This window comes from Thiohalobacter thiocyanaticus (assembly GCF_003932505.1).
Classification (GTDB): domain Bacteria; phylum Pseudomonadota; class Gammaproteobacteria; order Thiohalobacterales; family Thiohalobacteraceae; genus Thiohalobacter; species Thiohalobacter thiocyanaticus.
The window spans coordinates 804,279-1,029,629 of record NZ_QZMU01000001.1 but is presented as its reverse complement, the minus strand read 5'-3'; the positions used below and the strand labels follow the sequence as shown (position 1 = coordinate 1,029,629).

General features: G+C 65.2%; 223 protein-coding genes, 2 tRNA genes, 1 other RNA gene and 5 pseudogenes (2 of these 231 running past the window's edge). 141 read left to right on the top strand and 90 right to left on the bottom strand.

Annotated features, from left to right (window positions below; translation table 11 throughout):
- Positions 1 to 684, bottom strand: the 5' portion of a protein-coding gene (gene ispB / locus D6C00_RS04840) for an octaprenyl diphosphate synthase (RefSeq protein ID WP_125182378.1). Its footprint begins 285 nt before the window's first position; only the first 684 of its 969 coding nucleotides appear in the window; the start codon lies at positions 682 to 684; its stop codon lies off the left edge, out of view.
- Positions 685 to 923: 239 nt separating this feature from the next.
- Here ispB and rplU point away from each other — a divergent pair, with 239 nt between their 5' ends.
- From rplU to proB, 4 genes are all read left to right on the top strand, one after another.
- Positions 924 to 1,235, top strand: a complete 312-nt coding sequence (rplU, locus tag D6C00_RS04835) for a 50S ribosomal protein L21 (protein WP_125180547.1) — start codon at positions 924 to 926, stop codon at positions 1,233 to 1,235.
- Between the two features lie 36 nt (positions 1,236 to 1,271).
- Positions 1,272 to 1,532, top strand: coding sequence for a 50S ribosomal protein L27 (rpmA, locus tag D6C00_RS04830; RefSeq protein WP_125180546.1), 261 nt, complete (start codon positions 1,272 to 1,274; stop codon positions 1,530 to 1,532).
- Positions 1,533 to 1,625: 93 nt separating this feature from the next.
- Complete coding sequence (gene cgtA, locus D6C00_RS04825; RefSeq protein ID WP_125180545.1) at positions 1,626 to 2,681, top strand: Obg family GTPase CgtA; 1,056 nt, start codon at positions 1,626 to 1,628, stop codon at positions 2,679 to 2,681.
- 294 nt (positions 2,682 to 2,975) lie between these two features.
- Entirely contained in the window at positions 2,976 to 4,112 is a 1,137-nt protein-coding gene (gene proB / locus D6C00_RS04820; protein ID WP_177433201.1) for a glutamate 5-kinase, read from the top strand.
- 225 nt (positions 4,113 to 4,337) lie between these two features.
- Here the strand turns inward: proB and rpsT are convergent, their stop codons facing one another.
- Complete coding sequence (gene rpsT / locus D6C00_RS04815; protein WP_125180544.1) at positions 4,338 to 4,601, bottom strand: 30S ribosomal protein S20; 264 nt, start codon at positions 4,599 to 4,601, stop codon at positions 4,338 to 4,340.
- A 158-nt stretch (positions 4,602 to 4,759) separates the two neighbouring features.
- Between rpsT and murJ the strand changes: the two genes are divergently transcribed.
- From murJ to ispH, 6 genes are all read left to right on the top strand, one after another.
- Complete coding sequence (murJ, locus tag D6C00_RS04810) at positions 4,760 to 6,334, top strand: murein biosynthesis integral membrane protein MurJ (RefSeq protein WP_241546799.1); 1,575 nt, start codon at positions 4,760 to 4,762, stop codon at positions 6,332 to 6,334.
- A gap of 197 nt (positions 6,335 to 6,531) precedes the next feature.
- Entirely contained in the window at positions 6,532 to 7,461 is a 930-nt protein-coding gene (gene ribF, locus D6C00_RS04805; RefSeq protein ID WP_125180543.1) for a bifunctional riboflavin kinase/FAD synthetase, read from the top strand.
- Between the two features lie 278 nt (positions 7,462 to 7,739).
- Entirely contained in the window at positions 7,740 to 10,589 is a 2,850-nt protein-coding gene (gene ileS / locus D6C00_RS04800; RefSeq protein ID WP_125180542.1) for an isoleucine--tRNA ligase, read from the top strand.
- Positions 10,561 to 11,070: a signal peptidase II gene (gene lspA / locus D6C00_RS04795; protein ID WP_399360166.1), complete on the top strand. Its 510-nt coding sequence runs from the start codon at positions 10,561 to 10,563 to the stop codon at positions 11,068 to 11,070. Before ileS ends, lspA begins: the two co-directional genes overlap by 29 nt.
- A complete protein-coding gene (locus D6C00_RS04790; protein ID WP_125180541.1) occupies positions 11,067 to 11,522 on the top strand; it encodes an FKBP-type peptidyl-prolyl cis-trans isomerase in 456 nt (151 codons plus the stop codon). Before lspA ends, D6C00_RS04790 begins: the two co-directional genes overlap by 4 nt.
- Positions 11,523 to 11,532: 10 nt before the next feature.
- A complete protein-coding gene (ispH, locus tag D6C00_RS04785) occupies positions 11,533 to 12,477 on the top strand; it encodes a 4-hydroxy-3-methylbut-2-enyl diphosphate reductase (protein WP_125182374.1) in 945 nt (314 codons plus the stop codon).
- Positions 12,478 to 12,481: 4 nt separating this feature from the next.
- Here the strand turns inward: ispH and D6C00_RS16315 are convergent, their stop codons facing one another.
- From D6C00_RS16315 to D6C00_RS04725, 12 genes are all read right to left on the bottom strand, one after another.
- Positions 12,482 to 12,910 carry a type IV pilin protein gene (locus D6C00_RS16315; RefSeq protein ID WP_305000411.1) on the bottom strand — a complete coding sequence of 143 codons (429 nt, stop codon included), beginning with the start codon at positions 12,908 to 12,910 and terminating at the stop codon, positions 12,482 to 12,484.
- 35 nt (positions 12,911 to 12,945) lie between these two features.
- Positions 12,946 to 14,301 carry a pilus assembly protein gene (locus D6C00_RS04775; RefSeq protein WP_125180540.1) on the bottom strand — a complete coding sequence of 452 codons (1,356 nt, stop codon included), beginning with the start codon at positions 14,299 to 14,301 and terminating at the stop codon, positions 12,946 to 12,948.
- Between the two features lie 683 nt (positions 14,302 to 14,984).
- Positions 14,985 to 16,829 carry a VWA domain-containing protein gene (locus D6C00_RS04770; RefSeq protein WP_125180539.1) on the bottom strand — a complete coding sequence of 615 codons (1,845 nt, stop codon included), beginning with the start codon at positions 16,827 to 16,829 and terminating at the stop codon, positions 14,985 to 14,987.
- A gap of 64 nt (positions 16,830 to 16,893) precedes the next feature.
- On the bottom strand, positions 16,894 to 17,217 hold the full coding sequence (locus D6C00_RS04765; protein WP_125180538.1) for a hypothetical protein: 324 nt from the start codon (positions 17,215 to 17,217) through the stop codon (positions 16,894 to 16,896).
- A 33-nt stretch (positions 17,218 to 17,250) separates the two neighbouring features.
- A complete protein-coding gene (locus tag D6C00_RS04760) occupies positions 17,251 to 17,814 on the bottom strand; it encodes a pilus assembly PilX family protein (protein ID WP_125180537.1) in 564 nt (187 codons plus the stop codon).
- The gene (locus D6C00_RS04755) at positions 17,814 to 18,896 is read right to left on the bottom strand and encodes a PilW family protein (protein ID WP_158675293.1); all 1,083 of its coding nucleotides are present in this window, start codon (positions 18,894 to 18,896) and stop codon (positions 17,814 to 17,816) included. The genes D6C00_RS04760 and D6C00_RS04755 overlap by 1 nt, the downstream gene beginning before the upstream one ends.
- A gap of 17 nt (positions 18,897 to 18,913) precedes the next feature.
- Positions 18,914 to 19,414, bottom strand: coding sequence for a type IV pilus modification protein PilV (gene pilV, locus D6C00_RS04750; protein ID WP_125180536.1), 501 nt, complete (start codon positions 19,412 to 19,414; stop codon positions 18,914 to 18,916).
- 11 nt (positions 19,415 to 19,425) lie between these two features.
- Entirely contained in the window at positions 19,426 to 19,938 is a 513-nt protein-coding gene (locus D6C00_RS04745) for a GspH/FimT family pseudopilin (protein WP_125182371.1), read from the bottom strand.
- Between the two features lie 215 nt (positions 19,939 to 20,153).
- Positions 20,154 to 20,570, bottom strand: coding sequence for a type IV pilus modification PilV family protein (locus tag D6C00_RS04740; protein WP_125180535.1), 417 nt, complete (start codon positions 20,568 to 20,570; stop codon positions 20,154 to 20,156).
- Between the two features lie 2 nt (positions 20,571 to 20,572).
- Positions 20,573 to 21,643 (bottom strand): pilus assembly PilX N-terminal domain-containing protein, encoded by a 1,071-nt coding sequence (locus D6C00_RS04735; RefSeq protein WP_125180534.1) that lies wholly within the window; start codon positions 21,641 to 21,643, stop codon positions 20,573 to 20,575.
- Between the two features lie 4 nt (positions 21,644 to 21,647).
- Positions 21,648 to 22,355 carry a prepilin-type N-terminal cleavage/methylation domain-containing protein gene (locus D6C00_RS04730; RefSeq protein WP_158675292.1) on the bottom strand — a complete coding sequence of 236 codons (708 nt, stop codon included), beginning with the start codon at positions 22,353 to 22,355 and terminating at the stop codon, positions 21,648 to 21,650.
- Entirely contained in the window at positions 22,349 to 22,906 is a 558-nt protein-coding gene (locus D6C00_RS04725) for a GspH/FimT family pseudopilin (RefSeq protein WP_125180532.1), read from the bottom strand. The genes D6C00_RS04730 and D6C00_RS04725 overlap by 7 nt, the downstream gene beginning before the upstream one ends.
- Positions 22,907 to 23,095: 189 nt before the next feature.
- Between D6C00_RS04725 and D6C00_RS04720 the strand changes: the two genes are divergently transcribed.
- The 10 genes and pseudogenes from D6C00_RS04720 (at position 23,096) to D6C00_RS04680 (ending at position 33,202) form a co-directional block, all read left to right on the top strand.
- Positions 23,096 to 23,569, top strand: a complete 474-nt coding sequence (locus tag D6C00_RS04720; RefSeq protein ID WP_125180531.1) for a type IV pilin protein — start codon at positions 23,096 to 23,098, stop codon at positions 23,567 to 23,569.
- Positions 23,569 to 24,685: pseudogene (gene thiO / locus D6C00_RS04715) on the top strand (glycine oxidase ThiO). Before D6C00_RS04720 ends, thiO begins: the two are co-directional and overlap by 1 nt.
- Before the next feature lie 989 nt (positions 24,686 to 25,674).
- Entirely contained in the window at positions 25,675 to 25,941 is a 267-nt protein-coding gene (locus D6C00_RS04710) for a hypothetical protein (RefSeq protein ID WP_125180530.1), read from the top strand.
- A gap of 20 nt (positions 25,942 to 25,961) precedes the next feature.
- A complete protein-coding gene (locus D6C00_RS04705) occupies positions 25,962 to 27,203 on the top strand; it encodes a Zn-dependent hydrolase (protein WP_125180529.1) in 1,242 nt (413 codons plus the stop codon).
- 242 nt (positions 27,204 to 27,445) lie between these two features.
- Entirely contained in the window at positions 27,446 to 28,186 is a 741-nt protein-coding gene (locus D6C00_RS04700; RefSeq protein WP_125180528.1) for a cysteine hydrolase family protein, read from the top strand.
- The gene (locus D6C00_RS04695; protein ID WP_125180527.1) at positions 28,183 to 29,631 is read left to right on the top strand and encodes a sodium:solute symporter family protein; all 1,449 of its coding nucleotides are present in this window, start codon (positions 28,183 to 28,185) and stop codon (positions 29,629 to 29,631) included. The genes D6C00_RS04700 and D6C00_RS04695 overlap by 4 nt, the downstream gene beginning before the upstream one ends.
- Positions 29,628 to 29,750 (top strand): hypothetical protein, encoded by a 123-nt coding sequence (locus D6C00_RS16310; protein ID WP_255416756.1) that lies wholly within the window; start codon positions 29,628 to 29,630, stop codon positions 29,748 to 29,750. The genes D6C00_RS04695 and D6C00_RS16310 overlap by 4 nt, the downstream gene beginning before the upstream one ends.
- Positions 29,744 to 30,820 carry an aspartate/ornithine carbamoyltransferase family protein gene (locus D6C00_RS04690; RefSeq protein ID WP_241546902.1) on the top strand — a complete coding sequence of 359 codons (1,077 nt, stop codon included), beginning with the start codon at positions 29,744 to 29,746 and terminating at the stop codon, positions 30,818 to 30,820. Before D6C00_RS16310 ends, D6C00_RS04690 begins: the two co-directional genes overlap by 7 nt.
- Before the next feature lie 147 nt (positions 30,821 to 30,967).
- A complete protein-coding gene (gene asnB / locus D6C00_RS04685; RefSeq protein ID WP_125180526.1) occupies positions 30,968 to 32,992 on the top strand; it encodes an asparagine synthase (glutamine-hydrolyzing) in 2,025 nt (674 codons plus the stop codon).
- Between the two features lie 134 nt (positions 32,993 to 33,126).
- Positions 33,127 to 33,202: transfer RNA gene (locus D6C00_RS04680), tRNA-Thr, on the top strand.
- Between the two features lie 91 nt (positions 33,203 to 33,293).
- Here D6C00_RS04680 and D6C00_RS04675 read toward each other — a convergent pair.
- The 6 genes from D6C00_RS04675 to D6C00_RS04650 form a co-directional block, all read right to left on the bottom strand.
- Complete coding sequence (locus D6C00_RS04675; protein WP_125180525.1) at positions 33,294 to 33,626, bottom strand: YegP family protein; 333 nt, start codon at positions 33,624 to 33,626, stop codon at positions 33,294 to 33,296.
- 212 nt (positions 33,627 to 33,838) lie between these two features.
- Positions 33,839 to 34,588, bottom strand: a complete 750-nt coding sequence (locus D6C00_RS04670; RefSeq protein WP_125180524.1) for a hypothetical protein — start codon at positions 34,586 to 34,588, stop codon at positions 33,839 to 33,841.
- A 24-nt stretch (positions 34,589 to 34,612) separates the two neighbouring features.
- Positions 34,613 to 35,245 carry a SatD family protein gene (locus D6C00_RS04665; RefSeq protein WP_125180523.1) on the bottom strand — a complete coding sequence of 211 codons (633 nt, stop codon included), beginning with the start codon at positions 35,243 to 35,245 and terminating at the stop codon, positions 34,613 to 34,615.
- Positions 35,246 to 35,369: 124 nt separating this feature from the next.
- Complete coding sequence (locus D6C00_RS04660; protein WP_158675291.1) at positions 35,370 to 35,876, bottom strand: ferritin family protein; 507 nt, start codon at positions 35,874 to 35,876, stop codon at positions 35,370 to 35,372.
- 180 nt (positions 35,877 to 36,056) lie between these two features.
- Positions 36,057 to 36,662 (bottom strand): CIA30 family protein, encoded by a 606-nt coding sequence (locus tag D6C00_RS04655; RefSeq protein WP_241546798.1) that lies wholly within the window; start codon positions 36,660 to 36,662, stop codon positions 36,057 to 36,059.
- 81 nt (positions 36,663 to 36,743) lie between these two features.
- A complete protein-coding gene (locus D6C00_RS04650) occupies positions 36,744 to 38,630 on the bottom strand; it encodes a sigma 54-interacting transcriptional regulator (protein ID WP_125180521.1) in 1,887 nt (628 codons plus the stop codon).
- 326 nt (positions 38,631 to 38,956) lie between these two features.
- Between D6C00_RS04650 and D6C00_RS04645 the strand changes: the two genes are divergently transcribed.
- From D6C00_RS04645 to D6C00_RS15705, 14 genes and pseudogenes are all read left to right on the top strand, one after another.
- Positions 38,957 to 40,039, top strand: a complete 1,083-nt coding sequence (locus D6C00_RS04645) for a CmpA/NrtA family ABC transporter substrate-binding protein (RefSeq protein WP_241546797.1) — start codon at positions 38,957 to 38,959, stop codon at positions 40,037 to 40,039.
- Positions 40,040 to 40,957: 918 nt separating this feature from the next.
- Positions 40,958 to 41,311, top strand: a complete 354-nt coding sequence (locus D6C00_RS15985; protein ID WP_317623007.1) for a hypothetical protein — start codon at positions 40,958 to 40,960, stop codon at positions 41,309 to 41,311.
- A gap of 10 nt (positions 41,312 to 41,321) precedes the next feature.
- Complete coding sequence (locus D6C00_RS04635; protein ID WP_125180520.1) at positions 41,322 to 42,227, top strand: ABC transporter ATP-binding protein; 906 nt, start codon at positions 41,322 to 41,324, stop codon at positions 42,225 to 42,227.
- Between the two features lie 43 nt (positions 42,228 to 42,270).
- Complete coding sequence (gene cynS / locus D6C00_RS04630; RefSeq protein WP_125180519.1) at positions 42,271 to 42,711, top strand: cyanase; 441 nt, start codon at positions 42,271 to 42,273, stop codon at positions 42,709 to 42,711.
- A 187-nt stretch (positions 42,712 to 42,898) separates the two neighbouring features.
- On the top strand, positions 42,899 to 43,282 hold the full coding sequence (locus D6C00_RS15425) for a hypothetical protein (RefSeq protein ID WP_158675290.1): 384 nt from the start codon (positions 42,899 to 42,901) through the stop codon (positions 43,280 to 43,282).
- Positions 43,179 to 43,775 carry an alginate export family protein gene (locus D6C00_RS04625; protein WP_158675289.1) on the top strand — a complete coding sequence of 199 codons (597 nt, stop codon included), beginning with the start codon at positions 43,179 to 43,181 and terminating at the stop codon, positions 43,773 to 43,775. The genes D6C00_RS15425 and D6C00_RS04625 overlap by 104 nt, the downstream gene beginning before the upstream one ends.
- Positions 43,720 to 44,115 carry a hypothetical protein gene (locus D6C00_RS15420; RefSeq protein WP_158675288.1) on the top strand — a complete coding sequence of 132 codons (396 nt, stop codon included), beginning with the start codon at positions 43,720 to 43,722 and terminating at the stop codon, positions 44,113 to 44,115. The genes D6C00_RS04625 and D6C00_RS15420 overlap by 56 nt, the downstream gene beginning before the upstream one ends.
- A 268-nt stretch (positions 44,116 to 44,383) precedes the next feature.
- A complete protein-coding gene (locus tag D6C00_RS04620) occupies positions 44,384 to 45,037 on the top strand; it encodes a beta-class carbonic anhydrase (protein ID WP_125180517.1) in 654 nt (217 codons plus the stop codon).
- A gap of 32 nt (positions 45,038 to 45,069) precedes the next feature.
- Complete coding sequence (locus D6C00_RS16705) at positions 45,070 to 45,291, top strand: FmdB family zinc ribbon protein (protein WP_125180516.1); 222 nt, start codon at positions 45,070 to 45,072, stop codon at positions 45,289 to 45,291.
- Between the two features lie 98 nt (positions 45,292 to 45,389).
- The gene (locus D6C00_RS04610; protein ID WP_125180515.1) at positions 45,390 to 46,982 is read left to right on the top strand and encodes a sigma 54-interacting transcriptional regulator; all 1,593 of its coding nucleotides are present in this window, start codon (positions 45,390 to 45,392) and stop codon (positions 46,980 to 46,982) included.
- A 228-nt stretch (positions 46,983 to 47,210) separates the two neighbouring features.
- Positions 47,211 to 47,930 (top strand): annotated as a pseudogene (locus tag D6C00_RS04605) (efflux RND transporter periplasmic adaptor subunit); the annotation flags it as partial.
- Positions 47,931 to 48,025: 95 nt separating this feature from the next.
- Positions 48,026 to 48,397, top strand: coding sequence for an efflux RND transporter periplasmic adaptor subunit (locus D6C00_RS15710; RefSeq protein WP_399360151.1), 372 nt, complete (start codon positions 48,026 to 48,028; stop codon positions 48,395 to 48,397).
- Positions 48,398 to 48,456: 59 nt separating this feature from the next.
- On the top strand, positions 48,457 to 51,555 hold the full coding sequence (locus D6C00_RS04600) for an efflux RND transporter permease subunit (protein WP_125180514.1): 3,099 nt from the start codon (positions 48,457 to 48,459) through the stop codon (positions 51,553 to 51,555).
- A gap of 259 nt (positions 51,556 to 51,814) precedes the next feature.
- Complete coding sequence (locus tag D6C00_RS15705) at positions 51,815 to 52,558, top strand: VPLPA-CTERM sorting domain-containing protein (protein ID WP_206609505.1); 744 nt, start codon at positions 51,815 to 51,817, stop codon at positions 52,556 to 52,558.
- Between the two features lie 134 nt (positions 52,559 to 52,692).
- On the opposite strand, the gene D6C00_RS04590 is transcribed toward D6C00_RS15705, so the two are convergent.
- Both D6C00_RS04590 and D6C00_RS04585 read right to left on the bottom strand, forming a co-directional pair.
- Positions 52,693 to 53,868: a sensor domain-containing diguanylate cyclase gene (locus D6C00_RS04590; RefSeq protein ID WP_125180513.1), complete on the bottom strand. Its 1,176-nt coding sequence runs from the start codon at positions 53,866 to 53,868 to the stop codon at positions 52,693 to 52,695.
- Between the two features lie 35 nt (positions 53,869 to 53,903).
- The gene (locus tag D6C00_RS04585) at positions 53,904 to 54,782 is read right to left on the bottom strand and encodes an HDOD domain-containing protein (RefSeq protein ID WP_125180512.1); all 879 of its coding nucleotides are present in this window, start codon (positions 54,780 to 54,782) and stop codon (positions 53,904 to 53,906) included.
- A 143-nt stretch (positions 54,783 to 54,925) separates the two neighbouring features.
- Between D6C00_RS04585 and D6C00_RS04580 the strand changes: the two genes are divergently transcribed.
- Positions 54,926 to 56,311, top strand: a complete 1,386-nt coding sequence (locus D6C00_RS04580) for an MBL fold metallo-hydrolase RNA specificity domain-containing protein (RefSeq protein ID WP_125180511.1) — start codon at positions 54,926 to 54,928, stop codon at positions 56,309 to 56,311.
- A gap of 115 nt (positions 56,312 to 56,426) precedes the next feature.
- Here D6C00_RS04580 and nadC read toward each other — a convergent pair whose 3' ends face one another.
- The 3 genes from nadC to D6C00_RS04565 form a co-directional block, all read right to left on the bottom strand.
- Entirely contained in the window at positions 56,427 to 57,263 is an 837-nt protein-coding gene (gene nadC, locus D6C00_RS04575; protein WP_125180510.1) for a carboxylating nicotinate-nucleotide diphosphorylase, read from the bottom strand.
- Between the two features lie 271 nt (positions 57,264 to 57,534).
- A complete protein-coding gene (locus tag D6C00_RS04570) occupies positions 57,535 to 58,881 on the bottom strand; it encodes an alanine/glycine:cation symporter family protein (protein ID WP_125180509.1) in 1,347 nt (448 codons plus the stop codon).
- 151 nt (positions 58,882 to 59,032) lie between these two features.
- Positions 59,033 to 59,518, bottom strand: a complete 486-nt coding sequence (locus D6C00_RS04565; RefSeq protein ID WP_241546796.1) for a retropepsin-like aspartic protease family protein — start codon at positions 59,516 to 59,518, stop codon at positions 59,033 to 59,035.
- Between the two features lie 201 nt (positions 59,519 to 59,719).
- On the opposite strand from D6C00_RS04565, the gene D6C00_RS16555 reads away from it, so the two are divergent.
- Genes D6C00_RS16555 through D6C00_RS04545 form a run of 4 tightly spaced genes read left to right on the top strand, consistent with a single transcriptional unit; the run spans position 59,720 to position 62,015 of the window.
- Positions 59,720 to 60,466 (top strand): DUF1538 domain-containing protein, encoded by a 747-nt coding sequence (locus D6C00_RS16555; protein ID WP_125180507.1) that lies wholly within the window; start codon positions 59,720 to 59,722, stop codon positions 60,464 to 60,466.
- Positions 60,459 to 61,244 (top strand): DUF1538 domain-containing protein, encoded by a 786-nt coding sequence (locus D6C00_RS16550; RefSeq protein ID WP_125180506.1) that lies wholly within the window; start codon positions 60,459 to 60,461, stop codon positions 61,242 to 61,244. The genes D6C00_RS16555 and D6C00_RS16550 overlap by 8 nt, the downstream gene beginning before the upstream one ends.
- Before the next feature lie 16 nt (positions 61,245 to 61,260).
- A complete protein-coding gene (locus D6C00_RS04550) occupies positions 61,261 to 61,611 on the top strand; it encodes a P-II family nitrogen regulator (protein ID WP_125180505.1) in 351 nt (116 codons plus the stop codon).
- Positions 61,608 to 62,015, top strand: coding sequence for a CBS domain-containing protein (locus D6C00_RS04545; RefSeq protein ID WP_125180504.1), 408 nt, complete (start codon positions 61,608 to 61,610; stop codon positions 62,013 to 62,015). Before D6C00_RS04550 ends, D6C00_RS04545 begins: the two co-directional genes overlap by 4 nt.
- 10 nt (positions 62,016 to 62,025) lie before the next feature.
- Here the strand turns inward: D6C00_RS04545 and D6C00_RS04540 are convergent, their stop codons facing one another.
- Both D6C00_RS04540 and D6C00_RS04535 read right to left on the bottom strand, forming a co-directional pair.
- Positions 62,026 to 62,568: a phosphatase PAP2 family protein gene (locus tag D6C00_RS04540; RefSeq protein WP_125180503.1), complete on the bottom strand. Its 543-nt coding sequence runs from the start codon at positions 62,566 to 62,568 to the stop codon at positions 62,026 to 62,028.
- Positions 62,552 to 63,724, bottom strand: a complete 1,173-nt coding sequence (locus tag D6C00_RS04535; RefSeq protein WP_241546795.1) for a glycosyltransferase family 4 protein — start codon at positions 63,722 to 63,724, stop codon at positions 62,552 to 62,554. The genes D6C00_RS04540 and D6C00_RS04535 overlap by 17 nt, the downstream gene beginning before the upstream one ends.
- Positions 63,725 to 63,921: 197 nt before the next feature.
- On the opposite strand from D6C00_RS04535, the gene phoB reads away from it, so the two are divergent.
- From phoB to D6C00_RS04520, 3 genes are all read left to right on the top strand, one after another.
- Complete coding sequence (gene phoB, locus D6C00_RS04530; protein ID WP_125180502.1) at positions 63,922 to 64,611, top strand: phosphate regulon transcriptional regulator PhoB; 690 nt, start codon at positions 63,922 to 63,924, stop codon at positions 64,609 to 64,611.
- 193 nt (positions 64,612 to 64,804) lie between these two features.
- Positions 64,805 to 66,133: a phosphate regulon sensor histidine kinase PhoR gene (gene phoR / locus D6C00_RS04525; protein WP_177433200.1), complete on the top strand. Its 1,329-nt coding sequence runs from the start codon at positions 64,805 to 64,807 to the stop codon at positions 66,131 to 66,133.
- Between the two features lie 114 nt (positions 66,134 to 66,247).
- Positions 66,248 to 67,213, top strand: coding sequence for a PstS family phosphate ABC transporter substrate-binding protein (locus D6C00_RS04520; RefSeq protein WP_125180501.1), 966 nt, complete (start codon positions 66,248 to 66,250; stop codon positions 67,211 to 67,213).
- A 61-nt stretch (positions 67,214 to 67,274) separates the two neighbouring features.
- On the opposite strand, the gene D6C00_RS04515 is transcribed toward D6C00_RS04520, so the two are convergent.
- Positions 67,275 to 67,592: a PilZ domain-containing protein gene (locus D6C00_RS04515; RefSeq protein WP_158675287.1), complete on the bottom strand. Its 318-nt coding sequence runs from the start codon at positions 67,590 to 67,592 to the stop codon at positions 67,275 to 67,277.
- Between the two features lie 205 nt (positions 67,593 to 67,797).
- Here D6C00_RS04515 and ppx point away from each other — a divergent pair, with 205 nt between their 5' ends.
- A complete protein-coding gene (gene ppx, locus D6C00_RS04510) occupies positions 67,798 to 69,309 on the top strand; it encodes an exopolyphosphatase (protein ID WP_125180499.1) in 1,512 nt (503 codons plus the stop codon).
- A gap of 37 nt (positions 69,310 to 69,346) precedes the next feature.
- Here the strand turns inward: ppx and D6C00_RS04505 are convergent, their stop codons facing one another.
- The 5 genes from D6C00_RS04505 to nth form a co-directional block, all read right to left on the bottom strand.
- A complete protein-coding gene (locus tag D6C00_RS04505; protein WP_125180498.1) occupies positions 69,347 to 69,943 on the bottom strand; it encodes an HvfX family Cu-binding RiPP maturation protein in 597 nt (198 codons plus the stop codon).
- Positions 69,944 to 70,087: 144 nt separating this feature from the next.
- Positions 70,088 to 70,870, bottom strand: a complete 783-nt coding sequence (locus tag D6C00_RS04500) for an HvfC family RiPP maturation protein (RefSeq protein WP_125180497.1) — start codon at positions 70,868 to 70,870, stop codon at positions 70,088 to 70,090.
- A complete protein-coding gene (locus D6C00_RS04495; protein ID WP_125180496.1) occupies positions 70,863 to 71,732 on the bottom strand; it encodes an HvfB family MNIO-type RiPP peptide maturase in 870 nt (289 codons plus the stop codon). Before D6C00_RS04495 ends, D6C00_RS04500 begins: the two co-directional genes overlap by 8 nt.
- A 12-nt stretch (positions 71,733 to 71,744) precedes the next feature.
- Positions 71,745 to 72,071, bottom strand: coding sequence for an HvfA family oxazolone/thioamide-modified RiPP metallophore (locus D6C00_RS04490; RefSeq protein ID WP_125180495.1), 327 nt, complete (start codon positions 72,069 to 72,071; stop codon positions 71,745 to 71,747).
- A 247-nt stretch (positions 72,072 to 72,318) separates the two neighbouring features.
- Positions 72,319 to 72,957 (bottom strand): endonuclease III, encoded by a 639-nt coding sequence (gene nth, locus D6C00_RS04485; protein ID WP_125180494.1) that lies wholly within the window; start codon positions 72,955 to 72,957, stop codon positions 72,319 to 72,321.
- Positions 72,958 to 73,194: 237 nt separating this feature from the next.
- Between nth and D6C00_RS04480 the strand changes: the two genes are divergently transcribed.
- A complete protein-coding gene (locus D6C00_RS04480; protein WP_158675286.1) occupies positions 73,195 to 76,059 on the top strand; it encodes an EAL domain-containing protein in 2,865 nt (954 codons plus the stop codon).
- Between the two features lie 4 nt (positions 76,060 to 76,063).
- Here the strand turns inward: D6C00_RS04480 and D6C00_RS04475 are convergent, their stop codons facing one another.
- The 7 genes from D6C00_RS04475 to metG all read right to left on the bottom strand — a co-directional run bounded on the left by D6C00_RS04475 (position 76,064) and on the right by metG (position 83,489).
- Positions 76,064 to 76,747 carry an electron transport complex subunit E gene (locus D6C00_RS04475; RefSeq protein WP_125180492.1) on the bottom strand — a complete coding sequence of 228 codons (684 nt, stop codon included), beginning with the start codon at positions 76,745 to 76,747 and terminating at the stop codon, positions 76,064 to 76,066.
- Positions 76,740 to 77,399, bottom strand: coding sequence for an electron transport complex subunit RsxG (gene rsxG / locus D6C00_RS04470; RefSeq protein WP_177433199.1), 660 nt, complete (start codon positions 77,397 to 77,399; stop codon positions 76,740 to 76,742). The genes D6C00_RS04475 and rsxG overlap by 8 nt, the downstream gene beginning before the upstream one ends.
- A complete protein-coding gene (gene rsxD, locus D6C00_RS04465; protein ID WP_125180491.1) occupies positions 77,396 to 78,430 on the bottom strand; it encodes an electron transport complex subunit RsxD in 1,035 nt (344 codons plus the stop codon). The genes rsxG and rsxD overlap by 4 nt, the downstream gene beginning before the upstream one ends.
- A gap of 4 nt (positions 78,431 to 78,434) precedes the next feature.
- On the bottom strand, positions 78,435 to 80,018 hold the full coding sequence (gene rsxC / locus D6C00_RS04460; RefSeq protein WP_241546794.1) for an electron transport complex subunit RsxC: 1,584 nt from the start codon (positions 80,016 to 80,018) through the stop codon (positions 78,435 to 78,437).
- Positions 80,011 to 80,586, bottom strand: coding sequence for an electron transport complex subunit RsxB (rsxB, locus tag D6C00_RS04455; RefSeq protein ID WP_125180490.1), 576 nt, complete (start codon positions 80,584 to 80,586; stop codon positions 80,011 to 80,013). The genes rsxC and rsxB overlap by 8 nt, the downstream gene beginning before the upstream one ends.
- A gap of 5 nt (positions 80,587 to 80,591) precedes the next feature.
- Complete coding sequence (gene rsxA / locus D6C00_RS04450; RefSeq protein WP_125180489.1) at positions 80,592 to 81,170, bottom strand: electron transport complex subunit RsxA; 579 nt, start codon at positions 81,168 to 81,170, stop codon at positions 80,592 to 80,594.
- Positions 81,171 to 81,440: 270 nt separating this feature from the next.
- A complete protein-coding gene (metG, locus tag D6C00_RS04445; protein WP_125180488.1) occupies positions 81,441 to 83,489 on the bottom strand; it encodes a methionine--tRNA ligase in 2,049 nt (682 codons plus the stop codon).
- 301 nt (positions 83,490 to 83,790) lie between these two features.
- Here metG and apbC point away from each other — a divergent pair, with 301 nt between their 5' ends.
- Both apbC and dcd read left to right on the top strand, forming a co-directional pair.
- Positions 83,791 to 84,882 (top strand): iron-sulfur cluster carrier protein ApbC, encoded by a 1,092-nt coding sequence (gene apbC / locus D6C00_RS04440; protein WP_125180487.1) that lies wholly within the window; start codon positions 83,791 to 83,793, stop codon positions 84,880 to 84,882.
- Between the two features lie 318 nt (positions 84,883 to 85,200).
- Positions 85,201 to 85,767 carry a dCTP deaminase gene (gene dcd / locus D6C00_RS04435; RefSeq protein WP_125180486.1) on the top strand — a complete coding sequence of 189 codons (567 nt, stop codon included), beginning with the start codon at positions 85,201 to 85,203 and terminating at the stop codon, positions 85,765 to 85,767.
- A 188-nt stretch (positions 85,768 to 85,955) separates the two neighbouring features.
- Here the strand turns inward: dcd and D6C00_RS04430 are convergent, their stop codons facing one another.
- From D6C00_RS04430 to glgA, 3 genes are all read right to left on the bottom strand, one after another.
- Positions 85,956 to 87,104 carry a coiled-coil domain-containing protein gene (locus D6C00_RS04430; RefSeq protein ID WP_125180485.1) on the bottom strand — a complete coding sequence of 383 codons (1,149 nt, stop codon included), beginning with the start codon at positions 87,102 to 87,104 and terminating at the stop codon, positions 85,956 to 85,958.
- A 173-nt stretch (positions 87,105 to 87,277) separates the two neighbouring features.
- Positions 87,278 to 90,085, bottom strand: a complete 2,808-nt coding sequence (gene ppc / locus D6C00_RS04425) for a phosphoenolpyruvate carboxylase (RefSeq protein ID WP_125180484.1) — start codon at positions 90,083 to 90,085, stop codon at positions 87,278 to 87,280.
- A gap of 343 nt (positions 90,086 to 90,428) precedes the next feature.
- Positions 90,429 to 91,880 (bottom strand): glycogen synthase GlgA, encoded by a 1,452-nt coding sequence (gene glgA, locus D6C00_RS04420; protein WP_125180483.1) that lies wholly within the window; start codon positions 91,878 to 91,880, stop codon positions 90,429 to 90,431.
- A gap of 109 nt (positions 91,881 to 91,989) precedes the next feature.
- Between glgA and gnd the strand changes: the two genes are divergently transcribed.
- The 11 genes and pseudogenes from gnd to D6C00_RS04365 all read left to right on the top strand — a co-directional run bounded on the left by gnd (position 91,990) and on the right by D6C00_RS04365 (position 104,216).
- Positions 91,990 to 92,898: a phosphogluconate dehydrogenase (NAD(+)-dependent, decarboxylating) gene (gene gnd, locus D6C00_RS04415; protein WP_125180482.1), complete on the top strand. Its 909-nt coding sequence runs from the start codon at positions 91,990 to 91,992 to the stop codon at positions 92,896 to 92,898.
- Positions 92,899 to 93,172: 274 nt separating this feature from the next.
- Entirely contained in the window at positions 93,173 to 94,654 is a 1,482-nt protein-coding gene (gene zwf, locus D6C00_RS04410; RefSeq protein WP_125180481.1) for a glucose-6-phosphate dehydrogenase, read from the top strand.
- Between the two features lie 300 nt (positions 94,655 to 94,954).
- Positions 94,955 to 96,599, top strand: a pseudogene (gene pgi / locus D6C00_RS04405) (glucose-6-phosphate isomerase).
- 36 nt (positions 96,600 to 96,635) lie between these two features.
- The gene (locus D6C00_RS04400) at positions 96,636 to 97,142 is read left to right on the top strand and encodes a hypothetical protein (RefSeq protein ID WP_125180480.1); all 507 of its coding nucleotides are present in this window, start codon (positions 96,636 to 96,638) and stop codon (positions 97,140 to 97,142) included.
- Between the two features lie 14 nt (positions 97,143 to 97,156).
- Positions 97,157 to 97,504: RNase P RNA component class A (gene rnpB, locus D6C00_RS04395), an RNA gene on the top strand.
- 129 nt (positions 97,505 to 97,633) lie between these two features.
- Entirely contained in the window at positions 97,634 to 99,001 is a 1,368-nt protein-coding gene (miaB, locus tag D6C00_RS04390; protein WP_125180479.1) for a tRNA (N6-isopentenyl adenosine(37)-C2)-methylthiotransferase MiaB, read from the top strand.
- A gap of 36 nt (positions 99,002 to 99,037) precedes the next feature.
- Complete coding sequence (locus tag D6C00_RS04385; RefSeq protein ID WP_125180478.1) at positions 99,038 to 100,021, top strand: PhoH family protein; 984 nt, start codon at positions 99,038 to 99,040, stop codon at positions 100,019 to 100,021.
- A gap of 26 nt (positions 100,022 to 100,047) precedes the next feature.
- Complete coding sequence (ybeY, locus tag D6C00_RS04380) at positions 100,048 to 100,500, top strand: rRNA maturation RNase YbeY (RefSeq protein ID WP_125182364.1); 453 nt, start codon at positions 100,048 to 100,050, stop codon at positions 100,498 to 100,500.
- A gap of 235 nt (positions 100,501 to 100,735) precedes the next feature.
- Positions 100,736 to 101,614 carry an HlyC/CorC family transporter gene (locus tag D6C00_RS04375; RefSeq protein WP_125180477.1) on the top strand — a complete coding sequence of 293 codons (879 nt, stop codon included), beginning with the start codon at positions 100,736 to 100,738 and terminating at the stop codon, positions 101,612 to 101,614.
- Positions 101,611 to 103,182, top strand: coding sequence for an apolipoprotein N-acyltransferase (gene lnt, locus D6C00_RS04370; RefSeq protein WP_241546792.1), 1,572 nt, complete (start codon positions 101,611 to 101,613; stop codon positions 103,180 to 103,182). Before D6C00_RS04375 ends, lnt begins: the two co-directional genes overlap by 4 nt.
- Positions 103,179 to 104,216: a GDP-D-glucose phosphorylase 1 family protein gene (locus D6C00_RS04365; RefSeq protein WP_125180476.1), complete on the top strand. Its 1,038-nt coding sequence runs from the start codon at positions 103,179 to 103,181 to the stop codon at positions 104,214 to 104,216. The genes lnt and D6C00_RS04365 overlap by 4 nt, the downstream gene beginning before the upstream one ends.
- 156 nt (positions 104,217 to 104,372) lie before the next feature.
- On the opposite strand, the gene D6C00_RS15695 is transcribed toward D6C00_RS04365, so the two are convergent.
- The gene (locus D6C00_RS15695; protein ID WP_206609504.1) at positions 104,373 to 104,705 is read right to left on the bottom strand and encodes a zinc ribbon-containing protein; all 333 of its coding nucleotides are present in this window, start codon (positions 104,703 to 104,705) and stop codon (positions 104,373 to 104,375) included.
- 410 nt (positions 104,706 to 105,115) lie between these two features.
- On the opposite strand from D6C00_RS15695, the gene leuS reads away from it, so the two are divergent.
- The 15 genes and pseudogenes from leuS (at position 105,116) to tldD (ending at position 121,208) form a co-directional block, all read left to right on the top strand.
- A complete protein-coding gene (gene leuS / locus D6C00_RS04355) occupies positions 105,116 to 107,740 on the top strand; it encodes a leucine--tRNA ligase (RefSeq protein ID WP_125180475.1) in 2,625 nt (874 codons plus the stop codon).
- Between the two features lie 121 nt (positions 107,741 to 107,861).
- Positions 107,862 to 108,377, top strand: coding sequence for an LPS-assembly lipoprotein LptE (locus D6C00_RS04350; RefSeq protein WP_158675285.1), 516 nt, complete (start codon positions 107,862 to 107,864; stop codon positions 108,375 to 108,377).
- Positions 108,377 to 109,399 (top strand): DNA polymerase III subunit delta, encoded by a 1,023-nt coding sequence (gene holA / locus D6C00_RS04345; protein ID WP_125180473.1) that lies wholly within the window; start codon positions 108,377 to 108,379, stop codon positions 109,397 to 109,399. Before D6C00_RS04350 ends, holA begins: the two co-directional genes overlap by 1 nt.
- Before the next feature lie 252 nt (positions 109,400 to 109,651).
- The gene (locus D6C00_RS04340; RefSeq protein WP_125180472.1) at positions 109,652 to 110,935 is read left to right on the top strand and encodes a glutamate-5-semialdehyde dehydrogenase; all 1,284 of its coding nucleotides are present in this window, start codon (positions 109,652 to 109,654) and stop codon (positions 110,933 to 110,935) included.
- Between the two features lie 52 nt (positions 110,936 to 110,987).
- The gene (nadD, locus tag D6C00_RS04335; RefSeq protein WP_125180471.1) at positions 110,988 to 111,611 is read left to right on the top strand and encodes a nicotinate-nucleotide adenylyltransferase; all 624 of its coding nucleotides are present in this window, start codon (positions 110,988 to 110,990) and stop codon (positions 111,609 to 111,611) included.
- Between the two features lie 25 nt (positions 111,612 to 111,636).
- Positions 111,637 to 112,008, top strand: a complete 372-nt coding sequence (rsfS, locus tag D6C00_RS04330; protein ID WP_206609503.1) for a ribosome silencing factor — start codon at positions 111,637 to 111,639, stop codon at positions 112,006 to 112,008.
- Positions 112,009 to 112,020: 12 nt separating this feature from the next.
- Positions 112,021 to 112,491 carry a 23S rRNA (pseudouridine(1915)-N(3))-methyltransferase RlmH gene (gene rlmH / locus D6C00_RS04325; protein WP_125180470.1) on the top strand — a complete coding sequence of 157 codons (471 nt, stop codon included), beginning with the start codon at positions 112,021 to 112,023 and terminating at the stop codon, positions 112,489 to 112,491.
- Between the two features lie 13 nt (positions 112,492 to 112,504).
- The gene (locus D6C00_RS04320) at positions 112,505 to 113,071 is read left to right on the top strand and encodes a Maf family protein (RefSeq protein ID WP_125180469.1); all 567 of its coding nucleotides are present in this window, start codon (positions 112,505 to 112,507) and stop codon (positions 113,069 to 113,071) included.
- Between the two features lie 17 nt (positions 113,072 to 113,088).
- Positions 113,089 to 114,540, top strand: coding sequence for a ribonuclease G (rng, locus tag D6C00_RS04315; RefSeq protein ID WP_125180468.1), 1,452 nt, complete (start codon positions 113,089 to 113,091; stop codon positions 114,538 to 114,540).
- A gap of 33 nt (positions 114,541 to 114,573) precedes the next feature.
- Positions 114,574 to 117,792 (top strand): annotated as a pseudogene (locus D6C00_RS04310) (YhdP family protein); the annotation flags it as partial.
- Positions 117,713 to 118,273: a YhdP family protein gene (locus D6C00_RS16700; protein ID WP_399361201.1), complete on the top strand. Its 561-nt coding sequence runs from the start codon at positions 117,713 to 117,715 to the stop codon at positions 118,271 to 118,273. The pseudogene D6C00_RS04310 and the gene D6C00_RS16700, both read left to right, overlap by 80 nt.
- Positions 118,203 to 118,388 carry an AsmA-like C-terminal region-containing protein gene (locus D6C00_RS04305; RefSeq protein WP_158675284.1) on the top strand — a complete coding sequence of 62 codons (186 nt, stop codon included), beginning with the start codon at positions 118,203 to 118,205 and terminating at the stop codon, positions 118,386 to 118,388. The genes D6C00_RS16700 and D6C00_RS04305 overlap by 71 nt, the downstream gene beginning before the upstream one ends.
- 34 nt (positions 118,389 to 118,422) lie before the next feature.
- Positions 118,423 to 118,785: a hypothetical protein gene (locus tag D6C00_RS04300; RefSeq protein ID WP_125180465.1), complete on the top strand. Its 363-nt coding sequence runs from the start codon at positions 118,423 to 118,425 to the stop codon at positions 118,783 to 118,785.
- Positions 118,782 to 119,606 carry a carbon-nitrogen hydrolase family protein gene (locus tag D6C00_RS04295; RefSeq protein ID WP_125180464.1) on the top strand — a complete coding sequence of 275 codons (825 nt, stop codon included), beginning with the start codon at positions 118,782 to 118,784 and terminating at the stop codon, positions 119,604 to 119,606. The genes D6C00_RS04300 and D6C00_RS04295 overlap by 4 nt, the downstream gene beginning before the upstream one ends.
- A gap of 153 nt (positions 119,607 to 119,759) precedes the next feature.
- Positions 119,760 to 121,208, top strand: coding sequence for a metalloprotease TldD (gene tldD / locus D6C00_RS04290; protein WP_125180463.1), 1,449 nt, complete (start codon positions 119,760 to 119,762; stop codon positions 121,206 to 121,208).
- 115 nt (positions 121,209 to 121,323) lie between these two features.
- Here tldD and D6C00_RS04285 read toward each other — a convergent pair whose 3' ends face one another.
- Complete coding sequence (locus tag D6C00_RS04285; protein WP_125180462.1) at positions 121,324 to 122,163, bottom strand: hypothetical protein; 840 nt, start codon at positions 122,161 to 122,163, stop codon at positions 121,324 to 121,326.
- Positions 122,164 to 122,963: 800 nt separating this feature from the next.
- On the opposite strand from D6C00_RS04285, the gene D6C00_RS04280 reads away from it, so the two are divergent.
- The 5 genes and pseudogenes from D6C00_RS04280 (at position 122,964) to D6C00_RS16545 (ending at position 128,489) form a co-directional block, all read left to right on the top strand.
- Entirely contained in the window at positions 122,964 to 123,389 is a 426-nt protein-coding gene (locus D6C00_RS04280; protein ID WP_125180461.1) for a hypothetical protein, read from the top strand.
- 487 nt (positions 123,390 to 123,876) lie between these two features.
- The gene (locus D6C00_RS04275) at positions 123,877 to 124,281 is read left to right on the top strand and encodes a hypothetical protein (RefSeq protein ID WP_125180460.1); all 405 of its coding nucleotides are present in this window, start codon (positions 123,877 to 123,879) and stop codon (positions 124,279 to 124,281) included.
- Between the two features lie 366 nt (positions 124,282 to 124,647).
- The gene (locus tag D6C00_RS04270; protein WP_125180459.1) at positions 124,648 to 125,151 is read left to right on the top strand and encodes a cytochrome P460 family protein; all 504 of its coding nucleotides are present in this window, start codon (positions 124,648 to 124,650) and stop codon (positions 125,149 to 125,151) included.
- 140 nt (positions 125,152 to 125,291) lie between these two features.
- Positions 125,292 to 128,007, top strand: a pseudogene (locus D6C00_RS04265) (cation-transporting P-type ATPase).
- Positions 127,914 to 128,489: an EF-hand domain-containing protein gene (locus D6C00_RS16545; protein ID WP_125180458.1), complete on the top strand. Its 576-nt coding sequence runs from the start codon at positions 127,914 to 127,916 to the stop codon at positions 128,487 to 128,489. The pseudogene D6C00_RS04265 and the gene D6C00_RS16545 overlap by 94 nt, the downstream one beginning before the upstream one ends.
- A 50-nt stretch (positions 128,490 to 128,539) precedes the next feature.
- On the opposite strand, the gene yjgA is transcribed toward D6C00_RS16545, so the two are convergent.
- Positions 128,540 to 129,073, bottom strand: coding sequence for a ribosome biogenesis factor YjgA (gene yjgA, locus D6C00_RS04255; protein WP_158675282.1), 534 nt, complete (start codon positions 129,071 to 129,073; stop codon positions 128,540 to 128,542).
- Positions 129,074 to 129,210: 137 nt separating this feature from the next.
- Between yjgA and pmbA the strand changes: the two genes are divergently transcribed.
- Positions 129,211 to 130,575, top strand: coding sequence for a metalloprotease PmbA (pmbA, locus tag D6C00_RS04250; protein WP_170165442.1), 1,365 nt, complete (start codon positions 129,211 to 129,213; stop codon positions 130,573 to 130,575).
- Complete coding sequence (locus D6C00_RS04245) at positions 130,572 to 130,898, top strand: glucosamine--fructose-6-phosphate aminotransferase (RefSeq protein ID WP_125180456.1); 327 nt, start codon at positions 130,572 to 130,574, stop codon at positions 130,896 to 130,898. Before pmbA ends, D6C00_RS04245 begins: the two co-directional genes overlap by 4 nt.
- 87 nt (positions 130,899 to 130,985) lie before the next feature.
- Here the strand turns inward: D6C00_RS04245 and D6C00_RS04240 are convergent, their stop codons facing one another.
- Positions 130,986 to 132,335 (bottom strand): TrpB-like pyridoxal phosphate-dependent enzyme, encoded by a 1,350-nt coding sequence (locus D6C00_RS04240; RefSeq protein ID WP_125180455.1) that lies wholly within the window; start codon positions 132,333 to 132,335, stop codon positions 130,986 to 130,988.
- A 189-nt stretch (positions 132,336 to 132,524) separates the two neighbouring features.
- Between D6C00_RS04240 and D6C00_RS04235 the strand changes: the two genes are divergently transcribed.
- Positions 132,525 to 133,277 carry an MBL fold metallo-hydrolase gene (locus D6C00_RS04235; RefSeq protein ID WP_125180454.1) on the top strand — a complete coding sequence of 251 codons (753 nt, stop codon included), beginning with the start codon at positions 132,525 to 132,527 and terminating at the stop codon, positions 133,275 to 133,277.
- A gap of 81 nt (positions 133,278 to 133,358) precedes the next feature.
- A complete protein-coding gene (locus D6C00_RS04230; RefSeq protein ID WP_125180453.1) occupies positions 133,359 to 133,865 on the top strand; it encodes a DUF302 domain-containing protein in 507 nt (168 codons plus the stop codon).
- 172 nt (positions 133,866 to 134,037) lie between these two features.
- Here D6C00_RS04230 and mgtE read toward each other — a convergent pair whose 3' ends face one another.
- The 17 genes from mgtE to D6C00_RS04145 form a co-directional block, all read right to left on the bottom strand.
- Positions 134,038 to 135,399 (bottom strand): magnesium transporter, encoded by a 1,362-nt coding sequence (mgtE, locus tag D6C00_RS04225; protein WP_125180452.1) that lies wholly within the window; start codon positions 135,397 to 135,399, stop codon positions 134,038 to 134,040.
- Between the two features lie 116 nt (positions 135,400 to 135,515).
- Positions 135,516 to 137,258 carry a phosphoenolpyruvate--protein phosphotransferase gene (gene ptsP, locus D6C00_RS04220; protein WP_125180451.1) on the bottom strand — a complete coding sequence of 581 codons (1,743 nt, stop codon included), beginning with the start codon at positions 137,256 to 137,258 and terminating at the stop codon, positions 135,516 to 135,518.
- A gap of 13 nt (positions 137,259 to 137,271) precedes the next feature.
- Positions 137,272 to 137,541: an HPr family phosphocarrier protein gene (locus D6C00_RS04215; RefSeq protein WP_125180450.1), complete on the bottom strand. Its 270-nt coding sequence runs from the start codon at positions 137,539 to 137,541 to the stop codon at positions 137,272 to 137,274.
- Between the two features lie 242 nt (positions 137,542 to 137,783).
- Positions 137,784 to 138,182 (bottom strand): PTS sugar transporter subunit IIA, encoded by a 399-nt coding sequence (locus D6C00_RS04210; protein WP_125180449.1) that lies wholly within the window; start codon positions 138,180 to 138,182, stop codon positions 137,784 to 137,786.
- Entirely contained in the window at positions 138,179 to 139,027 is an 849-nt protein-coding gene (rapZ, locus tag D6C00_RS04205; RefSeq protein ID WP_125180448.1) for an RNase adapter RapZ, read from the bottom strand. The genes D6C00_RS04210 and rapZ overlap by 4 nt, the downstream gene beginning before the upstream one ends.
- Entirely contained in the window at positions 139,024 to 139,965 is a 942-nt protein-coding gene (gene hprK, locus D6C00_RS04200; RefSeq protein WP_125180447.1) for an HPr(Ser) kinase/phosphatase, read from the bottom strand. Before hprK ends, rapZ begins: the two co-directional genes overlap by 4 nt.
- On the bottom strand, positions 139,962 to 140,435 hold the full coding sequence (ptsN, locus tag D6C00_RS04195; RefSeq protein ID WP_125180446.1) for a PTS IIA-like nitrogen regulatory protein PtsN: 474 nt from the start codon (positions 140,433 to 140,435) through the stop codon (positions 139,962 to 139,964). Before ptsN ends, hprK begins: the two co-directional genes overlap by 4 nt.
- Positions 140,436 to 140,482: 47 nt before the next feature.
- Positions 140,483 to 140,812 (bottom strand): ribosome hibernation-promoting factor, HPF/YfiA family, encoded by a 330-nt coding sequence (gene hpf, locus D6C00_RS04190; protein WP_125180445.1) that lies wholly within the window; start codon positions 140,810 to 140,812, stop codon positions 140,483 to 140,485.
- A 37-nt stretch (positions 140,813 to 140,849) separates the two neighbouring features.
- Entirely contained in the window at positions 140,850 to 142,367 is a 1,518-nt protein-coding gene (locus D6C00_RS04185) for an RNA polymerase factor sigma-54 (RefSeq protein WP_125180444.1), read from the bottom strand.
- A gap of 92 nt (positions 142,368 to 142,459) precedes the next feature.
- Positions 142,460 to 143,185 (bottom strand): LPS export ABC transporter ATP-binding protein, encoded by a 726-nt coding sequence (lptB, locus tag D6C00_RS04180; protein WP_125180443.1) that lies wholly within the window; start codon positions 143,183 to 143,185, stop codon positions 142,460 to 142,462.
- Positions 143,186 to 143,192: 7 nt separating this feature from the next.
- Positions 143,193 to 143,699, bottom strand: coding sequence for a lipopolysaccharide transport periplasmic protein LptA (gene lptA, locus D6C00_RS04175; protein WP_158675281.1), 507 nt, complete (start codon positions 143,697 to 143,699; stop codon positions 143,193 to 143,195).
- A 10-nt stretch (positions 143,700 to 143,709) separates the two neighbouring features.
- Positions 143,710 to 144,288 carry an LPS export ABC transporter periplasmic protein LptC gene (lptC, locus tag D6C00_RS04170; protein WP_158675280.1) on the bottom strand — a complete coding sequence of 193 codons (579 nt, stop codon included), beginning with the start codon at positions 144,286 to 144,288 and terminating at the stop codon, positions 143,710 to 143,712.
- A complete protein-coding gene (gene kdsC, locus D6C00_RS04165) occupies positions 144,285 to 144,845 on the bottom strand; it encodes a 3-deoxy-manno-octulosonate-8-phosphatase KdsC (RefSeq protein ID WP_125180440.1) in 561 nt (186 codons plus the stop codon). The genes lptC and kdsC overlap by 4 nt, the downstream gene beginning before the upstream one ends.
- A 179-nt stretch (positions 144,846 to 145,024) precedes the next feature.
- Positions 145,025 to 145,999, bottom strand: coding sequence for a KpsF/GutQ family sugar-phosphate isomerase (locus tag D6C00_RS04160; protein ID WP_399360125.1), 975 nt, complete (start codon positions 145,997 to 145,999; stop codon positions 145,025 to 145,027).
- A gap of 10 nt (positions 146,000 to 146,009) precedes the next feature.
- A complete protein-coding gene (locus D6C00_RS04155; protein WP_125180439.1) occupies positions 146,010 to 146,204 on the bottom strand; it encodes a heavy-metal-associated domain-containing protein in 195 nt (64 codons plus the stop codon).
- 12 nt (positions 146,205 to 146,216) lie between these two features.
- Complete coding sequence (locus D6C00_RS04150; protein WP_125182359.1) at positions 146,217 to 147,203, bottom strand: calcium/sodium antiporter; 987 nt, start codon at positions 147,201 to 147,203, stop codon at positions 146,217 to 146,219.
- A 41-nt stretch (positions 147,204 to 147,244) separates the two neighbouring features.
- The gene (locus D6C00_RS04145; RefSeq protein WP_125180438.1) at positions 147,245 to 147,430 is read right to left on the bottom strand and encodes a hypothetical protein; all 186 of its coding nucleotides are present in this window, start codon (positions 147,428 to 147,430) and stop codon (positions 147,245 to 147,247) included.
- Between the two features lie 174 nt (positions 147,431 to 147,604).
- Between D6C00_RS04145 and D6C00_RS04140 the strand changes: the two genes are divergently transcribed.
- The 9 genes from D6C00_RS04140 to hisC all read left to right on the top strand — a co-directional run bounded on the left by D6C00_RS04140 (position 147,605) and on the right by hisC (position 154,933).
- Complete coding sequence (locus D6C00_RS04140; RefSeq protein WP_206609502.1) at positions 147,605 to 148,432, top strand: ABC transporter ATP-binding protein; 828 nt, start codon at positions 147,605 to 147,607, stop codon at positions 148,430 to 148,432.
- A 12-nt stretch (positions 148,433 to 148,444) separates the two neighbouring features.
- A complete protein-coding gene (gene mlaE / locus D6C00_RS04135) occupies positions 148,445 to 149,227 on the top strand; it encodes a lipid asymmetry maintenance ABC transporter permease subunit MlaE (RefSeq protein ID WP_125182357.1) in 783 nt (260 codons plus the stop codon).
- A gap of 1 nt (position 149,228) precedes the next feature.
- Positions 149,229 to 149,705 (top strand): outer membrane lipid asymmetry maintenance protein MlaD, encoded by a 477-nt coding sequence (mlaD, locus tag D6C00_RS04130; RefSeq protein ID WP_125180437.1) that lies wholly within the window; start codon positions 149,229 to 149,231, stop codon positions 149,703 to 149,705.
- On the top strand, positions 149,702 to 150,007 hold the full coding sequence (locus D6C00_RS04125; RefSeq protein ID WP_206609501.1) for an STAS domain-containing protein: 306 nt from the start codon (positions 149,702 to 149,704) through the stop codon (positions 150,005 to 150,007). The genes mlaD and D6C00_RS04125 overlap by 4 nt, the downstream gene beginning before the upstream one ends.
- A 100-nt stretch (positions 150,008 to 150,107) precedes the next feature.
- The gene (locus tag D6C00_RS04120) at positions 150,108 to 150,353 is read left to right on the top strand and encodes a BolA family protein (protein ID WP_125180436.1); all 246 of its coding nucleotides are present in this window, start codon (positions 150,108 to 150,110) and stop codon (positions 150,351 to 150,353) included.
- Between the two features lie 26 nt (positions 150,354 to 150,379).
- The gene (murA, locus tag D6C00_RS04115) at positions 150,380 to 151,639 is read left to right on the top strand and encodes a UDP-N-acetylglucosamine 1-carboxyvinyltransferase (RefSeq protein WP_125180435.1); all 1,260 of its coding nucleotides are present in this window, start codon (positions 150,380 to 150,382) and stop codon (positions 151,637 to 151,639) included.
- 104 nt (positions 151,640 to 151,743) lie between these two features.
- Positions 151,744 to 152,385: an ATP phosphoribosyltransferase gene (hisG, locus tag D6C00_RS04110; protein ID WP_125180434.1), complete on the top strand. Its 642-nt coding sequence runs from the start codon at positions 151,744 to 151,746 to the stop codon at positions 152,383 to 152,385.
- 144 nt (positions 152,386 to 152,529) lie between these two features.
- Entirely contained in the window at positions 152,530 to 153,831 is a 1,302-nt protein-coding gene (gene hisD / locus D6C00_RS04105; protein WP_125180433.1) for a histidinol dehydrogenase, read from the top strand.
- Positions 153,832 to 153,841: 10 nt separating this feature from the next.
- The gene (hisC, locus tag D6C00_RS04100; protein WP_125180432.1) at positions 153,842 to 154,933 is read left to right on the top strand and encodes a histidinol-phosphate transaminase; all 1,092 of its coding nucleotides are present in this window, start codon (positions 153,842 to 153,844) and stop codon (positions 154,931 to 154,933) included.
- A gap of 92 nt (positions 154,934 to 155,025) precedes the next feature.
- On the opposite strand, the gene D6C00_RS04095 is transcribed toward hisC, so the two are convergent.
- From D6C00_RS04095 to purM, 3 genes are all read right to left on the bottom strand, one after another.
- A complete protein-coding gene (locus tag D6C00_RS04095) occupies positions 155,026 to 155,775 on the bottom strand; it encodes a DUF3108 domain-containing protein (protein WP_125180431.1) in 750 nt (249 codons plus the stop codon).
- A gap of 271 nt (positions 155,776 to 156,046) precedes the next feature.
- Positions 156,047 to 156,703 carry a phosphoribosylglycinamide formyltransferase gene (gene purN / locus D6C00_RS04090; RefSeq protein ID WP_125180430.1) on the bottom strand — a complete coding sequence of 219 codons (657 nt, stop codon included), beginning with the start codon at positions 156,701 to 156,703 and terminating at the stop codon, positions 156,047 to 156,049.
- Positions 156,704 to 156,720: 17 nt separating this feature from the next.
- Positions 156,721 to 157,764, bottom strand: coding sequence for a phosphoribosylformylglycinamidine cyclo-ligase (gene purM, locus D6C00_RS04085; protein WP_241546790.1), 1,044 nt, complete (start codon positions 157,762 to 157,764; stop codon positions 156,721 to 156,723).
- 115 nt (positions 157,765 to 157,879) lie between these two features.
- Between purM and D6C00_RS04080 the strand changes: the two genes are divergently transcribed.
- From D6C00_RS04080 to hda, 4 genes are all read left to right on the top strand, one after another.
- Positions 157,880 to 158,494: a DUF2066 domain-containing protein gene (locus D6C00_RS04080; protein ID WP_125180428.1), complete on the top strand. Its 615-nt coding sequence runs from the start codon at positions 157,880 to 157,882 to the stop codon at positions 158,492 to 158,494.
- A 117-nt stretch (positions 158,495 to 158,611) separates the two neighbouring features.
- Positions 158,612 to 158,950 (top strand): hypothetical protein, encoded by a 339-nt coding sequence (locus D6C00_RS04075; RefSeq protein WP_125180427.1) that lies wholly within the window; start codon positions 158,612 to 158,614, stop codon positions 158,948 to 158,950.
- 8 nt (positions 158,951 to 158,958) lie between these two features.
- Positions 158,959 to 160,572 carry an AI-2E family transporter gene (locus D6C00_RS04065; protein ID WP_241546789.1) on the top strand — a complete coding sequence of 538 codons (1,614 nt, stop codon included), beginning with the start codon at positions 158,959 to 158,961 and terminating at the stop codon, positions 160,570 to 160,572.
- Positions 160,573 to 160,578: 6 nt separating this feature from the next.
- Entirely contained in the window at positions 160,579 to 161,289 is a 711-nt protein-coding gene (hda, locus tag D6C00_RS04060; protein ID WP_206609500.1) for a DnaA regulatory inactivator Hda, read from the top strand.
- 115 nt (positions 161,290 to 161,404) lie between these two features.
- On the opposite strand, the gene D6C00_RS04055 is transcribed toward hda, so the two are convergent.
- The 3 genes from D6C00_RS04055 to arsC are packed head-to-tail and all read right to left on the bottom strand — an operon-like array spanning position 161,405 to position 162,728.
- The gene (locus tag D6C00_RS04055; protein ID WP_125180425.1) at positions 161,405 to 161,770 is read right to left on the bottom strand and encodes a DUF2069 domain-containing protein; all 366 of its coding nucleotides are present in this window, start codon (positions 161,768 to 161,770) and stop codon (positions 161,405 to 161,407) included.
- Positions 161,771 to 161,772: 2 nt separating this feature from the next.
- Positions 161,773 to 162,372 (bottom strand): NAD(P)H:quinone oxidoreductase, encoded by a 600-nt coding sequence (gene wrbA / locus D6C00_RS04050; RefSeq protein WP_125180424.1) that lies wholly within the window; start codon positions 162,370 to 162,372, stop codon positions 161,773 to 161,775.
- The gene (arsC, locus tag D6C00_RS04045) at positions 162,369 to 162,728 is read right to left on the bottom strand and encodes an arsenate reductase (glutaredoxin) (RefSeq protein WP_125180423.1); all 360 of its coding nucleotides are present in this window, start codon (positions 162,726 to 162,728) and stop codon (positions 162,369 to 162,371) included. The genes wrbA and arsC overlap by 4 nt, the downstream gene beginning before the upstream one ends.
- 191 nt (positions 162,729 to 162,919) lie before the next feature.
- Between arsC and D6C00_RS04040 the strand changes: the two genes are divergently transcribed.
- Positions 162,920 to 163,237, top strand: a complete 318-nt coding sequence (locus D6C00_RS04040) for a DUF4398 domain-containing protein (protein WP_241546788.1) — start codon at positions 162,920 to 162,922, stop codon at positions 163,235 to 163,237.
- A 196-nt stretch (positions 163,238 to 163,433) separates the two neighbouring features.
- Positions 163,434 to 164,174, top strand: a complete 741-nt coding sequence (locus D6C00_RS15980; RefSeq protein ID WP_241546787.1) for a LysM peptidoglycan-binding domain-containing protein — start codon at positions 163,434 to 163,436, stop codon at positions 164,172 to 164,174.
- Positions 164,175 to 164,274: 100 nt separating this feature from the next.
- Here D6C00_RS15980 and D6C00_RS04030 read toward each other — a convergent pair whose 3' ends face one another.
- Entirely contained in the window at positions 164,275 to 165,876 is a 1,602-nt protein-coding gene (locus tag D6C00_RS04030; RefSeq protein WP_125180422.1) for a PilZ domain-containing protein, read from the bottom strand.
- A 181-nt stretch (positions 165,877 to 166,057) separates the two neighbouring features.
- On the opposite strand from D6C00_RS04030, the gene D6C00_RS04025 reads away from it, so the two are divergent.
- From D6C00_RS04025 to D6C00_RS04005, 5 genes are all read left to right on the top strand, one after another.
- The gene (locus tag D6C00_RS04025) at positions 166,058 to 166,561 is read left to right on the top strand and encodes a TlpA family protein disulfide reductase (protein ID WP_125180421.1); all 504 of its coding nucleotides are present in this window, start codon (positions 166,058 to 166,060) and stop codon (positions 166,559 to 166,561) included.
- Positions 166,562 to 166,573: 12 nt separating this feature from the next.
- Complete coding sequence (locus tag D6C00_RS04020; protein ID WP_125180420.1) at positions 166,574 to 167,128, top strand: thioredoxin family protein; 555 nt, start codon at positions 166,574 to 166,576, stop codon at positions 167,126 to 167,128.
- A gap of 383 nt (positions 167,129 to 167,511) precedes the next feature.
- On the top strand, positions 167,512 to 168,843 hold the full coding sequence (locus D6C00_RS04015; RefSeq protein ID WP_158675279.1) for a TolC family protein: 1,332 nt from the start codon (positions 167,512 to 167,514) through the stop codon (positions 168,841 to 168,843).
- Positions 168,840 to 169,589: an efflux RND transporter periplasmic adaptor subunit gene (locus tag D6C00_RS04010; RefSeq protein WP_158675278.1), complete on the top strand. Its 750-nt coding sequence runs from the start codon at positions 168,840 to 168,842 to the stop codon at positions 169,587 to 169,589. Before D6C00_RS04015 ends, D6C00_RS04010 begins: the two co-directional genes overlap by 4 nt.
- Positions 169,586 to 169,855, top strand: coding sequence for an acylphosphatase (locus D6C00_RS04005; protein ID WP_125180417.1), 270 nt, complete (start codon positions 169,586 to 169,588; stop codon positions 169,853 to 169,855). The genes D6C00_RS04010 and D6C00_RS04005 overlap by 4 nt, the downstream gene beginning before the upstream one ends.
- A gap of 8 nt (positions 169,856 to 169,863) precedes the next feature.
- Here the strand turns inward: D6C00_RS04005 and nadB are convergent, their stop codons facing one another.
- Positions 169,864 to 171,498: an L-aspartate oxidase gene (nadB, locus tag D6C00_RS04000; protein ID WP_125180416.1), complete on the bottom strand. Its 1,635-nt coding sequence runs from the start codon at positions 171,496 to 171,498 to the stop codon at positions 169,864 to 169,866.
- A 204-nt stretch (positions 171,499 to 171,702) separates the two neighbouring features.
- Between nadB and rpoE the strand changes: the two genes are divergently transcribed.
- From rpoE to acpS, 14 genes are all read left to right on the top strand, one after another.
- Positions 171,703 to 172,278, top strand: a complete 576-nt coding sequence (gene rpoE, locus D6C00_RS03995) for an RNA polymerase sigma factor RpoE (RefSeq protein ID WP_125180415.1) — start codon at positions 171,703 to 171,705, stop codon at positions 172,276 to 172,278.
- An 18-nt stretch (positions 172,279 to 172,296) separates the two neighbouring features.
- On the top strand, positions 172,297 to 172,857 hold the full coding sequence (locus D6C00_RS03990) for a sigma-E factor negative regulatory protein (protein ID WP_125180414.1): 561 nt from the start codon (positions 172,297 to 172,299) through the stop codon (positions 172,855 to 172,857).
- A gap of 3 nt (positions 172,858 to 172,860) precedes the next feature.
- Positions 172,861 to 173,868 carry a MucB/RseB C-terminal domain-containing protein gene (locus D6C00_RS03985; protein WP_125180413.1) on the top strand — a complete coding sequence of 336 codons (1,008 nt, stop codon included), beginning with the start codon at positions 172,861 to 172,863 and terminating at the stop codon, positions 173,866 to 173,868.
- A gap of 15 nt (positions 173,869 to 173,883) precedes the next feature.
- The gene (locus D6C00_RS03980; protein ID WP_125180412.1) at positions 173,884 to 174,384 is read left to right on the top strand and encodes a SoxR reducing system RseC family protein; all 501 of its coding nucleotides are present in this window, start codon (positions 173,884 to 173,886) and stop codon (positions 174,382 to 174,384) included.
- Positions 174,385 to 174,457: 73 nt separating this feature from the next.
- Positions 174,458 to 175,891: a DegQ family serine endoprotease gene (locus D6C00_RS03975; RefSeq protein ID WP_125180411.1), complete on the top strand. Its 1,434-nt coding sequence runs from the start codon at positions 174,458 to 174,460 to the stop codon at positions 175,889 to 175,891.
- A 55-nt stretch (positions 175,892 to 175,946) separates the two neighbouring features.
- Positions 175,947 to 176,198, top strand: a complete 252-nt coding sequence (locus D6C00_RS03970) for a glutaredoxin family protein (RefSeq protein WP_125180410.1) — start codon at positions 175,947 to 175,949, stop codon at positions 176,196 to 176,198.
- Between the two features lie 91 nt (positions 176,199 to 176,289).
- Positions 176,290 to 178,095 (top strand): translation elongation factor 4, encoded by a 1,806-nt coding sequence (gene lepA, locus D6C00_RS03965; protein ID WP_125180409.1) that lies wholly within the window; start codon positions 176,290 to 176,292, stop codon positions 178,093 to 178,095.
- Positions 178,096 to 178,351: 256 nt separating this feature from the next.
- Positions 178,352 to 179,161: a signal peptidase I gene (gene lepB / locus D6C00_RS03960; RefSeq protein WP_125180408.1), complete on the top strand. Its 810-nt coding sequence runs from the start codon at positions 178,352 to 178,354 to the stop codon at positions 179,159 to 179,161.
- Positions 179,162 to 179,178: 17 nt separating this feature from the next.
- Positions 179,179 to 179,553, top strand: coding sequence for a DUF4845 domain-containing protein (locus tag D6C00_RS03955; RefSeq protein ID WP_125180407.1), 375 nt, complete (start codon positions 179,179 to 179,181; stop codon positions 179,551 to 179,553).
- Positions 179,550 to 180,251 (top strand): ribonuclease III, encoded by a 702-nt coding sequence (gene rnc / locus D6C00_RS03950; protein WP_125180406.1) that lies wholly within the window; start codon positions 179,550 to 179,552, stop codon positions 180,249 to 180,251. The genes D6C00_RS03955 and rnc overlap by 4 nt, the downstream gene beginning before the upstream one ends.
- A gap of 16 nt (positions 180,252 to 180,267) precedes the next feature.
- Positions 180,268 to 181,173: a GTPase Era gene (era, locus tag D6C00_RS03945; RefSeq protein ID WP_125180405.1), complete on the top strand. Its 906-nt coding sequence runs from the start codon at positions 180,268 to 180,270 to the stop codon at positions 181,171 to 181,173.
- A 374-nt stretch (positions 181,174 to 181,547) separates the two neighbouring features.
- Positions 181,548 to 182,279 carry a DNA repair protein RecO gene (gene recO, locus D6C00_RS03940; protein WP_206609499.1) on the top strand — a complete coding sequence of 244 codons (732 nt, stop codon included), beginning with the start codon at positions 181,548 to 181,550 and terminating at the stop codon, positions 182,277 to 182,279.
- A complete protein-coding gene (gene pdxJ, locus D6C00_RS03935; protein WP_125180404.1) occupies positions 182,272 to 183,012 on the top strand; it encodes a pyridoxine 5'-phosphate synthase in 741 nt (246 codons plus the stop codon). The genes recO and pdxJ overlap by 8 nt, the downstream gene beginning before the upstream one ends.
- Positions 183,013 to 183,017: 5 nt before the next feature.
- Positions 183,018 to 183,404 carry a holo-ACP synthase gene (gene acpS / locus D6C00_RS03930; protein WP_125180403.1) on the top strand — a complete coding sequence of 129 codons (387 nt, stop codon included), beginning with the start codon at positions 183,018 to 183,020 and terminating at the stop codon, positions 183,402 to 183,404.
- Between the two features lie 2 nt (positions 183,405 to 183,406).
- Here acpS and D6C00_RS03925 read toward each other — a convergent pair whose 3' ends face one another.
- On the bottom strand, positions 183,407 to 186,094 hold the full coding sequence (locus tag D6C00_RS03925) for a response regulator (RefSeq protein ID WP_125180402.1): 2,688 nt from the start codon (positions 186,092 to 186,094) through the stop codon (positions 183,407 to 183,409).
- Positions 186,095 to 186,293: 199 nt separating this feature from the next.
- Here D6C00_RS03925 and cysM point away from each other — a divergent pair, with 199 nt between their 5' ends.
- Positions 186,294 to 187,184: a cysteine synthase CysM gene (gene cysM / locus D6C00_RS03920; RefSeq protein ID WP_125182351.1), complete on the top strand. Its 891-nt coding sequence runs from the start codon at positions 186,294 to 186,296 to the stop codon at positions 187,182 to 187,184.
- Here the strand turns inward: cysM and D6C00_RS03915 are convergent.
- The gene (locus D6C00_RS03915) at positions 187,154 to 187,507 is read right to left on the bottom strand and encodes a hypothetical protein (protein WP_125180401.1); all 354 of its coding nucleotides are present in this window, start codon (positions 187,505 to 187,507) and stop codon (positions 187,154 to 187,156) included. The two genes, cysM and D6C00_RS03915, sit on opposite strands and share 31 nt — an antisense overlap.
- A gap of 400 nt (positions 187,508 to 187,907) precedes the next feature.
- Between D6C00_RS03915 and D6C00_RS03910 the strand changes: the two genes are divergently transcribed.
- The 5 genes from D6C00_RS03910 to rlmD all read left to right on the top strand — a co-directional run bounded on the left by D6C00_RS03910 (position 187,908) and on the right by rlmD (position 192,136).
- Positions 187,908 to 189,251 (top strand): hypothetical protein, encoded by a 1,344-nt coding sequence (locus D6C00_RS03910; RefSeq protein WP_125180400.1) that lies wholly within the window; start codon positions 187,908 to 187,910, stop codon positions 189,249 to 189,251.
- A gap of 11 nt (positions 189,252 to 189,262) precedes the next feature.
- Complete coding sequence (locus D6C00_RS03905; protein WP_125180399.1) at positions 189,263 to 189,877, top strand: YdbL family protein; 615 nt, start codon at positions 189,263 to 189,265, stop codon at positions 189,875 to 189,877.
- Positions 189,878 to 190,012: 135 nt separating this feature from the next.
- Entirely contained in the window at positions 190,013 to 190,789 is a 777-nt protein-coding gene (locus D6C00_RS03900; RefSeq protein ID WP_125180398.1) for a 3'-5' exonuclease, read from the top strand.
- Between the two features lie 5 nt (positions 190,790 to 190,794).
- Positions 190,795 to 191,328 carry a TRAM domain-containing protein gene (locus D6C00_RS16695; protein WP_399360110.1) on the top strand — a complete coding sequence of 178 codons (534 nt, stop codon included), beginning with the start codon at positions 190,795 to 190,797 and terminating at the stop codon, positions 191,326 to 191,328.
- Positions 191,306 to 192,136, top strand: coding sequence for a 23S rRNA (uracil(1939)-C(5))-methyltransferase RlmD (rlmD, locus tag D6C00_RS16690; RefSeq protein WP_399360108.1), 831 nt, complete (start codon positions 191,306 to 191,308; stop codon positions 192,134 to 192,136). The genes D6C00_RS16695 and rlmD overlap by 23 nt, the downstream gene beginning before the upstream one ends.
- 214 nt (positions 192,137 to 192,350) lie before the next feature.
- On the opposite strand, the gene D6C00_RS03890 is transcribed toward rlmD, so the two are convergent.
- From D6C00_RS03890 to D6C00_RS03870, 5 genes are all read right to left on the bottom strand, one after another.
- Entirely contained in the window at positions 192,351 to 192,680 is a 330-nt protein-coding gene (locus D6C00_RS03890; RefSeq protein ID WP_125180397.1) for a P-II family nitrogen regulator, read from the bottom strand.
- The gene (locus D6C00_RS03885) at positions 192,677 to 195,778 is read right to left on the bottom strand and encodes a DUF2309 domain-containing protein (protein WP_125180396.1); all 3,102 of its coding nucleotides are present in this window, start codon (positions 195,776 to 195,778) and stop codon (positions 192,677 to 192,679) included. Before D6C00_RS03885 ends, D6C00_RS03890 begins: the two co-directional genes overlap by 4 nt.
- Positions 195,775 to 196,533 (bottom strand): hypothetical protein, encoded by a 759-nt coding sequence (locus D6C00_RS03880; RefSeq protein ID WP_125180395.1) that lies wholly within the window; start codon positions 196,531 to 196,533, stop codon positions 195,775 to 195,777. Before D6C00_RS03880 ends, D6C00_RS03885 begins: the two co-directional genes overlap by 4 nt.
- Position 196,534: 1 nt before the next feature.
- On the bottom strand, positions 196,535 to 198,217 hold the full coding sequence (locus D6C00_RS03875; protein WP_125180394.1) for an NADH-quinone oxidoreductase subunit 5 family protein: 1,683 nt from the start codon (positions 198,215 to 198,217) through the stop codon (positions 196,535 to 196,537).
- Positions 198,218 to 198,497: 280 nt separating this feature from the next.
- On the bottom strand, positions 198,498 to 199,085 hold the full coding sequence (locus tag D6C00_RS03870) for a lytic transglycosylase domain-containing protein (RefSeq protein WP_125180393.1): 588 nt from the start codon (positions 199,083 to 199,085) through the stop codon (positions 198,498 to 198,500).
- Positions 199,086 to 199,162: 77 nt separating this feature from the next.
- Here D6C00_RS03870 and nudB point away from each other — a divergent pair, with 77 nt between their 5' ends.
- From nudB to D6C00_RS03785, 17 genes are all read left to right on the top strand, one after another.
- The gene (nudB, locus tag D6C00_RS03865; protein ID WP_125180392.1) at positions 199,163 to 199,642 is read left to right on the top strand and encodes a dihydroneopterin triphosphate diphosphatase; all 480 of its coding nucleotides are present in this window, start codon (positions 199,163 to 199,165) and stop codon (positions 199,640 to 199,642) included.
- An 80-nt stretch (positions 199,643 to 199,722) separates the two neighbouring features.
- Positions 199,723 to 201,141, top strand: a complete 1,419-nt coding sequence (locus tag D6C00_RS03860; protein ID WP_125180391.1) for an OmpP1/FadL family transporter — start codon at positions 199,723 to 199,725, stop codon at positions 201,139 to 201,141.
- 105 nt (positions 201,142 to 201,246) lie between these two features.
- Complete coding sequence (locus D6C00_RS03855; protein WP_125180390.1) at positions 201,247 to 202,002, top strand: YebC/PmpR family DNA-binding transcriptional regulator; 756 nt, start codon at positions 201,247 to 201,249, stop codon at positions 202,000 to 202,002.
- 4 nt (positions 202,003 to 202,006) lie between these two features.
- Positions 202,007 to 202,522: a crossover junction endodeoxyribonuclease RuvC gene (ruvC, locus tag D6C00_RS03850; protein WP_125180389.1), complete on the top strand. Its 516-nt coding sequence runs from the start codon at positions 202,007 to 202,009 to the stop codon at positions 202,520 to 202,522.
- Positions 202,519 to 203,130 carry a Holliday junction branch migration protein RuvA gene (gene ruvA, locus D6C00_RS03845; RefSeq protein WP_125180388.1) on the top strand — a complete coding sequence of 204 codons (612 nt, stop codon included), beginning with the start codon at positions 202,519 to 202,521 and terminating at the stop codon, positions 203,128 to 203,130. Before ruvC ends, ruvA begins: the two co-directional genes overlap by 4 nt.
- A 195-nt stretch (positions 203,131 to 203,325) precedes the next feature.
- Entirely contained in the window at positions 203,326 to 204,384 is a 1,059-nt protein-coding gene (ruvB, locus tag D6C00_RS03840; RefSeq protein ID WP_125180387.1) for a Holliday junction branch migration DNA helicase RuvB, read from the top strand.
- Positions 204,385 to 204,450: 66 nt separating this feature from the next.
- On the top strand, positions 204,451 to 204,870 hold the full coding sequence (gene ybgC / locus D6C00_RS03835; RefSeq protein WP_125180386.1) for a tol-pal system-associated acyl-CoA thioesterase: 420 nt from the start codon (positions 204,451 to 204,453) through the stop codon (positions 204,868 to 204,870).
- Positions 204,871 to 205,557, top strand: a complete 687-nt coding sequence (gene tolQ / locus D6C00_RS03830; RefSeq protein WP_125180385.1) for a protein TolQ — start codon at positions 204,871 to 204,873, stop codon at positions 205,555 to 205,557.
- Between the two features lie 29 nt (positions 205,558 to 205,586).
- Positions 205,587 to 205,991 (top strand): protein TolR, encoded by a 405-nt coding sequence (tolR, locus tag D6C00_RS03825; protein WP_177433198.1) that lies wholly within the window; start codon positions 205,587 to 205,589, stop codon positions 205,989 to 205,991.
- Positions 205,988 to 206,959: a cell envelope integrity protein TolA gene (gene tolA / locus D6C00_RS03820; protein ID WP_241546786.1), complete on the top strand. Its 972-nt coding sequence runs from the start codon at positions 205,988 to 205,990 to the stop codon at positions 206,957 to 206,959. Before tolR ends, tolA begins: the two co-directional genes overlap by 4 nt.
- 12 nt (positions 206,960 to 206,971) lie before the next feature.
- Positions 206,972 to 208,273, top strand: a complete 1,302-nt coding sequence (gene tolB, locus D6C00_RS03815) for a Tol-Pal system beta propeller repeat protein TolB (RefSeq protein ID WP_317623006.1) — start codon at positions 206,972 to 206,974, stop codon at positions 208,271 to 208,273.
- Between the two features lie 55 nt (positions 208,274 to 208,328).
- Complete coding sequence (gene pal, locus D6C00_RS03810; RefSeq protein WP_125180383.1) at positions 208,329 to 208,862, top strand: peptidoglycan-associated lipoprotein Pal; 534 nt, start codon at positions 208,329 to 208,331, stop codon at positions 208,860 to 208,862.
- Entirely contained in the window at positions 208,862 to 209,668 is an 807-nt protein-coding gene (ybgF, locus tag D6C00_RS03805; RefSeq protein ID WP_125180382.1) for a tol-pal system protein YbgF, read from the top strand. The genes pal and ybgF overlap by 1 nt, the downstream gene beginning before the upstream one ends.
- A gap of 89 nt (positions 209,669 to 209,757) precedes the next feature.
- Positions 209,758 to 210,438, top strand: coding sequence for a 7-carboxy-7-deazaguanine synthase QueE (gene queE, locus D6C00_RS03800; RefSeq protein WP_125180381.1), 681 nt, complete (start codon positions 209,758 to 209,760; stop codon positions 210,436 to 210,438).
- An 8-nt stretch (positions 210,439 to 210,446) separates the two neighbouring features.
- Positions 210,447 to 211,136 carry a 7-cyano-7-deazaguanine synthase QueC gene (queC, locus tag D6C00_RS03795; protein ID WP_125180380.1) on the top strand — a complete coding sequence of 230 codons (690 nt, stop codon included), beginning with the start codon at positions 210,447 to 210,449 and terminating at the stop codon, positions 211,134 to 211,136.
- 62 nt (positions 211,137 to 211,198) lie between these two features.
- On the top strand, positions 211,199 to 212,425 hold the full coding sequence (locus tag D6C00_RS03790) for a YeeE/YedE family protein (protein ID WP_125180379.1): 1,227 nt from the start codon (positions 211,199 to 211,201) through the stop codon (positions 212,423 to 212,425).
- Between the two features lie 57 nt (positions 212,426 to 212,482).
- A tRNA-Lys gene (locus D6C00_RS03785) sits at positions 212,483 to 212,558 on the top strand.
- Between the two features lie 62 nt (positions 212,559 to 212,620).
- Here the strand turns inward: D6C00_RS03785 and D6C00_RS03780 are convergent.
- The 10 genes from D6C00_RS03780 to D6C00_RS03735 form a co-directional block, all read right to left on the bottom strand.
- Positions 212,621 to 212,911, bottom strand: a complete 291-nt coding sequence (locus D6C00_RS03780; protein WP_125180378.1) for a hypothetical protein — start codon at positions 212,909 to 212,911, stop codon at positions 212,621 to 212,623.
- A gap of 146 nt (positions 212,912 to 213,057) precedes the next feature.
- Positions 213,058 to 213,267, bottom strand: a complete 210-nt coding sequence (locus D6C00_RS03775; protein ID WP_125180377.1) for a DUF2061 domain-containing protein — start codon at positions 213,265 to 213,267, stop codon at positions 213,058 to 213,060.
- A 110-nt stretch (positions 213,268 to 213,377) separates the two neighbouring features.
- Positions 213,378 to 214,331 (bottom strand): LysR substrate-binding domain-containing protein, encoded by a 954-nt coding sequence (locus tag D6C00_RS03770; RefSeq protein WP_125180376.1) that lies wholly within the window; start codon positions 214,329 to 214,331, stop codon positions 213,378 to 213,380.
- Between the two features lie 168 nt (positions 214,332 to 214,499).
- A complete protein-coding gene (locus D6C00_RS03765; RefSeq protein WP_125180375.1) occupies positions 214,500 to 215,594 on the bottom strand; it encodes an MBL fold metallo-hydrolase in 1,095 nt (364 codons plus the stop codon).
- Positions 215,595 to 215,793: 199 nt separating this feature from the next.
- Positions 215,794 to 217,557 (bottom strand): thiosulfohydrolase SoxB, encoded by a 1,764-nt coding sequence (soxB, locus tag D6C00_RS03760; protein ID WP_125180374.1) that lies wholly within the window; start codon positions 217,555 to 217,557, stop codon positions 215,794 to 215,796.
- A gap of 194 nt (positions 217,558 to 217,751) precedes the next feature.
- Positions 217,752 to 218,588 carry a sulfur oxidation c-type cytochrome SoxA gene (soxA, locus tag D6C00_RS03755; RefSeq protein ID WP_125180373.1) on the bottom strand — a complete coding sequence of 279 codons (837 nt, stop codon included), beginning with the start codon at positions 218,586 to 218,588 and terminating at the stop codon, positions 217,752 to 217,754.
- A 58-nt stretch (positions 218,589 to 218,646) separates the two neighbouring features.
- A complete protein-coding gene (soxZ, locus tag D6C00_RS03750) occupies positions 218,647 to 218,961 on the bottom strand; it encodes a thiosulfate oxidation carrier complex protein SoxZ (RefSeq protein WP_125180372.1) in 315 nt (104 codons plus the stop codon).
- 50 nt (positions 218,962 to 219,011) lie between these two features.
- Positions 219,012 to 219,485 carry a thiosulfate oxidation carrier protein SoxY gene (soxY, locus tag D6C00_RS03745; RefSeq protein WP_125180371.1) on the bottom strand — a complete coding sequence of 158 codons (474 nt, stop codon included), beginning with the start codon at positions 219,483 to 219,485 and terminating at the stop codon, positions 219,012 to 219,014.
- Between the two features lie 29 nt (positions 219,486 to 219,514).
- Positions 219,515 to 219,889, bottom strand: a complete 375-nt coding sequence (gene soxX / locus D6C00_RS03740) for a sulfur oxidation c-type cytochrome SoxX (protein ID WP_206609498.1) — start codon at positions 219,887 to 219,889, stop codon at positions 219,515 to 219,517.
- A gap of 379 nt (positions 219,890 to 220,268) precedes the next feature.
- Entirely contained in the window at positions 220,269 to 221,714 is a 1,446-nt protein-coding gene (locus D6C00_RS03735; RefSeq protein ID WP_158675277.1) for a M48 family metalloprotease, read from the bottom strand.
- Positions 221,715 to 222,148: 434 nt separating this feature from the next.
- Between D6C00_RS03735 and D6C00_RS03725 the strand changes: the two genes are divergently transcribed.
- Positions 222,149 to 222,502: a rhodanese-like domain-containing protein gene (locus D6C00_RS03725; RefSeq protein WP_125180369.1), complete on the top strand. Its 354-nt coding sequence runs from the start codon at positions 222,149 to 222,151 to the stop codon at positions 222,500 to 222,502.
- A gap of 232 nt (positions 222,503 to 222,734) precedes the next feature.
- Positions 222,735 to 222,965 (top strand): sulfurtransferase TusA family protein, encoded by a 231-nt coding sequence (locus tag D6C00_RS03720; protein WP_125180368.1) that lies wholly within the window; start codon positions 222,735 to 222,737, stop codon positions 222,963 to 222,965.
- 171 nt (positions 222,966 to 223,136) lie between these two features.
- Here the strand turns inward: D6C00_RS03720 and D6C00_RS03715 are convergent, their stop codons facing one another.
- Positions 223,137 to 224,501 carry an OmpP1/FadL family transporter gene (locus D6C00_RS03715; RefSeq protein WP_125180367.1) on the bottom strand — a complete coding sequence of 455 codons (1,365 nt, stop codon included), beginning with the start codon at positions 224,499 to 224,501 and terminating at the stop codon, positions 223,137 to 223,139.
- A gap of 265 nt (positions 224,502 to 224,766) precedes the next feature.
- Between D6C00_RS03715 and D6C00_RS03710 the strand changes: the two genes are divergently transcribed.
- Positions 224,767 to 225,351: the beginning of an OmpP1/FadL family transporter gene (locus D6C00_RS03710; RefSeq protein ID WP_158675276.1), read on the top strand. The gene runs 858 nt beyond the window's last position; only the first 585 of its 1,443 coding nucleotides appear in the window; it begins with the start codon at positions 224,767 to 224,769; its stop codon lies off the right edge, out of view.

The window sequence follows — 225,351 nt, the reverse complement described above, 5'->3', positions numbered from 1 at the left end:
GCCGATGTTCTTGCCGGTCTCGGCGCTGTCGGAACTGTAGTCGAGCACGTCGTCGATGAGCTGGAAGGCCGTACCCAGGTGCATGCCGTAATCGGCCATGGCGGTCTCGATCTCCGGCGGCTGGCCGCCCAGCACGGCGCCGACCCGGGCGGCGGCCTCGAACAGCTTGGCGGTCTTGGAGCGGATCACCTCCAGATAGCGCGCCTCGGTGGTGTCCGGGTCATGGCAGTTGAGCAGCTGCATCACCTCGCCCTCGGCGATGGTGTTGGTGGTCTGCGCCATGATCTCCATGATGCGCATGCTGCCGACCTCGACCATCATTTCGAAGGAGCGCGAGTACAGGAAGTCCCCGACCAGCACCGCCGCCTCGTTGCCCCAGATGGCGTTGGCGGTGTCGCGGCCGCGGCGCAGATTGGAGGCGTCGACCACGTCATCGTGCAGCAGGGTGGCGGTGTGGATGAACTCGATGATCGCGGCCAGCGGCACATGGTGGGGGCCGGAATAGCCGCAGGCGCGTGCCGCCAGCAGCACCAGCAACGGCCGCAGGCGCTTGCCGCCGCTGTTGATGATGTACAGACCGAGCTGGTTGATCAGCAGCACGTCGGAGCGCAGCCGCTCCTGGATGACCTTGTCGACCTCGGACATGTCCCGCGTGGAGAGCTGGCGGATCTGTTCCAGGTCCATGAATTGACTGGTTTTTGCGAGGGGTTCGCGCATGCTTTGCTCGGTTCCGGCCGCCGCGGTTGTCGATCAGGGTGGCAATTTCGCCATTATCCGTTGATTTGCCTGCCCAAGTCCACCGCCGGAGGCGGGCCCGGGTGATTGACCCGACCCGGCGCAGCCGATAGAATTGCGCGTCTTTCCTGCGGGGTCCGTCGGTGCGACGACGGCGCGGGCGGACGAAATTTCGGAGAATGATGGCTATGTACGCAGTAATCCAGACCGGCGGCAAGCAGTACCGGGTCGCCCCCGGCGACAAGCTCCGCATCGAGAAGCTCAAGGCCGCCGAAGGCGAGTCGGTCGAGTTCGACAAGGTGCTGATGGTCGGCGACGGCGATGACGTCAAGATCGGCGCCCCCTATGTGGCCGGCGGCAAGGTTACGGCGACCGTGACTGCGCAGGGCCGCGGCAAGAAGGTCGAGATCATCAAGTTCCGCCGCCGCAAGCATCACATGAAGCGCCAGGGCCATCGCCAGGCCTACACCGAACTGGAAATCAAGGAGGTCTCGGCCTGAGGGCGCGGGATCCGGATTTAACGAGGTAAGCAGACAATGGCACACAAGAAAGCGGGTGGTAGTACACGCAACGGTCGCGATTCCCAGTCCAAGCGCCTGGGCGTGAAGCGTTTCGGCGGCCAGGCCGTCGCGGCCGGCAGTATCCTGGTGCGCCAGCGCGGCACCCATTTCCACGCCGGCACCAATGTCGGCTGCGGCAAGGACCACACCCTGTACGCCAAGGCCGACGGGACGGTGCAGTTCGTGGTCCGCGGCGCCCAGGGCCGCAAGTTCGTGGAGGTCGTGCCGGCCGAATAATCGCCCCGGCACCAGCCTGCTGCAGAGGAAAGCCCCGGCAGTGCGTTCGGGGCTTTTTTATTGCATCAGGCACCTTAAGAGCAGGTTGATCTCATGAAATTCGTCGACGAAGCCACCATCAGGGTCGCCGCCGGGGACGGTGGCAACGGCTGTGTCAGTTTCCGGCGCGAGAAGTACATCCCCTTCGGCGGGCCTGACGGCGGTGACGGCGGCGACGGCGGCAGCGTCTTCGTGGTGGCCGACGAGAGTATCAACACCCTGGTCGATTTCCGTTACGAGCGTCGCTTCCAGGCCCAGCGCGGCGAGAACGGCCGGGGCCGCAACTGTACCGGTGCCGGGGGCGAGGACAGGGTCATCCGGGTGCCGGTCGGCACCATGGTCTACGACAACGGCACCGGTGAACTGATCGGCGATCTGACCGTGGCCGGCCAGCGGCTGAAGGTGGCCCAGGGCGGCTGGCACGGCATCGGCAACGCGCGCTTCAAGAGTTCCACCAACCGCGCGCCGCGCCAGTCCACCCCGGGTACGCCCGGCGAGCAGCGCGAACTGCGCCTGGAGCTGAAGCTGCTGGCCGACGTCGGCCTGCTGGGCATGCCCAACGCCGGCAAGTCCACCCTGATCCGGGCCGTCTCCGCGGCCCGTCCCAAGGTGGCGGACTATCCCTTCACCACTCTCTATCCCAACCTCGGCGTGGTGCGCCTGGCGCAGCATCAGAGCTTCGTGATCGCCGACATTCCGGGCCTGATCGAGGGCGCGGCCGAGGGGGCCGGGCTGGGCGTGCGCTTTCTCAAGCACCTGGCCCGCACCCGGCTGCTGCTGCATCTGCTGGATGTCTCGCCCTTCGGCGGCAGCGGCGATCCGGTGGAGGACGCGCGCAAGATCGTTACCGAGTTGGAAAAATACAGCCCCGAACTGGCCGCCCGTCCGCGCTGGCTGGTACTGAACAAGCTGGACCTGCTGCCGGGGGACGAACGCGCGACACGCTGCGACGAAATCATCGCCGGCCTCGGCTGGGACGGGCCGGTGTTCCGCATCTCGGCCGCGACCGGTGAAGGTACGGATGACCTGGTCAAGGCGGTGATGGCGCACCTGGAGCAGCAGGATCTGGCCGCGGCGGCGGACATCGGGGACAATGGCCTGGTTGACTAGTTTTTTATGGCCACGGAATACACGGAAAGCACGGACATTATCCAATCATTGATATATGCGGTTGCTCCCCATTAATCGTCATCCCGGCGAAGGCCGGACAAAAGCGCGGAGCGCGTTGAACGCCCAAAGGGCGGCCCGGAGGGCGAGCGAAGCGAGTAATCCAGTGACCACAGCGACATCTGGATTCCGGCCTTCGCCGGAATGACGAGCATGAAGTCGGCAAGAGCCTCAAGGGTTCCTACCATTATTATTTTCCGTGCTTTCCGTGTATTCCGTGGCTAATGTTTTTGATAGATGGGATCTGCACTGGTGACGAGTCGTAGCGAACTGGGCAAAAGCCGGCGCTGGGTGATCAAGATCGGCAGCGCCCTGCTGACCGACGAGGGCCGGGGGCTTGCCCACGGCGCCATCGGCGCCTGGGTGGAGCAGATGGCGCGGCTGCGCGCCGCCGGCCACGAGCTCCTGCTGGTGTCTTCCGGCGCGGTGGCTGAGGGCATGCACCGTCTGCACTGGGTCACCCGGCCGCACGCCCTGCACGAGCTGCAGGCCGCCGCGGCCGTCGGCCAGATGGGCCTGGTCCAGGCCTATGAATCCCGCTTCGCCGAGCACGGCTATCACACCGCCCAGATCCTCCTCACCCACGATGACCTGTCCGACCGGGTGCGCTACCTCAACGCCCGCAGCACCCTGCGCACCCTGCTGCGCATGGGCGTGGTGCCGGTGGTCAACGAGAACGACACGGTGGCCACCGACGAGATCCGCTTCGGCGACAACGACACCCTGGCCGCGCTGGTGGCCAACCTGGTCGAGGCCGAACTGCTGGTGATCCTGACCGACCAGCAGGGGCTGTATGACAGCGATCCGCGCCATAATCGTGAAGCCCGGCTGGTCGAGACGGCCGAGGCGGCCGACCCGGCGTTGGAGTTGATGGCCGGCGGCAGCGGCAGCCTGGGCCGCGGCGGTATGCTGACCAAGGTGCGGGCCGCGGCACGCGCGGCCCGCTCCGGGGCCAGCACCCTGATCGTCTCCGGCCGCGAGCCGGACGTGCTGGACCGGGTGGCGGCCGGCGAGTCACTGGGTACGCTGCTGCGGGCGGTGAAGGCGCCCCTGGCCGCGCGCAAGCAGTGGCTGGCGGGGCAGCTCACGGTCCGGGGCAGGCTGGTGCTGGATGCCGGCGCGGTGAGCGTGCTGCGCAATTCGGGCCGCAGCCTGCTGCCGGTCGGGGTGACCGCCGTGGAAGGTGCATTTGAGCGCGGCGAGCTTGTCAGCTGCCTGGATCCGGACGGGCAGGAGGTCGCGCGCGGGCTGGTCAATTACAGCGCCGGGGAGGCCGGGCGCATCATCGGCCAGCCCAGCGACCGGATCGAGTCCCTGCTGGGCTATGTGGACGAGCCGGAGTTGATCCACCGGGACAACCTGGTGTTGGTGTGAAAGGCGTGGATTACCTGTCATTGCGATGCCCGGACCCGAAGGGTGGCGTACCCATAATGAACCCCGTAGGGGTTCTATGGGAGTCGCGCGGCAATCTCGTAATGCGGCAGTAACCGTTAAGAGATTGCCACGGCGCTATGCGCCTCGCAATGACGACAATCGCCCCAACGCAAAAAGGCCGGTCACTGACCGGCCTTTTTGCGGGATCCGCTCTGGCTGAGAGATTCAGCCGGCGCTGAGGCTGCGGATCTGGGCGTTCAGGCGGCTCTTGTGGCGGGCAGCCTTGTTCTTGTGGATCAGGCCCTTGCACGCCATGCTGTCGATCACGGGCACGGCGGTCTGATAAGCGGTGCGGGCGGCTTCGGGGTCGCCACTTTGAATGGCCTTGATGACGCCCTTGATGTTGGTGCGCAGCCGCGAACGCATGCTGGCATTGTGCCGGCGGCGCTTCTCACCCTGGCGTGCGCGCTTCTTCGCGCTGTGCGGTATTGGCCAACGTAAAACTCCTTGGATTCGTGCGAGTTGCCGAAAGACGGCGTAATATGCGCAAACTCCGGCCGTTTGTCAATGCCGGCAGGGGGCGGTATTGTCCGGCAATTGGCTCAGAGCAAATAAAAACAGATGCTTAGAATGAACAAGGGGGGTTCGTGAGTCGCGGACTGATGCGCAACACCGCCGTGGTGGGCCTGATGACCTTCCTCTCAAGGGTGCTGGGGCTGGTGCGCGATATGGTCTTCGCCCGCGCCATCGGCGTGGGCCTGGGCATGGATGCCTTCCTGGTGGCCTTCAAGATCCCCAATTTCCTGCGCCGCCTGTTCGGCGAGGGGGCCTTTGCGCTGGCCTTCGTGCCGGTGCTGGCCGATTACAAGGCCAACCGGGAGCACGCCGAGGTGCAGGGGCTGGTGGACCGGGTGTTCGGCACCCTGGCCGGCATCCTGCTGCTGCTGAGCATTGCCGGCTCGCTGGCCAGTCCGCTGCTGGTCATGATCTTCGCCCCCGGCTTCATCGACGAGGCGGAGAAGTTCGCCCTGACCGGCGACATGCTGCGGGTGACCTTCCCCTACATCCTGTTCATCTCGCTGGTGGCCTTCGGCGGAGGCATCCTCAATACCTACAGCCGTTTCGCCCTGCCGGCCTTCGCCCCGGTGCTGCTGAACATCACGCTCATCACGGCGGCGCTGTTCGGCGAGGCCTGGTTCGAGGTCCATGTCATGGCCCTGGCCTGGGCGGTGTTCGCCGGCGGGGTGATCCAACTGCTGCTGATTCTGCCCGGGCTGGCCCGGCTGCGGCTGCTGCCGCGACCGCGCTGGGACTGGCGCGACAGCGGTGTGCGCCGCATTCTCAAGCTGATGGCGCCGGCGGTGGTGGGTTCCTCGGTGGCCCAGATCAACCTGCTGTTCGATACCCTGATCGCCTCCTTCCTGATCACCGGCAGCGTGAGCTGGCTGTACTACGCCGACCGCATGGTGGAATTCCCCCTGGGCGTGTTCGGTGTGGCGCTGGGCACGGTGATCCTGCCCAGTCTGTCGAAGAGCCATGCGGCACGCTCGCCGCAGGAGTTCGCCGCCACCCTGGACCGGGCCCTGCGCTGGGTGCTGCTGCTGGGAACCCCGGCGGCCATCGGGCTTATCCTGCTGGCCCAGCCCATCCTGATCACCCTGTTCCAGTACAATGCCTTCACCCCGCACGATGCCTTCATGGCAGGCTTGAGCCTGATGGCCTATGCGCTGGGCCTGCCGGCCTTCATCCTGGTCAAGGTGCTGGCCCCGGCCTTCTATTCGCGCGAGGACTCGCGCACCCCGGTGCGCATCGGCATCATCGCCATGCTCAGCAACATGGTGCTCAATGTGCTGCTGGTGGTGCCCATGGTGCTGCTGGAGATCACCGGCCCGCATGCCGGCCTGGCCCTGGCCACGGCCCTGACCGGCTGGCAGAACGCGGGCATGCTCTATCGCCGGCTGCGCCGCGAGGGGGTCTATGCCCCGCTGGCCGGCTGGGGCCGGGTACTGGCGCGGATCGCTGTCGCCGGCGCCGCCATGACCCTGCTCCTGGTCTGGGCCGTGCCCGCAGCTGCAACCTGGGTGGAGTGGGGCGGCTGGCAGCGGGTCGGTTGGCTCATGCTCTGGATCGGCCTGGCCATGGGGCTGTACTTTCTGCTGCTCCAGCTCATGGGGCAGCGCCTGCAACTGCTGTGGCGCCGGCCCGATGCCGGGGACGTATGATCCCGGGGGCGGGTTCTTTATAATGACTGGTTTATGGTCATGAAGAGCAAGAGCGCCACGGAATACACGGAACACTCGGAAATTCAAAAAATGGTCAAAGGCCCCGGCCGGGCGCGCAGCGCCACGGCCGGTGAAATAACAATGTCCGTGCATTCCGTGTATTCCGTGGCGCTCTTGATCTAAGGTAATGAACCACCATGCGTTTGATCCGGGGCTTGCACAATCTGACGCGGATGGAATCCGGCTGTGCGGCCACCATCGGCAATTTCGACGGGGTGCACCTGGGGCATCAGGCCGTGCTGGGCCAGCTGGCCGAGCGGGCCGCCGAGCTGGGACTGCCGACGGTGGTGGTCACCTTCGAGCCGCAGCCGCAGGAGTATTTCGCCCCGGAATCCGCGCCGCCGCGTCTGACCCGGTTGCGCGAGAAGCTGGCTGCACTGCGCCGCTATTCGGTGGATCAGGTGCTGTGCCTGCGCTTCAATCCGGCCCTGGCCGCGTTCACGGCCGAACAGTTCGTGCAGCGGATCCTGGTCGACGGCCTGAATGTGAAATACCTGGTGGTCGGTGACGACTTCCGCTTCGGCCAGGGCCGGGAAGGCGATTTCACCTACCTGCAGCAGGCGGGCGAGCGCTGCGGTTTTCAGGTGGCGCACATGCACACCTTCGAGATCGACGGCGCCAGGGTGAGCAGCACCCGTATCCGCGAGGCGCTGGAGGCGGGCGAGATGCAGCAGGCGGAACGCCTGCTCGGACGGTCCTATCGCATGCTGGGCCGGGTGGCGCACGGCGACAAGCGCGGCCGCACCATTGGCTTTCCGACCGCCAATGTGTTTCTGCACCGCCATCGCACGCCGGTGCAGGGCGTATTCGCGGTGGAGGTGTTCGGCCTGGATCCGGAACCGGTGCGGGGCGTGGCCAATGTCGGCAATCGCCCGACCGTGGACGGCACCCGCAGCCTGCTGGAGATCAACCTGTTCGACTTCGACCAGCAGATCTACGGTCGCTATGTGGCGGTGGACTTTCTGCACAAGCTGCGCCCCGAGCACAAATTCGAATCCTTCGCAGCGCTGAAGGAGCAGATCGCCCGCGATGTTGTCGAGGCGAAGGACTTCTTCGCGCGTCGGTGAAGACAGGAATGAAATGGCCACGGAAAACACGGAAAGCACGGAAAAAAACAATTTCCGTCATTGCGAGCGAAGCGTGGCAATCTCGTACCGTTGAAGCAATCGGCTGAAGATTGCCGCGGCGCTATGCGCCTCGCAATGACGAATTAATCAGCGCGGCTCCACGTCGGGTTACGCCCTTCGGGCTAACCCGACCTACATTATTATTTAGCAGTTTTCCGTGCTTTCAGTGTATTCCGTGGCTATTTAAAGATCTTAAGCAATGAGATAAAGGGACCAACGTGGCCGATTACAAGCACACCCTCAACCTGCCCGAAACCGCCTTCCCCATGCGCGGCAACCTGGCCAATCGCGAGCCGGAAATGCTCAGGCACTGGGAGGAGATCGGCCTGTACAGCATGATCCGCGAGGCCTCGGCAGGGCGGCCGAAGTTCATCCTTCATGACGGTCCGCCCTATGCCAACGGCGAGATCCACATCGGCCATGCCGTGAACAAGGTGCTCAAGGACATCATCGTCAAGAGCAGGACCCTGAGCGGCTATGATGCGCCCTATGTCCCGGGCTGGGATTGTCATGGTCTGCCCATCGAGCTCAATGTGGAGAAGAAAGTGGGCAAGGCCGGAGGCAAGGTCGATGCCCGCACCTTCCGCCAGGCCTGTCGCGACTATGCGCTGAAGCAGGTGGAAAAACAGAAGGGGGATTTCATCCGCCTGGGCGTGTTCGGCGACTGGGACCATCCCTATCTCACCCTCGATTACCGCTTCGAGGCCGACATCATCCGCTCGCTGGGCAGGATCGCCGCCAACGGCCACCTGACCCGGGGCTTCAAGCCGGTGCACTGGTGCACCGATTGCGGCTCGGCGCTGGCCGAGGCCGAGGTCGAATACGAGGACAAGGACTCGCCGGCCATCGACGTGCGTTTCGGCGTGCTGGACGATGAAACCCTGATGGCGCGCTGCCGCCATGTGGAGGGCCATGAGGGCAAGGGGCCGCTGTCGGTCGTGATCTGGACCACCACGCCCTGGACCCTGCCGGCCAACCGGGCGGTGGCGGTGCATCCGGAGCTGGAGTATGCCGTGGTCCAGTGCCAGACCGATCTGGGCCAGGAGCGTCTGGTCCTGGCCGAGGAACTGATCCAGGACGCGCTGGGGCGCTACGGCGTCGCCGACTACAAGGTGGTGGCCTACTGCCGCGGCAGCGATCTCGAGGGCCTGAAGCTGGCGCATCCCTTCTATGACCGTGAGGTGCCGGTGATCACCGGCGAGCATGTCACCACCGAGGCCGGTACCGGCGCGGTGCACACCGCCCCCGGCCACGGCCAGGACGACTATGTGGTCGGCCGGCGCTTCAACATCCCGGTGGACAACCCGGTCGGCCCCGACGGCCGCTTTCTGCCCGACACCGAGCTGTTCGCCGGCCAGCATGTGTTCGCCGCCAATGCCGAAGTCATCGAGGTGCTGAAGGCCCGCGGCGCGCTGGTGCATGACGAGAAGCTGCGCCACAGCTATCCGCACTGCTGGCGCCACAAGACGCCGATCATCTTCCGCGCCACGCCCCAGTGGTTCATCAGCATGGAGGAACAGGGCCTGCGCGCTCAGGCATTGACCGAGATCGGCAGGGTGCAGTGGATGCCGGACTGGGGCCGGGCGCGCATTGAGGGCATGGTGGGCAACCGGCCCGACTGGTGCGTGTCGCGCCAGCGCACCTGGGGCGTGCCCATAGCACTCTTCGCACACAAACAGACCGGTGAGCCGCACCCCGACACCCCGCGCCTGATCGAGGAGGTGGCCCTGCGGGTCGAGCGCGGGGGTATCGATGCCTGGTTCGATCTGGACGCGGCGGACCTGCTGGGCGATGACGCCGATGACTACGTCAAGGTCACCGATACCCTGGACGTCTGGTTCGATTCCGGCGTGACCCACGCCTGCGTGCTGGACCGGCGCGAGCAGCTCGCGCGTCCGGCCGATCTGTATCTGGAAGGCTCGGATCAGCACCGCGGCTGGTTCCAGTCCTCGCTGCTGACCTCGGTGGCCATGACCGGCGCGGCGCCGTATAGATCGGTGCTGACCCACGGCTTCACCGTGGACGCCAGGGGCCAGAAGATGTCCAAGTCGAAGGGCAACGTGGTGGCACCCCAGAAGGTGGTCAACACCCTCGGCGCCGACATCCTGCGCCTGTGGGTGGCGGCCACCGACTACCGCGGCGAGATGAGCGTGTCCGACGAGATCCTCAAGCGCACCGCCGATGCCTATCGCCGGCTGCGCAACACGGCGCGCTTTCTGCTCGGCAATCTGACCGGCTTCGATCCGATGGAGCATGCCCTGGCGCCGGAACAGATGCTGATGCTGGACCGCTGGGCGGTGGAGCGTGCCCGGCTGCTGCAGCAGGAGCTGATCCGGGCCTACGAGAAGTATGAGTTCCACCAGATCTACCAGAAGGTGCACAACTTCTGCTCGGTGGACATGGGCGGCTTCTATCTGGATGTCATCAAGGACCGTCAGTACACCACCCAGGCCGACAGCCGGGCGCGGCGCTCGGCACAGACCGCCATGTATTTCATCATCGAGACGCTGACCCGCTGGCTGGCGCCGATCCTGAGCTACACCGCCGAGGAGATCTGGCGTCTGATCCCGGGCGAGCGCGAGCCGTCGGTGTTCCTGGAGACCTGGTTCGAGCTGCCGGAGATGTTCCTGGCAACCGAGGCCGAGTCGAAGGATTTCGGCATGGACTTCTGGGCCCAGGTGATGGAGGTGCGCATGGCGGTCTCGCGCGAACTGGAACGGCTGCGCGTGGCCGGCGGCATCGGCGCCTCGCTGGACGCCGAGGTCGATCTCTACTGCGGCCGCGAGATCCAGGACCGGCTCGCCCGGCTGGAGGACGAGCTGCGCTTCGTGCTGCTGACCTCCTATGCCCGGGTGCATCCCGTGATCCAGCCGCCGGAGACCGGCGAGCATGTCACGCTGGCCGGCGGCGATGAACTCTGGGTGGTGGTCTCGCCGTCCGATCATCCCAAGTGCGCGCGCTGCTGGCACCATCGTGAGGATGTGGGCGCCAATGCCGAACACCCGGAGTTGTGCGGTCGCTGCGTGGACAATGTCGCTGGTGCCGGCGAGTCCCGGCGCTTCGCCTGACGCCATGCTGCGCTGGGGCGGGATGATCGCGCTGGTCGTGGTGCTGCTGGACCAGGCCAGCAAGGTCTGGGCCGAGCAGGCGCTGGCCTACGGCCGGCCGGTCGAGGTCTTCGGCTGGTTCAACCTGACCCTGGTCTACAACCGCGGCGCGGCCTTCAGCTTTCTCAGCGATGCCGGGGGCTGGCAGCGCGGCTTCTTCATCCTGGTGGGTCTGGTCGCGGTGGCGATCCTGGCCGGCTGGCTGCGCCGGCTCACGCCCGGCGAGCGCTGGCAGGGGCTGGGCCTGGCGCTGATCCTGGGCGGGGCGGTCGGCAATCTGATCGACCGGGCCCGTTACGGCTATGTGGTGGACTTCATCGACTGGCACTACGCCGGCTGGCACTGGCCGACCTTCAATGTCGCCGATTCGGCCATAACCGCGGGCGTTGTGTTGTTGTTGCTGACCCTGGTCCGCGGCAGTATGGGCGGAGTGAAATCATGAGCATTGAACCGGAAATCCAGTACGGTTGCCGGGTCAGCCTGCATGTGCGTATCCGCACTGCCGACGGCCGGGTGGTGGAAGACACCTTCGATGAGGCGCCGCTGGAACTGGTGATGGGCGACGGCACCCTGCACCCGAACCTGGAACTGGGCCTGTACGGCATGAAGGCCGGCCAGGAACAGACCCTGACCCTGAGCAGCCGGCAGGCCTTCGGCGAGCGCGACCCGGCCAATGTGCACTGGCTGGACCGCGCCGACTTCCCGGCCGACATCGAGCCGGAGCCGGGGCTGATCATCGGCTTCGCCACGCCGGAAGGCGAGGAGATTCCCGGCTCAGTGCTGGAGGTCGAGGCCGAGCGGGTCAGGGTGGATTTCAATCATCCACTGGCCGGCAAGCCGATCCATTTCGATGCCAGGATACTCAAGGTGGAACTGCCCGACCATGACGCATGAATCCGACAGCATGAAGGTGCTACTGGCCAACCCCAGAGGCTTCTGCGCCGGCGTGGACCGCGCCATCGATATCGTGGAGCGGGCGCTGGAACTGTTCGGCGCGCCCATCCATGTGCGTCACGAGGTGGTGCACAACCGCTATGTGGTGGAGGATCTGCGGGCCCGCGGCGCCGTGTTCGTGGAGGAACTGGACGAGGTGCCCGACGGTGCCACGGTCATCTTCAGTGCTCACGGCGTATCCCAGGCCGTGCGCCGGGAGGCGGACCGCCGCGGCCTGCAGGTGTTCGACGCCACCTGCCCGCTGGTGACCAAGGTGCATCTGGAGGTCGCACGCCACGCGAAGGCCGGGGACGACTGCGTGCTGATCGGCCATGCCGGCCACCCGGAAGTCGAGGGCACCCTGGGCCAGTACGACCGCAGCCGGGGCGGGGAGATCTACCTGGTGGAAAATGTCCAGCAGGCCGAGGCGCTGCAGCCGCAGCATCCGGATAAACTGGCCTACGTCACCCAGACCACCCTGTCCGTGGACGACACCCGCCGTATCGTCGAAGTGCTCCAGCAGCGCTTCCCCGCCATCCAGGGGCCGCGCAAGGATGACATCTGCTACGCCACCCAGAACCGCCAGGACGCCGTGCGCGAACTGGCCCGGCAAAGCGATCTGATCCTGGTGGTCGGCTCGAAGAACAGCTCCAACTCCAACCGCCTGCGGGAACTGGCCGAGCACTGCGGCGTGCCGGCCTACCTGATCGACGAGCCCGTCCAGATCGATCCGGCCTGGCTCGAGGGGAAGGAAACCATCGGCGTCACCGCCGGAGCCTCGGCACCCGAGATCCTGGTCAGGCGGGTGACCGATTACCTGTCCGAACTGGGTTATGCCAGCCCCCGGGAGGCCGAGGGCATCGAAGAGGAAGTGGTGTTTTCACTGCCGCGTAGCCTCGCGGCAGGGCGGAGCTGATTGTCTACCAGCAGTCGGTGCTGGGCCCCTTGATACCTTTCTCGTCCAGCGTAACCGTCGGGCAGTCGGGGTCAGCCACATTGGGTGTGGCAGTCAGCACGAAGCATGAATAATAGGTCGTCGCCCCCACCGTGCTGGAGCAGCTGGGGTTGGTCACGGCTATGGTGTAATATCCTTCCGGGCTGGTGTTGCCGCCTATGTCATCAATGTCATTGGAGTAGCTGTTGGTATCCATGTAGATGCGCTCCTGCAGGGCGGCCGCCTGGGTGAGCGCGGCATGCGCATCGGATCGACGGGCCTTGCGCATCTGGTCCTGATAGGCCGGATAGGCGATCGCGGCCAGGATGCCGATGATGGCCACGACGATCATCAGCTCGATCAATGTGAAGCCGCTGTGGTAATGCTTGCGCATCTGTTTCACCTCTTGATTCATTGTCCTTTAATCCTCATCAGTGGCCGGGTTCCGGCTTACCAGAATTCCAGCTGGCGCCAGGAGCGGCGTCCGCTGTCCACCGGTTCCGAAGTGACGGTTTCGTCGAAGATGGCCCCGGTCGAGCTCTGGGTGATTACGCGTCCCTTGTCGCCACCCAGGCCGTCGCCCTGGTGGATAGCCAGATCTGCCGCCATGCCCTGGCCCATGTCCTTGAAAGGTGATGCCAGTTTGGAACCGTTGGTGTTGGTCGTGTTGCTGTCCAGTCCGAGCGCGCCGTGCGGTAAGGCGGTGCCGGTGCGGAAATCCAGGGCATACAGCCGGCTGGTGCCTTCAGGCAGGCAGGCATTGCCGGAAGGCAGGTATGACGTGAACAGGAGGACAGTACGGAATAACAGCGACTGATTGAGTACCCGTTCGCTGGGGCTGACGCTGTCCATCAGACGTACCCAGCCGGCCTTGTTTTCCATTTCCTGTCGCAGTTCCGTATAGGTGCTTACACTCGTTGAGTTGACCGTGTAGCTGCTGGGCAGGAGGCTCCCGTCCTCGAATATCTGCACGTCGGTGACATCCTGCAGATTACTTGAACCTGTGCCTGTGCCCGAGTTGACAGTCCCGGAAAGTCCGGCAAGCTCTTTCACGCCATAGAAGGCCTGACGCTGGGTGCTGACATTGTCCGCGGGTGCAAGGAAGCGGCCGGTTCCCACATGAACCCAGCGGTTCCCGTTGCTATCCAGCCCGAAGCTGGGCGCGGCCTGAATCGGCAGGCCCGGCGTTAGGAGGTTGCTGCCAGTGGCGCCGTTGAAGAGGTCGTTGTTCGGGTCGGTGTCCAGTTTGACCCGCTTGAGGTTGCCCGTCGCGCTGGCCGGTGTGCCGCCTACGGTTCCGAAGTAGACTGCGTCGTCGATGTAGTCAAGATTCCAGTCCCTGGCCGAGACGTTGCCCACGAAGCTGTTGGCGTCGCCCAGATCAAGCGGCTGAATGCCCGTGACAAACTCCCGATTATTGAGGTCGTAGGCGAAGAACTTGGCTGTCTGGGTGCTGGTCGCATCGCTGAGGACATCGGGGCCGTTGCCGAAGGCCAGATACCAGTGACTGGTGGCGTTGCTGAACAGGCCGGCGGCACCGGGAACCACTGACTTGACCACCGTCGGGCGGCTGGTAGTGAAGCCCAAGTCGGCATCCGTGATCTCGGCGATCAGGCGGCCCTTGGGGTCGGCTTCCGGGTTGGTGATGTCGAGCACCACGTAGGCCGACCGCATCTGGGTTTCCTTGACGCTGTCGCCGTCGGTGTCAACGGAGAAGGTGCCGCCGCCGAAGCGCATGCCCATCACGAGCACCGTGCCCCAGCCATGAGGGTGGTCGGCATCGTCGGGGAAGATTTGCGGGCCCATTCGAACACCACCGGGCGGGCCGTCCAGTAGTAAGGGACATGATTGTTACCCGTATTTCCGCCATCCATTTGCAGGTGAGGGCAGAAGTTTCTGCGGTACCTACGGCCCCAAACATTTTTCCTCGGCGAGTTCGGAATTGGGGGCGTTGGTGCCCTGAAATGGACATTCGAAACGAATTTGATGCGGCGTTCCAGGAACCCGCCATTGGGAATGCATGGCAAGCATTGGCCGGTCTGTTGGCGCCGATTTGTAGGGATGATCCTGGCGGGCGGTTGGGCCGTACTGGGGCCTTGAAGTCGGGCATAAGGTGTCGTCACCATTAGAGGGGTGTTCGTACTGCTCGACCGGGCGCGCCGAACCGCAAAAAACCGGGGAGGAGTGACATGACTGTCGCCAAGGGGCGGCCAGACTCGTCCGTGCCGTCCTGGTCATAAAATCGATACTGGCGTTGATCGATAACCGGGAAATTTCTCGGCCGGCCGCGGATTGACAAGTTTTGACGATTAATCGTCGGGCATCGACTCAGTGGGGCTGACCGGCCCAGAGATGCGGCCGTTGCTGCTGTGCTTCGCTGTCCCAAATGGAAGGGACTCGGTGCAACAGTCGATTGAACTTCGCTGCTGTCCACCTCGCCCGGCTGTGCCCTGACGAATTTCATTGTCGGATCCAGGTTTGAAACACATTTAGGCGGTCACCAAGGGGCCCTGTGTTTGGATGGGGTGGCGCGGCTGTGCCACCAGTTGCGCCTGGGTTGTCAGATTCAACAAAAAACTCGGCGAGGGTGGTTCCCGCGCATTCCAGATTCTCTTCAGTGTGCCCAGATCTTCCAGAGAGCCGGGTGTCAAGCCGGTCGGTTCCGTGCTGCTGCTACTGTTGATGCGCCTTACCTTGGTTTCCTCGTCTATGGGGTCATATTCAAGACGCACGATCTTGTCTACATCGTAGGTGTCAAGCTTGTTGTCGCCGTCTCCATCCTCACGCAGAAAGCCATAATCATCAATGAACAGAGAATGCAGGGTGCCGACCCAGGTGACCTCGCTGAGTACGCCGGTGGTGGCATTGGTCATCGACAGACTGGGATTGAACAGGGCCTGGTAAAGGGCACCGGTACCATCCGAGCTGTTGGCAACCACTGCCGCAGCAGTGGATGAGGATGTGCGGTTGAGAATGTCGTTGAAGATCGCCCGCAGGGCCGAGTTCAGACTCGACGCATTGCTGGCATTGTAGGCCTGAGCGGTGCCGCCGGCAGTGGCGATATCGTCCAGCACCGATGCGCTGACCCCGGTGGGCAGTGCGAAGCCGATGACATAGGTGCGAACGTTGTCATTGTCGAACATGTCCTTGGCGACAGCGGCGACATCGGCGATGGCCTGGGCTGTATCGCTGGTGGCATTGCCGTTCTCATCAACCGACGGCAGCCCGTCCGTCACCAGAATGACAAAATCCTTGCCGCTGCAGGTGTTGGCCGGTGGGGCGCTGGTCGGCCCGCCTTCGTCGGCGGGCAGGCTGGTGCCGTTGAAGTAGTCCTGGGCGGTTTTCAGAGTGCCTTCCAGGGGCGTCAGGCCGGCATTGCGCAGCGGGGTATCAGTGGCTGTGCTGAACTGCGAAGTTGCCAGCTTGGCATTGATCTGCGAGGCCTGGGTGGTGTCGAGATCGTCGATCGGGACATGCACGTAGCCGCGACCGGGTGAAGTGTTCGAGAACCAGGTGTCGCCGACGTATTCCCAGAACAGGAAACGGCCGAAATCAAGGAGATTCTGCGCATAGTCGCTGTCAGTTGGTGAGAATTGGGTGCGAAAGCGGTAGTTACTGTACCCTGCGGCGCTCTCGCTCGGCTGAGTGCTGTTGCTGCTGCTGTAGGTGGGCAGAGCGTCCGAATCGCCGGTTTTGGTTCCGAAGCAGCGATACTCATCCCAGGGGCCGCTCCCAACCGTTTCGGAGCCGTTGTCGAAGTCGGCGGTATCAGAGTAGCAGAATGCAGTCCCGAGATTGCTGGAAGAATACAGGGGCAACGATACATTGTAATGAACGTAGTCACCCGAGCTGGTGGGATTGGGATATCTTTTTGCCTTGGTTAAGGAATCCCGGTTGCCTGTATAGGTGGAGTCATAGTTGGCCGGGTCATAGCTGACATCGTAGGCCGAGTTGTGCAGGTGGCGGCTGGTGATGTTTTCCTGCTGGTAGGCCATCAGCCCCATGCGGATCTGGTTCTGGAAATTGCTTACCATGTCCTCGATGGCGTTGCGCGCGATCTCGGATTTGCTCCCGGGATTGTCGCTGCCGACAGCCTCTCCGCTTGGCGCCTCGTCCATGCTGTTGGAGTTGTCCAGTATGACCATCACGTTGGGCATGTCGCCGCTGCTGACGGTGGTAACCAGAGGGGGGATGGCTTCATAGTCAGACATATTGCCGTCCGCGAATACCGCAGGTGCAAACGTCAGAGACACCGCAGCCAGATGTGCCGCAATGCGCCGCAGTTGTCCGCAGCGCCGGTTGGCTGAGTAGGCAGGGTTTGCATAGGTATTCATGTCGATTCTCCCCTCTCGTCGCGAGATTCGCAGTACAAGGGTATGGCTGTCCAGGTGAGGTGCTTCAGTAAATAGTGATCCGCGTCAGGGTGTCTCCGACGAATTCGAGTCTGACCCGGGGGGTCGGTTCACGGGGTTCCGTTGTGTTGCGGGTGCCGGCCTTGTCTTCAACGTATATGCTGTTGGTTTCATAATCGCCGACGCTGGTTCGCAACAGGCCGTTGGGCCCCCAACCCTCGAAGTCTCCGTTCAGGTAGCTTTTCGACAGGCTGGAGGCGGTTCCGCCTGGTGTTCCCTGGGGCTGGATTGCGATCACCGAGGGGCTGATAATGCAGCCTGCCAGAAGCAGGCTCGCAATCCGGGTTGTGCGTTGCGGTAACTTGATCATCGTATATCACCTCGTGTCCGCCAGTGCCTGGCTTCAGGGTTCCTTCTGATATGTCGACTGCAGCATGACCCGGGCGGCATCCGTGCCGCCATAGCCGACTGCGGTAATGCGGAACATCTGTGGATCGCCTGGCCCCGGGGAGTACGTGGGCGCCGAGCCGACAGGCGGGACATAACCCATCCATTCTATGATGTAGATAGGCAGGCTCCGCACCTCGGCGGCGTTGATCTGGTAGGTGCGGTGTCTACCCGAATTGCTCCAGACGTTCAGGGTGGTATCCCGCCAGACCGGGATGTCCCCGTTGGCAGCGTCCGCGGGCAGGCACATGCCGCCGGTGCAGGCGGCATCGAAATTGCTGGCATCCAGTACGGTGTTCTGGACATAGCGCTCGCCTTCCCGCAACGCGAATTCGGCTGCCTGGAAGGCCAGGTCGCGGTCCCGGTAGTTGGCGGCCATCTTCTGCTCGAGGACGGCGGTGGACATGCCGGTTACGCCGACAACGGTCAGGACCAGCAGGAGCAGCATTCCGACCACCAGGGCGGCGCCGCGCTGCGGTGCTGCAACAGAGGTTTGCATGTTGTGTCTGCGCATTGCCATCAGCGATCTCCGCGGTTCCGAACCTTGATGGTGCTGGAAACAACCCGGCGGATGTAGCGGTCGCCGGGCGAGGATACCGTGGTGCCGTTGAAGGTATAGGCCTGCTCCTGCGGGCTGGCCTCTTTGATGGATCGCAGCAGCAGCTGGATACGGACGGCGACCACATCGCCCCAGTTGCCGGCGCCGATGTTGTGGGCGGCCTGGTACTGGTTGGGGATGCCGTCACCATCCGTGTCGCGGCCGTACTGGATCTGCATGTCCTGCACCCCTTCGACCAGTTCCTGCGTGTTTGTCGCCACAGCGGTGCCGGTGGCCGAGCCGCTGATCAGGGATTCACGATACAGGCTGGGAATACCGTCAGGGTTGCTGGCCAGGTAATAGATGCTGGATTTCATGCGCATCAGCATGGAGCCTTCGGAATAGGCAACCTTAGAGATGTTGCCCTGGTCATTGCAGTCGGCATAGGGTGTAAGTGCGACCAGGTTCTTGGTGCAGTTGCCCGGAGTGGTCGCATTGCCTATGTTATGCCCCACAACACTGATGGTGTTGTTGTTGTTCACGTTGCTCATCTGGAAGATGCCTGCCTTCTGAGAGCAATCCGAGATGATCAGTATCTCACCCTGTTTGATGTTGTGATTGTCGGAGAGCTGGATGACCGCAGCGGACGGCTTGTGTTTGGTGACGACAAAGCTGTCGTCGGTGTCGCCTTGCAGTACGACGATTGCATCAGTATTGGCCAGGGGGGTCTTGGAGAGGGTCGGAAAGGTGCTGTTGCCGCCGTCATAACCTATCAGCGGTGACTGGAAGTTCAGCATCCAGCTGGTGGATGAGTTCTGCAGGGTGTTGGCGATATTGGTGCCGTCGGTGCCGCAGCCGAGATAGCCCGCCATACGGATGTCCTTGCTCAGGTGGTCGACCGCGAAGCGGGCATTTTCCTGTACGCGCGCCGATGCGTCGCCGATGCGATAGGCCTGCTTGCTGCTGGAGTATATCTGTACCACGCCGGCCAGCAGGATCAGGCTGATGGTGACAGCCACCATCAGTTCGACCAGAGAGAAACCTTTCGGCTGTTTGACAATCATGTGAGTTCCCGCCGTTTTCATATTTCCGACCGGATGGTGATGGTGTCGACGCCGCGTTCGAGCGTCCCCGAGTTCTTGTTGTATCCCATCTCGTTCCACCGGACCGTGATTATATAGATGCGGGCCGTGCCCGCGTCGGTGAAATCCACTTCCGCCTGGCCGCCGGGCAGAGTGGTTTCTATGAGGGTCTTCCACTGTGCCAGGTCGAAGCTTGCCATCTGGCTGGGTGAGCAGGTGCCGGTGACGCAGTTGGGGGCCGTGGGCGCAGAGGCTGTCAGGCCGATCTTGTAGGCGGAGCTGTTCATCGCCGTGGTTCGGTTGGCGCGCATCCGGTCCAGGATGTCATAGGCCAGAAAGGTGGCCTGGCTGTGCTGATAACCGGAGTGGCTGAATTTCAGGGCATTGGTCTGCAGGCTTGCCAGTCCGAGCAGTCCGATGGAGAGTACGACCAGGGCGATCAGGACCTCGACCAGTGTGAAGCCGTCGTGGCGGGAGCGAGTTGGCTGTGCGTATTGCATGGCAATGTCCGTCATGAACAGGTGATGGCGTTTGAACTGACCCGGCCGGTGTTGGAAATATCGATCTGGTTGCCGTTCTCGCCGGAGCGGCTGGTGTCGCAGACGTCAAATGTCGCGGTAGTGGTGGCGGCCCCGGTGCCATCGAACGAGATCTGGCTCTGGCTTGCGGCCTCGCTGATGTCGATCGAGCCACCATCCCCCTGGTGCACGCGTATTACCTCGTTGCTGTCGACGGCAGAATTGTTGTTCAGGTCAATCCAGAGCTTGAACCCGTCTTGCCAGTTGCTACCGTCGCAACTGTTGCTGGCTGGCGATTCGTCGATGCAGACGTGGACTGTCCGGTTGCGTTTGACCGCCTCCAGACGGGCATTCTGTAGAAAACCCACCAGGATATTGCTTTGGGTGGTGATCCGGTTGTTCTGGATCAGATCCCGGAAGCTGGGTACGCCCAGCGTGAGGATGATCGCGGCGATGGCCAGTGTGACCATCAGTTCAACCAGGGTGAATCCGTTTGCCTTTTTCATGGGGTCCAGTCTTACCTGTCCGGTGCATAGGTGTCAGTATTTTGTCGACGAGTGGCCGCCAATGGCCGATGAGCGGTCGGTTTCCCCATGGGGATCCGGGTGCTCCGGCTGACTGAATTTATCGGCAGGGAGAAGGCTGAAGTTGAAGGAAATCTTGATGATTACCTTTCCCGTCATGCCCGCGCAGGCGGGCATGACGAACAAATCGGAGGGGTTTACTGCAACCGCCAGCCGCTGCGGGCGGGTTCATGGCCGGCGATCAGGGTCTGGATCGCCTCGTGTCCGGGGCCGGTGGGGTTGGGCCAGTGGATGTCGATGGTGAGGCGTTTCCAGTCGCCGCTGGGCGCGGGGGCCAGGCGCCAGTCCATATAATAGGTGGTCAGGGTGCCGGTATGCTGCCGGCTTCCCCGGGCGGGGAGCGAGTGATAGGCCTGCAGGGTGGGGAAGTGGCGCAGCCGGGCGGCCTGCTCGCGCAGCAGACTGACGGCCTCGGCCCGGTTCTTGACCTCGCGGTTGCCGGACAGGGCGAAGGCCTGGAATCTGGCCGCCCCGGCCAGTCCGATACCCAGGATGACCAGGGTGATCAGGGCCTCCATCAGGCTGATGCCGGCCTGGTTTTTTCGGAACCGCATGGTCAGAAATCCCGCCAGCTGCCCGGAATGCGGGCGACCTCGTGGACCGGCAGCCGCAGCTCGGGCGGCCGGCCGCTGGCCTGTTCGATATGGGCCAGCCGGGTGAAGCCGGACAGGCGGTTCAGATCGCCGTTGACCGCCAGGCTGCCGTAGATGCGCAGGCTGTTCCAGGCCGGAGGCAGGCCGCAGTCGGCGTCGATGAAGACGAAGCCATGGATGCGCACACCGGTCTGGAATTCAGGGCAGCCGAGGCCGGCGGGAAAGACCAGCACCACGGGGGTATCCGGCCTGCCCAGGCTGCGATGCCAGCGCCCGTGGCGCAGGTCGCCGGGTTCGGCCCGCCAGTAGCGGCGTTGCGAGACGGGCAGTTGCCGGCGGTGATCATCGGCCAGCTGGCGGAAACGGGCGCGGCTGACGGCGATCAGTGCCGGCCACAGATCCGATGAGCTCGTGGCGAGGGCGGTCAGGGTGCCGCGGTGCAGGTCCAGGCCGCTGTGCCGGATACACGCAGGGTTGTTCGTGGTCCAGACGGCGGTACCAGCATTGTGCCGGTCGGCGTTGCGCGGATAGATATCGGCCCGGCCCTGGCTCTGGTGCAGACAGCCGGCGAGGATCAGTGGCGGTGCCTGCTCGGCGGTTTCAGTCAGAATGCTATAGGGACGCACGGCCTGTTGCAGCACGCCCCGGATATCCGGGGCCAGGGTGGCCTGAGTGTCGACATGGATGCGCAGGTATTTCGGTCGCCGGGGATGGCGTTCATAGCGGATGTTGAGCCCGAAGCGGTCGCCGCCGGCGCTGCGCACGGGCGGCGGCATGCCGACCGGCACGGCGACTTCCCGGTCCGGCGCGACCGCCAGCCAGCTGAGCCGATGCTGCCGCAGTTCGGTGATGGCGAATTCCAGGCCGGCCTCGGCCGCGAACTGCACCCGGGTGAAGGCGGCCTGCTTGTTGGCCAGGCGCTGTTCGGTGTGGGTGGCGCGGGCGATGGTCAGGCTCAGGGCGGAGACACCGATAATCAGCATGAGCACGGTGGTCAGGGTGGCCAGGCCGGTTTGTTGTTTCAGTGTCCGCACGGGCTCACCAATGCCGGACCAGGCGGTCGTTGGGCAGTCGCACGCGCGTATCCAGTGTCACCTTCACGTCCGGATCGCTGCGGGCCTCGGCCGCCAGCCGCAGTTCCAGGCTGCGCACCAGCTGCGCCGGTTCGCCGCGCCGGCAGGCCTGCCCCGGTCGCTGCAGGTTCAGGCAGTCGCTGATCAGCCGGAACCGCAGTCGGGTGACCCGGGTGTCGGCGCCGGTCAGGCTCTGCCAGCGCCCGCCGTCGCAGCCGTGCCGTCGGCCGCCCTGGCGCTGCTGCAACCGGCCGCGGCTGAGGCGGAAGCCGAACAGTTCCATGTTCGCCCGGTTGGTGTGCGGCCCGGCGGCGGTGAGCGAGCCGATCCCGACCTCGCGGTCGGCATTGAGATCATAGCTGTAGAGCAGGCAGGTGGCCGGCGCTTCACTGGGGTGGTGACCGATGTGCAGATCACGTGCCGCCTGCATGAAGGGGTTGTCGGCGGGCGCATCCACCCCGGGTGTGGCGGCCCAGTAGCCGCTGCGCCGGGCTTCCGCGGCCATGTGGCCGAGCAGTTCCCGCGCCTCGTAATTGAGCCGGGTGAGCCGCAGGCTGGCGGCCGTGGCCAGGGCGTTGCCCTGATACAGCCGCAGGGCGCCGGCCAGCACGAGCAGCCCCAGGGTGCTGCCGATCAGCAGTTCGGTCAGGGTGAAGCCGCGCTGGTTCAGCATGGCTCGACACCCCATGCGCCCCGGGCGCCAGGTCGGCAGAGGCGGATGCGCCCGAGCGGACTGACCCGGATCTGCAGTTGGTCCCCGTACCGGTTCTCCAGTTCCAGCCGCCCGGCGCTGGCCAGCCCGCGCAGGGGGTCGAACCGCGCCGAGGCGCCCTGACTGAAGGCGGCGCGAATCAATGTTATGCCCGGCCAGGGGCCGGCATCGCGGCGCGTGAGCCGCTGCACGTTGCGGGTGGTGAACAGGCAGGCCTCGGGGTGGGCGGCATCGCGCTGGCGGCAGTCGCAGTCGGGCCGGCGAGAAATCCCGTAGCACCAGCCGGGGCCGGGACGGAAGTGCAGGTATACCGGCCGGCTGTCGCCCTGGACGATGGCCTCCTGACGGGCCTGCTGCAGTTCGGCGGCCAGGGTGCGGGCCATGCTGTGCAGGCGCTGGCGCTCCAGCCACTGGCCGAAGGCCGGCACCGCCTGGGTGATGAGCAGCACCAGCAGGCCGAGGGCGAGCAGCACCTCGACCAGGGTGATACCCTGCTGTTGACGATCATCCATGATCCTGTCTCCAAGGTGTGCGGGTGTTAGTATAGGGGGATGGCAGGCGCGTGCCTGCCAGCCGTTGACAACGGATTCTGTCAGCGAGGGATTACGCAAGGAGGCGATATGAACGCGATACGCAGGTGGGGACTGCCCTGGATTAGGCTGACCCCGAAGACGTCATTCCCGCGCAGGCGGGAATCCAGCATGCCGCCGATGCCAAAGGCACTGGGTCCCCGCCTGCGCGGGGATGACGGGTTGGTGAAACCCGGCTTAGGCAAGCCCCATTCGGGCCTGACCCTGCTGGAACTGATGGTCGTGCTGGTGATCGTGGCGCTGCTGGCCACCCTGGCCTGGCCGGGCTTTGCCGAGCACTTCCAGCGGGTGCGCCGGCAGGACGCGATCACCACCCTGTTGCGCATCCAGCTGCAGCAGGAACAGTGGCGGGCGCAGGATACCGATTACGCCAGCCTGACCGAGCTGGGCTGGACGCCGGCCCGCTCACTGGACGGCCATTACCGGCTGGAGCTGCGCGGGCATGGGCCGGCCGGCTACCTGGTGATCGCCCGGCCGCGCCGGCAGGGTCCCCAGGCGGGTGATCCCTGCGGGCCCTTCGCGCTGGATCAGGATGGGCCGGTGCTGGGTTCGGGGTTTGCCGATGCCCGCTGTTGGCGAGGTTGATGAATACACAGACGCAGACAATCGAACCCGTTACCATTATCGGCGGCGGTCTCATCGGCATGCTCACGGCCTATGTGCTGCGCCGGGCTGGCTGCGAGGTCAGCCTGCTGGAGCGCGGCGATGTGGGCCGGGAGTCATCCTGGGCCGGCGGCGGCATCCTCTCACCGCTGTACCCCTGGCGCTATCCCGACCCGGTCAACGCCCTGGCCTGCTGGAGCCAGGACCACTACCCGGACTGGATCCGGGACATCCAGGCACTGAGCGGCATCGATCCCGAACTCGAGCCCAGCGGCATGCTGATCCTGGATCCGGACCAGCAGCCGGCAGCACAGGAGTGGGCGGCGCGGTTCGGCCGCGAGGTCCGGCCGCTGGACGCCGCCGGGGTACACGCGCTGGAACCGGCGCTGGCCGCCGCTGCGGGACCGGGCCTGTGGCTGCCCTTCGTCGCCCAGGTGCGCAACCCGCGCCTGGTCAAGGCGCTGCGCGGGGCGCTGGCCGCGCTTGAGGTACCGGTGCGCGAACACTGCGAAGTCACCGGCTGGGTGTATGACGAGACCGGCGAACAGGTTTCGGCGGTGGTCACGGCGGCGGCGCGAGATCCCGGTCCGGAACCTGGTGGTGGCCGGCGGCGCCTGGACCGGCCGGCTGCTGGCCGCCACCGGCTGGAGCCTGCCGATCGAACCGGTGCGCGGCCAGATGCTGCTGTTCCAGGCCGAGCCGGGCAGTCTGCAACACATGGTGCTCGCCGCCGGCCACTACCTGATCCCCCGCCGCGATGGCCGCATCCTGGCCGGCAGCACCCTGGAATATACGGGATTCGACAAGACTACGACCCCCGAGGCCGAGGCCGAGCTGCTGCGCTTTGCCGGTGAGCTGGTGCCGGCCCTGGCCCGGGCGCCGGTCGAGCACCACTGGGCCGGGCTGCGCCCCGGCTCGCCCCACGGCATCCCGGCCATCGGCCGTCACCCGGCGCTGCGCAACCTGTATATCAATACCGGCCACTTCCGCAACGGCGTGGTCATGGGCCCGGCCTCGGCCCGGCTGCTGGCCGACCTGCTGCTGGGGCGCGAGCCGATTCTGCCGCCCGCCGACTATGCCCCTGAAAGGATAGGGTAAAGGCGCCCGGAATCGGGCACGGATCTGGACTTGTTCTAAAAATTGGCGTTATAATCCGCCACTATGGAAACAACCGCCCATAAACCGCTGGATTGCGAAGCAGGTCAATGAGCCCGGCTGGGACAACAGCAGACATCCAGCCCCAACCAGCAGCGGGTGGCAGATCCCGCGTCCCCTGTTAGCGCCCGCCCCGACCAGCAAACCTGGTCGGCCGACGAACGGTGGCTGCGGATGGTTCAACCAGGACCCTCCCGCGTGTCCAAGGCCCGGTCTAACAACACCCGCGGCCGGGGTTGCGGCAAGGGCCGGTTGGGCGTGAAGGGTCCATCGGTCGACCCCAGCCGGGTCCTTTGTCTACGATCCAACACCCGGCCCCATTATCAAAACTTCTAGAATGTCGATACCGGCACCCTGGGAACCGACAATCGAAAACCACCCGGAATGCGCCCATGAGCGCGTCGGCGCGGTGGCCACCCCAGGGCACGGTGACCGACGGGGTCGAAATCATCATCCGGGTGCCGCAACGGCGACTGAGGCCGCTTCCTCGATTACTTAAAGTTCCAATCGTCAGGATGGGTGGGAGGCGTGTGCCTAACCCGCCGTCGCAAACGGGTGTGACGGTTGCGCTGCGCTGCAATCCCATCCTACGATTTTATCGGTGAAACACTCATTGATGTGTTTTTTTGCGAAGAAAAGTAAAACTTTTTGTGCAATAATATCCGCAGCCAGTGTCCCCCCCGGATACCACCCAACCAGCCGCGGAGCCTGAGAATCACATGGCCCTTATCCAAGCGGAAATCACATCCGTTTTCCGGGCCCCCTGCCGTTCGGCCCTGACCCGCGGACAGGGCTGCTGCTGACATGGCTGACCGCCCCCCTGCGCCTTGCCTCTTCGAGGGCGTGCCGGAGTCCCCGGTGGCCCCAGACCAACCAAAAAGGGCGCCACTGCCGCTGCTCATTGGCAGAACGGGGAGGGGGCCGTCTATGAATTGCAGCAGGGCGGTCCGCAGGGCTTTGCCGATGCCCGCACCGAGTACCGTGGCCCGGACACGGCCACCCAGTTGAGCGGCCTGCCCGATGGCGGCTATGTCTACCGGGTACGGGTGGTCGAGCCCGCCCCTTCACCCTGGAGCGAGCCGGTGACGGTCGAAGTCCGCCATCATCCGCTGTCCCGGGCGCTCGGCTTTTTCGCCGTCGGGCTGATCGTGTTCCTGGCCACCGTTATCCTGATCATGCGTGGCGCCCGCGCCGACTGAGCAGACTTAGGACTTTATTTATGGCCACACCGTTTGAAATCGACTTCCCCCGCCTGCAGGCCGACATCGAGGCCCTGTCCCAGATCGGCCGGCGCGAGGACATGGGCCTGTACCGCATGGCCTTCAGCGACGGTGACATGGCCGGCCGCGAATGGCTGGCCGGGCGCATCGAGGACGCCGGGCTGGAGCTCTACGTCGACGGCGCGGCCAACGTCCACGCCCGGCTGGGCTGGGACGGCGAGCGCCCCAGCGTGATGATGGGCTCGCATGCCGATACCGTGCCCGGCGCCGGGCATCTGGACGGCGCCCTGGGCGTGCTGGTGGCGCTGGAGTGCGTGCGCTGCTTCAAGGACCATGACATCCCGCTGCGTTTCCCGCTGGAGGCCGTCTCCTTCACCGACGAGGAGGGTCGTTTCGGCGGCATGTTCGGCTCCCAGGCCCTGTGCGGTTTTCTCACCCCGGAAAAGATCCACCAGGCCCGTGACCTGGACGGCATCGGCATCGCCGAGGCCATGCAGGCGCGCGGCCTGAACGCCATGGACGCCCTGCGCGCCGCGCGCCGGCCCGAGACCATCCATGCCTTCCTGGAGCTGCACATCGAGCAGGGTCCGGTGCTGGACCGCCACGGCGTGGGCATCGGCGTGGTCGACGGCATCGCCGGACTGTTCAAGTGGGACGTGCGTCTGATCGGTGCGGCCAACCACGCCGGCACCACGCCCATGACCATGCGCCGCGACGCCTTCCAGGGCCTGGCCGAGTTCGCCATGGAGATCACCCGCATCCTGGAGGAGCACGGCAGCCCGGCCAGTGTCGCCACTGTCGGTCGGGCGCAGCTGTTCCCCGGCGCGGCCAACGTGGTGCCGGGCACGGTGGAGTTCTCGCTGGAGGTGCGCGATACCGACCCGCGGGTGCTGTCCCAGCTCAACGACGCCTGCCGCCGCACCCTGTCCACCATTGCCCGCCGGCGCGACCTGATGTTCGAGTTCGAGGTATTGAGCGAGCTGGAGCCGGTGCACTGCGACAAGGGGCTGATCGAGACCATCGCCGAGACCGCTGAACAGCTCGGGATGGAGGCCTTGCGCATGCCCAGCGGCGCGGCGCACGATACCCAGATGCTGGCCCGGCTGACCCGGGCCGGGATGATCTTCGTCCCCAGCAAGGAGGGGCGCAGCCATTCCCCGGCCGAATGGACCGACTGGGAGGACATCCAGCGCGGCGCCAACCTGGCGCTGCAGGTGCTGCACCGCCTGGCTGCCGAATAATGAGGATTATCAGGGAAACTCCGATTAAATCGTCATTGCGAGGCGCGCAGCGCCGCGGCAATCTCCAATCGGCTGATGTTTTAGTACGAGATTGCCACGCTGCGCTCGCAATGACGGTGGAGCACGTAGGTCGGGTTAGCGTAGCGTAACCCGACAGTCTGCGGCATGTTGGGTTACGGTGCTACACACCTGACCCAACCTGCATCCGGCCGCCGAATAACCGCCGAAGAAGCGCAATCGCTATGGAAGACAAGAAACTGGAAGAACAACTCGAGCAATTCGCCGCCGTCGACCCGCTGCTGGAGACCTACCGCGAGTCCATCACCGACGTCCCGGCGCTGCAGAAATCCCTGGAGCGGCACAACACCGCTCTGTTGTGCATCGACCTGCAGTACCTGGATGCCGCCCGCGGTCACGGCGTGTTCGCCGACGCCGAGCGCTCCGGTGTGCCGATCGAGGCCCAGGAGTACTACTTCGACCGGCTCGAGCACGTGGTGCTGCCCAATGTGCGCCGGCTGCAGGATGCCTTCCGCGACAACCGGCTGGAGGTGATCCACACCCGCATCCAGTCGCTGACCCAGAACGGGCGCGACCGCGGCCCCGGCCACAAGCGCCTGGGCCTGCATGCCGCGCCCGGTTCCAAGGAGGCCGAGTTCATCGAATCGGTTGCGCCGCGCGGCGACGAGATCGTCATCAACAAGACCGCCAGCGGCGTGTTCAATTCCACCAACATCGAGTACATCCTGCGCAACCTGGGCATCACCGGCCTGGTGGTGGTCGGTGTCTACAGCAACGAATGCGTCTCCACCGCCATCCGCGATGCCTGCGACCTGGGCTTCTATGTCACCCTGGTCGACGATGCCTGCGCCACGGTCACACCGGAGCTGCAGCAGGCCACCATCACCACCATGAAGGATCGCTATGCGCGCGTGATGACCACGCACGAGATCATCGACGAGGTCCGCGAGGTGGTGACGGAATGAACAGCGTCAACAGCGCCATTCTCAGCCCGACCATCGGCTGGACCATCCTGGCCATCTTCAGTGTGATCTGGGTCTTTCTCGGCTGGTTCTGGGGCCGCAAGGCGCAGGAGCTGGACGAGTACGTCCTGGCCGGGCGCAAGGTGGGTATCGCGCTCGGCACGGCCACGGCCATGGCCACCTGGGTGACCAGCAACACCACCATGACCGCGCCCGAGCTGGCCTACCGCATGGGCGTGTGGGGCATGCTCGGCTATTCGCTGGGCTCGGTCGGCCTGCTGCTGTTCGCGCCGCTGGCGCGGCGCATCCGCCGGCTGATGCCCTTCGGCTATACCAGCGGCGACTTCGTGCGGCTGCGCTACGGGCGCACCGCCTGGTACGTGTTCCTGGTGATCTCGCTGGTGTACGGCCTGGGCTGGCTGGTCAGCATGGGCATGGCCGGCGGCAAGCTGATCAATGCGCTCACCGGCATCGAATACCTCTACGGCATGTCGGTGATCCTGGTGATCTGTGTCGGCTACACCCTGCTGGGCGGCTTCCGCGCCGTCATCGGCACCGACTTCATCCAGGCCATCCTGATCCTGACCGGGCTGGTGGTCATCGCCGTGCTCGCCATCGACAAGATCGGCTTCGACCAGATCCATGAAAGTGTGACCCGCGAGCGTCCCGAACTGCTCAACCTGCTGATGCCGGCCGCCATCATGTTCCTGTTCAACAACCTGCTGTTCGGTGTGGGCGAGATCTTCCATTCCAACGTCTGGTGGAGCCGCGCCTTCGCCTTTCGCGAGGATGTCGGCTTCAAGGCCTATTTCACCGCCGGCATCTTCTGGGCGCCCATCCCCATCGTCGCCGGCTTCATTGCCCTGGCCGCACCGGCCATGGACGTGAACGTGCCGGCCGCCGATATGGTCGGCCCGCTGGTCTCCAGCGAGATCCTGGGCGTGACCGGCGCGGTGCTGGTGCTGATCATGGTGTTCTCGGCCCTGTCCTCCAGCCTGGACTCGCTGCTGGCGGCGACCAGCATCCTGCTGGTGGAGGACATCTACCGCCGTCACCTGCGGCCGAAGGCTGCGCCGGGCGAGTTGCGCAGTGCCACCCGCTGGACCATTCTCGGGCTGGGCATACTGACCTGGATCGTCAGCGCCCTGCAGCTCGGGACCCTGGCGCAGGTGCTGCACTTCACCGGGGCCTTCGTGGCCAGCACCATCTGGCCCATCGCCGCCGGTCTGTTCTGGCGCCGCACCAACCCCGTCGGCGCGGTGCTGGCGATGGCCCTGGGCAGCCTGGCCGGCATCATCGCCTATCATGTGATCGGTTTCTATGTCGCCGCCCTGACCGGCGCGGCCGTGTCCATGGTCATCGTGCTGGTCAGCACCTGGCTGTGGCCGCGGGACTATGACTGGGATACGCTGTGCGAGGCCCATCCCGGCGAGGAGAGTGCCGCATGATGGCAACCGAAGGCTTTTTATCCATACTGGTCAGTATCGCCCTGGTGATCACCGCCATCGCGCCGGTGGCGCTGCTGGTCATGCTGGTCCGCGACTGGAAGCGAGGTAATCTCTGGTGAACGAGTATGAAACGCTGCTGCGCGAACCGGTCCAGCCCAAGGACGGTACCCGCGGCAACGAGCGTCCCATGGCGCTGGTCGACCATGTGGAGGAGGATCCCGAGCCGCTGGTGGAACTGGCCAACCGGCATGTGGTCTCGGCCCGCCAGTTCGACCGCCGGACCGTGGCCCAGTTGTGCCGCATGGCCGCCATGTACGAGACCACGCCGCACCTGATGCAGCCGCCGCTGGCCGGCAAGATCCTCATCAGCGCCTTCTACGAGCCCAGCACCCGCACCCGGCTGTCGTTCGAATCGGCCTGGCACCGCCTGGGCGGGGACATCATGTCCATCACGGATCCGGCCAGCACCGGCATCGCCAAGGGCGAGTCGCTGGCCGACGTGGCCGAGATGTTCAACAACTACGGCGATCTGGTGGTACTGCGCGACAGCAGCGACACCGCCGTCTACGAGATGCTGGAATCCCTGCGCATCCCGATCATCAATGCCGGCAACGGCATCGACGAGCACCCGACCCAGGCCCTGGCCGATGTCTATGCCATCTTCAAATGGCGGCCGGCCCTGCTGGACGCGCAGGTCAGTGATGCCGACAGGATCCGCATCGGCATCATCGGCGTGCCCGGCCGCATGCGTACCGTGCGCAGCCTGCTGCTGTTCCTGTCGCTGTTCCCGCAGGCCATCAGCGAGGTGGTGATTATCTGCGATACCGATGATCCCTTCGACGACGGTCAGAAGGCGGAGCTGGAACAGGCCGGGCTCAAACTGCGGGTGGCGCGCCGGCTCAACAACGAACTGCCGGAGCTGGACGTGGTCTACATCAACTCCATCGCCTGGGTGGGAGACACCTTCGAGCGCCTAGGCGAGGAACTGGCGCTCACCGCCCGCTCCCCGCTCAAGCCCGGCTCGATCATCCTGCATCCGCTGGCGCGCGGCGAGGAGCTGTCCACCGACCTGGACGCCACGCCGCACAACTGGTATTTCGCCCAGGCGCGCGGCGCGGTCTATATCCGCATGGCGCTGCTGACCACCATCACCCAGCGCATCTACCAGGTGATGGATCTGTCGACCTGATGTCCCTGTATTACGTCATCCCGGCGTAGGCCGGGATCCAGAAACCGCCACGGCCCATGGATTCCGGCCTGCGCCGGAATGACGGATGAAGAGATTAACCATTTGTATGGTTCCTGGTATTTAACTCATTCAGAAGGTTGCAAGACTATGTGTGGAATCGCCGGCTACATGCACGCCGATCCGGATAAACAGATCGACCCCGACCAGCTGGTGGCCATGGCCGCCATCCAGTACCACCGCGGCCCCGACGGCTTCGGCTATCACGTCATGCAGGACCGTGGCGTGGGCTTCAGCCATGCGCGCCTGACCATCATCGACCTGGACGAGAACCGCGGCCGCCAGCCCTTCGTCTCCGAGGACGGCAACCTGATGCTGGCCATGAACGGCGAGCTGTACGACTACAAGCGCATCCGTGCCGATCTGACCTCGCGCGGCGCGCGCTTCCGCACCAAGAGCGACTCCGAGATGGTCCTGCACCTGTACCCGCAGAAGGGGCTGGAGGACATGCTGCCTTACCTGCGCGGCGAGTTCGGCATCTCGCTGTATGACAAGGAGCGCGACCGCCTGATCCTGATCCGCGACCGCTTCGGGGTGAAGCCGCTGTACTGGACCGAGCAGAACGGCCAGTTCGTGTTCGGCTCCGAGCTCAAGGTGCTGTTCGCCCATCCCGATGTGCAGCGCCGCTTCAACGCCAGGGGTGTATACCACCAGCTGATGCAGACCGTCGTTCCCGGCAGCACCGCCTTCGACAACATCCACCAGGTCAAGCCAGGTCATGCCGTGATCGTCGAGCGTGCTCACGGCAGGTTCAAGATCCGCGACTTCAAGTACTGGGACATGGACTTCCCCACCATGGAGGAGCGCGGCCCGCAGCTCGAGGACGACTACGACGAAGCGGAATACATCGAGGGCGTGCGTCGGGAGCTGCTGGAAGCGGTGCAGCTGCGCCTGGAGGCCGACGTGCCGGTGGCCTGTTATCTCTCCGGCGGCATCGACTCCTGCGCCATCCTCGGCATGTCCGCCGCCACCCAGCAGTCGCCGGTCAAGGCCTTCACCATCGGTTTCGACGATGCCGACTATGACGAGTCCGCCATCGCCCGCGAGATGGCCGAGTCGGTCGGCGCCGACCAGGACATCATGATGCTCAATGCCGGGCACCTCTACGACAACTTCGAAGAGACCCTGTGGCACGCCGAGCGCACCATCTACAACACCCTGGGCGTGGCCAAGCTGCTGATGAGCCGGCACGTGAACCAGGCCGGCTACAAGGTGGTGGTCACCGGCGAGGGCTCGGACGAGCTGTTCAGCGGCTACCCGGCCTTCCGCATGGACCTGTTCCGCCACGGCCTGGACACCCTGCCCGAGGCCGAGCGCGCCGTCATGCAGCAGATGCTGGCCGAATCCAACAAGCTGTTCAGCGGCGCTATGCTGGCCGAGGACGAGTACGACGATCCGGCGCTGGACAAGCTGGTCGGCTTCACCCCCAGCTGCCTGCAGCCCTGGCTGGCCGCCTCCGAGCACGTCGCGCCGCTGCTGCACCCGAGCCTGCGCAAGGAGGTGGAGGGCTACCGCCCCGGCACCGCCATCGCCGAGGCCCTGGACGGCGACATGCTGGAAGGCCGCCACCCGCTGGACAAGGCCCAGTACGTCTGGATCAAGACCATGCTTGAGGGCCAGATCCTGACCTGGGGCGGCGACCGCGTGGACATGGCCAATTCCATGGAGGCGCGCCCGCCCTTCCTGGATCACCACCTGGCCGAGTATGCCGCCAGACTGCCGGTCACCATGCGCATCCGCGGCCGCACCGAGAAGTACGTCCTGCGCGAGGCCATGCGCGGCCTGCTGCCCAAGGTCCTGTACGAACGCGAGAAGTTCGCCTTCATGGCGCCGCCCGCCCACACCGACCCGAAGAAATGGGCGGCGATGAAGGCCCTGGCCGACCGCTATCTCTCCGACGAGGCCATCGAACAGGCCGGCATCCTCGACCCGGCCGGCGTGCGCGCCCTGTTCGAGAAGCACGAGAATCCCGAGACCAGCGCCTCCACCCAGGTCCAGCTCGATGCCGTCATCAACCACATGATCGGTGTCCAGGTCCTGCACAAGCATTTCGTGCAGACCGATGTCCCGGCTCAGGCCCGCGCCAAGGCCAAGGAACTCGGCTGGGCGGCCTGACACCGCTGTTCCCTCTCCCCTGGCGGGAGTACCCATAGGGCATAAAAGGGCAGGGTGAGGGGGGAATAGAGAACCTAACCCCCTGAAAACCAAAATGGACCCCGCCCCCGGCATCTTTTATACTTGCCGCCGTCGCCGGAGTAGCTCAGTCGGTAGAGCAACTGATTCGTAATCAGTAGGTCGGGGGTTCGATTCCTCTCTCCGGCACCAGACACAAAAAAGGCCACCTGCACGGTGGCCTTTTTTGTGTCTGTAACCGCCTCACGACATGCCTGTCAGCCGTGGTGTGTGGGGTGGATTCTCAGGTTTTATCATCCACAGCTGCTCCGGCCGCGTCGTTCCTGGTGGCGGCGACAGCGGCGTCGCGAGCGGCGGCGTCGGCAAACATGGGGCTGGTACCGATGACCTGGCCATTGGCCGCCTTCAGGTTGAAATAGGCCCGGCCGTCGGAAGCGGTCTTTGCCTCATAGTGGCTGTCATTGCCGGCATTCTTGCGTATGGATTCGATACCGTTGGTACAGCCGGATTTGGCGTTGTATCCCTCGCTGCGCAGCAGAGTTTTGCCGTCATTGTTCAGCAGCTTGAAGTGATACTCCCCCTTGCCATCCTTCGAGATTTCAAATTTGACCGACATGGCTGCGCCCCCCCTGCGTGTGTGTCAGTGATGAGATGCCTGAATAAATAGCCTGATCATAAGCTTAGACCAGCCTTTGCCTGTTGCCAGTGATCTGGAGCCGATTTGTTTGATAGAGGTCAGTAAAAGGGGACGTAGGAATTAAATCCAGAGCTGGGCGGCGCCTGGAATTTTGTGGGTGCTGAATGCGGCTCAGACGCGGGCCATGGGGATCAGCCGCCGCTCAGGCCACTGATGATTTGTGCAACCAGCACGGTGAGCAGGATGGAGCTGAGGGTGCCGATCAGGACGTATTCGGCAAAGGCCCGTTCTTCCATCTGGCGAAAGCGGGCAAAGCCCTTGGCGGCCATGATTAGGGCGATCACATTGAAATTCTGACTGACCATCAGGACGCTGTAGATCAGCCAGCGTTCGAGGATGCCGATCACGCGGCCGGCGTTGTATTCCTGCTGATCGATCTGCCCGCCTTGATCGGTCCCGGCATTGTTCGCGGGAGTGCGGGGCTCGAGGTGAAAGCGATGGAACAGGCTGCGGATCAGTAGATTGGTTTCGTTCGCCACTATCAGGAAACCGAAGACAAACCAGAGGCCCGGGGCGGGCAGGTTGACCGTGCCGGCTGCGAAGCCGAGGGTATGCATGGATTGCAGGAGCACCGACTCCGTCCAGGGTGCCAGGCTTAGGCTGTCCCGTAGAACAACAGCAGCGAGCAGGACAACCACAAAACCCAGGAAGCGGGTCTCGTTCATCCAGTTGTCGGAGAGCCAGCGTTCCGAGAGCAGCAGCACCAACACGGAAAGTATCGCCAGTGACAGGGCAGGCCAGCCGAAGCTGAAGACGATGAGGCAGAGCATGGCCTGAATGATGCCGAGAAGAATCAGGCCGGGAGTTCGCAGCGGCTGGTCCTGGAAAACGTAGACCAGTCGGCTGAGCAGCAGGGCATTCAGAAACAGCAGCACGTCCATGGCTTCATCTCCTGATTTTTGATTTTATGCTTTCTGGTCAAGATAATCGTTCAGCAGTTGCGCCAGGGCCGACAGGACCTGCATCACGGCCTTAAGTCCGCCATTGTTGATGTTCTTGTAGACCGCCTGCTCGCTGATGCCCAGCTCGCGGGCGATGTCCTTGACCGGTGTGTCCATCAGCAGACCGTGCAGGATCGCCAGACGGTTGGCTTCCCATTTCTCAACGCGGTTGCTGAGCAGGCTCAGTGTCCCCCCGGCCAGATCCGCCCAGGTGTCCGGCAGGCCCTCGAGGGTGAAGAGGTCGCCGCTGTCCTTCAGTTTTTCGATGCCGTCACGGGCGCGATAAAAGGCCGGCCCGTCCATGCCCAGAGCCTGATCAGGGTTGAGGTCGGTGGTGATCTCCCCAAGCCCCAGTGCGAAGCGTGCCTGGTCCGGATGCAGGGCCGCGAGGATCTGTACCATGTCGTCGAAGACAGTGTCCGCCCGTGTGAAGACGGCCTGGAACTCGTCGCCCAGCGTGAGGGTGTAGGGCGAGGCGAGCGCGGGTGTCTGCTGGTTCAGGCGTTTCAGCACGGCCTTGAGCCGGTGCTGCAGAGCCTGACGATGCGTGGACTCGCGCGAGGCAATCAGATCGCCGATCAGAACAAGGTAGGACACGTCTCAACCTTTCTGGTTGCTTGTTGCTTTAATAAACCATAATGGTTGTATTAAGTCAAATACAACTAAAATAGTTTAATATATTATAATTAAACTGTTAAGGTTGATTCTGTCCGCAGCATTTTCAGTCCGCCGGTTGCTCCAGCTTTGCCAGCCGTTCCTCGAAGGCCCGTTCATGCTCTTCCTCGAAGGCGGCCAGCTGCCGATAGATGTCGGCCTGGGCGGCGTCCTTGGTCTGTTCCAGGAGTTCGGTGTAGAAGTTGCGGGTGAAGCGCTCAATGTCCAGCGCGGCGGCGAGCAGGTTGTAGGCGACCCAGGCCTCGGTGATCAGGAAGTGTTCGCCGAAGGCGGCGAAGCGGGGGAGGTATTGCTGCAGGGCTTCGGGCGGGGCCTGTTCCGGCACCGGTTCGGCCTTGCCGAAGGTTTCGTGATACAGCCCGATCAGCTGGTGTTCGTGTTCATGTTCCTCCCGCGCCAGGGCATCGAGGAATTCCGCCACGGCGGGATCGTAGGCACGGAAGCGGCAGGCCCATTCCTCGAAGCAGCGGGCATTGTGGCGTTCGATGGCGATGCCCAGTGCGAGTGCGTCCCGGGCCGGAGACTGCGTGGGGTTCTGGGGTTCGGCGCACATAGGCCGATTCTGAATCTGCCGGCCGGCTGGCCGCATTGACTGGGATCAATCCCGTGATGCTCTGATCGAGGGAATCTCTGAATTTATTCGTCATGCCCGCGCAGACAGGCATCCATGTCTCTGAAACATCTGGATTCCCGCCTGCGCGGGAATGACGGGAAAGGGGTAATCAGAAGTTCCCTAATCAGTGCTCTCTGCTTGATAGAGCCTGACAGCAGCCAGGCACAGGTTGGCCTGGAAATCCCGTCCGATCGCCACCAGACCGATCCGTTCGAGTCTGTCCTGGCGGAATGCACGCGAGGTTCTGTAGGCCTCCAGTTCGGTGAAGGGTATGCGGACTGTCGTCCACTCGGGCGTTGCCTCGAAGCTCGCGCGATAGGACTGCCAGGGCAGCCAGAGCGAGGTGGTGCGCAGGTGCAGGTTGTAGCGCTCGCTGTTCCCGGCCACTTCCAGTTCGATGCCGGTGTAGGCGGAGGCGTCGAAGCTGCCGTCCGCGGCCAGTGGCAGCGCCATCTGCACGAAGCCGCCGTTGTTGGCGGTGGAGACGCTGCCCTGCAGCCGCAGGCAGCGTCTGCCGCGGTAGCTGTCGGGCGTGAGGCTGCCATCGGAAACCCCGCCCATGACCTGATCGGTGACCAGGCGCCACTGGGTGCCCAGGCTGGAGGTCAGGTCATCGCTGCTGCGGTCGTCGATGGACTGTGGTTCGGCGGTCACGTTGCCGGCTGCTCCATAACTCAGGATCAATGCTCCCAGTGCTGCCGCGCGCATGCGTTGCCAGGTTGTCATGATCCGGTGATTGGCTTCGATATTTGCATATCGAGCACAATAGCAGGGGAAAGCGTATAAAGTAAAATCATTGAATCATTGTCACTGTCCGGCACTGAACCGGTGGCGCTCGATGCCCAGGTTCTTGATGCGCGAGGCCAGGGTGGTGGGTTTGACCTCCAGCAGCTCCGCCGCGCCGCCTTTGCCGAAGACCTTGCCGTTGCAGTGGCGCAGGGCGACGATGATGTTGTCCAGCTCCTGACGGCGCAGCTCGTCGCGGGTCTGGATGCGGGTGGTTCCGCCGGGCTGTGGTGGTCTGGCGCCAGGTTCGGGCGCGTCGTTGGTGTGGATGTCCAGCCGCAGGCGGCCGTCGCGGGCCAGGATCACGGCGCGTTCGATCACGTTGATCAGCTCGCGGATGTTGCCGGGCCAGTGGTAGGCCTGCAGCCGTTCGATGTCGCCGTGGGTGAGCTGCACCTCCGGCTTGCCGAATTTCTGGCCGGCGAGTTTCAGGAAGTGGGCGGCGAGCAGCGGGATGTCCTCGCTGCGCTGGCGCAGGGGGATGGACTCGATAGGGAAGACGTTGAGCCGGAAGTAGAGGTCCTCGCGAAAGCGTTTCTCCGCGACCTCCCGCTGCAGATCGCGGTTGGTGGCGGCGATGATGCGCACGTCCACCCGCCGGGTGACGGACTCGCCCACCCGCTCGAACTGCTGCTCCTGCAGCACCCGCAGCAGCTTGCCTTGCAGCTCCAGCGGGATCTCGCCCACCTCGTCCAGGAACAGGGTCCCACCGTCGGCCAGTTCGAAGCGCCCGGCGCGGTCGCTCATCGCGCCGGTAAAGGCGCCTCTGATGTGGCCGAAGAACTCGCTCTCGAACAGCTCGCGCGGGATGGAGGCGCAGTTGACCCGGATCATGGGGCGGTCGTGGCGGTCGCTGCTGTCGTGAATGGCGCGGGCGACCAGCTCCTTGCCGGTGCCGGACTCGCCCGTGATCAGCACCGCGGCGTCGGTGGGGGCGACCAGTTCGATCTGGCGGATCACCTTGTGGATGGCCGGGCTGCGGCCGACGATCTCCTTGTAGTTGTGCTCGGCCAGGTATTCCTCCTGCAGGTAGGCGTTCTCCAGCTCCAGCCTGCGCTTGAGTGTGCGCACCTGGTCCAGTGCGGCATGCAGCCGTTCCTCGGCCTGTTTGCGTTCACTGATGTCACGGAAGATCACCACCGCGCCGACGATCCGGCCTTCCTCCAGGATGGGGGTGCTGGTGTACTCCACCGGGATGGCCCGGCCGTCCTTGCGCCAGAACACCTCGTCCTCCACGTGACGCACCTTGCCGTCGCGGAAGGCGGCGAAGATGTGGCATTCGTGTGCCGGGTAGCAGCCGCCATCGGCATGGCTGTGATGGATCAGGGCGTGGATGTTGCGCCCGGTCATATCCCCGGCCTGCCAGCCCAGCATGCGCTCGGCGGCGGGGTTGGCGAAAGTGGTGCGGCCCTCGGTGTCCACCCCGTAGATGCCTTCGCCGGCGGCATTGAGGATGAGCTGGTTCTGGCGTTCGAACTCGCTGAACACCAGCTCGATGCTCTTCCAGCGTTCCAGTCCCTCGCGATGCAGCGAGTTGGCCTCGGTCAGCCGCCGCAGCTTCTCCAGCCGGTCGTGATCCCGCAGGGTGCAGATCATCAGAGGCGATTCCGCTTCCGGCTGCAGGCTGGCCGATATCTCCAGCCGCACCAGTTCGCCCGCACGGTTATGCGCATGCAGCTCGTTGCTCCAGCCCTGGCCCCGGTGCATGACGGCCTGGGTGAAGGCGATCATCTCGGCCAGGTCCGGCATGAACAGGCGGCTCGGGCGCACGGCAGGCAGCTTGCCCTGCGGGTAGTCGAGCAGCCTGTGCGCTTCCGGGTTGGCGCGCAGCAGCCGGTCACCGCAGGGGTCGATCACCAGCGCGGCTTCATTCAGATGATTGAACAGGGTATCCGTTTCTGCAGGCATGGTTCAGGTTCCGGTTTCAGGTTTTCACTTCCCCGTTTCAAGAACAGTGCCAGGACTACGAAGCTTCGTGATGCCGACTGCGAAGTTTCGTGGAACTACGAAAGCTCGTTGTCCGTTGCGTTTGCGGGCTGAGCACGTGAAGTAATCATTTCAGTCAGTTATCCGAATCACGTTGACCTGGCACGGCACATGCTCTGTCTCCTGTCAGATGCATTCATTCCTGCGCATCCCTGGTGGAACGGGGCCGGAGGAATGAACGCACGCACCAACGGGGTGCGCCGGTTCAAGCCGGGGCACCGTCAAGTGACATACAGGAGATATGACCCATGACCTACAAGAGCCTGAACGATCCCTACAACCCGGACCTGAGTCTCAGACATGAGGCCGGCTGCGACTGCAGCCGGTGCGCAGCTGCCGGCGGGGATCGGCAGACCCGCGAGCAGCTGCCGCTTACGGCGGGCGCGGGCGCCGCGGCTACGGCCCCGGATTCGGTTGCAGCGTCCGAGAGGCTGGCTACGGAAGAGGAGGTCATGGACCGTGCCATCGAAAGCGCGGTGGTGCGGTCGGTGTTCGGCCACAGCGAGATGAGCCGGCGCTCCTTCCTGGGGCTGCTGGGCTCGGGCACGGCCGCCGCGCTGCTCGGCTCGGTGTTTCCCATGGAGGCGGCCAAGGCCGCGCTCAAGGAGACCATGGGCGCAGGCAAGCTGGAGAAGACCAAACTGGACGTGGGCTTCGTGCCCATAACCTGCGCCACGCCCATCATCATGGCGCACCCCATGGGTTTCTATGAGCGCTACGGCCTGGACGTGAATGTGATCAAGACCGCCGGCTGGGCGGTGGCCCGGGACAAGTCGCTGTCCATGGAATATGACGCCGCCCACATGCTCACTCCCATGCCGCTGGCCATGAGCATGGGCGCCGGTTCCACCGCCAAGCCCTTCATCATGCCGGCGGTGGAGAACATCAACGGCCAGGCCATCGTGCTGCACATGGACCACAAGGACAAGCGCGACCCGAAGCAGTGGAAGGGCTTCAAGTTCGGGGTGCCGTTCGAGTATTCCATGCACAACTTCCTGCTGCGCTACTACGTGGCCGAGCACGGGCTGGACCCCGATCAGGACATCCAGATCCGGGTGGTGCCGCCGCCGGAGATGGTCGCCAACCTGCGCGCTGGCAACCTGGACGGCTATCTCTCCCCCGACCCCTTCCAACAGCGTGCCGTGTGGGAGAAGGTCGGCTTCATTCACACCCTGACCAAGGACATCTGGGACGGCCACCCCCTGTGCGCCTTCGCCTGCTCGCAGGAGTTCGCCGAGACCCATCCCAACACCTACGGCGCGCTGCTGCGCTCGATCATCGATGCCACCCAACTATTCGGTCGGGCGGCCTATCCGGAACAACCGCAATGAAGATAGCCGCCGCCATCGCGCCGAGACATCTCAACCAGCCGGTGCCGGTGATCGACGGTTCATGACGGGGCCGTTACGACGGAAGAGATTACGACGGACTTTATCGCGCCGACGGTCGGGCGTGGTGGCAAAACGTGCCCGACCGGCCAATCCGAACTTCGACCCCTTCCCTGTTCCCCTTGCATTCCATGGGTGGTGGATCCTGAACCCAGATGAAGCGCTGGGCTACACGAGGACGATGTGAATTACCGGCAGATCGCCGAACAGGTCTACACGGCCGGCGAGACGGCGAAGGTGATGAAGGAGCTGGGCTACGAGCCGCCGCGAAGACCTATGAGAAGTACACCATCATGGGCAAGAGTTCGACTACAGACCCGGCCCGAGGAAATACATCAACAGAGCTTTGCCATCCGGAGAATCGGATGATCCATTCCACTGCATTCGAGTGCGGCGTCGTCTCGCTGGTGCTGCTGGCCTGTTGCTCGGGATCTGGGAAGGCGCTCATGCACCGCCCGGCAGAACCCCAGCGCTGACCGGTACGAGATACTGATGCGGCGCCTCGCAGGAAGGCGCGCCGTCCCGCCAGGCCCTCCGGCCGTGGGTTCGGCCTTGTCGGCTGGAGTAACTGGCAATACCTTCTACGACGGCGGGCCCACGACAAGTGCAATCGCATCCAGCTCGGGCTATTCGCTGTACCGTGTGTACGGTTTCTTCATGGCCCGCTGGTCGCACGGGCCCATCGTTGTTCCTGGTGGTGATGTTCGCCCGCTGATTCAGGCGGCGCCTCATTCCCTGTCAATCCATGTGCTCATAGCCCGATCTCGTCCGCTGCCGGGATGCCGCTGGCGCTGTTCATCATCAAAGGACTCCACGAGGCCTCGGCGATCTTCTTCATCGTTCATCTGTTCATCTTGCCGGATGCTGATCAACACCAGCCTTTCGGCGTGGACATGTGCGCCCAGGACTGGGTCATGGGCTCGGACCCACGAAGCGTGCCACCTGAAGACCGCCTTCCTGGTGATCCTGCCCGCGGGGCCGCGCCGAAACCAGCCCTCAACCGCATGCGCGTCTCCGATCGGTATCGCCTGGCTGGTGATCGTGGCCGCCGAGATGCTCGTGGGCGGCACCGGTATCGGCTACTACGTGTGGAACGAGTGGAACAATCTCGATCTGACCAGCGTGATCTTCTCCATCCTGATGATCGGCATCGTCGGCATGCTGCTCGATGCCGCGCTGGCCAGTGTCAACCGTCTCGTCGAATACCAGGAATAGGAGCTCAGTCATGACCAGTCATTTCGTCGAAGTCGAGGGGCTCGCCAAACGTTTTCCCGCACCCGGAAAGGGTGAGGCGCTCACCGTGTTCGAAAACGCCAGTTTCGGCATCGACAAGGGGGAGTTCGTCTGCATCATCGGCCACTCCGGCTGCGGCAAGTCCACCATCCTCAATATCCTCGCCGGTCTGGACCAGGCCAGCGAGGGCGTGGTGGTGATGAACGGCAAGGAGGTCGCCGGCCCCAGCCTGGAGCGCGGTGTGGTGTTCCAGAACTACAGCCTGCTGCCCTGGCGCAGCACCCTGCGCAACATCACCTTCGCGGTGCAGGCGCGCTGGCCGCGCTGGAGCCGGGACAAGGTCATCGAACACAGCCTGCGCTTTCTCGAGCTGGTCGGGCTCCAGGGGGTGGAGCAGCGCAAGCCCTCGCAGCTGTCCGGCGGCATGCGCCAGCGGGTCAGCATCGCCCGCGCCTTCGCCACCCAGCCGCAGCTGCTGCTGATGGACGAGCCCTTCGGCGCGCTGGATGCGCTCACCCGCGGCATGATCCAGGAGGAGCTTATCCGGATCTGGGAGGAGACCCACCAGACCGTGTTCATGATCACCCATGACGTGGACGAGGCCATCCTGCTCGCCGACCGCATCCTGCTGATGACCAACGGCCCGCAGGCCCGCGTGGCCGAGTCGGTGCAGGTCGCCATCCCGCGGCCCCGGCAGCGCACCGACATCATCCATCACCCGGACTACTACAGGATCCGCAATCACCTGGTGATTTCCCTGGTGAACCGCTCGAAAGAGCTGTCCGGTTCGGCCGTCGGCAGTGAGCCGCAGGTCGGCAAGTATCCGCGTGTGGTGGACCCGACCCGCGAGCCGGCGGCGGACACCGATCGGACTACATGTCGTCAGGCCGCCATCTAGCCGCGGTCTGTCACCCAATGACGCAATCAAACAGGAGTAACCGATGAACAAGCTGGAAATGACCGAGGCCATCATGACGGCCAAGAGCAAGTCGGGGATGGGCTGGGAGGACCTGGCCGCAAAGGTCGGTCTGGCGCCGGTGTTCCTGACCTCCGCCTGCCTGGGGATGAACAGCCTCAAGGCCGAGACAGCCGACAAGCTGGTCGAGGTCCTCGGCCTGCCGGGAGTGGTATCAACCGCCCTGCAGCAGTATCCGCACAAGCGCTGGGACCAGGCCATTCCCACCGATCCGGTGATCTACCGCTGGTACGAGATCGTCGGCGTCTACGGCGAGACCATCAAGGAGCTGATCCATGAGAAATTCGGCGACGGCATCATGAGCGCGATCGATTTTTCCATGGACATCGACAAGGAGGAGAATCCGGCCGGTGACCGCGTCAAGGTGACCATGAGCGGGAAGTTCCTGCCCTACAAGAGCTGGTGAGCCGGTTCAGTAGCGGGCTGACGATTTTAAACAGGTAACTCGAGCAATTCGATTGCTCCCGTCATTGCGAGCGCAGCGTGGCAATCTCATACGGCAGAATGAATCGGTTGGAGATTGCCACGTCGCTTCGCTCCTCGCAATGACGCATTAATCAAATATTCACAAGGACAAACGGAGCACAATACGCATGCAGACATACATTTCCGGTAATTGCGGGTTCGGCTTCATTGTCGCCTCACTGGTCGCGGCCGCCTGCGCGGCAGGGCCGGCGGTGGCGGACACCTTCACCGAAGCGCTCACGGGCGGCAAGGTCAAGGCTGATGTGCGCCTGCGCTATGAACAGGTCGATCAGGACAATGCTCTGGATTCCGCCGACGGCCTGACCCTGCGCACCCGGCTGGGCTACAACACCGGCAGCTTCCGGGGCTTCGACGCCTATGTGGAGATGGAGAACAGCTCCGGCCCTGGTGGAGGACTTCAACAGCGGCCCCGGCGGCAACGGCAAGGCCGGCTATTCCGTGATCGGCGATCCGGACGGCACCGAGGTCAACCAGGCTTACCTGGGCTATGACGTCATGCCCGAGACGGGTATCAGGCTCGGCCGCCAGCGCATCATCCTGGACAATGCGCGTTTTGTGGGCAATGTCGGCTGGCGGCAGCGCGAACAGACCTACGATGCCGTGCGCCTGACCAGCGGATCCCTGCCGGATACCACCTTCGATTACGCCTACATGGACAATGTCCAGAACATCTTCGGCGCCGACGTGGCCATGAGCAACCATATCATCAATCTCGGCTACAGCGGTTTCGAGGCATTCAACCTGGGCGCCTACGGCTATTTCCTGGCCTTCAACGGCAGCGCCGCCGCGCGGGCGGCTTCCAGTCAGACCCTGGGTGCCTATCTTGACGGCAGTCTCGGTCTCGACGGCTTCAAGCTGCTACTACCGCGCCGAATATGCCGAACAGTCCGACTACGAGGACGGCAACAGCAACATCGACGCCGACTACATGCACTTCATCCTCGGCGCGACGGCTGGCGGCATCACGGGCAAGGTCGGCTATGAGGTGCTGGGCGGCGACAACTTCAGCGGTTTCGAGACTCCGCTGGCGACCAAGCATGCCTTCAACGGCTGGGCCGATGTGTTTCTCAACACGCCGGCCGCCGGGCTGCAGGACACCTATGTCCAGGTCGGCGGCATGCTCATGGGGACGAAGCTGCTGGCGGTCTACCACGACTACCAGGCCGACCAGGGTGGGGCCGACTACGGCACCGAACTCAACCTGCTGGCCGCCAGATCCTTCGGCAAACACTACAGCGCCGGTATCAAGTACGCCGACTACGACGCCGACGGCTTTGCCGTGGATACCGAGAAGTTCTGGGTCTGGGGGCAGATCAGTTTCTAGGCAGCGACGGTGGAGGCTCCGTCCGTTCCCGGTGCGAAGTATTACTTCGCACCGGGAAGATGTGTTCCAGGAGTTACAACTGCCTGACTGGCTTCATTATTATGCCTCGCGCATCATTCCATCGACTTCTCTGCATCTTCTTTGAGAATCTTTAATTTATTGATTTATATCGTTGTCGCCGCTGGCACGCAAGATGCGTGCGTCATGTTTGCTGGACGCGGCCGGATTTTCCGTCGCGTTTCCGATCGACAACATGAAGGAGTGCAATATGACTACATTGAAGGACGAACTGACCAAACGTACGGAACAGTTTGACCATTGGGCCACACGTCGACGTTATGGCCCTGACGGACCGAACAACCGGCGCCTGTGGGTCCTTGCCTGCATGGACGAACGTCTGCCCGTGGACGAGGCGCTGGGGATACGGGTCGACACTCCGGTTGGCGGCGGTGATGCACACTGCTTCCGCAATGCCGGAGGTATTGTAACCGAGGATGCAATCCGCTCGGCGATGCTGACCTGCAATTTCTTCGGTACCAGGGAGATTGTCATTGTCCAGCACACCCAGTGCGGCATGCTGTCCGCCAACGCCAAGGATCTCGAGGCGGCATTGCGCGACAAGGGTGTGGACCCGGACAACCTGGAGCTCGATCCCACCCTGCCCGAACTCAAGCTTGACAAGGGCGGCTTCGCCAAGTGGATCGGCATGATGGACGATGTCGACGTGACCTGCATGAAGACGGTGGAGGCATTCAGGAACCACCCCCTGATTCCGAAGGAGGTCACGGTCAGCGGCTGGGTCTGGGAGGTGGAGACCCGGCGCCTGCGTGCACCTACCCAGGACGCCGGGGCCCGCGCCCGCACCGATGTCACCTCCAGCCAGTTCGGCGTCAAGGACAAGCAGCCGGGACGCTGGAGCTGATCCGCTACTGGCACCGATGAGGGAGATGGCTCATGCCCCTTTATGACTACTGTTGTGATCGCTGTGGGTTGCAGTTCGAGTGCCGCCATTCCGTGGCTGCACAACCACCGCTGTGTCCGCACTGCGCCGGAGTTGCGCATCGGATCTTCGTGTCCGCCCCTGCGGTGCACGGGCGCATGGCGCAGGGGCGGGAACAGGCAGCCCGTTCGCTTGAACCGTCCCGGCACGGCCCCGGCTGTCCCTGCTGTCATTGAATCTACCGCTGCGGTCCGGGGATGCGGCCGCGTCCCCGGCGCCGGGCGATCCGGTGGACTATAGTTGCTGGGACACGGATCGGCCGCGGGAGGCAGGTATGTCGGGAAATTCCACCAAGCCATTGAATCCGGTGTCGTTTCTTCAGGCTTTTATTACCCAGAGCCTGAAAATCGGGGCCCGGGGCTGCACCGCTCCCGGGAACGGTATGCATCACTACATCGAGCAGGTCGGGCTGGCAGCGAGCCACTGCCTGGAGAGTGGCGCGCGTACCGGTCTCGGCTACCAGGGGGCGATCGGACCGGAACAATATGCCGATGTGATCATTAACATCAAGAACCAGATCGGCGGGAATTTCTCGCGCGCCTCATCCGAGCCGGGGATGGTGAGGGTCGTGAATACGCGCTGTCCCTTCGGTGAGAGTGTGCGCTCCGCACCGGAGCTGTGCCGCATGACGGCCAGTGTCTTTGGCGGGATTGCCGCACGCAACTTCGGCTATGCCAAGGTGGAACTGCGCAAGCGCATCGCCACCAATCATGACTGCTGCGATGTCTGTGTCTATATCGATCCAGACGTTGCTGAAAACAAGCCGGGCGAGGAATATCGCTGCGAGGGACAGACCATCGTCTCCTGTTCCGAGTCGGCGCAGGTGCGCGCCCGGATTGAGACCAGGCTGCGCGAGATCTGGTGTCCCAGGTCGGCTGCGAGTCAGGACGAGCAGCCGCGTCTGCCGCCATCGGTGGTGGCTGAGTCCACAGCCATGCGCAATGCACTGGAAGCCGTTGAGATTGTCGCGCCTACCTGTGCAACGGTACTGGTCACGGGAGAGACCGGGGTGGGTAAGGAGGTGATCGCGCGTGCCATTCATGCCATGAGCCCGCGCTCCGACCGTGAACTGCTGGCGGTGAATTGCGGAGCCATCCCTGAAAATCTGGTCGAGAGCACCCTGTTCGGACATGAGAAGGGCGCGTTCACCGATGCCTACAACGTGCATCAGGGCTATTTCGAACGCGCCGATGGCGGAACCCTGTTTCTTGACGAAATCGACTGTCTGCCCATTCCTGCCCAGGCGCGGTTGCTGCGCGTGCTTCAGGACGGCCGCTTCGAGCGTGTCGGTGGCCGGCATACCCTGCATACCGATGTGCGTATCATTGCTGCCTCCAATCAGGACCTCGGCCGTGCCGTGGAACAGGGGGGCTTTCGCCGCGACCTGTACTATCGCCTGAACGTGGTGCCGATCCGGCTGCCGCCGTTGCGTGAACGTATCGATGATATTCCGCCGCTGGTGCATCATTTTCTAGCCAGGTTGGCAGAAAAGCATGCCATGCCGTCAAAGACGCTGAATGACAGCGCCTGGGCCAGAATCATTCAGTATGACTGGCCGGGCAATCTGCGCGAGTTGGAGAACGCGCTCGAACGTGCGTTCCTGTTCTCGCGTGGATCAGTTATCGAGCGGGTGGAAGCGGCGGGCACCGACTCACCTTCCGCCGCCCGCGACAGCATGGACAGTTTGAAAAAAGTGCGGCAGCGGGCAGTACAGCAGGCTGAGTCTGAGTTCATTGTCTATGCGTTGAAACGATACAATGGCAATGTGACTGCAGTGGCGCGAGCCATGGATGTGACGCCGCGTGCCGTCCATATGAGACTCAAGGAACTGGGCATCAGCGCCGCAAAATTTCGTGTGCCTGACTGACCCCGACTTCCTTTCCCCTCTAATCTCATCCTGCAATCGACTTCCCTGCGGCTGAACCTGTCGGGAATCCGCCGGTCTATGGTGCATGACCCCCAAGGATGGTAACGTCATTCCATCGTGAGTCAGTCATTGCGAACCCTGGAATCCTGTTCATCATGATTTTCATGCACTTGGCGATGCAGTGCGCCCTGTTTGATTGTCTTTCCCTGTCGTCCGAAATCTGAACCCATGTCCCTGAAACGCTGGATATTCCTGCTTCTGGTACTGCTGACTGCGGCCTGGCTGGCGTGGGCGCTGGCCCAGCGCCTGCTGCAGGACAGCGAGACCGCTGCGGGCGGGCGCGGGGAACAGGGGCCGGTGCCGGTCGAGGTGGCCGCGATCGAAACCGGGCCGATCGCCCTGCGCCGGACCTTCACCGGCAGTCTGGACGCCAACGCCGAGTTCGTTGTGGCGCCCAAGATCGAGGGTCGCATCGAGGATATCGGCGTGAAACTCGCAGACACCATCACCCGCGGCCAGGTGGTGGCGCGCCTGGACGCGGCCGAACAACTGCAGGAAGTGGCCCAGGCCGAAGCCGAGCTGGCGGTGGCGCGGGCCAACCAGGCCGAGGCCCGCAGCCAGCTGGCGCTGGCCGAGCGTGAGTTGAAGCGCCTGGAACAGCTGCGCCAGCGCGGTATCGGGTCGGAATCGGAGCTGGACGTGGCCCGGGCCGAGCAGCAGACCCGCCAGGCTCAGGTGGAGGTCAGCCGGGCCCAGGCCAACCGGGCGGAGGCGGCGCTGGAAATGGCGCGTATCCGGCTGGGCTATACCTCGGTGCGGGCCGACTGGAGCGGCGGCAGCGAGACGCGCCAGGTGGCCGAGCGTTATCTGGACGAGGGCGGGACCGTGGCCGCCAACGAGCCGCTGTTGCGCATCGTGGAACTGGATCCGCTGATTGCGGTGTTTCATGTCACCGAAGGCGACTATGCCCGGCTGCGGGCCGGCAGCAGGCCGAGCGTGCGCGTACCGATGCCTGGCCCGGCGAAACCTTCAGCGGCGAGATCGTGCGCATCGCGCCCGTGTTCCAGGCCAGCGCCCGTCAGGCGCGGGTGGAGCTGCGGGTGGACAACCCCGGGCGCCGGCTCAAGCCCGGAATGTTCGCGCGCATCGATCTGGTGCTGGAACGGGTCGAGGAGACCGTGATCGTGCCGGCGGCGGCCCTAGTCAGCCGCGATGGCCGCGACGGGGTGTTCCGGGTCACGGATGACGGCCAGGCGGTGAGCTGGCAAGCGGTCGAGGCGGGTATCCGCGAGGGCGATCGGGTCCAGGTCAGCGGCCTGCAGCCGGATGGCCGGGTGGTGGTGCTGGGTCAGCAGCTGCTCAAGGACGGCGCGGCCATCCGCATCGCTGACGCCAGCGGAGTGTCCACCCAGTGAATCCAGTGTCCTGTCTTGCGTCTATTGTCCCCTTCTCGCCTTGCTGCAGGGGGCAATAGATGCAAGACAGGACACTAGCGCGGGCCAGTGTAAAGCGCCCGGTCTTCACCACCATGGTCACCCTGATCGTGGTGGTGCTGGGATCGGTGTCGCTCAGCCGGCTGCTGATCGACATGCTGCCCAACATCGAGCTGCCGACCGTCACCATCCGCACCGAGTACGAAGGCGCCGACCCCATCGTCATGGAACGTCGGGTCACCCAGATCGTGGAGGAGATCGTGGCCACCGTGCCGGGTGTGGAGGAGATGACCTCGCTGTCCTACGAGGGCCAGAGCCGGGTGACGGTCAGCTTCAGCTGGGGTACGGACATCGATGCCATCGCCCTGGACGTGCAGGCCACGCTCGAGGACGAGATCAGTGAGCTGCCCGACGAGATCATCGGCCCAAGGGTGAGCAAGTTCGACGTCGACAGCTTCCCGGTGGTGATCCTGGGCATCTCCAGCCCGCTGGATCCGGTGGAGCTGACCGAGATCGTCGAGAACCAGATCCGCTACCGCTTCGCCCGCATCCCGGGAGTGGCCCAGGTCGATCCCTGGGGCGGCTTCAACCGCGAGGTGCGGGTGGAGCTGGATCCGGACCGCATCAACGCTCTGGGTCTGGCCCTGAACACCATCATCGACGCCATCGAAGACGCCAACCTGGATCGGCCCGCCGGCCAGATCGAGTCCGGCCGCTACGAGCTGACCCTGCGCGCCCCGGCCGAGTTCACCAGCCTGAACGAGATCCGCGACACCGTCATCGCCCGCCGCGACGGCGCCCTGGTCACCCTGGGCGAGGTCGCCAGCGTCACCGACACCTACGAGAAGCTCACCCGCATCGTGCGCGTCAACGGCGAGCGCGGCCTGCGCCTGGCCATCCGCAAGCAGGCCGAGGCCAATACGGTCGAAGTGGCACGCCGGGTGCTGGCCGAGGCCGAGGCGGTCAACGCCGCCTTCCCCCAGATCCAGGTGATCCCGGTGATCGACCAGGGCAACTTCATCGAGCGTGCCATCGCCAATGTCGCCCGCTCGGTGCTCTACGGCGGGGCGCTGGCAGTGCTGGTGCTGCTGTTCTTCCTGCGTGACCTGCGCAGCACCCTGGTCATTTCGGTGGCCATCCCCATTTCGGTCATCGCCACCTTCGCGCTGCTCTACTTCGGGGGCTTCACCCTCAATCTGATGAGCCTGGGCGGCCTGGCACTGGGCGTGGGCATGATGGTCGACAGTGCCGTGGTGGTGCTGGAGAACATCTTCCGCCGCCGCCAGGAGCATGGCGACGACAACGAGACCGCGGCCGTGCTGGGCACCGGCGAGGTGGCCTCGGCGGTGACCGCCGGCACCGTCACCACGCTGGTCATTTTCCTGCCGCTGGTATTCATGCAGGGGGTGTCGGGCGCACTGTTCAAGGAGCTGGCCTACGTGATCATGTTCGCGCTGTTCTGCGCCCTGCTGGTCGCGCTCAGCCTGGTGCCGATGCTGGCATCAAAGCTGCTGCGCCGCCCGTCGCAACAGCCGGGCGAAGGCTGGACGGCGCGGCTGGCGGCGCGCGCCGGTGCGGTCTTTGCCGCGCTGGAACAGGCCTATGTCGATCTCCTCGCCGGGGTGTTGAACCACCGCTGGCTGACCGCCCTGGCCGCGGCCGTTCTGTTCGGGGCCAGTCTGCTGCTGCTGCCCTTCATCGGCACCGAATTCCTGCCGCCCAGCGACGAGGGCGAGGTGCGGGTGACCGGTGAGATGGAGGTCGGCACCCGTCTCGATCTGGTGGATCGCCAGACCCGTGTTATGGAAGCCCTGGTGTACGCGGCCGTGCCCGAGACGGTGTCCTCGGTGGTCAGCGTCTCGGGTACGGGGACCTGGGGTCGGGCCACGCCCAGCGGTGAGATCCGCCTGTCGCTGACGCCCGCGGCCGAACGTTCACGCTCCAATGTCGAGATCGCCGAGTCCCTGCGCGGGGAGCTGGAGGGCAGGGTACCCGGGATGCAGATCCGGGTGCGTGCCCCGCAGGGGCAGTTCCTGCTGGAGCGCATCCTGCGCACCGAGCAGGGCATCACGGTGGAGGTGCGCGGTCATGATCTCGATACCCTGGCGCTGCTGGCGACGCAGACGGTGGCACGCATCGAGGATGTGTCCGGGATCACCGACGTTCAGGTCAGCCGCGAGACCGGGATTCCCCAGCGCGAGGTCCGGGTCGACCGCGCCAAGCTCGCGGACCTGGGGCTGAGCCCGCGCGACATCAGCGAGCTGATCGAGACCGCCGTGGCCGGTTCCCGCGCCGGCGAATACCGGGTGGCGGGCAACAGCTACCGCATCCTGGTTCAGCTCAAGGACGCCGAGCAGCGCTCGCTGGACGAGATCCTGGACCTGACCCTGCTCACCCCCGACGGCGAGCAGGTGGTGCTGCGCAACCTGGTCGAGACCCGCGTCGGCAGCGGCCCGGTGGCCATCGAGCGGAAGGACCAGCAGCGCCTGGTCGAGGTCAGTGCCAACGTGGCCGGCCGGGACCTGGGTTCGGTGGCCGCCGATGTCCAGGCGCAGCTGGCGCAGATCCCCCGGCCGGTGGGCTACGACCTGATCGTGGCCGGCACCTTCGAGGAGCAGCAGAAGGCCTTCGATGAGCTGATCACCTCGCTGCTGCTGGCCCTGCTGCTGGTCTACATGGTGCTGGCCTCCCAGTACGAGTCCCTGCGTGACCCGCTGGTGGTGATGCTGTCGGTGCCGGTGGCCGCGGTCGGCGTACTGGTGACCCTGCTGCTGACCGACACCACCCTCAACCTGCAGTCGGGCATCGGCTGTCTGATGCTGGCCGGCATTGTGGTCAACAACGCCATCCTGCTGGTGGACCAGGCCGGGCGTCTGCGCCGGGAGGGCCGGGCGACGCGCGAGGCCCTGCTCGAGGCCGGCCGCCGCCGCCTGCGCCCGGTGCTGATGACAACACTGACCACCATCCTGGCCCTGCTGCCGCTGGCGCTGGGCATCGGTGAGGGCGCCGACGCCCAGGCCCCGCTGGCCCGTGCCGTGCTCGGGGGGCTGACCGCCTCCACCCTGCTGACCCTGGCGCTGGTGCCGGCGGTGTACTCGCTGGTGCACGGTCGGGAGGATCGCGGACCGGAAAGGGTCTGAGCCGCCTCGGAAGTGTTGGCTGGCTTTACGATTGATGTACTCCCCGTCCGGGTTTTTTATCCTTATGAATTTAAAACATAAATAGAGCTGTCGCCGGCATGCGACAGTCTCTGTCATGTCGGTTTGTCTGACATAGCTGTGTAGGATTAAATCTAACTGGTTGTTTTTGTTGTGCATGAGAATTGGTCCAAGTCTTGCTGTAATTCCGGTCAATAATCAGATCAAGGGAATGCATTCCCAGACCGGAGGAGTCCCGATCATGCGCAGTACCACCACCCGAGTTGCAGCCCTGGCTGCCATGTTGGCCGCTTTCAACGCCCCCCTGGCCCACGCTGCCTATTGCGACAGCACCTACAGCAGTACCGGACTGACAGTGCTGGAGGGGGCATCCGTATGCTTTGTCTACGACCCCAATGCCATTGATCCGAAATTCGGTACCCTGTCCGCGTCCGGGGACAATATCTTCGCCACCCCGACGAACTTCAATGCCACGTCCAACGACGGCGGTACCGTGACCACGGACGGCACTGGCACCATTCAGGTGATCGCCAAGAGCGGCTTCGTTCTGGACGCCATCAATGTCGGTGAGAACGGCAGCTACAGCATGACCGGGGCCGGCAGCAGCGTGGATATCGATGGTCTGCTTGATGTTTACGATTGGAGCAGCCCGGTTTTCGGGACCAGGGAGAATACGACTCTCACCCTCAACGGAGCGCTGGATCAGCGTGACGGTAATCTGCATGCCTGGCAGGCGGTTGGCGGCTTCGATCTGACCGCCTCCATCTGGGACGGGATCGATCATGTGGGGCTGAGCCTGACGAACCTGCTCACGGCGGCAACGAGCGCTGATGGCGAGTCGGCCTTCATCAACAAGACGCTGACCGGCACGGAGATTGAGATCTCGGTCGATACCAGCACGGTTGTTCCGTTGCCCGCTGCCGTCTGGCTGTTCGGCTCCGGCCTGTTCGGGCTGGTGGCGTTCGCCCGCCGCCGCGCCGGCTGAATCAAAGCAAGAGCGCCACGGAAAACACGGAATGATCAATTCCGTTGCCGGGGCGTTGCGCGCCGCCCGGCAACGGGCATGACCTGATTCTTGTCCGTGCTTTCTGTGTATTCCGTGGCGCTCTTTTCTCTCTTTCACATCCGGTAACGGATCTCCGCCCAGCTGCAGGCACGGTCGCGGCCGTGGCTCTTGCTGAAATACAGCGCCTGGTCGGCCTGACGCAGCAGGGTTTCCAGCAGATCGCTCTGGTCGGGGACTTCCTGGCCGCCCAGGCAGCTCAGGCCGATGGAAGTGGTTACCTGCAGTGTGCCCTGATCGGTGCTGAATTCCAGGCTGCGCAGTGAGTGCAGGATGCGTTCGGCCAGCCGGGCGGCACCGTCCATATCCGTATCCGGCAGCGCCAGCACGAATTCCTCGCCGCCGAAGCGGGCAATGACATCGCCCTCGCGGGTCTGGCCCTTGAGCAGGGCGGCGGTCACCTGCAGCACCTTGTCGCCCATGGTGTGGCCGAAGCTGTCGTTGATCCGCTTGAACCGGTCCAGGTCCACCATCATGAGGCTGAACTCGCGCCGGTGGCGCACGGCGTTGGCCAGCGCGGCCTGGGCCTCGGGGAAGAAGAAACGGCGGTTGTGAATGCCGGTCAGCTCGTCGACTACCGACAGCTGCTGGTAGCGCCGCTTGAGTTCCTCGGCCTCGGTCAGCGCGGTGCGCAGCTCCCGGGTGCGGCGGGTGATTTCGGTTTCCATCTGGTGGGTATAGCGCCAGTTGGCAATCAGCTGGCCGAGGAAGTTGGCGAACACCTCCAGCAGCCGCTCGTGGTGTTCATTGAAGAAGTCCTGCTGGCCGTGGGAGACGTTCAGCACACCGATCACCCGCCCCTCGGCCGTCACCGGTACGCAGATCAGCGAGCCGACACCCTGGCCCGCGTCCGGATGGGCGAAACGTGACTCCTCGCGGCAGTTGCGGCAGTGCTGCAGATTGCCGGTCTCCGCCGCCAGGCCGATGATCCCCTCTCCGAGGCCGAACTCACGCGGACTTGGGTGCGGGCTGGCCGTCGTCAGCACCGTCTCCCGCCAGTCCAGGCCGGTCCGGCAGGTGAGGGTCCCGCCTTCCAGCAGGAACAGGGAGCAGCGTTCGAACTCGTTGTTCTCCAACAGGATGTGCATGGCGGTGCGCAGCAACGCGGCCTCGTCCCGGCTGTCCTGCCGGCCCAGGTCGGACAGGGCGCGCAGGGCCGACAGATCCCCCACCAGCTTGATGCAGCGGCTGTTGAGCTCGGTGAAGGCGTCGCTGAAGCTGGTGGCGTCCATTACGTTCCGGTTGCGGTTGATCGGTCTGCGGGGCGCTATTCCTGGCTGCCGAGCGAGTCGGCCAGGGCCCGGTACTGGGCATCGTTGTGCCTGACCTTGCTGATTATATCATCCAGGATCCCCTGGGTGAGGGTGCTTGGGTGGCCAGTGAAATCCCCGAGTTGGAGGCGGGTGTTGTCGGGGTCGTCGTAGAGGCTTTCAGCGGTCCGCGAACACACGGCCACGGCATGCACCGCCAGTTCGTAACGCCCGGCCAGGTTTGGCTCATGGCGGTACTGTATGGTATGGGTCACGCAGCGCGGCAGCTTCCAGCGCTTGCCGATGACGGTGCCGGCCTGCGTCTCGGTCATGGCCAGGACCTGGGACTCCAGCGTCATCAGGCTCTGCTGGGGGTTGGCCTGTTTCTGGCGGAAGACGTCCGCCATGCGGCTGGGAAAGGCATGCACCAGCACCAGCTGCCCCAGGTTGTGCACCAGCCCGGCCAGGAACAGGCATTCCCGCAGATCGGTTTCCAGTTCCAGATACGGGCCGAGGGCGTTGGACAGATGGGCACTGACGAAGGCCCGGTACCAGTAGCGGCTGAGTTCGAATTCCGGGCAGGCGCTGACGTCGAAGGGCTTGCTGAGCGCAATGCCGATGGCCAGGCCGCGCACGATGTTCAGCCCCAGCACCCGGGTAATGGCGTCCTCGACCCGGTGGATTTCGCGCTGGCGGGCGAAATAGGCGGAGTTGGCGATTCCGACGATGCGGGCGGCCAGCCCGGGGTCCCGCTCGATCAGTTCAGTCAGGCGCGTGATATCGACGTCCTCGTCGGCCACCTCCTTGAGCAGCTGATACGCCACCGCGGGGAGCGGTGGCAGGTGCAGGATTTCCTGCAGACGGCTATGTTGCAGATCGCTGGGAGGGGTTTCCATAATCGGCTCTAAACGGTATTGATAACTCTATGATTGTGTTTGAATAAGCATCGGTCGCCCGGCAGAAAACTTGAATTGCTGAAGGGGTTGGCGGCCGCTTATGAAATTAGTTGATCATGATACTCTGATAAAGGAGTGAGAGCATGCAGGTAAAGTGCTTCGGGGCGGCCGGGGAGGTTACGGGATCCTGTGTGCTGCTGGACACGGGCCGGCACCGGCTGTTGCTGGACTGCGGGCTGTTCCAGGGCAGCCGCAGGGACGAGGAACGCAACCGGGAGGATTTCCCGTTTCCGCTCGACTCGATCGATGCGGTCATCCTCAGTCATGCCCACCTGGATCACTCCGGCCGCATCCCGCTGCTGATCAAGGCCGGCTACACCGGCCCGGTCTATGCCCATGCCGCCACCCGCGACCTGTGCCGGATCATGCTCAAGGATTCCGGCTATCTCAACGAGAAGGACGCCCAGTGGGAGAACCGCAAGCGCCAGCGCAAGGGACTCAAACCGGTCGAGCCCATCTACACCCTGGAAGAGGCGAAACAGTCCATGCGGGCCTTCCGCACCCTGGGCTACGACGAGCGCCGGCGCATTCTGCCGGGTGTGCATCTGCGACTGCGTGATGCCGGCCACATCCTGGGCTCGGCCATTCTGGAGCTGGAGCTGGAGACGGACGGGACGCGCAGGCGCCTGGTCTACACGGGTGATCTGGGCCACCGCGGTGCGCCCATCCTGCGCGATCCGGCCCGGGTGGAGGCGGCCGATCAGGTCATCATGGAATCCACCTACGGCGATCGCAGTCACCGCGGCTGGGAGGCGACCTGGAAGGAGATGGCCGAGGTGCTGGACAGCGCCGTGGCCGGGGGCGGCAACGTGATGGTGCCGGCCTTTGCCGTGGGCCGTACCCAGGAGCTGCTCTATGCCATGCAGATGAATTACCGCGACTGGGGTATGGACCGCTGGCAGATCTTTCTGGACAGTCCCATGGCCATCGAGGCCACACGGGTCTATTCCCGGCACGTGGATCTGTATGACGCCGAGGCCCGGGCCGGGCATGCCCGCCACGACGGGTTGTTCGACCTGCCCAATCTGCGTATGACCCGTACCGCCAACCAGTCCATGGCCATCAACAGGATACGCTCCGGTGCCATCATCATCGCCGGCAGCGGCATGTGCACGGGCGGGCGCATCAAGCACCATTTCAAACACAACCTCTGGCGCAGCGACAGCCATGTGCTCATGGTCGGCTTCCAGGCCCGCGGTACCCTCGGACGTCAGCTGGTCGACGGGGCGCAGCATGTGCGGCTGTGGGGCGAGACTATCCGGGTCGGGGCACAGATCCACACCATCGGTGGGCTTTCCGCGCATGCCGATCAGGCCGGGCTGCTGGAATGGTATGAGGCCATTCCCGGCCGGCCGCCGGTGATCCTGGTGCACGGCGAGGAGGAGCCGCGGGAATGCCTGGCCGGGGCGCTGCGCGAACGCGGCGCGAAGGTGCGGCTGCCGCAGCGGGGCGAGACGCTGGATCTGTAGGTCGGGTTAGCGCAGCGTAACCCGACATGTCGCAGCGAACGTCGGGTTACGCCTTGCAGGCTAACCCGACCTACATTACTACACGGCATTCCGATGGTTATGAAATGCGTCGGCTTCAATCGAACCGCATAGAGAGATCCACCGCCCGCACATCCTTGGTGAGGTTGCCGACCGAGATGCGGTCCACGCCGGTCTCGGCGATGGCGCGTACCGTCTCCAGGTTCACCCCGCCCGAGGCCTCGAGCTGCACCCGGCCGAGGTTCAGTTCCACCGCCGCGCGCAGTCGTGCCAGGTCGAAGTTGTCCAGCAGCACGATGTCGGCGCCGGCGGTGATGGCCGCCTCGAGCTGGTCCAGATCCTCCACCTCGATTTCGACGGGCAGGCTGTGGTGCAGGCGCCGCGCCTGGCCGATGGCCGCGGCGATGGAACCGGCGGCGGCGATGTGGTTCTCCTTGATCAGGATGCCGTCGTACAGCCCCAGCCGGTGATTGTGACAGCCGCCGGTACGCACGGCGTATTTCTGGGCGTGCCGCAGGCCCGGCAGGGTCTTGCGGGTGTCCAGCAGGCGCACCGGCAGGCCGGCCACGGTATCGGCGTAGCGTCGCGCCAGGGTGGCCGTGCCGCTCAGGGTCTGCAGCAGGTTGAGCGCGGCCCGCTCGCCGGTGAGCAGGCCGCGCGCCGGACCCTGCAGCCGGCACAGGGGCTGGTCCGGTCCGACCCGGTCGCCGTCGGCAGCCAGCCACTCGATGCGGATACGGTCATCGACGGCCGCGAACACGCCATTGACCCAGTCCTGTCCGCACAGCACGGCCGGTTCGCGGCTGATGATCCGGGCCCTTGCCTCGGCGGTTTCCGGGATCAGGGCAGCGGTGAGATCACCGCCGCCGACGTCCTCCTCCAGTACCCGCCGCACCAGGGTGTGGACCTGTTGGTCGAGGGCTTCAAGGCGCATGTTGTTTCGTTGCCTCCGGTAGTTTGTGGAAGTGAGGAGTGAGGAGAACAGCCGGATGGCGGCGGACATTCCCACCTTTGCCGTCATCCCCGCGCAGGCGGGGATCCATAACCCGCTGCGGTCCCTGGATCCCGGCCTGCGCCGGGATGACGGAGGAGGTAAGCTGGGATAAACGCAGCGTTTCCGGCCCCGCTCATTGCCGGCACCGGGCTGTGGCGGCCCTTGTTCCACCTATGCTTTTGTTCCTCCTCCTTCCCCCCTCCCTCACTCCTCACGCTTCACGCCCGAAATACTCCCGCGTGACCCTGAAGATCACCGGACTGAGCAGCAGCAGGGCGATCAGGTTGGGAATCGCCATCAGGCCGTTCAATACACCTGCGGTTTTCCATAGCGGTTCGAGTTCAGCGACTGCACCAAGCGGAATACATACAATCCATAGCGCCCGGTAGGCCGCGATGATGTCGGGCCCGAACAGATACTCGGCGCAGCGTTCTCCATAGAAGCTCCAACCCAGTAGAGTGGTGTAGGCGAACAGGATCAGTCCAAAGGTGACTATATATTCACCCACATATGGGAGTCCCCACCCAAAGGCATAGGAGGTAAGTGGAGAACCGTTCAGTTCTGATTCTATCCAACCGCCGCTCAAAATAATCACTAATGCAGTCATGGTGCAAATTACAATGGTGTCAATGAAAGTGCCTAGCATACCTATAACTCCCTGACTAACAGGGTTTTTTGTCTTTGCGGCAGCGTGAGCGATCGGAGCAGACCCCAAGCCGGCTTCGTTCGAGAAAACCCCGCGTTCGACACCCAGGCTGATTGCTACCATGAGGGTGGATCCAGCAAATCCGCCAACAGCAGCAGTACCAGTAAAGGCATCGCTGACGATTGTGAAAAGAGCAGTAGGTACCTGGTCGATCTCTAGCAGAATGATCAATAATGCTGCAGCTATGTAAGCTGTTGCCATAAAGGGAACCAGCTTCCCGGCTACCTTGCCTATCCGTTTTACGCCGCCAATTAGAACAGCAAAAGTGAAACCTGCCAGTATAAGCCCGGTAGCCCAGTCAGGGATGTTGAGGTTGGTTTCGAGTGCATCAGCGACAGAATGAGCCTGAACCGTATTGCCGATGCCGAAGGCGGCCACGGTGCCGAACAGGGCGAACAGAAAGGCCAGCCAGCGCCAGTTCCGGCCCAGACCGTTCTTGATGTAGTACATGGGCCCGCCCTGCTGGCGCCCCAGACTGTCCACTTCCCGATAGCGTACGGCCAGAACCGCCTCGCCGTACTTGGTGGCCATGCCGACCACGGCCGTGACCCACATCCAGAACACCGCGCCCGGACCGCCGATGGCAATGGCGGTGGCGACACCCGCGATGTTGCCGGTGCCGACCGTGGCCGACATCGCGGTCATCAGGGCATTGAAGGGGCTGATGTCGCCGGTCTCATCCCCGGGCTTGCGGCCCTGCCACAGCATGCGCAGGCCGTAGCCGAGCCGGCGCAGGGGCATGAATTTCAGTCCCAGGGTGAGGTAGACACCGGTGCCGACCAGCAGGATCAGCATCACCGGGCCCCAGATGATGCCGCTGAGCTGGCTGAGCAGGTTGGTATAGGATTCCATGACGATGTCCGTGCCTGTGTTGTTGATTATCTGGCGGTCCGAACCATCGGCTGCAACACCGAAAACATCGTCATCCCCGCCTGCGCGGGAATGACGCTATGTAACTGTAACCCGGTATTCTGACCCCTGAGGATTTCATGTGTAGTCCAGGCTAGCGGGGGAGTGGCCTGAGTATGAGCCGGTCGCCGCGTTGGGTAAACTCCAGTTGATTCAATACACTCATACCGAGCAGGATGTCATCGGAACGGTAGGTCGGGTTGATACTGGCGCGCACGTCATGCACCACCAGGTCGCCGATGGCGAGTTCGTCCAGGCGGGTCTGATAGCCGGTGGCGAAGCCGTTGGCGGTCTGGTAGCGCACCGCCCGGCCGCGTTCCAGCCCGAGTCGGTCGGCAATGTCGGCGGGGATGGCGACATCGGAGGCGCCGGTGTCGATCATGAAGCGTACCGGCCGGCCGTTGATCTCGCCGCTGGTGACATAGTGCCCATAGTCGTTGCGTTTGAGCACGATTTCGGTAGCGCCATCCGCGCCGCTGCGGCTGATCACCTGCTGGTTGGGGTTGTGGCGGCGTTCGAGATAACCGTTGAACAGCCAGGTCAGCAGTCCCAGTGCCAGGACCCAGGCCAGAATGATCATCCCCTTGCCGAGGCGCGGGGGCGCAGGAGAGCGCGGGTTCATCCGGCCATTATACATGCCGGATTCGCGGATGCCGATCCGGTTCCGGTGTGATCCGTATCAGGCGGTCCGGGGTCCGCGCACAGGGCCATGCGGGACTGAATCGATGGGTCTGGTACACTCGGACATGAGGCAGACGGCGCTCCGGCTGCACGGAGGAGAATGAACCTGCAACGACACCTGCTGGCCTTCGCCCGTACCCTGGGCGACAGTCTGCGCGACCTGGCGCCGATCTTCATCGTCATCGGATTCTTTCAGCTGGTGGTGCTGCGCCAGCCCATTCCCGAGCTGGAACAGATCCTGTTCGGCAGCCTGCTGGTGGTGCTGGGGCTGACCCTGTTTATCCAGGGGCTGGAGCTGGGGCTGTTTCCCATCGGCGAGAGCATGGCGCACGCCTTCGCCCGCAAGGGCAGCGTGACCTGGCTGCTGCTGTTCGCCTTCGCCCTGGGCTTCGGCACCACCATCGCCGAGCCGGCCCTGATCGCGGTGGCCAACGAGGCCGCCGAGGTGGCCGCCGAAGGCGGGGCGATCGGTGCCGATACGGCCGCGCGTGCCTCCTATGCCCAGGGGCTGCGCATCGCCGTGGCCCTGTCGGTGGGTTTCGCCATCGTGCTGGGGGTGCTGCGCATCATCAGGGGCTGGCCGGTGCATTATCTGATCATCGGCGGTTATGCCGGGGTGGTGGTCATGACCGCCTTCGCCCCGAAGGAGATCGTCGGCATCGCCTATGATTCGGGCGGTGTGACTACCTCCACCATCACCGTGCCCCTGGTGACCGCCCTGGGCGTGGGACTGGCCATGTCCATCAAGGGCCGCAATCCCATGATCGACGGCTTCGGCCTGATCGCCTTCGCCTCACTCACGCCCATGATCTTCGTCATGGGCTACGGGATGCTGCTCGATGCCTGAAGCGGCCGGCATGCTGGATGTGCTGATCCAGACACTGCGTGACGTGCTGCCCATCGCGGCCGTGCTGTTCGGCTTCCAGGTGCTGGTGCTGCGCCGCCCCATCCCCAACCTGCGCCGGGTACTGCTGGGCTTCGTCTATGTGCTGGTGGGTCTGAGCCTGTTCCTGCAGGGGCTGGAGCAGGCGCTGTTCCCTCTGGGCAAGCTGATGGCGGAGCAGCTGACGCAGCCGCAGTTCCTGTTCGATGGCGCCGGGGCGCATCCGGGCGTGATCGGCTGGACGGACTATGTCTGGGTATACGTGTTTGCGGCCTGCATCGGATTCTCGACCGCCATTGCCGAGCCGGCCCTGATCGCCGTGGCGATCAAGGCCAACCAGGTCTCGGCCGGCGCTATCGGGGTCTGGGGGCTGCGCGTGGCCGTGGCGCTGGGGGTGGCGACGGGCATCACGCTGGGGGCCTTTCGCATCGTGACCGGCCTGCCGTTGCATTACTTTATTATTGCCGGCTATGTCGTGGTTATTGTGCAGACGACGATGGCACCGCGCCTGATCGTGCCGCTGGCCTATGACTCGGGCGGGGTCAGCACCTCCACGGTGACGGTGCCGCTGGTGGCCGCCCTGGGGCTGGGGCTGGCCGGCAATGTCCCCGGCCGCAGTCCGCTGCTGGACGGGTTCGGCATGATTGCCTTTGCCTGTCTGTTTCCCATTATTACCGTCATGGGCTATGCCCAGCTCAGCCACTGGCGCGCCCGTCGCAGGCGGGACGACGAAAACGAGTGACAGCGAGGAACTCACGATGCATTTCAAACTGATCATCAGTCTGGTCGAGGACGACAAGACCGACGGCGTCATGGATGCCGCCCGCGAGGCCGGCGCGACGGGTGCCACCATCATCAGCAACGCCCGCGGCGAGGGGCTGAAGGAGGCCAAGACCTTCTTCGGCCTGAGTCTGGAGACTCAGCGCGATGTGCTGCTGTTCCTGGTCGAGGAGCACCTGAGCCGGCACATCCTGGAGAAGATCGCCGAAGTCGGCGAATTCGAGAGCAAGCCCGGCAAGGGCATCGCCTTTCAGGTCGACGTGGAGGATGCCGTCGGTGTCACCCAGCAGATCCGCAGTCTGAGCCCGGTAGTGGAGGATAAGCTATGAACCAGCAGCCGCTGATACAGGTACGCGAGGTCATGAAGCACGAATTCGACATGGTAGATGGCATGATGACCATTTCCGAGGCCCTGCAGAAGATGAAGCATGTCGAAACCAAGGCCCTGCTCGTGGATAAACGCCACGAGAACGACGAGTACGGCATGCTGCTGATCTCCGACATCGCCCGGCATGTGCTGGCCAGGGACCGCTCGCCGGACCGGGTCAATGTCTATGAGGTCATGGCCAAGCCGGTGGTCAGCGTGGATCCGGACATGGACATCCGTTACTGCGCGCGCCTGTTCGAACGTTTCGATCTGTCGCGGGCCCCGGTGATCGAGGCCGGCCGGGTGATCGGAATCGTCAGCTTCACAGATATGGTGTTGCGTGGCCTGTACCGGCAGGTGGAGTGAACGGCCGCTCCTACAGGGTATTCCAGAGCAGGAGATTGATCCCGGCGATGATCGCGCCGGCCGCCGCGCCGGCCAGCACGTCGCTGGGATAATGCAGCCCCAGCGCCGGCCGGGACAGGGCCACCAGGGCGGTGAAGGGCACCAGCAACGACCACAGCCCCGGGTAATGGGCCAGGGAGATCAGGGTGAAGGCCACGGCATGCAGGGTGTGGCCGGAGGGGAAGCTGTACTGATCCAGCGGCGCCATGACCCGCGTGATATCGGGGTTGTTGACATAGGGGCGCGGTCGCACCGTCCGGCCCTTGAGGGATTTGTATACCAGGACGCAGAGAATCCCGGTCAGGCTCAGGTGCAGACTGGCCAGCAGCCCCTGCCAGCCGGCAGCCAGCGGCAGAATCAGCATCAGTGTGTACCAGAACAGGCCGTCGCCCAGGCGGCTGCACAGGCGCAGCAGCGCGACCAGGGCGCGGTGGCGATGAATGCGGTTGCAGCGGATGCACAGCGAGGTGTCCAGCTGCAGCAGGCGTTCCATGGTGTCAGATGCGAGAGACATGGGCGGCAGGCTCCGGGAAGGCGTTTTCGCACAGAATGGATTCGAGCCGGTCGACGATCCGGTCCCAGCCGAGCCCGCGGGTGTGTTCGCGTGCGGCAAGACCCATGGCGATGAGTCCCCGGCGGTCGCGTGCGAGCTGCTCGGCCCGATTGACGAACTCGCCGGGGATCTGCCAGTTCACCCGCACGCCGTTGATGCCGTCACGGATGTGCATGGCCGCCGCGGCGTAGTCATAGGCGACCACCGCCAGCCCGCTGGCCATCGCCTCCAGTGTGACGTTGCCGAAGGTCTCGGTGCGGCTGGGAAACAGGAACAGATCCGCCGAGGCGAAGTGTTCGGCCAGCGCCCGGCCGGTACGCATGCCGCAGAAGATCAGATCCGGGTTCTCGCCGGCCAGGGTTGCGCGCAGCGGGCCGTCACCGACGACAATGAAACGCGCATCGGGGCGGCTGCGTTCGATCCGCCGGAAGGCCGCCAGGGCCTCGTGGATATTCTTCTCCGCCGCGATCCGGCCGACGTACAGCACGGCCAGATCCGTGTCCGCCAGACCCCATTGCCGACGCAATCCGGGACTGCGGTGCGCGGGGTTGAACAGCGCCGTGTCCACGCCGCGCGGCAGCACCCGCACCTGGCCGAAGCCGGCGGCGGTCAGTTCCTCGCACAGGACGGGGTTGGGCGCCAGGGTGCAGCGGCTGCGATGGTGGAAATGACGCAGATAGCGCTTGACCAGGGGCATCAGCAGTCCCATGTGATAGTGTCGGCTGTAGGTGTGAAAATTGGTATGAAAGCCGGAGACTACCGGGATCCCCAGCCTGCGGGCCGCGCGTAGCGCAGACCAGCCCAGCGGCCCCTCGGTGGCGATGTAGGCGATATCGGGCCGCAGTTGCCTCCAGGCCCGGTGGATCCGCCGTCCGGCGGGCATGCCGAGCTGCAGCTCCGGGTACAGGGGGATGTGCAGACCGCTCACCTGCAGCAGCGGCAACCTGTCCGTGTCGGGCGGTGCTTGCGCCTCGCTCCGGTGCCGGGGCCGGATCAGCTGCAATTGGTGGCCGCGTTGCTGCAGGCCGGCGACGAAACGTGACAGGGTCATGGCCACCCCGTTGACTTCCGGCGGCCAGGTTTCGGTGATGAAACTGATTGTCAGTTGCTGAACCAAAGGCGCGGTATCCCGGCAGTTCGCTGGGCATGAGTCTGGGGCGGCAATGTGACCCGGGCATGACGCTGGTATGAAATTTGAGTGATTTAAAATAATTGGTTCCGGCCGCTGGCCCGGACCTGGAAGTGGAGGGTTGTCATTTGACTGTAATATTCTTGCGCTCTAATGCCCGCAGATGTCACAAAACGGTCAGGTGAATGAGCCAGAGGATTCTCATCGTCGAAGACGAACCCGCCATCCGGGAGATGGTGGCCTTTGCCCTTGAGCGAGCCGGTTTCCAGTACACGGAAGCCGAGACCGCCGGTGCGGCCCAGGTCAGTATTGCCGATGAACAGCCGGATCTGATTCTGCTCGACTGGATGTTGCCGGATCTCAGCGGTGTCGATCTGGCACGGCGGATCAAGCAGGAGGAGCTCTCGGCCACCATCCCCATTATCATGCTGACTGCACGGGGCGAGGAGGAGGACAAAATCCGCGGGCTGGATGCCGGTGCCGACGACTATGTCACCAAGCCCTTCTCGCCGCGCGAGCTGGTGGCGCGCATCAAGGCGGTGCTTCGCCGCGCCCATGGCGAGGCAACGGATGAGCTGCTGGAGGTGGAGGGGCTGGTGCTGGACCCGGCCGGACACCGGGTCAGTGTCGGTGGCCAGGCCCTGGAGATGGGGCCGACTGAATTCAGGCTGCTGCATTTCTTCATGAGCCACCCGGAACGGGTGTTCAGCCGCAGCCGCTTGCTCGACAGTGTCTGGGGGCGTAACGTCTATGTCGAGGAGCGCACCGTGGATGTCCATATCCGCCGTCTGCGCAAGGCGCTGTCCGCGCACGGGCACGACCGGCTCATCCAGACGGTCCGCGGTGCCGGTTATCGATTCTCGACACGGGTATAGTACTCCGATATTGGGGGATTCATAGTCTGCGAACGGCGTAGGATGGGTGAGGCGAAGCGCAACCCATCGTCTCCCGGCCGCATGATGGGTTGCGGCGCACCGCGCCTTCACTCATCCTACCCGCACGCCACCGGTATCCGGTTCCGGCCTCGCAGTCTCTGTATCCGTAAATGTCATGTTGAAGGAGTGCTAATTGTTCAATCCCTGGATTGACGAGGCATGGCGGATTGGTGTCTTTGTTGCCGTCGCGCTTGTCATCGGCCTGATCATCGGACAGCCAGCCCTGCTGGTGCTGCTGGTCATACTCGGCTACCTGGGGTGGCAGCTGCGCAATCTGCGTCTGCTGCAACGCTGGCTCAAGGAGGGGAAGCGCTTCCATCCCCCGGAATCCGTCGGGGTGTGGGATGACGTCTTTCAGGAGATCTACCGTCTGCAGCAGCGTAACCGCAAACGCAAGCGCAAGCTGGGCAAGATGCTGAATCGTTTCCAGGAGGCCACCGAGGCCATGCCGGATGCCACCGTTGTGCTGACACCCGATGACGAGATCGAGTGGTGGAACCCCTCGGCCGGCGAGCTGCTGGGCCTGAGTTATCCGCGCGATACCGGCCAGCGCATCGGCAACCTTATCCGGCATCCCGGCTTCGCCGAGTATTTGCGCGGCGGCGAATTCGACGGTAGCGCCATCGATCTGCCTTCGCCTGCCGACGAACGGGTCAGTCTGTCGCTGCGCATCGTCCCCTACGGCAAGAACCAGCGCCTTCTCATCGCCCGCGACATCACTCGCATGCAGCGCCTGGAGCAGATGCGGCGCGACTTTGTCGCCAATGTCTCCCACGAGCTGCGCACCCCACTGACCGTAGTTGCCGGTTACCTGGAGGCGATGGAGGAGGAGTGCCGCGACCGGGACGAGGGAATGCGGCGCATGGTTGAGGCCATGCAGCAGCAGAGTGAACGCATGCGGCGCATCGTCGAGGATCTGCTGATGCTGGCCCGACTGGAGACCGAGAGGGTCAGCGACAGCCCCGAACCGGTCAGCGTGCCCAGTATGCTGGCGGCGATCTGCGAGGACGCCCGGCGCTTGAGTGGCGAGGAGGCGCACCGGATCGAACTCGAAGCCGAGGCCGGCCTGTGGCTGCAGGGCAACGACGGCGAGCTGCGCAGCCTGTTTTCCAATATCGTGTTCAACGCCGTGCGCTACACGCCCGGGGGAGGCGAGATCCGGGTGCGCTGGTTCGAGGACGAGCGCGGCGGCGTGTTCGAGGTTGCCGACAGCGGCATCGGCATCGCGCCGCATCACATCTCCCGTCTGACCGAGCGCTTCTACCGGGTCGATGTGGGCCGCTCCCGTTCCCGCGGCGGCACCGGACTGGGGCTGGCCATTGTCAAGCACGTATTGCTGCGCCATGGCGGCCGGCTGGAGATCGAAAGCGAACTCGGCGCCGGCAGCATTTTCCGGGCGATTCTGCCGACCAAGCGCCTGGCGCACGTGCAGCAGAATCAGATCAGTGACGATGTCGTGTAACAAATATGTAATACAGGCGTCACCTCCGTGTCATACCCGGGTCGCACAATCCCCTCCAGCATGACAAATGACAACCGCCATTCGTTCTTTCCAGAAACCGTAAGGAGTGACTCAATGCGCCCCATCAACAAGCTGATCACCGCCATGGGACTTGCCATGGCCATGGGCACGGCAACGGCCGCCGATCTCGATTCCGATCTGCAGGACTACGAAAAGTCCAGCGGTGTGTCGGGCAACCTGTCCAGCGTGGGTTCCGACACCCTGGCCAACCTGATGACCCTGTGGGCCGAGGAGTTCAAGCGCGTCTATCCCAACGTCAATATCCAGATTCAGGCCGCCGGTTCCTCCACCGCGCCCCCGGCGCTGACCGAGGGCACGTCCAACCTGGGGCCGATGAGCCGCAAGATGAAGGACAAGGAACTCGAGGCCTTCGAGCGCCGCTACGGCTACAAGCCGACCCCGATCCGGGTGGCCATCGACGCCCTGGCGGTGTTCGTGCACAAGGACAATCCGATCGAGGGGCTGAGCATCCCGCAGGTCGACGCCGTGTTTTCCTCCACTCGCCAGTGCGGCGCGGCCAATGATGTCAGTACCTGGGGTGATCTGGGGTTGACCGGTGCCTGGGCCAGCCGTCCGGTGCAGCTCTATGGCCGCAATTCGGTTTCCGGCACCTACGGCTACTTCAAGAAGGTTGCCCTGTGCAAGGGGGATTACAAGAACACGGTGAACGAACAGCCGGGCTCGGCCTCGGTGGTGCAGTCGGTGACCACTTCCGTTAACGGTATCGGCTATTCCGGTATCGGTTACAAGACCTCGGGTGTGCGAGCCCTGCCCATCGCCGCGAAGGACGGCGGCGAGTTCGTCGAGGCCACGGCGGACAATGCCATCGCCGGCAAGTATCCGCTGGCGCGCTTTCTCTACGTCTATGTCAACAAGCACCCGAACAAGCCGCTGCCGCCGCTGGAGCGCGAGTTCCTGAAGCTGGTCATGAGCAGGATCGGCCAGCAGGTGGTGGTCAAGGACGGGTATTACCCGCTGCCGGCGAAGGTGGCCGAGCAGGAGCTGGAAAAGCTCAAGTAAGCCGCGAACCGCCCGGGTCAGGGATGACAACAGCGGCCTCCGGAGACGGAGGCCGCTTTTTTTACGCCACGTTGATCATGTAGCGCAGGGCATAGAAATCGCTGTAATCGACATGGCGCAGCATCAGCCCCACGCCTTCGTCGCTGCCATGCACCACGTAGGCCGGCATCCGGTGTTCATGGTTGCGGGCCGGACCTTCCGTGACAAAGCTGATCTGCAGTTCCGCCTCCAGCGGCAGTTCCGCGCCGTGGGTGTGCACGAACATGCCTTCCAGGCTGATGTCCCGGGTGCGCCCCATGATGGTGCCCACCGGCGGATAGTACAGGGCGACATCCATTTCGATCGGTTTGCGTTCACTCCAGCGTTGTTCGATGGGCATGCTCCCTCCCGCTGTTGTCTGCTGGAAATCTGTCGATAAACGCATTGAAAGCAAATTAGGTGCCAACAATAATCGTTATTCTCCGTATCTATCCAAAATAACTCTAGCCGGTCTGGCCGCAAAGTCCATCGTTCCGGCCCGGTTCTGGCCTCCCTCGCTGCAATGACGGTATGATGCCGGCATCATCACCGTGACGGGACCAGGCATGCAGATCGACGCCGCAGAGAATCCCTCCGCGCCGGACGCCGAGGCCGCTACCATCGCCGCTGTCGACCTCGGTTCGAACAGCTTTCACATGATCGTCGCCAGCCAGGACAACGGCCAGGTCAAGGTCCTGGACCGGCTGCGTGAGCCGGTGCGGCTGGCCGCGGGGCTGACCCCGGAACACCGCCTGGGCGAGGAGGCGCGTGCCCGTGCCCTGGCCTGCCTGGAACGCTTCGGCCAGCGGCTGCGGGAATTTCCCTCCGGTGCGGTGCGGGCGGTGGGTACCAATACCCTGCGCCGCGCCAACCGCGACGGCGCCTTCCTGGAGCAGGCACGCGCCGCGCTCGGCCATCCCATCGAGATCATCTCCGGTGTCGAGGAGGCGCGCCTGATCTATCAGGGCGTCAGTCACAGCGTGGCCGCGGAGCCGGGTCGGCGGCTGGTCATGGACATCGGCGGGGGCAGCACCGAGCTGATCATCGGCGAGGGTTTTTCGCCCCTGTACATGGAAAGCCTGTACATGGGCTGCGTGTCAATGAGCCAGCGTTTCTTTCCCGATGGTGAAATCAGCAAGGAGGCCATGCGTCGCGCCGTGCTGGCCGCGCAGCTGGAATTCCGGCCGATGCAGGCGCGTATCCGCAATCTGGGCTGGCTGACCGAGACGGGTGCCTCGGGCACGATCAAGGCGGTCCGGGAGATCATCATCAATGAAGGCTGGTCGGAGCAGGGCATCACCTATCCGGCCCTGAAGCGGCTGCGCAAAGCGCTGCTCGCCGCCGGCCATGCCGATCGGCTGAAATTACAAGGGCTGTCCGAGGAACGCCGACCGGTGCTGGCCGGCGGTTTCGCCATTCTGTTCGCCGCCTTCGAGGTGCTGAAGATGAACCGCATGAACGTATCCACCGGTGCGCTGCGTGAGGGTCTGCTGTTCGATCTGCTGGGGCGCATGCGGCATGAGGATATCCGCGAGGCCACGGTCGCGGCGATGGCGCAGCGCTACCAGGTAGACACGGAACATGCCCTGCGGGTGGAGCGGCTGGCGCTGCAGTTCTTCGACCAGGTACAGGTCTGCTGGGGTCTGGATGAGCAGTGGCGGCAGTGGCTGCACTGGGCCGCCTGCCTGCACGAGGTGGGCCTGATCATTGCCCACAGCCAGTACCACAAGCACGGTGCCTACCTGATCCAGAATTCGGACATGGCCGGTTTCTCGCTGGGCGAGCAGGCCCGGCTCGCCAGCTGCGTGCGTGGCCACCGGCGCAAGCTCGGCAAGGAACTGTGGAAATCCCAGCCGCCGCAGGTCCTGTATATCACCCTGCTGCTGCGCCTGGCGGTGCTGTTGCAGCGGGGACGCTCGGATCAGCTGTCCAGGGAGCTTGAGTTGAGCTGCGCTCCGGACGGCATCTCCCTGCGTTTTCCCACCGGCTGGCTTGAGGCCCACCCCCTGACCCGGGCCGGGCTGGAAGAGGAGCGGGATTATCTGGCCGCGGCCGGTCTGCGGCTCGAATTTGCCTGACCGGCGACAGATCCGGTGGCTGGGGTGCGTGCCGGCCTCAGTGCCTGAACCGCCGCGCGATCCAGTAATCGAGACTCAGGTAGCGCCCGGCGCCCATGAAGAACAGCACCAGCAGCATGATGAAATAGGTGGCGGCGAATTCGATGCCGTTGTTCAGGATCACGAAGGAGCCCTGTTCGGTCAGCCAGGAATAATTGCCGTGTTCACGGAGTATCTCCCTGGCGGCGGACAGGCGCTCGGCCGCGGCCTGGGCGTCGGCACAGTTGAACAGACAGAACTTGGCGTCGGCGATTGCCTGCCAGCCGTGCTGCCAGTGCACCGTGACCATCGCCACGAGCATGGTGAACATCAGGGGCAGGGAGATCCAGCGCACGGCGAAGCCGGCCAGCAGCAGCAGGGCTCCCACCGTCTCGGTCAGGGCCGCCAGCCAGGCCATCAGCGCAGGCGCCGGCAACCCCAGGCCCCAGTCGGGGTTGCCGAACCAGGCGATGGTGTTTTCCATGTCGCCCAACTTGCTGGTGCCCGCCATCCAGAAGACCGGGGCGAGATACAGTCGCAGGGCCAGCGGCCCCAGAAAATCCAGCACACGGGTGCGGTCCAGAAGGTTTTGCAGGCCTTGCAGCATGTTCAGCATGGGGCTTCTCCTTGTTTATCGGCGAAAATGTTCGCCCAGTGACGGGTGTGGTTCCGTTTATATTGTACTGATCAGTCCATAATAAGGCGGGATCCGGTTGCCGGTGTCTCATGTCGGGTCAGTCGGGCAGAAGCCGCCGCGGCATCAGTCTGCGGACTCGCCCGGGTGGAACAGGATCTGCCGGTGCTGCCAGTCGGCCAGGATCCCGCGGCCACCGGCAATGACCACGCCCGGATCGGGATGGTCGAGTTCGGCGGTGATCGTCTCCAGTGCCTGGCGGGCGCTGTAGCCCGCCTCATCGGCATGTTCGAGCAGCAGCGCCAGCAACCGCGCGCTGACGGCGTTGAGTTCGATGAAGCGCACTGCCTCGTCCGGGTCGCGATACAGCAGCAGGTAGGTCGGCGCCGGCGGCGGCGCATCGGGTTGGTAGTCGGGACCGATCCGATGCACCGGGAAGCGGTAGTTGAACGGCCAGGCCAGCGGTGAGACCTGTAGCTGTGCATCGAGCAGCTCGGGCCCGGGTACGGGATCCGCTGCCGGGGTGTCCTCGTCGGCGACCGACAGGGCCAGTTCGGCCCATTCGTAATGGGCCAGTTCGTAGAGAAAGGGCGGGTCTTCCGCCCGGGCACCGCGGTCGTGCTCCAGGTAGGTGAGGAACTCGCGCGGGATGTCCAGGAAATAGGGCGAGTGACAGCGGTGCCGGACCAGGAAGTCCCGCATCATGGCCTGCCAGTGCGATTCCGGCAGCAGGCTGTGCAGTACCGGCAGGGTGTCGGCCAGGAAGCCGCTGATGTTGTTGAAGAACAGCTCGCGGTAGATCGCCATGCGACGCTCTTCCACATCGGAGGGTGCGGGCCGGTGCTCCGGATCGCGGATATGCGCGGCGAAGGCATACTGAGCAGCCTGGAAGTCGCGGGCCTCAGCCATGTTCGGCTCCGGCCTCGGTTACCGGCACCCGGGTGCCGCCATGCCTGTGTTGCAGTGCCAGGATGTGGTCCAGTTCCTCCAGCAGCTGCGGCAGCGGCGGGATGTTGAAATCGCGCTCCAGCAGGGTGGGGATGACGCCGAAACGGGCATAGGTCCGGTCCAGCAGGTCCCAGACCGGGTCGATGACATCGGCACCGTGGGTGTCCACGATGAGGTCCTCGGCCTCGTTGTAGTGGCCGGCGACATGGAGGTAGGCGATGCGCCGTGGATCGACCCGGTCCAGAAAGGCTTCGGGGTCATAGCCGTGGTTGACGCTGTTGACGTAGATATTGTTCACGTCCAGCAGCAGGTCGCAATCGGCCTCCTCCAGGACGGCGTTGATGAATTCGATCTCGCTCATCTCCTGTTGCGGAGCGGCATAGTAGGAAACGTTCTCCACCGCGATGCGGCGTTCCAGAATGTCCTGGGTGCGGCGGATACGCTGCGCCACGTGGCGGACGGCGGATTCGGTGAAGGGGATGGGCATCAGGTCATAGAGATGACCGTCGTCGCTGCAGTAGCTCAGGTGCTCGGTGCAGAAGCGGATCCCGTGCTCATCGAGAAAGCGCCTGACCTTGTGCACCAGGGCCTCATCCAGCGGTGCGGGGCCGCCGAGCGACAGCGACAGGCCGTGAGTGACGAAGGGATAGCGTTCGGTGAACTCGCGCAGCCGGCGTCCGAAACGTCCGCCCACGCCGATCCAGTTCTCCGGTGCCACTTCCATGAAGTGCACCTGCTCGGGAGGATGGTCCGCGAGCGGACCCATCAGGGTCCGCCGCAGTCCCAGTCCGGCGCCGTTGACAGGATAGGTTGCCGAACTCACGGGGCTAGCCTGTTACTTGCTGCCGCCGCACTTGCCTTCACCACACTTGCCCTCGGCCTTGTCCTTCTTGCCTTCACCGCACTTGCCCTCGGCCTTGCTCTTCTTGTCTTCGCCGCATTTGCCTTCACCGCACTTGCCTTCGGCTTTGTCCTTCTTGCCTTCACCGCACTTGCCTTCGCCGCACTTGCCTTCATGGGCGTCGGCCACTATGTAGCCGGAGGCCAGTTCGGCCTGCTGGAAGGGGTTCTCTGCTGCACTGACGCTGCCGGCGGCAAGGGATGCGGCGAAGGCGGTGCCGATGGCGAGCGCGAGGGGTTTGCTGTTGGACTGCTGTGACATGGTCGTACCTCCAGTTGTCTTGTTGTGCCGGCCGGTAAGGCCGATCGGATTATCAGTGCCGGCCGGGCCGGAACTGCATTGCATGTGACCCGCCATCGCGGTGAAAGGTTCCCCGGTTTCGGGCCACCTTCCCAGCAGACAGCCGCCGGCGGTCACAGTTCCCGTCAGGATGCCTGAATCTGGACCGATCAGTCCACCAGGGCCGGTTGAAACTGCCGAAGCGCCTGCTGCCGGCGCTTCGGCGGTGTCAACCGGCCTCTGGCTTGTGCCGGTACTCGCACAGGTCCCGGATCGGACAGTCCGGACACCGCGGCCGACGTGCAGTGCAGGTATAACGGCCGTGCAGGATCAGCCAGTGGTGGGCATTCTTCAGATAGGGTTCGGGTACGGCCCTGAGCAGCTTCTTCTCCACCTGCAGCACGGTCCTGCCGGGGGCGATGCCGGTGCGATTGGCGACCCGGAAGATGTGAGTATCGACCGCGATGGTCGGCTCGCCGAAGGCGGTGTTCAGGATCACGTTGGCGGTCTTGCGGCCCACCCCGGGCAGGGCCTCCAGCGCCTGGCGCTCGCGCGGCACCTTGCCGCCATGCCGTTCGACCAGGATGCGGCAGGTGGCGATGATGTTCTTTGCCTTACTGTTGTACAGGCCGATGGTCCTGATGTGCTGCTTCAGGCCCGCCTCGCCCAGTTCGAGCATGGCCTGCGGGGTGCGCACCCGGCGGAACAGAGCGGCCGTGGCCTGATTGACGCTGCGGTCGGTGGCCTGGGCGGAAAGGATCACGGCGATCAGCAGCTGGAAATGGTTGCCATAGCGCAGCTCGGTGGTTGGTTCGGGATTGGCTTCCTGCAGGCGTCTGAAGATGGCCTCGCGCTGCGTCTTGTTCATTTTCAACTCATTGATTTCAATGGCTTGGCTCCGAGTATTGTACCGGAGTCGGCCCGGATTGCGATGGCCGGGGAATGAATGCCGTCAATAAATCGTCTATTCAGGACCTGTTAACACTGCCGCAGGGATGGATCCCCGGGGCTGGTCCACACTATAAGACAACACGGCGGCATGGCCGGATGCCGGCCGGCTTCGCCCAATACCGGACCGGCAGTTTCGCGTGCCGGGATTGAACCTATGATGATCGAATCGGAATCCGTCCCCCAGCCGTTGTCAGCCCTGGCCGACAGCGCACTCGATCCGGCACTGGCGGCTGCGCACATCCAGACCTGGGACTGGGAACTGGACAGCAGCCGGATGCGCTGGTCCGGGGACGATGGCACGCGTCCCGCTCCCCCGCATTACCAGGCCTTCCTCAGCCGCATCCATCCGGCGGACCGCCAGCGGGTCGTGGACGAGATCGAGTCGGTGCTGGCGGGTGACAGCGCCACCCTGCATGTCGAGTATCGCAGCCTTCCCGAGACCGGGACGCCGCGCTGCTACCTGCTCGCCGGCAGCCTGATCCGCGACCGCCAGGGCCGGGTGGAGCGGATGGCCGGTCTCCGTCAGGACATTACGGAATATCATGACGCCATCGCCCGGTTGCGACGCAGCGAGCAGCGCCACAGCGAGGCCGAGGCCCTGGTGCACATGGGCAGCTGGGAACTGGATATCCGCACCGGCATGGCCGCCTGGTCCGAGGAGGAATACCGCTTGCTCGGTTATACGCCGGGCCGGGTTTCCGCAAGCTACCAGAAGTTCCTCGATGCCGTGCATCCCGAGGACCGCGCCGCCGTGGTGCTGGAGATCGAGCGTGCCCTGCAGGGGGACGTGAAACTGTACCGGGTCGAGCACCGGGTGCGGCTGGACGGCGGCGGGGAACGGCACGTGTTGCAGCAGGGACGGGTCGGCTTCGATGCCGATGGCCGGCCGGCCCGTCTGATCGGTACCACCCTGGACATCACCGACCGGGTGCTGGCGGAAAAGGCGTTGCAGGATTCCCACGCCCAGTGGGACCACATCATGGATTTCTTCCAGGACGCGGTCTATGTGGTGGACCTCGATGATCGCATCGTGCGTGCCAACCGTGCCTTCTACGAGCTGACCGGGCTGACCCCGGAGACGGCCCTGGGCCGCAGCATCATGGAGATCATGCATCCGCACGGTGAACCCGTGCCCTGTCCCGTGTGCCGTGCCCGTCAGGCGCGCGAGGACACGCTGGTCACAATGGAGGCCGATCATCCCGACAACCCGGTGGGACGTCCCATCGAAATCATGGTGCGTATGATTCGCGGCACGGACGCCAAGGTCGGGGCGATCCTGATGGCGCTGCGCGATCTGACCCGTACCCGCGAGACCGAGGACGAACTGCGCCGGCTGAACGCCCATATCCGGGTGTTGATGGAATCGGCCGGCGAGGGGATCTACGGCGTGAATCGGGAAGGGCAGTGCACCTTCATCAACAATGCCGCTCTGCGCATGCTCGGGCTGGAGCGTGAGCAGGTGATCGGTCACCCCATCCAGGACCTGATCCACTGCACCGGCGGTGATGCGCAGCCGGCATCCGCGTCGGAGTCCCTGGTGTTCAGCGTTATGACCAGTGGCCGCGGGGAACGCGCCGATGGCGAGCTGCTGCGGCGCAGTGACGGCGAGTGCTTCCCGGTGGAGTATTCGGCCTATCCGACCACCGAGAGCGATCGGGTCACCGGCGCCGTGGTGGTGTTCCGGGACGTGACCGAGGCACGGGAACTGAACCGCAGGATGGATTACCTGGCCACGCACGATGCCCTGACCGGTCTGGTCAACCGGCATGCCTTCGAGCAGCGCCTGCGCATGGCGCTGGATTCATCGCACCGCCACGGCAACGAGCATGTCCTGTGTTATCTGGATCTGGACCAGTTCAAGGTGGTCAACGACACCTGTGGCCATGTTGCCGGGGACGAGCTGCTGCGCCAGCTCAGCACCCTGCTGCACGATCGCATCCGCCACACCGACATGCTGGGCCGGCTCGGCGGCGACGAGTTCGGCGTGCTGCTGGAGAACTGCCAGGTCGAGGAGGCGCTGCGCATCGCCCAGGAGCTGGCGCGGACCGTGCAGGAGTTCCGCTTCATCTGGGAGAACAAGTCCTTCACTCTGGGCGTGAGTATCGGCGTGGCCGGTATCGACCGTTCCACCCGCGATGTGGGCAGCGCACTGGCCCAGGCCGATGCCGCCTGCTACATGGCCAAGGAGGCCGGGCGCAACCGTATTCACCTGTATCAGCGCGATGATGTGGAAATGGTCCAGCGTCACGGCGAGATGCAATGGGTCGCCCGCCTGCAGGAGGCCCTGGCCGAGGATCATTTCTGTCTGCGCTATCAACTCATTGAGCCGGCCGGCGGTGGTAACGGGGCGCTGCACTGCGAGATGCTGGTCTGCCTGTGCAACCGCGGTGCCGAGATGATTCCCCCGGGCGCCTTCCTGCCGGCCGCCGAGCGCTACAACCTGATGCCGGCCATCGACCGCTGGGTGGTGGGTGCCGTGCTGGACTGGCTGCAGGCCAGTCCCGGTGAGCTGTCGCGGCTGGCACTGTGCTCGATCAACCTGTCCGGTACCTCGCTCAGTGATGAGGACTTCCACGGCTTTCTCATCCGGCGTATCCGGGAAAGCGGCCTGCCCGCGGACAAGCTCTGTTTCGAAATCACCGAAACCGCCGCCGTGACCAACCTGAGCGCGGCCATCCGTCTGATCCGGGAGCTGAAGAAGCTGGGCTGCCGCTTCGCGCTGGACGATTTCGGCAGCGGCATGTCCTCGTTCGGGTATTTGAAGGAGCTGCCGGTGGACTACCTCAAGATCGACGGCGCCTTCGTCAAGGATATTCTCAGCGATCCGGTCGACCGGGCGATGGTCACCGCCATCCGCGATATCGGCCACGTCATGGGGATCGGTACCATCGCCGAATTCGTCGAAAGCGATGCCATCCGCGAGGTGCTGCAGGAGATCGGCGTGGATTATGTCCAGGGCTACGGTATCGCCCGCCCCCGGTTGCTGCCGGCGCCCGGCGAGCCGCTCTCGCCCGCCTGAAGCCTCAGGCTGGGGCGGTTTCGCCCGCCGCGGCACGCACCGGGCGACGGGCGCGGCGCTGGTCGATCAGGTTCTTGACCGCGATGATCAGCCCCAGGCCGATGAAGGCCCCGGGGGGCAGCACCGCCAGCAGAAAACCGCGGTAGTCATCGATCAGGGTCAGGGACCAGTTCGCCGCCAGCTCGCCGAACATCAGGTGCGACTGGGCGAACAGGGTGCCCTTGCCGATGATCTCGCGCAGCGCGCCCAGCGTGACCAGCACGGCGGTGAAACCCAGTCCCATGGCCAGACCGTCGGTGAAGGCCGCGCGCAGCCGGTTCTTGGAGGCGAAGGCCTCGGCCCGGCCGATGATGGAGCAGTTGGTGACGATCAGAGGGATGAAGATTCCCAGGATCAGATACAGCTCGTGAAACCAGGCGTTCATGCTGATCTCGATGACCGTCACCGTCGAGGCGATCACCAGCACGAACACCGGGATGCGGACCTCGGGGCGGACCAGCTTGCGAATGGCGGAGACCACCGAGTTGGAGATGATCAGGGTCAGGGTGGTGGCGATGCCCAGGCCCAGGCCGTTGATGAAGGTGGTGGTCACGGCCAGCAGCGGGCACAGCCCCAGCAGCTGCACCAGCGCCGGGTTGTTGTTCCACAGGCCGTTGCGGGCGATCTCGGGGTAGCTGGTCTCACTCATCGTGTGTCTCCTCGTCCGCCTGTGCCCCGTCCGGCGCCGGCCGGGCGAGAATCTCCTCCTGGTGTTCGTCGAAGTACAGCAGCGTCTTTCTGATGGCGTTGACCACGGCCCGCGGGGTGATGGTGGCGCCGGTGAACTGGTCGAAGACACCGCCGTCGCGCCTGACCCGCCAGCGCTGCACCGGCGGGTCGCCCAGGCTGCGGCCGGCGAAACCCTCGATCCAGTCGGAGCGGCCGGCCTCGATGGCATCGCCCAGCCCCGGCGTTTCCCGGTGTGAGAGCACCCGTACACCGGTGACGATGCCATTGACATCGATGCCGACCAGCAGCCGGATGCTCCCATTGTAGCCGTCCGGTGCCACGCTGGTGAACACCGCCGCCACGGGGGTCTCCTGCATGTAGGCGCGGTAGACGGTCACCGGCCTGCCCGCGCCGAGCCCGGGGTCGCTGATCTCGATCCTGTCCTCGAGCAGGTTATTGTCGTAGCGCTCGGGGCTGATGACCTGGTTGAGCTGACGGCGCAGTACCTGGCGTTCATTGCGCTCGATCTGCTCCCGGCTCTGTTCGTAGGTCACGGCCACCATGCTGGTGCCGATCGCGGCGAAGGCGAACAGCAGCACGCCGGTGAACAGGATGTGGCGGTAGTCGCTCATTCCCCGCCCTGTCCGTAGACCCGGGGCTGGGTGTAGTAGTCGATGGTCGGCACGGCCATGTTCATCAGCAGCACGGCGAAGGCCACGCCGTCGGGATAACCGCCCCAGGCGCGGATGATGTAGACCAGGATCCCGATGCCGATGCCATAGACCAGCCGTCCGCGCGGCGTGGTGCTGGCCGAGACCGGGTCGGTGGCGATGAAGAAGGCCCCCAGCATGGCCGCGCCACTGAACAGGTGAAACAGTGGCGAGGCATAGGTGTCGCTGTCGGCGGCGTAGAACAGCAGTGCCATGACGAACAGCCCGCCGAGAAACCCCGCCGGGATCTGCCACTGGATGGTGCCGCGATACAGCAGCCAGCCGCCACCCAGCAGGAAGCCGAGATTGACCCATTCCCAGCCGTAGCCGCCGAGGCTGCCGAACCGCGGCCCGGCCTGGATCTCGGTCAGCGTCAGGCCCAGTCCCAGCTGGGTCTTGATGGTGTCCAGCGGCGTGGCCATGCTGATGGCGTCGATGCCGGTTCCCGCCGGCAGGGTGCCGAGCAGTGACCAGGCCAGGGTCTGCACCAGCGACAGCCGGGCATCGGCCAGTTCCTGGGGCGGGGCCCACAGGGTCATCTCGCGCGGGAAGGAGATCAGCAGCACCACATACCCGACCATGGCCGGGTTGAAGGGGTTGTAGCCCAGTCCGCCATAGAGCTGCTTGGCAATGACAATGGCGAACAGAGCGCCCAGTACCGGGATCCACCAGGGCGCGAAGGGTGGCAGGGCCAGGGCCAGCAGCAGTCCGGTCAGGGCTGCACTGCCGTCGCCCAGGGTGACCCGTACCGGACGCCGGCGCATCCGCAGCATGGCGGCCTCGGCGCCGATGCAGGTGCTCACCGCCAGCACCAGGTTGACCAGCACACCCCAGCCGAAGAACCACCAGGCCAGGATCAGGCCCGGCAGGGCGGCCAGCATGACACCGCGCATCAGCCGGCCGACGTGGTTCGTGCCGGACAGGTGCGGGGAGCTGTAGGTGCGGAATTCCATGCTTTCAGTCGCTCTTTTCCGGGCTGTCGGCACCGGTCTGCTTTCTGGCCCTGGCCCGTTCCAGCGCCGCCTGGATGGCGGCCTGTTTGCTGTTGTCGTCGCCTTCGCGCACGGCCTGTTTCTTGCGCTTGAGGCGTTCGGCGCGTTCGCGTTTTTCCCGTTCCAGACGTTCCTGCCGGGATTCATGACGCTGGCGGGCGATATCGGCCTTGATGCGGTCGCGTTCCTGGGCCCAGATCTCGGTCTTGGCAAAGCGGTAGTACTGTACCAGCGGCAGCCGGCTGGGACACACATAGGCGCAGCAGCCGCATTCGATGCAGTCGAACAGGTTGTAGTCCTGCGCCTTGTCGAAATCCCTGGCGTGGGCGAACCAGTACAGCTGCTGCGGCAGCAGCTGCGCGGGGCACACGCGTACGCATTCGCCGCAGCGGATGCAGGGACGCGGCGGTTCCGGTGGCGGCAGCTCCTCGCGCGTGGTGGCCAGCAGGCAGTTGGTGGTCTTGGTCACCGGCAGGGCATCGCTGGTCAGGGCAAAGCCCATCATGGGTCCGCCCATGAGCATGCGGTCCACGCCCGGGGTATAGCCGCCGCAGGCCTCGATCAGGTGCCGCATGGGGGTGCCGATGCGCACCTCCAGGTTGGCCGGTGCCTCCACCCCGGTGCCGGTGACGGTGACGATGCGCGATATCAGCGGCTCGTTGCGGTGAATGGCGTGGTAGACCGCCGCCACCGTGGCCGGGTTCTGGCAGACGATGCCGATGTCAGCCGGCAGGCCCTGGCTGGGCACCTCGCGCCCGGTCAGGATCCGGATCAGCTGCTTCTCGCCCCCGGACGGATACAGGGTGGGGATGGCCTGGACGCGGATGTCGCCCAGCCGGTGGTCGGCCGCCACGGTCTGCTCCAGGGCGGCGATCGCCTCGGGTTTGTTGTCCTCCACCCCGATCACGCAGGTCCCGACCTGCAGGGCGTGCATGAGGATGTGGATGCCTTCGATGACCTCCTGCGGGCGCTCGCGCATCAGCATGTCGTCACAGCTGATGTAGGGCTCGCACTCGGCGCCGTTGATAAGCAGAAGATCGACCGGCTTGTGCGGGCCCGGGTTCATCTTGATGAAGGTGGGAAAGCCGGCCCCGCCCAGCCCGACGATGCCGGCACGGCGAATGCGGTTGCGCAGTTCGCTCGGATCCAGGCTGCGGTAGTCGCCGTGCGGTGTGCCGGCGACCGGCGTGTCGTCGCCGTCGCTGTCGATCACGATGGCCGGCGCACTCAGTCCGGAGGGGTGAGGCACGGGATAGTCGCCGATGTCGGTTACCCGGCCCGAGGTGGAGGCATGCACCGGCACGCTGACATAACCCTCGGCGCGGGCGATCAGCTGGCCCTTCCTGACCTGGTCGCCGATCGCCACCACCGGTCGGGCCGGTTCGCCGATGTGCTGCTGCAGCGGCAGGATCAATCGCGGCGGCACCGGCAGCGTGCGCAGCGGCGTGGCGGTGGCGGCCGCCTTGCACTCGGGCAGTTTCAGCCCGCCGTGGAAATGGTGCAGGCGGGACAGGTCCAGCCGCTCATGGTCGCCGGCATGATCAGCCACTGGCAGTGCTCCGGTCGGCGATGTCGATGCGCCGCTCGTCCGGCGACGGCCACCGCCACTGATTGATGTCTTCCGGTACCGGGACCATGTCGATGCAGTCCACCGGACAGGGCTCGATGCACAGCTCGCAGCCGGTGCATTCCTCCTCGATCACGGTATGCATATGCTTGGCCGCGCCCAGGATGGCATCGACCGGGCAGGCCTGGATGCACAGGGTGCAGCCGATGCATATCTGTTCGTCGATCACGGCCACCATCCTGCCCTTGTGCTCGCCGTGCTCCTCCTCATTCAGGGGGACGAAATCGCGCCCCAGCAGGTCGGCCAGCGCCCGGATGCCGGCCTCGCCGCCGGGCGGGCACTGGTTGATCTCGGCCTCGCCGGCGGCGATGGCCTCGGCGTAGGGCCGGCAGCCGGCGTAGCCGCACTGGCCGCACTGGGTCTGGGGCAGGATGGCATTGATCTGGTCGACCACCGGATCGGATTCCACCTTGAAGCGGATGGCGGCATAGCCCAGCAGCAGGCCGAACACGGCGGCCAGCAGCCCCAGGGCGAGTACGGCACCGAGCACGCCCGTCACTTGACCAGCCCCGTGAAGCCCATGAAGGCCAGCGACATCAGCCCGGCCGTGATGAGCGCAATGGACGCGCCCTGGAAGGGTGTCGGCACGTCGGCCACGGCCACCCGCTCGCGGATGGCGGCAAACAGCACCAGCACCAGGGAAAAGCCCACCGCGGCGCCGAAGCCGTAGACCGCCGATTCCAGGAAGCCGTGCTGCTCCTGCACGTTGAGCAGGGCCACGCCCAGCACCGCGCAGTTGGTGGTGATCAGCGGCAGGAAGATACCCAGCACCTGATAGAGCAGCGGGCTGGTCTTGTGCACCACCATTTCGGTGAACTGCACCACCACGGCGATGACCAGGATGAAGGTGATGGTGCGCAGATACTCCAGACCCAGCGGGGCCAGCAGGTATTCATTGGCCAGATAGCTGCAGATCGAGGACAGGGTCAGCACAAAGGTGGTGGCCAGGCCCATGCCGGTGGCCGTCTCCAGTTTGCGCGACACGCCCATGAAGGGGCACAGTCCGAGAAACTTCACCAGGACGAAGTTGTTCACCAGGACGGTGCTGATCAGGATCAGGAGGTATTCGGTCATGGCCTACAGGTTAATGGCTGCCGCGGGCGGATAACAGTCACGGTGGTTGCGGACTTTGGTTCCAAGAGACCCTGACTATTGGTCATTGCGCGGCGCGAAGCGCCGCGGCAATCTCTAAGCGGCTGATTCTTCATTACGAGATTGCTTCGCTACGCTCGCAATGACGGGAACGCCGGAACTGATAAAACCGCAGTGACTCAAAGGTATCACCAGATACCATTATACCGAGCCTGCCCGCCGGGCGTGGCGGGGCGCACTGACCCAGATCAATCACTTCACCTTCATGCCCGGCTGTGCGCCGCTGTCCGGATTCAGGATGAACAGCTCACTGCCGCCGGGTCCGGCCGCCAGCACCATCCCCTCGGAGACGCCGAAGCGCATCCTGCGCGGGGCCAGATTGGCCACCATTACCGTCAGCCGGCCCTCCAGGTCCGCCGGGGCGTAGGCCGACTTGATGCCGGCGAACACGGTCCGGGACTCGCCACCCAGGTCCAGGGTCAGCCGCAGCAGCTTGTCGGCGCCCTCGACGGACTCGGCCCGGGCGATGCGCGCCACGCGCAGATCCACTCTGGCGAAATCGTCGAAGCCGATCTCCGGGGCGATGGGGTCCTTCACCAGCGGACTGTCGGCCGGCGGGACGGGCTGTTTTGCGGGCTCGGCGGCCATATCCTGTTTCGACTGTTCGAGCATGGCTTCCACCTCTTTCGGTTCGATACGGGTCATCAGGTGCTTGAAGGCGTTGACGCGGGTCGGTATCTGTTCCAGGTCGTCCCAGCGCAGGTCGCGCTCCAGCCCGAACAGCTCGCGGGCCACGCGGGCGGCGGTCACCGGCAGCACCGGGGCGAGATAGATGGACAGGATGTAGAAGGCGTGCAGGGTGCGCGAGCAGACCCGCTGCAGCTCGGCGCGCCTGCCCTCGTCCCTGGCCAGGATCCAGGGCTTTTCCGCATCGAAGTACTCGTTGACCTCGTCGGCGATCTGCATGATCCGGCGCATGACCTCGCTGTATCGGCGGTTCTCGTAGGCCTCGGCGATCAGGAACTCGCCGCCCTTGACGCCCTCCCAGTAGGCCTCATCGCCGAACTCGGCGGCCGGGGCGAACCGGCCGTCGAAGTGTTTGGTCAGGAAGCCGGCCGCGCGGCTGGCGATGTTGACGTACTTGCCCACCAGGTCCGAGTTCACCCGCTGGATGAAGTCCTCCAGGTTGAGATCGATGTCGTCGATGCCATCGGAAAGCTTGGCGGCGAAGTAGTAGCGCAGTGCCTCCGGGTTGAGGTGATCGAGATAGGTGCGCGCCTTGATGAAGGTGCCGCGGGACTTGGACATCTTGGACCCGTTGACGGTGAGAAAGCCGTGGCAGAACACCTTGGTCGGCTTGCGCAGCCCGGCGCCCTCCAGCATGGCGGGCCAGAACAGGGTGTGGAAGTAGGCGATGTCCTTGCCGATGAAGTGATACAGCTCGGTCTCCGAATCCTTCTGCCACCAGTCCTCGAAGTCCAGCCCGGCCCTGTCGCACAGCTGCTTGAAGCTGGCCATGTAGCCGATGGGCGCATCCATCCAGACATAGAAGAACTTGTCCGGCGCGCCGGGGATCTCGAAGCCGAAATAGGGGGCGTCGCGGGAGATCTCCCAGTCCTTCAGCCCGCCCTCGAACCACTCGTTGAGCTTGGCGGCGATGGGCGGCTGCAGCTGGCCGCCGTGGGTCCAGGCCCGCAGCGACTGCTCGAAGTGACCGAGATCGAAGAAGTACTGCTCGGTGTCCTTCAGCACCGGGGTGGCGCCGGACAGGGCGGAGACCGGGTTCTTCACCTCGGAGGGTTCATAGGTCGCCCCGCAGACCTCGCAGGAATCCCCGTACTGGTCCTCGGCGCCGCAGCGCGGACAGGTGCCCTTGATGAAACGGTCCGGCAGGAACATCTGTTCCTGCGGGTCATAGGGGCGCTGGATGGTGCGGGTATGGATATGGCCGGCGTCGCGGTTGGCGAGGTAGATCCGGCTGGCGAGCGCGCGGTTCTCCGCCGAGTGGGTGCTGCCGTAGTTGTCGAATTCGATGGCGAAGCCGGTGAAATCGGCCTGGTGTTCCTGTGCGACCCGGGCGATGAGTGCCTCAGGGGAGATGCCCTCGGCCCGGGCCCGCAGCATGATGGGGGTGCCGTGGGCATCGTCGGCGCAGACGTACCAGCACTGGTGGCCGCGCAGCTTCTGGAAGCGGACCCAGATGTCGGTCTGGATGTACTCGACCAGGTGCCCCAGATGGATCGGCCCGTTGGCGTAGGGCAGGGCGCTGGTGACCAGGATTCGGCGCGGGTTCTCTGACATGGGTTCCTCTTGGTCCGGCAGGGCCGGTGCGGCCCGTCCGGAGGGGGCGCGCACCGGCCCAAAACCTTGTGCATTCTGGGTTATAGCGCGAGCGAGGGCGAATTATGACATATTACCGACCCTCGTAACCGCCTCGGGCCGGCCGGGTCTGGCATGTTGCCCGAATCCGGTGGACGCCGGGGTTTTTCGAGACAGGCCGCCGGCAGGTTAGGTACAATAAGCGGCTGGAATTTTTCGGGGTGGCCCGGGCTCCTGGCGGGCCGGCCACCTGAATCCAAAAGCATTTGGAGGTTGAACGGACATGGCTGAGGTATCCCAAGCGCAGATCGAGACCGCGCTGAAAGACTACGTCGATCCCTACATGGAAAAGGATCTGGTCAGCGCGAAGTGCATCAGGAATATCGCCGTTGACGGGGGCAAGGTCACCATCGACGTGGTGCTGGGCTTCCCGGCCAGTGGGTACGAGGACGAGCTCAAGGCCAAGCTGGCCGAGCTGGCCGGCAAGGTCGAGGGCGTGAGCGATGTCGCCGTGAACATCTCCACCAACATCGTCTCCCATGCCGTGCAGAAGGGCGTGGAGCCGATCCAGGGCATCAAGAACATCATTGCCGTGGCCTCCGGCAAGGGCGGCGTGGGCAAGTCCACCACCGCGGTCAACCTGGCCCTGGCGCTGGCCGCCGAGGGCGCCAAGGTGGGCGTGCTGGACGCCGACATCTACGGCCCCAGCATGCCGCGCATGCTGGGCGTGCATGGCCAGCCGGAATCCAAGGACGGCAAGACCCTCGAGCCCGTGGTCGCCCACGGCGTCCAGGCCATGTCCATCGGCTTCCTGGTCGATGAAGAGACCCCGATGATCTGGCGCGGCCCCATGGTCACCCAGGCGCTGCAGCAGCTGCTGAACGACACCAACTGGGCCGAGCTGGACTACCTGGTCATCGACCTGCCGCCGGGTACCGGCGACACCCAGCTCACCCTGGCCCAGCAGGTGCCGGTCTCGGGCGCGGTCATCGTCACCACCCCGCAGGACATCGCCCTGCTGGACGCCCGCAAGGGTTTGAAGATGTTCCAGAAGGTCGAGGTGCCGGTGCTGGGCATCGTGGAGAACATGAGCACTCACATCTGCAGCAACTGCGGCCACGAAGAGCACATCTTCGGCGAGGGCGGCGGCCAGCGCATGTCGGAGCAGTACGACGTCGATCTGCTCGGCGCCCTGCCGCTGGACATCCGCATCCGCGAGGAGACCGACAGCGGCAAGCCCACCGTGGTGGCCGAGCCGGAGGCGCGCATCTCCCAGATCTACCGTGACATCGCCCGCCGCACCGCGGCCCGGTTGTCCACCCAGGGCAAGAACTACGCGGCCAAGTTCCCGAAGATCGTCATCCAGAACAACTGATTGGCGGGAAGGGCATCACAAAACCGGCCCCGGAGGGTATACTCTGGGGCCGGTTTTTTGTGTGCGGGCGGTTTGTGGCCCTCAAGGATTCACCACAAAGGACGCGAAGAAAAACCGCTTTAAACCGCAAAGGCGACGAAGGCGCGCGAAGGGTCGTGAGTTTAGGAGACCGTTCTGAGTCAATCCCTCTGCCAGAGGAAGGAACTGGCCTGCCAGCAGAATTGATTTGCTTTGCGCGCCTTTTGCGCCTTTGCGGTTCAGGGTTTTTGATCTTTGTTTATGGTTAGTCTTTTCGTATCGCAAGAGAAGTCAAACAACATGAGTATTAAATCCGATAGATGGATCCGCCGCATGGCGGAGCAGGAAGGCATGATCGAGCCGTTCGTGCCCGGTCAGATCCGCGAGCATGGCGGCGAGCGCATCATCTCCTACGGCACCTCCAGCTACGGTTACGATATCCGCTGCTCGGAGGAGTTCAAGATATTCACCAATATCAATTCGGCCATCGTTGATCCCAAGGACTTCTCCGCCGACAGCTTTGTCGATGTCACATCCGACGTCTGCATCATCCCGCCCAATTCATTCGCCCTGGCCCGTACGGTGGAGTACTTCCGTATCCCGCGCAATGTGCTGACCATCTGCCTGGGCAAGTCGACCTATGCCCGCTGCGGCATCATCGTCAACGTCACGCCGCTGGAACCCGAATGGGAGGGGCACGTCACGCTGGAGTTCTCCAACACCACGCCGCTGCCGGCCAAGATCTACGCCAACGAGGGTGTGGCCCAGGTGCTGTTCCTGGAGTCCGATGAGGTCTGCGAGACCTCCTATAGGGATCGCGGCGGCAAGTACCAGGGTCAGCGCGGCGTGACCCTGCCCAGGGCCTGAGCGGTATTGTCGGGTTACACTTCGTTAACCCGATCCACGGTACTTAAGCCGGAAGATACCCGTCATTGCGAGGAATGAAGTGACGCGGCAATCTCCAGCCGGTTGATTCTATAGTACGAGATTGCCGCGCTTCGTTTATGTCCTCCGGGTACTTTGAGTCAGCGCCATTCTATGCTGTCCCCGCGGTTTCAGGCCGATTTCTGCTTCAATGTCGTGTTCTCGTTGTGTACCGACAGGTACTGCGCTTCCATTTCAGCGTGCCTGCGCTCCAGCTCGTTGATCTTCTTTTCCTTCAGCAGTAGCTGATTCTCGAACTCCTTGAGTTTTTCCCGGTTCTGTTCGGTAATGAGCAGTTCCTGGCTGTGCAGGGTTGAGATGTGTTCCTGCAGGAAGCGGTTTTCCTGCTCGAGCCGGTCCATGGCCTGGTTCATGTCCGCATTCTTCCTGCCCAGCTGCTGCAATGCCTGTTTGAGTCGGTTCTTGTCGTTGAGTTCGAGCTGCAGCGAATCGATCTGCAGCGTCAGCTCGTTGATACGCGACTTCTGGCCGGCGATGATATCCCGGACCTGGGCCATTTCGCTTTCGATGTGCATGACCATGTTGGACATGCTGTCCGCATTGGTCTTGCCCGTGGTCTGGGGCGGCATGCCGCTGCGGTTGGGGACGCCGGCCTGCAGCATGATGCTGCGCAGTTGTTTGTCCACGTATTCCAGCATCTCGCCCATGGAGCTGTTTTCCTCGCGCAGCCGCTCCAGCATGTCCTGCATTTCCGGCGATTGCATTTCGACCGGGATGGTGCGGGTGATTTCCTCGTGGACCTGCAGGTTGAGCTCCTGCGAATCGCTCAGCTTCTGCTTGAGTTCGAAGAACATGCCCTTGAAGGTCTCGAGGTTCGCGACCCGGCTGTCGTACTGCTCGACCCGCTCCTGCAGGGACTGGATCAGTTCGTCCCGGGCGGCAATGGCGGTGGCGCTCTCGTCTTCGGGCGGTGCGGGCAGGGCCTGGAGCAGGGTGTCCCAGAAGATCTCGTGCTCGGGGGTGCTGCGGTCCCAGGCCCGGCGCTCGGCCTCCAGCAGCCGCAGGCGCAGCTGCAGCAGCCGGATGCTGGCGGGTGAACTGACGCCGTCGGTGCTCAGCTGGGCCAGGCGGGTGCGGGTGCGGTTGATCTGGGCCTGGAGGAATTCATGCCAGTCGGTGGCGGTGGAATCAGCCTGGCCGGCCTCGCCACCGAGGGCGCGCTGGAGCCGCCGGTTCTGGAAGTACAGCAGGCCCGCGATCACCATCAGGACGATGGCGAGCTCGAGCAGGCCGAGCAGCCAGAGCAGTAGATTTCCCATGATCCGCTCTCAGTCGGATGCGGTGGGATGTACTACTCCCTGCTTGTGGATGATGTGCTGGGCCATGCCCCAAGGCGCCTCCGGACACGGGTGCTGGGTGTCGGAATGTTAAATGTAGCTCACATTCCACATATCGGAAGGGCGGAGGCGGACTTTAGGCCCGGCGGTCGTGTTCAGCCGGTGTTGCGCATGCCGGCGGCGATGGCGTTGATGGAGCGCAGCAGCGGGTCGCGCCAGGCCTCGCGGTCGGCCTCGCCGAGGGATTCGTCCCGGTAGCGCTTGAGCAGGGTCACCTGGATGTGGTTGAGCGGATCCAGGTAGGGGTCACGGCGGCTCAGCGACAGGTGCAGGGCCGGGGTCTCCTCCAGCAGCAGATTGATGTCGGCGATATTGAGCACCTGGGTCAGGGTGCGCCGGAACTCCGCGTGGATGGTGGCGTAGATGCGGGCGGCCTGGTCCTGGTCGTGCGCCAGCCGGGTGTATTCCCGGGCGATGTCGAACTGGGCCTTGAACAGCGACATCTGGATGTTGCCGAGCAGGGCGCGGAAGTAGGGCCATTCCCGGTACATGGTCTGCAGCTTGGCCAGGCGGTTGGGGTCGTTGTTGCGCCACTGTTCCAGCGCCGAACCCAGGCCGTACCAGGCCGGCAGGGTATGGCGCGACTGGGCCCACCCGAACACCCAGGGGATGGCGCGGATCGATGACTTGGAACGGTTGGCCTTGCTGCGGTGGCTGGGCCGGGAGCCGATGTTGAGCAGACCGATCTCGTCGACCGGACAGACTTCGTAGAAATAGTCCAGGAAGCCTTCGGTGCGGTCGGTCAGCTCGCGGTAGACCTCCTCGCCCGTCCTGGTCAGGGCGTCCATGATGCCCAGGTAGTCCTCGCGATCATGGGGGACTTCCTGGACCACGCAGCGGCTGGCCTTCATCAGGCCGGTCAGCCCCATGGTCAGTTCGTAGACGGTGGTCTCGAGCTGGCTGTATTTGTAGGACAGCACCTCGCCCTGTTCGGTGAACTTGATCTGGCCGTGCACCGTGCCCGGCGGCTGGGCCAGGATGGACTCGTGGGTGGGGCCGCCGCCGCGGCCGATGGTGCCGCCGCGGCCATGGAACAGCCGGCAGTCCACGCCCAGTTCGGTGGTCATGCGGATGATCTTCTTCTGCGCCTCGTACAGATTCCAGCTGGAGGCGACGATGCCGCCGTCCTTGCAGGAGTCGGAGTAGCCCAGCATGATCTCCTGCTGGTTGCCGGAGGCGGCGAGCAGGGCGCGATAGGTTTCATTGTTGAGCAGGGCATCCAGCACCTCCTCGACATGCGACAGGTCCTCGATGGTCTCGAACAGGGGGCTGATGCGGATGCGGCAGTGCCAGTCGCCGGTGTCCCTTCCGGCCAGGCGGTTGAGCCAGGCCAGGTACATCACCTCCATCACGTGACTGGCCGTGTGGGTCATGGAGATGACGTAGTTGCCGAAGGCGTTGGGGCTGATCTCGTCCTGCATCCGCTGCATGACGTCGAATACCGCCAGGGTTTCGCGGGTCGGCTCGCTGTAGGAATCCGGCATCAGCCGCGGCGGCTCGCCGGAGGCGATGCGCTCGGCCAGGCACTGCAGCCGGCCGGCCTCGTCCAGGGCGTTGTAGTCGGTGTCCTCGACCGCCTGCAGGATCTCGGCCACGGCCTCGGTGTGGCGGGTCGATTCCTGGCGGATGTCGAGCTGCAGCAGGAAGAAGCCGAAGGTCTCCACCAGCCGGATCAGGTCCTGCAGCTTGCCGTCGGCGACGCGGGCGTCGCCGTGGCTGAGCAGCGAGTCGCGGATCAGGTACAGATCGTCGAGCAGCTCCTGCTCGTGCCGGTAGCGGTCCTCGCTGCCGGGGCAGTCCGCGGCCTCGTCATCGAGTCTGGCATTGAGCAGGATCAGGTTCTGGCGCAGCCGGTAGCGCATGATGTAGAGCTTGCGCCGGTAGGGTTCGTGCTCGAAGCGGTGGGGATGATCGCGGAAGGCGCTGTCACCGTAGTGCTTGACGTCCTCGGCCAGAGCGGCGCTGAACCCGGTCGTTGGCGTGATCAGGTTGCTGGAATGGGTGAGCAGGTGACGCAGCGCATCCAGCCGGCGCATGTAGCAGATCACCGCCTCGCGCATGTGCAGGTGCAGCGCCATCTCGGTGGTTTCCGGCTTGACGAAGGGGTTGCCGTCGCGGTCGCCGCCGATCCAGGAACCGAAGCGCAGGATGGTCGGCGTCTGTACCGGCTGTCCGTCCAGCTCCTCGCCGTAGGTGCGGCGGATGGATTTCTCCAGGTTGCGATAGACCGCCGGGATGGCCTCGAACAGGCTTTCGCGGAAATAGAACAGGCCGTGACGGATCTCGTCGACCACCCGCGGGCGATGGGTGCGCACCTCGTCGGTCTTCCACAGAATCTGGATCTGGCTTTCCAGCTCCTGGATCACCTCCTGACGTTGTTCCCGGTTCAGGCGCTGGTCGAGCTGCTCGCTGACCAGGAAGATGCGGCGCAGCGCCTCCATGATGGTGCGGCGCTTGGATTCGGTCGGGTGGGCCGTGAACACGGGCAGGTACAGGGTCTGGTCGAGCAGGGTCTGCAGTTGGTCGGGGCCGATGCCCTGTTCGCGGAACTGGCGCAGGGTGTCGTCGAAGGAACCGAGCCAGAGCCGCTTGCCGCTGCTGACCTCACGCCGGCGCTGGCGGTGCTGGAAGGCCTGTTCGGCGATGTTGACCAGGCTGAAGTAGACGTTGAAGGCGCGCACCACGTGGGTGAGGATGGCGGGATTGAGCTGGTCGATCATGCGCATCAGACGCTCGCGCAGTCTGGGGTCGTCGACCTTGCGCAGGCGGATGAAGCCCTTGCGCAGGGTCTCCACCGCGTCCAGCACCTGGCCGCCTTCCTGATCGCGCAGCACATTGCCGAGCAGGCTGCCCAGCAGGCGCACCCGGGCGCGGAGTTCCTTGTCGCGGGGTTGATCGATCATGGCCGACATTGCCGTCTAGACTCCTTCAACATGATATTGATGGGTTCAGCGAGCCGATAAGCGGCCAGGTGCAAGGCGCTTGCCCGCCGGGGTAGCCATTCTACCTCAAGGGCAAGCAACGCAGCAGATGGCCGCTTATCGGCTCGCCCGTAGGGAGCTCCCGCGCGGCGCTGGGGCGGCGTTGCAGCTCTTGACAAGGGTCTCACCATTGCCTGCGAGCTGCGCCTTGCCCCAGCGTCGCGCGGGAGCTCTGAACCCATCAATATCATGTTGAAGGAGTACTCGTGCCCAAAAGAACGCGCATTATACCTGAGTGGGGTCTGGCTGACAGGGGCGGACAGGATCAATGCCCGGCCAGGGCGGCCTCGTAGAGCTCCAGATACTCTCCCGCGCTGCGCTTCCAGCTGAAGTCCTGGCGCATGGCGGTCTGGACCAGCCGCTTCCACACCGGCGGCTGGCGATACAGGGTCAGGGCCCGGTCCAGGGCCGTGGCCAGGGCCTGCGGCGTGGGTTCATCGAACACGAAACCGGTGGCCGTGCCTGCTGCACAGGCCGTTTCGTCGGCGTCGATCACGGTGTCGGCCAGGCCGCCGGTGCGGCGCACCACCGGCAGGGTGCCGTAGCGCAGACTGTAGAGCTGGTTCAGCCCGCAGGGTTCGAAGCGCGAGGGCATGACGAAGATGTCCGCCCCGGCCTCGATGCGGTGGGCCAGGGCTTCGTCATAGCCCAGGCGCAGACCGACCCGGTCGGGGTAGCTGTCCCGCAGGGCCTGCAGTTCGGTCTCCAGTTCCGGCTGACCGCTGCCCAACAGCACCAATTGGGCGCCGGCCTCCAGCAACCCGGGCAGGCAGGCCAGCAGCAGGTCCACGCCCTTCTGCTCCACCAGACGGCCGATGTGGGCCAGCAGCGGTGCCCGCGGCTTGCGCGGCAGGCCGAATTCGCGCTGCAGTGCGGCCTTGTCCGCGGCCTTGCCGGCCAGCGAGCGGCTGTTGTAGTGGTGCGGGATGTGCGGGTCCCGGTTCGGGCTCCAGATGCGGTAATCGACGCCGTTGAGGATGCCGCGCAGCCGGTCGGCACGAACCTGCAGCAGGGCTTCCAGGCCGCCACCGAATGCCGGCGTCTGGATCTCCGTGGCATAGGTGGGGCTGACGGTGGTGATCCAGTCGGCGAACACCAGCCCGCCCTTGATGAAGGAGAGCTGATCATGGAATTCCAGGGCATGCATGGACCACCAGTGCCCGGGCAGGCCCAGATCGCGGAACGCCTCCCGGTCGAACAGCCCCTGGTAGGCCAGGTTGTGGATGGTGAATACCGTCGCCGGCCGCGTCGGTTCCAGGCTGAGCAGGGCCGGTACCAGACCCGTCTGCCAGTCGTTGCAGTGCACCAGGTCGGGCTGCCAGTCCAGCCCGGCGCGATCCATGGCCAGCGCCACGATGGTACGGGCGAAGGCATGGAAGCGCCGGGCGTTGTCGGGCCAGTCCTGTCCGTCCGGGCCCAGATAGGGGTTGCCGGGGCGGTCGAAGTACTCCGGGATGTCCACGAGGTAGACCCGCAGACGGCTGTCCGGCAGCCGGGTCTCGTGCAGTTGCACCGGAACCGTGCAGCCGGGCGGCTGGATCCGGGCCAGGGTTTTGACCCCGGCCAGCTGTTGCGTCACGCTCTGATAGGCGGGCAGCACCAGACGCACGTCCTGGTGCTGGTTCTTCAGCGCCCGGGGCAGGGCGGCGGAAACGTCCGCCAGCCCCCCGGTCTTGATCAGGGGGTGGACTTCGCTGCTGGCGAAGAGGATCTTCATTGCGCAGGCCTTGTCTGTGGTTTGCGGGGTGGATTCGACCGCATTCTGCACGGTCTGATCCACACTGTGTAATCCGGGTCCCCGGAATGATGCAAAAGGAGCGCCAGTTATGCGATTGGCAATGATCGGTCTGGGCCGCATGGGCGGCAACATGGCCCGCCGCCTGCGACGCGGCGGCATCGAGGTGGTCGGCTACAACCGCAGCCGCGAGGTCGTCGATGCCCTGGCGGCCGAGGAAGGCCTGATAGCGGCCGACTCCCCGGAGGATGCCGTCAGCCGGCTTGCCGCCCCGCGCCTGGTCTGGCTGATGCTTCCCGCCGGTGCTGTGACCGAGTCCCACCTGGAACGATTGTACCCATTGCTGGCGGCGGGCGATGTGATTATTGATGGCGGCAATGCCAATTATCATGACAGTCAGCGCCGGGGCGCCCGGTTGGCGGAACAGGGCATCCACTTCGTCGATGCCGGCACCTCGGGCGGGGTCTGGGGCCTGGACAACGGCTATTGTCTCATGGTCGGCGGCGAGGCGGCCGCCATCGAGCTGCTCACCCCCGCGCTGCAGGTACTGGCCCCGGCACCGGACCGCGGCTGGGCCCATGTCGGTCCGGTGGGTGCCGGACACTTCACCAAGATGGTCCACAACGGCATTGAATACGGCATGATGCAGGCCCTGGCCGAGGGCCTGGCCCTGCTCAAGGGCAAGACGGAATTCGACCTGGACCTGGCGCAGATCGGCGAACTCTGGCGCCACGGCTCGGTGGTGCGCAGCTGGTTGCTGGACCTGACCGCCGAGGCGTTGCAACAGGACCAGGACCTGGCGGATATCGCGCCGGTGGTGGCCGATTCCGGCGAGGGCCGCTGGACCGCCGTCGAGGCCATCGACCAGGGCGTGGCCCTGCCGGTGATCAGCCTGGCCCTGGCCATGCGCTTCGCCAGCCAGGACGAGACCGGCTATGCCAACCGCCTGCTGGCCATGATGCGCAATGCCTTCGGCGGGCATGCTGTGGAGAAGTCCTGACAAGCTTCGGCGACTTCAACGCAGAGGACGCAAGGGCACGGAGACGCAAAGGGATTATTGATGTACCGATGATTACTCAGCGTCATTCCCGCGCAGGCGGGAATCCATACACAGCAGCGGCTACTGGATCCCCGCCTGCGCGGGGATGACGGCTTCTTCAATGGTGTAGCCAATAATCTGGACCGCGGTGTAAATTCAAAAGCACATTGATGAATCTCTGCGCCTCTGCGCCCTCTGCGTTGAAGCCGCCAATGCCAGAACGACAGGACCACACATGAGTGAAAGCTGCACCTTCGTCATCTTCGGCGCCACCGGCAACCTGGCGCAGAACAAGCTGCTGCCGGCGCTGTATCACCTGGAGCAGGCGGGCCGTCTGCCCGCGGGCATGCGCGTGCTCGGGGTGGGCCGGCGTGACTGGGACGATGCGGGCTGGCGCCGGGTGGTGCAGCAGGACCTGGAGTCACGCGCCCGCGGCGGGCTGGATGCGGAGCTGTTTGCCCGTTTCAGTGAGCGGCTGGATTTCTTTCAGGGCGACCTCAACGATGCTTCCATCTACGCCGGGCTCAAGGAGCAACTGGAAAGCGACGGCCGCTATCCGGGCAATATCGCCTTCTATATGGCCATCAGCCCGGCGGATTTCGGTGTGGTCAGCCACGAACTGGCCGCTGTGGGGCTCAACGAGGAGGCCGACGGCTGGCGCCGGGTGGTGATCGAGAAGCCCTTCGGCTCGGACCTGGAGAGCGCCGAGATCCTGGACCGGCGGCTGCACCGGGACTGGGCCGAGAGCCAGCTCTACCGCATCGATCATTACCTGGGAAAAAGCACCATTCAGAACATCCTGGTGTTCCGCTTCGCCAACCTGATGCTGGAGCCGCTGTGGAACCGCAACTACATCGACCATGTGCAGATCACCCACGCCGAGTCGCGCGGCATCGAGCAGCGCGCCGGCTATTATGATTCCGCCGGCGCTTTGCGCGACATGGTGCAGAGTCACCTGCTGCAGATGCTGACCCTGGTGGCGATGGAGCCGCCGGCGAGCCTGGACGCGGATTCCCTGCACGACGAGAAGGTCAAGGTGCTGCGTTCCATCCGTCCCATTGCGCAGAGCGCGGTGCATGCCCATGCCTTTCGTGCCCAGTACGGTCCGGGTACGGTGGGCGACAGGAAGGTGCCCGGCTATCTGGAAGAGGCGGGCGTGCCGGCTGACAGCAGCACCGAGACCTACTGCGCCCTGCGGCTGTTCATCGACAACTGGCGCTGGCGCAACGTGCCTTTCTACCTGCGTACCGGCAAACGCCTGGCCGAGAACAACTCAATGATCAGCATCCGTTTCAAGCACCCGCCGCAGCAGCTGTTCCGTGAGACCCACATCGATCGGCTGGAACCCAACTGGCTGCTGATGAACATCCAGCCCAACGATTGCCTGCGCCTGGAGCTGCAGGTCAAGCAGCCCGGACTGGAACTGCGCGCCCAGACCCAGCGCCTGGATGCCGCCAGTTGCGGCATCGGCGAGGCCGGCATCGACGCCTACGAGGCCCTGCTGCTGGACGTGATGGAGGGTGACAGTTCCCTGTTCCTGCGTTACGACGAGGTGCAGTGGGCCTGGCGGGTGGTCGATTCCCTGCTCAAGGTCTGGGCCATGGAGCGCGACTACATCCATACTTATCCCGCCGGCTCCTGGGGACCGCCCGAGGCCAACCGGCTGTTCCTGCGCGAGGACCAGGACTGGCGCAATACGCTGGATACGGATGGCTGAAATGATCTTGCGGCCTGGTATGGAAATGCCCGATAGGGTCGACAACACTCGTCATTGCGATGCCCAGACCCGGGGGGTAGGGTACCCATGATGAAGCCCGGAGGGATTCTATGGGAGCAGCGTGGCAATCTCGTAATGCAGAGGTATACCGTCAGAGATTATTCGCTAAGCTCACCCCTTCGGGGCCGCCCTGCGGGCGTTCTGCGCTCGCAAGCTCGCTTGTGCCGCGGCGCTTTGCGCCTCGCAATGACGAGTCAGTCTGGATGTTCCGTGGCAGTGTTGATCAGGGCCTGAGAAGTTATGACCGAACTTACCCGCTCCCCAGCCTGGCAGGCGCTGAGCGCGCATTATGAGGCAATGCGCGACTTTCAGATGCGCGAGGCCTTTGACAGCGACCCGCAGCGCTTCGGGAAATTTTCCCTGCGCTTCGAGGATATCCTGCTGGACTTCTCGAAGAACCGTATCACCGAGGAGACCCTGAGACTGCTGCTGCAGTTGGCGCGCGAGCGTGACCTGTCCGGCTGGATCGAACGCATGTTCGCAGGCGAGCGCATCAACGTGACCGAAGACCGGGCGGTGCTGCATATCGCGCTGCGCAACCGCTCCAACCGGCCCATCGAGGTCGACGGAGCGGACGTCATGCCCGCGATCAACGCCGTGCTCGAACGCATGCGCGCCTTCACCGGGGCGGTGCGCGGCGGTGACTGGCGAGGACACACCGGCGAGCCCGTCCGCGATGTGGTCAACATCGGCATCGGCGGCTCCGACCTGGGTCCGCTGATGGTCACCGAGGCGCTCAAACCCTGGTGCCGGGAGGGGCCGCGGGTGCATTTCGTCTCCAACATCGACGGCAGCCACATCGCCGAGACGCTCAGGACCCTGCGCCCCGAGACCACCCTGTTCGTGATCGCCTCCAAGACCTTCACCACCCAGGAGACTTTGACCAATGCCCGTACCGCGCGCGCCTGGCTGGTCGAACAGCTCGGCGACGAGGCCGCGGTGGCCAATCACTTCGTGGCAGTCTCTACCAACGCGGAGAAGGTACGCGAGTTCGGCATCGATACCCGGCACATGTTCGAGTTCTGGGACTGGGTCGGCGGGCGCTATTCGCTGTGGTCGGCCATCGGTCTGCCCATCGCGCTCGCCATCGGCATGGAGCGGTTCGAGGAACTGCTCGACGGCGCCCATGCCATGGACGAGCACTTCCGCAGCGCCCCGCTGGAGGCCAACCTGCCGGTGATCCTGGGCCTGCTCGGGATCTGGTACATCAATTTCTTCGGCGCCGGGACCCACGCCATCCTGCCCTATGACCAGTACCTGCACCGTTTCCCGGCCTATTTCCAGCAGGGTGACATGGAGAGCAACGGCAAGCGGGTCAATCGTGCCGGTGAGCCCGTGGACCATCCCACCGGGCCGGTGATCTGGGGCGAGCCGGGCACCAACGGTCAGCATGCCTTCTACCAGCTCATCCACCAGGGCACCCGGCTGATCCCGGCCGACTTCCTGGCCGCCGCCGAATCGGTGAACCCGCTGGGTGAGCACCACCGCATCCTGCTGTCGAATTTCTTCGCCCAGACCGAGGCCCTGATGCGCGGGCGCAGCGAGGCCGAGGGCCCGCGCCGAACTGGAGACCGGGGGGATGACCGGCGCGGCGCTGGACGAGCTGCTGCCGCACAAGGTCTTTCCCGGCAACCGGCCGACGAATTCGCTGCTCTACCGCCGGCTCGATCCCCGTACCCTGGGCTGTCTGATCGCGCTCTACGAGCACAAGATCTTCGTTCAGGGCATCATCTGGAATATCAATTCCTTCGATCAGTGGGGCGTGGAACTGGGCAAGCAGCTGGCCCGGGCCATCCTGCCGGAGCTGGACAGCGCCGGGAGCGTGACCGGGCACGATGCATCCACCAATGGCTTGATTAATTATTACAAGCAGTTATCGTCATAAAAAGACAGCCACGCGGGGGCGGAACAAGGGGGGCGTATGAATCCGGAAGATCCCTGGTCAGCGGTGCATGGAGGGGTCCGGCTGCACCCGGACTATGTGCAGGGCTGCAGCCACCTGGCCGCGGGGGATGTGACCGCCGCGGCCGCCTGCTTCGAAGCGGCCGACGAACAGACCGCCCCGAACGATGTCTACAGCAGCCTCTACACCGCTGCCCGCGGTTACGCCCGGGTACTGCTCAACGACACCAGCGGCCTGAACCTGTGCCGGGCCGCCGCCAGGGCCGAACAGCACAATGGCGATGTCCATGAATACCTGGCCAAGGCCGAGCTGCGCCTGCAGCACCGCAAGCAGGCCTGTGAGGCCATCGTCCGCGGCCTGCGCGCCGACCGCGCCCACCCGGGTCTGCGCCAGCTGCGCCGGCAGATGGGTATCCGCCGAGCCCCGGCGCTGGGCTTTCTCAGCCGCGACAACCTGCTCAACCGCCTGATCGGCCGGCTGACCTACCAGCGCGGCGGCGGCCGGTCCGGTCCCCGCAAAAAATGATATACTTCGCGGTTCGAGTCGGCCGGACAGTCGCGGGGGTTGCGACCCTCGAGGAAAGTCCGGGCTCCACAGGGCAGGGTGCCAGGTAACGCCTGGGAGGCGCGAGCCTACGGAAAGTGCCACAGAAAACATACCGCCGATGGCCCACGGGCACAGGCAAGGGTGAAAAGGTGCGGTAAGGGCGCACCGCGCGGGTGGCAACACGCCGCGGCAGGGTAAACCCCACCCGGAGCAAGACCAAATAGGGAGGCCAGGATGCGGCCCGCATCGCCTCCGGGTAGGTCGCTCGAGGCAGCCGGTGACGGCTGTCCCAGATGAATGACTGTCCCCGACAGAACCCGGCTTACAGGCCGGCTCGTATTGATTCGCCCGTCATTGCGAGGAACGAAGTGACGCGGCAATCTCGTCCGGACTGCCGCATTACGAGATTGCCACGCCGCTGAAGCGGCTCGCAATGACGGTCAATTTTTACCCATTTACGTTGAGTGTTTATGGCCGGCAAAGTCTACATCCGCACCATGGGTTGCCAGATGAACGAGTACGACTCGGCGCGCATCGCCGACGTGCTGGCGGCCTCCCATGGCCTGGTGCCGACCGAACGGGCCGAGGAGGCCGACGTGCTGCTGCTCAACACCTGCTCCATCCGCGAGAAGGCGCAGGAGAAGGTCTTCTCCCAGCTCGGGCACTGGAAGGACTGGAAGGCCGCGCGGCCGGAGCTGGTGATCGGCGTGGGCGGCTGTGTCGCCAGCCAGGAGGGCGAGGCCCTGCGCGAGCGCGCCCCTTACGTGGACCTGGTGTTCGGACCCCAGACCCTGCATCGCCTGCCGGAGATGCTCAACACTGTGCGCCGTGAGCGCGCCCCGGTGGTGGACATCTCCTTCCCCGAGATCGAGAAGTTCGACCGCCTGCCCGAGCCGCGCGCCGAAGGCCCGACCGCCTTTGTCTCCATCATGGAGGGTTGCAGCAAGTACTGCAGCTTCTGCGTGGTGCCCTATACCCGCGGCGAGGAGGTCAGCCGGCCCTTCGACGACGTCATCGCCGAGGTCGCCGCGCTGGCCGCCCAGGGCGTGCGCGAGGTCAACCTGCTGGGCCAGAACGTCAATGCCTACCGCGGGCCCATGCACGACGGCGAGATCGCCGATCTGGCCCTGCTGATCAGCTACGTGGCCGCGGTCGACGGTATCGAGCGCATCCGCTACACCACTTCACATCCGCTGGAAATGAGCGACAGCCTGATCCAGGCCTATGCCGAGGTGCCGGAGCTGGTCAGCCACCTACATCTGCCGGTGCAGAGCGGTTCGGATCGCATCCTGGCGCAGATGAAGCGCAAGCACACGGCGGTGGAGTACAAGGCGATCATCCGCCGGTTGCGCGAGGCGCGTCCGGACATCAGCCTGTCCTCGGATTTCATCATCGGCTTCCCGGGCGAGACCGAGGCCGACTTCGAGGCCACCATGCAGCTGATCGAGGACGTCGGTTTCGACCACTCCTTCAGCTTCATCTACAGCGCGCGTCCCGGCACGCCGGCGGCTTCCCTGCCCGACGATGTCGACATGGCCATCAAGAAGGCCCGCCTGGCCCGCCTGCAGCAGCGCATCAGCGAGAAGGCAGCGCAGATCAGCCGCGACATGGTGGGAAACCGCCAGCGCATCCTGGTCGAGGGTCCCTCGCGCAAGGACCCGGCGCAGCTGGCCGGGCGCACCGAGAACAACCGGGTGGTGAACTTCGCCGGGCCGGCCGATCTCGTCGGCCGCTTCGTCAACGTCCGCATCACCGAGGCGCTGCCCAACTCCCTGCGCGGCGAGTTCGTCGAGCTGGCCGATACCGCGCCGGCCGCCGGTGTCGCCAACTGGATCTAATCCACCGCACCAGCCTGTCATCCCCCAGCGACCGTTTTGACTCAGAAACCCACAGCCTGTGATTTCCTGCTGGAGCCGCCCGACAACGAGCGGCTGGCCAGCCTGTGCGGCCAGTTCGATCAGCACCTGCGTCAGATCGAGCGCCGTCTGGGCGTGGAGATCAACAACCGCGGCAACCAGTTCCATGTCATCGGCGAGGGCAATGCCCCCGAGGTGGCCGGCGATGTGCTGCGCCACCTCTATGATGAGGCCGCGGACCGGATGCTGACCCCGGCCGAGGTGCACCTGGCCCTGCAGCAGGCCAACGCCGAGCTCCAGATCGAGTCCGAGGAGACGCAGGGCGCCGAGGTGCGCATCCGTACCCGCAGCGGGAATATTCAGGGGCGCGGGCCGAATCAGCGCCAGTACCTGGCCAGCATCCGCGATCATGATCTGAGCTTCGGCATCGGCCCGGCCGGCACCGGCAAGACTTATCTGGCCGTGGCCAGCGCCGTGGCAGCGCTGGAGCAGGAACAGGTGCGGCGCCTGATCCTGGTGCGCCCGGCGGTGGAGGCCGGCGAGCGGTTGGGTTTTCTGCCGGGCGACATGGCGCAGAAGGTCGATCCCTACCTGCGCCCGCTCTACGACGCCCTGTACGAGATGCTGGGCTTCGACAAGGTGGGCAAACTGATCGAGCGCCAGGTCATCGAGGTCGCCCCGCTGGCCTTCATGCGCGGGCGCACCCTCAACGAATCCTTCATCATCCTGGACGAGGCCCAGAACACCACGGTGGAACAGATGAAGATGTTCCTCACCCGTATCGGCTTCGGCTCCACCGCCGTGGTCACGGGCGACGTCACCCAGGTGGACCTGCCGCGCGGCACCGTCTCCGGGCTGCGGCACGTGGTCGATGTGCTCAAGGAGGTCGAGGGTGTGAGCTTCACCTTCTTCAACGCCCGCGACGTGGTGCGTCACCCGCTGGTGCAGCGCATTGTCGCCGCCTATGCCCGCCAGGACCCGACGGGCGGAGAGGGCGCGTGAGCGCGGCCGAAGTCCCGCAACCGGCCCTGGCGCTGGACCTGCAGATCGAGACCGGCGCCGGCGATGTGCCGTCCGCGGTCGACTTCCAGCGCTGGGCTGAGGCTGCCTGGCGCGGCGAGGCTGGCGCGGAGCTGACTCTGCGCCTCGTCGATGAAGCCGAGAGCGCCGGGCTGAACCGGACCTATCGCGGCAAGTCGGGACCGACCAATGTGCTGTCTTTCCCGGTCGACGCCGGGGATCTGCCCGGCCTGGAACTGCCGCTGCTGGGCGATCTGGTGATCTGTGCCCCGGTGGTGGCGCGCGAGGCCGCCGAACAGGACAAGACCGCCGAGGCCCACTGGGCCCATATGGTGGTGCACGGCATGCTGCATCTGCAGGGCTACGACCATCTGGAGCCTGCGCAGGCGGTGGAGATGGAAAGTCTTGAAACCGACATCCTGCGCCGCTTAGGCTATCCCGATCCGTATGGAGAGGGATAATCAAGATCAAGAGCGCCACGGAATACACGGAAAGCACGGAAAATTTATTTTATGCTCCACTCGGTAAGCTCCCGTGCATCCGTTGGCATGGAGGCGGTCCGGGACAACCCAGGCTGACCTGATATTTTTACTTTCAGTGTATTCCGTGTATTCCGTGGCGCTCTTGATTTCAGGGATCAGATCACAGTTTATTTCCGCAGATGAACTGTCATGTGTTCCCTGACCTGAAACGACAATGAGCGAAGACCGATCGAGCAACGGTTCCACCCAGCGCAACTGGTTCGAGCGCATCAGCCAGGTGCTGCTGGGGGAACCGAAAGACCGTGAGCAGCTGGTGGAGCTGCTGCGCGACGCCCAGGCGCGCAATCTGCTGGATGCCGATGCCCTGGCCATGATCGAGAGCATCCTGCAGGTGTCCGAGATGCAGGTGCGCGACATCATGATCCCGCGGGCGCAGATGGTGGTGGTGCGCCGCGATGCCTCGCTGGAGGAGATCCTGCCCACCATCATCGATTCCGGCCACTCCCGTTTCCCCGTCATCGGCGAGAACCGCGACGAGGTGGTCGGCATCCTGCTGGCCAAGGACCTGCTGCGTTACCGCATCCAGCCGCAGGAGGCGCTCAGTATCCGCGACAACATGCGCCCCGTGGTCTTCATCCCCGAAAGCAAGCGCCTCAATGTACTGCTGAAGGAGTTCCGGCTCAGCCGCAACCACATCGCCGTGGTGGTGGACGAGTACGGCGGGGTGGCCGGCATGGTCACCATCGAGGACGTGCTGGAGCAGATCGTGGGTGAGATCGCTGACGAGCACGACATCGAGGAAGGGGTCTACATCCTGCAGCGTTCCGAGACCAGTTACATGGTCAAGGCCCTGACCCCGATCGAGGATTTCAACGAGTATTTCGGTACCGACTTCAGCGATGAGGAGTTCGATACCGTCGGCGGTCTGGTCGCCCGCGAATTCGGCCACCTGCCCAAGCGCGGCGAGTCGGTGGCGCTGGGACGCTTCGTGTTCAAGGTCACCCGCGCCGACAACCGGCGCATCCACCTGCTGGCCCTGGATATCCGGGAAGACGAACCCGCCCCGGCCATCCCGGGACCGGGCGGGGCATGAGCCCGGCTGAACCGGGGGGCGCAGCCGCGCGTCCGGCCGCACCCGCCCCGGGCATGCTGCCGCCTTGGCTGGGTTCGCTGCTGGCACTGGCCGCCGGGGCGGGTCTGCCGCTGGCCTTTGCCCCGTTCGATGTTTCCGTCCTGGCCATCATTCTGCCGGCCCTGTTGCTGGTCCTGCTGCCGGAGCGACGTCCCCGCCGGGCCCTGGGACTGGGCTATCTGTTCGGACTCGGATGGTTCGGGCTCGGGGTCAGCTGGGTCCACATCAGTATCCACGAGTTCGGCGGCACACCCCTGGCCGCCGCCCTGCTGGTCGCCGCCCTGCTGGTCGCCTTCCTCGCCCTGTTCCCGGCGCTTGCCGCCTGGCTGACGGTGCGTCTGGCACCGACGGCCGGCTGGCCGCGCTACCTGCTGGCCGCGCCGGCGGCCTGGGTGCTGGCGGAATGGCTGCGCGGCTGGCTGTTCACCGGCTTCCCCTGGCTGCTGGCCGGTTATACCCAGCTGGATTCGCCGCTGGCGGGCTTCGCCCCGGTACTGGGCGTGTACGGTGTGGGTCTGCTGCTGCTGCTGACCGCCGGCGCGCTGGCGGCCGGCATCCGCATCCGTCGGAATGGCCTGCGCGTCGGGCTGCTGTTTCTGGTCATGACGCTGTGGCTCGGTGGGGCGTTGCTGCAGCGTCAGGACTGGACCCGTCCGACCGGGGCTGCGCTCGAGGTCAGCCTGATCCAGGGCAACATTGCCCAGGACCGCAAGTGGCAGGAGGCCTGGCAGCGGGCGACCCTGGCACGCTATCTTGGATTGAGCCGCCAGGAATGGGGCGATCCCGAGCGGCAGGTGGACCTGGTGATCTGGCCCGAAACCGCCATCCCGGCCTTCTATCACCAGATCGAGGACGGCTTCCTGCGCCAGCTGCGCCGCGAGACCCGCCAGGCCGGCAGCGAGCTGCTGGTCGGGATCCCGGTGCTGGACCGTGAGCACTGGGCCTACTACAACGCCGTGATGCGCGTGGGCGGTGAGGATAGCTTCTATTTCAAGCGCCACCTGGTGCCCTTCGGGGAATACCTGCCGCTGCGTGACTGGCTGGGCACCCTGCTGCAGGTCATGCCCCTGCCGGTGGCCGATTTCAGCGCCGGGACGGCGGACCAGACCCTGCTGCAGGTCCGGGGGCATCCGGTGGGGGTTTCGATCTGCTACGAGGTCATCTTCGGCGCCGAACTGATCGCGGCCCTGCCGGAGGCGCGGCTGCTGGTCAATGTCAGCAACGATGCCTGGTTCGGTGACTCGCTCGCTCCCCACCAGCACCTGCAGATGGCACGCATGCGGGCCCTGGAGACCGGTCGCGAACTGCTGCGCGCGACCAATACCGGCATCTCGGCCGTGATCGATCACCGCGGCGGACTGCGCGCGCGCGGTCCCCAGTTCGAGGTTGCCGTGGTACGCGCCCGGGTCCAGCCGCGGGAAGGGGCCACCCCCTACGTGCAGCGCGGTGATCTGCCCGTGCTGCTGCTGGTCGCCGGCATGCTGCTGCTCGGGTATGCTGTCCGGTACAGGTACAAGCCGGAACAATGACCACAGCCGATTTTCTCAATGGCCGCGACGCCTTCGCCGATGCCTTCACCGCTGGGCTGAAACAGCTCCTGCAGCAGGAAGGCCTGGGGCCCTTCATCCTGGTGCTGGCCAATGCCACCTTCGATCCCGACCTGTACGCCGAGCTGGAAACGTCCCTGAGACAGCGTTTCGAGCAGCTGCATGACGAACTGCGCGAACGCTTCGCCACCGGGCGTGACGGAGAGCAGATCGAGGAGGACCTGCTGGTGTTCCTCAAAATGGCACTGATCGGCTTTGAGGGGCTGCAGCTGACGCGCTTCCGCGATGAAGGGCCCTGGCGGCTGCAGTTCAATCATCTGCGCTCCTTCCGGCCCCGGCGCATCACCAGCGAGGTGCCCAAGGAGATCATCTCGCCGTTCAATTCCCGCGCCTTCAATTTCAACAAGCCCTTCATGCAGAAGGAATGCTTCTGGTCGGGCGAGTTGCTGGGCCGGCGCATGGATCTGTACTACAACAAATACCCCTTCGCGCCCCTGCACGGCCTGTGGGTGCTGGACCGCGACGCCGGCAAGCCGCAGTTCCTCACCCGCGAGGATCATGACTATGTCTGGGATCTGGCCGCGGATCTGGGCGAACGCATCCCCGGGATGCTGTTCGGCTACAACAGCTATGGCGCCTATGCCTCGGTCAATCATCTGCATGTGCAGGGCTTCGTCGAGCCGGCCGGCATGCCGGTGATGCATGCAGACTGGTCGCACCATGGCGGCGACACGGACTATCCGGCCCGCGTATTCCATTTCGAGCGGCGCGAGGAAAGCTGGGACTGCATGGCTGGGCTGCACGCCGACGAGCAGCCCTACAACGCCCTGTTCACCCCCGGCGGCAGTTACCTGTTTCCGCGTCGCAAGCAGGGTACGGTGGAGGTGCCGGTCTGGAGCAGCGGCCTGACCTGGTTCGAGCTCGCCGGCGGATTCATTGTCTCCAATCACCAGGATTTCGAGCGGCTGGACGCGGTTGCGCTGCGCCAGGAGCTGGAGCGGGTACGGCCGGAGTGAATCCGTACCCGCAGGTCCTTATCCCGGCCCACGGCCTTTTCATGCGTTGAATTGCGCAGGTCGGATCAGCGCAGCGGAATCCGACAGGCGGCGGGCCGTTGCGGCTGGCGTCGGGTTACGCCCTGTCAGGGCTAACCCGACCTACGTGCTGTTGGGTTACTGCTTCGCGCGGACGAAGCTGGTGGCGTGGCACTTGGGGCAGGGCGGGATGTGCCCCGGCTCGCTGAAGTGCAGCTCCTCGCCGCATTCCTCACAACGCAGCACGCCGGGGCCGGTGATCTCGCCGGTGTGGTAGGTCTGGGCCTCGTGCATGCGGGCCTCGAACTCGGCCAGCTCGATGCGGGTGCGGTCGGCCACGGTGAGCATCTTCTCGAACAGCCGGCGCTCGACCTGGCCGATGTCGAACTTCAGCCAGGCGCCGAACTCGTTGCCGGTCTGTTCCAGGTAGCTGGCCGCATCCTCCATGTCGCGCCTGAGGTAGGCGGCCACCCGTTCGGCCTCCTCCGCGGGTCAGTTCGCAGTTCGATTGCCCGTTCCTTGGCCCGTTCCAGGTTCTGCTCCAGGGTGGGGATGGCGTGTTCCTCGGCCTCGTCGATGGCGGCCTGAACCCGGTCCATCATGCGGTGGTAGGCCTGGACCAGCTTTTCGCCAGGGCCGGATGGCTGGGAATCTGACATGTCGGGTTTGCTCCGTATCAACAGGGATTGACCCGAATGACACTTACTTCAGCCGCGTCATTCCCGCGAAGGCGGGAATGACGGATAGACCGGAAGCCGGTTTATGTAAGTGCCATTCGGTGCTGACCCTAGTTTGGAACAGATTTCCGGTCAGGTGAAGAGCTGCCACGGATCAGGTATCCTTTGCGGCCATTCGATTGATGCAGGATTTTCAGGAAGGCAATGGACGAAGACTACAAACCCGGGCGGATCGAGGCCGACGCGCAACAGTACTGGGAAACCCACGACAGCTTCCGGGTCGTCGAGGACCCCGCGCGGGAGAAATTCTATTGCCTGTCCATGTTTCCCTACCCCAGCGGCCGCCTGCACATGGGGCATGTGCGCAACTACACCCTCGGTGACGTGATCGCCCGCTATCAGCGGATGCAGGGCAGGAACGTCCTCCAGCCCATGGGCTGGGACGCCTTCGGCCTGCCGGCCGAGAATGCCGCCATGCAGAACAAGGTGCCGCCGGCGGCCTGGACCTACGAGAACATCGACTACATGCGCGAGCAGCTCAAGCGCCTGGGCTTCGGCTACGACTGGTCGCGCGAGCTGGCCACCTGCCGGCCCGAGTACTACCGCTGGGAGCAGTGGCTGTTCACGAAGCTCTACGAGAAGGGCCTGGTGTACAAGAAGATGGCCACGGTCAACTGGGACCCGGTCGACCAGACCGTGCTGGCCAACGAGCAGGTCATCGACGGCCGCGGCTGGCGCTCCGGCGCCCTGGTCGAGCGGCGTGACATCCCGCAGTGGTTCATGCGCATCACCGACTATGCCGACGAACTGCTGAATGAGATCGACCGGCTCGAGGACTGGCCGGAGGCGGTGCGCACCATGCAGCGCAACTGGATCGGCCGCTCCGAGGGCCTGGAGCTGGAGTTCGACATCAGCGGTTCGGATGAACGGCTGAGCGTCTACACCACCCGCCCCGACACCCTGATGGGCGTGACCTACGTGGCCCTGGCCGCCGAACACCCGCTGGCCGCGCGCGCCGCCAGGGACAACCCCGAGCTGGCCGCCTTCATCGAGGAATGCCGCCATACCGAGACCTCCGAGGCCGCACTGGAGACCATGGAGAAGAAGGGTGTGGCCACCGGCTTGGAGGCGTTGCATCCGGTGACCGGCGAACCGGTCCCCGTGTGGGTCGCCAATTTCGTACTCATGGGCTACGGCTCCGGCGCGGTGATGGCGGTGCCGGCGCACGACCAGCGCGATTATGAGTTCGCCCGCAAGTACGGACTGGCCATCAGACAGGTCATCCATCCCGCCGACGGCTCACAGGCCGATGTCAGCGAAGCGGCCTATACCGAAAAGGGTGTGCTGCGTGACTCGGGACAGTTCGACGGCCTGGACTTCGACCAGGCCTTCAACGCCATCGCCGACTACATCGAGGCGCAGGGCCGCGGCCGGCGCACGGTCAACTACCGGTTGCGCGACTGGGGCGTGTCACGCCAGCGTTACTGGGGCTGCCCCATCCCCATCATCAACTGTCCCGACTGCGGCGCGGTGCCGGTGCCCGAGGACCAGTTGCCGGTGGTGCTGCCGGAGCAGATCGAATTCGACGGCAGCGGCTCGCCGCTGAAGAAGCTGCCGGAGTGGTCGCGCACCCGCTGCCCGAAGTGCGGCGGCGAGGCCGAGCGCGAGACCGACACCTTCGACACCTTCATGGAGTCGTCCTGGTACTACGCCCGCTACGCCTGCCCCGACAACGACCAGGCCATGCTGGATGCGCGCGCCGACTACTGGCTGCCGGTGGATCAGTACATCGGCGGCATCGAGCACGCCATCCTGCACCTGCTCTATTCGCGCTTCTATCACAAGCTGATGCGTGACGCCGGTCTGATCTCCTCCGACGAGCCTTTCAAGCGGCTGCTGACCCAGGGCATGGTGGTGGCCGAGACCTATTACCGCGAGGAGGAAGGGCGGAAGCGTTTCTTCAATCCGGCCGAAGTCGAGGTCGAACGTGACAGCAAGGGCAAGGTGACCGGCGCGCGCCTGGCCGGTGACGGCGAGCCGGTACGGATCGGCGGCATCGAGAAGATGTCCAAATCCAAGAACAACGGCGTGGATCCCCAGTCGCTGATCGACCGCTTCGGTGCCGATACGGTGCGTCTGTTCACCCTGTTCGCCGCCCCGCCCGAACAGTCGCTGGAATGGTCCGACGAAGGTGTGGCCGGCGCCCATCGCTTTCTCAGGCGGCTGTGGGCGCTGGGCATGCGGCCGGTCTTCCGCCTGGCGCAGTACGACACGCCCGACAGACGCCGCGGCTTCCTGGCCGGTTTTGACTGGAGCAGTCTGGACAACGAACGCCAGCAGCGGCGCACGGCCGTCCACCAGGCGGTGGAACAGGCCACGCGCGACTATGCGCGCTACCAGTTCAACACCGTGGTGGCCGCCTGCATGAAGCTGGTCAACAACCTGGGCGAGATCGATGCCCGCAGCGAGACGCCCGCCGACCTGGCCCTGCAGTTCGAGGCCATGGACATGCTGTTGCGTCTGCTCGCCCCCGTGGTGCCGCATATCTGCCATGTGCTGTGGCCGCAAGTGCGCAGCAGCGAGGCGGAAGACATCCTCGCCGCTCCCTGGCCCCACCATGACCCGCAGGCCCTGGTGCAGGACAGCCTCGAGCTGGTGGTGCAGGTCAATGGCAAGGTGCGCGCCCGCATCCAGGTGCCGGCCGATGCCGACAGGAGCAGTATCGAGGCCGCGGCGCACAACGATGCCAACGTCCAGCGTTTCACCGAGGGCAAGCCGATCCGCAAGACCATCGTGGTGCCCGGGAAGCTGGTGAATATTGTTGTCTGAGTGAAGAATGATGTAGGTCGGGTCAGCCGCAGCGTAACCCGACATGTCGCGGCGAGAGTCGGGTTACGCCTTTCAGGCTAACCCGACCTACGGCCTTCACGCTGAACAAACTGGATACCCCATGACCCGACCCCATTACCTGTCCATTGTTTCCATCCTGCTGCTGGCCCTGACCCTCTCCGCCTGCGGCTTCCACCTGCGCGGCCAGGTGAACCTGCCGCCCGAGATGGCGCGCACCCATATCCAGGGCCTGGGCCAGTACAGTGATCTGAGCCGGGACCTGCGGATGTTGCTGGAGGGCTCCGGCACGGAGGTGGTGGAATCCGCCGAGCAGGCCACGGCCATCCTGGATGTCGTCGACAACCAGGCCTTCCGGCGGGTGCTGTCGGTGCAGGGCGGCGGCAAGGTGCAGGAATATGAGCTGATCCAGCGGCTGGTGTTCAGTGTGCGCACCACCGACGGCCGGGTGCTGCTGGAGCCGCAGCGGCTGGAACTGGCGCGTGAATACCTCTACGACCGCAATGATCCGCTGGCCAGCGGCAGTCAGGAGGCCGAGATCCGCACCGAGATGCGCCGCGACATCGCCCAGCTGGTGATGCTGCGCCTGCAGGCGCTGGGCTCGGACGGGGCGGACTGATGCAGCTCAGGCCCGAGCAGCTGGGCACCCATCTCAAACAGGGTCTGGCGCCGGTCTACCTGCTGTATGGCGAGGAGACCCTGGTTGCCCAGGAGGCGGCCGATGCCATTCGTGGTTCCGCCCGCGAGCAGGGCTACGTGGACCGGGAGGTGTTCCACGTCGAGACCGGCTTCGACTGGGGCCAGCTCACCGAAGCCGCCAGCGCCCTGTCGCTGTTCGCCGACCGGCGCATCCTGGAGCTGCGGATCCCCTCCGGCAAACCGGGCGATGCCGGCAGCAGGGCCCTGACCGCCTATACCGAATCACCGGCGCCGGACACCCTGTTGCTGATCATCTGCGGCAAGCTGGAGGCGGCCCAGCGCCGGGCCAAATGGTTCAAGGCGCTGGACAGCGCCGGGGTGTCGCTGGCCGCCTGGCCGATCGATGCCCGCCAGCTGCCGCGCTGGATCGGTCAGAGGCTGCAGCGGGCCGGCCTGAGCGCGGAGCCTGAGGCCGTGCAGATGCTGGCCGAACGGGTCGAGGGCAACCTGCTGGCGGCGGCCCAGGAGGTGGACAAGCTGGCGCTGCTGTATCCCGGAGAGAAGCTGGATGCGGCCAGGGTCGCCGAGGCGGTCTCCGACAGTGCCCGCTTCGACGTCTTCGGCCTGGTGGACGTGGTGCTCACCGGCCAGGCCGGGCGCGCCGTGCGCATGCTCGCCGGCCTGCGCCAGGAGGGGGTGGAGCCGGTGCTGGTCAACTGGGCCCTGAACCGCGAGCTGCGCAGCCTGGAGGCCATGGCCTGGGCCCTGGCCCACGGCGAGTCACTGGCGGCGGTGCAGGGCCGGTTCCGGGTGTGGAAAAACCGCCAGCCAGTCGTCGCCCAGGCCCTGCAGCGCCACCGGCTGCCGGCCTGGTACGGCTTCCTGCGCCGCAGCGCCCGCATCGACCGTATCATCAAGGGCCAGGCCGCGGGCAACCCCTGGGATGAACTGGTACAATTGAGCCTGGATCTGGCGGGCCGGCCCCTCGGGCTGACCGCCTGAGGTAATGGCCACGGAAAACACGGAAAGTACGGACAAGTCGAATGCTGTAGGTTGGGTTACGCCCTGCGGGCCAACCCAACCTACAGAGTTGATTTGTTCGTCATGCCCGCGCAGGCGGGCATCCATGGCCTGGATTCCCGCCTGCGCGGGAATGACGGGCAAGGGGAATTGATCGGGAGTTCTGGACAATTTTCCGTGTGATTCCGTGGCAGATTGATTTTTCCAGGAGCAGACAGGAACCCGCACCGCAGGATGAACGCCACACCCGAATCCCTCGTACCTGATGTTGCCGCCTACATGCGCCAGGTCGGCGAGCAGGCCCGTGCCGCCGCCCGGCTGCTGAGCCGTTCCGATACCGCGGCCCGCAACCAGGCCCTGCATGCCATCGCCGAGGCCATCGAGGCCGCGGTCGACAGCCTCAAGGCAGAGAACGCCCGCGACCTGGAGGCCGGGCGTGAGCGCGGCCTGGACGCGGCCCTGCTGGACCGGCTGGAGCTGACCGATGACCGCATCGCCGCCATGGCCGAGGGCCTGCGCCAGATCGCCGCGCTGCCCGATCCGGTCGGCGCCATTTCGGATCTCAACTACCGTCCCAGTGGCATCCAGGTCGGGCGCATGCGGGTGCCGCTGGGGGTGATCGGCATCATCTACGAGTCCCGCCCCAACGTGACCGCCGATGCCGCCGCCCTGTGCCTGAAGTCGGGCAATGCCGCCATTCTGCGCGGCGGTTCCGAGGCGCAGCACTCCAACCAGGCCATCGCCGCCTGCATCCGCATCGGCCTGGGCCAGGCCGGCCTGCCGGGCACTGCGGTGCAGGTGATCGAGACCCCCGACCGCGCCGCCGTGGGCGAGCTGCTGCGGATGCAGGACTGTGTCGATGTCATCATCCCGCGCGGCGGCAAGGGGCTGATCGAGCGGGTGAGCAACGAGTCCCGCATCCCGGTGATCAAGCATCTGGACGGCGTCTGCCATGTCTACATCGACGACCGCGCCGATCCGGACAAGGCCTACGCCATCGCCCTCAATGCCAAGACCCAGCGCTACGGCACCTGCAACACCATGGAGACCCTGCTGGTGCACACGGGCATTGCCGACTCCATTTTGCCGCGGCTGGCCGAGGCCTACCGCGACAAGGGTGTGGAACTGCGCGGCTGTGAGCGTACCCGTGCCATCCTCGGCGACATCACCGCCGCGACCGACGCCGACTGGGACACCGAATATCTGGCACCGATCCTGGCCGTGCGCGTGGTGGACGACCTGGACACGGCCATGGACCACATCGCCGCCCACGGCTCCCAGCACACGGATGCCATCGTCACCGAGGACTACGGCCGGGCGCGGCGTTTTCTGCGCGAGGTCGATTCCAGCTCGGTGATGGTCAATGCCTCCACCCGCTTCGCCGACGGTTTCGAGTACGGCCTGGGCGCGGAGATCGGCATCAGCACCGACAAGCTGCACGCCCGCGGCCCGGTGGGGCTGGAGGGCCTGACCACCCTGAAGTTCGTCGTCCTGGGCGACGGCCAGGTGCGAGGCTGAGCTTGGCGCCTGTCCGGATTCCTTTCCCCCGCTGCAGCCCCGACGACCGGACATGATCGGCGTCTACGGCGGCACCTTCGATCCGGTTCACTACGGTCACCTGCGCACCGCCCTGGAGGTACAGGAGCAGCTGAACCTGGAGGCCATGCTGATGCTGCCGGCCCGCGAGCCGCCGCACCGCGAGGCCCCGCAGGCCTCGCCCGGGGCGCGCCGCGACATGCTCGCGCTCGCCCTCCAGGGGCAGGACCGGCTGGTGCTGGACGAGCGCGAGCTCGCGCGGCCGGGGCCGTCCTACATGGTCGATACCCTGGAATCGCTGCGCGCCGAGCATGGTGAACGCCCGCTGGGCCTGGTGCTGGGCGAGGATGCCTTCGCCGGCCTGGACGGCTGGCACCAGTGGCAGCGACTGCCGGAGCTGGCGCACCTGCTGGTGATGACCCGCCCGGGCGGGGTGCGGCCGACGGGTGAGGCGGCCCGGCTGCTGGCCGAGCGGGGTGTCGCTGACCCCGCCCGCCTGCATGGCCGTCCGGCCGGCCTTGTGTACCAGTGCGAGGTCACCTCGCTGGCGATCTCCGCCACCGCCATCCGTACCCAGCAGGCCGCCGGGCGCAGCAGCCGCTATCTGCTGCCCGAGGCCGTGCTCGATTATCTCGTAGAACACCGTCTGTATTGTTGAACCCCCAAGCCCACAGGTAAGCCGCGTGACTGAAACCCTCACAACCGAATCCCTCAAGACCCTCGTCGTCCAGGCCATGGAGGACATGAAGGCCCAGGACATCAGCATCATCGATGTTCGCGGCCTGACCTCGGTGACCGACTACATGGTCATTGCCAGCGGAACCTCCGACCGCCACGTCCGCTCGATCTCCGAGAACGTCATCGACGAATCGAAACAGCAGGGCCTGCGCCCGATCGGCGTGGAGGGTCAGGACAGCGGGGAGTGGATCCTGGTCGACCTGGGCGACGTGGTGGCCCATGTCATGCTGCCCCGGGCCCGCGCCTTCTATAACCTGGAGAAGCTCTGGAACACCGGCGGGGAAGGCGAGGCCCCGGCGCATCTGCAGGGCGTGTAGGCCCGGCGGCGCATGCAGATCCATCTGCTGGCCGTCGGCACCCGGATGCCGACCTGGGTGGAGGCGGGCTTCAACGAGTATGCCAGGCGTCTCCCGCACGAGTGCCGGCTGCAGCTGGTCGAGATCGCCCCGGCCAGACGCGGCAAGCACCCCGACCTGGAACGCATCCGCCGCGAGGAAGGCGAACGCCTGCTGGCGGCGGTGCCGCGGGATGCGGTGGCGATCGCTCTGGAGGTCGGGGGGAAGGCCTGGAGCACCGAACAGCTGGCCGGGCGGCTGCGCGACTGGCTGCAGGACGGCCGCGACCTGGCGCTGCTGGTCGGCGGCCCCGACGGCCTGTCCGCCGCCTGCCGCGAGCGCGCCGGGCTGCAGTGGTCGCTCTCGCCCCTGACCCTGCCGCATCCGCTGGTGCGGGTGCTGCTGGCCGAGCAGCTGTACCGGGCCTGGAGTCTGATCAGCGGTCACCCCTATCATCGGGCCTGACGGGAGGACGAGTATGATCCTGCTGGCTTCCGCCTCGCCGCGACGCCGCGAACTGCTGGACCAGCTCGGCGTGGCCCACCGCGCCGAGGCGGTGGATATCGATGAGACGCCGCGGCGGGATGAGCCGGTGGCGGATCTGGTCTGCCGTCTGGCCCTGACCAAGGCACGGACACTCGCCGCGCGGTCCGGGGTCGAACTGCCGGTCCTGGGTGCCGATACCCTGATCAGTCTGGACGGCGTGGCGCTGGGCAAGCCGGCCGGCCGCGAAGACGGCCTGGCCATGCTGGCACGGCTGTCGGGCCGCGAGCACGAGGTGCTCAGTGCTGTGGCCCTGGTCACCGGCGCCGGCGGCTCGGTGCGCCTGAACCGCAGCCGGGTGCGCTTCCGCGCACTGACCCGCGCCGAGTGCGAGGCCTACTGGGCTACCGGCGAGCCGGCGGACAAGGCCGGGGCCTATGCCATCCAGGGCCGGGCGGCAATGTTCATCAGCCATCTCGAGGGCAGTTACACTGGCGTGATGGGCCTGCCGCTGTACGAGACCGCGGAGCTGCTGCGTGAATCCGACATCGGCATAACATAATAGTAAGCGGGAATTGCATGAGCGAAGAGATACTGATCAATGTCACGCCGCAGGAGACCCGTGTGGCCATGGTCGAGAACGGCGTGCTGCAGGAGGTCTTCATCGAGCGCGAGCGCAGCCTGGGCCTGGTCGGCAATATCTACAAGGGCGTGGTCTGCCGGGTGCTGCCCGGTATGCAGGCCGCCTTCCTGGATATCGGCCTGGAGCGTGCGGCCTTCCTGCACGCCTCGGACATCGCCACCCGCGACACCGAGTCCGAGGGTGCGAGCACCATCAGCCAGCTGCTGCGCGACGGTCAGGAGCTGCTGGTGCAGGTGATCAAGGATCCGCTCGGCACCAAGGGCGCGCGCCTGACCACCCACATCACCATCCCCTCGCGCTATCTGGTGTTCATGCCCTATGCCACCAATGTGGGGGTGTCCCAGAAGATCGAGGACGAGAACGAACGTCAGCGTCTGAAGCAGGTCGTGCTGGAGACCGCCGGCGACGAGGGGCTGGGCTACATCGTGCGCACTGCCGCCGAAGGGGTGGCGGCCGAGGCACTGCAGTCGGACATGGCCTTCCTGCGCCGGCTGTGGGGTGCGATCCAGGAGCGCGGCCGCCAGGCCCGCGCCGGTGAGATGGTCCACGAGGACCTGCTGTTGAGCAAGCGCGCCCTGCGCGACCTGGTCGGCGTGGAGGTGGAGAAGGTTCGGGTGGACTCGCGTGAGACCCACGCCAGCCTGGTGCGCTTCTGCGAGCAGTTCGTGCCCGAGGTGGTGGAGCGGCTGGAATACTACCCGGGCGAGCGGCCCATCTTCGACCTCTACAGCGTCGAGGACGAGATCCAGCGCGCCCTGGACCGCAAGGTGCAGCTCAAATCCGGCGGCTATCTCATCATCGACCAGACCGAGGCCATGACCACCATCGACGTCAACACCGGCGCCTACGTGGGGCATCGCAATCTCGAGGAGACCATCTTCAAGACCAACCTGGAGGCGGCCCAGGCCATTGCCCGCCAGCTGCGCCTGCGCAATCTGGGCGGCATCATCATCATCGACTTCATCGACATGTCCGACGAGGATCACAAGCGCCAGGTGCTGCGCGCGCTGGAGCGGCACCTGGAGCGCGATCACGCCCGCAGTCACATCAGTGAGGTGTCCAGCCTCGGGCTGGTGCAGATGACGCGCAAACGCACCCGCGAGAGCCTGGAACATGTGCTGTGCGGCCTGTGTCCCACCTGCAACGGCCGGGGCTCGCTCAAGACCCCGGAGACGGTGGTCTATGAGATATTCCGCGAAATCCTGCGCGAGGCCCGCCAGTACGATGCCGAACAGCTGCTGGTGCTGGCCTCGCACGAGGTGGTGGACCTGCTGCTGGACGAGGAATCGACCAGCCTGGCGGAGCTGGAATCCTTCATCGGCAAGCCGATCAAGTTCCAGGTCGAGTCGCTGTATACACAGGAACAGTATGACGTCGTCCTCATGTAGGGATGCGGCCATGCGAGACCGGGACCTTCCTGCATGTTGAGACGGGCCACGCGGCTGTTCTGGTACACGGCCGCCGCGCTGCTGATCGTCGCGGCGCTGCTGCTCAGTACCGCGCGTCTGGTGCTGCCGCTGCTGGACGACTATCACGGCGAACTCCAGCAGTGGCTCACCCAGCGGGTCGGGCATCCGGTGCGCATCGAACGTCTGGACCTGGGCTGGCACGGGCTGGGACCGGAGCTGCGGCTGCTGGATACCCGGCTCTACGACCGCAGCGGCGAGGAGGTGCTGCTGCAGCTCGAGGAACTGCGCATCGGCATCGACCTGTGGCTCTCCTGGCGCCAGGATCAGCTGGTCAGCGCCCGTATCGCCCTGCATGGCAGCGAGCTGAACCTGATCCGGCGCGAGGACGGCCGCATCGTACTGCGCGGTCGGGAACATGCTGTCCCCCTGATCAATCCCCTGGCACTGGCTGCGGCGCAGCCGCGTATCGAGATGCAGGACGTCACCCTGGGCTGGGAGGATCGCTACCTGGGCCAGCCACGGATGGTGTTCCGCGACATCGCCCTGCGCGTGCGCAATCGCGGCGACCGGCATCAGCTCGAGCTGCAGGCCAGCCCCACCGCTTCCCTGGGCCGGACGCTGGAGGTGCGGGCGGATCTGGTCCTGCCGCCCGAACAGCCTGATCGCTGGCACGGCCGCCTGTACCTGAACGCGCAGGGCTTCATGCTGCGCGAATGGCTGGGCTGGTACCTGTCCGAGCGCTGGTACGCCGGCGGCGTACTCGACGCCCGGCTCTGGGCCACGCTGCAGGCCGGCCGGCTCACGGCCGCCGAGGGCGAGCTGGCCGTGCATCTGCCGGTGTTCTCCAGCCGCGAGCGGGCCGCGCCCCTGTTCGCCGGCACCCGGCTGGCGACCCGGGCGCACTGGAACCGCAGCGGTGAGGCCTGGCAGCTCCGCCTGGATGAACTGGAGTTGATCCAGGCGGAGCGCGCCTGGCCGACGACCGGCCTGAGCCTGATCATGGCCGCCCCCGATGCAGGATCCGCTGGCGGCGGACGCCGGGTGCAGCTGGCCGTGGACACCCTGCCGCTGGAACTGCTGCAGCCGGCACTGCCCGTACTGGTCGAAGCTGCCGGTATCCCGCTGGATCTGAAGGCGCTGGCCCCGCAGGGCCGGGTGCGCGGTCTGCAGCTGGGCGGCGAGCGGCACGCGGACGGCTGGCGGGATATCCGCTTCAGGGCCGGGTTCGAGGCCCTGGCCTGGCAGCCGCATGCACGCCTGCCCGGGGTGAGCGGCCTCAGCGCCCGTCTGATCGGCAGCCCGCAGCGCGGCCGGATCGAGCTCGACCTGGCGGGCGGTCGGTTCACCGCCCCGGCGCTGTTCCGCGATCCCATCCCGATCGGGCGCCTGGCCGGCCGCCTGCACTGGCAGCAAAACGAGGATGACCTGCTGCTCTACAGCGAGCAGCTCGCCCTGGCCAACACCGACATCGGCGCAAGCGGCCGGCTGCGACTGGCACTGCCGCGCGATGGCGCCTCACCTCATCTGAATCTGCAGGCGGAGATCGAACGGGGCGATGCCGCCATGACCGGGCGTTACCTGCCGGCCGCCATCATGCCGGAGAAGACGGTCAACTGGCTGGACCGGGCCATTGTCAGTGGCGATCTCCATGCCGGCAGCGTCGAGTTCCGCGGCCGCCTGGCCGACTTTCCCTTCCGGCAGGGCGAGGGTCGGATGGAGATCCGCGCCCGGGTTCGCGATGCCATCCTGGATTACCATCCCGACTGGCACCGCATCGAGGAACTGAACGCCGAACTGGTCTTCATCAACCAGGGCATGCACATCGAGGCGGTCGACGGCGCCATCCTGGGGACGCGCCTGTCCGCCGTGACCGCCGACATTCCCGATCTCAAGCGCAGTCGGCTGAAGGTCCAAGGCCGGGTGCGCGGCCCGCTGGACGACATGCTGCGCTTCCTCCAGGACAGCCCGCTGGCCCGGCGCGGCTATGCCCTCGGCCAGGTGCAGGGCGGCGGTACGGCCGGCCTGGAGCTGGATCTCGATCTGCCCCTGCGCCGGGCCCAGCGCGGGACGACACGGGTGGCGGGCCAGCTGCAGCTGCAGGACAACCGGCTGCAGCTGCCGGCACGGGAACTGGCACTGGATTCGCTCAGCGGGCGCATCGATTTCACCGAGACCCGGGTCAGCGGCACCGGGCTCGAGGCACGGCTGTGGCAGACGCCGGTGAGTCTGGAACTGGCGCCTCATCCGGACACCCCGGGTCTGACCCGGGTGCGCCTGGCCGGTCGGCTGCCGCTGCTGCAGCGCCTGGGCCAGGCCCATCCGCTGCTGGCGCGGTATCTGTCCGGGCAGGCCGACTGGCGTCTCCAGCTCGACGTCGGCCGCCAGGTCGAAGGCTATCCGCTGCGGATCGAGTCGGAACTCGAGGGGGTCGCAATCGACCTGCCGCCGCCGCTGGGCAAGCCGGCGGCGGCGAGCCGGCCGTTGCGGCTGCAGACCCGCATCCAGCCCCAGGGAACCGGGCCCCTGTTCCTGCGGCTGGGGGATCTGCAGGCCGCGCTGGAGCTGGATTCCGCCGCCCGTCCCGTCACCCTCGACCGGGCCATGCTGCGTTTCAACGACGGTGCCGCCGAATTGCCCGAGGGCCCGGGGCTGGAGCTGCACGGGCGCCTCGACAGCCTGTCGGTCGATGCCTGGCGTGAGGTGCTGGACGGCATGGCCGGGGGGGATGCGGCCCTGCCCGCGCTGGCGCTGCGCCGCGCCGCCCTCGAGGTGCAGCATCTCGAGATTTTCAACCAGCGCTTCGCCGGGGTCGGCGCCCGGGTCCGGCCCGACCTCGGCGTCTGGCGGATCGACCTGGACGGGCCGGACATCGCCGGTCGCATCGCGCTGCCGCGCGCCGATTCCACCCTGCCGCTGGACCTGGACTTCGATCGCCTGGTCCTGGCCCGGGGCGGGATCGACGGGGCCGGGGAGGACATCGATCCGGCCCGCCTGCCGCCGCTGGACGTGGACATCACCGATCTGACCTACGGCGAGCTCGATCTGGGCCGGGTGCGGCTGCGCAGCGAGCCGCTGGCGCATGGCATGGAAGTGGAATCGCTGGAGGTCGAGGGCGACTGGCTGAAGCTACTCGGCCCAGGGCAACTGGACACTGCGCGAGGGCCGCGAGGCCTCGCGCTTCGATATCGAACTGCACGGCAGCGACCTGGGACAGATGCTGAACGCCTTCGGCTACAGCGGCAATGTCGAGGGCGGGGCCACCCACGGCGAGATCAACGCCAACTGGCCCGGCGCGCCCATGGACTTCGCTCTCAAGGCGGTCGAGGGTACCCTGGCCCTGCGCATCGGTGCCGGACAGCTGATCAAGCTGGACCCGGGGGCGGGCCGCGTCTTCGGCCTGCTCAACCTGCATGCGCTGCCGCGCCGGCTGACCCTGGATTTCTCCGACCTGTTCAAGCGCGGGTTCGCCTTCGACCGCATCGAGGGCCACTTCACCCTGATCGACTCCAATGCCTATACCCAGGACCTGATCATCCAGGGGCCGTCGGCGCGCATCGACATCTCGGGCCGCATCGGCCTGGCCGAGCAGGACTATGACCAGCTGGTCACGGTCACGCCCGAGGTCTCCTCCGGGTTGCCCATTGCCGGGGCCATCGCCGGCGGCCCCGTCGTCGGCGGCGGCCCTGTTCCTGGCCGACCGTTTCCTGGGTAAACAGTTCGAGGACATGGCGCGCTACCAGTACACCGTTACCGGCAGCTGGCAGGATCCGGTGTTCCGCCGCCTGAACCGGGAGACGCCGGACGCCGACGCGGCCGGCGCGCCATGACCGGAGCCCGCCCCGCCTGTGATATGCTGCGCCTATGAGAGCGGTAATAACCTTTCTGTTTCTGATACTTCCCTTTGCTGCCGTCTCCGCCGCCCCCATGTATGTCATGTCGGCGGAGGTGTGGATGCGGCCGCGGCAGGGGGCGGATCTGCTCGCCGATGAGCGCCTGCGCGAGCTGGTGCTGGGGCTGGACGAACAGTCCGGCAGCCGCCTGCTGATTCATTATCCCGGCGGCGAGGCCGGCGGGATGTGGGCGCATGAGCTGCGCTCCTGGCTGATCGCGCTCGGGGTGCCGGGCGCGCGGATTGAACTGGCACCGGGCGGAGTGCGTGAGGCCGCCCTGGGTGTCGAACTGCTAACCGGCCGTGGGGCCGAGTCGATGGAGCCGTCGCAGTGACGCAAGTGGCAAGCATCCAGATGGCCTCCGGGCCCAACGTCAACGCCAACCTGCTCGAGGCCGAGCGCATGATCGAGGAGGCGGCGAAAAGAGGCGCCGAACTGGTGGTGCTGCCGGAGAATTTCGCCATCATGGGCATCCATGAGTCGGATAAGGTCGAGCAGCGCGAGGCGTCGGGCGAGGGGCCGATCCAGGAGTTTCTCGCCCGCCAGGCCAGACGCCACAGGCTGTGGCTGGTCGGCGGCACTGTCCCGCTGCAGGCCGACGCGCCGGACAAGATCCGCGCCGCCTGTCTGCTGATCAATCCCGAGGGCGAGCGGGTGGCGCGCTACGACAAGATGCACCTGTTCGACGTGGAGGTGGTCGGCAGCGGCGAGAAGTACACCGAGTCCGAGACCATCGAGCCGGGCAACGACATCACCGTGGTCGACACCCCCTTCGGGCGGCTGGGCCTGTCGGTATGCTACGACCTGCGTTTCCCGGAGCTTTATCGGGTGATGCTGGACCGCGGCGTGGAGATCCTGGCCGTGCCCTCGGCCTTCACCGCCCTGACCGGCAAGGCGCACTGGGACGCCCTGGTGCGCAGTCGCGCCATCGAGAACCTGTGCTATGTCATCGCCTCGGCCCAGGGCGGCTATCATCTGAACGGGCGCGAGACCTACGGCAACTCCATGATCGTCGATCCCTGGGGTACGGTGCTGGAACGCCTGCCGCGCGGAACCGGCGTGATCATGGCGAAACTCGATCGCGGTTACCTGGAATCCACCCGGCGGCTGTTTCCGAGCATCGAGCATCGCCGGATCAAGTGCGGTCCACTATAAATCTATTGTTTATCCGTCATTCCCGCGAAGGCGGGAATCCAGTGCCTGGCAGAGCAAGTGTACGCTGGATCCCCGCCTCCGCGGGGATGACGCGGCTGAAATCAGTGCCATTCGGATCAAAGGGCATTACACGCAAATAGGATTGACACCTTCATGAGTCAAACCCCACTCGACACCGCCCGCCGCTTTCTGCTGGAACCGGCCGGCATCGGCGACAACGACCTCGGCACCGTGCTCGACAGCATGCTCGGGCACAGCATCGACTTTGCCGACCTGTACTTCCAGTCCACCCGGTTCGAGTCCTGGGTGCTGGAGGACGGCATCGTCAAGGAAGGCAACCACAGTGTGGAGCAGGGCGCCGGCGTGCGCGCCATCAGCGGCGAGAAGAGCGGTTTCGCCTACTCCGACGAGATCATGCTGCCGGCCCTGCTGCAGGCCTCGGGCGCGGCCCGCGCCATCGCCGGCCCCGGCGGCAGCGGCGCCGTCCGCGCCTGGCAGCCGACCGGCACCCTGGACCTGTACCGCCCGCTGGACCCGCTGGAGACCCTGAGCGCCGACGACAAGGTCGCCCTGCTCAAGCAGATCGACGCCGAGGCCCGGCGCCAGGACCCGCGCGTCGACCAGGTCGTGGTCAGCCTGGCCGGCGTGCACGAGGTGGTGCTGGTCGCCGCCAGCGACGGAACCCTTGCCGCCGACGTGCGCCCGCTGGTGCGCATGAACGTCAGCGTCATCGCCCAGGAGAACGGCCGCTACGAGCAGGGCAGCTCCGGCGGCGGCGGCCGCGGCGGCTTCGACATCCTCACCAGCGACGGCCGCGCCCTGTGGCACGCCCGCGAGGCGGTGCGCCAGGCGCTCACCAACCTGGAGGCGGTCGAGGCCCCGGCCGGCCACATGACCGTGGTGCTCGGTCCCGGCTGGCCCGGCGTGCTGCTGCACGAGGCCATCGGCCACGGCCTGGAGGGCGACTTCAACCGCAAGGGCACCTCCGCCTTCGCCGGCAAGGTCGGCCAGAAGGTCGCCTCCGACCAGTGCACCGTGGTCGACGACGCCACCCTTGCCGGGCGCCGCGGATCGCTGCAGATCGACGACGAGGGCACCCCGGCCCAGTGCACCACCCTGATCGAGAACGGCGTGCTCAAGGGCTACATGCAGGACAAGATGAATGCCCGCCTGATGGGCGTGCAGCCCACCGGCAACGGCCGGCGCGAATCCTACGCCCACCAGACCATGCCGCGCATGACCAACACCTACATGCTGCCCGGCAAGTACGACCCGCAGGAGATCATCGCCTCCGTGGACAAGGGCCTGTACGCCGTCAACTTCGGCGGCGGCCAGGTGGACATCACCTCCGGCAAGTTCGTCTTCTCCGCCAGCGAGGCCTACCTGATCGAGAACGGGAAGATCACCGCGCCGGTCAAGGGCGCGACCCTGATCGGCAACGGCCCCGACGTACTCACCCGCGTGGACATGGTCGGCAACGACCTGGCACTGGACATGGGCGTGGGCACCTGTGGCAAGGAAGGCCAGAGCGTGCCGGTGGGCGTGGGCCAGCCCACCCTGCGCGTGGCCGGCCTCACCGTCGGCGGTACCAGCGCCGGCTGAGGGGAAAGCGTCAGGCCTTGCGTTACAAGATGGAAATGGGGGTCGGTGACAACTGAAAGTGCAAATGATCAGCAGTTGTCACCGATCCCTGGAGCAGCCCACTGAACCTGAGTCCTCAGGGGAACAGTCCGCCAGCGGTGTCAAGCAACGGCTTCAGAGGCTCGGCGGACAACGGAACCTCCGGCACGGGCACTTCGCAGCCATCCGTCAGACTGACGCAGGTCACCGTGATTTCCACGATGTCGAAATTGGCATTGAAGCCCATGAAGGGCGGGGTCCGCATCGGGCTGCCGCCGAGGCCGATATCGCCATTGGTCTTGTCGATGACGGTGTCATACAGCAGCGGCGTCGTGCCGCTGGGATTGACACCGAGCTGAAGTGGTCCAGGTTCTCCGTCGCTGTCGGTGTCCACGTCTGTTGTATTCCAGGTGGTGGTTGCGACGATGGCTGGGCCCACCGGCATGGTAGTCGTGCTGCCATCCTGCAGGGTGATGACGGTATTGTCGGTCGGAGGAGTCATGACTCCCCGAATGACATCGCCGGGGCTCGAGTTCATGAGCGCCGTGGTGAGGTTGCCCATGTCCAGCACCAGGCTTACCGGGATACCGTTGTTGCCGGACCAGTCGAACAGCATGTTGCCCAGCAGCAGGGTGTTCGTGGGTATGCCCAGAAGATTATCGGTCGAGACGAAGGTGATATCGCGGCCGCTGGCTTCAACGCCGAAGAAGGGGAAGGGTTCGAAGGTGGCGCTGCCGGACATGCCCTGGTTGTTGGTGGTCATGACCATGGTGCCGTTGATGGGCGAGCGGTAGCCCTGGAATCTGGGCTCGTCGGCGAACGAGGTGTTTCTCACCATCTCGCCTTCAGGCGTCAACAGGGTCATGTAGCCCTTGAAATCCATGCTGAAGCTCCATGCCGCGGCATTGGCGGAGAAGACCAGGGCCGCAGTTGCCAATATGCCTGCAGCCGTGCTTGCTCCCGAGGAGTGAGGTTGTATCATTTTGAGCCCTCCTGACGGTTTGGTTTCGATTATGTGATGGGCGACAGACTTAATGGATGCATGTCGGTGTGATGGCTCCGTTCCTCATCCCTGTCTGTTCTTGAGAGGTAATGCTGCTGATTGCTGCACTCCGCATGACCAGCGGCTACATCAGCATTTGACGTGGCCGCGTGTGTTGGAAAAATCGGCTGCTGTCCCGTGCCCCTATAGGCGGAAAAGGAGGTCCGGATCGGGCACTGACCTACACTTGCCGGATGAGCGCAATAAAGACTGGCAAGGGTAACGAACGATTGATAATCATTTGCATTACAGGCTTTGGTTCGCAGCCTGAATTCCTGCTGGCGCTATGGGACACATCCTGCCTCTCGGGAGCATTGGTAAAGCAGTCGTGGTGTGGCTGGGAATCCTGGTACTGGCTGTCGCCAATGGCCTGCTGCGGGAGGCGTTGCTTGTTCCGGTCCTGGGCGAGCCCGGGTCACTGATCCTCCGTGAGCATAAGGGTCAGAGCATAAGGGTCAGGTCTTGCAATGCGACAAGCAGAGCATAAGGGTCAGGTCTTGCAATGCGACAAGCGAATGTTTGATTGCAAGACCTGACCCCGTTTATGACCCCGTTTATTGACCCCGTTTATGCGCAGTGTCCCGAAAGCCGGTATTGGCGGCCTATTGCGGTTGCTTCTCCGTAATACCAATCGGCTTATTTTCTTGATTTCATAATAATTCTGTTTAAAGATCGGGATAAGGCGTGACCGCGATATGCGAATTCGGCAATTCGCACAATATCCCGATTCCGCACTATTACCAATACAAAAGAATCCATCTAAGATACTGTTAGATAAAAATAAATTATGGAGAATCGAAGTGCCAGCTATAAAAGTCGCTAAGGTCCGGGCCGGAACAGTATATAAGCTAATCGGTATAGGGCTGACGGCAGGGTTTATTCCGCTGTTTGTACTATTTGGAGTCCTGGCGGCGACCGGGACGTCTACGCTGACATGGAATGAGCAACCTGTTACAGGTCTTAAGGCGCTTTACATCGGGCCACTAATGGGGCTTTTTATGGCGGCTATATTTACAGCGCTAGTAGGCAGTGTTACGGCATTCGGTCTTTGGTTGTATTCATTTTTCAAACCGCTGAATATCGAGTACCAGCTCGTTGATGACGCGGACTCAGATAGCTAACAAACTGTTCCAGTGCATTCCGGCACCTTCGGTGCCTCCATCGGACAGCCTTTACAGCGCATCGCGCTTCCAAGGCTGCCGCTGAACAAGGGCGTTAGATCTCCGAACTACCCATGAAAAAATGTAAGACATGTAATGCCGAGTTGAGCTGCATCGGTAAGATTGAGCCGGATACGTTGTGGCTATCGACAAAGCAGCCTTCGCTGAGCCCTTTTGCCGGGATTGGGTATTTTGCCGTTTTTCTTCTGGGCGGTTTATTGATTGCGCAGCCGCTCTGGGGGTCTCATATGATCTGGGCGGGTCTGGTCGTCGCTGTTTGCGGCGGTCTCGGTGCCTATCTTTGGAAACGGCCGCGCAACTACTATCGATGTACCGAATGCGGTTCGGAATTCTATGGCAACATATTGTTGCGGCGAAAAACAGGCTCAGGGTGTAGTTGCCGCTGATATTGAGCCTGATGATTCCATAACCCTGATATGCATAGGTCATGATACTCGGCACCCCTGGCAGGGTATTGGTGATCTGGCTGGGAATCCTCGTCCTGGCGGTTATTAATGGCATGCTGCGCGAAGCCGTCCTTCTCCCAATGCTGGACAAGCCCCTGGCGCTCATCCTCAGCGGTATTCTGCTTTCCGCGCTGATCCTTGCAGTTGCATACCTTTCGCTGCCCTGGCTCGGGCGGATGCCGGTGGCGGGTTACCTCACCGTCGGTCTGGGCTGGCTGTGCCTCACCCTGATCTTCGAATTCGCGTTCGGGCGTCTCGTCCAGGGCAGGCCCTGGCCGGAGTTGCTCGAAGCCTATACCTTCAGGGATGGCAACCTCTGGCCCCTTGTTCTGCTGGTCACGGCGGCGGCGCCGTATGTGGCAGCCAGGATACGGGGATGGGCGTGAAGCCTGTTTCGTCGCTTTCCTTCTGTGCGGCCTATTCCGTGAAGACAATACCCATCCTGACTGAGCGGGGGTTGCGGAGTTCGTCCGCCGGCTCCTTCGGCGCCATCGTGACGACGGTGACCAGCTGTTTCATGCGTCTCATGCAGCGGCCGCAAGCTGAACGATCCGGCGCTGGAAGGGCTCGAGCTGCTCAAGGAAACCGTCGATGACCTGACCGGCCATGTCGAGCGGTTGAAGGAAAAATATATCGGATCGTCGGAACCTGCCACGGAGGCGCTGGCAAACAGGAATCGTTGCCCGCTGCTGCCCGTACTATACTCAATACCCGATCCCTCAACAAAATATACTCACATGCGAGGTGCGCTCATGAAATACACGGCACAGGTGTTGATTTCCGCGCTGGCCATGGCGCTGCCGGGCATGTCTCCGGCCGGCGATATCCCAGGGCCGTCGCACGGCATCGCCTATCCGGAAGGCTGGCAGGAATGGTCGACCATCGCGGTCTCGCACCGCACGGACAACAACACCCTGCGGGTGATCCTGGGCAATGCGGCGGCGGTGAAGGCGGCGCGTTCGGGGCAGACCGATCCCTGGCCTGACGGCGCCATTCTGGGCAAGGTGGTGTGGAAGGATGTCCAGCTCGAGAACTGGGAGGAGGCGACGGCGCCCGGTGAGTTCGTCCACGCCGAGTTCATGTTCAGGGACTCAGACAAGCATTCGGAGACCCATGGCTGGGGCTGGGCGCGCTGGGTGGGACTGGAGCAGAAGCCCTTCGACGGCGGCATGCAGGTCTGCATCGCCTGTCATACCCCGGTGAAGGACCGTAACTGGGTGTTCACGGACCCGGCGCCATTCCCGCAGCTCAGGTAAACGGAAGTTCCAGGCCGGTAATACTGCGTCCCCGGTGCCTTGACGATCACACTCTCCTTCCCCGCCGCCCGGGACTGCTTGCCGATCACGACGGGTGTATGCTTCATATACGCCTGAAGTGACCATGGAACACCCCCGTCATGAGTGATGCCCCGCCTGACACACCTGCCTGGCACAGCCTGGAGCGCGATGAGGTCCTGGCCCGGCTCGACGCCACCGAGCTGGGCCTGTCGGACACTCAGGTGCGCGAGCGCCTGGAACGCTACGGTTACAACCGCCTGCCGCCCCCGGAGCGCACCGGTCCGCTCAAGCGTTTCCTGCTGCAGTTCCACAATGTGCTCATCTATGTGCTGATCGCCGCCGCGGTCGGCACCGCCTTCCTGCGTCACTGGGTGGACACCGGGGTGATCCTGGGCGTGGTGCTCATCAACGCCATCATTGGCTTCATCCAGGAGGGCAAGGCGGAGCAGGCCCTGGACGCGATTCGCGGCATGCTCTCGCCCCGGGCCCTGGTGCTGCGCGACGGGCAGCGGCGCACCGTGCCCGCCGAGGAACTGGTGCCCGGTGATCTGGTGTTCCTGCAGGCCGGCGACAAGGTGCCGGCCGACCTGCGCCTGCTGCGGGTGCACAACATGCGCATCGACGAGGCGCTGCTCACCGGCGAGTCGGTGGCCGTGGACAAGCAGACCGAAGCGGTCGGTGCGCAGGCGGACCTGGGCGACCTCAGTTGCATGGCCTTTTCCGGCACCCTGGTCGCCTTCGGCCAGGGACGGGGCCTGGTGGTCGGGACCGGCGCGGACACCCAGATCGGGCGCATCTCCACCCTGCTCGGGGAGGTGGAGACCCTCACCACACCGCTGCTGCGCGACATCGCCGTGTTCGGGCGCTGGCTGTCGCTGGCCATCCTGGTACTGGCCGGCTTCACCTTCGCCTTCGGCTACTGGGTGCGGGACTACGATTTTCTGGATACCTTCCTCGCGGCGGTGAGCCTGGCGGTGGCTGCCATCCCCGAGGGTCTGCCGGCCATCATGACCATCACCCTGGCCATCGGCGTGCAGCGCATGGCCAGGCGCAATGCCATCATCCGGCGCCTGCCGGCGGTGGAAACACTGGGTTCGGTTACCACCATCTGCACCGACAAGACCGGCACGCTCACCCGCAACGAGATGACCGTCAAGTCCATCGTCACCGCCGAGGACACCTTCGAGGTCAGCGGTGTGGGCTACGAGCCCCACGGCGGTTTCAACCGGGACGGGCAGGACGTGGACCCCGAGGATCACCCGGTGCTGGCCGAGGCGCTGCGCGGCATCCTGCTGTGCAACGATGCCGAACTCCATCAGCGCGACGGCGTGTGGGAGCTGGAGGGCGATCCCACGGAAGGGGCGCTGGTCACCGCAGCGCGCAAGGGCGGCCTGGACCCCGTCGAGACCGCCGAACGCTATCCCCGCGACGACGTGATCCCCTTCGAATCCGCCTACAAGTTCATGGTCACCCTGCATCACCATCATCACGAGGACCAGCGCGGCTTCATCCTGCTCAAGGGCGCCCCCGAACGCGTACTGGCCGTGTGCGAACGGGAACGCACCCGCGACGGCGACCGGGCCGTCGAACGTGACCGCTGGGAGGAACGCATGAATGCCATCGCCGCCCGCGGCCAGCGCCTGCTGGCGCTGGCGGTTCGGGAGGTGGGTGCGGACAAGCGTACGCTGGAATTTTCGGACGTGGAGGATGGCGGCCTGACCCTGGTGGCCGTGTGCGGCATCATTGATCCGCCCCGGGCCGAGGCCATTGAGGCGGTCAGGCAGTGCCAGGACGCCGGCATCCGGGTGAAGATGATCACCGGCGATCATGCGGTCACCGCCCGGGCCATCGCCGACGAACTCGGTATCCGTACCGGCGGCGGGGTCATGCCGGGGCATGAACTGGAGCCGCTCTCCGATACCGCGATGGAGCAGACGGTGCGGGAGGTGGACGTGTTCGCCCGCGCCACCCCGGAGCACAAGCTGCGGCTGGTGCGCGCCATCCAGGCCAACGGCCAGGTGGTGGCCATGACCGGTGACGGCGTCAACGCACGCCCCGGCGCTCAAGCGCGCCGATGTGGGGGTGGCCATGGGCATCAAGGGTTCCGAGGCCGCCCGCGAGGCCGCCGAGATGGTGCTCGCCGACGACAACTTCGCCTCCATCGCCCATGCCGTGGAGGAGGGCCGTACCGTCTACGACAACCTGCGCAAGGCCATCCTGTTTCTGCTGCCCACCAGCGGCGGCGAGGGTTTCACCATCATGGCCGCCGTGCTGCTGGGGCTGACCCTGCCGCTCATGCCGGCGCAGGTGCTGTGGGTGAACATGGTCACCGCTGTCACCCTGGGGCTCGCCCTGGCCTTCGAGCCCGCCGAGCCCGGCGTCATGCGGCGTCCGCCGCGGCCGCCCGGCACGCCGGTGCTCTCGGGTTTCCTGATCTGGCGCGTGGCCTTCGTCTCGGCGCTGCTGCTGGCAGGGACCTTCGGCCACTTCCTGTGGATGGAATGGCAGGGCGCGGAGGTGGAGGTCGCCCGGACCGTCGCCATCAACACCCTGGTCATGGGCGAGCTTGTCTACCTGTTCAACAGCCGCTACATCCTGGAGCCGGTGTTCAACCGCGCCGGTCTGCTGGGCAGTCGCGCCGTGCTCATCGCCGTTGGCGTTCTGGTCATCCTGCAGGCCCTGTTCACCTATGCCCCGCCGCTGCAGTACCTGTTCGGGACCGCCGCCCTGGGGTGGGGGGAATGGGGCATCATCCTGGCCTTCGGGGCGGCACTGTTCACGCTGGTGGAACTCGAGAAGACCGTTTTCCGGCGGCTGCGGCGCCGGATTTCATGACCGGCGCCGACAGGCCCCGCAGGTTGATTTATATCAGCTTTCGAAGATTCCCCGTGCGTCCTGCCCGTTCCCGCCCGGCAGGCTTGCGCCGGACGACTATACTTCCTGCGTGCAAGACCTTGGCAATCCAGATAACAGGGAGAAAGGCAATGTCCAGATACACCATGATCACCGGGCTGGCAGCCGCGCTGCTGGTACTGGGCGGAACCGCTTCCGCCGGCGAGAAGGCGATGATGTCGGAAGAAAACGAAATGGGCCAGATGACCTTCGAGGGCCTGGATCGCGACGGTGACGGTTACATCAGTAGCGAGGAGGCCGCGGCGCACAAGGGCCTGGAGGCCAACTGGGAGAAGGCTGACGCCAACCAGGATGGTCAGCTCGACAGCAGCGAGTTCAGCGCCTTCGAGGGTGAGGGCCGACTGTCGCCGCCGGAGGAGAGCGAAATCTCCGAGCCCGGTGCCGCACCCTACAGTCGCGACTGAATCTGATTCCGCAACTGTCCCTTCGCCCTCTCCCCCGGGGAGAGGGTAAATCAGGGTTCGCCCGCGGTTTGTGATTCCGCAACCTCACGCAGAAACCGGAACAGCGCGCGTGGCCCCTTCGTCCTGTTTTCCCGGTAGTCCTTCTGTGCCTGCCGGATGAGCTGACGCAGGTGCTGGCGGTCGGTGCCGGGATACTGCGCCAACCAGTCGCTCAGCGCCTCGTCCCCCTCGTGAATGAAACGCTCGCGCCAGTCCTCGAGCTGGTGAAAGGCGCGCGCGGCGCGGCGGTCTTCCTGCTGGATGGCCTCCAGGGCATCGATGACGGGTTGGGGGTCGCCGTTGCGCAGCAGCTTGCCGATGTACTGGATCTGGCGCTTGCGCCCGCTGCGGGCATGGATGCGGCGGGCGAGCTGGACCGCGTCGCGCAGCCTGTCGTCCAGCGGCAGGGCGGCCAGCCGCCCCTCCGGCAGTTCCACCAGGGTGCGGCCCAGTTCCAGCAGGGCGTGGGCCTCGCGCTTGAGCTGGGACTTGCTGGGGCCCTCGTCGTCGTCTTCCTCGGGAGTCAGGTCCGGTTGCTTGTGCATGGTTCGGGCGGGTTGCGGCTGACGGATCGGTCCAAGATAGCATACCCGGCCGCGGGAGGGGGATGTCCGGGCCCGGCCTTGGGCGGGGGCGGACATTCCTTTACCATGACGGCTTCGATTACCCGCAGAGAGTCATCATGAGCCAGCACAATACCGAGGTCACGACCCACGACACCAGCCTGCCCGATATCGGCCGCCTGGAGCGGATGGTGGGGGATATCCTGGAACAGGCCGGCAGCGCCGGCGCCAGCGCGGCCGAGGCGGCCGTGTCCATGGATGTCGGCCTGGGCGTGACGGTGCGCAAGGGCGAGGTCGAGACGCTGGAGTTCCACCGCGACCGCGGCCTGGGACTGACCGTCTACTTCGGCCAGCGCAAGGGCTCGGCCAGTACCTCGGACTTCCGCCCCGACACCATCCGCGAGACGGTGCAGGCGGCCTGCGACATCGCCCGCTATACCAGCGAGGACGCCGCCGCCGGCCTGGCTCCGGCCGAGCGCATGGCGCGCGAGGTGCCGGAGCTGGACCTCTACCACCCCTGGGATCTTTCCGCCGACCAGGCCATCGAGATCGCCCGCGAGTGCGAGCGGGCCGGGCTGGACACCGACCCCCGCATCACCAACTCCGAGGGGGCGACGGTGAACAGCCATCAGGGCCTGCGGGTCTACGGCAACAGCCATGGTTTTCTCGGCGGCTACCCCAGCAGCCGCCACAGCCTGAGCTGTGCGCTGATCGGCGAGCAGGGCGGACACATGCAGCGCGACTACTGGTACACGGTCTCGCGCCTGAGCGAGGAGCTGGAGGATGCCGATGCCGTCGGCCGTATGGCCGCCGAGCGCACCGTGCGCCGGCTGGATGGCCGCCGCCTGGGTACCCGCCAGGTTCCGGTGATCTTCGCCGCCGAGGTGGCCACCGGGCTGCTGCGCAACTTCACCGGCGCCATCCGCGGCGGCAACCTGTATCGCAAGTCCAGCTTCCTGCTCGATCACCTGGGTAAACAGGTGTTTCCCGAGTTCATGCACGTCTACGAGCAGCCGCACCTGCCGCGGGCGCTGGGCAGCGCGCCCTTCGACAACGAGGGCGTGGCCACGGTGGCGCGCGACCTGGTCACCGACGGGATGCTGCAGGGCTATATCCTGGACAGCTATTCGGCGCGCAAGCTGGGCATGGAGACCACCGGCAACGCCGGCGGGGTGCATAACCTCAGTGTGGATACCAGCGACCGTGACATCCACGACCTGATCCGGGAGATGGGCACCGGCCTGCTGGTCACCGAGCTGATGGGGCAGGGCGTGAACCTGGTCACCGGCGACTACTCGCGCGGTGCCGCCGGCTTCTGGGTGGAGAACGGCCAGATCCAGTATCCGGTCGAGGAGATCACCGTGGCGGGCAATCTCAAGCAGATGCTCCTGAACATCGTGGCCATCGGCAACGATCTGGAGACCCGCGGCAATATCCGCACCGGTTCGATCCTGATCGAGTCCATGACGGTGGCGGGTGAGTGAAACCGAGACTGACCGCGAGTCTGGCGGCCTGGGGTGGCGAAGATTTTACCGAAGTACTGAAGGACGAACTGGCCGCCCTGGGTCCGGATGCGCTTCCCCTCGTCACCGATACCGGCCACGCCGATGCCCGGGAACTGTCGCTGAGCCTGATCCGGCAGGTGGAGGTGGACGGCGCCCTTCAGCTTCGGGTGGGTGTGTTCTTTCAGCAGATTCTGGCCGGCTGCAGCTGCGGCGATGATCCGGTTCATGAGCCCGCCTACTGCGAGCTGGAACTGGTCATCGACAAGTCCGACGGAAAAGCCGAGATCCTTCCTGTCTCCTGAATTCTTCGATCTCGTAGGCCGGGTGAGCCCGAAAGGGCGTAACCCGACCTACATGGATCATGTGTCTATGTCAGGCTTCGGGTCGTTTTAACCCACCTTGGGCAACCGCTCCAGCGCGGCATCGATCTGCTCCGCCGGATACTCGTAGTCCTCCAGTTCGCCGCTGAAATAGCGGTCGTATGAGGCCATGTCGAAATGACCGTGGCCGGAGAGATTGAAGAAGATCGCCTTCGCCTCGCCGCTCTGCCTGCATTTCAATGCCTCGTCGATGGCTGCGCGGATGGCGTGGTTGGATTCGGGCGCCGGGATGATGCCCTCGGCGCGGGCGAACTGCACCCCGGCCTCGAAGGTGGCCAGCTGCTTCACCGCTACCGCCTCGATCAGACCCTCGTGGTAGAGCTGCGAGACCAGCGCCGAGTCGCCGTGATAACGCAGTCCGCCGGCGTGGATGCCGGGCGGGACGAAGTCGTGGCCCAGGGTGTACATCTTCATCAGCGGGGTGTGGCCAACGGTATCGCCGAAGTCGTAGGCATAGTGGCCGCGGGTGAGGGTGGGGCAGGAGGCCGGCTCCACCGCCACCAGCCGCACCTGTCTGCCGGCGGCCTTGTCGGCCAGGAAGGGGAAGGCCGCGCCGCCGAAGTTGGAGCCGCCGCCGCAGGGGGCCAGCACCACGTCGGGATAGTCGTTGATCTGCTCGAACTGCTTCTTGGCCTCCAGTCCGATCACCGTCTGGTGCAGCAGCACGTGGTTGAGCACCGAGCCCAGGGCGTAGTTGGTGTCTTCGCGCGAGGCGGCCTCTTCCACCGCCTCGGAGATGGCGATGCCGAGCGAGCCGGGCGAGTCGGGGTCCCGGGCCAGGATCTGGCGGCCGGACTCGGTCCGGTCGGTGGGGCTGGCCAGCACCTCGGCGCCCCAGGTCTGCATCATGGAACGACGGAAGGGTTTCTGCTCGTAGCTCACCCTGACCATGTAGACCCGGATATCGATGCCGAACATCTGCCCGGCCAGCGCCAGCGAGGAGCCCCACTGACCGGCGCCGGTCTCGGTGGCCAGGCGTTTGATGCCGGCCTGCTGGTTGTAATACGCCTGGGCCACCGCCGTGTTGGGTTTGTGCGAGCCGGCGGGGCTCACGCCCTCGTACTTGTAATAGATGCGTGCCGGCGTGCCCAGTGCGGCCTCCAGCCGGTGGGCGCGGAACAGCGGAGACGGCCGCCAGAGCTGGTAGATCTCGCGCACCGGCTCGGGGATCTCGATCCAGCGCTTATCGGTGACCTCCTGCTCGACCAGGGCCTCGGGGAAGATGGCCAGCAGCGCCTCGGGTGGCACCGGACTGCCATCCGGGGCCAGCACCGGGGCCGGCGGGTTGGGCATGTCGGCGATGACGTTGTACCAGTGGGTGGGGATGTCTTTCTCGTCGAGCAGGATCTTGGTCTGCATGGCCGCTGTCTCCCTGGATAACTGTGGCAATTGAAACGCCCGGGCGGCTGGCGCGGAATGACCCGGGTCAAGCGGTGCGCTGCTTCAATGGTTATTAACCGCTTGTTTATTGTGGTGAAGCTTGTATTTTACGGTCATTCACCTTATAGACGCCAGTAGAGCCACGCAAACACGCCGAAAGGAGGCAGCATGCTGTTTCGTCAGATGATCGAGCCGGACTCAAGTACCTATACCTATCTGATCCACTGCCCGGACACGGGCAAGACCGCGCTGATCGATCCGGTGCTGGATACGGTGGAGCGGGACCTGTCCCTGCTGCAGGAACTGGGCCTGGAGCTGGACTTCACTCTGGACACCCACATCCACGCCGATCACCTGACCGGGGCCAAGCGGCTCAAGGAACTGACCGGCAGCCGCATCGTCGGCCCGGCGGTGGACCAGCTGCCCTGCACCGATATCGGGGTGCGCGAGGGCGAGCCCTTCCGGGTGGGCAATATCGAGATCAACCCGCTGTTCACGCCGGGGCATACCGACCATCACCATGCCTACCTGATCGATACCGGCACCCACAGGATGCTGTTCAGCGGCGACGCCCTGCTGATCGAGGCCTGCGGCCGCACCGATTTCCAGTCCGGGGATGCCGCCACCCTGTACCGCAGCATCCATGACAAGTTCTTCACCCTGCCCGACGAGACCCTGGTCTATCCCTGCCACGACTACGAGGGTCGCCAGATCAGCACCATCGGCCAGGAGAAGAACCGCAACCCCCGTCTGGGCAACAGCAAGACGCTGGAGGAGTTCGTCGAGATCATGGACAACATGGACCTGCCCTATCCGCGCAAGATCGATTTCGCCGTGCCCGGCAACCAGCTGTGCGGCGCCTGTCCGCCGAATGTGCCGGAGGAATATCGCCAGCCCTGTCTGCGCCACGATCAGGGCTGAAGCGACTTCGGGCTGCGCTGTGTTGCGCGTCCGCCGGCATCAACTAAGCTTGATGCTTAAACACTCTGTCGAGGAGCCGAGATGAGAAATCTGTTTACCGCCCTGTTGCTGGCGCTGGGTCTTGCGTTTTCCGCCCACGCCGAGGAGGCCGCCGACAACGGTGCCCAGCGTTTCGACATCGCCCAGACCGTGGTGAGGATGCCGCTGGAGGAGGGTGTCAGTGTCGTTGACGCCATGGACTTCATGCGCTCCAAGGCGGCGGAGCTGAACATGAAGATCGTCGCCCACCAGCCGGTGTCGGAGGAACTGAAGGCGCGCGGTGTGGATTCCGGTCCACTGCACATCATGCAGTTCTGCAATCCCGGTGACGCCCACAGGATGGTCATGTACAACGCCATCTTCGCCGCCTACATGCCCTGCCGCATCGCCCTGGTCGAGGACTCGGAAGGCCAGACCTGGCTGATGATGCTGGACCTGGATCTGCTCATCGACAACACGCCGTTGTCGCCGGAGCTGAAGGAGATGGCGCAGGGCATCAACGACAAGCTGCTGCGGATCATGGAGGCCGGAGCCACGGGGGCGTTCTAGGGCCCGTTAACCCAATCATTGCATAAATCCAGGTTGTCAAACCACTGTCGTCATCCCCGCGCAGGCGGGGATCCAGATACCGCTGTGGTTATTGGATCCCCGCCTGCGCGGGGATGACGGGACTGAAGTAGCCACGGTACGCCGGAAGGCCCGTTTCCCTCGGCTACTTCATCTACAGCAGGAATATCGTCCCCAGCCCCAGAAAGGCCAGAAAACCGATCACGTCGGTGACGGTGGTGAGCAGCACGCTGCCGGCCAGCGCGGGGTCGATACCCATGCGCTGCAGCATCAGCGGGATGCCGAAGCCGGCCAGGGCGGCGAAGGCCAGGTTGATGATGATGGCAGCACCGATGATGATGCCCACCTGCGCACTCTGAAACCAGAGCGCGGCGATCACTGCCACCACGACCGACCACAATATCCCGTTGAGCGCGCCGACGGCCAGTTCCTTGGTCATCAGCAGCCGTGAATTGGATTTGCCGATCTGGTTCAGCGCCAGGCCGCGGATGACGATGGTCAGGGTCTGACTGCCGGCGATGCCGCCCATGCTGGCGACGATCGGCATCAGCACGGCGAGTGCGACGATCTGCTGCAGGGTGGCCTCGAACAGGCCGATCACCCAGGAGGCGAGCAAGGCGGTCATCAGGTTGATGCCGAGCCAGATCGAGCGCCGCCGGGTGCTGGCGAACACCGGGGCGAAGATGTCGCCTTCCTCGTTCAGACCGGCCATGCTCATCAGCGAGTGGTCGGCCTCGTCGCGGATGACGTCGACCACGTCGTCGATGGTGATACGGCCCAGCAGCCGGCCGTTCTGATCGATGACCGGCGCGGAAATGAGGTCCCGGTCCTCGAACAGCTTGGCCACCTGGACCGCCGTGGTCTCGGCCGGGATGCCTTCCACGTCGCGCACCATCACCTCGGCCACGCTGAGTTCCGGATCCGTGGTCAGCAGGCTGGACAGCGGCAGCAGTCCGAGATAGCGGTCGTTGCGGTCCACCACCATCAGGCTGTCGGTCAGATCCGGCAGGTTGCCGCGCAGGCGCAGGTAGCGCAGCACCACGTCCAGGCTGACATCGGCCCGGACCGTGATGGTGTCCACGTTCATCAGACCGCCGGCGGTGTCCTCCGAATAGGACAGTACCGATTCCAGCCGGTGGCGGTTCTGCAGGTCCATGGACCGCAACACCTCGTGGATGACGGTGCCGGGCAGGTCCTGCAGCAGGTCGGCCAGGTCGTCGGTATCGAGGTTCTCGGTCAGCGCGACCAGCTCGCCGGCCTCCATCTCCTTGATCAGGCCGGAACGGACCTCGTCGCCCACGTGCAGCAGTACTTCGCCGCGGTCGTCGGGGTCGACCAGTTCCCACAGGATGATGCGGGGGTCCTTGGGGATGGATTCGAGGACGTGGGCGATCTCCGCCGGACGGAGATTGTGGATCAGGCGCCGCACCCGGCTGGCCGCACCCGAGGCCAGTGCATCCGAGACCTTGTGCAGATGGTCCTGGGCCTGGGTGGTGTCCTTGTGGCTGTCGGCCATGCGGCGGGGTCCTCAGCGCGAGACTCGCCCGCTATGGGCAAGACGTTGATTCCGCCGCAGTTTAGCAGGGACGGTCGGCAGGCGTCATCCTGCCGCCGTTTTTTTCGCAGCCGGCATCACGTGCATTGGAGGTTCTGGATCTGTGCGAGCAGTTCGGCGCGCCGGTCCGGATCCCAGGTCTGCATCAGGGTCTCGACCGGTTCCATGATGCGATCCAGCCGGGTCTGGCGGATCAGGTGCTTGACCTCGAGCAGCGAGGAGGCCTGCATGCTGAAGCTGTTCAGCCCCAGTCCCAGCAGCAGCCGGCTGTAGAGAGGATCGCCGGCCATCTCGCCGCACATGGACACCGGCACCTTGTGGCGGGCGCCGGCCTGGATGATGCGCCGGATCAGATCCAGCACCGCCGGGTGGGTGGGGTCGTAGAGATAATTCACCTCGTCATCGACGCGGTCGATGGCAAGCGTGTACTGGATCAGATCGTTGGTGCCGATGGACAGGAAATCCAGCTCGGCGGCGAACATGTCCGCGGCCAGCGCGGCCGCCGGTACCTCGATCATGCCGCCGACCGGCATGGCGGCATCGAAGTCCTTACCCTCGGCGGCCAGCTCCTGCTTGACCTCCGCGATCAGGGCCAGGGCCTGGCGCAGTTCGCCCAGGCTGGAGAGCATGGGCAGCATCATCTCCACCGGGCCCAGGGCAGCGGCCCGCAGTACCGCCTTGAGCTGGGGCCGGAACAGGCTCGGGTCGTGCAGGCACAGACGGATGGCGCGCAGGCCCAGGGCGGGATTGGCGCAGTGATGCGCCGTTTCCTGGTCCAGCGCCTTGTCCGCGCCCAGGTCCAGGGTGCGGATGGTCAGCGGCCGGCCGCGGAGCTGGTCGATGACAGCGCGGTAGTGTTCGAGCTGCTCCTCCTCGTCCGGCGTGTCCTCGCGATTCATGTACAGGAACTCGGTGCGGTACAGGCCCACGCCTTCGGCACCGGCGTCGATGACCTCCTCGACATCCTCCAGCAGCTCGATGTTGCCCAGCAGCCGGATGGAGACGCCATCCTGCGTGCAGGCCGGTTCGTACCGGGTCTTGACCAGGACGTGGGCTCGTTCCAGCTCCTCTGCCTGGCGCTGGCGGTAATGCTCGAGCACGGGCGCGTCGGCGCCGGCCAGCACCAGGCCTTCCTGGCCGTCCAGGATCAGAGTCTCCCCATCCTGGATGTAGCGGTGGATGTTGTGCACGCCGACCAGGGTCGGGATGCGCAGACTGCGGGCGACGATGGCGGTGTGCGACAGCGGCCCGCCGTACTCGGTGATGAAGCCGGCTGCGCCCTGGTGATACAGCAGTACGGCGTCGGCCGGGGTCAGCTCGTCGGCCAGCACGATGCTGCCCTTGAGGTGGTCAGCAGCCCCCAGGTCCTGGACTTTCTCGTCGTGTACCAGCAGGCGCTGAATGCGGCTGACCACATGGTCGATGTCGTCCTTGCGGGTGCGCAGGTAGGCGTCGTCCATGGCCTCGAACACCTGCACCAGGGCGTCGCGCTGCTGCTTGAGCGCCCACTCGGCATTGATGCCCTGGTTGCGGATGAGCAGTTCCGGGGCCACCGTCAGGGTGGAGTCCTCCAGCATCAACAGGTGGGTGTCGATGAACTCGACGATGTCGGCGCTGGTGTCGGGGGGGATACGGCCGCGAATGCCGCGCAACTGCTCGCGCGCCCCGCCAAGGGCCAGGCGGAAGCGCTCGACCTCGGCCTCGATCAGATCTTCGGTGATCCGGTATTCGGTGACGTCGAGATGGTGGCGTTCGAGCAGGTGGGCCCTGCCGATGGCAATGCCGCGCGAGACGCCGATGCCCGAAAGCTGCACGGCCACCTGTCAGTCAGCCTTATTCCGGTTCATGGAAACGCTCCCCGATCAGTTTCTCGATGGCGGCCATGGCCTCGGCTTCGTCGCTGCCCTCGGCGCTCACCTCCAGGGTGGTGCCTCTGGAGGCGGCCAGCATCATGATGCCCATGATGCTCTTGCCGTTGACCTGCTGGCCGTTGCGGGCGATCTTAATGTTGCTGTCGAACTCCGAAGCCAGGGTGACCAGCTTGGCCGCCGCGCGTGCGTGCAGGCCCAGCTTGTTGATGATGGTGAGTTCTTTTTTCTGCATTGCATTATCCTAGAAACCACAGTTGAACGCGCCCGAGTGTGTGGCTGGCGTGTTCGCTGGCACGGCGCGACGACGCTGCAGGGCCATCCCCTGCAAGGAGGAACAACACCGCCAGCGGGCGCGCCGGACGTGCAATCGGGCGCGTAGCGCTCTCACCCGTCCGGTAATGCCTGTCAAAAATGAAAATTTTTGCATTCCTCAGCCCTGTGGATTCATTGAGCGGTCAACTGTGGTTTCTAGGATCACCGTTCCTGCGGGTGGCAGGGCAGCACGCCGTCGCGCCCGCCTGACAGGGCCTTCTCCTCCAGCTCCGGCAGGCTCAGGCGGGGGTAGTTCAGCACCCGTACCAGCATGGGCAGATTGATGCCGGCCACGACGCTGGCGGTGACATGATCCTGTACCCGGGTGGCGATGTTGCTGGGGGTGGAGCCGTACATGTCGGTCAGGATCAGCACGCCCATGCCGGAATCGAGTTCGCGGCCGTATTCGATGGCGCTGGCCAGCGTGGCGTCGGGGTCGCAGTCGAAGCTGGCCTTGAGCGCACGCGTCTCCAGCGGGCACACCCCCAGCATGTGGGTGGCGGTGTGCAGCAGCATCCTGCCAATGTCGCCGTGGGTGATGATCAGCAGACCGACGCTCATGAGAGTTCCCGGTGACGGACCAGCACGGAAGGATATCGGTCGGCGAAGTGTTTGCCCAGCCTTTCGGCCATGTAGACCGAGCGGTGCTGGCCACCGGTGCAGCCGAGCGCCACGGTCAGGTAGCGCCGGCTCCCCTTCTCGAAGGCCGGCAGCCAGTCGTCGAGAAAACGGCACAGCTCCCGGAACATGGCGTCCACCGGTGACTGCTCCTCCAGGTAGGCAATCACCGCCTGGTCGCGGCCGGTCAGCGGCCGCAGGCCCTGGATCCAGTGCGGGTTGGGCAGACAGCGCACGTCGAAGACGAAGTCGGCATCGTCCGGCAGGCCGTGTTTGTAGCCGAAGGATTTGAACAGCAGCGACAGGCGGTCGGGCCGGCTGTCGGCCAGGCGCTCCTGCACCAGGTCGCGCAGCTGATGCAGGTTGGTGTGGGTGGTGTCGATGTGCAGGGTGGCGCTGGCGGAAATGGGCTCGAGCAGGTTGCGCTCGCTGCGGATGGCGTCGGCCAGAGTGGTGTCGCCGCCGGTCAGCGGGTGTTTGCGGCGGGTCTCGCTGAAGCGCTTGAGCAGGGTCTCGTCCGAGGCCTGCAGGAAGACGATCTGGGTCTGGATGTCCTGGGCCTCGAGCCCGGCGAGAATGTCGCGGAAGCGGGACAGGTCCTGGCGGTGGTTGCGGGCATCGATGCCGACGGCGGCGCGGTCCTGGCGAGCGGTGGTCAGTTCGCGGGCGAGCGGCTCCAGCAGGGCGACTGGCAGGTTGTCCACGCAGTAGTAGCCCAGGTCTTCCAGGGTGTTCAGGGCCACGCTCTTGCCCGAGCCCGACAGCCCGCTGACGATGATGAGTTTCATTCAGGCGTTTGCTGAATCTGTTCCCGCTGTCGTTGAATGAGTTCCTCGCCGGCGTCGTGGCCGCGCATGGTCAGGATGTGCTTGCGGGCGGCGGCCTCCACCAGTACCGCCAGGTTGCGGCCCGGCGCCACCGGCAGGGTGATCTCCGGCACCTCCACCTCCAGGATGCGCCGGGTGTGGTAGCTGCCGCGCAGGCGGTCGATCTGGCGCAGCGCGTCGTCCTCCATCTGCTGCAGGTGGATGATCAGGCGCAGGTACTTGCTGTACTTGATCGCGCTCTCGCCGTACATGGCGCGGATGTTGAGGATACCAAGGCCGCGCACCTCCAGGAAGTCGCGCAGTACCGGCGGGCAGGTGCCGCTCAGGATGTCCGGGGCGACCTGGGCGAACTCGGGGCTGTCATCGGCGATCAGACGGTGGCCGCGGCTGATCAGCTCCAGCGCCAGCTCGCTCTTGCCGATGGCGGCATCGCCGGTGATCAGCAGCCCGATGCCCATGACCTCCATGAACACGCCGTGGATGACCAGCTTGGTGGAATGATAGTGGGCGTAGTAGTACTCGATGTGGTTGATCAGCTCCGGCCCGTGCTGGGTGGAGGTGAGCAGCGGCGTGCCCTTGAGCGCGGCCGCCTGGAGCAGGTCGGCCGGCGGCTCGATATTGGCCAGGATGACGGCGTCGGTGACGGGGGCGAACAGGTGATCGAGTGCTTCGTCCCGGCGTTCGGGTTCCAGGTCGTTCAGATAGGCCAGCTCGATCCGGTCGATGATCTGGATGCAGTGATTATGGATGAAGTTGAGGTGCCCGACCAGGGAGCCCGTCTGGGCGTCGTCGGTGCTGTCGAAGTGCAGGGAGCGTTCGCGCTCACCGCTGACCCAGGTCAGACCGAGGCGCCGCTGCAGGGCATCGAACAGCTCGCCCACGGTCAGGTGCCTGCTCATGCCGATTCGCGCTGCCGGGCGTCCTGGGTCAGAAAACGTTGATACAGCTCCTCGCCGGTGGCGGCGTGGCGCAGGTCCTCGGTGAAGCCCTTGTCGCTGAAGCGCCGGGCCAGGTCGGCCAGGATCTGCAGGTGTTCGTCGGTGGATTCGGCCGGCACCAACAGGGCGAACATGAGATCGACCGGCTGGTGGTCGATGGCATCGAAGTCGATGGCCGGGTCCAGGCTGGCGAAGGCGCCCAGCGGCTCCGTGAGGCCGGCCAGACGGCCGTGGGGCAGGGCCACGCCCTGGCCCAGGCCGGTGCTGCCCAGGCGCTCGCGCCCGATCAGGCTGTCGAAGATCTCCTCCGGCGTGAGGCTGGGGGCATGGCCGGCGAGCAGCTCGGCCAGTTGTTCCAGGGCGCGCTTCTTGCTGGTGGTACCGAGCCGGGCGACGACCCGTTGCGGGCTGATAAGTTCGGTGATATTCATGGTCTCCGCTGTTTCCTCCTGCCGGACGGGTCGGCCCGGCGCCGGGTTTATTCCGCGGTGGATGTCTTGACGTTGTTGCCTTCGGCGCGGTGGTGATCCTTGAGCTTTTCCTTGTGCTTCTTCACCTGCCGATCGAGTTTGTCGACCAGGGCATCGATGGCGGCGTACATGTCTTCCTCGGTGCTGTCGGCGAAGATCTTGCCGCCGTTGACGTTGATCGTGGCCTCGGCGTTCTGGCGCAGCTTTTCCACACTCAGCACGACATGGATGTCGGTCACATTGTCGAAATGCCGTTCCAGGCGTTCCATCTTGCTGTTGACGTAGTCGCGCAGGGCGTCGGTGATGTCAACGTGGTGACCGGTGAGAATGATTTGCATGGCGCCACTCCTTAAGGTGCGGATGATATGTAGAGGTTCAGGCGAGTCGTTTGCGTTCATTGGACGGCGGAATGGCCATCGCCTCGCGGTATTTGGCGATCGTGCGTCGCGCAACATTGATACCTTCGTCGGATAGCAGATCGGCGATCTTGCTGTCACTCAGGGGCTTGGCGGGGTTCTCGCCCGCCACCAGTTTCTTGATCATGGCCCGGATGGCCGTGGCGGAACATTCGCCGCCGTCGGCGGTGCCGACATGGCTGGAGAAGAAGTACTTGAACTCGTAGATGCCGCGCGGGGTGTGCATGTATTTCTGGGTTGTGACCCTCGATATGGTCGATTCATGCATTTCCACCGCCTCGGCCACGTCGCGCAGCACCAGCGGCTTCATCGCCTCTTCTCCATAATCGAAGAATGCGCGCTGACGCTCGACAATGCAACGCCCTACCTTGAGCAGGGTCTCGTTGCGGCTCTGCAGGCTTTTGATGAACCAGCGAGCCTCCTGCAGGTGGTTGCGCAGGTAGTTGTTGTCGGCGCTGTTGTCGGCCCGTTTCACCAGACCGGCGTACTGCGAATTGATGCGCAGCTTGGGCACGGCGTCAGGGTTGAGCTCCACCCGCCACTGGCCCTTCTTGTCCTTATGGACGAAGACGTCGGGGATGACGTACTCGGCGGTGGCGGTGGAGATGGCCGAGCCCGGGCGCGGGTTCAGGGTCTGGATCAGGCCGATCACTTCCTGCAGCTCCGGCTGGCTGAGCTTGAGGCGGCGCATCAGCTGCTGATAGTCGCGCCCGCCCAGCAGTTCCAGGTGCTGCTGGATCAGCTTCAGCGCGGTGTCGCGCCAGGGGGTGTCCGGGTCGAGCTGCCTGAGCTGGATCTCCAGGCACTCGCCGGGCGAGCGGGCGCCGACCCCGATGGGGTCGAAGTGCTGGATGCGGTGCAGTACCGCCTCGACCTCGTCGAACTCGAGTTCCGGATGGCTTTCCAGCAGGCCCTGGTGGATGTCCTCCAGCGGCATGCCCAGATAGCCATCGTCGTTGATGGAATCGATGATGGCGGTGGCGATGGCCTGGTCGGTCTCGGTGAAGGGCGACATCTCCATCTGCCAGGTGAGATGCTCCTGCAGGCTTTCGCTGCCGGTGTTGTGTGTCTCCAGGTAGTCGCGGTCGTCATCGCCGGCGGGGGCGCTGTAGCTGGTCGCACCGGAGTCGTAGATGTCGTCCCAGCCGGTGTCCACCGGCAGGTCGTCGGGGATGTCGTTGGCGGTGGCGCCCAGGTCGGAATCGGCCTGGCTGTATTCGGTTTCGCCGCCGGTCTCGGCCGACTCGGTCGCGGCCTCCTTGACGGTTTCGGCCTCGGCCTCGCTGCGGTCTTCGGCCTCGGTCCGGGGTTCCGCCTCGGTCCCGTCGACAGCCTCCAGCATCAGGTTGGAATCCAGCGCCTGCTGGATTTCCATCTGCAGCTCCAGGGTCGACAGCTGCAGCAGCCGGATGGCCTGCTGCAGCTGGGGTGTCATGGTGAGATGCTGACCAAGACGAAGCTGTATCGACTGTTTCATATAGTTGTGTGTCGGGGATCGCGTCGCTGCATGATGGGACAGGCTGATTTACCCTGCAAGCATTTATTGTGCCACTGAATGGACGGCCTTTGCTAGAGGCTGAAATTTTCGCCTAGATAACAATTTCTTACCTGTTCGTTGGCCAGAACCTCCGCCGGGCTGCCGGCGGCGATTTCAATGCCTTCGTTGAGGATATAGGCACGATCGCAGATTCCTAAAGTCTCGCGCACGTTGTGGTCGGTGATCAGCACGCCGATATCACGGTCGCACAGGTGCTTGACGATCTGCTGGATGTCGCCGACCGAGATGGGGTCGACCCCGGCGAAGGGCTCGTCCAGCAGGATGAAGCGCGGTTCGGCGGCCAGCGCCCGGGCGATCTCCACCCGCCGGCGCTCGCCGCCGGACAGGCTGATGCCGGTCTGCTCGGTCAGGTGGCTGATGTGCAGTTCCGCCAGCAGGGCCTCCAGGCGCTGCTCGCGCCCGGCGCGGTCCAGTTCCCTGCGCGTCTCCAGGATGGCGAGCAGGTTGTCCCGCACGCTGAGCTTGCGGAACACGGATGCCTCCTGCGGCAGATAGCCCACGCCGTGGCGGGCGCGCACGTGCATGGGGGCGGCGGTCAGATCCCGACCGTCGATCTCGATGCGTCCGCCGTCGCAGGGGATCAGACCGACGATCATGTAGAAGCAGGTGGTCTTGCCGGCGCCGTTGGGGCCGAGCAGGCCGACCACCTCGCCGCTGGCGACCTCGACCGAAACCCGGTCGACGACGGTGCGCGACTTGAAGCGTTTGACCAGCTCGGTGGCGATGAGGCGCGGCATGGGCGGCTTACTCTTGCGAGTTGCGTGGCTGGATGGTGATACGGACCCGGTCGCCTTCGCCCTCGCCGGCGTTGACCACGTCCCGGGCAACATCGTAGACGATGCGTTCGCTGCGGAATATGTCGCCGGCCTGGGTGACCTCGGCCTCGTCGATCAGGATGATGCGCTCGTTCCCGGCATAGTATTCCATGCGCAGGGATTCGGCGTAGACGTCCTCGTCCTTGTTGTCCGGACGCTGCTTGTAGGTGGCCGGCTCGCCCAGGGCCACGCCCTCGACGATCTCGCCGGCCTCGATCTGCAGGGTCAGGTGATCGGCGGTCAGGCGCATGCTGCCCTGGGTGACCACCACGTTGCCGGTGTAGACATGCACGCCGGTCTGGTCGTTGATGTCGGCATGGTCGGCCTCGATGTGCATGGGTTGGTCGCGGTCGCTGGACAGCGCCTGGACGGGCGTGTTGATCACGCATCCAAGTACGAGCAGGGACAGGGTAAGGCGGTACAGCCGACTGAGCATGGTTGTCATCCTATCGGGTTGTCCGGGCCGGGGTGTGCAGGCCCCGGACGCGGGAAAGCAGTTCCAGCTCCCCGGTGTCGAGCCGGGCACGCATGCCCACGGCCTCGACCCGCAGGTCGGTGGTGATGTAGGTGATCTTATCATCGGTGGCGGCGTAATCGCGCTCCGGCCACAGATCGAGGCTGTCGGACCAGGCCTCCACCGGGCGGTTGGCCGGCGAGCCGTCACGCTGGATCTCGACCTCGCCGCGCAGCCGGATCTCCTCGCCCTCGCTGGCGACCCAGCCGTGGCGGGCCCGGATGCGCCAGGGCGGCGCGTCGATGCGGTACAGCTCGCCGTAGGGCCGGCTCAGCTCGGTGCTGTCGTCGTGGGGGAAATGCTCCATGCGGTCGGCCCACAGCCGGTACTCCAGCACCCCCTCGGCATTGAACTGCGACAGTACCGCGCCGGTGGCGAAGGCGTCCGGATGCCGTGCGGCAGAGGCGGTCTCCGGTGCGTCCCCGCGGGTGGCCTGCTGGTAGATCCAGCCGCTCAGGCCGGCGAACAGCGCCAGCAGCAGGAGGGCCGGCCAGTGTCGCTGACGGATCAAAGATAGCTTTCCAGTTCCTGTTCGAGCTTGCCGCGGGCTTCGATCAGCAGCTCGCACACATCGCGCGCCGCACCGCGTCCGCCGCCGCTGGGGGTGATCCAGTGGGCATGCTTCTTGACGAAGGGATGGGCGTCCTGCACGGCGATGGCCAGGCCGACCCGGCTCATGATGGGCAGATCCACCACATCGTCGCCGACATAGGCGCATTGCTCCGGGTTTACGTCCAGGCGGGCGATCAGCTCCTCGAAGGCCGGCAGCTTGTCCAGCTGGCCCTGGTAGACATGGGTGATGCCCAGGTTGCGCACCCGGTGCTCGACCACCTGCGAGGTGCGGCCGGTGATGATGCCGATCTCGACGTCGTATTTCTTCAGCATCTTGATGCCGTGGCCGTCGCGGGAGTTGAAGGCCTTGTATTCCTGGCCGTCGTCGCCGTAGAACAGCGAGCCGTCGGTGAGTACACCGTCGACGTCGAAGATGACCAGTTTGATGTTGGCGGCTTTCTCAATGATGTCTTGCATGATGTCGGTCTTGTGTCCCGTAAATGAAATTGTCGTCATTGCGAGCCGCGAAAGCGGCGCGGCAATCTCGTGATGCTCAGGAAGCCTTGAGAGATTGCTTCGTCACTGCTCCCATAGAATCCCTTCGGGCTTCATCATGGGTACCCCACCCTTCGGGTCTGGGCATCGCAATGACGGGGAGTCTTTAATGGGGCCGGGGCCATAGGCACTGGGTTCGGTTATACCACCCCCGCCCGCAGCAGATCGTGCATGCCCAGGGCGCCGACGAGATGCTGCCCCTCATCGACTATCAGCAGGGCATTGATCTTGCGGCTGTCCATGATGGCCAGCGCCTCGGCGGCCAGCAGACCGGGCTGGATGGTGATGCAGTCGGGCGTCATCAGCGAGGCCACGTCGGTGTTGTGCAGATCCACGTTGTGATCCACCGCCCGGCGCAGATCGCCATCGGTGAAGATGCCGATGACCCGGTCCTGGTCGTCCAGCACCGCGGTCATGCCCAGCCCCTTGCGGGTCATTTCGTGCAGGGTCTCGGTGATGGGGGCGTGACTGCGCACCTGGGGGATGGTGTCGCCCGTGTGCATGATGTCGTCGATGCGCAGCAGCAGACGCCGGCCCAGGCTGCCGCCGGGGTGCGACAGCGCGAAGTCCTCGGCGGTGAAGCCGCGCACCTCCAGCATGGCGATGGCCAGCGCGTCGCCCATGGCCAGGGTGGCGGTGGTGCTGGAGGTCGGCGCCAGCCCGAGCGGGCAGGCCTCGCGATCCACGCCCACGTCGATGTGGGTGTTGGCCGCGCGCGCCAGGGTGGAGGCGGGATTGCCGGTCAGGGCGATCAGCGGCACTTCCAGGCGCTTGATGATGGGCAGGATGGTGAGCAGCTCCTGGGTCTCGCCCGAATTGGAGATGGCTAGCACCACGTCCTTCGGGGTGATCATGCCCAGATCGCCGTGGCTGGCCTCGCCCGGGTGGACGAAGAAGGCCGGCGTGCCGGTGCTGGCGAGCGTTGCGGCGATCTTGCCGCCGATGTGCCCGGACTTGCCCATGCCCAGCACCACCACGCGTCCGTGGCATTCCAGCATCAGCCGGCAGGCGGCGACGAAGTGCTCGTCGATGCGCTCACGCAGGGCGTCCAGCGCGGCCGTTTCGGTCTCGATTACGGCCAGCCCCAGGGCCTTGAGCTTGGTGGCGTCCATCATTGAAGGACCACTAGGCTTCCGGATAACCGAGTTCGGACAGGCGGGCGGCCAGCGCGGCGCGATCCAGATCATTGCCGCTGACCTTCACGCTGCCGTCCAGGCCGGCCTTGACCGACTCGACCCCGGGCTCGGTGTGCAGGCCATCCTCGATGGTCTTCACGCAGCCGTTGCATTTGACGTTGGTGACGCTGAATTCGATTTCCATGATCCGATGTCTTTATATCTGCTGGGGAGCGATGCTCCAGTATAACAGGCCGATGTAGCTGAGATAGAGCAGCAGCAACACACTGCCCTCGAACCGGTTGATCCGCCGCGCCCGGCGCCGGTAGCTGTAGGCGAAGATCAGCAGCAATACAGTCAGGCCGGCCATGACGGAGAAGTCGCGGCTGAGCATCTCCGGCTCCACCACAGCGGGGTGGATCAGGCCCGGCAGCCCGAGCACCCCGAGCAGGTTGAACATGTTGGAGCCGATCACGTTGCCCAGGGCGATGTCGTGCTCGCCCTTGAGGGCACTCACGACGGCTGCGGCCAGCTCCGGCAGGCTGGTGCCCAGGGCGACCAGGGTCAGGCCGATGATCAGGTCCGACACCCCCATGGTCTCGGCGATGCCGATCGCCCCCCAGATCAGGACCCGGGAGCTGACCAGCAGCACCACCAGGCCCAGGGCCAGCCAGCCCAGCGCGGTCGGCATGGCCATGCCGACCGGGATCTCCTCGGTGTACTCGGTCAGCAGCGGGTCGATCGTGTCGCCGCGGCTGTTGAGCCCGAGCCAGACCAGCCAGACCAGCATGCCGGCCAGACCGAGCAGCAGCACGGTGCCGTCGCTGCGGCTGAGGTCGCCGTCGGCGACCAGCAGGTACGCCGCCAGCATGATGCCCAGCAGCACCGGGAATTCACGCCGCAGGGTGATGGAGGAGACCCGTAGCGGTACGATCAGGGCGGTCAGGCCGATGATCAGGCCGATGTTGGCGATGTTGGAACCGACGGCATTGCCCATGCCCAGACCGGGATTGCCGTCCCAGGCGGCCATGGCCGAAACCAGCATCTCCGGGGCCGAGGTGCCCATGCCGACAATGGTCAGGCCGATGATCAGTGGCGCCACGCCCAGATTGCGCGCGGTGGCGGCGGCACCGACGACGAAACGGTCGGCGCCCCAGACCAGCAGCGCGAAGCCGCCGATCACGGCCAGCAGGAACTGCCACATCATTGCGAATGGGACCTCATGGAATCCAGGGTCTGTTGACCCTATCGGGCCTCGGTACGGGTGGCGCCGCAGCGCACGCAGCGATAGCGGGTGACCAGCCGGCCGCTGTCGACATCGAAGGGCGTTCCCTTGACCGGTTCCCACTTGTGAAAGCCGCGCCGGCACAGGGTGTTGCCCTTGTGCCTGTCGGCGGCCTTCGGACGCTTGAACTGGACGATGTTGGACATGCGGCCATCCCCGGTTGTGAGGGCCAATCATACCCGATCGTCCTGCCGTACCAAATCCGTTCGGCGGCCCGCCGCGACAGGCGGTGGCAGGACGTGGTAAATTCGCCGGGTTTTTTGCTGGTACAATCGCCGTTGAATTCGCCGCAAGGGCGCGAACAGGGATCATCATCACCCGTGATCGAGACACAAGAACAAGACGACGCGGCCATCCTGGTCAGGGTCCGCGGCCTGCGGTTCGCGCGCGGCCGGCGCTGGATCTTCGACGGCGTGGATCTCGATATTCCGCGCGGCAGGATCACCGCCATCATGGGCCCCAGCGGCACCGGCAAGACCACCCTGCTGCGGCTGATCGGCGGACAGCTCAAACCCCATGCCGGCAGCATCCGGGTCGATGGCCGGGAGGTGCCGAAGCTCGGCCACACCGCCCTGTATGAGCTGCGCAAGCGCATGGGCATGCTGTTTCAGAGCGGGGCCCTGCTGACCGACATGTCGGTCTACGACAATGTCGCCTTCCCGCTGCGCGAACACACCGCCCTGGATGAACGCCTGATCCGCGACCTGGTGCTGATGAAGCTCCAGGCTGTGGGCCTGCGCGGGGCACGCGAACTGCTGCCCAACGAGCTTTCCGGTGGCATGGCCCGGCGCGTGGCCCTGGCCCGCGCCATTGCGCTCGACCCCATGATGATCATGTATGACGAGCCCTTCACCGGGCAGGACCCCATTTCCATGGGCGCGCTGGTACAGCTGATCCGGCTGCTCAACGACGCCCTCGGCCTGACCTCGGTGATCGTCTCCCACGACGTGCAGGAGACGGCTTCGATCGCCGATTACATCTATGTCGTTTCCGACGGCAAGGTGGTCGAGCACGGCCCGCCGGAGGCGCTGAACCGTTCCGAGTCGCCCTGGGTGAACCAGTTCATGCATGGTCTGCCGGACGGTCCGGTGCCCTTCCATTACCCGGGTCGCGAGTATCTCGACGATCTGCTGGACGAGGCCGGCTGAGTGTTCACGGGGCTGCTCGATACCCTGCAGCGGCTGGGCCGCGCCTGGCTGGATTTTTTCAACCGGCTGGGCCGGGGCAACCTGTTCCTGCTGCATGTGCTTGCCGGGCTGCCGGGTCTGCTGTTGCGGGTGCGGCTGCTGGTCCAGCAGATCTATTCGGTCGGTGTCCTGTCGCTGCTGATCATCCTGGTCTCGGGGCTGTTCGTGGGTATGGTGCTGGGGTTGCAGGGCTACCGCACCCTGGTGGATTACGGCGCCGAGGAATCGCTCGGCGTGATGGTCGCCCTGTCGCTGGTGCGCGAGCTGGGGCCGGTGGTCACTGCCCTGCTGTTCGCCGGCCGCGCCGGCTCGGCGCTCACCGCCGAGATCGGTCTGATGAAGGCCACCGAGCAGCTCTCCGGCATGGAGATGATGGCGGTGGATCCGGTCAAGCGGGTGATCGCGCCACGCTTCCTGGCCGGTTTCATCTCCATGCCGCTGCTGGCGGCCATCTTCAGCGCCGTGGGGGTCTACGGCGGCTCCCTGGTCGGGGTCAACCTGCTGGGTGTGGACGAGGGCGCCTTCTGGTCGCAGATGCAGTCCGCCGTGGAGCTGGAGAAGGATATCTACAATGGTGTGGTCAAGAGCATCGTGTTCGGCTTTGTGGTGACCTGGATCGCGGTGTTCGAAGGCTATGATACGGTACCCACCTCGGAGGGGGTGAGCCGGGCCACCACTCGCACGGTGGTGCACTCGGCACTGGCGGTGCTGGGGCTGGATTTTGTTCTCACGGCATTGATGTTCGGGGAAGTCTGATATGGATCGTACACGTGTGCTGGAAATCTGGGTCGGGCTGTTCGTGGCCCTGGGGCTGGCGGCCCTGTTCATGCTGGCCATGCAGGTGAGCAACCTCAGTACCCTGGGTCAGGGCAATGGCACCTACACCCTGGAGGCCCGCTTCGACAACATAGGCGGCCTGAAGGTGCGCGCGCCGGTTTCGGTAGCCGGGGTGCGGGTGGGCCGGGTGACCGGTATCGAATACGACATCAGCACCTTCGAGGCGGTGGTGGAGCTGGCCGTCGATGAGGATTATGCCGAGTTCCCGCGTGATACCTCGGCCCAGATCTTCACCGCCGGCCTGCTGGGCGAGCAGTACGTGGCGCTCGAACCCGGCGGGGCCATGGAGGTGCTGGAGCCCGGCGATGAGATCCGCCTGACCCAGTCGGCGCTGGTACTGGAGCAGATCATCGGCCAGTTCCTCTACAGCCAGGCCAGCGGGGACAAGGAGAAGTGAGTCAGGCGCGCATCCGTCCCGAAGGCGACGCAAGGCTGCGGGTGGAGGGCGATCTGAGCTTTTACTCGGTGCCGGCACTGCAGGAGCAGGCCGCTCCCCTGTTCGCCGCGGCCGCTGAACTGGACGTGGACCTGAGCGGCGTGGAACGGGCCGACAGCGCCGGCCTGGCCCTGCTCATCGAATGGATGCGCGAGGCCCGGCGCCTGGACAAGCCGCTGCGCCTGCTCAACATGCCGGCCCAGATGCTGGACATCGCCCGGGTCAGCAGCCTGGACGAGATCCTGCCGCTGGCGCGGGACTGAGTCCGCCGGGGCCTGCCGGCCGCGGCGTCCGCCATTACCCTGGCCGTCAAAAGCCGTTATCATGGCCCGCCCTGTACCCGCATCAATTGGAGCCAGAGCCATGCAAGCTGAAGACGTCAAGCAACTGATCGAGAAGGGTCTTCCGGACGCCGAGGCCATCGTCACCGGCGACGGCGACCACTTCGAGGCCACTGTCATCAGCCCCAGCTTCGCCGATATGAACATGGTCAAGCAGCACCAGGCCGTCTACAGGACGCTGGGTGACGGCTTTCAGGGCGCGATCCATGCCCTGGCGCTGAAAACCTACACGCCCGAGCAGTGGGCCGAACAGAACCCGGAGCAGTAAGCGCCCGTCTCTGAACAGGAAACCCCGTGGATAAACTGATCATCACCGGCGACGGCCGCCTGGACGGCGAGATCCGTATCTCCGGCGCCAAGAACGCGGTGCTGCCCATCCTGGCGGCCACCCTGCTCGCCGACGGGCCGATGCGCATCAGCAACGTGCCGCATCTGCATGACGTCACCACCACCATGGAACTGCTGGGCCGTCTGGGCATGCGCCTGGTGGTGGACGAACGCATGGTCATCGAGACCGACCCCGGTACCATTCACTCGTTCGAGGCCCCCTACGATCTGGTCAAGACCATGCGCGCCTCCATCCTGGTGCTGGGCCCGCTGCTGGCCCGCTACGGCCGCGCCGATGTCTCGCTGCCCGGCGGCTGCGCCATCGGCTCGCGGCCGGTGGATCTGCATATCAAGGGCCTGCGGGCGATGGGTGCCGAGATCGATGTCGAGGCCGGCTATATCCGTGCCCGCGCCGAGCGGCTGCACGGCAACCGGCTGGTGATGGACATGGTCACGGTCACCGGCACCGAGAACCTGATGATGGCCGCGGCACTCGCCCGCGGCGAGACCCTGATCGAGAACGCCGCGCGCGAGCCGGAGGTGATCGATCTGGCCGAATGTCTGATCAGCATGGGCGCACAGATCGAGGGCGCCGGCACCGACACCCTCCGCATCCAGGGCGTGGATACGCTGCACGGCTGCGACTACCGGGTGCTGCCGGACCGCATCGAGACCGGCACCTACCTGGTCGCCGGCGCCATCACCCGCGGCCGGGTCAGGCTCAAGGACACCCGTCCGGAGGTGCTGGACGCGGTGCTGCAGGTGCTGCGCGAGGCCGGTGCCAGGCTGACCCTGGGCGAGGACTGGATCGAGCTGGACATGGAGGGCCGGCGGCCGCGGGCGGTGAATGTGCGTACCGCCCCTTATCCGGCCTTTCCGACCGATATGCAGGCCCAGTTCACCGCCCTGAACGCGGTCGCGGAAGGTACCGGTACCGTCACCGAGACGGTGTTCGAGAACCGCTTCATGCACATCCAGGAACTGCAGCGCATGGGCGCGGACGTGCGGGTGGAGGGTAATACCGCCATCACCCGCGGGGTGGAGCGGCTGACCGGTGCCCCGGTCATGGCCACCGACCTGCGCGCCTCCGCCAGCCTGGTGCTGGCCGGCCTGGTGGCCGAGGGCGATACCCAGGTCGATCGCATCTATCATATCGACCGGGGTTATGAATGCATCGAGGAGAAGCTGACCCAGCTGGGCGGCCGCATCCGGCGGGTGCCGGGGTGAGGGAGTGAGGAGTGAGGAGGAAAACCATTCCTAAGCACTCCTCACTCCCTCACTCCTCACCTGAATCAGCCCGAGCCATGTAGAGTGAAACAGAGTCTGACGCAATGACCGAACCACTGACCATCGCCGTATCCAAGGGCCGCATCTTCAAGGATTCGCTGCCGCTGCTGGCGCATGCCGGCATCGAGCTGGTCGACGACCCGGAGACCAGCCGCAAACTGATCCTCGATACCACCCGGCCCGAGGTCAAGATCGTCATCATCCGCACCATCGATGTGCCGACCTATGTGCAGTACGGCGCGGCGGATCTGGGCATCGCCGGGAAGGACATCCTGCTCGAGCACGGTGGCCAGGGCCTGTACGAACCGCTGGATCTGAAGATCGCCCGCTGCCGGCTCATGGTCGCGGGTCGGCCCGGCGGCGACCAGGCCGCGGGCCGGCTGCGCATCGCCACCAAGTATGTGCAGAGCGCGCGCAATCACTATGCGGGCAAAGGCCGGCAGGTGGAGGTGATCAAGCTCTATGGTTCCATGGAGCTGGCGCCGCTGGTGGGACTGTCGGATCTGATCGTGGACCTGGTCGACACCGGCAACACGCTCAAGGCCAATGGCCTGGTGCCGCTGGAGCACATCGCCGACATCAGTTCCCGTCTGGTGGTGAACAAGGCGGCGATGAAGATGAAGCACACCGCCATCAATGATTTCATCGGCCTGCTGGGCGAGGCGGTGGAGCAACGCAACAGCTGAGGGTCATTCCCGTCATTGCGAGGAGCGCAGCGACGTGGCAATCTCCAACCGGTTGATTCTGCATTACGAGATTGCCACGCTTTGCTCGCAATGACGGGTATTTTGTAATTAATCAGAGGTTCCCTAACTTTCGAGTCAACCGCAATGGTCGAGATCAAGCAGCTCTCCACCCGGGACGCCGATTTCTGGTCGCAGCTGGATGCCCTGCTGGCCTGGGAGGGCGTATCCGATGACCAGGTCAACCAGACGGTGCGCGATATCCTCGGGGACGTGCGTCGCCGCGGCGATGCCGCCCTGGTCGACTACACCAACCGGTTCGACCGCATGCAGGCTACCGGCATGGCCGAGCTGGAACTGGCGCCGGATGCCCTGCAGGCCGCGCTGGCGCGCATTCCGGCCGGGCGTCGCGCCGCCCTGGAGATGGCTGCCGGACGCATTCGCGCCTATGCCGAGCACCAGAAGCTGGAATCCTGGTCCTATACCGAGGCCGACGGCACCGTGCTGGGCCAGAAGGTCACACCCATGGATCGGGTCGGACTGTACGTGCCCGGTGGCAAGGCGGCCTATCCCTCCTCAGTGCTGATGAACGCCATTCCGGCCAAGGTCGCCGGCGTGCGTGAGCTGATCATGGTGGTGCCGACCCCGGACGGCGAGAGCAACGACCTGGTGCTGGCCGCCGCGGCCATTGCCGGAGTGGACCGGGTGTTCACCCTCGGTGGCGCCCAGGCCGTGGCTGCGCTGGCCTATGGCACTGAGACGGTGCCGCAGGTGGACAAGATCGTCGGCCCGGGCAACATCTATGTCGCCACCGCCAAGGGTATGGTGTTCGGCGCGGTCGGCATCGACATGATCGCCGGTCCCTCCGAGATCCTGGTCATCTGCGACGGTCAGACCGATCCCGACTGGATCGCCATGGATCTGTTCTCCCAGGCCGAGCATGACGAGGACGCCCAGGCCATCCTGCTCAGTCCCGATGCGGACTTCCTGGCGCGGGTGCGGCAGAGCATCGACAAACTCCTGCCCGAAATGGGCCGCGCCGAGATCATCCGCACCTCGCTGGGCGGCCGCGGTGCGCTGATCCAGGTTGCCGATCTGGACGAGGCCGCGCGGGTGGCCGACTACATCGCCCCCGAGCATCTGGAACTCTCGGTGGCGGATCCGCAGGCATTGTCCGGACAGATCCACCACGCCGGCGCCATCTTCATGGGCCGCTACACCGCCGAGGCGCTGGGCGACTACTGCGCCGGGCCCAACCATGTGCTGCCGACCTCGCGCACGGCGCGCTTCTCCTCGCCGCTGGGGGTGTACGACTTCCAGAAGCGTTCCAGCATCATTCACTGCTCGGCCGAGGGCGCCTCCGCGCTGGGACGGACCGCGGCCGAACTGGCCGGCGGCGAGGGGCTCAGCGCCCACGCCCGTTCGGCCGAGTACCGGGTGAAGAAATAGCCGCGCGCGCATGAGCGAAGACCTCTCACACAGGATTGAGCGGCTGATCCGCCCCGAGATCCGGGCGCTGTCGGCCTATCATGTCCCGGATCCGGGCAACTGCATCAAGCTCGACGCCATGGAGAATCCCTATCCCTGGCCGCCGGAGCTGGTCGGCGCCTGGTTGGAGCGGCTGCGTCATGTCAGTCTCAACCGTTATCCCGACCCGGCCGCCGCCCGCCTCAGACAGCGGCTGCTGACCGAAATGGGTGTGCCGGCGGGTATGGACCTGCTGCTGGGCAACGGCTCCGACGAGCTGATCCAGATGCTGGCCCTGGCCGTCGCCGGTCCCGACCGGGTGGTCCTGGCGCCGGAGCCGACCTTCGTCATGTACCGCATGATCGCCGAGGTGGTGGGCCTGCGCTTCGCGGGCGTGCCGCTGCAGGACGATTTCAGCCTGGATACCGCGGCCATGCTGAGTGCGATCGAGGCGCAGCAGCCGGCCCTGGTGTTCCTGGCCTATCCCAACAATCCCACCGGCAACCTGTTCGAGGCCGGGGATATCCATCGCATCATCCAGGCCGCCCCGGGGCTGGTGGTGCTGGACGAGGCCTATGCCGCCTTTGCCGGCGACAGCTTCATGGCCGCCCTGGCCGACTATGACAACCTGCTGGTGATGCGTACCGTCTCCAAGATGGGGCTGGCCGGCCTGCGCCTGGGTCTGCTGGCCGGCCGCGCCGAGTGGCTGGGCGAGATCGACAAGACACGCCTGCCCTACAACATCAATGTCCTGACCCAGGCCAGCGCCGAGTTCGCCCTGGACCATCGCGAGGTGCTGGACGGCCAGACCGAACAGATCCGCGCCGACCGGGCGCAGCTCCACGAGTCGCTGGCGGCCATGCCCAGCCTGACGGTGTATCCCTCCGAGGCGAACTTCATCCTGTTCCGCACCGCCGCCGGCGAGGCCGACGCCATCTTTGCCGGGCTGCGCGAGCGCAACATCCTGATCAAGAACCTCAGCCCGGCCGGCGGCATGCTGAGCGACTGCCTGCGGGTGACGGTGGGCACGCCGGAGGAGAATGCCGCCTTCATCGCGGCGATGCAGGAGATTCTGGATTTGTGACGAACAGGCCCTGCGGGCCTGAGATGCAAGTTGCAGGATACAAGTCAATGGGTTTTGCCTTGTATCTTGCAACTTGTATCTTGAATCTGCAGTTATAATAAATCCCGTGTCAGCAGCTGGCTGAGATATTCCCGGCCGCTGTCGTGCTCGATCTGCCGGATCTGTACCGGCAGGTAATCCAGGTCGGGTGCGACCCACAGGTAGGTGGTGCGGTCCTGATCCTCGCGCAGTCGTTCCAGCTTCAGTGTGTGGAACCTGCCCGCCGGGGTCTGCAGGCTCTCCTGCCTGCGAAGCCGGAAGCGGAAGGTCTTCAGGTGTCCTCCGTCAGCGACGGCATATTCCGCTTCCCGTTTGCCGTTCTGCAGATCCAGGATCAGGGCCAGCTGCACCACCAGCTTGTCCAGGGCGTCATCGGGTATCTCCATCTGCCAGCGCTCGCCCTGGACATCGTTGACGACCTGTCCGCTCGCGTGGTCGAAATGGATCCGGACGTGGCGCTCCTGATCCTTGCGCTCATGATGATATTCATACTCGTGCGGGCGGATGCGGCCGTCGTGGTAGTCGAAGCGGCTCAGCTCGCGCAGGGTGTCGTCGCGCAGCAGGGCGGCGATGCCGACGGAATCGGTCTTGGCGCTGTAGCGGTAGCCGCCGTCCGGGTCTGCCACCAGGGTGATCTCCTGATGGCCGATGGCGAGCTGGTTGACGTAGAGCCGGTACAGGGCGGTGAAGGCGGGGTAGGGCAGTTCGTCCGCGGCTGCGGCCGGCGGGAGCAGGAGCAGCGCAAGCCACAGCCACAGCGGCAGGCGGGCACGGGAAAGACTATGGCGTGGATGCGGGCGCATCGTTTGAGTGTATGCGGCCGGGCTGGTTTTGTCAGGTTGCCGCCTGGACAAGATCAAGAGCGCCACGGAATACACGGAAAGCACGGACAAGAATAATGCAGGGAACGTAAGTCGGGTTATCCCGTAGGGCGTAACCCGACATTGGTGCCAAAACTGTCAGGTCACGCTGCACCAACCCAACTTGCAAACAAAACGGATTCGCATTAAAAAATTTCCGTGCTTTCCGTGTATTCCGTGGCGCTCTTTGCTCTTGCCGGGTCAAGCGGTAAGCCTATGTCTCCAGCCGCACCGGCTCGGTCAGCGGCCGTCCGTCCAGCCGCACCTGCTCGCCATCGAAATCGATCCGCCCCTCGGCGAACCAGCGGATCGCTTCCGGGTACAGGCGATGCTCCTGTTCCAGCACCCGGGCTGCCAGGGTGTCGGGGTCGTCGTCGGGGCGGATGGGAACCTGCGCCTGGATCAGCACCGGCCCGCCGTCGAGTTCCTCGGTGACCAGGTGCACGCTGGCACCGTGTTCCGCATCCCCTTCCTCCAGCGCCCGGGCATGGGTGTTCAGGCCGCGGTGGCGCGGCAGCAGGGAGGGGTGGATGTTGAGCAGCCGCCGGGCATAGTGGCGCACGAAGTCCGGGGTCAGGATGCGCATGAAGCCGGCCAGCACCACCAGGCCCGGGGCATAGCCGTCGATGAGTTCCATCAGGGCGCGGTCGTAGGTCGCGCGGTCGGGGAAGCCCCTGTGGTCCAGTACCTGCGTCTCGATGCCGGCCTGGCGGGCGCGTTCCAGTCCATGGACGCCGGGGACATTGCTGATCACGGCGCGGATCTCGACCGGCAACCCGCCACTCACGGCCTGGTCGATGATGGCCTGCAGGTTGCTCCCGCGGCCGGAGATCAGGATGACAATGGGCAGCTTGCCGGCGGGTGCTGACATGGATCGGGCGCGCCGGCTCAGCGGCTGAATTCGACCGCGGCCTCGCCGGCAGCGATCTCGCCGATGCGCCAGGCCCGTTCGCCGCTGGACTGCAGGGATGCCAGCGCGGTGTCAGCCTGGTCGGCGGGCACCGCGATCACCATGCCCACGCCGCAGTTGAAGGTGCGGTACATCTCGGCCTCGGCGATGTCGCCGCCGTCCTGCAGCCAGCGGAACACCTCGGGCCAGTCCCAACTGGCGGCGTCCAGCCGGGCGCGGCAGCCGGCGGGCAGGACCCGCGGCAGGTTCTCCGGCAGTCCGCCACCGGTGATGTGCGCCAGCGCCCGCACCTCGACCTGCTCCAGCAGGGCCAGAATGGATCTGACATAGATGCGGGTGGGGGCCAGCAGGGCATCGCCCAGCGTGGCGTCGCCCAGGGGCTGCGCCAGGTCGGCGCCGGTGCGTTCCAGGACGCTGCGGACGAGCGAGTAGCCGTTGGAATGCGGCCCGCTGGCCCCCAGTGCCAGCAGGGCATCACCGGGACGGACGGTCTCCCCGGTGATGATCCTGTCCTTCTCCACGATGCCGACGGCAAAGCCGGCGAGATCATAGTCGCCCCTGCTGTACATGCCCGGCATCTCGGCGGTCTCACCGCCGATCAGCGCCGCGCCGGCCTGGCGACAGCCGGCGGCGATGCCCTCGACCACGGCCGCGCCGGTGTCGACGTCCAGTTGGCCGGTGGCGTAGTAGTCGAGGAAGAACAGCGGTTCGGCGCCGGTGACCACGATGTCGTTGACGCACATGGCCACCAGATCGATGCCGATGCCGTCGTGGCGGTTGGTTTCGATGGCCAGCTTGAGCTTGGTGCCCACGCCGTCGGTGCCGGAGACCAGCACCGGGTTACGGTATTTGTCCCGGGGCAGTTCGAACAGTCCACCGAAGCCGCCGAGTCCGCCCAGCACACCTTCGCGCCGGGTGGCCCTGACCGCGGGTTTGATGCGTTCGACCAGGGCATTGCCGGCGTCGATGTCCACGCCCGCAGCCTTGTAGCTGAGCGGGCCTTCGGGGGAACGGGAACTCACTGCGACGATCTCCAGTAGGGGGCGTGCCGTCGGGGGACGGGCCGCGAATGCATTTGTGCTATTGTACCGCGCAACCGGTCCCCAATACGAGACGATCCTGATCGGAAACAAGACCATGAGTGAATACCGTCTGTCACCCGCCCGGACCCTGCTGCTGGTCCTGGCCCTGCTCGGCGCGCTGCTGAGCGCTCCGGCCGGGGCGGTCGATAACATGTACGAGGTTCAGGTCCCGGTGGCGGAGCGTTCCGATGCGGCCCGGGCCGAGGCCCTGCGGCAGGCCATGACCCGACTGCTGGTGCGCGTGACCGGGGAGCGCGATGCCGCCCGCCTGGTCGGCATCGAGGCCCTGCTCGCGCAGCCGGAACAGTATGTCCAGCAGTTCCACTATCTGGATGCCGGGGCGCCCGGCTCCGGAGCGCTGGAGCTGAAGGTGCGCTTCGACGGCAGCGCCGTGGAACGGGTCCTGCGCGAACAGGGACTGCCCGTGTGGGGCCGGGAACGGCCTCCCTTGCTGTTGTGGCTGGCCGTGGGCGGCGAGCAGCGGCGCCTGATCGCGGCCGACAGCGAACATCCCCTGCCGAAGATGGCTGTGCGGGTTGGCGCGCGACAACGCGGCCTGCCGGGCTGTTCCCGATGCGGAATCTGGGAGGATCATGGCCGGTGGCTATTGGGCCGATGTATGGGGCGGTTTCTCGGGACGAGACCGTTGTGGCCGCCTCGCGCATGTTAACATCCCCAGCTGGTGTGCAGGACGGCTCAGTCCGGCGTCGGCGGCTCTGGTGGCCGCGGCGTTGACCCTTGCATATCGGCAGGACCGGCTTGTTTATGGCAATGGCAGAGCACCGGTGTGAATGCCTCAGAGGCCCTGGCCGAAGGCCTGCACCTGGCCGCCGACCGCCTGGCCCTGCGCCTGGCCGTGCGCGCGCTGGGTGCCGCCGAGCAGGTTGAGCGCATCCGGGTCCGGGATGTGCTGTCGCTGGACGATTATGCCCGCGTTCTGGATTACCTGGCGAAGCTCACGCCGGTGCGCGACGTGGAAGTGCTGGCAGTGGAGGGCAATGACCTGGATCTGCTGCTGGCCCTGGACGGTGAACGCCAGACCCTGGAACGCCTGCTCGATATCGGTCGCGTGCTGGAACGCGATGCCGCGGCGCCGGAACCGGTCTACCGGCTCACGCCCCGCTGAGGTGAGCGATGCGTCCGAGCGTCATCCCCAACCTGATCACGGTGTTCCGGTTCCTGCTGGTGCCGCCGATCGTGCTGCTGCTGCTGCGCGAGCAGTTCGGCCTGGCCCTGCTGCTGTTTCTCGTCGCCGGCGCCTCCGACGGCCTGGACGGCTTTCTGGCCAAACGCTACGGCTGGACCACCCGCCTGGGCGGGCTGCTGGATCCGCTGGCCGACAAGCTGCTGCTGATCTCCTGCTACCTGACCCTGGGCGGGCTGGGCGTGATCCCGGTCTGGCTGGCGGTGGTGGTGGTGGCGCGTGACCTGATCTCTCGGCGGCGCGGTGGTCTACCATGTGCGCATTGCCGCGCTGGAGGCCGAGCCGTCGGTGATCAGCAAGATCAACACCCTGGCCCAGATCCTGCTGGTGCTGATCGCCCTGGGCGCGCAGATCGGCCTGGTGCCGGCGGCCTGGCTGACGTACCTGGTGTATACGGTGCTGGCCACCACCGTGCTCAGTGGCGCGGACTATGTCTGGACCTGGAGCTGGCGCGCCTGGAACAGCAAGCGCGGCACGGGGCGTTTCCCATGAAGCATGAACGTTTCTGGCTGCTGCTGGTCCTGGCGCTGATCGGGGCCGGGCTGATCTACCTGCTCGGTCCGGTGCTTACGCCCTTCCTGAGCGCAGCGCTGCTGGCCTACCTGGGCAATCCGCTGGTTAACCGCCTGGCGGGGCGGATCTCGCGCACACTCGCGGTCACCCTGGTGTTCGTGCTGCTGTTCGGGGCGCTGGTGCTGGCCATCCTGATCCTGATCCCGGTGCTGGAATCCCAGATCCGGGCCTTCGTGCAGCGGCTGCCGACCTATCTCGACTGGGGGCAGCGCCACCTGCTGCCGCTGGTGGCGGGTCTGTTCGACAGCGAACCGGGCGGCGGCCTGGATGTCGAGCGCCTGCGTGAGGCGCTGGCCGCGCACTGGCAGCAGGCCGGCGGGGTGGCCGCCGGGCTGTTCCAGGCCCTGTCCAGCTCCGGGCTGGTGATCTTCGGCGTGCTGGCCAATCTGGTGCTGATTCCGCTGGTGACCTTCTACCTGCTGCGCGACTGGAACCAGCTGATCGCCGGTATCCATGAACTGCTGCCGCGCGCCATCGAGCCGCAGGTCACGCGGCTGGCCCGGGAGACCGACAGCACCCTGGCGGCCTTCCTGCGCGGCCAGCTGTTGGTGATGCTGGCGCTGGGCACGGTCTATGCCATCGGTCTGTACTGGGTCGGGCTGGATCTGGCGCTGCTGTTCGGTATGCTGGCCGGGCTGGTCAGCTTCGTGCCCTACCTGGGCGTGATCGTCGGCGTGCTGCTGGCCGGCGGCGCGGCTCTGATGCAGTTCCAGGAGCTGCTGCCGCTGGTCGGGGTGCTGGCCGTGTTCGGCGTCGGCCAGCTGCTGGAATCCTTCCTCCTGACACCCTACCTGGTCGGCGATCGCATCGGTCTGCATCCGGTGGCGGTGATCTTCGCCGTGATGGCCGGCGGGGCCCTGTTCGGTTTCGTCGGGGTACTGCTGGCCCTGCCCGCGGCTGCCGTGATCATGGTGGGGGTGCGTGAACTGCGCGCCCGGTATCTGAACAGCGACTTGTACCGGGAAGCCTGAATCGTCATGGCCACGACCCTGCAGCAACTCGCCCTGCAGCTGCGTCTTCCGGATCGCGCCCGCTTCGCGAATTTTTATCCCGGACCGAACCGGGAGTCGCTGCAGCAGTTACAGACCTTCGTTGAACAGCGCGAATCGGGGAGCTTTTTTCTCTGGGGCCGCCCCGGAGAGGGCAAGTCGCACCTGCTGATGGCAGCCGCGCAGCAGGTCAATGGCCAGGGCGGACAGGCCTTCTACCTGTCCCTGGCCGCGCCGGAGCTGCCGTCGCCGGCGGTACTGGCCGAGGGCATGGAAGGCATCGACCTGCTGGCACTGGACGACCTCGAGCAGGTGGCCGGCAGGCGTGAGTGGGAGGAAGTCCTGTTCGCGCTCTACAACCGGGTCCGGCAGCAGGGCGGACGGCTGCTGCTGGCCGCGCAGTCGCGGCCGGACCAGTGCGGTTTCATGCTGCCCGACCTGGTTTCGCGTCTGCAATGGGGGCTGGTGTTCGGCCTGCGGCCGCTGGACGATGCCGACCGCATCCGGGTGCTGCAGCTGCGTGCAAGCGGCCGCGGCCTGGATCTGCCGGATGAGGTCGCCGGCTACCTGATCAAACGTTATCCGCGTGACCTCGCCAGTCTGTGCGCGCTGCTGGAGCGGCTGGACACGGTGTCGCTGCAGGCGCAGCGGCGCCTGACCATTCCGTTCATCAAGCAGGTGCTGGAACGTGAGACGTGAGACGTAGAAAAACCTTTACAGGTTTTTCTGCAGTACGTAGGTCGGGTTAGCGCAGCGTAACCCGACACCCGCCGCGGCATGTCGGGTTACGCCTTGCAGGCTAACCCGACCTACGTTACTCGTCCCTGGAACCTCGGCCCTCGTCCCTGGTGGATCTCACATACCCAATCCCGGCCACGAACCAGGTGAGAGTCGTCATCAGCTCGATCCCGGCATAGAGCCGGTCGGCCGGGCTGCTGTAGAGCTCGACCAGGGCATGGGCGAAGTAGGCGATGGCCAGGAACAGGCTCCAGGCCACGGTGTAGCGCCGGCCGTGCAGCAGACCACGCAACGGCAGCAGCAGCGGCACACCGAGCGCCAGCAGTACCAGCGCGGTCGGCAGCTGTGCCGAAGGCGACAGCCAGCCATACCAGGCCACCAGCACCGCCAGGGTGCCGAGATGCCCGGCCAGCAACAGCCGCTGCCACACAGCCGGCGCCATGTTCAGGTGCCGGCCTGCAGCCGCAGGGTCGTCTCCGCCAGCCGTTTGCCCAGGGCCCGGCACAGGGCGGTTTCGGAATCGCTGAGCGGTCTGTCGCTGTCCGCACCGGCCAGGTGACTGGGGCCGTAGGGCGTGCCGCCGGTGGTGGTGTGCAGCAGTTCGCTTTCGCTGTAGGGCAGACCCAGCAGCAGCATGCCGTGATGCAGCAGCGGCAGCATCATGGACAGCAGGGTGGTCTCCTGCCCGCCGTGCAGGCTGGAGGTGGAGGTGAACACCGCCGCCGGCTTGCCGATCAGCCGGCCTTCCAGCCACAGGCTGCTGGTGCTGTCGAGGAAGTACTTCAACGGCGCGGCCATGTTGCCGAAGCGGGTGGGACTGCCCAGTGCCAGTGCCGCGCACTCGCGCAGGTCGGCGTGGGTGGCGTAGGGGGGGCCTTCGGCCGGGATGCTGTCCTCGCTGGCCTCGCAGACGGTGGACACGGCGGGCACGGTGCGCAGACGGGCCTGCGCCCCCGACACCTGTTCGATGCCGCGCACGATCTGCCGGGCCATGGCGGCCGTGGCCCCATGCCGACTGTAATAGAGCACCAGGATTTCGGTCATTGGTCGATGATCTCCAGGACCGCTTCGGGCGGGCGGCCGATGGCCGCGCCGGTTGCGGTGACCACGATGGGCCGTTCGATCAGCTTCGGATGCTCCAGCATGATGTCGATCAGTTCGTCATCACTCAGCGCGGGGTCGTCCGCGCCGCTGGTTTTGTACTCGGCTTCCCGGGTGCGCATCAGTTCGCGCGGCGACTTGCCGAGCAGTTTCAGGATGCGTTCCAGCTCCGTCCGGTCGGGCGGTGTTTTCAGGTATTCGATGATCCGCGGCTGTACGCCCTGTTGTTCCAGCAGTTGCAGGGTCTGGCGGGACTTGCTGCAGCGCGGGTTGTGATAGATCACTGTATGATTCGTCATATTCGCTCGTTCCGGTTGTGCCTTGTTTACAGGCCTGAATTCTAACAAAGCCGCCGCTGATCTTCTTGACGCTTTCCGGTGCCCGGTGTAGCTTGCATCGTTACTAACGTTCTCATTGGTAAAACAGGTAGTTCAATGATGTCGACCCGGCCAGGCATACAGGCCGGCGATGCAGGCGGATGAATGGTTACGTGCTGAGATTATGGTGTCTGCCCCGATGGCTTGCCCGTGCCCTGCTGATGGCGCTGCTGTTGGCGGGCTGTGCCATGGCGCCGGTGCAGGAGATGAGCGATGCCCGCCAGGCGCTGCTGGCTGCAGAGGAGGCCGGGGCGCAGGAATATGCCGGCGACACCCTGGCCAATGCCCGCGCGTATCTGGGACGGGCAGAGCAGGCGCTTTCAGCGCATGACTACGAACGGGCACGGGAACAGGCCGAACTGGCCAGCGCAGCGGCCCGGGAGGCCCGGGAGCTTGCCCTGGAGCGCATGCAGCAGCGGCCGCGGGAATAAATCCGGTGCTTCACTGCGTCTTCGGGAATTGAGGGAATCCTGCGCGGGATCATGGAATCCGCGGACCGGCTGGGCTGGATTGACATTCATGTCGCGCCCGGGTACCGTCATCCGACAATGATTTCGGCAATGGAATCAATCACCAACAAATCAAACCATCCCACCACCAGTTTCTGGAGATGTCAGTTATGAGACCATGCTCCCCGCCAAGTACCTGTCCATTTCTCTGCTGGCCGTCGGCCTGATGGCCGGCTGTGCCACCCAGCCCAAGCAGGAGCCGGCCGACACCGGGCCGAGCGCGGCCGTCACCCAGGCCCTGGATGCGGCCAGCGCCGCCATGGACAATGCCAAGGCGCACGACTGGATCTGGCGGGATACCGAAAAATACTACGCTGCTGCCGAGAAGGCCGCGAAGGAAGGTGATGACGCCACCGCCATCAAGCTCGCCAACAAGGTGCGCGAGCAGGCCGAGGACGCCGTCAACCAGTACTATCTCGAAAAGGCCAAGCCCATGCTCACCGAGCTGCGCGGCTACAGCCTCAGCAGTGATCAGAAGCGGCGCATGGACAGCGGTGCGACCGCCATCACCCAGGGCGAGGGCAAGCGTGCCTATGACCTCCTGAGTGCTCTGCTGGCCGAGGTGCGTTCCGCCAACATCCAGTACACGGTGGAACCGGGCGACAGCCTGTGGGGAATTTCCGCCAAACCGGAGATTTACAACAATCCCTACCAGTGGCCGCTGATCTACAAGGCAAACAGCGACAAGATCCAGGATGCCGACCTGATTCATCCCGGCCAGGAGTTCTCGATCGATCGCAATCCCTCCGCCGCCGAGGTTGATGCCGCCGTCGACCACGCCAAGACCCGCGGCGCCTGGTCGATCGGCGAGGTGGAAGCCTCCGATCGTGATTACCTCGGTGGACTGCGCGTCAGGTAAGACCCGCGTTCAGAAGCGATACCGGACGGGGCCGCAAGGCCCCGTTTTTTTGGGGGCGTCACGGAGGCGCAGGCACAGGGCCTGGTCGGTCCGGCGCGGCCTATGCGAGAGGGTTGTAGCAGAAGCGTTCGTAGAGTCCGGTGAATTCCACCAGCTGGGTGCATTGGACAGCTTCAAGCTGGGTGCCCCGCAGCAGCTCCAGCGTGCGCTGCGGGCGGAACATGCCCTTGGCGGTGATCAGCAGATTGTAGCGGGCGTCATTGTGCGTGATGCTGGTCTCCAGCGCAGGCTGGAGGGAAGCGCCCTGGCTGTCCCGGCCCGGTCGCAGGGCGCAGGGGCTGACCTCCCGGGCGATGTACTGCAGGCCCATCTCGCGGTGATGCGGCTGTCGGACCAGCCATCTGACGGTGGCGATCAGCCACTGCGGGTCATCCGCGTCTGATCCGGCGAGGCTGACGGCCAGGATTTCCCCGACCCGGATCCGGGGCGGGCCCTCGAGGGGCAGCTGCACCGCCAGTCCGCCCGCGCCGCGGTTGAGCAGGCTGCAGCGATAGGCCTGGTAACTGGCTGCGGTTGTGGCCTGGGCCGGGCCCTGGTCCAGGCCGATTTCGATCGCCTCCTCGTCGTCCGGTTCCAGGTAGTCGCGCGGGTCGAAGGCCACGCCCCGGTTGTGCAGGTAGAAACAGGCCTCCAGTCCTACCGCCAGTTGCACGGTCTGATCCGAATCGAAGCGTGCCAGCTTGCGCTGCGGGGGGTTGGTATACAGGCTCTGCAGCCGTTGCAGCAGCTGGCGCGCATCCTGTCGGCCGATGGCTTCGGACAGGCCGAGCTGTGCCGGGGGCGTGCCCTGGTCCAGGGCCTGGATGCCGGTATCGATGGCCTCCAGCAGCGGGGCCGGATCCAGCCAGTACCAGCGCGCCGGATCGGCATCCGCCGGCGGCTCCTGGTGCCATTCCGCGGGTTCGCAGTCGATGCATACGGCCCGCGCCTGCGGGCTGTCGGGTGCGCGCGGCTCGGCCCGCAGGCCGCTGTGCCGGATCCGGGTGGAAAGGAAGCCGAAACAGTCCCACAGGGTTCCGTGCGGCAGCCGGAAGGGATCGCTCAGACGCATGAAGGCCATGAGGGCATAGCTGCCGGGGCCGTCGAGTCGCCCCTGCGCAAAGGGCAGGGGCGTGGTGATGGTCTGCGGGCCGAGCGCATGCTCCCGGCAGTAGCGCAGCAGGGTCCCGGCCTCGCGCCAGAGCTGGGTGTCGGTGGGCAGGTAGCTCTGGTAACGGGTGGCCAGCAACAGGGCGATCAGGTGCATGGCCAGGGTCACGGCCTGGTACAGATGCCTGGGTTTGCGCAGCAGGTGACGTTCCTGCTGGGCATCGTTGATGACGTACTTGAAACCGATCAGCAGCTCTTCGGTCAGCCGGTCCAGGGTGTGCAGCCTGGAGGCGGCGAGCGGATCCTCCGTGGCGGGCGGCGACCGCCGCAGCGGTTCATGCAGTCGCTGGAAGGCTTCCAGGAAACTCAGCAGCAGTTCATGCCGGTGCGCGGCATCGAGCGGCTGATGATGCAGGTCACGCAACCGGCCGATGAGCTGATGGCTGGTGTCCAGCGTATTGGTGTAGGCCAGCTGGTCGATCCACTTGCGGACCGTGCCGGTGCGGGTGTCGACGCCCGGCAGGGGCGATTGCGGCGGTACGGGCAGCAACATGGGATCTCCACAGGTAATTTTATGGATTATTCAGTATTTGGCGGTGGCCTTTCAAGCATCCGTGGGGTATAAACCTGCGCGACCTGCCGGAGAAATGGAAACTTTTGGCGGCCTCGCGCGTCTCTGAGGGTAACGGTGCGCTTTGCGCACCTGCCAGTGTCAATTGACGGGATTATTCAATATGCGACTTTTTGCAGCACTGCTGATGGCAGTCAGTGTTTTTACCGCATCGCCTGCGCGGGCCGAGCCGGTCGATTTCTCGCTGCGTGATCTTGATGGCGAGGCGCGTACCCTGTCGGAGTTCCGCGGCAAGTGGGTGGTGATCAATTACTGGGCCACCTGGTGCCCGCCCTGTCTGGAGGAGATTCCGGATCTGGTCGAATTCCACGAGCGTCATCACGACAGCGATGCCGTGGTGATCGGGATCAACTACGAGGACATCCCGGAACCGCAGCTGCGGGCCTTTACCGAGGAGCACTCCATCAATTACCCCATTCTGCAGGCCGAGGACATGCGCCCGGCGCATGAGCGCCTGGGCGTCGGCGGCCTGCCCACGACCTACATCATCTCGCCGGAGGGTGAGCCGGTCGCGCGCCAGATCGGCGGGATAACCGACGAGGTGCTCGAGGACTACATCAAGCAGAAACAGGCCGAGCGGGCTTCCGCACGGCTGCAAACACAGTAAAGAGACGGATCGATGATGCATAAGTACTGGTACAGGATATTGTCACTCACTGCAGCCCTGCTGTTGCTGCCGGGGCTGTCCGGCGCCCGGGAGCTGCGCGATCCCGGCGAGTATTTCTTTGATCAGACCTTCGGGGATTTCAGCGAGGAACTGCAGCTGGCGCGGGACGAGGGCAAGACGGGGATCCTGATGTTCTTCGAGATGGACGAATGCCCCTTCTGCCATCGAATGAAGGAGATGGTGCTGAACCGTGCGGCGGTGCAGGATTACTATCGGGAACATTTCCTGATCTTTCCGGTGGACATCGAGGGCGATATCCAGATCAAGGATTTCGACGGCCGCGAGATGGCCATGAAGGACTTTGCCTTCGAGGAGCACCGGGTGCGCGCCACGCCGGTGTTCGTGTTCTTCAATCTCGAGGGTGAGCCGGTTGCCCGTTACACGGGCGCGACGCGCGATGCCGAGGAATTCATGTGGCTGGGCGAATACGTGGTCGACGGGGTCTACAGGGAGATGCCCTTCACCCGTTACAAGCGCGAACGCCGCAGCGAGGCGCGTGGCGGCTGAGGCGCCTGTCCGGGACGCGTTCGTTTGCGTCCCCCGGGCATGCATGCCAGCATACTAATGAGAATGTAAGTTAGACGACACTCAGGGCTTCAAGCCGCGTCTGCATCAAGGCGCGGTGCGCCGGGAATGGCCCAGCCCTTGCCAAGCGCCGCAACGCCGAGGTGGACGCGGCTTGAAGCCCCTGACAATCTGATTTTGAAAAGGACAGGCCGTTGTGTGCTCACGTAGGCCTGTGTTATCGAAGCTTGCTGTAGGAGTGCTACAGCGGCGCTTCGCTGCCTTGGCCTACGTGAGCGCACAACGGCTGAGTGTCGTCTAACTTACGTTCTCATTAGTGAGCCGCATTGAAACCACCAGTGAACTGCCTGTTGGATCCTTTTCGCGTGTACCTGTCCCGTCCCCTGCTGGGGCTGCTGCTCGTGGCATCGGCCGCGCCGGCCGGGGCCGCCGACGCGGGTGATGCGGACGCCCTGCCGCCCCTGCCCGAACCCCTGACCCTGCAGGCCGCCCTGGAAGCGGCCCGCCCGGACCATCCCGATCTGCTGCTGGCCGAGGCCGAACGTGATCTGGCACTGGCCGAGCAGGCCTCAGCCGAGGCGGTGACCGGCCTGCGGGCCTCGGCCTTCGCCGAAGGCCGCTATGTCGAGCCCTCGCCGCTGGCACCCGAACCCGGCAGCGATGATTCCCGTGCCAGCCTGCTGCTGAGCAAGCAACTGTACGATTTCGGCCGCACCCGGTCCGCCGTGGCGGCGGCCGAGGCCGGCCATGCGGGACGCGAACTGGCCTATCTGGATGCCGCCTACCGGCAGCGGCTGGATATCATCGCCAGCTATCTGGACGTGCTGCTGGCCGATCTCGCCTTCCTGGTGCAGAACGAGGCCATGGCCATCGTGTTCGTGAACCTGGACGAGATACGCGACCGCCACGAGCTGGGCCAGGTGTCCGATGTCGAACTGCTGGAGCAGGAGACCCGGTATCAGGAGGTGCGCATCCGGCGCTACCGGGCCCAGGCCGACCAGCGGGCCGCCCGGGTCCGGCTGGCCGAGGCGCTGGGGCGGCCGGGAGAGCTGCCGAGCAGCCTGACCCCTCCGTCCCTGGCTGCGATCGAGCGCGAACTGCCCGGGTTGCAGGCGCTGCAGGCCCGGGTGCTGGAACACAATCCGGCCGTGCGGGCCGCGCGCGCCGGGGTCGAGGCCGGCCTGCAGCGGCTGGAGGCCGCGCGTGCCGGCCGCCGCCCGCTGCTCACCGGCGAGGTCGAGGCCGCCGAGTATGCCAAGGACTTCGGTTCCCGCGACGAGTGGCGTGCCTCGGTGATCCTCGAGGTGCCCCTGCTCACGGGCGGGACGGTCAAGGCCCGGGTCGCCCGGGCCCGGGGCGAACTCAAGCGGGCGCGGGCGGAGCTGGCCCGGCGTCAGCTCGAGCTGCGTCAGCGCCTGGTGGATCTGTTCGAGCGGATCCAGGTACTGCAGGCCCAGCGTGACGAGGCCTGGACCCGCCAGGATTATCGCGACCTGTATCTGGACCGCAGCCGCTCCCTGTACGAGCTGGAGGTCGAGACCGATCTGGGCGATGCCATGGTCGAGTCGACCCGCGCCCGGCTGCTGGCCGCGCAGGTGGATTATCAATTGCTGTTGGCATGGGCGCAGCTCGATGCCCTGCGGGGACAGGAACCCTTGTCTGTGCAGGCCCGCGCGCCCGGGGAGGAGGGAGAATGAGCATGATGCCTTACCGGTTGATCGGTCTGGTGGTGTTGTTCGCAGCCGGATACGCGGGCGCCCAGGGGCTGGAAGGCCGGCTTGAGTCGGGGCCGGCGCAGGTGCTCAGCCTGCCTGTCTCCGGTGTGATCGAGACGGTGGCGGTGGCCTCCGGTGACCGGGTCGAGGCCGGTGCCCGCCTGCTGGCGCTGGATGCCCGCGTCTACCGGGCCGAGCTGCGCCGGGCCGAGGCGGTCCTGGCCGAGCAGGAAGAGGTGCGGGCCGAGGCCCGGCGGGAATGGGAGCGGGCGCAGGAACTGTTCGATCGCACCGTGATGTCGGAACGTGACCTGCAGCTGGCGAAAAACGCCATGCTGGCCGCCGAGGCAACCCATGCCGAGGCGCAGGCGGCCCGCACCCGCGCGGCCTGGGAGCTGGAGAAGAGCGCGCTCGAGGCCCCGGTGGCCGGCCGTATCCTGGCGCTGCACGCCTATCCGGGCCAGGTGGTGGTGAGCCGCGACCAGGCGCCGCCGCTGCTGGAACTGTTGCCGGCAGGCCGCTGGCTGGTCCGGGCCGGGCCCGGCTCCGGTTACCGGGTGGGCGAGGCCGTCCGCGTGCGCGTGGGCGAGGCGGATTACGCCGGTCGGATCACCCGGGTCCGGCCTGTCCCCGACAGCTCCGGGGCAGCCGAGGTGGTGGTCGGGTTCAGCGCGGCGGACAACGCCGACCTGCAGCCGGGCATGCCGGCACGGGTGAGCCGGCCATGATCGTCGCGCGACGCTGTTATGTCAGCGGCCGGGTGCAGGGAGTGTTCTTCCGTGCCACCACCCAGCGCCAGGCGCGCGAGCTCGGACTGAGCGGCCACGCCCTCAATCTGCCCGACGGTCGGGTGGAGGTGCTGATCTGCGGTCCGGTCGATGCGGTGCGTGCCCTGGTGAACTGGCTGTGGGAGGGTCCGGACGGTGCCCGCGTCACGGCGGTCGAATGCGATGATGTGGAGCCGGTGGACCAGGAAGACTTCAGGGTGGGCTAGGGCCCCTTCTACAGTCTCACCCCCGCCAGCCGCGAATCCGCCTGCGGCTCCGGGGTGAGCACCGTATCGTGCGGCGGCTGGCGGCTGTCGGCCCCGGGGTAGTCCAGGGTGTAGTGCAGGCCACGGGATTCCTTGCGGGCCTCGGCCGAACGGATGATCAGTTCTGCCACCTGCACCAGATTGCGCAGCTCCAGCAGGTCATTGGTGACGCGGAAGTTGCTGTAGTACTCGTGGATCTCGCGCTGCAGCAGTTCCACCCGCCGGCGTGCCCGCTGCAGGCGCTTGTTGGTGCGCACGATGCCGACATAGTCCCACATGAAGTGGCGCAGCTCGTCCCAGTTGTGACTGACCACCACTTCCTCGTCCGAATCCGTCACCCGCGACTCGTCCCAGGGCGGCAGCGCGACCGGCACTGCGCTGGTTGCCAGCCGGCGGCGGATATCCTCGCCGGCCGCCTGCGCGAATACCAGGCATTCCAGCAGTGAATTGCTGGCCATGCGGTTGGCGCCGTGCAGTCCGGTATGGGTGGTTTCGCCGATGGCGTAGAGACATTCCACATCGGTGTGGCCGTCCAGGTCGGTCATCACCCCGCCGCAGGTGTAATGGGCGGCCGGCACCACCGGCAGCGGCTCGCGGGTCATGTCGAAGCCGAACTCCAGGCAGCGGGCATGGACGGTGGGAAAATGCTCGCGGATGAAGGCCGCCGGCTTGTGGCTGATGTCGAGCAGTACGTGATCCACACCCAGGCGCTTCATCTCGTGGTCGATGGCGCGGGCGACGATATCGCGCGGCGCCAGTTCGCCGCGCGGGTCGAAATGCTGCATGAAGGGTTCGCCGTCGGGCAGCAGCAGCCGGCCGCCCTCGCCGCGCACCGCTTCGGTGATGAGGAAGGACTTGGCGTGCGGATGGTACAGACAGGTTGGGTGGAACTGGTTGAACTCCATGTTCGCCACCCGGCAGCCGGCGCGCCAGGCCATGGCGATGCCGTCCCCCGTGGCCGTGTCGGGGTTACTGGTGTAGCGGTAGACCTTGCTGGCGCCGCCGGTGGCCAGGACCACGCAGCGGGCCGCGAACAGTTCCACCCGCTGGGCGTCGCGGTTGAGCACATAGGCGCCCAGGCAGCGGTTGGCGCCGCCCCGGCCCAGCTTGCGGGTGGTGAGCAGGTCCACGGCGATGTGGCGCTCCAGCAGCCTGATGTCCGGGTGTTCCCGGGCCCGGTCCACCAGTGAGGTTTCGATGGCCCGGCCGGTGGCATCGGCGGCATGGATCACCCGGCGGTGGCTGTGACCGCCCTCGCGGGTCAGGTGGTACTCGCTGTCCCCGCCCGGGTGACGGGTGAAATCCACGCCATGATCGATCAGCCACTGGATGGCCGCGGGGGCCCGCTCCACCGTGAAGCGCACCACCTCGGGATGACACAGGCCGGCGCCGGCGCTGAGGGTGTCCTGGATATGGCTGTCGAAGCTGTCATTGGGGTCCAGCACGGCCGACACCCCGCCCTGGGCGTAATAGGTGCTGCCTTCGGTGATGCTGCCCTTGGCCAGGACCGCGACCCGGGCCTGGCCGGCCAGTTCCAGTGCCAGACGCAGACCGGCAGCGCCGCTGCCGATGATCAGTACGTCATAGTCGTGTTGCTGCTGCATCCGTCTTTGATTGCCGCCTGAAATCGGGTAAGGTGGGCCGGGTTTGCTGCCTTGCTCCGGCCCCGGGTAGTGAGCCATCCAGTCCGATGAACATAACCCAAACTCCGATAAACATAACCTAAACTACTGCCGCAGGCGAACTTTTCTTGATTTCTCCTGTCTATAGTCTGCTGTGGGCCCAGGCCCGGCAGTGAAGGAGCCCGGATGACGGCACAGAACGGGGATCAGTTGCTGGTCGAGCGCGTCCAGCGCGGCGACAAGCAGGCATTCGATCTCCTGGTCCGCAAATACCAGCATAAACTGGTGCAGCTGATCGGCCGCTATGTCTCCAATCCGGCCGATGCCACGGATATCGCCCAGGAGGCCTTCATCAAGGCCTACAGGGCACTGCCGTCATTCCGGGGTGACAGCGCCTTCTATACCTGGCTGTACCGGATCGCCATCAACACGGCCAAGAATCACCTCCTGGCCCAGAGCCGGCGGCCGCCGGGCGGTGATATCGATGCCGGGGATGCGGAACAATTTGCCGGGGACTCCGGTCTCAAGGAGTACGCCACCCCGGAACGCCTGCTGCTGCGGGACGAGATCCAGGCGACCATCAACGACGCCATCGAGGCGCTGCCCGAGGATCTGAAGACGGCGATCATCCTGCGCGAGCTGGAGGGGCTGAGCTACGAGGAGATCGCGCGGGCTATGGACTGCCCGATCGGTACGGTGCGTTCCCGGATCTTCCGGGCCCGGGAGGCCATTGAAAAGCGTCTGCAGCCCCTGCTGGGCTGAAGCACGAGAGGTGACACGATGACAGATCAGGTTAAGGAACAGATCTCCGCCCTGGTGGACGACGCCCTGCCGCAACAGGAACGCTCGCTGCTGCTGGCGCGGATGGTCAGCGACACCACGCTGCGTGAGACCTGGAGCCGCTACACGCTGATCCAGGATGCCCTGCGCAATCACCTGCCCGAACGGGTCGAACCGGGGCTGAGCCAGCGGGTGATGGCGGCGCTGGACGCCGAAGCCGACCATGACCGGTCCGGGACTGCCCGGCCCCGGTTCGCGGGCTGGGCCCGGCCACTGGCCGGTCTGGCCGTTGCGGCCTCGGTGGCGGTGCTGGCCGTGGTCATGTTCCAGCCCGGCGACCCCGGCCCCGGTACCGGGGTCCAGGTCGCCGACGCCGGCGCACCGCCGGTCGCGGAGGATTACCGCCGGGTCGATACCAGTCAGTGGCAGGGTCAGCAGGCTCCGGTCAGCGAGCGGCTCAACCAGTACCTGGTCAATCACAATGAATTCGCTGCCCGCAATGGCATGCCGGTGGTCGCCCCGCACGTGCGTATCGTCGGTTTCGACCAGGAGCGGCGCTGAGGCATGTCGCGACGGCCACGCGTCCCGTCCTTCCCGGCAGCATCCCGGATTCCGCGGTGGCTGGCGCTGCTGCTGACAGCCGCCCTGTTCAGCCAGCCGCTCGCCGCCGGCGAGGCCTTTGACTGGCTGGACCGCATGTCCGCGGCAATCCATGACCTCAACTACCGCGGCACCTTCGTCTATCAGCACAACGGCAAGCTCGAGGCCATGTACATCGTGCATCGCGGCGGTGAAGACAGCCGCCAGCGCCTGTTCGCCCTGAGCGGGGCGGCGCGCGAAGTGGTCCGCGACCAGGAGGGGGTGACCTGCATCCTCTCCGACAGCAAGGCAGTGATGGTTGACCGCAGCCTCCCGCGCGGGCCCTTCGCGGCCCTGCCGCGGGATCTGGAGCAACTCAACCGTTATTATCGATTCAGTCTGGGCGGGACCGACCGGGTACTCGAACGCCACAGCCGGGTGGTGGTGGTCGAGCCGCGCGATGACTACCGCTATGGCTACCGCTTCTGGCTCGATCGTGAGCATGCCCTGCCGCTGCGCTCGGCGCTGGTGACGGCCGCCGGCAGGCCGCTGGAGCAGATGATGTTCACCCAGCTCGAAGTACTGGAACAGGTCGATGACGCCGCTCTGCGCCCGGAACTCGGCGGCGAGCACTTCACCCGCTTCGAGGGCCCGGGACCGGATACGGAGGAAGAGGTGCCGGCCGCGGCCGGCAGTGACTGGGAATTCACCTGGCTGCCGGCCGGCTTTGAGCTGCGCGGGCACAACTGGCATGGTATGCCGGTCAGCGGCCAGCGGGTCGAACACTGGGTATACGGCGACGGCCTGGCCACCGTGTCGGTCTATATCGAGACCTATGACGAGACCAGCCCCCCGGGCCTGCAGGGCCTGTCGAACATGGGGGCGGTCAATGCCATGGGCCGGACTCTGGACGGCCACCATGTTACGGTGGTGGGCGAGGTGCCGGCGGAGACGGTCGAGCGGCTGGCCATGGGCGTGCGGCGCAATGACTGAACCCGGGACAGGCGTATGATCGAGGAACAGGCGCTGGTGATCGAAGCCGCCGACGGCACGGCCTGGGTCGAGACCCGGCGCCAGTCGGTCTGCGGCCAGTGCGCGGCCAACAAGGGCTGCGGCACTTCGGTGCTGGCCCGGGTGATGGGCAACCGGCGCAGCCGGGTACGGGCCCTCGACCCGATCGGGGTGCGGCCCGGCCAGACGGTGCGTATCGGCCTGGAGGAAGGGGCCTTTCTACGCGGTTCCATGGCGCTGTATCTGCTGCCCCTGCTGACCCTGTTCCTGGGCGGACTGCTCGGCGAGGTGCTGGCCGCGCGCCTGGATATCGTCCAGGAATGGCCGGCGCTGCTGGGCGGCCTGGCCGGGGGCGGACTGGGATTTCTCTGGCTGCGGGGGTTCGCCCGCCGCATCCTGCACGACCGGCGCTACCAGCCGGTCGTGCTCGGCATTGTGACCGCCGGGACGGAGCCGGCAGCGCCGGCCCGGCCGGGGGCGCGACCGACGTTCGGCTGATGCCGGCCGCCGGTGGCCGCGGTGCCGATTCCATAAAACGACAGACACTGATGGATTCATTACGGGAGTGGGTATGAAATTCAAGATTGCATCCTGGTTGAACGGCCTGGCACTGTTCGGGCTGGTGGGTCTGACCCAGGCCGCGGCGGCGCCCTGGTCGTCATCGCTGCCGGATTTTTCCGAGCTGGTGGAGCAGAACAGCCCGGTCGTGGTGAACATCAGCACCACCCAGGTGGTCAAGAGCCCGATGAGCAAACTGCCGCCGGGCATGGAACTCCCGGATCTGCCCGAGGACAGCCCGTTCGGCGATCTGTTCCGCCACTTCTTCGAGGGCGAGCCGGGTGAGCCGCGCGAGCACGAGGCCAAGTCGCTCGGCTCCGGCGTCATCATCTCGAAGGACGGCTACATCCTCACCAACAACCACGTGGTCCAGGATGCCAAGGAGATCATCGTCCGCTTCAATAACCGCGACGAACTGGTGGCGGAGGTGGTCGGTACCGACCCGCGCAGTGATGTCGCCCTGCTCAAGGTCGAGGCCGAGGATCTGCCGGTGGCCCGTCTGGGCAAGGCCGAGGAACTGAAAGTAGGCGAGTGGGTGCTGGCCATCGGCTCGCCCTTCGGCTTCGAGAGCTCGGCCACCGCCGGCATTGTCAGCGCCAAGGGCCGGGCCCTGCCCAGCGAGAACTATGTGCCCTTCATCCAGACCGATGTTGCCATCAACCCCGGCAACTCCGGCGGTCCGCTGTTCAACATGGACGGCGAGGTGGTGGGAGTGAATTCCCAGATCTTCAGCCGCACCGGCGGCTACATGGGCCTGTCCTTCGCCATCCCCATCGAGGTGGCCATGGACGTGGCCGAGCAGCTCAAGACCGAGGGTCGGGTCAGCCGCGGCTGGCTGGGCGTGCTGATCCAGGAGGTGACCCGCGACCTGGCCCAGTCCTTCGGCCTGGACAAGCCGCAGGGCGCGCTGGTGTCCAAGGTGGTGCCCGACAGCCCGGCGGCCAAGGCCGGACTGCAGGTCGGCGACATCATCCTGGAGTTCAACGGCAGGCAGGTGATCCGCTCGCGCAACCTGCCGCATATCGTCGGCAGCACCCCGGTCGGCAAGCGCGCCGAGGTCAGGATCCTGCGCGACGGCAAACGCCGCACCCTGCAGGTGACCCTCGGCGAGCTGGAGGACGACCAGCAGGCCGCCGCCGAGCCGGCCGCCACCCAGACCGGCAAGAGCGACCGCCTGGGCCTGGTGGTGGCCTCGGTCCCGGCCGAGCTGCGCGAGCAGCTGGAGCTGGGCGAGGGCGGTGTCATGATCCAGGAACTCAAGTCCGGTGCCGCCTCGCGTGCCGGGGTGCGCGAGGGTGACATCATCGTCCGTTTCAACAACGAAACGGTCAAGGATGTCGAGCACTTCAACCGTCTGGTCGAGGGCATGGAAAAGGGTAGTTCGGTGCCGGTGCTGATCCAGCGCCGCAGCGGCCCGCTGTTCCTGGCCATCCGCGTTCCGGAGTAAGTCGCCGCCGGCGCGGCCCCGGCGGTTCGTCCCGGGGTCGCACCGGGTTCCGGCCATGACCCGTCTGATCCTCTATTCCCGCCCCGAATGCGGCCTGTGCCAGGACCTGGAACAGGAACTGCGTGCCTTTCAGGCGGAACTGGGGTTCGAACTCACGGTGGTCGATATCGACCGGGATCCCGCCCTGGTCGAACGCTGGGGCACGCGCGTGCCCGCCCTGATCCGGGACGATGGCCGGCTGGTGTGCGAGTATTTTCTCGATCCGGCGGCCCTGTGCGCTATCTGCCGCCCGGATGAATGTGTATAATCCCGCAGCTTCAAGTGCTTATCTGACGGCCTGAGACGGTCGCCGGCAATCGCCCTGTGCCCGTTCGACGGGCGTACGTATCGGGAACCACGTGGCAGACCTGAGTCATATCCGCAATTTTTCCATCATCGCCCATATCGACCATGGCAAGTCGACCCTGGCTGACCGCTTTATCCAGGTCTGCGGCGGGCTGACCGAGCGGGAGATGTCCGAGCAGGTGCTGGACTCGATGGACCTGGAGCGCGAGCGCGGCATCACCATCAAGGCCCAGAGCGTGAGCCTGGACTACACCGCCCGCGATGGCCAGATCTACCGGCTCAACTTCATCGACACCCCGGGGCACGTGGACTTCTCCTATGAGGTGTCGCGCTCGCTTGCCGCCTGCGAGGGGGCGCTGCTGGTGGTCGATGCCGCCCAGGGCGTTGAGGCGCAGAGTGTCGCCAACTGCTACACCGCCATCGACCAGGGCCTGGAGGTGGTGCCGGTGCTGAACAAGATCGATCTGCCCTCGGCCGAACCCGACCGGGTGGCGCAGGAGATCGAGGATATCATCGGCATCGAGGCCCATGACGCGGTCCATGTCAGTGCCAAGAACGGCATCGGCATCGAGGACGTGCTGGAGACCATCGTCAGGCGCATTCCACCGCCGCAGGGCGATGTGGAAGCCCCGCTCAAGGCGCTGATCATTGACTCCTGGTTCGACAATTATGTGGGCGTGATCTCGCTGGTGCGGGTCAAGCAGGGCCGACTCAGACCGAAGCAGAAGATCACGGTGATGTCCACGGGACGCAGCCATCAGGTCGACAATGTCGGCATCTTCACGCCCAAGCGCAAGGACACGGCCATGCTCAGTGCCGGTGATGTCGGCTATGTCATCGCCGGCATCAAGGAGATCGACGGCGCACCGGTGGGCGACACCCTGACCCTGACCGACAATCCGGCCACCGAGCCGGTGCCGGGGTTCCAGTACATGCAGCCGCGGGTGTTCGCCGGCCTGTACCCGGTCAGCTCGGACGACTACGAGGACCTGCGCGATGCCCTGGAGAAGCTGCGCCTGAACGATGCCGCGCTGCAGTACGAGCCGGAGAACTCCCAGGCCCTGGGCTTCGGTTTTCGCTGCGGTTTCCTCGGTATGCTGCACATGGAGATCGTGCAGGAGCGGCTGGAGCGCGAATACGACCTGGATCTGATCACCACCGCGCCCACCGTGATCTACGAAATCCTGACCACCGGCGGCGAGACCCTGCAGGTGGACAACCCGGCCGCGCTGCCGCCGCCCAACGAGATCGAGGAGATCCGCGAGCCCATCATCCTGGCCAGCATCCTGGTGCCGCAGGACTACCTGGGCGCGGTGATCACCCTGTGCATCGAAAAGCGGGGGGTGCAGAAGAACATGCAGTACCTGGGCAAGCAGGTGTCGCTGAATTTCGAGATGCCGCTGAGCGAGGTGGTGCTGGATTTCTTCGACCGGCTGAAGTCGGTCAGCCGCGGTTACGCCTCCTTTGATTACCATCATCTGCGCTTCCAGGCATCCAGGCTGGTCAAGCTGGACATCCTGATCAACGGCGAGCGGGTCGATGCCCTGGCACTGATCGTCCACCATGACAACGCCCCCTACAAGGGCCGCGAGCTGGCAGATGCGATGAAGGAGCTGATTCCGCGGCAGATGTTCGATGTGGCCATTCAGGCCGCCATCGGCAACCAGATCATCGCCCGTACCACGGTCAAGGCGCTGCGCAAGAACGTCACCGCCAAGTGCTACGGCGGCGACGTCAGCCGCAAGCGCAAGCTGCTGGAGAAACAGAAGGCCGGCAAGCGCCGCATGAAGCAGTTCGGCAAGGTCGAGGTCCCGCAGGAGGCCTTCCTGGCGGTACTGCATGTGGGCAAGAAGGGTTGACCCGATCATTGCATAAATTGCGGTTGTCATAACCGCCATCGTCATCCCCGCGTAGGCGGGGATCCAGATACCGCGCGGTTGCTGGATTCCCGCCTGCGCGGGAATGACGGAAAGGTGATAATCAGAGGTTGCTTAGATGCGTGGCACCGTAATCCAGCAGGTCGCGAAGCGTCGCGGCCATGCTGCAGCTGCCCCGACCTGCGTGAAAAGGTTTCAGTAACAAAATATCAGAAACACAAAAACATGAGACATTGTCATGAGTTTTAATTTTCCGTTGATCCTGGTGCTGGCCACTTTCATTACCGGCATCATCTGGCTGCTTGATGCCTGGTTATGGAAACCGAAGCGCAGACAGGCCGCCGCCGGTGTCGCGAATGCGGAGCGCCGCGAGGCCGTGCTCAAGGAGCCGGTGCTGGTGGAGTATTCGCGGGCCTTCTTCCCCGTGATCCTGGTCGTCCTGCTGCTGCGCTCCTTTCTGGCCGAACCTTTCCGCATCCCCAGCGGTTCCATGATGCCGACCCTGCTGGTGGGCGATTTCATCCTGGTCAACAAGTTTGCCTATGGTCTGCGTCTGCCGGTGGTCAATACCCGGTTCATCGAAATCGGCGAGCCGCAGCGCGGCGACGTGGTGGTGTTCCGTTACCCCGACAATCCTTCCGTGGACTACATCAAGCGCGTGGTCGGCCTGCCCGGCGATCGGGTTGCCTACCGTGACAAAATCCTATATATCAATGGGAAAGAGATGCCGCAGGATGATCTCGGCACCTATATCGCGCAAGGCGCGGGGCTCGCCAGTACCGGTGCCCGCGAGCGGCTGGAGCGGCTCGACGGCGTCGAGCACCGTATCCTGGTGCGCCCGGGTTATCCCAACATCGAGGGAGAATGGATGATCCCCGAGGGGCATTACTTTATGATGGGTGACAATCGCGACAACAGCAAGGACAGCCGTTATTTCGGCCTGGTGCCCGAGGATAATCTGGTCGGCAAGGCCTTTATAATCTGGATGAACTGGGACGGGGTGAACAACCGCGTGACCTGGAGCCGGATCGGCGACTCCATTCACTGACAAGGGGGCAAGGCAATATGCGCAATCTGCAACGACAACAGGGGATGACGCTGCTCGGCTGGATCGTCGTACTCGGCCTGATCGCATTCTTCGTACTGCTTACACTGCGCCTGATGCCCAACTACCTGGAGAATTTCAAGGTCGCCGAAACCCTGGAGTCACTCAAGAACGAACCCGAGATCACCCGCAAATCCACGGTGGAGATCCGCAAGCTGATCGACCGGCGCTTCATGATCAATGATGTCACCAGCATCGATGCCAAGGACGTGAAGATCACCAACGAGAAGGGCCGGATGACGGTGCGCGCCCAGTACGAGATCCGGGTGCCGGTGCTGGGCAACGTGGATGCAGTGACCAAATTCGATGAAAGCGTGGAGATGATCCGCAATTGACGTCCCCACTGGACGCGCTGGCCCGGCGGCTGTGCCACGAGTTCGGCTCGCCGGCTCTGCTGCAACAGGCGCTTACCCACCGCAGCGCCGGCAATCTCAACAATGAACGACTCGAATTCCTGGGCGACGCCGTGCTGGGCCTGGTTATCGCCGATGCCCTGTACGCGCGCTACCCCAGGGCCAGCGAGGGGGATCTGAGCCGGCTGCGTGCCAGCCTGGTGAAAAAGCCCACCCTGGCCGGGATTGCACGCGAGCTGGAGCTGGGTGAGCACCTGCAGCTGGGCTCGGGCGAGCTCAAGAGCGGCGGTTTCCGGCGCGATTCCATCCTCGCCGACGCCCTGGAGGCGGTCATTGGTGCCGTATATCTGGACGCCGGCTTCGAGGCTGCCGCGGGCCTGGTGCTGCAGCTCTACCAGCCCAGGCTGCAATCGTTGCCGGAGGCGGCTGCACTCAAGGATCCCAAGACCCGGTTGCAGGAATACCTCCAGTCCCGCCACATTGAACTGCCCGATTACCAGGTGATCCAGGTCTCGGGCAAGGCGCACGCCCAGACCTTCGAGGTGGAGTGCTACATCCCCGGACTGGATCGCCGCAGCCGCGGACGGGGCTCGAGCCGGCGCAAGGCCGAGCAGGCCGCCGCCGCCGGCATGCTGACGGAACTGGGCGTGGAGACGGCCAAACGCGCCGGCAGCGCATGAAGAGCGTGAACGACAGATGAATACCACGAACGATTCCGCTTTTCGCTGTGGCCTGGTGGCACTGGTGGGCAGGCCGAATGTGGGCAAGTCCACCCTGCTGAACCGCATTCTCGGGCAGAAAATCAGTATAACTTCAAGTAAACCGCAGACGACGCGGCATCGTATCCTCGGTATCAAGACCACTGCTCAGGCCCAGGTGGTCTATGTGGACACCCCGGGGCTGCATCGTGGCGGCAAGCGGGCGCTGAACCGGGCGCTGAACCGGGCGGCGAGCGACGCCATCGCCGACGTTGACCTGGCAGTGCTCGTGGTCGAGGCCGGCCACTGGACCGATGAGGACGATCTGGTGCTGCAGCGGCTGGGTCAGGCCGGGTTGCCGGTGCTGCTGGCGGTGAACAAGATCGACCGGCTCACGGATCGGGCGCAGCTGCTGCCCGAGCTGCAGGCGCTGGCGGCGAGGTTCGACTTCGCCGAGGTTCTGCCGCTGTCGGCCACGCGCGGAGAGAATCTCGATCGGCTGGAGCAGTGCGTGACCGCGCGCCTGCCGGAAGGGCCGCCCTATTTCCCCGAGGAACAGATCACCGATCGCAGCGAACGCTTCCTCGCCGCCGAGCTGATCCGCGAAAAGCTGTTCCGCCGGCTCGGCCAGGAGCTGCCCTACGGGCTGACCGTGCAGATCGAACAGTTCAAGGACGACGACGGCCTGCTGCGCATCCACGGCCTGGTGTGGGTGGAACGCGACTCGCAGAAGGCGATCGTGATCGGCAAGGGCGGCGCCATGCTCAAGCAGATCGGCCGCGAGGCCCGCCTGGACATGGAACGCCTGTTCGGTGCGAAGGTGTTTCTGCAGCTGTGGGTCAAGGTCAAGAGCGGCTGGGCGGACGACGAGCGCGCCCTGCGCAGTCTCGGTATCGATGAATGAATTCAGGAAAACATGATGGCCACGGAAAACACGGAAAGCACGGACATTATATTAGGAGGCCTCTGATTTATTCGTCATTGCGAGGCGCGTAGCGCCGTGGCAATCCCCAACCGATTGATTCTGCTGTACGAGATTGCTTCGCTACGCTCGCAATGACGGGAATCATCGCATTAATCAGAGTTTCCTTAGGGAGTGCGTAGGTCGGGTTAGCCCGCAAGGGCGTAACCCGACGCCTAGCCCGGATTACATGTCGGGTTACGTTGCGGCTGACCCGACCTGCGTGTCTGTAGCGCCCGGAGTCTTCTGCATGACAATTTTTATGTCCGTGCTTTCCGTGTTTTCCGTGGCTATTTGTATTTTCGGGATATTCCGCTATGGCCATCGACAGCGTCGAGATGCAGCCCGCCTACATTCTGCACCACCGGGCCTACCGCGACACCAGCGCCCTGCTGGAGCTGATCACGCCCCTGCACGGGCGCGTCGGTGTGGTCGCGCGCGGCGCCCGCGGCGCGCGCTCCCCCCTGCGGGGGGTGCTGCGTCCCTTCCTGCCGCTGCTGTGCTCCTGGGGCGGGCGCGGCGAGCTGTTCAGCCTGCGCCGGGCGGAGGTGGCCGGGCGCATGCCGGTGCTCAGCGGCCAGGCCCTGTTCGCGGCCTACTATCTGAATGAGCTGCTGCTGCGGCTGCTGCAGCGCCAGGATCCGCATCCCGAGGTGTTCGAGGCCTATGTCCAGGCCCTGGACGGTTTTGCCGGCCAGCCGCTGGAGGCGGTGCTGCGACTGTTCGAGAAGCGGCTGCTGGAGGCGCTGGGCTATGGCCTGATGCTGGAGACGGACGTGCATGGCGAGCCGGTCGCTGCCGATCGGCGCTACCGGTATATCCCGGAGCAGGGTCCGGAACCGATTGAGGGGAAGATGCCGGACGAGGGCGGGCTGAGCGGTCGGGCGCTGCTGGCGCTGGCGGCCGAGGCCTGTGACAATGTGCAGGATCTGCGTGAACTCAAGCCGTTGCTGCGCCGGATGCTGGGTCTGTATCTCGGTGAGCGGCCGCTGAAGACGCGCGAATTTCTCACCGATATGGAGCGACAGGGCCGGAGCGGACATGACTGAGCATTCCAGGGACATCCTGCTGGGCGTGAACATCGATCACGTGGCCACCCTGCGCCAGGCCCGGGGCACCCGGTTTCCCGATCCCGTGCAGGCGGCCATCGAGGCCGAACAGGCCGGCGCCGACGGTATCACCCTGCACCTGCGCGAGGATCGCCGTCATATCCAGGAACGCGATGTGGAGATGCTCGGCGGCATCCTGCAGACGCGCATGAACCTGGAGATGGCAGTGACCGAGGAGATGCTTGCCATCGCCGAGCGCATCCGCCCGCGCGACTGCTGTCTGGTACCGGAGCGGCGCGAGGAGTTGACCACCGAAGGCGGCCTGGACGTGGCCGGTCAGCAGGCGCGCATCCGGGAGGCCTGCGCGCGTCTGGCTGCGGCCGGGGTGCGGGTGTCGCTGTTCATCGATGCCGAGCCGGCCCAGATCGAGGCCGCCGCGGCTGCCGGCGCGCCCTGCATCGAGATCCACACCGGCCACTATGCCGATGCCACCGGGGCCGGGCAGGAGCTGGAATATCAGCGCATCCTCGCCGCCGTGGAGGCGGGTGTGCAGGCCGGGCTGCAGGTCAACGCCGGCCACGGCCTGCATTATCACAATGTACAGCGCATCGCCGCCATCCCGGCCGTGCGCGAACTCAACATCGGCCACGCCATCGTGGCCCGCGCCCTGTTCACCGGTCTGCAGGAAGCGGTGCGTGAAATGAAGCGCCTGATGATCGAGGCGCGGCGCTGACTCCGATGGGCCGGATCCACGGCATCGGTACCGATATCGTCAGCATCGTGCGCATGGAGCAGGCACTGGCACGCTTCGGCCGGCGTTTCGCCGAACGCATACTGAGCCGGGCCGAACTGGAAAGGTTCGACACCTGTGCCCGGCCGGCCGCACTGCTGGCCAAGCGCTTCGCCGTCAAGGAGGCCGTGGCCAAGGCCTTCGGTACCGGTTTCCGTGACGGGCTCAGGCTGCAGGACATCGAGATTGGTCATGATCGCAACGGCCGGCCGGAACTGCATTACCAGGGCGCGGCACAGAGGCTGGTCCGGGCCAATGCCGTTACGGCCAGCCATGTCTCCATCGCCGACGAGCGCGACTATGCCATCGCCTATGTGATCCTGATCTGTGAATGAATCTAGGCACTGGAGCCTTTTTTGAACCGCTCCAGCTCTTCCATGCATTGCGACAGGGCCGTTGCGATCGCCTGCGCGTCGTCGGCCTCACAGGCCGTTTGCAGGCTTTCTCCCGCCGTGGCCAGCGCCGGCAGGCCGCAATAGACCGCCGAGCCCTTGAGCTTGTGCGCCTGTTCCTGCAGGCCCTGGCGGTCATCCGTGTCGAAGGCGTGCTGCAGCGAGGTCTGCCATTGGCCGGCCTCGCCACGGAAGCGCTCCACCAGTTCCTGTTTCACCGCCGCGACACGGTCCTCGGCGCTGGGCTCCGGCGCGGCCGGGGCGGCCCGGGTCCAGCGCCGCACGCTTTCCCAGATGCGGTATTCGGTGACGGGCTTGATCAGCACTTCCTGGGCCAGACTGCGGATGTCGGCATCCGCTTCCAGGTTGATCAGGGCATCGGCTGTCAGGGCGATGATGGGCGTGGTCTGATTGGGATTGCGGTCGTCCGCGCGGATGGCGCGGGCGGTGTCGATGCCTGTCATGTTGGGCATGTGCACGTCGAGGATGATCAGGTCATAGCGGCGCTGCCGGGTCTGTTCCAGGGCCTGGTTTCCGTCCTCGGCCTGATCGACCCGGATGCCGAGTGCCTGCAACTGCAGTTCGGTCAGACGGCGGTTGATCTCGTTGTCGTCGGCGATCAACACCTGCCCGTCCTCGAGCCGTGGCGGCTGCGGGCGCGGCTGCTTGCGCCGGTCGGTCAATTCGCTGTGGCGGGTCTCGGGCCAGCCCATCAGTTTCCATACCGTCAGGCGCAGCGAGTCGCGTCGGGCCGGCTTGGTCAGGCACTGGGCTGCGCCCAGTGCCAGCGCGCGCTGCAGGCGCTCCTTCTCGACCGTGTTGAGCAGCAGCAGGACCGGTATGGCGTAGGGCCTGAGCACGCCGAGCAGGCGTTCGATCTCCGCCTGGCTATCCCGGGTGGGCGGCAGGCCCAGGGCGATGAAGTCCGGTCGCAGCGTATCGGTGTTGTCCAGCAGGCGGATGAGGCCTTCGGGATCGTCGGCCTCGATCACCCGGATGCCCCAGGCCTCCAGCGGATGACACAGGGCCAGCCGGGCCAGGGGGAAGGGATCGCAGACCAGGGCGGTGCCGCTGGCCGGGCGCAGCGGGGGTTCGGTGGTCGGCGCTATGCCCTGGGTTTTCAGGGTCAGCCGGAACCAGAAGGTGGAACCGTGGCCCGGCAGGCTGTTCACGCCGATGCTGCCGTCCATCAGTTCGACCAGCCGCTTGGAGATGAACAGCCCCAGGCCGGTGCCGCCGTGGCGTCGGGTGGGGGAGCTGTCGGTCTGGAAGAAGGCAGTGAACAGCCGGGCCTGCTGCCCGGACGTGAGGCCGGCGCCGGTATCGCTGACCTGGATCCGGATGCTGGCTGTCTCGCTGACGGGTGCCAGCGGCTCGTCGAGCATGACCCGCACCACCACGTTGCCCTGGCGGGTGAACTTGATGGCGTTGCCGAGCAGGTTCAGCAGCACCTGGCGGATGCGGGTTGAATCGCCGTACAGATGCAGCGGGACGTCGGCATAGACCAGCAGCACGCATTCCAGCCCCTTGGCATGCGCCAGCGGGGCCATCAGATCGATGGAATCCTCCAGTGCCTCGCGCAGATCGAAGGGACTGTGCTCGATCTGCAGCTTGCCGGACTCGATCTTGGAAAAATCCAGGATGTCGTTGACGATCACCAGCAGGTTGGTGGCCGACTTGCGTACCGTGGTGACGTATTCGCGCTGCTCGGCCGACAGCGGGGTGTGCAGCAGCAGATCGATGAAGCCCAGCATGCCGTTGAGCGGCGTGCGGATCTCGTGGCTCATGTTGGCCAGGAATTCGGACTTGTCGCGCGCGGCCTGCAATGCCAGCTGGCGTGCCTGGTCCAGTTCCACGTTCTGCTGCTCCAGGCGCTGCAGGGTGCTGCGCAGTTCGTGGGTGGCGGACTGGATCTGGCGTTCCAGATCCTTCTGGGTGTCTTCCAGTGTGCCCGCCATGGCATTGATGCCTTCCTGCAGCGACCTGAGTTCGCCGGTGCCGACCGGGCGGGCGCGCACGGACAGATTGCCCCGGCCCAGTTCCTGTACGGTGGCGGTGAGGTGGGTGATGGGGTGGGCGATGGCGCGGCTCAGATGCGCGGCCAGCAGACTCGCCGCAACCAGGATCAGCAGGGTGAAGAACAGACCGTTGATCAGGATCTCGCTCTCCGCGCTGAGTATGGATTGCATGGACAGGTCGATGAATATCTGACCCAGGGGTGCTGCGGATTCGGTTCCCGTGCCGGCCTCGGGGTAGTCCTGTATCCGGGTTGTCGGCGATTCAATGGCATGCTCGAGGCTGATCAGCATGTCCCGGGGCAATTGCTCGCTGCCGGGTTCACGCTGTTCAAACAGGATTTCGCCATGGCGGTCCCTGATTGTGACATGCACCACGCTGGGATCGGCCAGGGCCCGGTGGGCCAGCTGCTCGAGCACCTCGTGATTGCCGGTATAGATGCTGTACTCGGCTCCGGAGGAAAGATAACGGGCGATGGCGTTGCCGCTCTCGATGAGAGAGTGCCGGGCCTGGGTGATGCGGTTGTCGATGAAATAGTAACCGAGTATCAGGGCAAGCAGCGCGGCCGGTATGATCGCATTGATCAGGATGCGGGACTGGATGCTGCGCGGTTTCATCGGGATCCGGGCTCCATGTCGAGAAGCTGATCGTCAGGCAACAGGGTACAGAAAAACGCCGCGCAGAAAGGCCCTGCACATTTACTGACCCCCCGTGTTGTTCTTGTCCGGTTCCGACCGGTTCGCGTTATGTTGCAGTTATTCCTTTCAGGGGTCAAAATCCGTCATGCGACAGCGCTACAGCGAAACCGGACTGCACATGGACTATCCCACCCTCGAGGCCTTCGTCGGCAACACGCCACTGGTGCGGCTGCAGCGCCTGGTCGGCGCGAGCAGCAATACCGTACTGGTCAAGCTGGAAGGCAACAATCCCGCCGGTTCGGTCAAGGACCGCCCGGCACTGGCCATGATCCGTCACGCCGAGCAGCGCGGCGATATCAGGCCGGGCGATACCCTGATCGAGGCCACCAGCGGTAATACCGGCATTGCGCTCGCCATGACCGCTGCCATCAAGGGTTATCGCCTGGTGTTGATCATGCCCGAGAACATGAGTCTGGAACGTCGGGCCGTAATGAAGGCCTACGGGGCCGAGATCGTGCTGGTCAGCCGCGAACAGGGCATGGAGGGTGCGCGTGACCTGGCGCAGCAGATGCAGACCGAGGGCCGCGGTCGGGTGCTGGATCAGTTCGCCAATCCGGACAATCCCGATGCCCATTACCAGAGCACCGGTCCGGAGATCTGGCGCGACACCGGCGGCCGCGTTACCCACTTCGTCAGCGCCATGGGCACCACCGGCACCATCATGGGCACGGGGCGTTATCTCAAGGAACAGAATCCGCAGGTGGAGATCGTCGGCGTACAGCCGACCGAGGGGGCCTCCATTCCCGGTATCCGCCGCTGGCCCGAGGCCTACCTGCCGCGCATCTACGATCCGGCCCGGGTCGACCGGATCATCGATGTCGAACAGCAGGTAGCGGAGGACACAACCCGGGCCCTGGCCGCGCGCGAAGGCATCTTCTGCGGCATCTCCTCGGGCGGGGCGGTGGCGGCCGCGCTGGAACTGTCCCGCCAGGTCGAGCATGCCGTGATCGTGACCATCATCTGCGATCGCGGTGACCGTTATCTCTCCACCGGAGTCTTCCCCGCCTGACGGTGCGTCTCCCTGTCCGCCAGCGCCGGTGGTATCTCCTTTTCCTGCTGCTGCCACCCCTGCTCGTCGCCGCCATCGAGCAGATACAGCTGCGCCTGCCGGTACTGGAAGGCCTGGGCCTGGCCCTGCAGGGCCTGGAGACGCAGCTTGAGCTGCAGTCCTCGGGGCGCCTGGCCGGCCGGCTGGAGATCGAGCGGCTGGACCATGCTGCCAGCGGCGAGCATCTGCAGGGACTGCGGCTGACGTGCGACGATCTGCAACTGGAGCCAGGACAGGTGCGTTGCTCCGCCGGCCGCTTTCGTCTGGCCGACTGGCGCGGACAAGGGCTGCAGGGTCCTTTTACGCTCAGCTATGAGTCGGCGCGGGGTGCGTTGAGGCTCAGCCTCGGCCCGGCCGCGTTTGCCGACGGGCGGGTGCGGATCGAACTGCAGCACAGTGACGGCCAGTGGCAGGCAAGCGTTCAGGGGGAAGACCTGGCGGCGGCGGCGCTGAGCGCATTCGCCGCCCCCTGGCTGCCGGGCGGTTACAGCATCAGCGCCGGCCGGTTGGATCTGCAAGCCGAGGCGCAGGGTGCGGCGAAGGTGCTGCAACAGCTGGCGCTGGAGCTGGAAACAGGGCAGGCAGCCTTTTCCAATGCCTCCGGGCTGGCGGCGGGCGAGGCACTCAGCGCCCGTGTGTCGCTGCGTGCCGGGCGGAACAACGACAGCCTTGCCGGTGACTTCAGTGTTGCGCTGGCGGGGTGGTCTGTATCTGGATCCCTTCTATGCCGATTTTGCCATCCAGCCCCTGCAAGCCGCCGGGCGCTACGCCCTCGATTCTGCCACCGGCCGGCTCACCCTGGCCGGGGTCGAGCTGAATCAGCCCGGGGTGCTGACCGCAGCCGTGGACGCGACCTTGCAGCCGGGCGCGGCGCCGCTTCTGCAGCAGGCGCGGATCGAGATGAAGACGGTCGAACTGGCGGGCTTTTTCCCCACCTATATCGCACCCTGGCTGGCCGCTACCGCCTTTTCCGATCTCCAGGCCAGTGGCCGGGTCAGCGGCCGCCTGGGCCTGCGCGACGACCGACTGGAGAGCTTCGATCTGGGCCTGGATGCGGTTACCCTGGAGGATCCCGGCCAGCGGCTGAGCCTGCACGGACTGGCAGGCAACCTGGCCTGGGGCCGGGACGACATGGCGCGCACCCTGCGCATCGGCTGGCAGGGCGGCAGCCTGTACCGCTTTGATCTGGGCCCGGCCGGGTTCCACCTGCGCAGTCAGGGTGACGAATACCGGCTGCTGGAACCGGCCGAGGTCGAGGTGCTGGACGGCCGGCTGCTGATCGAGGAATGGGCGCTGTCCAGCCCGGGCACCGATGCCATGCGCTGGCATATCGATGCCATCCTCACCCCGGTGTCCATGGCGCGGGTCACCACGGCGCTGGACTGGCCCCTGATGCAGGGCCAGCTGTCCGGGGTCATTCCCGATGTGCGCTATAGCGACGGCCGGATCGAGGTCGACGGCATGCTGCTGGTGCGGGTGTTCGACGGCGCGGTCAGGCTGCAGGACCTGCGCCTGGAACAGCCCCTGGGCCTGGTGCCGCAGCTCCAGGCCGACATCGCCATCGACAATGTCGACCTGGAACAACTGACCGGGACCTTCGCCTTCGGTAAAATCGAGGGCCGGCTGGACGGCCGGGTGCGCGACCTGTGGCTGCAGAACTGGCAGCCGCTGGCCTTCGATGCCGAACTGGCCACACCGGAAGACGATGCCAGCCGGCACCGTATCAGCCAGAAGGCGGTGGACAATCTGTCGCGTATCGGCGGTGGCGTGGGGCAGGCCCTGTCCAGGACGTTTCTGGGCGTGTTCGAGGAATTTCCGTATGATCGTCTCGGCATCCGCTGCCGACTGCGCAACGGCGTGTGCGAGATGGGCGGTGTGGCGCCGATCGATGACGGGTATTATCTGGTCAAGGGCACCTGGCTGCCACCGCGCATCAACGTGATCGGCTATGCCGACGCGGTGGACTGGACGGCTCTGGTGGAGCGGCTCAAGGCGGCGACCGCAGGCGGTGCGCCGCAGGTTCAATAGGGAATCCGATTATGCACAAACTGTCGTTCGTATCGCTGTGGCTGCTGCTGGGCCTGCTGGCCGGCTGCGTGACCATCAATGTCTATTTCCCGGCCGCCGCCGCCGAACAGGCCGCCGACCGGATCATCCGCGATGTCTATGGCGTGCCGCCGCGGCGCGAGGAGGCACCGGCCGGGGAGGACGCAGTCCCTCCGCCCGACAGCCGTTATGAGTCCGAGTCGCCGCTGTGGGTGGCGCTGCTCGAGGCCCTGGTCAAGCCGGCCGCGGCGGCTGCGGATATCAATGTGCAGTCGCCGGCCATCGACCGCCTGCGCACGCTCATGAAGGTACGACACCGACAGCTCCTGCCCTTCTATGAACAGGGTGCGGTGGGCATTGCCGCCGACGGCGAGCTGCGTATCCGCGACATGAACGCCGTCAGCCGCCTGCCCGATCGCGTCAGGCTCAAGCAGCTGGTCGAGCAGGAGAACCTCAACCGCAAGGAGCTCTATGCCGAGATTGCCCGGGTCAACGGCCATCCCGAGTGGCAGGACGAGATCCGCGCCACCTTCGCCCGGCGCTGGATCGACAACGCGCCTTCGGGCTGGTGGTACCAGGACAGCAGCGGCAACTGGAAACAGAAATAGGTCTTTAACCGCCAAGACGCCAAGTTCGCCAGGGAAACCGGCTTTACGGTAATGCAGTGCGTGCCGTATCTGCCCTGATTTCATTATTCCCGGCGGCCTTGGCGTCTTGGCGGTTTCATTACAAGAGTTACAGAAATGAACGTACTCGTGTTCGACATCGAAACCGTCCCCGACCTGGACGGCGGCCGGCGGCTGCACGGCCTCGACGGCCTGGCCGACGGGGACGTCGCCAAGGCCCTGTTTCACCTGCGCGCCCAGGAGACCGGTGGCAGCGAATTCCTGCGGCTGCACCTGCACCGCATCGTGGCCGTCTCGGCGGTGCAGCGTCGTGGCGAGGAACTGGAGGTATTGTCGCTGGGTGAGCCCGACAGCCCCGAACGCGAGCTGGTACAGGCCTTTTTCGATCTCATCGAACGCGACACCCCGACGCTGGTGTCCTGGAACGGCAGCGGCTTCGATCTGCCGGTGCTGCACTACCGCGCCCTGCTGCACGGCGTCAGCGCCCCCCGTTACTGGGACACCGGTGAGGATGAGCGCGAGTTCAAATGGAACAACTATCTCAGCCGCTACCACAGCCGCCACACCGACCTGATGGACGTACTGGCCGGTTATCAGCCGCGCGCCAATGCCCCGCTGGACGAGATCGCCAGTCTGCTCGGTTTTCCCGGCAAGCACGGCATGGACGGGGCGCAGGTGTGGGAGCGCTTCCTGGCCGGGGATGTTCAGGGCATCCGTGGTTACTGCGAGACGGACGTGCTCAACACCTACCTGGTCTGGCTGCGCTTCGAACTGATGCGCGGACACCTCCTGATAGCCGAGTACGAGGCGGAACTCACCCGGTTGCGCGAATACCTGAATGCCGGCGATAAACCCCATTTCGATGCCTTTCTGGCGGCCTGGCCGGCGGACTGATTCCGATGGCGAGGCGCAGAAAATCCCTGCCGGCCGATCCCGTTCCGGCGCATATCGAGTCGCTTTCCCATGACGGGCGGGGCGTGGCCCGCCTCGACGGCAAGGCGGTGTTCATCGACGGCGCCCTGCCGGGCGAGGACGTCGATTTCATCTATACCGGCAGACACCGCAACTATGACGAGGGGCGGATCGAACAGATTCGCCAGGCCTCGCCCGACCGGATCCGGCCGCGCTGCAGCGCGGCCGGGGTATGCGGTGGCTGCAGCCTGCAGCACCTGGCGCCGGAGGCGCAGATCCTGGCCAAGCAGGGGGTGTTGCAGGAGAACCTCAGACGTATCGGCGGCGTGACGCCGGAGACGCTGCTGGCGCCGTTGACCGGTCCGGTCTGGGGCTACCGGCACAAGGCGCGCCTGGGCGTGAAGTATGTGCGCAAAACGGGCGAGCTGCTGGTGGGTTTCCGGGAAAAGCGCAAGCCCTATGTTGCCCGCATCGACAACTGTGAAGTGCTGCATCCCGATGCGGCGCTATCGCCTGAGTGACCTGGCGCTGCTGATCGATTCCCTGTCGATCCGCGCGGCGGTGCCCCAGATCGAGGTGGCGATCGGCGACCGGGTCACCGCCCTGGTGTTCCGGGTGCTGGAGCCGCCCACCGAGGCCGATCTGGCCAGCCTCAGGGCCTTCGGGCAGGAATACGACATGCAGATCCATCTGCAGCCGAAGGGGCCGGATTCGGTGACGCTGCTGTGGCCTGATTCCGCCGGGGCGGCCCGGGCCCTGAGCTATGACCTGGATGATCACAAGGTGACCCTGCAGTTCCGTCCGACCGATTTCACCCAGATCAATCCGCAGATCAATCAGAAAATGATCGCGCGCACCCTGGAACTGCTGCAGCCGGAGGCGGGCGACCGGGTGCTGGACCTGTTCTGCGGCCTGGGCAACTTCACCCTGCCGCTGGCGCGGCGTGCCGCGCAGGTGACGGGTGTGGAGGGCGAGGCGGGGCTGGTGCAGCGGGCGCGGGAAAATGCCAGCGCCAACGGCATCGACAACGCGGAGTTCTTCACCGCCGACCTGGCCGGCGAAGTGTCAGCCGAACCCTGGCTCGGCCACGCCTACGACAAGGTGCTGCTGGACCCGCCGCGCAGCGGCGCAAAGGAAATGATCCCCCTGATCGCCGGCCGCGGGGCGCGACGCATCGTCTATGTCTCCTGCCATCCCGGCTCGCTGGCGCGCGATGCCGGGCTGCTGGTCAACGAGCACGGCTACCGCCTGGCGGCCGCCGGGGTGATGGATATGTTTCCGCACACCGCGCACGTCGAATCCATCGCCCTGTTCCTGGCGCCGGAGTAGGTCGGGTCAGCCGCAGCCTAACCCGACATTCAGGGCGAGAACGTCGGGTTATCCCTTTAGGGTCAACCCGACCTGCACGGCTGCATTCCATCCCCCCGTCATCCCCGCGCAGGCGGGGATCCAGTCGCCGCCGCAGTGTGGGATACCGGCTTGCAGGGTGATGCGATGGGAGCCGGCCGAATCCCGTCCTTCAGGATTCCGGCATACTCGAAGCCTACCCGCCGCTGAACTTGACCAGCCTCGTCACCTGGATATCCGAGATGAACACCACCCCTGAATGCTCGCTGTAGAAGGGCGCGAAACCTTCCAGGATGGGTTCCACCAGGGATTCGGGCACGGCGGCGATGATCATGATCAGCACGTCGTCCTCGTTGAACATCAGGTGGCCTTCATGGAAGCCGTGATTGCCCTTGCCCGAGAGGTTGTTGATGATGGTGTAGCCCCGGACGCCGGCGCGGTCGAGCAGGTCGGTGGCAAAGCCCTGGTGTTCGCCGCCCAGGATGATCTCGAGCTTCTTGAGCGGGCTGAAGTTGAGGTTTTTCATATCGACTCCTCGGCGATTGCGTGTGCGGTGTGCTGCGTGTGTTGCCAGCGGTCGTCCTCGTAAACCGAGACCTTGCGGGTTTCGGGGTCGATCACCAGCAGCCGGATCCAGCCGTTGCGCACCAGGTGCTTGACCGCGACCACGTCCTCGACGGCGCGGCGGGCGTGCTCGAAGGGCGCCTCGATCAGGGTGATCAGACGCAGCGGCTCATGGTAGGGACGGCCCTGTTCGAGCACGGTCTGGGCCGGCAGGCCGGTGCGCAGATCGCTGAGATTGCCGGTCATGACCCCGAAGCGGCCGGCGACATTGTGATAGACCTTGCTGCCGCTGCCGAAGCACTCGTTGTCCACGGTGGAGAAGTAATGTTCCATGTTGATCCACTGGCCGACGACCAGCGGTCCGGTGAGGATGTTCTCCAGCAGCCGGCGCCGGGGATCCAGGCGGTAGTCGTAGGAGTGCAGGAAGGCCCGGCCTTCCAGTGCCAGCTCACGGGTCAGTTCCCGGCGGCCGATGATGAAATAGGCATTGCGCGACAGCCCCCATTCGGGCCGTACCTGGGACCAGTCCATGGCATTGCGCTGGACCGCCTTGCGGGCGGCGGCCGGTGCCGCCTGCCGGGACGGGTCGCCCTGCAGTTCGGGCAGACGTTCCTGCGCGCACAGCCGGGAGGCGGCGGTCAGGCCGTTGCGCAGCCGGTCCAGGTATACGACATGGGAGGAAGGCAACCGGTCCAGGTCGTACAGTTCCAGCGCATCGGTGGTGGTGTTGTGCAGGGCCGGGATGAACCAGGCGTCGTCGGCGATGCCGATGCCCTGGCTGCGCAGGCGGCGGCGTACCTCCGCCTTGTTGGCCATCTGCGCCAGCACGCGCGCGTTCACCAGCCCGTGATTGCCGCCGCAGGCACCGCAGTCCAGCGCCGATTCGTAGGGGTTGTTCTCGGATGTGCTGCCATGGCCGACCAGCAGGATGAAGCGGGAGAAGTCCCGGGTCAGGCCGATGGAGCGCAATGCCTGGCTGACGAAGCCGACCTGCTCGTCGAGGGAGAAGCCGATGCGCGCCAGGCGTTCCAGCTGCAGCCGGGCAGAGGCGGGGTCGATGCGATAGACCTCGCGCAGACGCCGGATGAAGGCCTGTTCGGCTTCCCTGTCCAGTCCCAGTGCCCCGGCCAGTTCGGGGGCGCCAGGCTGTCGGCCCAAGGCGGCCTCGCGCAACTCGCGCACCATGGCGTCGGTGATGCGCTCGGCGGCCAGCTCGAACTCCTGCTCCACCGCCTTGACGATCACGGCGCGCTGGACGGCGCGCACGATGGAGTCGGCCTGATCGCGGCCGAGCTTGTCGATCAGCAGATGCGTGGGCGGCTTGTGCTCGTGCAGCTGGCGGCGCCAGCGGTTGTAACGCTGCGGCAGCAGGGTCTTGCCGATCATGTCGAAGCCGAACAGCAGGCCGATGGCCTCTACCGTGACGAAGGGGCTGAGCACCGACTCCTTGAGTTCGTGCAGCGCCTTCTCCAGTGCGGTGACCGCATCCAGGTCGCGCGGCGCCTCGACGCTCATCTCCAGCGCCAGGTTCTTCGGGGTGAGCAGCACCGGGCACAGGTGGGTCTCGCTGCCCTTGCCCAGTTCCATGAAGCTGACCGGAACCCCGAAAAAACCGGCAATGCCGAAGGTCTGGTAGTCGCCGACGGATTCCAGCTGCCGGCGGATGCGCTCGGACCGGGTGTCGATGCAGAACAGCGCCTGGGCGAAGGGCCGCTTGTCGCGCGGCGGCGGCGGTTCCAGGCGCAGGCCGGCGAGCAGACGCTGCATGGCGCGGGCCTCCATCGCCTGCAGCCAGAGCATGCCCTCCCGGCGCTCGAATTCACGCAGGCTCTCCAGCAGGCCGGCAAGCTGTTCGCTGTCCAGCCGTTCCAGCGCCTGCGTCTCGCCGGCGAGCGCGGCCAGTTCCCGCAGCCGCCCGGCCTGGCGTTCGGCCTCGCGCTCGCGCTGGCGGTGCACATAATCGTTGAACACGCCCTCGATCCGCCGGGCACCGCCCAGCGCCAGGGTTTCCTCCACCCGCTGGGCCTGGTCGGGCAGCACCCGGCCGGTGTACAGCTCGTGGCGCAGCCAGGCCTCGGGCGTGCGGGTCTCGATGAGCTCCCGCAGGGCCGGGGCGGAGGTGATGCCGTGCCGGCCACCACGTTCCTGCAGCAGGGCCAGGGCCAGGGTCAGGCGCACCGCCAGCAGGTCCACCAGATCGCCGGGATAGCGCCGGCTCCAGTAATAATGACGGACGCTGGAACGCCAGCGGATGAAGCCGGCCCAGCCATGCAGGCGGGCCAGTTCGCGGGTGAAACAGCCGGTCCAGTCCGACTCGGGCACGCCCAGGGTCTGCATCACATGCGCGATCACGCCCTCGGGCGTGTCATCGACGGCGAGGATGCGTTTGATGTGCATGCCGCGCAGGAACAGCCGGGCATTGCGGCTGGCCACCTCGCGCCAGGCGGCGAAGAAGCCGCGGCTGCGCTGCGGCATGGCCCATACCGACTGGCCCTCGTCGAAGAAATCGAGACAGCTCTTGATCACCAGTTCGTCCAGTTCCGCGCCGATCCCGGTACCGTAGAGGGCATCCACGGCCTCGTAGACGGGGCGGTCCCCCAGCAGCTCGGTGCGCAGCCGTTCGATCAGGTCATCCTGATCGATTTGCGTTTGCGGCCGCCCGCCGCTGAGTGCGGCCCGGACGTCGGCCGGCCCGGCCAGTCCGCCCGTCGCCGCCACCGGTCGTTCGATCCGGGTGAGGAGGGTCATGAGCCAGGCCGGCAGGTCGATGCCCGGCGCCGGGTCGCGCCCGGCGGCGAAGGCCGCCACGGCGATCTCCAGCCGGGTCGGGTCGATGCTGCCCGCGGCCAGGTAGGCCTGATACTGCTGCCGCGGCAGCCGGCAGCGGCAGTGGAACAGGCGCGCGCCCTGCGCCACGGCCTCCTCAAAGGGCAGGTGCTCCAGGCCGTGCAGCGGATTGTGGTGAATAAAGGCGCGCATCGGCCAGAAGAAGGGAATGGGTTCGCCGGCCACATAGGTCATGGCGCGGATCTGCAGGCGCTGTCCCAGCGACAGGCTCATGCCAGCCCCCCCAGCAGATACAGGCCGCCGCCGGCCAGGGCGGCCAGGGCCGCTGCGTAGGCCCAGGTGGCGGCAGGGCTCAGATCCGCTGGACCGCCCCCGCTGTCCCCGGGACCGACCACCAGTCCCTGCAGCAGGCGCGCGCCGGCCCAGCTCCACAGCAGCCAGATGCCGGCCAGCGCCAGGGCGGCGGCGGGGGCGGCGGACGCCGTGGCCAGGGTCAGGCTCAGCAGGGTGAAGAAGGGCGGAAACAGGGGCATGGCGATGCCGGCCAGTACCACCACCACCAGCACGCCGGCCAGTCGCGGCAGCTGTTGCGCCAGGCCGCCGTACAGGCCCGCGTAGGCAGCGCCGAAACGCCGCTCCAGTCCGGTGCCGAGCAGGGTGAGCAGGACCAGGGGCGCGCTCAGGCCCAGGGCGTGAAGCCCGGGCGGCACCTCACCGGGCCGGGCCAGGACCAGCCACAGCAGGGCCCAGAGCGAGCAGGCGAGAAAGCCGGTCCAGAGCCCGAGTTCGCGCAGGGACAGCGCCCGGAAGGCATACAGCGCCGAGCTCAGCAGTGCCCAGGCCATGAGCCAGTCCGGCAGCGGCGGCTGCGCCGCCGCGACCAGCGCCAGCCCTGGCTGCGGCCAGGTCAGCAGCAACAGGGCGCGCAGCCAGGGCCGGTGCGCCCGCCGCAGCAGGGCGTTGAACAGCATGCTGAGCGGGAACAGCGGCAGGAACACACCGGCGAGCAGAAGGAACGCTGCATCCATGTCAGGCCCACCTCAGCCAGACATTGAGCCGTGTGGCCGTATGCAGCAGTCCCCGGGTCAGCGCGGCATAGAGATCGGTCAGGTAGAACTCGCGCGAGACCAGAACATAGAAGACCAGCCAGGCGCGGCCGGTGCGCCGATGCCGGCGGCTGCCGTTGCGTTCGGCATAGTAGGTCAGCAGCCAGCCGAGCACGATCACTGCGGTGACGAAGGCCACCAGGATATCGAATCTGAGCAGGTCGATATCGGCGGCGGCATAGAGCTGCTGGCGGAAGGCCGGGTCGGGGTACAGGAACAGGTCGAAGGCGTGACTGATCAGGCTGTAGCCCAGCACCACCACCGCGAAGGAGAACACGCTCAGGCCCACCAGACGCCACAGGTTCTGACTGCGCATGCGATAGGTGGCGAAGATCAGCTGGGCCCCGGTCACCCAGCCGAAGAACAGCAGCACGATCGCCCCCTGTTTCTGGAAATAGTCCTGTGCGACCAGCAGGTGGGCGGCCACCAGGATGCTGACCGGCACGGCCAGGGTGATGGCCGCCATCAGCAGCCAGGGCTTGCGTTGCCGGGCCGGGCGGCGTTCCACCACGAAGGTGTAAAGCTCGTCCTTGGGCACGCCGTCGTCGCGGCGCGCGGCATGGATTACGCCGCCGGCGCCGAGGAACAGGGTGCCCTTGAACAGGCCGTGGGCGATCAGGTGATAGATGGCCAGCGAGAAGGCGCCGACACCGCATTCCATGATCATGAAGCCCATCTGGCCCATGGTCGAATAGCCCAGGGACTTCTTGATGTCGTTCTGGGTCAGCATCAGCACCGAGCCGATGACGGCGGTGACCAGCCCGACCAGGAAGATCCAGTGCAGCACGCCGCCGGTATGGATGAATACCGGGGCGAAGCGGTTGATCAGAAAGCCGCCGGCGTTGACGATGCCCGCGTGCATCAGGGCCGAAACCGGGGTGGGGCCGTCCATGGTATAGGGCAGCCAGGTGTGGAGCAGGAACTGGGCCGAGCGGGCGAAGGCCGCCAGGGCGATCAGGGCGCCGACCAGGTCCAGCAGCTCGAACCCGGCGATCTGATGGGTGCCGGGATCGGCGCTGATGCGCGTGAACAGCTCCGGCAGCGACCAGGTGCCGTAGGCGTGATGCAGCAGCCCGGCCGCCAGCACCAGCGGCAGGTCGCCGATGCGGTAGGTCAGCAGGGTCCAGAAACTGTAGCGCCAGGCGGAAGGGCTGCGGGAATCGTGCCCGAGCAGGAAGTAGAGCAGCACCCCGACCAGGTGCCAGGCGATCAGCAGGGTGATCAGGTCGCCGGCGGCGACCATGACCAGCAGCGCGGCGGTCATCAGATCGAGCAGCAGGAAAAAGCGCGCGTAGCCCGGCTCCTCGGCCATGTAGCGGACCGAGTAGACATGCACGATCAGACTGATGCCGGCGATGACCAGCATCATCAGCGCGCTGAGCGGGTCGAACAGCAGCGAGCCCCAGGGCGCGGCCGGGAGGGTGATGGCCATCGGCCCCTGTCCGGCCAGCGCCAGTCCCAGCACGGCGGCGGCGGCCAGGAAGCTCAGGGTGGTGAAGGTCACGCTTACCTGCGCTGCCCGCCACCCGGGACGGTGGAACAGCAGCTGGATCAACAGGGCGGAACAAAGCGGCAGGGCCGCAACCAGCACGATGAGTCGTTCCATAGGCCTGCGTCAGTTTCCGTCAGGGGCGGCAGGCGGTGCCTCGCAACGGCGGCATCCGTGGTCGGTGTTGCGCGGTGCTGCCATGCCTCCGTCAATGTAAGGTCCGGATTTCTGAGCCACACAAAGGCTGTCTATGGAGTCTACGGAGGGGTGGACTTGGTAAATAATCGATAATTCGAATAGAACTGATTGCGTTCAGGCAATGGGTTTGCCGGAATCGGCCGGAAGGATAAATGGATTGGCAGGCACCGGACGGAAGCCGTCGCTGTTCAGGCGGTCTTCAATTCTGGAACCAGTGGCGGTTCAGTGCGCTGAACACCCGGTCGGGATACCAGCTCTGGCCGAGGCTGCCATTGTAGCGGGCCAGGGCCCGCTGCAGGTTGCCGCGTTCGCGTTCCAGGTAGTGTTTCAGGATGGTGCAGCCGTAGCGGATATTGGTGCGGATATGGAACAGATTGTCCTGGGGACGGCCCAGTTCCTCCAGCCAGAAGGGCATCACCTGCATCAGGCCGCGGGCCCCGGCATGGGAGATGGCGAAACGGTCGAAGTTGCTCTCGACCTGGATCACCGCCAGCACCAGCTCCGGCGGCAGTTCGGCCTGCGTGGCTTCCTGGTGGGCGATCCTGAGGATCTCCAGGCGCTCGTTGGCCGGGATATCCTGCCAGCGCCGCTGCAGCCGGCGTGACATGTCCGACAGCCAGACTTCGGCCTCGAACCGGTCCTCGAAGCTCTCGGCGCTGGCGATGGCCGCAGCCAGGTGGGCGCGCATCTCGGCGTCGGGCCGGGCCTGGGTGGCGGCCTGGGCCGCCTGGCTGAATGCCAGTGTCAGCAGGAGGACGAGCCTCGGGATTTGCAGCCGCAGTTTCATTACCGGGAAATTCTGTTTGTAAAGGCGCACATTTGGCAAGCTATTCTGATTATCGGCAGCGATCTCCGGGTTTTGATATGTCCGACTACAAACGCCCCGAATCCGTCCTGGTGCTGGTGTATACCGCCGCCGGCGAGGTGCTGCTGCTGGAACGCCGCGAACCGCCCGGCTTCTGGCAGTCGGTGACCGGCAGTCTGGAGTGGGGGGAGTCGGCCACCGCCGCGGCATTGCGCGAACTGCGCGAGGAGACCGGCCTGGACGCCGGCCCGGCACTGCGCGATTGCCGGATGCAGAGTCGTTTTCCCATCCTTCCGGCCTGGCGGGCCCGCTATGCCCCCGACGTGGCCGAGAACCTCGAGCATGTCTATGCCGTGTGCTATTCGAGCCTGCCGCCGGTCCGGCTCGATCCCGCCGAACACCGCCGCTGCCACTGGCTGCCGGCGGTGGAGGCGGCCGCGCAGGCGGGGTCCGTGACCAACCGCGAAGCCATCCGCCGACTGCTGCCCGGCCGGAGCGGCGTGGAATCCCCCTCAAGCTTGCTCCGCCGCCGCCGATGAAGGGCTGACCCGGCCCTGCGCCCGGGTCCTTTATGGAGCCTGTTCTCCCCCTCGAAGTGAAATAAAATTCGGAGTAATCAATGAGTAAGCGATTCGCGCGCGCCCTGCTGCCGACCGCGCTGGCGGCGGCCTTTTCCCCTTTGGCCTGGTCCACCAACGGCATGAACATGGAAGGCTACGGCCCCATCGCCTCCGCCATGGGCGGGGCGGCCTTTGCTTATGACAACGGCACCGCCGCCATGATGAACAATCCGGCCACTCTGGGGCTGATGGACGCCGGCAGCCGGCTGGACATCTTCTTCGGTTTTCTGGGCCCGGATGTGGAGGCCGAGGCCGGCGGCCAGGTCGCGGAGTCCGATGGCACCGCTTACGCCATGCCGGCCGCCGGCTGGGTGCGCAAGCACAATGGCCTGACCTACGGCATCGGTGTCTATGGCCAGGGCGGCATGGGTACCGAGTTCGACGCCACCTCCTTTCTGGGCAATCCCTCGCCCTTCGTCACCTCCAATCTGGAAAACCGCACCGAGTTGAGTGTGGGCCGGGTCATCCTGCCGCTGGCCTTCGATGTGCATGAACGGCTGGTGATCGGCGGCAGTCTCGATTTTGTCTGGTCCGGGCTGGATCTGAAGATGGCCATGAGCGGGGCCCAGTTCACCGACCTGGTCAGTACGCAGAATTTCGGCACCGCCGGCGACGATGGCAGCGGCCTGGTCTCCACCTTCAACGGCTTCGTCGGCAGCGGGGCGATCACACGGGTGGATTATGCCTATTTCGACTTCAGCAACGGCAATGACTTCACCGGCCAGGCCCGCGCCTACGGCGTAGCCGGCAAACTGGGTGCCGTATTCAGGGTCAACGACCGGCTGAGCGTAGGCGCGACCTACCACAGCGAGACCAGACTCAACGATATGAAGACCTCCGGGGCCGATCTGCTGTTCGGGGTGGAGATGATGGGCAGCGCCCAGGCCATTCCGGTCAGCGGCGATCTCAAGGTGCGCGATTTCCAGTGGCCGGAGATCTACGGCATCGGCGCGGCCTGGCAGGCCAGCGACAGCTGGTTCTTCACCGGCGATATCAAGCGCATCGAGTGGGCCGATACCATGGACAGCTTCGACATGAGTTTCACCGCGGATGCCAGCCAGGCCGACCCGCGGGCCGCGGCCTTCGCCGGCAGGGGCATGGAGGTTTCCCTGTTCCAGCGCTGGGACGATCAGGTGGTCTACCAGCTGGGCGGTGCCTACCGCTGGAGCCCGAAACTGACCCTGCGCGCCGGTGTGAACCTGTCCGACAACCCGGTGCCGGATACCTATCTCAACGCACTGTTCCCGGCCATAGTGAGGAATCACGTGACCGCCGGTTTCGGCTATGTGTTCAATCCGGTCCAGTCCATCGACTTCTCGGTGCAGCACGCGCCCGAGGTCAGCGAGACCTCGGCCGCCGGGGTGACCTCCCGTCACGGCCAGACCAGCTTCCAGTTCATCTACAGCCATCGCTTCTGAGCCCGCCCGGGCCGGCGCGCGGCGCCGGCCCGGTGCCGTTTCCGCCCCGGGCCGTGCTAGAATGGCCCCCATCTCTGAGGACCGGAAAACCAGCACGAGGCAGTCATGGCGGGGCACAGCAAGTGGGCCAACATCAAGCACAAGAAGGCCGCGAACGACAAGAAGCGCGGCAAGGTCTGGACCAAGCTCATCCGCGAGATCACGGTCGCGGCGCGTGAGGGCAGGACCTCCGATCCCGGCACCCATCCCCGCCTGCGCCTGGCCGTGGACAAGGCGCTCGGCGCCAACATCCCCAAGGACACCATCGAGAAGGCCTGCAAGCGCGGTGCCGGCGAACTGGACGATGGCGCCAGCTATGAAGAGGTGCGCTACGAGGGCTACGGCCCCGGCGGCGTGGCCATCATGGTCGACTGCCTGACCGACAACCGCAACCGTACCGTCTCCGAGGTGCGCCACGCCTTCACCAAGCTGGGCGGCAACCTCGGCACCGATGGCTCGGTGGCCTACCTGTTCAACAAGACCGGGGTGATCATCTTCTACGAGAACGTCGACGAGGATGCGGTCATGGAGGCCGCGCTGGAGGCCGAGGCCGACGACGTGGTGAGCAGCGAGGACGGCTCCATCGAGGTGCTGAGCTCGCCGGAGGAATACCAGCGGGTACGCGCGGCCATCGAGGCCGCGGGGCTGACCCCGGACAACGCCGAGGTGACCATGCGCCCCGAGACCCTGAGCGCGGTGGACGCCGAGACCGCGGAAAAGGTCATCCGCATGATCGACATGCTGGAGGACCTGGATGACGTGCAGGAGGTCTACACCAACGCCGACTTCCCGGACGAGGTGCTGGACCGGCTGGCCTCCTGAGCCCATGCGCATCCTCGGCATCGACCCCGGCTCCCGCCAGACCGGCTTCGGGCTCATCGATGCCGAGGGCAACCGCGTCAATCACGTCCACAGCGGCTTCCTGCGCCTCCAGGGCGAGGATTTTCCCGCCCGGTTGCGTGCCATCTTCATCGGCATCCGCGAACTCATGAACGAATATCAGCCCGAGGCCGTGGCCATCGAGCAGGTCTTCATGGCCCGCAATGCCGACTCGGCGCTCAAGCTCGGGCAGGCCCGCGGCGCGGCCATCTGCGGGGCGCTCGCGGCCGACGTGCCGGTGGCCGAGTACAGCCCGAGCGAGGTCAAGCAGGCCCTGGTCGGGCGCGGCGGGGCGGCCAAGGAGCAGGTCCAGCACATGGTCGGGCTGCTGCTCAAGCTGTCCGCGCCGCTGCAGGCCGACCAGGCCGACGCCCTGGCCATCGCCATCTGCCACCACCATGTCAGCACCACCCTGGGCCGCATCCCCGGGGCGGCGGGCGCACGTAGAGGCAGGTTCAGATGATCGGCCGTCTGCGCGGTCTTCTGGTGGCCAAGCAGCCGCCCCGGCTGCTGCTGGAGGTCCAGGGCGTGGGCTATGAGGTCGAGGCGCCCATGACCACCTTCTACGCCCTGCCGGAGACCGGCAGCGAGGTCACCCTGCATACCCACCTGGTGGTGCGCGAGGACGCCCATATCCTGTTCGGCTTCGCCCGTCAGGCCGAGCGCGACCTGTTCCGGCACCTGATCCGCATCAACGGCGTCGGCCCGCGGCTGGCGCTGGCCATCATGTCGAGCATGACACTCGGCGAGCTGATAAGCTGCGTCAACGACCGCGATGCGGCTGCCCTGACCCGGGTGCCCGGCATCGGCAAAAAGACCGCCGAGCGCCTGCTGGTCGAGCTGGGCGACCGGCTGGCCGATTTCGGCACCGTGCCGGAGGCGGCCGCCGGCGGCGGAGCGGGGCTGCCGCCGGCCGCGGCCGGACCGGTGGAGGAAGCGGTCAGCGCGCTGATCGCCCTGGGTTACAAGCCGCCCGAGGCCAGCCGCATGGTGCGCGCCATCGAGGCCGGCGACCTGCCGGCCGAGGAGATCATCCGCCAGGCGCTGCGGGCGACGACGCAGAAGGGGTGATGAAACTCCGCAGTTGTATCGTTATCCGTCATCCCGGCGCAGGCCGGGATCCAGTGACCACCAATGGCGGTATCCCTGCTGGATCCCGGCCTGCGCCGGGATGACGTGTATTTTGAGTTCTCGCTGGTCCAGTGCTATCGCTTGTCAGTCCCTTCCGGGCACGCTATCGTGCCGGGAGCCTGAAACCAGACCCCTATGACCGACACTGACCGCATCATTTCGCCCGCCGTGGACTCGCCCGAGGAGGCGCGCATCGACCGCGCCATCCGCCCGCACCGGCTGGCCGATTATGTCGGCCAGCCCCAGGTACGCGAGCAGATGGAGATCTTCATCGGCGCGGCCCGCGCCCGCGGCGAGGCGCTGGACCATGTACTCATCTTCGGCCCGCCCGGCCTGGGCAAGACCACCCTGGCGCACATCGTCGCCGCCGAGCTGGACGTGAACCTGCGCCACACCTCCGGCCCGGTGCTGGAAAAACCCGGCGACCTGGCCGCCCTGCTGACCAATCTGGAGCCGCACGATGTGCTGTTCGTGGACGAGATCCACCGTCTCAGTCCCATGGTGGAGGAGGTCCTGTACCCGGCCATGGAGGACTACCAGCTCGACATCATGATCGGCGAGGGGCCGGCAGCGCGTTCCATCAAGCTGGACCTGCCCCCCTTCACCCTGGTCGGGGCGACCACCCGCGCCGGGCTTTTGACATCGCCATTACGTGACCGGTTTGGCATTGTTCAACGGCTTGAATTCTATACAGTCCCGGACCTGATACATATCGTGCAACGCTCGGCCGGCATTCTGGGCGTGGACATGGATCCGGCCGGTGCCGAAGAGGTGGCCCGGCGCTCGCGCGGTACCCCACGCATCGCCAACCGGCTGCTGCGCCGGGTGCGTGACTTCGCCCAGGTCAAGGCACAGGGGCGGGTTGATGCAACAGTCGCCCAGCAGGCCATGGAGCTGCTCAATGTCGACACCCATGGCTTCGACATCATGGACCGCAAGCTGCTGGGCGCGCTGATCGAGAAGTTCGATGGCGGCCCGGTGGGCATCGACAGCCTGGCGGCGGCCATCGGCGAGGAGCGTGGCACCCTGGAGGATGTCATCGAGCCCTACCTGATCCAGCAGGGCTTCATGATGCGTACGGCGCGGGGGCGGATCGCGACCCGGCACGCCTACCTGCATTTCGGCATCACGCCGCCGGAATCGCTGACTGCGCGGACCGAGGCTTCGCTGTCGCTGTTCGACGATCAGGCATGATCCGGTGTCCGGTGGATCCGGTTGTCAGCTGCGGTCACATGGAATCGATACGGTAGTATCTGTCTGATGGAGCAGAGAACAACACAAGCCGTGTTTTACTGGCCGGTGCGCGTGTACTACGAGGACACCGACAGCGGCGGCGTCGTCTACTATGCCAACTACCTCAGGTTCATGGAACGGGCCCGTACCGAGTACCTGCGCAGCCTCGGCTTCGAACAGGACCGGCTGCAGCGCGAGGCGGGCATCATCTTTGCAGTACGTTCAGTGAACATCGAATATCTGCGCCCGGCCCGTTTCAACATGGAACTCGAGGTCAGCGCGCAGGTCGTATCCGCGGGCCGGGCCAGTCTGGAATTCGAGCAGCAGGTACTGGAGGCGGACAGGCATGACGACCCGCTGTGCGCTGGGAGGATTCGCATCGCCTGTCTGGATGCCGGCAGCTTCCGGCCCCGGGCCCTGCCCGATTACATAGTAAAGGAGATCTGAATGTCGACGGACTTGTCGATGCTGCACCTGATCCTTGGCGCCAGCCCGGTGGTTCAGCTGGTCATGCTGCTGCTGGTTGCCCTGTCGCTGATATCCTGGACCCTGATCTTTCACAAGTGGAAGAAGCTGGGCGGGGCCCAGCGCGAGGCGAAGGAGTTCGAGCAGCAGTTCTGGTCCGGTGGTGAACTGGCCGCCCTGTATCAGCAGGTTGCCGCCCGCGAGCAGGACAACGAGGGCATGGCCGATATCTTCGAAGCCGGCTTCAGGGAGTACAGCCGGCTGCGCAAGCAGCCGCAGGCGGATTCCACCGCCATGGTCGAGGGTGCCCAGCGTTCCATGCGCGTGGCGCTGTCAAGAGAAGAGGACCGGCTGGAGACGGGTCTGTCCTTTCTGGCCACGGTCGGCTCCACCAGTCCCTACATCGGCCTGTTCGGCACTGTCTGGGGCATCATGAACGCCTTCCGTTCGCTCGGTAACGTGCACCAGGCAACACTGGCCATGGTCGCGCCGGGTATCGCCGAGGCCTTGATCGCCACCGCCATGGGTCTGTTCGCGGCCATTCCCGCGGTGATTGCCTACAACCGCTTCTCCAACGATGTCGAACGCCTGGCCAACCGCTACGACAACTTCCTGGAGGAATTTGCGGCCCTGCTGCATCGTCAGTCCATCACGGCAAGGAAAGACTGATGGCGCGACAGCGGCACAAAAAACGGCCAATGTCTGAAATCAATGTGGTACCCTACATTGATGTTATGCTGGTCATGCTGGTGATCTTCATGATCACCGCGCCCCTGCTCACCCAGGGGGTGCAGGTTTCCCTGCCCAGCGCCGATGCCGAACCGCTGCCCCCGGACAGCGAGGAACCCCTGCAGGTGACGGTGGATGCCGGCGGGAACTTCTATCTGAATGTGGGCGATGATCCCGACCAGCCGATCGATGCCCAGACCCTGGTACAACGCAGCGCGGCGGTACTGCGCAACAAGCCCAGGACCCCGGTGCTGGTGCGCGGGGATGCCGGCGTGGCCTACGGTTCGGTGGTCCGGGCCATGGTGCTGCTGCAGCAGGCCGGCGCGCCCAACGTCGGCCTGGTCACGGAGCCGCCGGAGGCGGAGTCGCCTTGAGATCCCTCTGGAGGTTGTTCAGGGAGACGCCCCAGGCCTTCATCTATGCGCTGCTGGTGCATCTGGTGCTGGTGGCCTTTCTGGCCGTGAGCCTGGACTGGACCCCCAAGCCGCAGCTGCAGGCGGCCGACAAGCCGGTGATCGAGGCGGTGGCCCTGGACGAGGCGCAGGTCCGGGCCGAGATGGAGAAACTCCAGGCCGTGGAAGAACGCGAACAGCAGGCGGCGGAGGCCCGGCTGCGGGAGGCCGAGGAGAAACGCCGTCAGGCCGAGGCGGCCCGGCAGGCGGAACAACAGCGGCTGGAGAAGCTCAAACAGGAGCAGGCGGCCGAGGCGGAGCGCCAGGCCGAACTCAAGCGCCAGCAGGAGGCCCTGGTCCGCAAGCGTGAGCAGGAACAGAAGCGCCTGGCCGAGATCGAGGCCAAACGCCAGGCGGAAGAGGAAGCCCGCCGCAAGGCCGAGGCGGAGGCCAAACGCAAGGCGGAGGAGGAAGCCCGCCGCAAGGCCGAGGCGGAGGCCAAACGCCAGGCGGAAGAGGAAGCCCGCCGCAAGGCCGAGGCGGAGGCCAAACGCAAGGCGGAAGAGGAAGCCCGCCGCAAGGCGGAGGAGGAGGCCCGCCGCAAGGCCGAGCAGGCCCTGCAGCAGCAGCTGGAGGCGGAGCGCCAGGCCCTGGCCGCGGCCGAGGCCGAACGCGTGGTCAGCCGCTATGTGGCGGCGATCCAGCAGAAGGTGGAACGCAACTGGATCCAGCCGCCGGGCAGCCGTCAGGGTCTGACCTGCACGGTGCGGGTCGGTCTGATCCCGGGTGGCGAGGTCACGCGCGTGAGCATCGTCAAGGGCAGCGGCGATGCGGCCTTTGACCGCTCGGTGGAAGCGGCCGTGTGGCGTTCCAGTCCGCTGCCGCTGCCGCCCGACAACCAGTATTTCGATCGTTTCCGTGATCTGACGTTTCGCTTTTCACCCGAATGACGCATTGAGGTCATGATGAAGAAAATTATTTATCCCTTCGTGCTGCTGCTGTGCTGGTTCGCGCTGCAGCCGGCCCGTGCCGAGCTGACCATCGAGATTACCTCGGGCACGGAAGGCGCACTGCCGATCGCTGTCGTACCCTTCGGCTGGGGTGGTCCCGGCGTCCCGCCGGAGGATGTGGCCGGGATCGTCGCCGCGGACCTGACCCGCAGCGGCCAGTTTGCGCCCCTGCCCGAGGCCGACATGCTCTCGAAGCCCGTGCGTCCCGAGGACATCAGTTTTCGCGACTGGCGTGCCGTGGGCGTGGACAACCTGGTCATCGGGCGCATCACACCGCAGGGCGAGGGCCGTTATACCGTTGACTTCCGGTTGTTCGATGTATTCCGCGGCCGGCAGCTGAGCGGTTACAGCTTCCCCACCACGCGCGAGCGCCTGCGGGAGACGGCCCACCGGGTCGCCGACATCGTCTACGAGGCCCTGACCGGGGAACGCGGCGCCTTCCGCACCTGGATTGCCTATGTCACCGTGACCGGTGACGGTGATGACCGCCGATACAGCCTGCAGGTGGCCGACTCCGACGGTCACAACCCGCGCACCGTACTGCGTTCGCGCCAGCCGTTGATGTCCCCGGCCTGGTCGCCGGATGCCCGCCGTCTGGCCTATGTCACCTTCGAGCAGGAAACCGCCGAGATCTATGTCCAGGAGCTGGCCAGCGGCGAGCGGCGCAAGGTCGCTTCACATCAGGGCATCAACGGGGCGCCGGCCTGGTCGCCGGACGGGCGCCGACTGGCGTTAACCCTGTCACAGGACGGCAATGCGGAAATCTATATCCTGTCGCTGGATTCGGACCGGCTGCGGCGACTGACCCGGCATCCGGGCATCGATACCGAGCCGGCCTGGGCTCCCGACGGACGCAGCCTGGTCTTTACCTCGGATCGGGGCGGCAGCCCGCAGCTATACCGCCTGGCGATTGACGGCGGGCGGCCGGAGCGCCTGACCTTCGAGGGCGGCTATAATGCCAGTGCGGATTTCGCCCCCGATGGCAGGCATCTGGCGCTGCTGCATCGCGACGGCCGCGGGGCCTACCGGGTGGCGGTGCAGGACCTGGAACGGGGCATGCTCAATCTGGTCAGTGAAGGCCAGCTGGATGAATCGCCCTCGTTTGCGCCCAATGGCCGGATGATCCTGTACGCGACCGAAGTGGGCGGACGCGGCGTACTGGCGGCGGCCTCGGTCGACGGCCGGGTCGGCCAGCGCCTGCGGCTGCAGGAAGGCGTGGTGCGCGAACCGGCCTGGTCGCCGTTTCTCGAATAGCGGTTCAAACAACACCAACGTTACTGAATAACTTACTTAATAAGGAGTCAACGCAATGAACATCAGGATTGGACTGGTATGGACCCTCGCCCTGGCCGTATTGAGCGGCTGTGGCACCATGGACAAACGGGATGCCGATGACGTGGCCGTGGAGGATCGGGGTGCCGCGACAGGGGCTGAGGGCGCGCAGAGCCGTGGCCTGGGTGCCGACGGTGATATGCGCGGCATGGCGCTGGATGACCCCGACAGCCCCCTGTCCGTTCGCACCATCTATTTCGAGTTCGATTCCAGCGAGGTTGCCGCCGAGGACCGTGAGGTGGTTGCCGCCCATGCCCGGTATCTGTCCGCCAACCCGCAGCAGCAGGTGGTGCTGGAAGGGCATGCCGATGAACGCGGTTCGCGGGAATACAACATCGGGTTGGGAGACCGCCGGGCGCAGTCGGTGCGTCGCATGCTGGAGTTCCAGGGGGTGACCCCGGACCAGGTCCGCACCGTGAGCTACGGCGAGGAGAAGCCGGCGGTGGAAGGCCATGACGAGCAGGCCTGGCGCCAGAACCGCCGGGTCGAGATCGTCTACATGGATCAGTAATGATGCGCCTGCAGCCGATCAATCTGATACTGGCCGCCCTGCTGGTGAGCGCGCCGGCGGTTCAGGCCCGCGACGGTGATCTGGATCAGCGTGTGCAGCGCCTGGAGCAGCTGACGCAGAGCCGCGGCCTGATGGAGATGCTGAGCCGGATCGAGCAACTGCAGCAAGAGGTGCAGCAGTTGCGTGGCGATGTGGAGGTCCAGGGACACACCCTGGAACAGCTCAGGCAGCGCCAGCGCGATCTGTACATGGACGTGGACCGGCGGCTGCAGCAGCTGGAGAGCGGCGGAGGCGCGCCTTCCGCCGTGGTTCCCGGTGCCGCAGCGGCGGGAGCGGCGGATTCCGACCGGATCCCGGTCCTGCCGTCCCGCCCGGCCACCTCCGGCGACGGGGCCGAGGCGCCGGATCCCGACGCGGGCGTGGGCCAGCGGGAGCAGTACCAGCAGGCGCTGGACATCCTGCGCGAGGGCCGCTACATGCAGGCCGCCGAGGCCTTCCGCGGTTTTCTCGAGGCCCATCCGGACAGCGCCTACGCGGGCAACGCCCAGTACTGGCTGGCGGAATCCTTCTACGTCACCCGCCAGTTCCCCCAGGCCCTGGAGGAATTCGGCGAGGTGGTCGAGGCCTACCCCGACAGCAACAAGGTCGCCGATGCCCGCCTGAAGATCGGTTTCATCCATTACGAGATGGAGGACTGGGAAGCCGCGCGCCGGGAACTCGAGGCCGTGACCCGGTCCTACCCGGGCACCACCGCGGCGCGCCTGGCCGAGGAACGGCTGCTGCGGCTCAAGCGCGAAGGTCATTAGACTCCCGCAGGCCGGGATCAGGGCCGTAGGCCCCGTTTCCGGCGTGGCCTGCCCTGCCGCCGCCATGCCGGATGCGGTAAAATAGCCGGATGCCCGAACTCTCCACCCCCACTTCCGGACCGGCCGCCGGCGACCGGCTGCGCATCACCGAGATCTTCCATTCCCTGCAGGGCGAGGCGGACACGGTGGGCTGGCCCACGGTATTCGTGCGCCTGACCGGCTGTCCCCTGCGCTGCCACTACTGTGATACGGAATATGCCTTCCATGGCGGTGAATGGATGGACCTGGGGGCCATCCTGACCGAGGTCGGGCAGTACGGGGCCCGCCATGTCACGGTCACCGGGGGCGAACCGCTGGCCCAGAAGGCCTGCCGGCCGCTGCTGACCCGCCTGTGCGATGCCGGCTACCGGGTGTCGCTGGAGACCAGCGGCGCGCTGGATATCGACCGCATCGACCCGCGCGTGATCAAGGTGGTGGACCTCAAGACCCCGGGCTCGGGCGAGGTCGAGCGCAACCGCTACTGCGTGCTGGAGCACATGAGCCCGGACGATCAGATCAAGTTTGTGCTGTGCGACCGGGCCGATTATGACTGGGCCCGGGAAAAGCTTACCGAGTACGACATCCCCGCCATCTGCCAGGTGCTGTTCTCGCCCGTCTGGGGACGGCTGGCGCCGCGCGACCTGGCGGACTGGATACTTGCCGACCGGCTGCCGGTGCGTTTCCAGGTGCAGCTGCACAAGCTGCTCTGGGGCGACGTGCCGGGCAGGTGAAACGAACGATGGTGCAGTCTGAAACAGCCGGGAAGGCCGTGGTGCTGCTCTCGGGCGGTCTGGATTCGGCCACGGTGCTGGCCATCGCCCGGGCGCAGGGCTATGACTGTCACGCCCTGAGCCTGGATTACGGGCAGCGCCACAGTGCCGAGCTGGCAGCGGCGGTACGGATTGTGCATGCGCAGGGCATCACGGATCACCAGGTCGTCCGGCTCGATCTGTCCCGGTTCGGCGGCTCGGCCCTGACGGACCCTGACATTCCAGTGCCCGAGGCCCCTGCGGCGGGAATCCCGTCGACCTATGTCCCGGCCCGGAATACGGTATTCCTGTCCCTGGCACTGGGCTGGGCGGAGGTGCTGGGCGCGCGGGACCTGTTCATCGGTGTCAATGCCGTGGATTATTCCGGTTATCCGGACTGCAGGCCGGAATATATCCAGGCCTTCGAGCGTCTAGCTAACCTGGCCACCCGTGCCGGCGTGGAAGGCGGGCACTTCAGGATCCGGGCGCCGTTGCTGGAATGGAGCAAGGCGCGCATCATTCAGGAAGGCATGCGTCTGGGCGTGGATTACAGCCTGACCGTATCCTGCTACGCCGCCGACGAGCAGGGCCGGGCCTGCGGGCGCTGTGATTCCTGCCGGCTGCGCGCGGCGGGCTTCGCCGCGGCGGGCGTGCCGGACCCGACCCGATACCGAAACTGATGGCCACGGTCGTAAGGGGGCGGTGGTGGCGAAACTCTTCAAGATCGAGAGGCAAGTGAGAGATGGAACTGACTCTGGGTAATCAAATCCTGCTGTGGGGCTTCGGCATCGCCGTACTGATGGGTGCCGTCGTCAACAAGACCAACTTCTGCACCATGGGCTCGGTCTCCGACTGGGTCAACATGAATGACACCGGCCGGTTGCGGGCCTGGGTGTTCGCCGTCGCGGTGGCCATCCTGGGCGTGCTGGCGCTGGAACTGTTCGGTTACACCGACATGAGCCTGACTGCCAGCAATGACACGGCCCAGCCGCCCTACCGCACGCCGATGTTCGTCTGGCCGCGTTATGTCCTCGGCGGGCTGTTGTTCGGTATCGGCATGTCGCTCGGCAGCGGCTGCGGCAGCAAGACCTTCATCCGCATCGGCGGCGGCAATCTCAAGTCCGTCGTGGTCGTGCTGATGATGGGCATCGCTGCCTACATCATGCTGTACACCAGTTTCGACCACTATGTGTTCCTGCAGTGGATGAACCCGCTGTCCCCGAATCTCACCGAGTACGGCATGGCCAGCCAAGACCTGGGCAGCATCGTCGGCGGCCTGGCCGGCATGGAGGATACCCGGGCGGCATATATCACCCTGGCTGCCGTGCTGGGTGTGCTGTTCGCGGCCTGGTGCTTTCGCGCCGCCGAGTTCCGCACCAGCTTCGACAACATCCTGGGCGGCACCGTGGTCGGCCTGGCCGTGGTCGGTGCCTGGGCAGTGACTGCAGGTCCGATGGGTCAGGAATGGCTGTCCGAGCTCGAATGGCTGGACGTCAAACCTCACGCCACCGGCGTGCAGTCCTATACCTTCGTGGCCCCCAGCGGCCAGATGCTGCACTATGCCGAAGGCGGCTTCGCCCAGCAGCTGCTGACCTTCGCCATGGTCGGGGCCTTCGGCGTGGTGGTCGGTTCCTTCCTCTGGGCTGTCATCAGCCGCGGCTTCCGCTTCGAGTGGTTCAATGACCTGGGCGATGCCGTGCGCCACGTTATCGGCGGTCTGCTGATGGGAGTCGGCGGCGTGCTGGCCATGGGCTGCACCATCGGACAGGCCGTGACCGGGGCCTCCACCCTGGCGCTGGGTTCCTTCCTGGCCTTCGGTTCCATCGTGCTGGGCAGTGCCCTGACCATGAAGATCCAGTACTACAAGATGCTCTACGAAGCCGAGGCCAGCTTCGGCGCGGCACTGGTGAGCTCCCTGGTGGACTTCCGCCTGCTGCCCAGGGGCATGCGGCGCCTGGAGGCGATGTAAGGGCGTCGTCTTTGCCTGCGGTGGCGGGCTGCTGTATGATTCGGCGCTCGCCCCACGGGGCCGTTAGCTCAGTTGGTAGAGCATCCGGCTTTTAACCGGCTGGTCGAAGGTTCGAGTCCTTCACGGCCCACCACTCCCCCAGTATCAGGTCAGACGGCCGGCTTCCTGCCCGGCCGTTTTCTATTTTGTCTGCCTTCAATGCCGACTGATGGCCGCGCTGTCCGGACGGTCGTCCTCGCAGGCGATCAGCATCCAACTGCGCAGCAGCTCCTGATACGCGGAGCGATCCACCGGCGTGGTCCGGAGTTCGGGGTGATCCAGCAACTGGCGCAGATGATAAACGACCCCCCGGGCGAGGCCGGTGCTGGGCTGCAGGGTGTGGCGTGTCATGAGGTAGAGCAGCACGGCTTCCAGCAGATCGCGGCGCGGCGGCCGGTCGGCGGCCGGGTCCGGCTCCAGGCCGGGCAGGGTGCGGATGGCTTGCATGCAGTGATCCTCCATGGCGGGTGGTCCGGGTTCAGGCCGCACGGTTGCGGCCTTCATTAAACGCAAATGATAATTATTATTATTTAATTGTCAAGCCTCGCCAGGCAAATCGTGACGCCCGGTTCACCCCTCCGGTCGAGCGCCGTTCAAACCGGCAACTGCGCCTGTCGGCCGGTAGACGGCCTCGCCTGCTCCCGTCGCGCCCAGACGCGCTCGTGCAGGTGGTAGGCAAGCGTATTGGCCAGGGGCTCGACCAGGGCGATGGTGCCGCCCACGGCCAGGCTGCCGGTCATCAGGTAACCGACGCTGAAGGCCACGCTGAAGTGGACTGCGGCGAAGCTCAGGGTCTTGGTCATGGTCCGGTCTCCCTCGGTAGCGACACCTGTATGGTTCATGGAGTGAGTATGAGGCCGGTAAATTTATAGGTAAAAACGTTTATTTTTATTATAGTAATAGTTATTTACGATTATTTGGGCCGGCTGGCCCGCCGCTTGTTCCTGCGTCCGCTGACGGGCTGCACCGTGTTGGGCAACTGGGCAAGGATCACCGCAGCCAGGGCTTCGGCCGCGGGACGGCGGGGGAAGCTGCGGCGCAGTACCAGCACGACCCGGCGCGAGGCATCGGCGATCGCCAGCGGCTGGGCCACCACGCCACTGCCGGTGGTCCAGGAACCGCGCATGGCCAGGGCCGGGACCAAGGTCACACCGTAGCCGGCACCGACCAGCTGGATCAGGGTTTCCAGGCTGGCGGCGCGCAGGTCGGCCAGCTCGCCCTGGTCCTGGCGCTGCTTGATGTGGCAGACATCCATGGCCTGGCGGGCCAGACAGTGCCCTTCGGCCAGCAGCAGCAGGTTTTCCCCGTCCAGGTCATGCAGCCGGATGCGCTCCCGGGTATAGAAGGGATGCTCACGGGGATAGGCGATCCAGAAGGGCTCATCGTAGAGCGGGATGACCTCGAGGTCATGTTCATCCACAGGCGTGGCGAGCAGGGCCACATCGATTTCGTGATCGCGCAGGCGTTGCAGCAGGACGTCGGTCAATTCCTCGGACAGTACCGGCCGCAGCGTGGGATGCTGCTTGCGCAGCGGCTTGAGGATCAGCGGCATCAGATAGGGGCTGATGGTCGGAATGGCGCCGATGCGCAGCGGGCCGGCGATGGGGTCCTGATGGGCGCGGGCGAGCTGGGTGATGGCGTCGGCCTGTTCCAGAATGCGGCGGGCATGATCCAGGATCTGATTGCCGATGGGAGTGACTTCCACCGAGCGGTTGGTGCGCTCGAAGATGGCCACGCCGAGCTCGTCTTCCAGTTTCTTGATCTGGCCGCTCAGGGTCGGCTGGCTGACGAAGCAGCGTTCCGCTGCGTGGCCGAAGTGGCGGGTCTCGGCCACGGCGATGATGTATTTCAGGTCACGCAGATTCATTCGGATTCCCTGCATCCCGTATTTCGGTGGGCATCAGCAATGATAGGGGAAAACGATCACAAACAAAAAGCCGAATGGCTACGGATATAATATATTCGTAGCTGCAGAGGGCGGATGCGGACGGGATGTCGGTGGGTAGGACTGACTCAGCCAGTCGGCGGGCCTGTCTCAGAACAGCGCCATCTCCATTTCCAGATAAACGAAATTGGCGTTGCGGCGGTGGTTTTCCTCATACAGCCGGCTGTCCTCCCACTCCGGGAAATGCGACTGTTCGACCGCCTCGCTCAGGGTGAGCCCGTTTTCGATGGCTGCCGCCATTTCGTCGCGCAGGCGCTGGATGTAGGCGCGGGTCTTTTCCACCATCGGGAAGGGGGCGGTCTGGGCGCTGCCGTGTCCCGGCACCATCAGCCTGGCATCGCTGAAGCGTTCCAGCAGCCAGTCCTGGCCTTCGATCGCCTGTTTGCTGTTGCCATCACCCATGTAGGTGGTGCGCTGGTTGAAGGCCAGGTCGGAGATCCAGACGATGCGCTGCCCGGCCTGATGCACGACCAGGTCGCCGTAGGAATGGTGCTTGCCGGCATTGAAGATTTCAAACCGCTGACCGCCGAGCTCGAGTGTGTGTGGTTCATCCAGCCGTGGCCGGTCGATGAGGAGGTCGGGTCTCACGCCTTCGAAGCCGCGCATGTCCGCGCCGAGGATGTCGCGCCGGTAGTCGGCCGACTCCCGGATCACCTCCGAGCCGAGGTAGTCGAGGATACCGGGATGGCCGATGACAGTGACTTCATCGTCGAGTTCGCGAAAGGCGGCGGCCCCGTAGGCATGATCGGGGTGGCTGTGGGTGAGGATCAGGTAACGGATGGGCTGATCCGTGACCTGGCGGATGGTGGCGATCAGCCGCCGCGCCAGCGCAGGCGTGCCAAGGCTGTCGATGACCACCACCCCCTCGGGCGTGACCACGAAACCCGCATTGCCGTTGAAGCCGCGGTTGCGCTCGTTGACCTGAGCAATATTGCCATAGAGAAAATAGGTGTCGGGTGCCAGCCGGTAATAGGGCAGGGGCCTGTGATCCGGGGCGTCGGCGTCGATGACGATGCGGGGCAGGCTCCCGGTGTCGATGGCGTTGGGCGGCAGCCGGTTGTCGGGATGGCGCTCGGCAGAACCGGGGTTCTGCAGACTGCCGTCCAGCCTGTCCATTGCAGTGGCGGCAGTCGCGCCCCACAGAAACAGGGTCAGCAGCGGGATCAGCATGATGGCGCGGAGCATTTCACTCTCCCTGACAGGACTCTGATCCCGAGCATAGCAGTCACAAATCCGCTTTTCATGCGTGGATAAGTAAGATCAGGAGCGCCACGGAAGACACGGAAAGCACGGACAATATAATTTTTTCGTGTCTTTCGTGGCTCCTGTAAAGAAAAACGGCCGCGGATGCGGCCGTCTGCAGTGTCCAGGGAGTACCTCGGACCTACTGCTGGAAGCTCTTCGCCAGACCGGGATTGCCGGCCACGTTCTTCAGCTTCGGCGTGTTCAGCTCGGTGACGTTGACCGTCTTCTGGTTACGCAGGTAGCTGGCGACCACATCCCAGATCGGACGGGTGTCGAGCGGCTCGTTGACATTGGCCCAGCCGGCCACCACATACTCCTTGTCCGGGTCGATCGGCTTGCCGTTGAGCTCCATGTCGGAGATGCGGTTGCCGATGCCGGCGGTCGGGTCGATCGCGTACCTGAGGCCGCCCACGCGAACCATGTCGCCGCCCTGCTGGTAGTAGGGGTCCTTGTTGTAGATGTTGTCGGCGATGTCCTCCAGGATGACCTTGATCCGCTCGCCGGTCATGTTGTTCAGGGTGGTCGAGGGATAGGTAAGCGCGGTCTGCGTCATCAGGTCCTCGAAGGTGATGGGCTGGCCGGGCAGCAGGCTGGTGCCCCAGCGGAAGCCGGGCGAGAAGGCGATCTCCGCCCCCATCTCCTCGATCATGGCATCGCAGATCAGCTGGTCGAAGGTGCCATTGAAGTTGCCGCGCCGGTACAGCAGGCTGTCGGTCACCGCCAGTTCCTCTTCCAGCTTCTCCTTGTAGGGCGCGCGCACCGATTCGATATGGGCGCTCATGTCGGCATCGGCCTCGAGCAGGTTGGAGAACACCGGCAGCAGGTGATAGCGGTAGTCGCGTACCTTGCCGTTCTTCACATCCAGGTCCAGCACGCCCAGGAACTTGCTGTTGGAGCCGGCGTTGGTGACCAGGGTCTTGCCGCCGCTGTTGCTGATCACCACCGGCTGCGGGATGGCGTCGTGGGTGTGGCCGCCCATGATGGCATCGATGCCGCTGACCTGGGAGGCCATCTTGATATCCACGTCCATGCCGTTGTGCGACAGCACGATCACGACCTGGGCGCCTTCGCCGCGGGCTTGGTCGACCATCTGCTGCATACGCTCGTCGCGGATGCCGAAGCTCCAGTCGGGGATCATGTAGCCGGGGTTGGCGATCGGGGTGTAGGGGAAGGCCTGGCCGATGATGGCAGTCGGCACGCCGTTGATCTCGCGGATCACGTAAGGCTTGAAGATCGGGTCGCCCCAGTCCCGGTCGACCACGTTCTGCGCGACGAAATCGACCTTGTCCTTGAGGTCGTTTTCCAGGATCTCGAGCACGCGTTCGGCGCCGTAGGTCATCTCCCAGTGCGCGGTCATGACGTCCACGCCGAGCAGCAGCTGGGCATCGACCATGTCCTGGGCATTGGTCCACAGCGAGGTGGCCGAACCCTGCCAGGTGTCGCCGCCATCGAGCAGCAGAGAGCCGGGGCGCTGGGCGCGCATCTGCTTGACCAGGGTGGACAGGTGCGCGAAGCCGCCGACCTTGCCGAAGGTGCGGGCGGCTTCCTCGAAATTCAGATAGGTGAAGGCATGTGCCTCGCGCGAGCCGGGCTTGATGCCGTAGTATTCCAGAAAGTGTTCTCCGACCAGGTGCGGCGGCCGGCCGCGCATGTCGGCGATGCCGAGATTGATGCTGGGCTCGCGGAAGTAGACCGGCAGCAGCTGGGCATGGCAGTCCGTGTAGTGCATCACGGAAACATTACCGAAAACAGGGATATCGTACAGGTTGCTGGATGCCGCATTCGGTTTCACGCCCCCGGGCTGCTTCTGGGTGGACGATCCGGATTCGCAGCCGGACAGATGGATTCCCGACATGCCGGCGATGGCGAGCATTTGCAGGAACTCACGGCGTGACAGACTCATCGATAACCTCCAATGTACAGGTGGAAGGATTGAACCGGCGCGAGGCAGGTATGCTGTTTGTCGCCCGACCCGAGGCAGGCGCTCCAGAAGAGACGTACCCGGACGGCGGCTTATTCCGTCGAATGGTTCAATTTTAAACAAAAAACCCGGTCTGGCGAACCAAACCGGGCTGATTGGCTGATCAGGTTGTCAGCTTACTTGCGGGCACCGGGACCATTGACTTCCAGACCGTTGCTCATGTAGGTGTGGAAGTATTCCAGGGCCTTGTACTCGTCGCTCTGGGCCGGGAAGGGCTTGGCACGGACCTGCTTGTTGCAGCCGCCATAGCGACGATGCAGGGTGCCGAGCTCGCCCCACTTGGAGCGGTACACCGGGAAGTGGGTCACATGACCCAGCGCCGGACTCAGCAGATCGGCGCGGACCTTGTTGCCGGCGTTGTAGACGTGGCAATCGGCGCAGGCCATGTTGAGCTGACCGCGTTTGGCGTAGAAATGCGCCTTGCCGCGCTCGTAGGCCTCCTGGGCGCGTTCATCGTTGGGAACCTCGATGTTGATCTCGTTGCCGCGCGAGGTATAGGCCATGTAGGCGGAGATCTGCGCGATCTTGCCCTTCTTCCAGCCCAGTGGTTCCTCGCCGTTCTTCACCCGACAGGCGTTGATCGCGCCTTCCAGAGTGACGACCTCGCCGGTCTTGGTATCGAAGTAGGGATAGTTCTGGCGGACGCCCTTGCCGTCGTTCTCGAAACAGCTGGCGTAGGTCTTGCCGTTCTTGAACGGGGTATTGAACATCTCCTTGCCCGCGGAGATATCGATCTCGTAGGGCGGGAAATCCTCGATGGATTCCCACTGCTCGCGGGAAGCCTGATCGATGGAGTAGACGCCGTTCACGTAATCGTCAAAGGGTACGTTCGGGAACCGCTTGTCAAAATAGGCGCGGAATTCCTTCAGGTCTTCCTGGGGGGTGGCGTTGGCTGCCTGGGGTAACGCCGCCACCATGCCTGCTGCGGCAACCGCTGCTAGGATTTTTCTCATTGATGCTGCCTCCTTCGGTTGTCTGTCGGGACCGCGCCGACGGCGCGGTCCCTTCGTCTTATGCGATTTGGGTTTCGATGGAGTCGCTTTCACCCTTGTTGTCGACCCAGCGCAGGGTCAGGGTGTCGCCTTTCGCGGCGCCCTTGAACCGGAAGGAGAGGTAAGGGTTCTTGGAAATTGCCGGGCCCCACTGTGCGGTCAGAACGGCGTCGCCCTTGTGTTCGCAGACAACCTCCTGGATGAAATGCGCCGGAATCTTCTCGCCCGTCTTGCTGTTCTTGCGCAGGCCGGTTTCCATCGGGTGGCTGATCAGTGCCTTCACCGTGGTGGTGTCGCCGGAAACCCTGGCGCGAATCTTGATCGTGTTTGCCATTGTATTAAACCTCGTCTACTGAAATATATCCGCTGGTGTGGTTGGCAGCCTTAGCCGCCGCAACCACCGATGGTGACCTTGACTTCCTTGCCGGTGCTGTAGAGCGAGCCGCCTGCCTTGACCACGGCGATGACGCTGGAAGTCTCGCTCATCTTGATGCGGGTGGCCACGAAGCCTTCGGCGCGGGGGCTCATTACATAGGCAGAGGTCAGCGGGGTGTTGTTCTTTTCCGCGACGATGCTGATGCTCTCGACATCGTCGATGGAGGTCTCGACGGAGACCGGGACCACGGCGCCGTTCTCGGCGATGTCGGGGGCCTTGATCTCAATCTTGTCACTGCCTTCGAGCTGGCTCTGGCCCATCAGCGAGTTCAGGGCGGAGTCAACGGAGTTGGCCTCGAAGGCCTCCTTGGGCCAGGCGGCCAGGACGGTGCGCGGGGCAAGCAGCCCGCTGCCGACGGCAACGCCGACGGCGCCCGCGGCCAGTGAGCCTTTGAGTAGGGTTCTGCGTTTCATGTTCGTCACGACGTTTCTCCTAACTGGACTGTATCCTGTTAAAGCGTATAAATGAATTCAACCACCTTGTCGATTTCGTCCTCGGACAGGATGTCATGGCGTCCGAAGGGAGGCATCATCGAGTTGGGGTTCATCTTGGTGGAATCCCAGATCTGGGCGCGAAGCTTGGACTTGTCGGGGAACCGCGCCTTCATGGCGATCAGGGGCGGGCCGATGTTGCCGGCGAGGTCGCCGCCCTCGACCTGGTGGCAGGCAAGACAGTTGCCCTTCTTGCGGTCAAAGGCAATCTGCTTGCCTTGTTCGATGACCGAAGCCTCCTCGGCGGATACGCTTCCGATCGGTGCCAGTGACATACTTCCGAGCAAGATCGCAACGGAAGCGGCGGACGTTATGATGCTTTTGCCTTGCCGCATCTGTGCCTCCTCAGTGGTGTGGGTGTTGTGAGTAGATGTCATGTATCGTCAGGGCGCCAGCGTAGTGCGGCCGCTGGGTCCGGGGATGGTGCAATACCTGATGGTCGAATATAGACCCATGAAAATACAGAGTCAAAGCCGATGCCGTCAATTGTGTCAATCGGATGTCGGCTGACAAGGGCCCCTCCTCCTCAGTCTCGCGCCGCAGTCCGGAAGTACAGATCCAGCCGGCGGCAAAGGTCAGCACTCGCGTTTACGCATGACCTGCGTACCCACATAGGACGGGTGTACGCATGGAAATATTCCACACCTTATGTCCTGGTTAGGATATTGGCACCTGGCGGCTGAACGCGGCCTGAACGCCCGGGGCCAACAGGCCCTAGTCCTGCTCCCGCTCGGCCAGCGCCTCGCGCTTGAGCCGGGCCAGCCGGGCCTCGAGCCGCGAGCTGGCATAGAAATCCTCCGGCTTCTGCTGCAGTGCCAGCTCGTACTGCTCGATGGCGGCATGGGTCTGGCCGTTGCGGTAGTAGTATTCCCCCATCGCCTCGTAGGCCTCGGCGGGGCGGTCCAGCCCGCTGGCGGCCTTGGCCAGCAGCCGGTACAGCTCGGGATCGGTCGTCTGTGGCTGCTGGCGCAGCTGGCGGGAGAGCAGATCGTAGGCCTGCTGGTGTTCCCCGGCATGGACCAGCGCCTGGGCATAGTAATGACTGATCACCGGATTACCGGGATACAGGGCCAGGGCCGCCTCGTAGGTTTTCAGGGCGCGCCCGGTTTCACCCTGACGGCTGAGGGCCTCGGCCAGGGCGATCCGGAAGGCGATGCGGTCAGGGTCGGCCTCGTGCAGCCTGCGCAGCAGCGGCAGGGCGCGTTCGGTCTGTCCGGCCCCGATGTAGGCCTGGGCCAGACCGTAGTCGCGCGCCGCGGCCGGCACCCGGTCGTCGTCCATCTTCTGAAAATAGTTCACCGCCTCCTGCGGTTCCAGGCTGGCCGCCCGCAGCTTGGCGCGTACCAGATAAAAATTGAGCGACTCCTGCACCGGTGCCTCCTTCGCCATCTGGTCGATGCGTGACATGGCGTCGGAGATGCGGTCGCTGGTGACCGGGTGGGTGCTGAGGAAGGGCGGTGGTGTCCCGTAATAACGGCTCTGCTGCTGCAGCCGGTCGAAGAAGTCCGGCATGCCTGCGGGATCGAAGTCGGCATCGCGCAGGGTCTGCATGCCGATGCGGTCGGCTTCCTTCTCATTGCTGCGGGTAAAGTTGATCTGGCGCTGGATGCTGCCGGCCTGCACGCTCATCAGGGCCGCCTGACCGGCCTCGCTGTTCTGGGAGGCAATCAGGATGGATGCCAGGATGGCGGCCGCGGTGGGCAGGTTCATGCGGCTGGCGCTGTCGTAGGCCCGGGCCAGATGACGCTGGGTGACGTGGGCGATTTCGTGGGCCATGACCGCAGCCAGTTCGCTTTCGCGCTGCGCGGCCAGGATCAGGCCGCTGTGGGCGCCGATGTAGCCCCCGGGGGCGGCAAAGGCGTTGATGGAATTTTCCTTGACGATAAAGAAGGTAAAGCCGCGTTCGGGTTCGCTGCTGCTGGCGGCCAGATGGTTGCCCAGGCCACGCAGATAGTTGACGATCTCCGGGTCGTCGACGAACTCCACCGTCTGGCGCAGCCGCCGGTAGAAGGCTTCCCCCAGTTCCTGTTCCTGCTGCGGGCTGACCGCCTGGCTGGCCGGATCGCCGATCTCGGGCAGTTGCAGGGGGGCGTCCGCCAGGGCGGGGGAGGGTACGCTGGTCAGGGCCAGTAGGGACAGGCCGAGCAGATTTCGCAACATCAACATCATGGGTCCGGGAGTGGTATCCCTTACTGTGACACCGGAAACGGGCTGGTGTTCGCGGCTAGTGGTCCTTCAAGGTGATATTTACAGATTCAGTTGGCCTGTCAGCGTTCAGGGCACCAACAGTAGGCGCCTTGAGGCGAGGCGCGCCTTGCAGGGAATGGCCATAGTCCTTTCCAAGAGGCGCAACGCCGCCATGGACGCTGACAGGCCAACCCTTCGGGCGCAGCTGTGGTGTCCCGCCGCGGCGTTGCGGTGCTTGACAAGGGAATAACCATTGCCTGCGCACCGCGCCTTGCGGCGAAACACCACAGCTGCGCTGAATCCGTAAATATCACCTTGAAGGACCACCAAGCTTGCGGCCTTGCGGCAGAGTTGGCAATATATTCAGAATATCATGATTAACTAATATATAAGGAGGGCCGATACCCATGCAAGGCATCAAGGAAATAGACGCTCAAGGTCTGGCCGCATTGATGGAAGCGCAGGGAGAGGGCATACGTCTGGTGGATGTGCGCTCTCCCGAGGAAATGGCCCAGGGAATGATCGCCGGTGGCGAGCCCCTGCCGCTGCACCTGCTGCCCCTGCAGGTCGATCAGTTCCGTAATGAGCACCGTACCCTGGTGTTTTACTGTCGCAGCGGGGCGCGTTCGGCGCAGGCCTGTCACTTCCTTGCCCAGCAGGGCGTGCCGGCCGCGCTGGTGAATCTGCGTGGCGGCATAATCGACTGGGTCCGCTCGGGCCATCCGGTGGTGTCTCCCGACCGGCAGGCAGCCTATGCTTGAGCCATTTCAGGCTGACTGCTAGGGTGCCGCTAAGTCCCGGAGACCACGCCTCCTGATGCCTCTGTCGCAGGCTTCACGGCGAGCGCCCCGGACTTGCGTTTATGCGGCGCATACCGTATAAGTGCGTACTTCAAAATTACCGGATACCCGTCAGTCTGTAATTTTCACTGACCTGAGATCTTTGCAGTTTTACCATCGTTTACAAGTGTGTAATTCAGAGGAGTACTCATAAATGGCAAATTTCGACGAGGAACTGGATGCATCCGGCCTGAACTGCCCGCTGCCCATCCTGCGTGCCAAGAAGGCGCTGGCCAGCCTGGGCAGCGGCAAGGTGCTGCACATAATCGCCACCGACCCGGGTTCGGTTAAGGATTTCGAGGCCTTTGCCAAGCAGACCGGCAACGAGCTGATGGAGTCCAAGGAAGACGGCGGCAAGTACCACTTCCTGATCAAGAAGGCCTGAGCCGACTCACAGCGGTTCGAGTTCTTTGCCGGCAACGGCAACAAATAAAGCCCTGCAGATGCAGGGCTTTTTTGTTACGTAGGATGGGTGGAGTGAAGCGCAACCCATCGGGCGGCCGGGGACGATGGGTTGCGGTGCAGCCGCCTCCATCCGTCCTGCGACGCTATCGACTCACCGGAAGTTCCACACCAGCTGGGCGCTGACGATATCCACCGAGCTGTCATACTCGCCGGTGATGGTGCCGGCGCTGGCGCTGGTGTGATCGATGTCCGTGTCCTTGATGAACAGGTGGGCATAGCCGACATCGACCCGCAGCGTCTGACTGGGGCTGTAGGAGGCGCCCACGGCCAGCCAGCGGCGATCGTTGCCCGGGATGCGCGGGGTGCGGGCCTGGGCGTCGGGAATGGGCTCCTCGTCGAACGCCATGCCGGCACGCAGCAGCCAGGCACTGTTGTGGCGGTAATTCACGCCAACCGAATAGCGGTTGCTGTTGGACCAGTTCTCGGGCGTGACCGAGTCGGGCTGATTGGAGTCGAACTCGATACGCAGCTCGTCGAAGCGCTCCCAGCGGGTCCAGGTGTAGTCGGCCAGCAGGGTCCAGCGGTCGTTGAGATCATGTGACAGGCTCAGCGAGGCGCTTTCCGGCAGGGTCACGCCGGCGCTGACGTCGGTCGGCACGAAGACCCCCTGGTTGGTGAACAGCGGATGTGCATTGGTGAAGCTGGCGTCGCCCTTGAGGTCCTGCTCGATCCTGGAACGGTAGGCCAGACCGACGCGGCTGCCGGGCTGGATCTCATAGAGCAGCCCCAGATTGAAGCCAAAACTCCAGTCGTCGCCCTCGATCTCGGCGGTGGCATCGGCCCCCTGCGGCGTCAGGCCGAGCGGATCGCAGGTCGCCTGGGCAGCAGCCAGGTTGCCGCCCTGACTGATGACATTGCCGTAACAGGCGCTGCCCTGGTCGACGGCCTGGCTCAGCTCGGCCTCGATGTACTGGGCGCTCACGCCTGCGCCCAGGGACAGCTTCGGCGTGGCCTGCCAGGCCAGACTGGGATTGATGTTCAGTGTCATGACCTCCGACGTGAGAGCATGATAGCGGCCCACCCAGCCGTCATCGTATTCGGTCTTCAGCCCGAAGGGGACGTTGACGCCCAGCCCGAACACCAGGTCCTCGCGCAGCGGCATGGCGTAATAGAGGTTGGGTATCAGGGCGGTATCGCCGGCGTCCCCGCCGTCACCGCCGGTCACCGGGTTGCCCAGGGCGTCGGTCGCACTGCCGGAGAAATCGGCGCCGGTCCGAACGATATGGCCGGCCACCACCAGCTGCCGGCCCTTCAACTGCGTCAGGCCGGCGGGATTGAAGAACACCGTCGAGGCGTCCTCGGCGTTGGCCGCGGCCCCGGCATAGGCATTGCCCATGCCGCTGGCGCTCTGCTCGACGAGGGCAAAGCCCGCGCCCTGGGCCGGGCCCCAGGCGCCCGTCATCAGGATGGCGCCGATCAGGGGGCTGGCAGACGGTTTTCTGGCAATCCGGTTCATATTTCAGTCTCTCCCGTGTCAAGGTCTGGTGATAAAGCCATGCGAAATTAGCACAGCGATTCATAAAAACAGATCTCAAGGCGTCCCGCCCCGGAATTTGTTGCGCAAGCGCAACAAGTGGAATCCCGAGGCTAAACAGGCATGTTCCTTGCTTAGTTCACTCCGGTTTGACAATTTTCGCCTAGCTTGACATTCTGTTGCGGTCGCCGCAATGGGTTGTCGCGAAAAAACAACACATCTGGATTCCGCCAGGAGGGAGATTCAAATGGTACGTACGTTCAAGGCTTCACTCGTCAGCTTCGCCGTGGCCGCCGCGCTGGCCGCGCCGGCCGCCTACGCCACCAACGGCTATTTCAAGATCGGCTACGGCACCAAGAACCGCGGCATGGCCGGTGCCGGCATCGCCTATTCCCAGGATTCACTGGCTCCGGCCACCAACCCCTCCGGCCTGTCCTTTGTCGGCAACCGCGTGGATTTCGGTGTGGAACTGTTCAGTCCCAAGCGTGAGGCTCAGCTGGATGCCTCCGCGATCGGTGGTACGGATACCGGCAAGGTCGACAGTGGCGCGACTCTGTTTGCCATTCCGCATGCCGGCTTCGCCATGGATATGGGTAACATCACCGCCGGCATGAGCATTACTGCCAACGGCGGCATGAACACCCGTTATAACTCCAACCTGTTCACGGACGCTTTCGCGCCGGCCATCGGCTGTAACGGCGCGGCCTTCTGCGGCGGTGCACCGTCGGGATTCGCCGGCATGATCGTCGGCATGGGTGGCACGGTACCGGATGCCGTGCTGCAGGGGATAGGTTCCAATCCCAATCTCAATCCTTCTCTGGGTGTGAACCTG

Bases quoted from the DNA above. Each gene is read 5' to 3' on its own strand.
- rplU (WP_125180547.1), top strand. From the start codon at position 924: ATGTACGCAGTAATCCAGACCGGCGGCAAGCAGTACCGGGTCGCCCCC.
- rpmA (WP_125180546.1), top strand. From the start codon at position 1,272: ATGGCACACAAGAAAGCGGGTGGTAGTACACGCAACGGTCGCGATTCC.
- cgtA (WP_125180545.1), top strand. From the start codon at position 1,626: ATGAAATTCGTCGACGAAGCCACCATCAGGGTCGCCGCCGGGGACGGT.
- proB (WP_177433201.1), top strand. From the start codon at position 2,976: ATGGGATCTGCACTGGTGACGAGTCGTAGCGAACTGGGCAAAAGCCGG.
- ribF (WP_125180543.1), top strand. From the start codon at position 6,532: ATGCGTTTGATCCGGGGCTTGCACAATCTGACGCGGATGGAATCCGGC.
- D6C00_RS04790 (WP_125180541.1), top strand. From the start codon at position 11,067: ATGAGCATTGAACCGGAAATCCAGTACGGTTGCCGGGTCAGCCTGCAT.
- ispH (WP_125182374.1), top strand. From the start codon at position 11,533: ATGAAGGTGCTACTGGCCAACCCCAGAGGCTTCTGCGCCGGCGTGGAC.
- D6C00_RS16315 (WP_305000411.1), bottom strand. From the start codon at position 12,910: ATGAATCAAGAGGTGAAACAGATGCGCAAGCATTACCACAGCGGCTTC.
- D6C00_RS04775 (WP_125180540.1), bottom strand. From the start codon at position 14,301: ATGGGCCCGCAAATCTTCCCCGACGATGCCGACCACCCTCATGGCTGG.
- D6C00_RS04770 (WP_125180539.1), bottom strand. From the start codon at position 16,829: ATGAATACCTATGCAAACCCTGCCTACTCAGCCAACCGGCGCTGCGGA.
- D6C00_RS04765 (WP_125180538.1), bottom strand. From the start codon at position 17,217: ATGATCAAGTTACCGCAACGCACAACCCGGATTGCGAGCCTGCTTCTG.
- D6C00_RS04760 (WP_125180537.1), bottom strand. From the start codon at position 17,814: ATGGCAATGCGCAGACACAACATGCAAACCTCTGTTGCAGCACCGCAG.
- D6C00_RS04755 (WP_158675293.1), bottom strand. From the start codon at position 18,896: ATGATTGTCAAACAGCCGAAAGGTTTCTCTCTGGTCGAACTGATGGTG.
- pilV (WP_125180536.1), bottom strand. From the start codon at position 19,414: ATGCAATACGCACAGCCAACTCGCTCCCGCCACGACGGCTTCACACTG.
- D6C00_RS04745 (WP_125182371.1), bottom strand. From the start codon at position 19,938: ATGAAAAAGGCAAACGGATTCACCCTGGTTGAACTGATGGTCACACTG.
- D6C00_RS04740 (WP_125180535.1), bottom strand. From the start codon at position 20,570: ATGCGGTTCCGAAAAAACCAGGCCGGCATCAGCCTGATGGAGGCCCTG.
- D6C00_RS04730 (WP_158675292.1), bottom strand. From the start codon at position 22,355: ATGCTGAACCAGCGCGGCTTCACCCTGACCGAACTGCTGATCGGCAGC.
- D6C00_RS04725 (WP_125180532.1), bottom strand. From the start codon at position 22,906: ATGGATGATCGTCAACAGCAGGGTATCACCCTGGTCGAGGTGCTGCTC.
- D6C00_RS04720 (WP_125180531.1), top strand. From the start codon at position 23,096: ATGCCGCCGATGCCAAAGGCACTGGGTCCCCGCCTGCGCGGGGATGAC.
- D6C00_RS04705 (WP_125180529.1), top strand. From the start codon at position 25,962: ATGGCCACACCGTTTGAAATCGACTTCCCCCGCCTGCAGGCCGACATC.
- D6C00_RS04700 (WP_125180528.1), top strand. From the start codon at position 27,446: ATGGAAGACAAGAAACTGGAAGAACAACTCGAGCAATTCGCCGCCGTC.
- D6C00_RS04695 (WP_125180527.1), top strand. From the start codon at position 28,183: ATGAACAGCGTCAACAGCGCCATTCTCAGCCCGACCATCGGCTGGACC.
- D6C00_RS16310 (WP_255416756.1), top strand. From the start codon at position 29,628: ATGATGGCAACCGAAGGCTTTTTATCCATACTGGTCAGTATCGCCCTG.
- asnB (WP_125180526.1), top strand. From the start codon at position 30,968: ATGTGTGGAATCGCCGGCTACATGCACGCCGATCCGGATAAACAGATC.
- D6C00_RS04675 (WP_125180525.1), bottom strand. From the start codon at position 33,626: ATGTCGGTCAAATTTGAAATCTCGAAGGATGGCAAGGGGGAGTATCAC.
- D6C00_RS04670 (WP_125180524.1), bottom strand. From the start codon at position 34,588: ATGGACGTGCTGCTGTTTCTGAATGCCCTGCTGCTCAGCCGACTGGTC.
- D6C00_RS04660 (WP_158675291.1), bottom strand. From the start codon at position 35,876: ATGTGCGCCGAACCCCAGAACCCCACGCAGTCTCCGGCCCGGGACGCA.
- D6C00_RS04655 (WP_241546798.1), bottom strand. From the start codon at position 36,662: ATGACAACCTGGCAACGCATGCGCGCGGCAGCACTGGGAGCATTGATC.
- D6C00_RS04650 (WP_125180521.1), bottom strand. From the start codon at position 38,630: ATGCCTGCAGAAACGGATACCCTGTTCAATCATCTGAATGAAGCCGCG.
- D6C00_RS04645 (WP_241546797.1), top strand. From the start codon at position 38,957: ATGACCTACAAGAGCCTGAACGATCCCTACAACCCGGACCTGAGTCTC.
- D6C00_RS15985 (WP_317623007.1), top strand. From the start codon at position 40,958: ATGCTGATCAACACCAGCCTTTCGGCGTGGACATGTGCGCCCAGGACT.
- D6C00_RS04635 (WP_125180520.1), top strand. From the start codon at position 41,322: ATGACCAGTCATTTCGTCGAAGTCGAGGGGCTCGCCAAACGTTTTCCC.
- cynS (WP_125180519.1), top strand. From the start codon at position 42,271: ATGAACAAGCTGGAAATGACCGAGGCCATCATGACGGCCAAGAGCAAG.
- D6C00_RS15425 (WP_158675290.1), top strand. From the start codon at position 42,899: ATGCAGACATACATTTCCGGTAATTGCGGGTTCGGCTTCATTGTCGCC.
- D6C00_RS15420 (WP_158675288.1), top strand. From the start codon at position 43,720: ATGCACTTCATCCTCGGCGCGACGGCTGGCGGCATCACGGGCAAGGTC.
- D6C00_RS04620 (WP_125180517.1), top strand. From the start codon at position 44,384: ATGACTACATTGAAGGACGAACTGACCAAACGTACGGAACAGTTTGAC.
- D6C00_RS16705 (WP_125180516.1), top strand. From the start codon at position 45,070: ATGCCCCTTTATGACTACTGTTGTGATCGCTGTGGGTTGCAGTTCGAG.
- D6C00_RS04610 (WP_125180515.1), top strand. From the start codon at position 45,390: ATGTCGGGAAATTCCACCAAGCCATTGAATCCGGTGTCGTTTCTTCAG.
- D6C00_RS04600 (WP_125180514.1), top strand. From the start codon at position 48,457: ATGCAAGACAGGACACTAGCGCGGGCCAGTGTAAAGCGCCCGGTCTTC.
- D6C00_RS15705 (WP_206609505.1), top strand. From the start codon at position 51,815: ATGCGCAGTACCACCACCCGAGTTGCAGCCCTGGCTGCCATGTTGGCC.
- D6C00_RS04590 (WP_125180513.1), bottom strand. From the start codon at position 53,868: ATGGACGCCACCAGCTTCAGCGACGCCTTCACCGAGCTCAACAGCCGC.
- D6C00_RS04585 (WP_125180512.1), bottom strand. From the start codon at position 54,782: ATGGAAACCCCTCCCAGCGATCTGCAACATAGCCGTCTGCAGGAAATC.
- D6C00_RS04580 (WP_125180511.1), top strand. From the start codon at position 54,926: ATGCAGGTAAAGTGCTTCGGGGCGGCCGGGGAGGTTACGGGATCCTGT.
- nadC (WP_125180510.1), bottom strand. From the start codon at position 57,263: ATGCGCCTTGAAGCCCTCGACCAACAGGTCCACACCCTGGTGCGGCGG.
- D6C00_RS04570 (WP_125180509.1), bottom strand. From the start codon at position 58,881: ATGGAATCCTATACCAACCTGCTCAGCCAGCTCAGCGGCATCATCTGG.
- D6C00_RS04565 (WP_241546796.1), bottom strand. From the start codon at position 59,518: ATGATCATTCTGGCCTGGGTCCTGGCACTGGGACTGCTGACCTGGCTG.
- D6C00_RS16555 (WP_125180507.1), top strand. From the start codon at position 59,720: ATGAACCTGCAACGACACCTGCTGGCCTTCGCCCGTACCCTGGGCGAC.
- D6C00_RS16550 (WP_125180506.1), top strand. From the start codon at position 60,459: ATGCCTGAAGCGGCCGGCATGCTGGATGTGCTGATCCAGACACTGCGT.
- D6C00_RS04550 (WP_125180505.1), top strand. From the start codon at position 61,261: ATGCATTTCAAACTGATCATCAGTCTGGTCGAGGACGACAAGACCGAC.
- D6C00_RS04545 (WP_125180504.1), top strand. From the start codon at position 61,608: ATGAACCAGCAGCCGCTGATACAGGTACGCGAGGTCATGAAGCACGAA.
- D6C00_RS04540 (WP_125180503.1), bottom strand. From the start codon at position 62,568: ATGTCTCTCGCATCTGACACCATGGAACGCCTGCTGCAGCTGGACACC.
- phoB (WP_125180502.1), top strand. From the start codon at position 63,922: ATGAGCCAGAGGATTCTCATCGTCGAAGACGAACCCGCCATCCGGGAG.
- D6C00_RS04520 (WP_125180501.1), top strand. From the start codon at position 66,248: ATGCGCCCCATCAACAAGCTGATCACCGCCATGGGACTTGCCATGGCC.
- D6C00_RS04515 (WP_158675287.1), bottom strand. From the start codon at position 67,592: ATGCCCATCGAACAACGCTGGAGTGAACGCAAACCGATCGAAATGGAT.
- ppx (WP_125180499.1), top strand. From the start codon at position 67,798: ATGCAGATCGACGCCGCAGAGAATCCCTCCGCGCCGGACGCCGAGGCC.
- D6C00_RS04505 (WP_125180498.1), bottom strand. From the start codon at position 69,943: ATGCTGAACATGCTGCAAGGCCTGCAAAACCTTCTGGACCGCACCCGT.
- D6C00_RS04500 (WP_125180497.1), bottom strand. From the start codon at position 70,870: ATGGCTGAGGCCCGCGACTTCCAGGCTGCTCAGTATGCCTTCGCCGCG.
- D6C00_RS04490 (WP_125180495.1), bottom strand. From the start codon at position 72,071: ATGTCACAGCAGTCCAACAGCAAACCCCTCGCGCTCGCCATCGGCACC.
- nth (WP_125180494.1), bottom strand. From the start codon at position 72,957: ATGAACAAGACGCAGCGCGAGGCCATCTTCAGACGCCTGCAGGAAGCC.
- D6C00_RS04480 (WP_158675286.1), top strand. From the start codon at position 73,195: ATGATGATCGAATCGGAATCCGTCCCCCAGCCGTTGTCAGCCCTGGCC.
- D6C00_RS04475 (WP_125180492.1), bottom strand. From the start codon at position 76,747: ATGAGTGAGACCAGCTACCCCGAGATCGCCCGCAACGGCCTGTGGAAC.
- rsxG (WP_177433199.1), bottom strand. From the start codon at position 77,399: ATGAGCGACTACCGCCACATCCTGTTCACCGGCGTGCTGCTGTTCGCC.
- rsxD (WP_125180491.1), bottom strand. From the start codon at position 78,430: ATGGAATTCCGCACCTACAGCTCCCCGCACCTGTCCGGCACGAACCAC.
- rsxA (WP_125180489.1), bottom strand. From the start codon at position 81,170: ATGACCGAATACCTCCTGATCCTGATCAGCACCGTCCTGGTGAACAAC.
- metG (WP_125180488.1), bottom strand. From the start codon at position 83,489: ATGTCAGAGAACCCGCGCCGAATCCTGGTCACCAGCGCCCTGCCCTAC.
- apbC (WP_125180487.1), top strand. From the start codon at position 83,791: ATGGCTGAGGTATCCCAAGCGCAGATCGAGACCGCGCTGAAAGACTAC.
- dcd (WP_125180486.1), top strand. From the start codon at position 85,201: ATGAGTATTAAATCCGATAGATGGATCCGCCGCATGGCGGAGCAGGAA.
- D6C00_RS04430 (WP_125180485.1), bottom strand. From the start codon at position 87,104: ATGGGAAATCTACTGCTCTGGCTGCTCGGCCTGCTCGAGCTCGCCATC.
- ppc (WP_125180484.1), bottom strand. From the start codon at position 90,085: ATGATCGATCAACCCCGCGACAAGGAACTCCGCGCCCGGGTGCGCCTG.
- glgA (WP_125180483.1), bottom strand. From the start codon at position 91,880: ATGAAGATCCTCTTCGCCAGCAGCGAAGTCCACCCCCTGATCAAGACC.
- gnd (WP_125180482.1), top strand. From the start codon at position 91,990: ATGCGATTGGCAATGATCGGTCTGGGCCGCATGGGCGGCAACATGGCC.
- zwf (WP_125180481.1), top strand. From the start codon at position 93,173: ATGAGTGAAAGCTGCACCTTCGTCATCTTCGGCGCCACCGGCAACCTG.
- D6C00_RS04400 (WP_125180480.1), top strand. From the start codon at position 96,636: ATGAATCCGGAAGATCCCTGGTCAGCGGTGCATGGAGGGGTCCGGCTG.
- miaB (WP_125180479.1), top strand. From the start codon at position 97,634: ATGGCCGGCAAAGTCTACATCCGCACCATGGGTTGCCAGATGAACGAG.
- D6C00_RS04375 (WP_125180477.1), top strand. From the start codon at position 100,736: ATGAGCGAAGACCGATCGAGCAACGGTTCCACCCAGCGCAACTGGTTC.
- lnt (WP_241546792.1), top strand. From the start codon at position 101,611: ATGAGCCCGGCTGAACCGGGGGGCGCAGCCGCGCGTCCGGCCGCACCC.
- D6C00_RS04365 (WP_125180476.1), top strand. From the start codon at position 103,179: ATGACCACAGCCGATTTTCTCAATGGCCGCGACGCCTTCGCCGATGCC.
- leuS (WP_125180475.1), top strand. From the start codon at position 105,116: ATGGACGAAGACTACAAACCCGGGCGGATCGAGGCCGACGCGCAACAG.
- D6C00_RS04350 (WP_158675285.1), top strand. From the start codon at position 107,862: ATGACCCGACCCCATTACCTGTCCATTGTTTCCATCCTGCTGCTGGCC.
- holA (WP_125180473.1), top strand. From the start codon at position 108,377: ATGCAGCTCAGGCCCGAGCAGCTGGGCACCCATCTCAAACAGGGTCTG.
- D6C00_RS04340 (WP_125180472.1), top strand. From the start codon at position 109,652: ATGAACGCCACACCCGAATCCCTCGTACCTGATGTTGCCGCCTACATG.
- nadD (WP_125180471.1), top strand. From the start codon at position 110,988: ATGATCGGCGTCTACGGCGGCACCTTCGATCCGGTTCACTACGGTCAC.
- rlmH (WP_125180470.1), top strand. From the start codon at position 112,021: ATGCAGATCCATCTGCTGGCCGTCGGCACCCGGATGCCGACCTGGGTG.
- D6C00_RS04320 (WP_125180469.1), top strand. From the start codon at position 112,505: ATGATCCTGCTGGCTTCCGCCTCGCCGCGACGCCGCGAACTGCTGGAC.
- rng (WP_125180468.1), top strand. From the start codon at position 113,089: ATGAGCGAAGAGATACTGATCAATGTCACGCCGCAGGAGACCCGTGTG.
- D6C00_RS04300 (WP_125180465.1), top strand. From the start codon at position 118,423: ATGAGAGCGGTAATAACCTTTCTGTTTCTGATACTTCCCTTTGCTGCC.
- tldD (WP_125180463.1), top strand. From the start codon at position 119,760: ATGAGTCAAACCCCACTCGACACCGCCCGCCGCTTTCTGCTGGAACCG.
- D6C00_RS04280 (WP_125180461.1), top strand. From the start codon at position 122,964: ATGCGAATTCGGCAATTCGCACAATATCCCGATTCCGCACTATTACCA.
- D6C00_RS04275 (WP_125180460.1), top strand. From the start codon at position 123,877: ATGATACTCGGCACCCCTGGCAGGGTATTGGTGATCTGGCTGGGAATC.
- D6C00_RS04270 (WP_125180459.1), top strand. From the start codon at position 124,648: ATGAAATACACGGCACAGGTGTTGATTTCCGCGCTGGCCATGGCGCTG.
- D6C00_RS16545 (WP_125180458.1), top strand. From the start codon at position 127,914: ATGGGGCATCATCCTGGCCTTCGGGGCGGCACTGTTCACGCTGGTGGA.
- yjgA (WP_158675282.1), bottom strand. From the start codon at position 129,073: ATGCACAAGCAACCGGACCTGACTCCCGAGGAAGACGACGACGAGGGC.
- pmbA (WP_170165442.1), top strand. From the start codon at position 129,211: ATGAGCCAGCACAATACCGAGGTCACGACCCACGACACCAGCCTGCCC.
- D6C00_RS04240 (WP_125180455.1), bottom strand. From the start codon at position 132,335: ATGCAGACCAAGATCCTGCTCGACGAGAAAGACATCCCCACCCACTGG.
- D6C00_RS04235 (WP_125180454.1), top strand. From the start codon at position 132,525: ATGCTGTTTCGTCAGATGATCGAGCCGGACTCAAGTACCTATACCTAT.
- D6C00_RS04230 (WP_125180453.1), top strand. From the start codon at position 133,359: ATGAGAAATCTGTTTACCGCCCTGTTGCTGGCGCTGGGTCTTGCGTTT.
- mgtE (WP_125180452.1), bottom strand. From the start codon at position 135,399: ATGGCCGACAGCCACAAGGACACCACCCAGGCCCAGGACCATCTGCAC.
- D6C00_RS04215 (WP_125180450.1), bottom strand. From the start codon at position 137,541: ATGCAGAAAAAAGAACTCACCATCATCAACAAGCTGGGCCTGCACGCA.
- D6C00_RS04210 (WP_125180449.1), bottom strand. From the start codon at position 138,182: ATGAGCGTCGGTCTGCTGATCATCACCCACGGCGACATTGGCAGGATG.
- rapZ (WP_125180448.1), bottom strand. From the start codon at position 139,027: ATGAAACTCATCATCGTCAGCGGGCTGTCGGGCTCGGGCAAGAGCGTG.
- hprK (WP_125180447.1), bottom strand. From the start codon at position 139,965: ATGAGCAGGCACCTGACCGTGGGCGAGCTGTTCGATGCCCTGCAGCGG.
- ptsN (WP_125180446.1), bottom strand. From the start codon at position 140,435: ATGAATATCACCGAACTTATCAGCCCGCAACGGGTCGTCGCCCGGCTC.
- hpf (WP_125180445.1), bottom strand. From the start codon at position 140,812: ATGCAAATCATTCTCACCGGTCACCACGTTGACATCACCGACGCCCTG.
- D6C00_RS04185 (WP_125180444.1), bottom strand. From the start codon at position 142,367: ATGAAACAGTCGATACAGCTTCGTCTTGGTCAGCATCTCACCATGACA.
- lptB (WP_125180443.1), bottom strand. From the start codon at position 143,185: ATGCCGCGCCTCATCGCCACCGAGCTGGTCAAACGCTTCAAGTCGCGC.
- lptA (WP_158675281.1), bottom strand. From the start codon at position 143,699: ATGCTCAGTCGGCTGTACCGCCTTACCCTGTCCCTGCTCGTACTTGGA.
- kdsC (WP_125180440.1), bottom strand. From the start codon at position 144,845: ATGACGACAATTTCATTTACGGGACACAAGACCGACATCATGCAAGAC.
- D6C00_RS04160 (WP_399360125.1), bottom strand. From the start codon at position 145,999: ATGATGGACGCCACCAAGCTCAAGGCCCTGGGGCTGGCCGTAATCGAG.
- D6C00_RS04155 (WP_125180439.1), bottom strand. From the start codon at position 146,204: ATGGAAATCGAATTCAGCGTCACCAACGTCAAATGCAACGGCTGCGTG.
- D6C00_RS04150 (WP_125182359.1), bottom strand. From the start codon at position 147,203: ATGTGGCAGTTCCTGCTGGCCGTGATCGGCGGCTTCGCGCTGCTGGTC.
- D6C00_RS04145 (WP_125180438.1), bottom strand. From the start codon at position 147,430: ATGTCCAACATCGTCCAGTTCAAGCGTCCGAAGGCCGCCGACAGGCAC.
- mlaD (WP_125180437.1), top strand. From the start codon at position 149,229: ATGGATCGTACACGTGTGCTGGAAATCTGGGTCGGGCTGTTCGTGGCC.
- D6C00_RS04120 (WP_125180436.1), top strand. From the start codon at position 150,108: ATGCAAGCTGAAGACGTCAAGCAACTGATCGAGAAGGGTCTTCCGGAC.
- hisG (WP_125180434.1), top strand. From the start codon at position 151,744: ATGACCGAACCACTGACCATCGCCGTATCCAAGGGCCGCATCTTCAAG.
- hisD (WP_125180433.1), top strand. From the start codon at position 152,530: ATGGTCGAGATCAAGCAGCTCTCCACCCGGGACGCCGATTTCTGGTCG.
- hisC (WP_125180432.1), top strand. From the start codon at position 153,842: ATGAGCGAAGACCTCTCACACAGGATTGAGCGGCTGATCCGCCCCGAG.
- D6C00_RS04095 (WP_125180431.1), bottom strand. From the start codon at position 155,775: ATGCGCCCGCATCCACGCCATAGTCTTTCCCGTGCCCGCCTGCCGCTG.
- purN (WP_125180430.1), bottom strand. From the start codon at position 156,703: ATGTCAGCACCCGCCGGCAAGCTGCCCATTGTCATCCTGATCTCCGGC.
- D6C00_RS04080 (WP_125180428.1), top strand. From the start codon at position 157,880: ATGAGTGAATACCGTCTGTCACCCGCCCGGACCCTGCTGCTGGTCCTG.
- D6C00_RS04065 (WP_241546789.1), top strand. From the start codon at position 158,959: ATGCGTCCGAGCGTCATCCCCAACCTGATCACGGTGTTCCGGTTCCTG.
- hda (WP_206609500.1), top strand. From the start codon at position 160,579: ATGGCCACGACCCTGCAGCAACTCGCCCTGCAGCTGCGTCTTCCGGAT.
- D6C00_RS04055 (WP_125180425.1), bottom strand. From the start codon at position 161,770: ATGGCGCCGGCTGTGTGGCAGCGGCTGTTGCTGGCCGGGCATCTCGGC.
- wrbA (WP_125180424.1), bottom strand. From the start codon at position 162,372: ATGACCGAAATCCTGGTGCTCTATTACAGTCGGCATGGGGCCACGGCC.
- arsC (WP_125180423.1), bottom strand. From the start codon at position 162,728: ATGACGAATCATACAGTGATCTATCACAACCCGCGCTGCAGCAAGTCC.
- D6C00_RS15980 (WP_241546787.1), top strand. From the start codon at position 163,434: ATGCTCCCCGCCAAGTACCTGTCCATTTCTCTGCTGGCCGTCGGCCTG.
- D6C00_RS04030 (WP_125180422.1), bottom strand. From the start codon at position 165,876: ATGTTGCTGCCCGTACCGCCGCAATCGCCCCTGCCGGGCGTCGACACC.
- D6C00_RS04025 (WP_125180421.1), top strand. From the start codon at position 166,058: ATGCGACTTTTTGCAGCACTGCTGATGGCAGTCAGTGTTTTTACCGCA.
- D6C00_RS04020 (WP_125180420.1), top strand. From the start codon at position 166,574: ATGATGCATAAGTACTGGTACAGGATATTGTCACTCACTGCAGCCCTG.
- D6C00_RS04010 (WP_158675278.1), top strand. From the start codon at position 168,840: ATGAGCATGATGCCTTACCGGTTGATCGGTCTGGTGGTGTTGTTCGCA.
- D6C00_RS04005 (WP_125180417.1), top strand. From the start codon at position 169,586: ATGATCGTCGCGCGACGCTGTTATGTCAGCGGCCGGGTGCAGGGAGTG.
- nadB (WP_125180416.1), bottom strand. From the start codon at position 171,498: ATGCAGCAGCAACACGACTATGACGTACTGATCATCGGCAGCGGCGCT.
- rpoE (WP_125180415.1), top strand. From the start codon at position 171,703: ATGACGGCACAGAACGGGGATCAGTTGCTGGTCGAGCGCGTCCAGCGC.
- D6C00_RS03990 (WP_125180414.1), top strand. From the start codon at position 172,297: ATGACAGATCAGGTTAAGGAACAGATCTCCGCCCTGGTGGACGACGCC.
- D6C00_RS03985 (WP_125180413.1), top strand. From the start codon at position 172,861: ATGTCGCGACGGCCACGCGTCCCGTCCTTCCCGGCAGCATCCCGGATT.
- D6C00_RS03980 (WP_125180412.1), top strand. From the start codon at position 173,884: ATGATCGAGGAACAGGCGCTGGTGATCGAAGCCGCCGACGGCACGGCC.
- D6C00_RS03975 (WP_125180411.1), top strand. From the start codon at position 174,458: ATGAAATTCAAGATTGCATCCTGGTTGAACGGCCTGGCACTGTTCGGG.
- D6C00_RS03970 (WP_125180410.1), top strand. From the start codon at position 175,947: ATGACCCGTCTGATCCTCTATTCCCGCCCCGAATGCGGCCTGTGCCAG.
- lepB (WP_125180408.1), top strand. From the start codon at position 178,352: ATGAGTTTTAATTTTCCGTTGATCCTGGTGCTGGCCACTTTCATTACC.
- D6C00_RS03955 (WP_125180407.1), top strand. From the start codon at position 179,179: ATGCGCAATCTGCAACGACAACAGGGGATGACGCTGCTCGGCTGGATC.
- era (WP_125180405.1), top strand. From the start codon at position 180,268: ATGAATACCACGAACGATTCCGCTTTTCGCTGTGGCCTGGTGGCACTG.
- recO (WP_206609499.1), top strand. From the start codon at position 181,548: ATGGCCATCGACAGCGTCGAGATGCAGCCCGCCTACATTCTGCACCAC.
- pdxJ (WP_125180404.1), top strand. From the start codon at position 182,272: ATGACTGAGCATTCCAGGGACATCCTGCTGGGCGTGAACATCGATCAC.
- acpS (WP_125180403.1), top strand. From the start codon at position 183,018: ATGGGCCGGATCCACGGCATCGGTACCGATATCGTCAGCATCGTGCGC.
- D6C00_RS03925 (WP_125180402.1), bottom strand. From the start codon at position 186,094: ATGAAACCGCGCAGCATCCAGTCCCGCATCCTGATCAATGCGATCATA.
- cysM (WP_125182351.1), top strand. From the start codon at position 186,294: ATGGACTATCCCACCCTCGAGGCCTTCGTCGGCAACACGCCACTGGTG.
- D6C00_RS03905 (WP_125180399.1), top strand. From the start codon at position 189,263: ATGCACAAACTGTCGTTCGTATCGCTGTGGCTGCTGCTGGGCCTGCTG.
- D6C00_RS03900 (WP_125180398.1), top strand. From the start codon at position 190,013: ATGAACGTACTCGTGTTCGACATCGAAACCGTCCCCGACCTGGACGGC.
- D6C00_RS16695 (WP_399360110.1), top strand. From the start codon at position 190,795: ATGGCGAGGCGCAGAAAATCCCTGCCGGCCGATCCCGTTCCGGCGCAT.
- rlmD (WP_399360108.1), top strand. From the start codon at position 191,306: ATGCGGCGCTATCGCCTGAGTGACCTGGCGCTGCTGATCGATTCCCTG.
- D6C00_RS03890 (WP_125180397.1), bottom strand. From the start codon at position 192,680: ATGAAAAACCTCAACTTCAGCCCGCTCAAGAAGCTCGAGATCATCCTG.
- D6C00_RS03885 (WP_125180396.1), bottom strand. From the start codon at position 195,778: ATGAGCCTGTCGCTGGGACAGCGCCTGCAGATCCGCGCCATGACCTAT.
- D6C00_RS03880 (WP_125180395.1), bottom strand. From the start codon at position 196,533: ATGGATGCAGCGTTCCTTCTGCTCGCCGGTGTGTTCCTGCCGCTGTTC.
- D6C00_RS03875 (WP_125180394.1), bottom strand. From the start codon at position 198,217: ATGGAACGACTCATCGTGCTGGTTGCGGCCCTGCCGCTTTGTTCCGCC.
- D6C00_RS03870 (WP_125180393.1), bottom strand. From the start codon at position 199,085: ATGAAACTGCGGCTGCAAATCCCGAGGCTCGTCCTCCTGCTGACACTG.
- nudB (WP_125180392.1), top strand. From the start codon at position 199,163: ATGTCCGACTACAAACGCCCCGAATCCGTCCTGGTGCTGGTGTATACC.
- D6C00_RS03860 (WP_125180391.1), top strand. From the start codon at position 199,723: ATGAGTAAGCGATTCGCGCGCGCCCTGCTGCCGACCGCGCTGGCGGCG.
- D6C00_RS03855 (WP_125180390.1), top strand. From the start codon at position 201,247: ATGGCGGGGCACAGCAAGTGGGCCAACATCAAGCACAAGAAGGCCGCG.
- ruvC (WP_125180389.1), top strand. From the start codon at position 202,007: ATGCGCATCCTCGGCATCGACCCCGGCTCCCGCCAGACCGGCTTCGGG.
- ruvA (WP_125180388.1), top strand. From the start codon at position 202,519: ATGATCGGCCGTCTGCGCGGTCTTCTGGTGGCCAAGCAGCCGCCCCGG.
- ruvB (WP_125180387.1), top strand. From the start codon at position 203,326: ATGACCGACACTGACCGCATCATTTCGCCCGCCGTGGACTCGCCCGAG.
- ybgC (WP_125180386.1), top strand. From the start codon at position 204,451: ATGGAGCAGAGAACAACACAAGCCGTGTTTTACTGGCCGGTGCGCGTG.
- tolQ (WP_125180385.1), top strand. From the start codon at position 204,871: ATGTCGACGGACTTGTCGATGCTGCACCTGATCCTTGGCGCCAGCCCG.
- tolR (WP_177433198.1), top strand. From the start codon at position 205,587: ATGTCTGAAATCAATGTGGTACCCTACATTGATGTTATGCTGGTCATG.
- tolB (WP_317623006.1), top strand. From the start codon at position 206,972: ATGATGAAGAAAATTATTTATCCCTTCGTGCTGCTGCTGTGCTGGTTC.
- pal (WP_125180383.1), top strand. From the start codon at position 208,329: ATGAACATCAGGATTGGACTGGTATGGACCCTCGCCCTGGCCGTATTG.
- ybgF (WP_125180382.1), top strand. From the start codon at position 208,862: ATGATGCGCCTGCAGCCGATCAATCTGATACTGGCCGCCCTGCTGGTG.
- queE (WP_125180381.1), top strand. From the start codon at position 209,758: ATGCCCGAACTCTCCACCCCCACTTCCGGACCGGCCGCCGGCGACCGG.
- queC (WP_125180380.1), top strand. From the start codon at position 210,447: ATGGTGCAGTCTGAAACAGCCGGGAAGGCCGTGGTGCTGCTCTCGGGC.
- D6C00_RS03790 (WP_125180379.1), top strand. From the start codon at position 211,199: ATGGAACTGACTCTGGGTAATCAAATCCTGCTGTGGGGCTTCGGCATC.
- D6C00_RS03780 (WP_125180378.1), bottom strand. From the start codon at position 212,911: ATGCAAGCCATCCGCACCCTGCCCGGCCTGGAGCCGGACCCGGCCGCC.
- D6C00_RS03775 (WP_125180377.1), bottom strand. From the start codon at position 213,267: ATGACCAAGACCCTGAGCTTCGCCGCAGTCCACTTCAGCGTGGCCTTC.
- D6C00_RS03770 (WP_125180376.1), bottom strand. From the start codon at position 214,331: ATGAATCTGCGTGACCTGAAATACATCATCGCCGTGGCCGAGACCCGC.
- D6C00_RS03765 (WP_125180375.1), bottom strand. From the start codon at position 215,594: ATGCTCCGCGCCATCATGCTGATCCCGCTGCTGACCCTGTTTCTGTGG.
- soxB (WP_125180374.1), bottom strand. From the start codon at position 217,557: ATGAGTCTGTCACGCCGTGAGTTCCTGCAAATGCTCGCCATCGCCGGC.
- soxA (WP_125180373.1), bottom strand. From the start codon at position 218,588: ATGAGAAAAATCCTAGCAGCGGTTGCCGCAGCAGGCATGGTGGCGGCG.
- soxZ (WP_125180372.1), bottom strand. From the start codon at position 218,961: ATGGCAAACACGATCAAGATTCGCGCCAGGGTTTCCGGCGACACCACC.
- soxX (WP_206609498.1), bottom strand. From the start codon at position 219,889: ATGCGGCAAGGCAAAAGCATCATAACGTCCGCCGCTTCCGTTGCGATC.
- D6C00_RS03735 (WP_158675277.1), bottom strand. From the start codon at position 221,714: ATGTTGCGAAATCTGCTCGGCCTGTCCCTACTGGCCCTGACCAGCGTA.
- D6C00_RS03725 (WP_125180369.1), top strand. From the start codon at position 222,149: ATGCAAGGCATCAAGGAAATAGACGCTCAAGGTCTGGCCGCATTGATG.
- D6C00_RS03720 (WP_125180368.1), top strand. From the start codon at position 222,735: ATGGCAAATTTCGACGAGGAACTGGATGCATCCGGCCTGAACTGCCCG.
- D6C00_RS03715 (WP_125180367.1), bottom strand. From the start codon at position 224,501: ATGAACCGGATTGCCAGAAAACCGTCTGCCAGCCCCCTGATCGGCGCC.